This window comes from Lactococcus formosensis (genome assembly GCF_018403745.1).
Lineage (GTDB): Bacteria > Bacillota > Bacilli > Lactobacillales > Streptococcaceae > Lactococcus > Lactococcus formosensis.
Genome location: NZ_BOVP01000004.1, coordinates 173015 through 337726 on the forward strand (window position 1 = coordinate 173015; position 164712 = coordinate 337726).

Annotated in this window: 145 protein-coding genes, 1 pseudogene and 1 riboswitch (1 of these 147 running past the window's edge); of the genes and pseudogenes, 18 read left to right on the top strand and 128 right to left on the bottom strand. The window is 38.0% G+C overall.

Features of this window, described 5'->3' with window-relative positions:
• From KJS37_RS06190 to KJS37_RS06210, 5 genes are all read right to left on the bottom strand, one after another.
• Positions 1-1066 carry the 5' portion of a MucBP domain-containing protein gene (locus KJS37_RS06190; RefSeq protein WP_213496413.1) on the bottom strand. The gene continues 1076 nt to the left of window position 1, outside the view, so 1066 of the gene's 2142 nt are visible here — the first part of the coding sequence; the start codon lies at positions 1064-1066; the stop codon falls past the left edge of the window.
• Entirely contained in the window at positions 1063-2217 is a 1155-nt protein-coding gene (gene lepB / locus KJS37_RS06195) for a signal peptidase I (protein WP_213496414.1), read from the bottom strand. The genes KJS37_RS06190 and lepB overlap by 4 nt, the downstream gene beginning before the upstream one ends.
• A 38-nt stretch (positions 2218-2255) precedes the next feature.
• On the bottom strand, positions 2256-2729 hold the full coding sequence (locus KJS37_RS06200) for a hypothetical protein (protein WP_213496415.1): 474 nt from the start codon (positions 2727-2729) through the stop codon (positions 2256-2258).
• 2 nt (positions 2730-2731) lie between these two features.
• Positions 2732-3865 carry a ParM/StbA family protein gene (locus KJS37_RS06205; RefSeq protein WP_213496416.1) on the bottom strand — a complete coding sequence of 378 codons (1134 nt, stop codon included), beginning with the start codon at positions 3863-3865 and terminating at the stop codon, positions 2732-2734.
• Between the two features lie 667 nt (positions 3866-4532).
• Positions 4533-5501 (bottom strand): helix-turn-helix domain-containing protein, encoded by a 969-nt coding sequence (locus KJS37_RS06210; protein ID WP_213496417.1) that lies wholly within the window; start codon positions 5499-5501, stop codon positions 4533-4535.
• Positions 5502-5642: 141 nt separating this feature from the next.
• Here KJS37_RS06210 and KJS37_RS06215 point away from each other — a divergent pair, with 141 nt between their 5' ends.
• Complete coding sequence (locus tag KJS37_RS06215; protein WP_213496418.1) at positions 5643-6650, top strand: DMT family transporter; 1008 nt, start codon at positions 5643-5645, stop codon at positions 6648-6650.
• 47 nt (positions 6651-6697) lie between these two features.
• Positions 6698-7510, top strand: a complete 813-nt coding sequence (gene proC / locus KJS37_RS06220) for a pyrroline-5-carboxylate reductase (RefSeq protein WP_213496419.1) — start codon at positions 6698-6700, stop codon at positions 7508-7510.
• A 123-nt stretch (positions 7511-7633) separates the two neighbouring features.
• Here the strand turns inward: proC and alsS are convergent, their stop codons facing one another.
• The 20 genes from alsS to KJS37_RS06320 all read right to left on the bottom strand — a co-directional run bounded on the left by alsS (position 7634) and on the right by KJS37_RS06320 (position 33127).
• Positions 7634-9301 (bottom strand): acetolactate synthase AlsS, encoded by a 1668-nt coding sequence (gene alsS / locus KJS37_RS06225; RefSeq protein ID WP_019291695.1) that lies wholly within the window; start codon positions 9299-9301, stop codon positions 7634-7636.
• Between the two features lie 198 nt (positions 9302-9499).
• Positions 9500-10741, bottom strand: a complete 1242-nt coding sequence (locus tag KJS37_RS06230) for a tetratricopeptide repeat protein (protein WP_213496420.1) — start codon at positions 10739-10741, stop codon at positions 9500-9502.
• On the bottom strand, positions 10741-11922 hold the full coding sequence (locus KJS37_RS06235; RefSeq protein WP_019293983.1) for an AI-2E family transporter: 1182 nt from the start codon (positions 11920-11922) through the stop codon (positions 10741-10743). Before KJS37_RS06235 ends, KJS37_RS06230 begins: the two co-directional genes overlap by 1 nt.
• A 115-nt stretch (positions 11923-12037) precedes the next feature.
• A complete protein-coding gene (locus tag KJS37_RS06240; protein WP_213496422.1) occupies positions 12038-12655 on the bottom strand; it encodes a class I SAM-dependent methyltransferase in 618 nt (205 codons plus the stop codon).
• Between the two features lie 47 nt (positions 12656-12702).
• Positions 12703-13374: a ribonuclease P gene (locus KJS37_RS06245; RefSeq protein ID WP_213496424.1), complete on the bottom strand. Its 672-nt coding sequence runs from the start codon at positions 13372-13374 to the stop codon at positions 12703-12705.
• A 75-nt stretch (positions 13375-13449) separates the two neighbouring features.
• Positions 13450-14145, bottom strand: a complete 696-nt coding sequence (locus KJS37_RS06250) for a Crp/Fnr family transcriptional regulator (RefSeq protein WP_213496426.1) — start codon at positions 14143-14145, stop codon at positions 13450-13452.
• 398 nt (positions 14146-14543) lie between these two features.
• Entirely contained in the window at positions 14544-15083 is a 540-nt protein-coding gene (locus tag KJS37_RS06255; protein WP_017369854.1) for a hypothetical protein, read from the bottom strand.
• A 24-nt stretch (positions 15084-15107) separates the two neighbouring features.
• Complete coding sequence (locus tag KJS37_RS06260) at positions 15108-15335, bottom strand: heavy-metal-associated domain-containing protein (RefSeq protein WP_017369855.1); 228 nt, start codon at positions 15333-15335, stop codon at positions 15108-15110.
• A 138-nt stretch (positions 15336-15473) separates the two neighbouring features.
• The gene (locus KJS37_RS06265; RefSeq protein WP_213496428.1) at positions 15474-17357 is read right to left on the bottom strand and encodes a heavy metal translocating P-type ATPase; all 1884 of its coding nucleotides are present in this window, start codon (positions 17355-17357) and stop codon (positions 15474-15476) included.
• A gap of 309 nt (positions 17358-17666) precedes the next feature.
• Entirely contained in the window at positions 17667-19445 is a 1779-nt protein-coding gene (locus tag KJS37_RS06270; RefSeq protein ID WP_213496430.1) for a DUF262 domain-containing protein, read from the bottom strand.
• Positions 19446-19447: 2 nt separating this feature from the next.
• Positions 19448-20770 carry a DUF262 domain-containing protein gene (locus tag KJS37_RS06275; protein ID WP_213496432.1) on the bottom strand — a complete coding sequence of 441 codons (1323 nt, stop codon included), beginning with the start codon at positions 20768-20770 and terminating at the stop codon, positions 19448-19450.
• Between the two features lie 209 nt (positions 20771-20979).
• A complete protein-coding gene (gene rlmD, locus KJS37_RS06280; RefSeq protein ID WP_213496434.1) occupies positions 20980-22338 on the bottom strand; it encodes a 23S rRNA (uracil(1939)-C(5))-methyltransferase RlmD in 1359 nt (452 codons plus the stop codon).
• A 131-nt stretch (positions 22339-22469) separates the two neighbouring features.
• Entirely contained in the window at positions 22470-23330 is an 861-nt protein-coding gene (locus tag KJS37_RS06285; protein WP_213496436.1) for an acyltransferase domain-containing protein, read from the bottom strand.
• Positions 23331-23367: 37 nt separating this feature from the next.
• The gene (locus KJS37_RS06290) at positions 23368-25074 is read right to left on the bottom strand and encodes a DUF4091 domain-containing protein (protein ID WP_206887414.1); all 1707 of its coding nucleotides are present in this window, start codon (positions 25072-25074) and stop codon (positions 23368-23370) included.
• Positions 25075-25086: 12 nt separating this feature from the next.
• On the bottom strand, positions 25087-26055 hold the full coding sequence (locus KJS37_RS06295) for an alpha/beta hydrolase (RefSeq protein WP_213496438.1): 969 nt from the start codon (positions 26053-26055) through the stop codon (positions 25087-25089).
• The gene (locus KJS37_RS06300; protein ID WP_213496440.1) at positions 26045-27394 is read right to left on the bottom strand and encodes a glycoside hydrolase family 1 protein; all 1350 of its coding nucleotides are present in this window, start codon (positions 27392-27394) and stop codon (positions 26045-26047) included. Before KJS37_RS06300 ends, KJS37_RS06295 begins: the two co-directional genes overlap by 11 nt.
• A gap of 28 nt (positions 27395-27422) precedes the next feature.
• Complete coding sequence (locus KJS37_RS06305; protein ID WP_213496442.1) at positions 27423-28307, bottom strand: ROK family protein; 885 nt, start codon at positions 28305-28307, stop codon at positions 27423-27425.
• Positions 28308-28319: 12 nt separating this feature from the next.
• Positions 28320-29666: a PTS sugar transporter subunit IIC gene (locus tag KJS37_RS06310; protein WP_213496444.1), complete on the bottom strand. Its 1347-nt coding sequence runs from the start codon at positions 29664-29666 to the stop codon at positions 28320-28322.
• 29 nt (positions 29667-29695) lie between these two features.
• Positions 29696-31918 (bottom strand): glycoside hydrolase family 3 N-terminal domain-containing protein, encoded by a 2223-nt coding sequence (locus KJS37_RS06315; protein ID WP_213496446.1) that lies wholly within the window; start codon positions 31916-31918, stop codon positions 29696-29698.
• 192 nt (positions 31919-32110) lie between these two features.
• Entirely contained in the window at positions 32111-33127 is a 1017-nt protein-coding gene (locus tag KJS37_RS06320; RefSeq protein ID WP_213496448.1) for an alpha/beta hydrolase, read from the bottom strand.
• A gap of 148 nt (positions 33128-33275) precedes the next feature.
• Here KJS37_RS06320 and KJS37_RS06325 point away from each other — a divergent pair, with 148 nt between their 5' ends.
• Positions 33276-34448, top strand: coding sequence for an AraC family transcriptional regulator (locus tag KJS37_RS06325; protein ID WP_213496570.1), 1173 nt, complete (start codon positions 33276-33278; stop codon positions 34446-34448).
• Positions 34449-34542: 94 nt separating this feature from the next.
• On the opposite strand, the gene KJS37_RS06330 is transcribed toward KJS37_RS06325, so the two are convergent.
• The 10 genes from KJS37_RS06330 to KJS37_RS06375 form a co-directional block, all read right to left on the bottom strand.
• Complete coding sequence (locus tag KJS37_RS06330; RefSeq protein ID WP_206921660.1) at positions 34543-35313, bottom strand: Nif3-like dinuclear metal center hexameric protein; 771 nt, start codon at positions 35311-35313, stop codon at positions 34543-34545.
• Positions 35310-35987 carry a tRNA (adenine(22)-N(1))-methyltransferase gene (locus KJS37_RS06335; protein WP_206921661.1) on the bottom strand — a complete coding sequence of 226 codons (678 nt, stop codon included), beginning with the start codon at positions 35985-35987 and terminating at the stop codon, positions 35310-35312. Before KJS37_RS06335 ends, KJS37_RS06330 begins: the two co-directional genes overlap by 4 nt.
• Positions 35980-36624, bottom strand: a complete 645-nt coding sequence (nth, locus tag KJS37_RS06340) for an endonuclease III (protein ID WP_213496451.1) — start codon at positions 36622-36624, stop codon at positions 35980-35982. The genes KJS37_RS06335 and nth overlap by 8 nt, the downstream gene beginning before the upstream one ends.
• A gap of 1 nt (position 36625) precedes the next feature.
• Positions 36626-37300 (bottom strand): DnaD domain-containing protein, encoded by a 675-nt coding sequence (locus tag KJS37_RS06345; RefSeq protein WP_213496453.1) that lies wholly within the window; start codon positions 37298-37300, stop codon positions 36626-36628.
• Between the two features lie 61 nt (positions 37301-37361).
• Positions 37362-37529, bottom strand: a complete 168-nt coding sequence (locus KJS37_RS06350) for a hypothetical protein (RefSeq protein WP_206887427.1) — start codon at positions 37527-37529, stop codon at positions 37362-37364.
• A gap of 180 nt (positions 37530-37709) precedes the next feature.
• Positions 37710-38549 (bottom strand): aldo/keto reductase, encoded by an 840-nt coding sequence (locus tag KJS37_RS06355; protein WP_213496455.1) that lies wholly within the window; start codon positions 38547-38549, stop codon positions 37710-37712.
• A 138-nt stretch (positions 38550-38687) separates the two neighbouring features.
• Complete coding sequence (gene msrB / locus KJS37_RS06360) at positions 38688-39128, bottom strand: peptide-methionine (R)-S-oxide reductase MsrB (RefSeq protein WP_213496457.1); 441 nt, start codon at positions 39126-39128, stop codon at positions 38688-38690.
• Positions 39129-39268: 140 nt separating this feature from the next.
• On the bottom strand, positions 39269-40123 hold the full coding sequence (locus KJS37_RS06365; RefSeq protein WP_213496459.1) for an Rgg/GadR/MutR family transcriptional regulator: 855 nt from the start codon (positions 40121-40123) through the stop codon (positions 39269-39271).
• 356 nt (positions 40124-40479) lie between these two features.
• Complete coding sequence (locus KJS37_RS06370) at positions 40480-41757, bottom strand: 2-hydroxycarboxylate transporter family protein (protein WP_213496462.1); 1278 nt, start codon at positions 41755-41757, stop codon at positions 40480-40482.
• A gap of 17 nt (positions 41758-41774) precedes the next feature.
• Positions 41775-43397, bottom strand: a complete 1623-nt coding sequence (locus KJS37_RS06375) for a malolactic enzyme (RefSeq protein ID WP_213481797.1) — start codon at positions 43395-43397, stop codon at positions 41775-41777.
• A gap of 163 nt (positions 43398-43560) precedes the next feature.
• Here KJS37_RS06375 and KJS37_RS06380 point away from each other — a divergent pair, with 163 nt between their 5' ends.
• Both KJS37_RS06380 and KJS37_RS06385 read left to right on the top strand, forming a co-directional pair.
• The gene (locus tag KJS37_RS06380; protein ID WP_096368300.1) at positions 43561-44454 is read left to right on the top strand and encodes a LysR family transcriptional regulator; all 894 of its coding nucleotides are present in this window, start codon (positions 43561-43563) and stop codon (positions 44452-44454) included.
• A gap of 152 nt (positions 44455-44606) precedes the next feature.
• On the top strand, positions 44607-45260 hold the full coding sequence (locus KJS37_RS06385) for a redox-sensing transcriptional repressor Rex (RefSeq protein ID WP_096368301.1): 654 nt from the start codon (positions 44607-44609) through the stop codon (positions 45258-45260).
• 89 nt (positions 45261-45349) lie between these two features.
• Here the strand turns inward: KJS37_RS06385 and KJS37_RS06390 are convergent.
• The 11 genes and pseudogenes from KJS37_RS06390 to KJS37_RS06440 form a co-directional block, all read right to left on the bottom strand.
• Positions 45350-45511, bottom strand: a pseudogene (locus KJS37_RS06390) (UPF0758 domain-containing protein); the annotation flags it as partial.
• A gap of 102 nt (positions 45512-45613) precedes the next feature.
• On the bottom strand, positions 45614-47434 hold the full coding sequence (glmS, locus tag KJS37_RS06395) for a glutamine--fructose-6-phosphate transaminase (isomerizing) (protein ID WP_213496464.1): 1821 nt from the start codon (positions 47432-47434) through the stop codon (positions 45614-45616).
• 151 nt (positions 47435-47585) lie between these two features.
• Complete coding sequence (locus tag KJS37_RS06400) at positions 47586-48224, bottom strand: deoxynucleoside kinase (protein WP_017369885.1); 639 nt, start codon at positions 48222-48224, stop codon at positions 47586-47588.
• 45 nt (positions 48225-48269) lie between these two features.
• Positions 48270-49556 carry a bifunctional folylpolyglutamate synthase/dihydrofolate synthase gene (locus KJS37_RS06405; RefSeq protein WP_213496466.1) on the bottom strand — a complete coding sequence of 429 codons (1287 nt, stop codon included), beginning with the start codon at positions 49554-49556 and terminating at the stop codon, positions 48270-48272.
• A 2-nt stretch (positions 49557-49558) separates the two neighbouring features.
• Positions 49559-50047, bottom strand: coding sequence for an NUDIX domain-containing protein (locus tag KJS37_RS06410; protein WP_213496467.1), 489 nt, complete (start codon positions 50045-50047; stop codon positions 49559-49561).
• The gene (gene folP, locus KJS37_RS06415; RefSeq protein ID WP_213496469.1) at positions 50047-51120 is read right to left on the bottom strand and encodes a dihydropteroate synthase; all 1074 of its coding nucleotides are present in this window, start codon (positions 51118-51120) and stop codon (positions 50047-50049) included. The genes KJS37_RS06410 and folP overlap by 1 nt, the downstream gene beginning before the upstream one ends.
• A gap of 1 nt (position 51121) precedes the next feature.
• Positions 51122-52171, bottom strand: coding sequence for a GTP cyclohydrolase I FolE (folE, locus tag KJS37_RS06420; protein ID WP_213496471.1), 1050 nt, complete (start codon positions 52169-52171; stop codon positions 51122-51124).
• A gap of 55 nt (positions 52172-52226) precedes the next feature.
• Positions 52227-52574 (bottom strand): dihydroneopterin aldolase, encoded by a 348-nt coding sequence (gene folB, locus KJS37_RS06425; protein ID WP_213496473.1) that lies wholly within the window; start codon positions 52572-52574, stop codon positions 52227-52229.
• Positions 52567-53154, bottom strand: coding sequence for a ribosome biogenesis GTP-binding protein YihA/YsxC (yihA, locus tag KJS37_RS06430; RefSeq protein ID WP_017369891.1), 588 nt, complete (start codon positions 53152-53154; stop codon positions 52567-52569). Before yihA ends, folB begins: the two co-directional genes overlap by 8 nt.
• A 179-nt stretch (positions 53155-53333) precedes the next feature.
• On the bottom strand, positions 53334-54572 hold the full coding sequence (gene clpX / locus KJS37_RS06435) for an ATP-dependent Clp protease ATP-binding subunit ClpX (RefSeq protein WP_017369892.1): 1239 nt from the start codon (positions 54570-54572) through the stop codon (positions 53334-53336).
• 201 nt (positions 54573-54773) lie between these two features.
• A complete protein-coding gene (locus KJS37_RS06440) occupies positions 54774-55289 on the bottom strand; it encodes a dihydrofolate reductase (protein ID WP_165714485.1) in 516 nt (171 codons plus the stop codon).
• Positions 55290-55780: 491 nt separating this feature from the next.
• On the opposite strand from KJS37_RS06440, the gene KJS37_RS06445 reads away from it, so the two are divergent.
• Entirely contained in the window at positions 55781-56284 is a 504-nt protein-coding gene (locus KJS37_RS06445; RefSeq protein ID WP_017369894.1) for a tRNA (cytidine(34)-2'-O)-methyltransferase, read from the top strand.
• Between the two features lie 45 nt (positions 56285-56329).
• Here the strand turns inward: KJS37_RS06445 and KJS37_RS06450 are convergent, their stop codons facing one another.
• The 11 genes from KJS37_RS06450 to KJS37_RS06500 all read right to left on the bottom strand — a co-directional run bounded on the left by KJS37_RS06450 (position 56330) and on the right by KJS37_RS06500 (position 65132).
• Positions 56330-57640, bottom strand: a complete 1311-nt coding sequence (locus KJS37_RS06450) for a nucleobase:cation symporter-2 family protein (RefSeq protein WP_017369895.1) — start codon at positions 57638-57640, stop codon at positions 56330-56332.
• Positions 57641-57657: 17 nt separating this feature from the next.
• Positions 57658-58251 (bottom strand): xanthine phosphoribosyltransferase, encoded by a 594-nt coding sequence (locus tag KJS37_RS06455; protein ID WP_017369896.1) that lies wholly within the window; start codon positions 58249-58251, stop codon positions 57658-57660.
• A 158-nt stretch (positions 58252-58409) separates the two neighbouring features.
• A riboswitch (purine riboswitch) is annotated at positions 58410-58507 on the bottom strand.
• A gap of 86 nt (positions 58508-58593) precedes the next feature.
• Positions 58594-59310, bottom strand: a complete 717-nt coding sequence (locus KJS37_RS06460) for a pseudouridine synthase (protein WP_017369897.1) — start codon at positions 59308-59310, stop codon at positions 58594-58596.
• Positions 59297-59866: an SMC-Scp complex subunit ScpB gene (gene scpB, locus KJS37_RS06465; RefSeq protein WP_096369361.1), complete on the bottom strand. Its 570-nt coding sequence runs from the start codon at positions 59864-59866 to the stop codon at positions 59297-59299. Before scpB ends, KJS37_RS06460 begins: the two co-directional genes overlap by 14 nt.
• Entirely contained in the window at positions 59859-60599 is a 741-nt protein-coding gene (locus tag KJS37_RS06470; RefSeq protein ID WP_213496475.1) for a segregation/condensation protein A, read from the bottom strand. The genes scpB and KJS37_RS06470 overlap by 8 nt, the downstream gene beginning before the upstream one ends.
• Positions 60596-61306, bottom strand: coding sequence for a site-specific tyrosine recombinase XerD (xerD, locus tag KJS37_RS06475; protein WP_026063842.1), 711 nt, complete (start codon positions 61304-61306; stop codon positions 60596-60598). Before xerD ends, KJS37_RS06470 begins: the two co-directional genes overlap by 4 nt.
• Positions 61281-61745 (bottom strand): cyclic-di-AMP-binding protein CbpB, encoded by a 465-nt coding sequence (cbpB, locus tag KJS37_RS06480; protein ID WP_019294026.1) that lies wholly within the window; start codon positions 61743-61745, stop codon positions 61281-61283. The genes xerD and cbpB overlap by 26 nt, the downstream gene beginning before the upstream one ends.
• Positions 61746-61764: 19 nt before the next feature.
• Positions 61765-62274 carry a metallophosphoesterase gene (locus KJS37_RS06485; protein WP_061413050.1) on the bottom strand — a complete coding sequence of 170 codons (510 nt, stop codon included), beginning with the start codon at positions 62272-62274 and terminating at the stop codon, positions 61765-61767.
• A 35-nt stretch (positions 62275-62309) separates the two neighbouring features.
• A complete protein-coding gene (gene racE / locus KJS37_RS06490) occupies positions 62310-63722 on the bottom strand; it encodes a glutamate racemase (RefSeq protein WP_165714480.1) in 1413 nt (470 codons plus the stop codon).
• Positions 63723-63749: 27 nt separating this feature from the next.
• Positions 63750-63989, bottom strand: a complete 240-nt coding sequence (locus KJS37_RS06495) for a YneF family protein (protein ID WP_004257058.1) — start codon at positions 63987-63989, stop codon at positions 63750-63752.
• Between the two features lie 120 nt (positions 63990-64109).
• Entirely contained in the window at positions 64110-65132 is a 1023-nt protein-coding gene (locus KJS37_RS06500) for a branched-chain amino acid aminotransferase (protein ID WP_213496477.1), read from the bottom strand.
• A gap of 138 nt (positions 65133-65270) precedes the next feature.
• Here KJS37_RS06500 and KJS37_RS06505 point away from each other — a divergent pair, with 138 nt between their 5' ends.
• Positions 65271-66017 (top strand): mechanosensitive ion channel family protein, encoded by a 747-nt coding sequence (locus KJS37_RS06505; RefSeq protein ID WP_213496479.1) that lies wholly within the window; start codon positions 65271-65273, stop codon positions 66015-66017.
• A gap of 19 nt (positions 66018-66036) precedes the next feature.
• Here KJS37_RS06505 and rnhB read toward each other — a convergent pair whose 3' ends face one another.
• The 27 genes from rnhB to KJS37_RS06640 all read right to left on the bottom strand — a co-directional run bounded on the left by rnhB (position 66037) and on the right by KJS37_RS06640 (position 97898).
• Positions 66037-66798: a ribonuclease HII gene (gene rnhB, locus KJS37_RS06510; protein ID WP_213496481.1), complete on the bottom strand. Its 762-nt coding sequence runs from the start codon at positions 66796-66798 to the stop codon at positions 66037-66039.
• The gene (gene ylqF / locus KJS37_RS06515) at positions 66785-67642 is read right to left on the bottom strand and encodes a ribosome biogenesis GTPase YlqF (protein WP_017369907.1); all 858 of its coding nucleotides are present in this window, start codon (positions 67640-67642) and stop codon (positions 66785-66787) included. The genes rnhB and ylqF overlap by 14 nt, the downstream gene beginning before the upstream one ends.
• An 808-nt stretch (positions 67643-68450) precedes the next feature.
• Entirely contained in the window at positions 68451-68657 is a 207-nt protein-coding gene (locus KJS37_RS06520; protein ID WP_017369908.1) for a hypothetical protein, read from the bottom strand.
• Between the two features lie 73 nt (positions 68658-68730).
• Positions 68731-71487, bottom strand: coding sequence for a cation-translocating P-type ATPase (locus KJS37_RS06525; RefSeq protein WP_213496483.1), 2757 nt, complete (start codon positions 71485-71487; stop codon positions 68731-68733).
• 368 nt (positions 71488-71855) lie between these two features.
• Positions 71856-72437 carry a transglycosylase gene (locus tag KJS37_RS06530; protein ID WP_165714475.1) on the bottom strand — a complete coding sequence of 194 codons (582 nt, stop codon included), beginning with the start codon at positions 72435-72437 and terminating at the stop codon, positions 71856-71858.
• A 2553-nt stretch (positions 72438-74990) separates the two neighbouring features.
• Positions 74991-76058, bottom strand: coding sequence for an ABC transporter substrate-binding protein (locus KJS37_RS06535; RefSeq protein WP_213496485.1), 1068 nt, complete (start codon positions 76056-76058; stop codon positions 74991-74993).
• Between the two features lie 15 nt (positions 76059-76073).
• A complete protein-coding gene (locus tag KJS37_RS06540; protein WP_017370221.1) occupies positions 76074-76874 on the bottom strand; it encodes an ABC transporter permease in 801 nt (266 codons plus the stop codon).
• Positions 76874-77668, bottom strand: a complete 795-nt coding sequence (locus KJS37_RS06545; protein ID WP_017370222.1) for an ABC transporter permease — start codon at positions 77666-77668, stop codon at positions 76874-76876. The genes KJS37_RS06540 and KJS37_RS06545 overlap by 1 nt, the downstream gene beginning before the upstream one ends.
• Complete coding sequence (locus KJS37_RS06550; RefSeq protein WP_017370223.1) at positions 77665-78936, bottom strand: ABC transporter ATP-binding protein; 1272 nt, start codon at positions 78934-78936, stop codon at positions 77665-77667. The genes KJS37_RS06545 and KJS37_RS06550 overlap by 4 nt, the downstream gene beginning before the upstream one ends.
• 868 nt (positions 78937-79804) lie before the next feature.
• Positions 79805-80707: an HAD family hydrolase gene (locus KJS37_RS06555; protein WP_017370224.1), complete on the bottom strand. Its 903-nt coding sequence runs from the start codon at positions 80705-80707 to the stop codon at positions 79805-79807.
• A 12-nt stretch (positions 80708-80719) separates the two neighbouring features.
• Positions 80720-81628: a UDP-N-acetylmuramate dehydrogenase gene (murB, locus tag KJS37_RS06560; protein WP_213496487.1), complete on the bottom strand. Its 909-nt coding sequence runs from the start codon at positions 81626-81628 to the stop codon at positions 80720-80722.
• A gap of 149 nt (positions 81629-81777) precedes the next feature.
• Positions 81778-82683, bottom strand: a complete 906-nt coding sequence (locus KJS37_RS06565) for an RluA family pseudouridine synthase (RefSeq protein WP_213496489.1) — start codon at positions 82681-82683, stop codon at positions 81778-81780.
• The gene (lspA, locus tag KJS37_RS06570; RefSeq protein WP_096368334.1) at positions 82684-83136 is read right to left on the bottom strand and encodes a signal peptidase II; all 453 of its coding nucleotides are present in this window, start codon (positions 83134-83136) and stop codon (positions 82684-82686) included. It lies immediately after the preceding gene.
• A 141-nt stretch (positions 83137-83277) separates the two neighbouring features.
• A complete protein-coding gene (locus tag KJS37_RS06575; RefSeq protein WP_213496491.1) occupies positions 83278-84492 on the bottom strand; it encodes an ArgE/DapE family deacylase in 1215 nt (404 codons plus the stop codon).
• Positions 84493-84596: 104 nt separating this feature from the next.
• The gene (locus KJS37_RS06580; protein WP_017370229.1) at positions 84597-86090 is read right to left on the bottom strand and encodes a helix-turn-helix domain-containing protein; all 1494 of its coding nucleotides are present in this window, start codon (positions 86088-86090) and stop codon (positions 84597-84599) included.
• Positions 86091-86162: 72 nt separating this feature from the next.
• A complete protein-coding gene (locus KJS37_RS06585) occupies positions 86163-86567 on the bottom strand; it encodes an ArsC/Spx/MgsR family protein (protein ID WP_017370230.1) in 405 nt (134 codons plus the stop codon).
• 103 nt (positions 86568-86670) lie between these two features.
• Entirely contained in the window at positions 86671-87549 is an 879-nt protein-coding gene (locus KJS37_RS06590) for a metallophosphoesterase (RefSeq protein WP_213496493.1), read from the bottom strand.
• Between the two features lie 83 nt (positions 87550-87632).
• Positions 87633-88661 carry a DUF3048 domain-containing protein gene (locus tag KJS37_RS06595; protein ID WP_213496495.1) on the bottom strand — a complete coding sequence of 343 codons (1029 nt, stop codon included), beginning with the start codon at positions 88659-88661 and terminating at the stop codon, positions 87633-87635.
• Positions 88662-88761: 100 nt separating this feature from the next.
• On the bottom strand, positions 88762-89907 hold the full coding sequence (locus tag KJS37_RS06600) for a mannitol-1-phosphate 5-dehydrogenase (RefSeq protein WP_213496497.1): 1146 nt from the start codon (positions 89905-89907) through the stop codon (positions 88762-88764).
• Between the two features lie 109 nt (positions 89908-90016).
• Positions 90017-90448, bottom strand: coding sequence for a PTS mannitol transporter subunit IIA (locus KJS37_RS06605; protein WP_017370234.1), 432 nt, complete (start codon positions 90446-90448; stop codon positions 90017-90019).
• Position 90449: 1 nt separating this feature from the next.
• Complete coding sequence (locus KJS37_RS06610; RefSeq protein ID WP_213432420.1) at positions 90450-92384, bottom strand: BglG family transcription antiterminator; 1935 nt, start codon at positions 92382-92384, stop codon at positions 90450-90452.
• A gap of 24 nt (positions 92385-92408) precedes the next feature.
• Positions 92409-94238 carry a PTS mannitol transporter subunit IIBC gene (locus tag KJS37_RS06615; RefSeq protein ID WP_213496499.1) on the bottom strand — a complete coding sequence of 610 codons (1830 nt, stop codon included), beginning with the start codon at positions 94236-94238 and terminating at the stop codon, positions 92409-92411.
• A 389-nt stretch (positions 94239-94627) separates the two neighbouring features.
• On the bottom strand, positions 94628-95050 hold the full coding sequence (locus KJS37_RS06620) for a gamma-glutamylcyclotransferase family protein (RefSeq protein ID WP_213496501.1): 423 nt from the start codon (positions 95048-95050) through the stop codon (positions 94628-94630).
• Positions 95044-95685, bottom strand: a complete 642-nt coding sequence (gene pcp / locus KJS37_RS06625) for a pyroglutamyl-peptidase I (protein WP_165716732.1) — start codon at positions 95683-95685, stop codon at positions 95044-95046. The genes KJS37_RS06620 and pcp overlap by 7 nt, the downstream gene beginning before the upstream one ends.
• Before the next feature lie 18 nt (positions 95686-95703).
• On the bottom strand, positions 95704-96636 hold the full coding sequence (locus tag KJS37_RS06630) for a DUF979 domain-containing protein (protein WP_017370239.1): 933 nt from the start codon (positions 96634-96636) through the stop codon (positions 95704-95706).
• A gap of 3 nt (positions 96637-96639) precedes the next feature.
• Positions 96640-97314 (bottom strand): DUF969 domain-containing protein, encoded by a 675-nt coding sequence (locus KJS37_RS06635; RefSeq protein WP_017370240.1) that lies wholly within the window; start codon positions 97312-97314, stop codon positions 96640-96642.
• A gap of 170 nt (positions 97315-97484) precedes the next feature.
• Positions 97485-97898: an Ohr family peroxiredoxin gene (locus tag KJS37_RS06640; protein ID WP_017370241.1), complete on the bottom strand. Its 414-nt coding sequence runs from the start codon at positions 97896-97898 to the stop codon at positions 97485-97487.
• A 109-nt stretch (positions 97899-98007) separates the two neighbouring features.
• Between KJS37_RS06640 and KJS37_RS06645 the strand changes: the two genes are divergently transcribed.
• On the top strand, positions 98008-98448 hold the full coding sequence (locus KJS37_RS06645; protein ID WP_213496503.1) for a MarR family winged helix-turn-helix transcriptional regulator: 441 nt from the start codon (positions 98008-98010) through the stop codon (positions 98446-98448).
• 45 nt (positions 98449-98493) lie between these two features.
• Here KJS37_RS06645 and KJS37_RS06650 read toward each other — a convergent pair whose 3' ends face one another.
• The 3 genes from KJS37_RS06650 to KJS37_RS06660 all read right to left on the bottom strand — a co-directional run bounded on the left by KJS37_RS06650 (position 98494) and on the right by KJS37_RS06660 (position 99943).
• Complete coding sequence (locus KJS37_RS06650) at positions 98494-99186, bottom strand: type 1 glutamine amidotransferase domain-containing protein (RefSeq protein WP_017370243.1); 693 nt, start codon at positions 99184-99186, stop codon at positions 98494-98496.
• Between the two features lie 99 nt (positions 99187-99285).
• A complete protein-coding gene (locus tag KJS37_RS06655; RefSeq protein WP_213496505.1) occupies positions 99286-99648 on the bottom strand; it encodes a DUF1304 domain-containing protein in 363 nt (120 codons plus the stop codon).
• 4 nt (positions 99649-99652) lie between these two features.
• On the bottom strand, positions 99653-99943 hold the full coding sequence (locus tag KJS37_RS06660) for a putative quinol monooxygenase (RefSeq protein ID WP_017370245.1): 291 nt from the start codon (positions 99941-99943) through the stop codon (positions 99653-99655).
• Between the two features lie 251 nt (positions 99944-100194).
• On the opposite strand from KJS37_RS06660, the gene KJS37_RS06665 reads away from it, so the two are divergent.
• Complete coding sequence (locus KJS37_RS06665; RefSeq protein ID WP_213496508.1) at positions 100195-101676, top strand: ABC transporter permease; 1482 nt, start codon at positions 100195-100197, stop codon at positions 101674-101676.
• A gap of 14 nt (positions 101677-101690) precedes the next feature.
• Complete coding sequence (locus tag KJS37_RS06670; RefSeq protein ID WP_213432412.1) at positions 101691-102362, top strand: ABC transporter ATP-binding protein; 672 nt, start codon at positions 101691-101693, stop codon at positions 102360-102362.
• A 55-nt stretch (positions 102363-102417) separates the two neighbouring features.
• On the opposite strand, the gene KJS37_RS06675 is transcribed toward KJS37_RS06670, so the two are convergent.
• The 16 genes from KJS37_RS06675 to KJS37_RS06750 form a co-directional block, all read right to left on the bottom strand.
• Positions 102418-104178 (bottom strand): InlB B-repeat-containing protein, encoded by a 1761-nt coding sequence (locus KJS37_RS06675; protein WP_213496510.1) that lies wholly within the window; start codon positions 104176-104178, stop codon positions 102418-102420.
• A gap of 373 nt (positions 104179-104551) precedes the next feature.
• The gene (locus KJS37_RS06680) at positions 104552-105385 is read right to left on the bottom strand and encodes an Rgg/GadR/MutR family transcriptional regulator (RefSeq protein ID WP_017370249.1); all 834 of its coding nucleotides are present in this window, start codon (positions 105383-105385) and stop codon (positions 104552-104554) included.
• A gap of 295 nt (positions 105386-105680) precedes the next feature.
• A complete protein-coding gene (lepA, locus tag KJS37_RS06685) occupies positions 105681-107504 on the bottom strand; it encodes a translation elongation factor 4 (RefSeq protein WP_017370250.1) in 1824 nt (607 codons plus the stop codon).
• Positions 107505-107634: 130 nt separating this feature from the next.
• Positions 107635-109122 (bottom strand): helix-turn-helix domain-containing protein, encoded by a 1488-nt coding sequence (locus KJS37_RS06690; RefSeq protein ID WP_244851362.1) that lies wholly within the window; start codon positions 109120-109122, stop codon positions 107635-107637.
• 111 nt (positions 109123-109233) lie between these two features.
• Positions 109234-111117, bottom strand: coding sequence for a WxL domain-containing protein (locus tag KJS37_RS06695; protein WP_213496514.1), 1884 nt, complete (start codon positions 111115-111117; stop codon positions 109234-109236).
• Positions 111114-111428 carry an LPXTG cell wall anchor domain-containing protein gene (locus KJS37_RS06700; protein WP_026063821.1) on the bottom strand — a complete coding sequence of 105 codons (315 nt, stop codon included), beginning with the start codon at positions 111426-111428 and terminating at the stop codon, positions 111114-111116. Before KJS37_RS06700 ends, KJS37_RS06695 begins: the two co-directional genes overlap by 4 nt.
• Positions 111421-112458 carry a WxLIP family cell surface protein gene (locus KJS37_RS06705; RefSeq protein WP_213496516.1) on the bottom strand — a complete coding sequence of 346 codons (1038 nt, stop codon included), beginning with the start codon at positions 112456-112458 and terminating at the stop codon, positions 111421-111423. The genes KJS37_RS06700 and KJS37_RS06705 overlap by 8 nt, the downstream gene beginning before the upstream one ends.
• Positions 112459-112555: 97 nt before the next feature.
• Positions 112556-113167, bottom strand: a complete 612-nt coding sequence (locus KJS37_RS06710) for a WxL domain-containing protein (RefSeq protein ID WP_165713633.1) — start codon at positions 113165-113167, stop codon at positions 112556-112558.
• A 204-nt stretch (positions 113168-113371) separates the two neighbouring features.
• Positions 113372-114052: an acetolactate decarboxylase gene (locus KJS37_RS06715; RefSeq protein WP_026063820.1), complete on the bottom strand. Its 681-nt coding sequence runs from the start codon at positions 114050-114052 to the stop codon at positions 113372-113374.
• 131 nt (positions 114053-114183) lie between these two features.
• Complete coding sequence (gene dagF, locus KJS37_RS06720; protein WP_017369608.1) at positions 114184-114927, bottom strand: 2-dehydro-3-deoxy-phosphogluconate aldolase; 744 nt, start codon at positions 114925-114927, stop codon at positions 114184-114186.
• Between the two features lie 16 nt (positions 114928-114943).
• Positions 114944-115942, bottom strand: a complete 999-nt coding sequence (locus tag KJS37_RS06725; RefSeq protein ID WP_017369607.1) for a sugar kinase — start codon at positions 115940-115942, stop codon at positions 114944-114946.
• Positions 115939-117042: a DgaE family pyridoxal phosphate-dependent ammonia lyase gene (locus tag KJS37_RS06730; protein ID WP_213496518.1), complete on the bottom strand. Its 1104-nt coding sequence runs from the start codon at positions 117040-117042 to the stop codon at positions 115939-115941. The genes KJS37_RS06725 and KJS37_RS06730 overlap by 4 nt, the downstream gene beginning before the upstream one ends.
• A gap of 15 nt (positions 117043-117057) precedes the next feature.
• Positions 117058-118155 carry an amidohydrolase/deacetylase family metallohydrolase gene (locus KJS37_RS06735; protein WP_213496520.1) on the bottom strand — a complete coding sequence of 366 codons (1098 nt, stop codon included), beginning with the start codon at positions 118153-118155 and terminating at the stop codon, positions 117058-117060.
• 2 nt (positions 118156-118157) lie between these two features.
• Entirely contained in the window at positions 118158-119243 is a 1086-nt protein-coding gene (locus KJS37_RS06740; protein WP_213496522.1) for a DUF871 domain-containing protein, read from the bottom strand.
• A gap of 15 nt (positions 119244-119258) precedes the next feature.
• Positions 119259-119519 carry a hypothetical protein gene (locus KJS37_RS06745; protein WP_017369603.1) on the bottom strand — a complete coding sequence of 87 codons (261 nt, stop codon included), beginning with the start codon at positions 119517-119519 and terminating at the stop codon, positions 119259-119261.
• Positions 119516-120826, bottom strand: a complete 1311-nt coding sequence (locus tag KJS37_RS06750) for a PTS sugar transporter subunit IIC (protein WP_213496524.1) — start codon at positions 120824-120826, stop codon at positions 119516-119518. The genes KJS37_RS06745 and KJS37_RS06750 overlap by 4 nt, the downstream gene beginning before the upstream one ends.
• 243 nt (positions 120827-121069) lie before the next feature.
• Here KJS37_RS06750 and KJS37_RS06755 point away from each other — a divergent pair, with 243 nt between their 5' ends.
• Positions 121070-121756 (top strand): GntR family transcriptional regulator, encoded by a 687-nt coding sequence (locus KJS37_RS06755; RefSeq protein ID WP_213496526.1) that lies wholly within the window; start codon positions 121070-121072, stop codon positions 121754-121756.
• Positions 121757-121798: 42 nt separating this feature from the next.
• Here the strand turns inward: KJS37_RS06755 and KJS37_RS06760 are convergent, their stop codons facing one another.
• Positions 121799-122530, bottom strand: a complete 732-nt coding sequence (locus KJS37_RS06760) for an epoxyqueuosine reductase QueH (RefSeq protein ID WP_213496528.1) — start codon at positions 122528-122530, stop codon at positions 121799-121801.
• A gap of 265 nt (positions 122531-122795) precedes the next feature.
• Between KJS37_RS06760 and KJS37_RS10465 the strand changes: the two genes are divergently transcribed.
• The 3 genes from KJS37_RS10465 to gatD all read left to right on the top strand — a co-directional run bounded on the left by KJS37_RS10465 (position 122796) and on the right by gatD (position 125321).
• On the top strand, positions 122796-122915 hold the full coding sequence (locus KJS37_RS10465) for a putative holin-like toxin (protein WP_276512723.1): 120 nt from the start codon (positions 122796-122798) through the stop codon (positions 122913-122915).
• Between the two features lie 265 nt (positions 122916-123180).
• The gene (gene murT / locus KJS37_RS06765; protein ID WP_026063819.1) at positions 123181-124530 is read left to right on the top strand and encodes a lipid II isoglutaminyl synthase subunit MurT; all 1350 of its coding nucleotides are present in this window, start codon (positions 123181-123183) and stop codon (positions 124528-124530) included.
• On the top strand, positions 124530-125321 hold the full coding sequence (gatD, locus tag KJS37_RS06770; protein WP_213496530.1) for a lipid II isoglutaminyl synthase subunit GatD: 792 nt from the start codon (positions 124530-124532) through the stop codon (positions 125319-125321). The genes murT and gatD overlap by 1 nt, the downstream gene beginning before the upstream one ends.
• Before the next feature lie 34 nt (positions 125322-125355).
• Here the strand turns inward: gatD and KJS37_RS06775 are convergent, their stop codons facing one another.
• The 5 genes from KJS37_RS06775 to KJS37_RS06795 form a co-directional block, all read right to left on the bottom strand.
• Positions 125356-128013: an FtsX-like permease family protein gene (locus KJS37_RS06775; RefSeq protein WP_213496532.1), complete on the bottom strand. Its 2658-nt coding sequence runs from the start codon at positions 128011-128013 to the stop codon at positions 125356-125358.
• A 4-nt stretch (positions 128014-128017) separates the two neighbouring features.
• Positions 128018-128719: an ABC transporter ATP-binding protein gene (locus tag KJS37_RS06780; RefSeq protein ID WP_017369597.1), complete on the bottom strand. Its 702-nt coding sequence runs from the start codon at positions 128717-128719 to the stop codon at positions 128018-128020.
• A gap of 114 nt (positions 128720-128833) precedes the next feature.
• Positions 128834-129658 carry an NAD(+) synthase gene (gene nadE / locus KJS37_RS06785; protein WP_213496534.1) on the bottom strand — a complete coding sequence of 275 codons (825 nt, stop codon included), beginning with the start codon at positions 129656-129658 and terminating at the stop codon, positions 128834-128836.
• 2 nt (positions 129659-129660) lie between these two features.
• On the bottom strand, positions 129661-130149 hold the full coding sequence (locus tag KJS37_RS06790) for a GNAT family N-acetyltransferase (protein ID WP_017369595.1): 489 nt from the start codon (positions 130147-130149) through the stop codon (positions 129661-129663).
• A 4-nt stretch (positions 130150-130153) separates the two neighbouring features.
• Positions 130154-131617, bottom strand: coding sequence for a nicotinate phosphoribosyltransferase (locus KJS37_RS06795; RefSeq protein WP_017369594.1), 1464 nt, complete (start codon positions 131615-131617; stop codon positions 130154-130156).
• 279 nt (positions 131618-131896) lie between these two features.
• Between KJS37_RS06795 and KJS37_RS06800 the strand changes: the two genes are divergently transcribed.
• Positions 131897-133585, top strand: a complete 1689-nt coding sequence (locus KJS37_RS06800) for a hypothetical protein (protein WP_213496537.1) — start codon at positions 131897-131899, stop codon at positions 133583-133585.
• 478 nt (positions 133586-134063) lie between these two features.
• Positions 134064-134651, top strand: a complete 588-nt coding sequence (locus tag KJS37_RS06805) for a nicotinate-nucleotide adenylyltransferase (RefSeq protein WP_213496539.1) — start codon at positions 134064-134066, stop codon at positions 134649-134651.
• Between the two features lie 9 nt (positions 134652-134660).
• Here the strand turns inward: KJS37_RS06805 and rnr are convergent, their stop codons facing one another.
• The 7 genes from rnr to KJS37_RS06840 all read right to left on the bottom strand — a co-directional run bounded on the left by rnr (position 134661) and on the right by KJS37_RS06840 (position 144631).
• A complete protein-coding gene (gene rnr, locus KJS37_RS06810) occupies positions 134661-136688 on the bottom strand; it encodes a ribonuclease R (protein ID WP_276512725.1) in 2028 nt (675 codons plus the stop codon).
• Positions 136689-136745: 57 nt separating this feature from the next.
• On the bottom strand, positions 136746-137864 hold the full coding sequence (locus tag KJS37_RS06815) for an NAD(P)/FAD-dependent oxidoreductase (RefSeq protein WP_213496541.1): 1119 nt from the start codon (positions 137862-137864) through the stop codon (positions 136746-136748).
• A 49-nt stretch (positions 137865-137913) separates the two neighbouring features.
• Positions 137914-138438, bottom strand: a complete 525-nt coding sequence (locus KJS37_RS06820; protein ID WP_213496542.1) for a dihydrofolate reductase family protein — start codon at positions 138436-138438, stop codon at positions 137914-137916.
• 128 nt (positions 138439-138566) lie between these two features.
• Complete coding sequence (locus KJS37_RS06825) at positions 138567-138734, bottom strand: hypothetical protein (protein ID WP_017369588.1); 168 nt, start codon at positions 138732-138734, stop codon at positions 138567-138569.
• A gap of 18 nt (positions 138735-138752) precedes the next feature.
• Positions 138753-140066: a GTPase ObgE gene (gene obgE / locus KJS37_RS06830; protein WP_014024644.1), complete on the bottom strand. Its 1314-nt coding sequence runs from the start codon at positions 140064-140066 to the stop codon at positions 138753-138755.
• Positions 140067-140318: 252 nt separating this feature from the next.
• The gene (locus tag KJS37_RS06835; protein ID WP_213496544.1) at positions 140319-143456 is read right to left on the bottom strand and encodes an SbcC/MukB-like Walker B domain-containing protein; all 3138 of its coding nucleotides are present in this window, start codon (positions 143454-143456) and stop codon (positions 140319-140321) included.
• 2 nt (positions 143457-143458) lie between these two features.
• Positions 143459-144631: an exonuclease SbcCD subunit D gene (locus KJS37_RS06840; RefSeq protein ID WP_213496547.1), complete on the bottom strand. Its 1173-nt coding sequence runs from the start codon at positions 144629-144631 to the stop codon at positions 143459-143461.
• Positions 144632-144816: 185 nt separating this feature from the next.
• Here KJS37_RS06840 and KJS37_RS06845 point away from each other — a divergent pair, with 185 nt between their 5' ends.
• Positions 144817-145278: a GNAT family N-acetyltransferase gene (locus KJS37_RS06845; RefSeq protein ID WP_213496549.1), complete on the top strand. Its 462-nt coding sequence runs from the start codon at positions 144817-144819 to the stop codon at positions 145276-145278.
• Between the two features lie 104 nt (positions 145279-145382).
• Complete coding sequence (locus KJS37_RS06850; protein ID WP_019293541.1) at positions 145383-146324, top strand: UbiA family prenyltransferase; 942 nt, start codon at positions 145383-145385, stop codon at positions 146322-146324.
• Between the two features lie 51 nt (positions 146325-146375).
• On the opposite strand, the gene KJS37_RS06855 is transcribed toward KJS37_RS06850, so the two are convergent.
• From KJS37_RS06855 to KJS37_RS06910, 12 genes are all read right to left on the bottom strand, one after another.
• The gene (locus KJS37_RS06855) at positions 146376-149051 is read right to left on the bottom strand and encodes a cation-translocating P-type ATPase (RefSeq protein ID WP_017369583.1); all 2676 of its coding nucleotides are present in this window, start codon (positions 149049-149051) and stop codon (positions 146376-146378) included.
• Between the two features lie 382 nt (positions 149052-149433).
• Entirely contained in the window at positions 149434-149775 is a 342-nt protein-coding gene (locus tag KJS37_RS06860; RefSeq protein ID WP_035001249.1) for a DUF2200 domain-containing protein, read from the bottom strand.
• Between the two features lie 61 nt (positions 149776-149836).
• Complete coding sequence (locus KJS37_RS06865; RefSeq protein WP_213496574.1) at positions 149837-150727, bottom strand: ROK family protein; 891 nt, start codon at positions 150725-150727, stop codon at positions 149837-149839.
• On the bottom strand, positions 150711-152090 hold the full coding sequence (locus KJS37_RS06870) for a glycoside hydrolase family 1 protein (RefSeq protein WP_213496551.1): 1380 nt from the start codon (positions 152088-152090) through the stop codon (positions 150711-150713). Before KJS37_RS06870 ends, KJS37_RS06865 begins: the two co-directional genes overlap by 17 nt.
• Before the next feature lie 12 nt (positions 152091-152102).
• On the bottom strand, positions 152103-152900 hold the full coding sequence (locus KJS37_RS06875) for a MurR/RpiR family transcriptional regulator (RefSeq protein WP_213496553.1): 798 nt from the start codon (positions 152898-152900) through the stop codon (positions 152103-152105).
• A 9-nt stretch (positions 152901-152909) separates the two neighbouring features.
• On the bottom strand, positions 152910-155528 hold the full coding sequence (locus tag KJS37_RS06880) for a glycoside hydrolase family 38 N-terminal domain-containing protein (protein WP_213496556.1): 2619 nt from the start codon (positions 155526-155528) through the stop codon (positions 152910-152912).
• A 57-nt stretch (positions 155529-155585) separates the two neighbouring features.
• Positions 155586-156038 carry a PTS sugar transporter subunit IIA gene (locus KJS37_RS06885; protein WP_213496558.1) on the bottom strand — a complete coding sequence of 151 codons (453 nt, stop codon included), beginning with the start codon at positions 156036-156038 and terminating at the stop codon, positions 155586-155588.
• Between the two features lie 14 nt (positions 156039-156052).
• Complete coding sequence (locus KJS37_RS06890; RefSeq protein WP_213496560.1) at positions 156053-157546, bottom strand: PTS fructose transporter subunit IIC; 1494 nt, start codon at positions 157544-157546, stop codon at positions 156053-156055.
• Positions 157547-157741: 195 nt separating this feature from the next.
• On the bottom strand, positions 157742-158479 hold the full coding sequence (locus tag KJS37_RS06895; protein WP_017369576.1) for an MIP/aquaporin family protein: 738 nt from the start codon (positions 158477-158479) through the stop codon (positions 157742-157744).
• 51 nt (positions 158480-158530) lie between these two features.
• Positions 158531-160360 (bottom strand): type 1 glycerol-3-phosphate oxidase, encoded by a 1830-nt coding sequence (gene glpO / locus KJS37_RS06900; protein ID WP_213496562.1) that lies wholly within the window; start codon positions 160358-160360, stop codon positions 158531-158533.
• Between the two features lie 36 nt (positions 160361-160396).
• Positions 160397-161893: a glycerol kinase GlpK gene (gene glpK, locus KJS37_RS06905; protein ID WP_017369574.1), complete on the bottom strand. Its 1497-nt coding sequence runs from the start codon at positions 161891-161893 to the stop codon at positions 160397-160399.
• Positions 161894-162115: 222 nt separating this feature from the next.
• Positions 162116-164455 (bottom strand): BspA family leucine-rich repeat surface protein, encoded by a 2340-nt coding sequence (locus KJS37_RS06910; RefSeq protein WP_213496564.1) that lies wholly within the window; start codon positions 164453-164455, stop codon positions 162116-162118.
• Between the last annotated feature and the right edge of the window lie 257 nt (positions 164456-164712).

Sequence of the window (164712 nt, forward strand, 5' to 3'; positions counted from 1 at the left end):
ACATGGCATCTACTAAATCGTAACTCACCTGCGATGTGTTTGAGGGAGCTAAAACATTAGTTTTCCAAGTTAAATCTCCTGACTCATCCTCAGGAGCTGTGTAAGAAAATTGAAGATTGGTTGACATGTATGGAGTCCAAAAACCTGTATTCGGTATTCTAACTGTAATTGTACGCTCTAATTCATTACTGGTTATAGTATATTCTTCTGGATTTATTTCATATTTTTCATATGCTGAATTTAACCAAGTCGAACCACTATTAGTAAATACTCGATCCTGTTCTGCAATTAAAGAAAATTCTCCGATTGAAGAAAAATCTATACTGTCAGGTACCTGAATAGTATACGTTGAGTTTTTTACCGTCTTTTTATTTACTCCAGGGTATGTATTAAGTAGAAGATAATAAGCCTTCCCTCCAGAATATATCTTTTGTTCTGCGCCAGTACCATTCATTGATCCACTTGCATTCCTAATATCCATTGTTTCATCATAAAAGCGTTGGTATATAGTCCGGGTAGAATTACCTCCCCCCACACTAGAATATGAAGAAATGGGTGGCACTTCTGGTTCACTTATTTCACTTTGTTCTGTAACTTCTTCATCATCTTTCGATTCTTGTATTATTACTGAACAAGGTAACGAAGTCACTGGCTCTCCATCCCGTACAGTACGTGCAGTAAAATCATAGTGTCCTTCCTGTTCTGCTTCAAGTTGAAGTTCTACCTGTTTTTCTTCCCCCTCTACCCAGTCAATAACCACTTGTTTGCTTAATTCATCATATGTCACACCGATATTGGGATTTGAATTTGAAGTATAAGTAATCCCTTCTGGAAGAGGAATTACTATTTTTGTATCCTCTGGATGCTCATCTTTTAGAGTCAACGTAATCAACTGTTCCTTACTTTCTCCTTGAAGTGTGAGGTCGGTGACTTGGGTATCTCCTGCCATAATTTTAGGAATAGCCAGTCCAAGAAAGCTGACACTTACAACGAGAACCGTTAAGAAACCTAATAGTCGAATATGCCCTTTTCTTTCTCTAAACCTGTTTTTTAGTCTTTCTTTCATTTCATTACTACCTTACCTTTGATCTCTCCCTGATCCACAAAACCATAATTTCGACTGTCTGTGGAATGTGAACGGTTATCTCCTAATACAAATAGCTTACCTTCAGGGACTGTTTCTCTTCCACATATTTCTTTCAATGTGAAATCTTCTGTCACTGAGCCCGTATAATCTGTCGAGAGTGGTTTATCATTCACATAAAGCTTACCTTGAGAAGCATATATCGTATCTCCAGGCAAACCAATAATCCTCTTCACGAATTCTTTATCCCCCATTTGAGGGACATTAAACGCAAGAACATCTCCACGCTGTAATTGATCCGGTTGCTTTTCAATAACGATGACCTGTTCGTTTTTCAATGTGGGTTCCATGGAGTTCCCCTCTACGGTTCTTACACCATAAAATTGCCCGAGAACCAGAAGACAAAGTCCGAAAAACATTAAAAGTCCAACGATAATACTTCCCTTTTTTAAACGCGAGCTTTTTTTATTCTTATTCTCATGTTTATTTTGTTTCTGATGTTTATTTTGATTTTTCTTCTTAAAAAAAGAGTTTTTCTGGACATGAGGGGCTTCTTTTTGAGCGCCTTGTTTTTTCACTTCCTCTTGAAGTTTTTTCAAGCGTATGAGAAGGGGATCTTCTGTGTCTTCTTTAAGATGAGAAGCTTCTTCTTTTTTCTCTTCCATTTCAAAAGTTGGAGAAATTTCAACAGGTGAGGCACCTTGCCAATTTTTTAACACCTCTTCGACTTTTTCACGAAAGGTCGGAATAAGATTGGCCGCATGCACCCCCATTTCTTCTAAGGCATCCGCCAAGATGCCATCTTCTTCTTGCCGCTCATTTTGAAAAGCAATCGGAATGAATTCAATCTTATAGCTATTGGAAGGTGTCTTTATTATTTTTGTCCAAATGATTTGGGGGAAGGTTTTTTCAAGTGCTTCTAACAGCGATAGAACAGGACGTTCAGAAGAAAGCATTGCTTCTATCATGAAGTGATATTTCTTCTCTAAGAGGGAGTGATCTAAGTCTGAAAGTTGTTTGTCTTGCTTTTGGATCATTTGCATTAAGAACTGTGAAGGTCCAAAAGAGTCCAACATAAACAAACACGTGTCTTCTTGGTCATCAATAATATTTCCTCTGTAAAGCTTGATCATTTGTTCCTCACCTCCTTAACTCATTGATTATAAACGGCTTATTCTGGACTGTCCATGACTCTTTCTAGACTTTCAATCCATTGATTCAAATCTTGATTGACTTTGATTCTATACTTCTCTATGTCTTCTCGTACCAATTGTCCTTCTTGCTTCAAGGCTGCCAGAGCTTCCTTCTTTTGACGTTCAACAAGAACCACTTCATCTTGAGCCTTTTTAACAATGTCATTGGCGACACGCTTTGCATCAAGCATGACTTCTACGAGATCTTTTTCCGAAAGACCCATTGGTGGTTGTTTTTCTAATTGCTGGAGCTGTGTTTCCTTTTGTTTTAACGTGTTGACATAGCGTCTTTCATTTTCTTCCAAGGTCGTATTTTTTAGACGCAGTTGATCATTCTCGTTTTTAAGAAATTCAAGTTTCTTTTTATTTTCTTCGACTTCTTGGATAATACTTGCCAGTTCTGCCTCGAAGCTATTTAAATCTGTTTGTTTTGCTTTATCATTAATTTCCATTCTTAATCTCCATTTTCTACAATTTCAATTTCTTCTTCTGCGGGTAGGTTTACACTATCCATCTTTTGCATATATGTTCCTAATTTATAATAACCGTTGACATTAGACATTTGTGGCTCGTCAATAAACTCAATGTCAATTTGACTTGAGAGCTCTTTCTGGAGTTCTTTCTGTAAAAGAAAGTCTGCTCCACCTCCGGTTTGAAAAATCACCGAAATATCCTCATTTTTTCTAAAATGTCTGCTATATAGATTTTTCACATGCTCTGTGGCTCTTCGCCTTTGTTCCATGAAAGCTGGAGTGAAATCACTTACTCGCTTAGAATTTCCTGGTTCATAAAGATACTCTTCAGCCTCACTGCCTTCAATATATAAATTCTCTATCGTATAGACGGATAGTGCAGAGTTTATATCAACAGCGCGATGAAAGGCATCTACGCCTAGATCCTCTTGCCAAGCCAAACCACTCGCACCTAGGTCAAGTCGGTGAGCCACATCAATCAAGATACCTCCTCCACCAAAGTCAACTACCCCCACATTTTCTTGAGTTACTCTATTCTCTTGAAGGTTAAGGTCTTCATCAATTGCAAGATGACTTAAGGTTCCATAATATTGAGGAACAACAACAATACTATCAACGGTATATGTTATATCAAACACTTCATTACTTATCTCATCTTGGATTTTTACTTCATGTGTGCCACTGAGAAATTCGACTAAGCACTGTTTTATTTCTTCATTTTTTTCATCTAAAGTTGGAAGGCCTGTAACCAATTGAATATGTACATCTTCTTCTTCAAAGTCACTCACAGCAAGGGCAATTGCATATTCGAACATCACCTGAAACTCTACGCTTGAATATCTGGACAAACCGTCTCCTATGGAAGAAATCCACTCAGTTTCATGACCCATCTCTGAGAGGTCAGGACCAAAATACATTTCCTTATGTTCGTTTAATCTTGTAGAGAATATTTTTGGCTTCTTCCAATTAATATAACTCCCCAACAAAGACTTGCCTGCTTGTTCTCGTGGAAACATTGCATTGACAAAACAATAACTATTTTTAGAGCTTTTTATTTTGATGAATTTATTCCCTAAATCGACAGCAATTGTTGTATCATATTGAACCTCTTCCATTTCTCCCCCTTTTTATTACCAACCACTTATACAAAATATAACTTTTTTAAATAAAATTAGTGTTTTAATGAAAAATATGAAAACTAAAAAGTCATACTTGACGGGATCTTGTATATATAGTTTAACTTCATTTATGTTTTTTTTCAATACTAAATTTAACGAAAACCCTATAACAACGGCGTTTGTAAGGGGTGTCTTTCCGCAAAACACTAATTTTTCTGACTTTTCAGAATATAAAAAAATGGCTTTATTGCGGTGATTATAGCTATTCTGTTGACGATAAACGCCTATTACTTCTTTGAATAGGCAACTAAAATTTCTTTTTCGTGTACTCTAAAAGTACTTTTTTTAAATAAGTATTCGACTCGCTTATTTTTGTGAACGTGACTATGATAGAAATCATCATTGCAATAAAAAAAACAAGCCCCCTTGGTTACTTGTTTCTTTTGACATTGGTTATAATTCCTTATAATTAATTGTTTTTCAATCTCAATCTTCTTACATTTCAAGAATATCCTTACTGTCATGTTCAAATACTTCTACTTTTATCAAACCTTTCTGTATCTAAAATCAGTTGGGCTTGTAGCTAACGATAGTCAGAATTTATTTTTATTTCAGATTACTCATTCATAATTAAAGTGTGGAGAAAGTAAATAAATCTAATCGTTTATTCGTTTCTATCTCTGTTTCTAATATATTTCCTATAAGCTCCTGGTGTCATATTTACACGTTTCTTAAAAATATTAAAAAAGTAGGTCTTGTCAGAATAGCCAACTTCTTCAATAATTTGTTGCACAGTTAAATCTGTTTGTGATAAATACTTTTTAGAATAATCAATGCGGTATTTTATTAGCCACTCTGAATAACTATAGCCCGTCTCTTTTTTTATTAATGCTGATAAATAATTGGGGTGAAAATGAAATTTTTGCGAAACATTTTCTAAGCTAACTGTACGGATATTATTTTCTATAAAATTTAAAATTTCTTTAACTAGGACATTATTAGAGATGTCTGAGTCATGTAAACATAAGCAGCTATCTGTCATTTGACTCATCTCAACAATCAATAGAACAAATGCAGCTTTTGTTAACTTATTATTAAAATAGCACATCTTCACTACTTGTTTTAGCAAAGATAAAATATAAAAATGTACATCGTCCATAGTGCTAAACTGATAAATAAAATAATGGCTAGTATTTTCAGTATCTTGCGAAGTACTTTCTACAAAAAATCTATAAAGCATTGATTCTTCTATAAATTGATTGAGTAAGCCATTATTAAAATATTTTAATTTAAAATAAAATCCAGTAACTACCGTTTCTGAGGACAGTTCTTGATATTCAATTTTTGTATTTTTATTTGCTAAAATAAGCATTCCTTCGTTATATAAAAATTTTTTATTATCTAAATATACAGCGACACTTCCCTTAAGTACATATATAATTCTTACATAAGGAGCTGTATATGTAAGCCTACTTGATGTATTTTGACAAACTAAAGCAGCGATTTCTCTTCTTTCGTCTTGATCAAAACTCTTTAGTTCATCAACCATTCCTACTTCACTTTTAATATAACAATCTAAAGTTTCTAAAAAACCCCAGAAATGTGTAAATTCCTCTCCAGATACCTTATACATAATAAATCCCCTTAAATCTTAAAATAACCTACTGTTAAAAGTATATATGACAGATTTTAATTTTGCAAGCTATTTATTATAATAAACATTGTATTTGTTTTTATTGTGAAAAAGTAAACAAGAGAAATTGGAGGATAGCTCATGAGTGAAACACTCAAAAAACATACCCCGACAGCTGCTACAATAGCAATTGCTGCAATTATTGCAAACATAATTTGGGGCACACCATTTAAACTTATTAAAGTCATGAACATAGAGATGGGAATAGTTCCTGATTTATTGGGAAGCAATTATCTCGGACAAGTGCTTGCAACTATTAGTCTTCGTTTTTTTATAGCAGGAATCATGACGCTCATATTTGCTAAAATCATCAAAAAAAATATACTAGAAGTTAATAAAACTCAGTGGAAAGAAGTTATACTAATGGGGTTAATTTCTACCACAGCAGCCTATTTCTTTTTTAATATCGGTAATGTAAATATAACTTCGACAATAAATTCAACAATTTTAGCACAGTCAACAATTTTTTTTGCAGCAATCCTTGCTCACTTTGCATATCAAAATGATAAATTAAGCACCAGCAAAATCTTAGGACTTGTTATTGGTTTTATCGGGTTAATTATTTCTCAGTTAAATGGCGGAACACATATTAGTGACATGTTTTCTTTTTCTATTACTGGAGAAGGTTTTATGCTTATATATGGTTTGCTTGCTGCATTAGCAACTATGCTTGCTAAAAAAATTGGGTCATCTCTAAATTCTTTCGTAATGACAGGTTGGAATTTAATTATTGGTTCTCTGTTTCTTTATATAATCGGTTTTTTAATGGGGGGACGTTTATCAGCAATAAATTGGACAGCTACTGGTATAATTCTACTAATAATACTTGCTGCTGCATCCGCTATTCCTTTTAGTTTATGGTATTGGGCAGCCCAATACGCAAATCTTGGTGAAATAACTGTTTATAAATTTATTATGCCAATTTCGGGTAGTGTTCTCGCCGTACTCCTTGGGGAGCATTTTACTACTTCTCTTGCCATTGGCTTGATTTTAGTTTGTCTCTCTATTGTTCTAATTAATCGTCCTTCGCAGTTTTCTAAGTTAGAAAGACATAAAGAAACCAGAAAACTTGAAAACAATAATTTGTAAGGAAAAATCTAACTAAAAAAATTAATAAATAACAGAAAGAAGAAACTATGAAAATTGGATTTATCGGAACTGGAAATATGGCTTCTGCCATCGTAAAAGGCATTATCAAAAATAATTATGTCGCAAGCACAGACATTTACCTTTTTGATGTGATGACTGAAAAAGTCAACTTTTTTTCAAAAGAAAACAATACAAATGTGTGTATTTCAACTTCAGAACTTATTGCTTCTGTAGATACCGTTGTTCTATCAGTAAAGCCTAATATTATTGAAAAAATATTGACAGAAAATAGAAAAATGATAATAGAAAAAAAACCTTTGTTGATCTCAATAGCAGCAGGGACACCTACTCAGAAGATTTATAACTTTTTGAATACTAATGATAAAATTCCTATTATCCGTGTGATGCCAAATGTAAATGCTATGATCGGTAAAGGTGCTGCTGCTGTTTGTGGTAACATATTTACCAGTAACGAACATATCAACTCAACTTTAGAAATGTTTAAATCAGTTGGATTAGCTTGGTCACTTCCTGAAAAAGATTTTTCTAACTTTACAGCATTAGCAGGAAGTTCACCAGCATATGCCTATTTATTTATTGACAGTATCTCAAGGGCTGGAGGAAAAAATGGTCTTCCAAAAGATTTATGTAATGAAATTGCTGCCCAAGCTGTTCTGGGAAGTGCTGCTATGCTTATTGAAAGTAAAGAAAATCCCTGGACACTGATTGATAGAGTATGCTCGCCAGGCGGTACAACTATTGCTGGTTTAATGGCACTAGAAGATGAATCATTTATTTCAACTGTTGTTAAAGGAATAGATGCAACTATTATTAAAGATCAAGAAATGAATAACAAATAAAACAATACAAAAAGTGGGGTAAAGACTCCACTTTTTGTATTGTTTTATTTAAAAGTATCCTAACTAGGCTAAATAAAGATATTAATAGCAAGATTATCATTTTTACATGCTACAGTTTCCAAATCAATAAAATTCCTCAGGCAAAAGCGTATCCGCTAATTTAATATTGTCTGAGTAATCGATAGGAACATCAATAACGACTGGTCCTGTGCTATCAGGGATTGATTCCAAGAGTTCTTTGAGTTCTTCTGCGCTGTGGACACGATAGCCTTTGGCACCCATAGCTTCAGCGTATTTCACGTAATCGACACTGCCGAAGTTTACACCTGCTGCACGGCCGTATTTTTTCTCTTCTTGGAATTTAACCATGTCATAGTGACCATCGTTCCAGATAATGTGGATTAATGGTAAGTTAAGGCGAACGGCAACTTCAAGTTCTTGACCGGTGAAGAGGAAACCTCCATCACCAGAGTGAGAATAAACTTTGTGTCCTGGGCGGAGCAAGCCGGCTGTAATTCCCCAAGGCAAAGCTACACCAAGTGTTTGCATACCATTTGAGAAGAGCAAGTGACGTGGTTCATAAGAACGGAAGTAACGTGCCATCCAGATATAGAGTGAGCCAACGTCAACAGTCACAGTTTCATCATCTTTAACGACTTCTTGGAAAGTACTTACCAAGTCGAGTGGGTGCAAACGTCCTTCTTCAGCTGCTTCAACATCAAATTCGTGTTGGTTAATCACATCACGCAGACCTTTAAGGTATTCAACTGAACCTTCTGGCAAATTGTAACCACGGACTGCTGGCAAAAGATTTTCCAATGTTTGAGCGATATCACCAATCAATTCACGTTCTGGTTGGTAATAGGTATCAATCTCAGCAATAGCGTTGTCAATGACAACAATACGACTATCAATTTCAGCATTCCAGTTGCGTGCTTCATACTCGATTGGGTCATAACCAACAGCGATGACTAAGTCTGAACGTTTGAGCAACATGTCTCCCGGTTGGTTACGGAAAAGACCGATACGACCGAAGAATGTATGTTCAAGGTCACGCGAAATCACACCTGCACCTTGGAAAGTTTCAACGACCGGAATAGAGACGTGTGAAAGTAAGTTACGCAAAGCTTTAGCTACTTTTTCATCTGAACCGCCAGCACCAACAAGGATAACAGGCAATACAGCATTTTTAATCGCTTGCGCCAAATAGTTAATGTCATCAATTGAGGCATTACCCATCTTAGGATCTGACAAAGGTTTGATGGCGTTCACTGAAACTTCTGAATCTGTCACGTCTTGTGGGATAGATAAGAAACTTGAACCTGCACGACCGCCTTTAGCAATACGGTAAGCATTGGCTACTGTTTCCGAAATTGTTGATGGGTCCAAGATTTCTTGCGAATATTTTGAAGCTGGCGCCATCATTTGAGCATTATCCATAGATTGATGGGCACGTTTCAAACGGTCCGCGCGTTTTACTTGTCCACCAATAGCAAGGATTGCGTCCCCTTCAGATGTTGCTGTCAAAAGTGGCGTTGCCAAGTTTGATACACCGGGTCCAGAAGTAACCAAAACAACACCAGGTTCACCGGTGATACGTCCCACAGCTTGTGCCATAAAAGCAGCACCTTGCTCATGGTGAGTAATGATTAATTCTGGCGCTTTTGGATCATGTTCCAAGCGGTCGAATACGCGGTCAATTTTGGCACCAGGGATACCAAAAACATATTTTACATTATGGTTAATTAAACTATCTACAACTAAGTCTGAGCCGAATTTTTTATCAGTCATTTCTTCTCCATTTCAATTAAGATTCACAATCTTCACAATCAATTTTAGCAGAAAACATTTTAATTTACAAAAATCGAGCTTGAAGAATGTATATATAGTCTGCTTTCAGAAGATATCTGCACCTAAAACGCTTACATCTCCTCCTATGAAATATTACAGACTTCGTAATCTTACTTCAATAAAAAAACCATTGCTCGATTACTCGAACAACAGTCCTCTCATTTCTTCATCTTCTGGCACGAGTTCCAGATATTGTTTAATATAGGTTTGTGCCTTTTCATTTTGTCCGATTTGCAAAAGGAAATCAACATAATCCTTCAAGAAATCTGGATTATCAGTCAAGGCAGTCGACAAGAGCTCTGTATAGAGCACTTCTGCTTGTGCATCATTTTCCAGCTCTTTATGGGCTTGAGCAAATAACCATTGCGCTAGGAAATGTTCTTCTTCTAACAACTCTTCCAAGCGAATCACAGCTTCAAAGTCTGACTCGTTGAAATAAAGGTTTGCCAGGAGGAATACTGTTTCGTCATGGAGCTCAGCAACATTGAGCGCATCCATCAAGTATCGTTCTGCAGCTGCTTGATCTTTTTGACTATAAGCCAGCTTCGAGAGAAAATGCAACAGTAAAGCCGAATTTGGATTTTTCAGTAAACCTTCTTGAGCCACACGGGCAGCTTCATCAAACTGACGGTCTGCTTCCAGTGTTTGAGCATAAGCTAATTCATAATTCAGTAAATCTGTATTATAATCTTCTAGCTGTTTGAAATAGCTAATTGCCCGGGCTTGATTGTCCAATTCGCTATAAAGTAACGCAATCTTGTAAATTGTATCAGCAGTTTTATCGAACTCTAAAGACTTTTCTAAAAAGGAAATCGCATTTTCAAAATTCCCTAGATGTGCGTAGGATTCACCGATACGCTGATAAGTAGAGATTTTAGTTTGCTGTAAAATCTCTCGTACAGAAAGCTTGGCGTAGTTTTGGATTGCTTCTTGATATGCGCCTTGCTCGTAATAACTTTCCGCAAGCGCAAATGTAATCAGAGGTGAGTCGGAAAGTTCGCGGGCTTCTTCCAGCTTGCTAATGGCCGTATCAAAGTCGCCTTCAAACTGGTACAAATCCGCAATTTGAATCAAAGCAGCAACATAGTTTTCGTCTCCAGCAGGAATTTGATAGAGATAGTTTAAAGCATCATCAATCAGCCCATCATCCTCTGCAATCTCTGCCAGATTAATCAAATAGTCGGTACTTTCAGGATTGTCACCCAGAATCTTGTCATATACTTGATGGCTCTCATCAATAAAACCCATCATTTGTAAATACTCTGCCAAATCCGCAAGCATTTCTTCATTGTCATGCTTGAGCGCATTGCTCAAAGCATTATGCATCCCAATCAAATCACCTTTATGTAGAAAATCAATGGTATCTTCTGAATAAGACATTAGCTCTCCTCTATTTTTTCAAGTTCACTTGTATTACCTAAATCAACAGGTTGATAAAGTTCTGAAATTTCACGGTACCAATCATAGATATGTGTGATAATTACTTTGGCTGCAGCATAGAACGGAATTCCCAACAGAACACCCCATAAGCCAAAGACTTTGCCGGCCGTTAAGAGCACAAAGAGAACCGTAATTGGGTGAATGCTCAACTGTTTACCTAAAACTAAAGGCGAAACGAAACGTCCTTCAAGTGTTTGTTCAATGATATAGACAATCAAGACTTTCAGCAACATGATTGGCCCACCTGTTGCTAAACCGATAATCATAGCCGGAATGATGGCCAAGTAGAATCCAAGGAATGGAATCAAGTTAAAGAGCCCAGATAAGATAGCAAGGGTGATTCCGTAACGCAAACCAATAATTGGTAAACCAATCGCAAGCATCAAAGCAACCGCAATCGCAACAATAACTTGACCACGTACGTAGTTTGCAAGTTGTGAATTCATCTCAGTCAAGATTTTTGAAGTATCTTTGCGCCAGTTGACTGGTAAAAGATGTGTGATATAGCCGTTCAAGTTTTTTCCGTCACGTAAAAGATAGAAAAGCACAAACGGGAAGATAACCAGTGAAATAAAGACACTTGCTGTACGCGTAATCACATCAGTGATTGAGCTAAAGGCAGCAGTTGAAAAGTTTTTCGACCAGTCCACGATATTATTTCCAAGGGAATCCATGAAATCATCCATTTGTGGGCGGAATTGCTCAAAGTGACGATTGGTCAAGAGTTTATTTACTTCTTCTTGTGCTTGTTCGACATAGTTAGGCACGTGCTTAGAGAAACTTGCCACACTATTGGAGATAGAAGGAATGGCGTAAGCCAAGCCCCAAACCAACAATCCAGCAATTAGAATAAAAAGCACAATAATACTGGCAATACGCGGCACACGTTTCTTTTCGAGATAATCAACAATCGGATTAAGCAGGTAATAAAACACAGCTGCTAAAACGACAGGTAATGAAACAATGGTCAGAAAATCTGCAATTGGTGCAAAGATAAAGTTGACTTTGCTGAGTAATAGAATATTAAGTAATAAAAGTAAGACAACCAAGAGTGCCGTCACGACTTTATTATTTACAAACCATTTGAAAAAAACAGAGGCTCTAAAATTTTGTTTTTCCATAGGATTTTTCCCCTTCTAATGTGTAAAATACTGTTTAAATTATAACATAATCCCTGTAATATTGACATCGAAGGTTCTTTTTTTACATAATTTTATTTATATAAAAAAGCTGTGTTCACAGCTTTTGCAGTTCATAATATTGAATTTGCAGAAAAATTTTACGTTTCACAATTTTCCAGCCCTCTTCTTGAAAGAGATTTACCAGCTCTTTAGGTTGATAGACTTTGACATCACCTTCAGTTGAAAAGTGGTTCAAACGCCAATTATAAAGTTTTGCCACTACAGGAATATGGATTTCCGCAATCACCAGTCTACCGTCTTGTTTTAACAAACGACTAGCTTCATCTAAAAAGCGATCGGGATGAGGGAAGTGATGAAAACTGGCTGAACAAATGATAATATCGAAATTATCCTTCGGAAATGGAACAGCTTCCGCGCTGCCTTGCTTAAACTCAAACTGCGGATGACGTTGGCTGGCAATCTTGACCATTTCAGAAGAAATGTCTAAACCTGCCCCAAAAATCTTTGTCTGCTTGCTAAGCATGGATAGCAGTGTCCCATTGGCACAGCCAATATCAAGGATATTGGCATTTCTCGGTACTTCCAAATGTTTAACAATAAACTTTTTGAAAAATGAAGCAAGGAAACCATCAAAGGAATGGTCAAACCGCTGGGCGATATTGTCATAGAAATTTTCTGATTCTTCCTCGTAGTTGTGGTTTTTGTGTGGCATTTTTGGGTCCTTCTTATCTAGAATAAAACTATGATTAATATTTAGAATTAGCTGGGGTATGAGACTTCTAAAATATGCTTCATTTCTGTATTTATTTTTTTAGTTTCTTCATAATAAGGCACGAGTCCATCAAACACTTTCGCTATTCTATCAATTAATTCTTCAACCGTTTGATTTTTAACATATGGAACATCTTGTTTGATCAAGACCTTCCGAAACTCACCTCGTTCTACCTTTTTCATCAGCATCATTCTATTTTCTTCATTTCCTTCAATTTTATAGCTTATGCCACTATTCTGGGCAAGGTAATAAGAAGGTGCGGTTATGGGACAGTTTAGGACCTTCCTTTGCTGAATTAAACTTTTTTCTGATTTCTTTCTTTCAATAAAGCTAACTTCTACAGAGACACCAAAGTCATTGTAATTACCATATAGGCGTATTGCCAGAGTAACTTCATCGATATCATCTGATGGAAAACGATAGTAGCACCAAAAATGTGGCCGACATATTTGTGCCTGATTCATCCATTGACTAACTCGCTCTGCTTCAAATGGTTTTACCTTCTCAGCTAGAAGCTGACTTATTACTATAAATTCTTTTCTCGCAGACTGTGCTAGTTCTCTTAAATCAAGCATAGATTGAGACAAAACACCTGCCTTTTCAGGTTTGATATATTTCTTTTCCTGATACAAAAAATATTGATTTACATTTTCAAGCATTTTTACTCTCACTTTCTTTTATGATTATTATTTTGACCATGTATATGTGGCATTGCTTATTTTAGGATTATGAGATTAAGAATACTCATCTTCCAAACGTTCGTAGTCTAATATTTTAATTTTTTTATTCTCACGCTCGATAAGACCTTTACTTTCCAGTAGTTTCAACTTCCGGCTAAGTGTCTCAGGAGTTGTTCCAATAAATGTTGCTAAATCTTTAGACTTCATAGGAAGTTTAATTAAATTACTTTTATATGACTTCGACAAATCCATTAAGTAGTTTACTAAGCGTCTACTTACATCTTCCATCATCAAAAATCTAGTTTGATATTCTATTTTTCTCTCTTTTTCAGCATTAATCTGCAATAGGCTCAAAGAAAGTTGAGGATGAGTGAGTAAGAGGGTCGTGAACTCTGATTTGTTCAAAAAACAGATTATTGAGTCCCTCAATGCCTCGCCATAAAGACTATCGTTTACCACACCAAAAATCTCTTTTTCTCCTTCATATCCTCCTGGTTCGACTACCCGTAAAAGTTGCTCCTTGCCCGTCGAAGAAAGTTGATACATTTTTATTTCTCCTTTAGCAATAATTACTAATTTAGGATCTCGACTCATCGGGTTAATCACCACTTCTCCCTTTTTAAAAACTTTATGATGTACTATTTTTTCAACCTGAGCAAGGTCACTTGAGCTAAGAGAGGCAAACAAGGGAACTGATTTTACACAGTGGTGATTGCTTAATCGTTCTTCTGAGTATTCTGATTTATTCATTTTATCCTTTTTATTGTGTTGTTAACCTTTTAGGATTGCTTGCCTATTAAAAAATTTTGGCAAAGAGTAAAAAATGCTTGCTTCCCGTGTTTTTCTAAATGATAAAGAAGCATTAAGCAGCACTAATTTTAATTTCATCATTTTTCAGATAATTCCTTTAACTTAAGTCATCACTTCAATTAATTGTAATAGAATTTACAAAACACTTTGCTCTGATTTTATCATATTACAGGGAAATAAACCTAAATTCTATATAAATAATGGATTCTAATTATATTACTCTGTTAGGAGTCGTATATTGTTGAATGGTGAGTTTTATATGCGTAATATTTTATAACAGTGAATCTTTCTTTAATAAAAAAGCATCACCTGTGCATGTTCCAGATAATGCTACTATTTTATTCCTCATCATCTTCAGATATAAAATCTTTTGGAACTTTGCCCACAATACCAGCTAAATCCCTTATAATTTTTAAATTATACCCATAAAGCGTCTTAACACTTTCTTCTAAGGCGTACTTCTCTTCCTTTTGCGCAAGCTTGATGGCTCTTGTGATAAATATATTTTGATTATTAAAATCCATGATGAAACTTTGAACCAGATCGGTATCAATCCAGTATTTTGCCTTGGGATCATCCGTAATAAATTTATGATAATGCAAAAATTCCTTAATAGTTGATGGAACTAGCTCTCCTTCATCTAACAATAAATCTGCTATTTTATAGAACCATCCATCTTCTTGTACAGCAATGCCTCGAAATAAATTACGATTATTAGGATTTTTAGCATAAATCCCTGCTTGCATCAAACGTACCTTCTCTATAAATAAGTTGGCCAAGACATGCCCAAGCATTGCACCTGCTGTGGGCTTTCTGTGATCTATTTCTGCTTTTTCGAGTTCTATATCATATTTTTCCTCAATTGTTAATTTTTCCATTTCTGTGCTCCTCCTGTAATTTTATTATGAAGCAATAATTTTTGAACTTTGAACAGGATAGCCCAATTTTTCAATTTTAGATAGCAACTGATTGGCATTTACAACATTCTCATCGAACTCTGCTTTTACTTTTGAAGCGTTAAAAAGAACCTTAGCTGATTTTACTCCAGCAGTCTTCATCATTGCACCTTCAATTTTTGACATACAAGATGGACAGCTTAAATCATCTAGTTTCATCACTACTTTTTTCATTATCATTTCCTTCTTTCTTTTTCTATAGTTTTATTATAATTCAAGATACTTTCTGAAAAATTGATTTCTATCAATAAATCATAATAAATTATTCTTAGCTGAATATTTTTGTTTAGAACACCTGTTTTACCGCTTTTTTTATACTCTTTTCTTAATCAGCTTGTAGTTAATTAACCGCATTCCATTAGCTATAACGACTAAAATACTTGCTTCATGAACGAACATTCCTGTCCCCATATTGACAAATGCTGGCACAATACCAGTTTCTCCAAAAATTAGACCCGTCAGAAGAAATATTACAACTGTAATTGCGATTATAATGTTTTGCTTCATATTATTAACTGTTCGTTTTGACAATCCATATGCATAACCGAGTTCTTTAAAGTCTGACTTCATTAATACAATATCTGACGTTTCAATTGCAACATCTGTTCCTGAACCCATTGCGATTCCAATATTTGCTAGAGCAATAGAAGGGCTGTCATTTATACCGTCACCAATAAATGCGACCTTGTGTCCAGAATTTTTTAGCTTCTTTATAATAGAAACCTTGTCTTCAGGTAATAATTCATAATGTACTTCATCAATTCCAAGTTGTCGTGCAACAGCCTGAGCCGTTGATTTATTATCCCCTGTTAACATGATTACTTTAGAAATCCCATCTTTTTTAAGTACAGATAAAGTGTTTTTTACATCAGGACGGATCTCATCAGCTATTCCATAAATAATCTTAATTTCTCCTTCCCAAGCAACTAAAACGGTGGATGCACCTTGAAGCTGTATGGCTTCTAGATCATTCTTCTGATCCTGACTGAGAGAAACTTGATTTGAGTTCATCAATTTTTCATTTCCAATAAGTAAATTACCTGCTATGATCCCTTGACCTTTGATTACATTTATTTCTCCAAATTCTGTTGTTTGTGAATTCCCTATGTGTCTTACGATTGCTGTGGCAAGAGGATGATCAGATTGGCTCTCAACCGAGGTAATCATCTTAATCAATTGTTCAGAAACTAAGCCATATTTCTTTGTAATAAGAACTTCTGTATTTCCTTTTGTTAAAGTACCGGTCTTGTCAAACAATAGTGTGTCAACTTGACTAAAGGTGTTCATGATATCTCCACCTTTAATAAGCATCCCGTTTTTTGCACCATTACCAATACCTGCTACGTTAGATACAGGGGCGCCAATAACTAACGCTCCCGGACAGCCAAGAACAAGAATAGTAATTGCTAACTCCATATTACGACTCAAAATCCATGTAATAATTGCTACCACTAAAACGGTTGGTGTATAGTACTTTGAGAAATGATCTATAAATTTCTCAGCAGGAGATTTTATGTCCTGAGCTTCTTCAACTAGTTCAACTATTTTACCAAACGTAGTATCTTCTCCAATTTTTTCAGCTTCTATATAAAGTGTCCCGTTCTCAAGAATAGCACCCGCATAAACTTTATCTAGAACCCTTTTTTTAACTTCACGAGATTCACCAGTAATCGGTGATTCATTGACATATCCAGCCCCTTCATAAACTACTCCGTCAACAGGAACCTGCCCTCCAGTTTTAATTAAAAGCTTCTCTCCAATTTTAACGTCTTCAATATCTATCTCATTGCCTGATGCTAAAAGCGCCATCTGAGGCGCCATCTCTGTGAGATGCTTTATAGAAGCTCTCGTTTTTTCCAATGTCTTTTTTTCAAGATAAGCACCAAAAGAAAACAAGAAAGTAACTATAGCTGACTCTTCATATTCTCCAATTATAAAAGCTCCAACAACTGCTATCGTAACTAATAAATCTATTGAGATTTGTCTTGCTTTGGTGGCCTGGTAGGCATGTATTCCTATAGGAAGGACTCCTATAGTCGAAGCAATAATCATGGTAATATTCCAAATCTCTGTTGCATACTCAGATCCGATACTTACTACAAGAACAAATCTGCTTAGGTAGCCAATTATTATTAGTGCTGCTGAAATCAATATTAGGTGATTTTTGTATTTTTGTATCCATTTTTGAAAGTGCATAATAAATTCTCCTCATGTATTTTTATATACATATTATATTTCAGTAATGGATTTTAAAACTTGATTACCATCAAGTTTATATTGAAAAATTACCTTAGGATCTTTCATATCTGATATCCCCTAAGTTATTTAATACACCATAAGTGAGTTTCAAGTGAGTTTCGAGTTAGGGATAAAAATCTATCTCTATAGTTTTAAAGTTTTAGGTAACTCTATTTGGTTCTCAATTTCGTCTACAAAAAAATTGAAATTTTAGAAAAAAAACACTACCTCTTCTAAAATCTCAATTATTATTAAAAAGCTTTTTAATTATTTATTTGCTTCTTTTTCAAGCACTTTAAACATCTCATTTTGGTGTTTATGAGCTAACTCTTGATTCCAGTTATTATCGTTCTGTCTCATCATCTCAGCCATTATTTTTAGCTTCAAACTTTGTTCAATAATCCCAGGATTAGTGGTTGCCTTGCCAACTGGCATCGCATTATTAAATGTTGAATTTCCCGAAACTGTAATTAATGCTAAATTACCAAAACAGTTTAAATCTTCATCATTCCAGACTTTCAATTCTGTAGGATGCTGAGGATAAAAGTGTTCAATTGAACTTCTAAACTGAAAATGCCAATCATCAGCAAGAGGAGTTACTACTTCTTTTTCATTGTAAGAATAGCCGTCACGATAAAGTAAATAATCCAAATAACTAAATACGATTCTTTCAAAACCAAATCCTGTGGTTAGTGCATATCCAGAAGCATCCACCTTGGACTGACCATATTCTTCTAGCAGTTCTAAAATATCAGCCCCAGCATCATTCAGATAGTTTGACAGAACAAGGGAAATCCAATGCATTGTTTTAGGTGCTGTGTAAGTAATACGAAGTGCAGATTGTAAAGTACGAACTTGCTTGTTTCGTTTATCTCCATCGTTACCAAATGTACTCACATACGTGGCGCCTTCACCCTCTGCTCTTTTTTTAAGTTCTTGGAGCGACCATTTTCCAGTTTCTTTATAATCACTAGCATACTCACGTTTCAATATAAATTTATCAAATACTACACGCGCTTTTAACATCATAAAAATGAAATATTTCGCGGATTCTTCATCATACCAGTTTTTTTTAAGATTTTCTAAAAAATTCTTATCATCAAGACTTGAATCATCATCGATGTTTAATTGAGTGAGTGCCTTATTGACCTGTAACAAAAAATTAGGGAATGAAATAATCGATTCAAATCGCTTATTCTCAGATTCCACAACTGTTTTATTTGACACGCGCGATCTTCCCTTGCCCTGAAGAATATCCCTAAGAGAAAGATTTTCCTCTTCTTCAACTGTATCATGATAATAAGATTTTAATGCATCAAAGTTTACAGTCTTAGCTGACAAATCACTCCAATCACTATTGAATATTTTTTCTCGTTTCTCCTTCGGATAATTCATTTGGATATATATATCCATGTTAGAACAGTATTCCCAAATATCATTTGCAATTAACTTATCTTCCTTTGATTCAATCTTTGATAGAATATTTGCTTTTGCAATTTCATGAAGCTCAAGTTGTTCCCCACGGGTATTCATGATTTCAAAATAATGATTTAAATCTATTTTAGCAGGCACTTGAACTCGAATAAGATTCACTTTATTTAATCGTTTAACAAATGATTCTTGATTGTTTTTCAGCCCCATCTTCTCAAAATAATCATCAATAATTTTAAAACCTGATTTTATTTCAGTAGACTGCAATTCATTCGTTAATTGATGGATATCTGGTAAAACTGATAAGGTTCTATTTGACTTTTCTCGAGCTTCAAACCTTAATGCATCCTTATCAAACGGAATACCTAAATAGCGCTCTAGTAGGTATAAAGTAGTTAAGCGTTGTTGACCATCAATCACCTCATACACACTGTTGTCCTTTTGATTAACAATTAGATTACCAAGAAAGTAGTCATCTCTAGAACTTTTAATGTCCTCAATTAATTGTTCTATCTGGTCTGCTTCCCAAGCGTAATTCCGTTGATAAATTGGAACTTCATAACATACATTAGAGAATATTTTTGATATTGGTATCATCTTTAAGCTATTATCCATGATTACCACCTATTATACTTTTCTATTAATTTATATATTTCTTTGTATCTTCTGTTTTGAATATCGGATTCATTTACTCTATCCAAAATTACTGTTTTTAGTTCCTGGGGATCTACCATCTCGCTTAGCAGAGTAAATAAATCTTTTCCTTCGTTAACTCGCCCGTGTTGTCCCCGAGCATATTTATTTATCGTTTGAGGATAAACTGCCCACATTTTTATTCTCAGTGAATAACACCATGTGTAGAACTGGTGCATAATAGAATCGTCAATAGCATCAAAACCAAATCTATCCGCGAAAAACAATAAAGAAGCTTCATAAAGTTGTTTAATATAAATATCCCCAGTACCTTTACTTGGTATTTCAGCTTCGTTATGATGGTGGTAATTTTCAATTTTATTTTTCACTTGATCTAACAAATCTAAATAGTGCAAAGTCCACGCAAAAAAACGTTTACCAGATATGATTGGTTGTGTTAATTGAAACTCATTTAGCTCTCCAGAACTGAGTAATTCATTCGAACCACTTGAGTTAACTTGTTCAATAAAAATATTACTTGCTTTATGATAAATCGCGTAATTGTAGGTATTGGATTGCTTTATTCCTTTAAAAACTTGAATCTTGGCTGATGAATAGTTCAATCCATCACGATTCCTGAACCATTGTATGACGGGATATAGGTATGTTCTAAACAATTCTTCCAACATAGCTTGATTTGCATCTTCCCATTCTGTTACTAATCTTATTTTTAATTGTTCCGGTTCTTTCGTCATTTCTCTTAGGTGATATGATTTTAATAAATCATGTGGCTTCAACGCCTTTCCTCGAGAATTTTGTGAATCAAAAAATTGAAAGGCTTCTTGTTCACTATCCGTAACAATCTTAACAACCGTACAATTACTTTTTAGGTATCGTTTATAGTTAGTACGTTCATCTTCCCGAAGCTCGTTAACTCGTTGCTGTAACACCATATAGTTATCATGGATTGACTTCTGTGAAGACGGCTTATATTCCTCGTCCAAAATAACCTGAGAATCATCACCTAATGCATACAATAAAATAGCAAGTGTAGTCGTTCGTTGTTGTCCATCAACTAAATTATATTCATATTTCTTGGTTTCTGAATTATGAGATTTATGTAAAATTACTGATCCTAAGCGATACTCGTGAATATTGGTTCTGAAAGCTTCATAGGTATCTGTGAATAAAGTGTTTGTTGAACTTGACGCCCAACGATACGGGCGTTGATATTCGGGAATTTTTAGATTCAGCTGCATGAGATCATCGACATCGATGATTTGTAGCTCGTCTTGAATTAACGTCAAAGCGATTGTCTCCTCATTTTAAATCTTCAACTACATTATAACACGTATACACCTTTGTAATGGCTCATGATTACAATTTTTGACATAACAAAAATGCTCACGTCTACCCGCAAGCATCTAATTTCTGTCATTTTAAATATCTAAATATATGGTCATCCCACTCTTGCAATCAACCACAATGGTCTTCTCAAAAATTCTTACCTTTTCTTTCAGCCTTCTGTCCGAGTAAGCACACCCACACACTCCACGTGCTTCGTCTGTGGGAAAAGATCAACGGGTTGTACTTTTTCCAAAAGATAGCCTTCCTCTTCAAAGCGGACGACATCACGCGCAAATGTTGCCGGATTGCATGAGATATAGACTACAGCTCGTGCTTGGGTTGCTGTGGCGGCTTTGATAAAGCTTTCGTCTAGACCCTTGCGTGGTGGATCAACAAAGATAACATCAGGTTGGATACCGTCTTGTACCCATTGTGGCATTACTTCTTCTGCTGGTCCAACTTCGTACTGCGCATTTTTAATATCATTCAGCGCTGCATTTGTCTTAGCGTTTTCAACCGCTTCTGGTATGATTTCCATACCATACACCTGTGCGACCTTATCTGCCATTCCAAGTCCAATAGTACCGATACCAGAATAAGCATCAATCACGACATCTTTGGCTTTCAAATCTGCAAAATCATAAGCTAATTGATAAAGCTTTTCAGCCTGTGCTGTGTTGACTTGATAGAAAGCACGAGCAGAGATTTGGAAATCTTTACCTAACATGCTGTCCGTAATATAATCTTTACCTGAGAGCAGTTTGAACTTAGAGCCAAAGATTGCATTTCCTGTTGATGTATTAATGCTGATTTGGAAAGAGTCCACTTTATTGCTGTATTCAGCGACAAGTTCTGAAAGACCTGCGAATTTCTCTTTAGTCACAACCAAAATCAGCATCATTTGTCCGCTATGATGACCGCGACGAATCACGATATTGCGTACAATACCTCGTTTCGTTTGCTCATCATAAGGCGGAATATTGAGCTTAATTAAACTCTCACGCACCTGATTAACCAAGTCATCAATTACAGTATTTTGGATATAAAAATCACGGATTGGCACTAAATCGTGTGAGTTTTTTCGGAAGAAGCCCGTTTCTGTCTGTCCTTTCACACTACGGACAGGTACTTGTGCTTTATTACGATATTGGCTTTCTTGCTCTGCACCTAAAGTGTCAAGAACCGGAAAGTCTGGCTTATGTGCGTTTTTACGCAGCACATCAACCACTTGTTGATGTTTAAAGTGAAGCTGGGCTGGATAAGTCATGTGCCCAAAGTCAGCAATTCCTGTGCGGAGATAGGTCATATTGACATCTTGCACACGATCTGGTGATTGGCTGAGCCATTCTTCAACCTTGCCGAAGCCGAAATTCTTTCCGACTTTTAGAACTTTCATTTTGATTTCTTCACCGGGTAAGGCATTTTCAACAAAAAAAGGGAAGTTATCTACTTTGATAACTCCTTGCCCTTCATGTGTTAAGTCAAGGACTGTTCCTTGAATCACTTCATTTTTCTGGAATTTTTTCATGTTTTTATGATAGCATACTCGAGAGAGAAAGTCTAATTACTTTATGTTCCACTCGGAAAATCACACACAACCTTTTTACGTCTCAAAAAATACAGATAATTCACCACTTATCTGTATTTTTTTGTATTTGCTTATGTTAGTTCTATGTCTTTTTTTAAAATTCCCAAGGCCGAGCCAATATGCCCCCCTGCCACCATCCACTTTTTGGCCGCTTTTTGCAGACTTGTTTCTTCAGGGTAATTCAAGATATCAGCAGAAATACTATTAAAAACCCAAGGCACTCCCTCATCACTATTAGGATTTGTATTTACCACATCATAATCATCTGCAAATAATCTCAGATTTGATTTCTCTTTCAACCAATCTTTTAACTTAGGGGAAAGTAGCCATGTGCTGCTCGCAAATGGTGTTTGGTCATAGCTTGGGAAATATTTCTTCAAAAAACACTTCGCTTCAAGATATTTTTTTGAAATAATCTCGTGAGACAAGTTAGCATCAGATGGAATATGAACAGAAATATATTTCTTCCCTACCAATCGTGCCGCTTTATCTTTATGTGGCGGAGCAACCCTTTCAAACTCTAATTCTTTAATCCTGTATATCAAGCCACTCGTATAACGCCAAGTCCAAAATCCTCTATTAAATTTATAAGTTGAGATTATCTTTCTGGTTTCTTCTAAAAATCTCGTGAAGCACTTCATTGTGTTGATATAAATTTCATAAGATATACCTTGTGGTACGTATATTTTGCCCCAGCATAAAAAGGCAGCATATAAGTGATAAGTCAGCTCCATCAGCGTATCATTACTGTACAGCTCTCCTAGTCGCTCTGCCTCTTGGCCAGCAACTCTAACATCGAGTAACTTTTGTGCGCTCATCCTCAAAATTTTGTCACTAATTATGGAGAAATTTTTTAATACAGCGCTCTGTACCAAATCAGGAATCTCAATATCAGCCATAAATTTTTTCATCGGTATTAGTATTGCTTCCATCTCTTCCTCCCAAAATCGACTAAGATAAAAGCTGCTTTTATTTTGAGTTGATAACTTGTATTAAATCTTCTCGCAATTTGTCATAAGCTTTATAATCCTGTTTAAACACAAGAGGGTTACTATTATGACTATCAAGCATCCATTCAGCTGGTTCTTCTATTTTAAGAAAATCCTTTATAATTTTTGAAACGGCTTCTTCATTTACCTTCTCTGCATTTTTAATGAGACTAAAGTCTTCTATGCCCCTTTGTAACTCTTTATAACGTAAAGATAAGAGGATATGTCCCGAATATGAAGGATAGATTAAACAGAGATCACCGATAGGTAAAGCTGCTGTATTATATCGGATATCTTGACGTACGTTATCTGGCCAACAGTTGTAAGCCCAGCGAAGAAGACCATCTGTTTTAAAGTAATGTGCTAAGAGTCCTTGTACACGTGTTTCTAATAAGGGACTGTGAAGAAAAGTGTTTGGCTTGTCTGGATAATTACAGATATAGTACTGAGTTTTTCCTGAATGACTTTGGCTAAGTTCTTTGTAGTTATTACATGTACAATAGTAGGAAGTCACTGGATAGTCGATAACCGGCAGCAAGGCTTCAAGTACTGCTTCTTTATCAAAAACCCCTTTTACTTTCAATGTAGGCTCTATTGACTTAAGAATATCTAAAGAACGTCTGAATGTATCAATTTCATGTACTTTGGGCTCATCAGAGACGATGCGCACTTTCTCCCAAACTCCTAATGCCTTAAAATGTTCAAAAAGCTGTTTGATATAGTGCTCTAGGTCTTTTTTATCTTGGATAAAGTCAATGGTTTCTGTGACTTCGTCATAGTAGCGGATGACCAGCTTTTCTGGATGGTCAACTTCTTTTATCAAGGGGAAAAATGGTGGTTGCCAAACACCTAATAAACCAAAAACATTGATTTCTTGATCTATGCCTGCGGCGAACATACATTCTAAATAACGGTCTAGTACCGAAAAATCACACTGGATTTCCCCTGCTTCATTTTTCTTAACGCTAATCATTGAGTATTCATAAAGATTGGCTGGATAGTCTTTGACGATATAATTAAACCAGCCTTTCCACGGAATTTCCCCCGCAATTACTGTGATAACTTTTTGATTAAGGGTTGCCAAGCTCTCCGCCATTTCACCAATCAAGCGAAAATGTTCATCGCTCCACAAAGGTACTTGGTAAGTTCGTGCAAGGTTCGAAGGTTGTTGCCAGATATCAAGATTAAAGTTGTGTCCTGTATCTTCAGGAAAACTATAGTCTCCTACCTTTACTTTTAGAGTCTTAGAAAGTATTTTCTCATCCTGAGATGTTAAGTTTGAACGATAAAGTGTAATTTCGACTGAATAGGTACCTGCCTGTATCTCGGAAGACGTCGAAAATTCTAGATAGATAGGAACAAAACGATCACCAGAATAAGTTTTGGCTGTCTGTTCTAATAGTTTGTCCGTGTATTCAATATTTTCATTTCCCATGTAATATTCTTCAAATTGTAGCGTCACGGGCAGCTCGGATTTGACCTCTATGCGATAGATTGGAATTTCAATTTGATCAGGAATGGAAAATTCTTTTCCCAACACAAAATGATTTTCACAGCCATCGTGTAATAATAAATGGCATGCCCCAAAACTATTTTTATAAATGGGTAATGACTCAAGCTCATCAGGTGTCCCTGAGAACATGCTCGTCGATGCCTTATAACTTTCATGAACTATATAAGCCTTCATTTTTTCCTCTTTCTAAGTAATATATTGACTTGGTTTGGTTAGTCTTTCTAAAATTTTCTTGCACTGTATCTCACCAAATTTTTCAGGAATTAACTCTGAGAGCTGGGAGAGTGTCAACTTCTTTACTATCTTTAACTTGCTTCTATCTTCTTTCCAGTAGGGGAAAGCTTGCAATAGAACGTCTTTATTATTGCTGTCTTCAAGTAAATCCCCAATAGAATAATCTGCTAAGCTATCTGGCACACGCTTACCCCTTGTGGTTTCCCAGTTTATTTCCATCCATTCGACAACTTCCGAAAACCAACGGGTGAATCGCTTATCTATCATTTTTTCTTGAGCACCAAACATTTTCGTAGCTAACGATAAACCGTGAAGGCCTTTTTGGAAGATATGTGCCTCAAAAGGAATATCATTTTCTTCCAGAGCGCGAAGATATAATAAGGAATTCTCTATAGGTACCACATTGTCCTCAAATGTTGAAAAGAGGAAAGTGGGAGGTGTTTCTCTCGTTACATAAGTTTCTAAGGAAGGTGCTTCAATCTGCATCACTTGGGCAAAAGATTTCAAAATAGCTGGGTAGCCTAAAATACAGAGGTTTGGCTTAACTGGTGACAGATTAGAAAGAGCAGCAGCTAAATGTCCTCCTGCCGAAAAACCGATGACTGCGATTTTATTTTCATCAATCTTCCATATTGTCGCTAAATCTTGAATTTTTAGTAAGGCTTTTTGTGCATCTTCGAGGGACTTCTCAAAACTTCTTTTATCTCCGACGTGATAGCGAAGTACACCTGTATGATAACCCTGAGCAAGAAAATTCAAGGCGATTGGTTCTCCTTCTCGTTCACTACAAAAAGAATAGCTGCCCCCTGGAATTACTAAAACAAAAGGTCGATTTCCTACACGTGAAAACTCTTCTTTATCTTCATGTAGATAAACTGTTAAACTTGCTTCATCATCAAAGTTAAAAGTTTTAGTTATCATCACTTTCCTCTATTTCATTTTTAGAAATAAGCTCTTGATACCAGTAAAAGCTATCTTTTTTGTATCTCGCTAAATCTAGGAGGTCTTCATCCGTCCGGTTAACATAGATAAAGCCATAGCATTTTTTCATTCCTTCATGAGTGCTTACCAAATCAATCGCACTCCATGGGCAATATCCAATCACCTCAACACCATCAGCCATCGCTAGAGCCATTTGCTCAATATGCTCCTTCAAGTAATCAATTCTATATTGATCATGTACAGCGCCATCATCTGTCAAGATATCATTTGCCCCAATACCATTCTCCGTAATTAAAAGTGGCAAATGGTATCTTGAATAAATTTCATTCAGAGTAAATCGGAAACCTTTTGGATCAATGGGCCAGCCGAACTCAGTCATCTGGAGATGTGTATTTTCAACGGATTGGAAAAAACCAGGGATTCCAAATCCAGACTGCTGATCAATGTTATTGTCTTTTTCAAAATAGCTTGCAACTGTCATTGTATTATAGTAGTTAAAGGCAATATAGTCACAAGTTCCTTGAGATAAAATTTCTTGATCTTCTTTCGTCACGATCGGAGCCGCTCCGATGCTCTCTAAGATATGCCAAGCATTGTGATTATATCTACCAAAAACAGCAACATCTAAGAAAAGCCAGTTTCTTAAAGCACTCATATTTAATGCAGCCAACTGATCTTCTGGCCGGTCAGAAGCTGGATAAACACTTGCAATATTTGGCGCAGGCCCTATTTTTCCTTGATAATTTCCTTCATGGAACATTTTTGTGACTTTCGCTTGAGCCACTAACATATGATGATTTTCTTGGAATTTTTCCTTCATACTTTTTTGACTCGTGCCTATCACTGAACCTGCGAGAGCCATCACATTTTGCTCGTTAATAGTTTGCCATAAAGGGACATCATCTGCAAAATAATCAAAGAGAACTTGGCAGTAGCGTGTGAATTCTTCGATGGTCTCACGATTTTCCCAGCCCCCTTTTTCTGCAATATAAAGTGGTAAATCAAAATGGAAAACAGTAACAACCGGTTGTATTTCATTTTCATTGAGCAGATTTATGAGGTTCTTATAAAATTGGATGCCCTCTGGATTAACTTTCCCGTCTGGCATGACACGACTCCAAGAAATAGAAAATCTATAAGCTTTGAGTCCAAGTTCCTTAAAGAGCTCTACATCTGCTTTATAGTGATGATAGTGGTCAGAGGCTACTTTAAAATCTGTCGTACCTTCAGGTATCTTTTTTACGTCTTGAACAGAAGGACCTTTTCCCTCTTCATTCCAAGCTCCCTCCACTTGATAAGCACTTGTTGATGCCCCCATAAAAAATCTTGTTTAAATTTCATCATTCTCAGATTCCCTTTCTTGCTGCTCCAATAAGATTAGCATCAGCTTTAAATTTAGCTGCTTCTACCACGATTGGTTGTAGTGTTTTCTTAATAATTGGAGCTGTTGTAAACAGTTTTTGATAAGCTTCTTCGACCTTCTCGATAAGAAGAGGTTGTTGACTAATGCCTCCGCCAATCACAATCTTTTCAAGGTCTAAAATAAGTTGAAGATTGAAGCACAGTATTGCGACTCCTTCACAGTAACTTGAAAAAAGTTGTGCTGCTTCTTTATCTTTTGAACTTTTTAAAGCGCTAAAAACGAGTGGCCCATCATTCTCTACTTGAAGCTGGTTTGCTAATGAACTTATGAGCTTTACAGCGGAAAGTCCCATACCTACAAAGGAGTCTGCTCCGTGAACCGCTCTTTCTCGGATCCAAAAGCTTACTTCTCCCGCCTGATTATGGCTGCCTTTATAGAGTTGCTCATTGATACAAATTCCTGTTCCGACACCTGTACCTAAAATAATGGCTGCACCATTTTTGATGCCTCTAAGACTTCCAAAGCTCATTTCTCCTAGGGTTGCAGCCTTGGCGTCATTTTCAACAACGACTTCAAAATTTTCCATTCCTTCATTGTCAGCAATTAATGTTTTCAAATTTATACCATTCAGGTATGAAACTGCTCCTCCATAGAAAACAGTACCCGATTCATCAACTGAACCAGGGACTGAAAAAGCTATTTTTGTGAAAGAATTGATTTTTATATAGTCATTAATTATTTTTTTTATTTGTTGACAAAATTCCTCTAAATTTTTTGCAGTAGGCAGTTTATCTTTAGTTGTAACTTTTTCATTCTCAACAAATCCTACTTTGATGTGTGTTCCACCAATATCAATTCCTAAAATCATCAATTCCCCTTTTTATGCTTGCATACTTTCTTGTAAGCTTTGTTCTTTGGTTTCATGACGGCTTAGTTGTTCTGCTGCCATTTCAAGTTCATATTCTTTTTTATCCGCAATTTTAATAAATGGATACCACATAACAATACCAATCAACATACTAATAACCATCAAGATTGTATAATTTAATCCACCTGAGAGAGGCATTTTGACAAAGACTGGAGTAGTCCATGGCAACAGACTCATTGTGGGATTAAGATTGATTGGTAAAATGGTAGTTGTTAACCCCCAAGTCACAAAACCAGCAATTAACTGTGTGAACACTTGCGGAATAAAGAAAATAGGATTCAAAATGATTGGCATACCAAACATAATCGGTTCTGTAATATTAAACAAAGAAGGAATGAAAGAGAGTTTACCCAACTGTTTCATTTTGGCTGATTTGCTACGAATCATGAAGAAAGTGACAAAGCCCATAAATCCAGCTGCGTACATACCCATGTAGATAACTGATGGGATAAGGAGAGGAAGGTCTTCACCTTTTTGAAAGGCGCCAATATTTGTGACAATCATTGTCATTGTAATCATGCCTAAAGGACCTTGTAAAACGGCATTATGGATACCAAAGAACCAAAGGATAGCTAATATTTCCATAATAAGGATAATTGACAAAGGACTTGCTGCCAATGAGTTTAGTGGTGCACTGACGACATCGATGAAGAATTGGAAGATTGAACCTGAAGCTGTAAATCCAAAGGCCACACGTAAAGCAAAGACCAAAGTAAAGATAAGTGTAACTACAAAGACTGGTGCTAAAGATTGTGTAACCATCGGAGGAACACTTTCAGGAAGCTTAAGCATTATTTTCTTCTTAGAAAGAAAGGCGTAGAGACGTGTCACTAAAAGTGCTGTTAACATCCCAATAAAGAGACCTTGACCACCCAAGAAGTCAAGTTTCAAAGCTCCGATAGCTTGAGTTACTTCCTGACCATCTTGTATCACAGTAGTTGAGATTGTTTGAGGCATTAGCATAATGAAACTTGCTAAAGAAATAAGGGCAGAATTTCGTTTATTTGCTCCCAGTTGTTTCGCATAAGAGTAAGCTAAACTATAGACCACATAGAGTGAGAACACTCCAGTAGCACCATTTGTGATTGCCTCTACATGGGGATAAATTCCTATCTTAGTTAAAAATTCAATCCATGCAGGAATCGGGAAATTACCGATGATTGTAATAAAGGCTATACCCAATGTAATTGGACTGGTACGAATAAAGCCTTCCATAAGTGCGGCCAAAACTTTATTTTGCTGTAAGCGTGAAGCTACCGGCATCAATTTGTCATTTAGAAAAACTTCTAATTTGCTCATTTTATACTCCTAATATTTATTTCTAATAGTTATAACGATATAATTAATTCTTCTTCCTGCCCATATGCAACAAGATAGAAACCAAATTTCCCTGACTCAAAGTGCCATTCGCCTTGATTATCAGAAAATGAAAGATCTTCCTTTGTAAGAGTAACAGCCAATTCTTCTTTTGTACTTGGCTCTATTTTTATAAATTGACTCGCAACTAATTTTCGGAAAGGTTGAACGATCGATGCAGCCATATCTCTCATATAAAGGTGAACCACTGCATGGCTTGTCTCATTCGACAGATTTTCGAGTTGATAAGCTAACTTTATCTGGTTACTCTCTGTAAAGGTGAGGTTTTCCATATTTTCCAGCCATTTTACATCAACTTGATTGTAAGTAAGACCTGTTCCAAATGCATACAGGGGTTCATTAGACTCATCACTGTACTTGGAAACAAAACGTGTATTTTTGTTTTCTTCATTCAAAGGTCGTCCTGTAGTATTTTGCGCATAATAAATAGGAATTTGACCTTCACTTCTTGGAAATGTCATCGTAAGTTTAGCGCTTGGACTTGCTTGTCCACTAAGTAAGTTTGCGATACCAGCACCCCCCATTGTCCCTGGATACCATACTAAAAGTAAACTTGAGAAATAAGGTTCTATTTCTGTCAATACCAGTGGGCGTCCTGTATAGAGGAGTCCGATGATTGGTTTATCTAATTGTGCGAGTGCCTTAATGAGACGAATTTGCTTATCTGGCAAGGAAAGCTTTGCCTTAGATGCACCTTCGCCACTCTCTAAAAATTGCTCCCCAATCGTCAGAAGAATAACATCGGAATTTTCAGCAACTTCTACTGCCTCTTCAATCAGCTCTTTCTCGTCTCCAATCAGGCCGTTTAAATGCTCAATCCCCGTCTTGAGCGGGCCAAAACTCTCATAGGAATCAAACAAGTTATAACCTGTAGCAAATGTAAGATTTTTCTTCGCAAAGTTATTTTCGAGGCCCTCTTTTAATGTAACAGTATCTTGCGCTTTCCCACTGACCGAGGCCCAGAAACCGAGAGTAAACTTGCTTTTTCCATATGGCCCAATGACAGCTATTTTTTGCTGAGCACTCAAAGGAAGAGCGTTCTCCTTATTTTTCAACAAGACACAACTTTTTTCAACGAGCTCAACAGCTGTTTCTTTAGCTTCCGCTGTAAGAAACTCACCTGTATTTTCTTGATCGAGTCCTCGAAAAGGATTTTCAAAGAGTCCAAGCTTGTTTTTGAGTTTTAGAATACGCCATACCGCTTCATCTAGAAGGGCTTCATCTACTTTTCCTGATAAAATAAGAGGCTCTAAACCATTTACATAAACCGAAGTCATCATATCAAAATCTACACCCGCCTCAATTGATGCTTTGGCAGATTCTTCTTGATTTGCTGTGAAGCCATGTGCTTGTAATTCCTCGGTAGCTGAATGATCTGAAACCAAAAGTCCTGAGAAGTTAAATTTTTCTCTTAGAATATCTCGATTTAGCCACTTATTCCCTGTAGAAGGTATTCCATTTAACACATTAAATGCAGTCATCACAAGCAACGCATGTGCTTCAATTGCTGCTTGGTAGGTTGGAAGATATTCATTAAAGAGACGTTGATTGGACATATCTACTGTGCTGTACTCACGCCCAGCTTCAGGTGCGCCATATGCCGCAAAGTGCTTTATACAAGCTGCAACATGGTTCTCCGAGACATAATCTTTGACCTGACCTTGATAGCCTGTCACCACGCTTTTCGCAAATTCTTTTCCAGTATAAACATCCTCACCTGGTGATTCCATCACGCGCCCCCATCTCGGATCTCTGACTACATCCAACATAGGAGAAAATACACAATGAATTCCACTCAAATAACTCTCTTTAGCTGTGATTTCAGCTGCTTTTTGAATAAGGTCAAAATCATAAGACCCTGCTTGAGCAAGGGGTAAGGGAAATATCGTGCGAAAGCCATAAATAATATCGGACATGAAGAGCAGAGGAATACCATGGGAACTCTTGTTAATTGCCTGTTCTTGAATCATCCTTAACTTTTCAGGATCGTTCACATTATAAATCGATCCTACTTGGTGAATATCAAAATTGTCAGGAAGACCTAAATCCTTAAGGGGACCGGTAGGCATAACACCACTATCGGTGAACAAATCTCCATTTAACTGAACAGTCTGTGCAATTTTTTCCTTTAAGCTCAAAGTGTTTAATATTTCTTTTAGCTTATTTTTTTCCATTTATGTTTCTCCTTTTTTATTTAAAAAAGCGCTTTCTTTAAATTAATTATAGTTTCTTTTGATTTATTTTTATATAATATTTTTCGTATTTATATCAAAAAACATGTAGAAGGTTACATAAATTATTTTTTTTACAGTTATGCAATACAAAAAGAGAGCGATGAGTTGATTCCCTCTCTTTTATAAGTTATTCTATTTATCTTTATACTCTTTCACAAACTCCAAGGTTTGTCGGTAACATTCTTGGGATTCTTTGAGTGAGTAGTCAAACTGATACTCGTGCGTGATTTCTTTTTCTAAATCTTTATAAAACAAGCCACGTACAGGAACGTTTAATTCCCTCAACTTCTTCTCAAAGGCGATACCTTGATCTTGAAAAGAGTAGGCATTCCCATCCGTAATATAAGTTGCTGGAAAATCTGAGGTTAAGTGATTTACAATACTTATCTCATCCAGTTTTGGGCTGTCCTGCCAGTTTTTAGTTCCAATTTCAGCCCAAGCGACAGTGGTTACAAAAAATTTCATGAATTGACTACTTGAGCGAACATTGGTCATTTGCGTGAGATTCACAGGTCCACAGTAAGATATTGCACCCTTAAGTACATTTTTATCTAAATCTTGTGGAACGCCTACACTTTTTCCATAGCTTGCATTTGTCTGTGTTGCAGCATACTGAAGAGCAATCTGTGAGCCGGCACTGTCGCCACCAAGCATAATTTTAGACAAATCTAAAAATTTGAATTTCTCTTTTTTCAAGCTCTGAATTAGCTCACTGAGCTGCATGACTTGATTGGGATAGGCAGACTCTGGTGCCGTCTCATAATTCATAGATAAAACGGCAATATGTGCATCCGCAGCTAATCGAGTAGCAAATTCCTGAGTTCCTTTTTTATCGCCACCAACAAAACCTCCTCCGTGCACCCAAATCAAAACAGGAAGCGCTTTTTGACTCTGCTTAGGATAATATATATCGTAGGAATTATCTTTAAAGTGTGACGCATAGCGTTCATCTTGCACTGTCGTAATTTTTTCCTGAGCTTTCCGGTAAGGTTCTGATGCAGTAATTTGCACTTCAGAGTTAAACATATGACGAATAATCCAAACACCTGGTTTAGGTGAAATATTGAACGCAAGCACCACTAATAAAAACAATCCTACTACAATACCCAAAAACCATAACAGGCCTTTTAACAGTACATTTTTATACATAATTTTTTAATAAATCCTCTCTTTTTTGTGGATTAAGTATACATGAAAAACATATTAAATACAACTATAAATTAGAAAATTTTTTTGATTAAGATTTATTTTATGTTAAAATATATCATGAAAAAAGTTTTGGAAAGAAGTAACATTGATGGATTATGAGGCTCTACAATTAGTTACAAAACAACTCTATTATAAATACTTGGTTCCTTTCGTGATTATTAATAATACAGATGAAATAATTATTCCTAAAAAAGTTGATTATTTAGAAAGCTACCTCAAAAGTCCTTATCTCAAACAGGCAGAGAAAGGACAGATTTTTTTTTTTGAAGACAAGGACTATTTTTTCAGCAGTTTCTACTGCGACTTAATGGAATATAAAAATTGTAGAGTCTTAATTGGTCCCTGTGGCATACTCGGTACAGCAACAGATTCTTATAAGTTTAATAATCACAATTATTTAGCAGGTGTGCATTATTCCAAAGAGAGTCGAAAGACCTTTATTGATTTTGTAGAGCTCTTTTATGCTTTGCTCAATGGAAAACTAGCTGACAGCACTAATTATAAATGGAGTGTACGTCAACACCTCAGTGAGACACATACCGATGTTATTTTAGAAAAAAACTTGTCCCTCCGACGTTACGACGGTTCCTCATTTGACTCCTATGAGTTTGAAAAAAGATATATCGAGGCCATTAAACGAAATGAACCTGAAAAATTAGAGTGGATTTTCAAGAAAATGAGCAGTACCTATGATGCTGAACTTTCAACAAGTAAACTAGAAACATTAAAGTATAAATGTGCCTCATTAATTGCTATTCTCACTCGAGTGAGTATTAGTAATGGTGTGCCAATACTTCAAGCTTATAGCCTTTCTGACTCGCTGATTCAAAAACTACAACGTATTAACTTTACTCATGAATGCCTGACCCATATAAAAGAAGGTTCTTTCCTCTTTATGGAACTCATACATGCTTTCCCCTACTCCGAGAAAAGCCATCTTGTCAAACAAGTCTTATACTATATCGATGATCATCTCTACGAGCAAATTACCCTGAAACATTTATCTGATTATACTCAAAAAAATGTGACACATTTATCTACGGAATTCAAAAAAGCCGTGGGACATACGATACATAAATACATTATTCAGAAAAAAATTGCTGAGGCAAAACATCTCTTGTTGTTTACATCCCAAAGCTATAAGGAAATTGCTATGCTGCTCAGCTTTTCCAGTCAAAGTCATTTCATTCAAAGCTTTAAGCGTCTCGAAGACATGACACCTTTAGAGTTTAGAAATAAGTATTTTTCATCAATTATATGAATGTGCATCATTCAAAACAGTCACAATTATTATAAAAAACCTTGATTCAGCATCAAGGTTTTTTATTGTGAAAATACAGAAAGAAAACTACCAGCTAAATATCAAAGAAAGGATTAGTATTTTCTTTACTTTCAATAATTTCAATACCTGTACCAAAGCTAGCTAGTTTTTCAGCGACTTTTGGGATAAAGAGATGTTCCAAGTAATGACCAGGATCAAGTCCGATAAGCCCCTGCGAAAGCTGGTCATGACCGACGTGATAATATATATCACCCGTAATATAGAGATCTGCACCTTTGGCGTGAGCTTCTGGCCAAAATTTTCCGCCGCTACCACCACAGATTGCCACACGTTGAATAGTCTGGCTCAAAGAGCGATCATAGGTTACCAAACGCAGATGATCTAAAGCAAAAGTTTGTTTCATTTTTTCCGAAAAATCAGCCAAGCTCATCGGCATAATATTTCCGATACGACCTAAACCTTCTGCTGATAAGATTTCCGTATCTTTAATTTCTAAAAGATCACAGAACCAATCGTTAAGCCCACCATCCACAACATCAATATTGGTATGGCTTGTATAAACTGCGATACCCGCTTTTATCAAATCAAGGATGATTTTTTCCTGACTGTCCGCATCTGTCAGGTTTGCTAAAGGCCGAAAAATAACTGGATGTTTCGCTAAAATCAAATCCACATCTTTTTCAATAGCTTCTGAAACTGTTTGCTCACGAATATCTAAAGTAACCAAGACCTTTTTTACTGGAGCATCAAGCGAGCCTATCTGTAAGCCAACAGGATCGCCTTCTACTGCTAAATCTTTGGGACAAAATTCTTCGTACAAGGCCATGAAATCTCTGATTTTCATAGGAGAACTCCTTCTATTTTTTCTTTTTCTGCTTGAACTGTGGTACGTTTTTCATGGTTTTCAGGAAGTCGCTCAAGTATTTTATTTAAAGTATTGAGCTCTTTATTCCACTTTTGACGGAAGACCTCTGATTTTTCTTGGGACAAATATGGTCCAAATTCAAGTTCTGTTTCATTCAGCTCGGCTGTGCCGTGTTCTGCCACAATAATTTCGTAGATTTTCCCTGCTTCAAGAAGTATCTTTTCGGAAGTAATTACAAAATCATGGTCCATAAGCCAAGAACGAAGGCTTTCTTCATGATTATTGGGTTGTAAGATAAGCTGCTCCACTTGGCTCAATTTATCTTTTCCTGCTTCGAGGATTTCGGAGATTAAAATACCGCCCATACCAGCAATCACGACGCTTGTGATGGCATCATTTTCTTCAAAGGCAGCCAAACCATCGGCTAATCTGACTTCAATCTTCTCTTGCAAGTTCTGCTCAGCCACGTGATTTCGGGCAATTTGATAAGGCCCATTGACCACTTCGCCTGCGATGGCAAAGTCAATCTTTTCTTGCTGAACCAAATAGGTAGGTAAATAAGCATGATCACTGCCCACGTCCAGAAGACGGCTGTTTGGCTTCACGAGATCTGCGACAGCTTGTAGGCGTTTCGAGAGTTTTATTTCATTCATTTAAGTTTTTCTTTCCAAATTTACAGTATTCGAGCACAGGACATTCCTCACACTTTGGTGCACGCGCTGTACAATGATAACGGCCAAAAAAGATGAGATGATGATGACTTTCCACCCAACGTTCTTCAGGAATCAGCCTCATCAACTTCTCTTCAACCTCCAAGACGGAGGCTTTTTGTGGCACAATATCCAAACGTTTTGAAATCCGTTCAACATGCGTATCAACAGCAATTCCGGGAATACCGTAGGTTTCTCCCAGAACAACATTTGCTGTTTTCCGTCCTACACCCGGTAGGGTTTGCAATAACATCTTATCTCTTGGCAGTTCACTATTAAAATTTTCTACCAACATTTGTGAAGTTTTGACAATGTTTTTCGCTTTTGTTTTGTAAAGTCCAATCGTTCGGATACATTGTTCAACATCTGCGATATCTGCCTGTGCCAAGCTTTCCGGATCAGGGTATTTAGCAAAAAGTCCTGGTGTTGCCTTGTTCACACCCTTATCTGTAGCTTGTGCGGATAAAATCGTGGCAATTAAAAGTTGAAAAGGTGTTTCCCATTCTAGTTCACCATGTGCTTCAGGAAACATAGCGACAATGATATCTAAAGCTTCTAAAAATCGTTTCTTACTCAGCATATTATTTTCCGTTCCAGGGTCCGTCCATCGGGATATAGAAATCAGTAGTTTTATGGTTTTGCATTGCTTCGGTACGCTCTTCCTTACGCTGTTCCACAGCTTGCGTGCTCATCAAGCCATCATTGCGCCAATTGCGTAAAATGGCTTTAATGTAGTTGAGTGAAACCTTACGATTCACTACTGCCTCACGTAGGGCAAGTTTAATGAGCTCAAAGTCGTACTTCTCTTCAAATAAGAGAATACGAAGTTCTTCGCTTTGCATCGGAGTAATCATGCCCATTTCCGCTTCGAAAATATTGACCAACTCTTGCAGCCGGTTCTTGTTTTGTTGTGTTGGAGCAGTTGTTTCTATTTGTTCTTCTTTAACTAAGCCATCCAATTGGTCTAATTTTTTTAAAGCTGGTGTGACATCAAAAATAGTTTCCATATCTCCAGCAATTCCGAGTAAAGTTACTTTTAAAGAACCAAAATCTTGAAGCTTATCAATACTACGGTTCACATCTGCAAGTGTTTTTCCTGTTTTAGTTGCAATTTCACTTGGCGCTATATCACGATTTTCATATAAATAGAGCCAAACCAAAAAATCCTCTGCCGAAGGAAACACTTGAGCAAAATGCTCCAGCATAGCATGAGGAAGTACGATGTGTCCAGTCATGTAATTTTCATAGTAGGTCATAGTTCTATTTTATCATAAATGCTTCAATCAACCATAGATACATCTTTATTATGATACACTTTTAATTTTTAAATTTTTTGACATAAACAAGGCGCTCAACAAATGCAAAAACAATAACGATAATTACTGCCAGCGTACTATGAGAATCGACGATTCCTAATACTTTTAGAAGTGCAATAACAACAATTTCAAGTGCGATTAATATGGCGATAGCTACAATGTTTTTCATAAAACCTCTTATAATTCTTTATTTTTAATAATGACACATGTTATTTTAGCACAAAGAATCCTATAGAATACTACATCTCGAGACCTATTTATTGAAGGTTAGCCTATTTACAAAATATGATATGGAATAAAAAAAGAAACCCTCATTACGAAGAGTTTCTTTGTTTATTTGATGCCAATTTCAATCAAATTCTTCATATTCATTCGGATCTTGACCATCAATACGTCCGTCTGGTTTTTCCAGTGTATTAATCTGTGCAACTTCCTCTTCTGTTAATTCAAAATCAAAAATTGCTAGATTTTTTCGTTGATGGATTAAATTTCTCGATTTTGGAATGGGAACAATGCCACGTTCTACATGCCAACGCAATATAACTTGACCTGCTGTCTTCCCATACTTTTCAGCCAGACTTGTGATAATGGGCTCTTCAAGGGCATCATTTCCTCGCCCTAATGGACTCCAGGCTTCCGTGATGATACCACGCTCAGCGTTGGCTTTCACCATACGTTCTTGCACCCAATAGGGGTGGATTTCGATTTGGTTAACGGCTGGAGTAACGCCTGTTTCAGTAATAATTTTGTCTAAATGCTCGGGTTCAAAGTTGGAAACCCCGATAGAGCGTATTAAGCCCATCTTTTGAGCTTGGATTAAAGCTCTCCAAGCTTCTACATACAGCCCACGTTTAGGAAGAGGCCAGTGAATCAGATATAAATCAAAATACTCCAAGCCCATACGATAGAGCGACTCTTGAATCATGGCCAAAGCATCTTCATAATGATGATATTTTCCCGGTAACTTTGTCGTCACGAAAAATTCCGAACGTGGGAGGCCTGAGCGACGGATAGCCTCACCGACTATTCCTTCACTGTCATAGTTGGTTGATGTATCCAAAAGACGGTAACCACTCTGGATAGCTGTCAACACCTGATCTAGGCCTTCTCCACCCCTTATCTGGTAGGTTCCTAGCCCTACAGACGGTATCAAGTGACCATCATTCATCGTTAGTAAAGGTGTTTTCATCAGTAAATCCTCCTTATAGTTGAATTTCCACAGAAAATAAACATATATTCTCTATATTTTCATTCTAACATAGGACAGAGTTGAAGAAAAAATACCTGTTTATTAATTTTGGACGAGGAGGTTTTATTTTCCCAGCTATTATTTTCCAAACAAGGATTTGTATTCGCTGTAGCCCTTTTCTTCTAACTTTTCAACCGGGATAAATCTTAAAGCCGCAGCATTTATACAATAACGCAATCCTCCTTGATCTTGTGGTCCATCATTGAACACATGTCCTAAGTGAGAATCAGCCTCCTTACTTCTTACTTCCACACGATGCATGCCTAATGAAAAGTCAGCTTTTTCTTTGACCCCGCGTTTTTCTATGGGATGAGTAAAGGACGGCCAGCCACAACCAGCATCATATTTATCCGTTGAGCTAAAGAGCGGTTCACCACTGACAACATCAACATAAATCCCATCTTGATAAAAGTCATCGTATTTTCCTGTAAAAGGACGTTCAGTTGCATTTTCTTGTGTCACTGCATACTCTATATCAGACAATTTTTGCTTGAGTTCTTCTTTTGAAGGTTTTTCCATTATAATCACCACCTTATCTGCTTTTCTCCCTTTATTATAGCACTCTCTCAATAAAAAGTATTTGCTTCTGTCTGTAATTTCTACATGAAGCTCCTTATTCTATCACCATAAAAAAACCACTTATCTAAAGTGGTATTTCTTCATCTTTGAACTCTAGTTTTTAGCAATGCAATACGTCGCACGATGACATTTTTTAGTTTTATCGCACCCATATTGTCCATCACTTCGAGGCAACTTGCTATCATTTTTTCACCTTTATTTCGACTTTCGAAAGCGTAAGTATAACATCCTTTTAAAACACGAGCAATTGCTTTACTTGTCAAATCTGATTCCACAGCGAGACTATTTAACCTTGATAATATAATTCCCGCCTTTGCATCACAATCTGCCTCAATAAATACCAATTCAGCCTTAATCAAAATATTGATAAGCAATGCACGGTATTCATGAAGTACTTTTAAATATTTAAAAACATTTTTATTTTTAAAAAATGTTTCGATAATATTCCAGACCAAGTTCAGATTGAGTTGCTCTAAAGTGTGGATAAGAATGTACAATTCATAAAGCCCCCAAAGCGGTCCCTCTGATAAAAGAGATTCAACATCTTGAATTTCTTTTCCCGATAGCTGAGTATAAGTTGCTTTGGCACTCAATGCAATCATATAGGTCGAATCATTCTCATACTCTAGGTTTTTTTCATATAAATGATGGAGTTCTGCCTCGTCTTGATTATAGTATGCATCCTCAATATTTTGAAACTGTGTAATAAAATATTCTGGCAAGCCGTTATTTACAAGCAAGGAATAGTCTAAAATAGTGAGATTCATACACTCTAGAAGAGATTCAAGCTTGTCAAAGGACACTAAAGATTTGCCATTTTCAAACTGTGAAATCGTTGCTTTAGAAACCCCGCTTAGTATATTCAACTCTGATAGACTCATATTTTTTTGTAACCTTAAGTTGCGAAATATTTTTCCATACTTACTATAAATCATTTTACACCAACCCTATTTTCGAGCAATTAAAATACACACAAACCTCTTTTGTTATATACTTTGCCAGCTCTCACTTTCCAAGATAAAATTATATCTTTTTTGTTCTTAGGAGTATATACCAAACAGGATATGTTTAGAATGCTAAACATAGTATGCTTACCTTAGATTTTGACTTGTCACTTGAGGGGGCTTTTTGTTATGATTGAAAGTTATTCGAAAAGTAATTTTGGTTTCTTCTATTATAATGGTAGTGGCAACTATTTCTCTTTAAATACGATAAAAAAAACGAGGTTTTACAGGACCTCGTTTTAGTTCATTATTATTTTGTTATTATATTACTTTGATTGGAGGATCAATTAGTAAAAGAAGCGAATGAGTATACCACCCATGATGAGGACAATGGCACCACACAAACGGTTGGCCATTTGTGCAAAGGCAATCATTTCCATACGATCAGAGGCAGAGAGAACAGCGATATTACCTGTTCCACCCATAGAGTTGTTAATCATACCAGCACCGATAGCTGTTTCGACAGGGTACATACCTAAGGCGAGCCCCAAGAACCAGCTTGTTAAGCCCATAACGATAACACTTGTCAGACAGAGCACAATAAATTGCCATGTCAAAGCAGAACCTAGTGTGGTCAAATCAATCAATGCCAAACCAATACCTGCCAATACCGCATGTGTAAGATTAGTCATGATGATTTGGTTAAACATCACCACTGATTCTTCCAGCTCTTTTGGTACAGCATCAAAGGCTTTGAGAACAAAGACGATGATGATCATAAAGGCGTATTCATGGATATTTGGGAAGAATTTGTTTAAAATCACACCCACCATGAGTAGAGTAAAGGCATAAAGCATACCGACACCAATTTTAGTGGCATCAAATTCAATTTTAGGTTTTGCGAGTTCTTCTTTTGTCGCAGAAACTAAAGTTCCGTGACCATTGTATTTTGATTTCGCAAAGATTTTAGAAATAGAAAGCGCCCCAATGATGGCAATAATATTCCCAAAGGTTACTGCGGGAGCAAGTTGAGAGAAAATTGCGGTTTGGTTCCCATTGGCTAAACCATCAGCATAGATTTGTGATAAAGGAGTAATTCCGGCTCCCATACCACCAGACATCATAGGCATTGAAACATACATGACAGAGTCTGCAAATCCATTGCCAAGCAAGACACCCATACCACCAACAGCAAAGAAACCAACAACCATTGTCACCAAAGCAACAGGGATAAATTTAGCTGAAGCTTTGACAAGCAAACTTCTATTCATTCCCAAGATTGATCCACAAATCAAGGCAGCAATATAGAAATCAAGAAAGCCAAACTGGCCACCCATAAATTTCCCAACTGCACTAATCACATTTGCAGGGATGATATGGAAAAAGGATAAGAGCGTTGCGCCTAATAAGGTGAAAACTGACCCACCACCCAAATATGAATTCATGATAGGCAATTTTTCACCGATAAAGTAAAGCAAGTGCCCTAATAGTACTAATAGGAGAGTAATACCCACCATGTTGAGTGGTAATTTCCCTAAACCTATCGTCACTGCCAATACAATCATAAAAAAGGCATAAAGAGGAAGACTTATTCCTGAAATTTTTATTTCTTTTAATTTTTTCATTTTAATCCATTAACCTCTTAGTATTTTGGATACCATTTCATCTCGCGAACGGCTTTCACCATATCTTTTTCTTGAGCCTGTGCTAAGCCTTGTTCCTGCGCTTTTTTCGCTACTGCTTCTGCAACTTTGATTGAAACATCAGCAACATATTCAAATGGAGGAAGCACAGGAGCACCAGCAGCACCTGGATCCACAAGACCGCTCAATGAATGCGCAGCGGCACCAATCATTTCATCAGTAAGAAGTGATGCTTCTGAAGCCAACATACCAAGACCCAAACCAGGATAGATCAAAGCATTATTTGCTTGACCGATTTGGTAGTCAACGCCTTTATAAGAGACAGTTCCTGAAGGTATACCTGTTGCAACAAAGGCTTTCCCATCAGACCATGTAATCACTTGTTCAGCAGTTGCTTCCAATTTTTTAGTGGGGTTTGAGATTGGGAAAATCACTGGACGTTCAGTGTTGGCGCACATTGCTTCAACAACTTCTTTGGTAAATGCACCGGCATCAGTTGAAGTACCAACCAAGATAGTGGCTTTAACTGTTTTGATAACATTGGCTAAGTCAGTCATATCACCAGCATTTGCAAAATCCGCACGTTTTTTAGCAAACGGTTTTTGCGCTGGAGTCAAGTCTTCCATATCATCAAAGAGCAAACCTTGTTTGTCCATCATGAAGAAATGGTTATAAGCTTCTTCTTCTGAAAGTCCTTCACTTACCATTTCTGCATGAACACGGGCAGCAATCCCTGCACCAGCAGATCCACCGCCGTAGCAGAGATAAACTTGATCCGTCAATTTTTCACCTGTGATATCAAGTGAACCGAAGATACCACCTAAAACAACAATACCAGTTCCTTGGATGTCATCATTGAAAGTTGGGATTTCTTTTTTGTATTTGTTTAAGATATTGGCAGCATTTGAACGGCCGAAATCTTCCCAGTGCAAGTAGAGTTTAGGGAACATTGCTTCAGCAGTTTCCACAAACTGATCAACAAAGTCGTAATATTGGTCACCATAAACACGTGCGTGACGATTTCCCAGATACATTGAATCTTCCAAGAGCTCTTTACGGTTAGTACCTGCATCAATAACGATAGGAAGAACTGATGCTGGATCGATACCAGCTGCTGCAGTATAAACCATTAATTTACCTACAGAGATATCAACGCCTTGTGTGCCCCAATCGCCAATACCAAGAATCCCTTCAGCATCTGTCACAACAATCAGTCGGATATTACGATCGCCCGCTGCATTTTTCAAGGTCTCTTGAATATTTTCTGGATGGTTGATATCAAGGTATGCAGCATATTGTGGATCTACAAAAAGACGACTGTAGTTTTCGATAGTTTCAGCAATAACTGGATCATATACGATAGGGTTAAACTCTACGATATGTTGGTTAAACAAATAGTAGAACAAAGTACGGTTTGTATTGAAGATTTCCATCAGGAAATGACGTTTTTCCAAATCAGATGGTTTTTCCAAGTAATGTTGGTAAGTTTGTTCTGCTTGTTCTTCAAGTGTTTGAACATAAGGTGGCAAAAGACCGATTAAGCCAAGTTCCTTACGTTCTTCCATAGTAAATGCTGTTCCTTTATTTAAAAAAGGATTGTTTAAAATTTCATGTGCACGCATTCGTACGTCCTCCAAATTTATTATTCCTATAAGAAATTCTTACAAGATGTATTTTAATACTTATAAAAAATTATAGTCAAACCTTTGGGTTATGATAAATATTATTTATAACAAATCGGAAAACTTGTGATAGAATATAAGGGTCAAAGGAGCGTCTAAACTAATGAACTTGCATGATTTCGAGTACTTTAATGCCTTAGGAGACTTGTTGTCTTTTACTGCTGTTTCTAATCATTTTGGGGTAAGTCAGCCGACAATTACCTATGCTGTAAAGAGATTGGAACAATATTATAACTGTAACTTAATATACAAAGATCCTTCTCACAGGACAGTTGTCCTGACAGATGAAGGAAAAATATTGAAGATTCATATCGAAAGTATTTTAGAAGAGTTGGCACTGACGCAAAGAGCCATCGAGCATTCTAAAAATCATCAAAATCATATTGGTTTTCCTCCTATCATTCGAGCAAAAATCCTGGCTCAACTCTTAAACGATAAGGATGCGATTAGCTTTTTATCGAAATTTGATTTAGTATCGGGTGGCTCGGAGGAACTTCTGGCCAAACTTATCTCCGGCACAATTGATTTTAGCCTTATAGGCAGCATTGCTCCCCTGATGCACCCCAACCTTTTTGTGAAGCTACTTTATCAACGCGAATTTTATATCTTTGTCTCTAAAGATAACCCACTTGCCTCACGTCAAGAAATTTCATTTAAAGAAGCTTTGGATTATCCATTTATCCTGCTTGATGAAAGCTTTGTGCATATGGAAGCTTTCCAAAATTTAAATGAAAAATACAAGAAAAAAGCAAAAGTACTCTTTAATTTTTCTGATATCCATACTATTGGCCAACTGGTCAACTCAAATGTTGGCATAACCTTGATGACCGATTTTCTTCCTTTTGCCGATATGGATAGTCTTATAAAGATACCACTAATACCTGAAGATAAGCAAATTTTTCATGTTCAATATGCTTATTTAAGAAGTACACTGCTCAATTCAGACTTGAAAGAATTAATTCGCTTACTCGATGAACTAAATGAAAAAATAAATTGAAGTGAAAAGATAATTTTTCTCTTTTTTCTTTGTTAATTTTTCTCCATTTTTTTCACAAACTTTCTTCAACCGCATAATTCCGGAAAGAATTGTTTGACAACCCCCCCTTAAAAAAGGTAAAATATTCACAAAGACTATGTAAAGGAGATAACATGGCTGGCTCCCAAGTTAATAAACAACTACCCAAGGCAACTGCAAAACGTTTGCCTCAATATTATCGCTTGTTCAAACTTTTAGTTGATGAACAAGTAACACGCACAAACTCACAACTTATTTCGGAAAAAATTGGTGTGGATGCAGCGACGATTCGTCGCGATTTTTCACTCTTTGGTGAGCTGGGACGTCGAGGCTATGGTTATGAAACACGCGCTTTGCGTGATTTCTTTGGAGAATTACTCGGACAAGATCAAGAAACACATATCGCACTCGTAGGAGTCGGTAACCTTGGACGTGCCCTTATCAATTATGAATTCCAAAACCGTAATAAAATGCGTGTAACCCAAGCTTATGATGTTCCAGAAAACCCTCTCGTTGGTACAACAACTTCTACAGGCGTTCCTATCTACGACATCGCTGACTTCTCTAAAAATATTAAAGATTCTAAAATCAAAACAGCAATTATTTCTGTAAATAAAGAGAATGCTCAAGAAGTCGCAGACATTCTAGTGAAAGCAGGCATTAAAGGTATCCTCAATTTTTCACCTTTGCGCTTACAAGTTCCTGAAGATGTCGTTGTTCAGTCGATTGACTTAACGAAAGAGCTTCAAACTCTCTTATTCTTTATGTCAAATAAGGACATCAAATAAACATATAAAAAAGCATGGTTGAAAACCATGCTTTTTTATTTTTTAATCATTTCGTCTTTTTTAAATATCATAATTCAGATAAAAATTAAGGTATTCAAAACCCGGTCAGCAAGTTCCATGACATTTTCTTTTTTACTGCCTGTACGGAGCAAAATAGCTAAAAGTTCTTGTTCATTCAGCTTTTCTGGTCCAAAAATGATCAATCTTTCTCGGGGCCTCATAGGATATTGTTCTTCTTTAATCTGATACACGACTTTCTCCTTAGTCATTTATACGAAAAAAGAGTGTAAGTATCACTCTTGTTTTAGAAAATAAAAAAAGTGGTTTTTTATAATCCACTTTTTATTTCTTCTTTATTCAACTGTTACAGCTTTGGCAAGATTACGTGGTTTATCAACATCCAATCCACGTTGGACAGTTGCGTAGTAAGCGATGAGCTGTGTCGGTACCACCATTGAAATAGCTGAAAGATATGGATGAACATTATTGATAACAATGTCATCATCTTCACGTGCTACTGCTTCTTCTACAATCGTAATTGCTGAAGCTCCACGTGCCACTGTTTCCATAACGTTTCCACGTGTGTGTGCTGCGACTTCTTCGTTATTTGAAATCAGGGCAATAACAGGCGTACCATTTTCAATCAAGGAAATGGTACCGTGTTTGAGTTCTCCAGCAGCAAAGCCTTCACATTGGATATATGAAATCTCTTTTAATTTCAAGCTGGCTTCCATAGAGACGAAGTAGTCTTGCTTGCGACCAATATAGAAGGCATTTCGTGCTTCTGGTAAAAGCTTAGCTACAACATCTGAAATCACATCTTTTTCTGATAATGTAGATTCGATAGATTGAGCTACGAGTGAAATTTCTTTAACCAAGTCAAAAGCAAGTGACTTAGGATTTTGGTCTGCATCACCTACAGCTTTTGCTAAGAAGGCGAGCGTTGCGATTTGTCCAGTGTAAGCTTTTGTAGAAGCAACCGAAATTTCAGGTCCAGCACCGATTAACATTGTGTATGTTGCTTCACGTGACAATGTAGAGCCAGGAACATTTGTAACCGTTAAACTTGGATGACCAAGTTCATTTACTTTTACCAATACCTGACGGCTGTCTGCTGTTTCCCCAGATTGTGAAAGGAAGATAAACAAAGGGTTTTTACTCAATAATGGCATACCATAGCCCCACTCAGAAGCCACGCCAAGCTCAACTGGTGTATTTGTCAGCTCTTCAAGGATTTGTTTTGAAGCATAACCTGCATGAAGTGATGTCCCCGCCGCGATGATGTAAATACGATCTGCTGCTTGGACTGCTTTAACAATATCCGCATCAACAGTTAATTGACCATCTTGATCCGTATAAGTTGAAACCAATTTACGCATTACAGTTGGTTGTTCATCAATTTCTTTGAGCATGTAGTAAGGATATGTTCCTTTACCAATGTCAGAAAGATCAAGTTCTGCTGTGTAGCTTTGGCGCTCAATCTTATTTCCTTCATAATCCATGACTTCTGCCTTATCTTTAGTTAAGACAACCAGTTCTTTGTCATGAATTTCCATAAATTCAGATGTTTCACGAATCATCGCCATGGCATCAGAACACACCATATTGTAGCCGTCTCCCAAGCCGATAAGTAAAGGAGATTTGTTTTTCGCAACATAGACTACATCAGCAGCTTCAGCATCCATAAGAGCAAACGCATAAGAACCTTCAATAATAGAGAGTGCTTTTTTAAATGCTTCAAGTACAGAAAGTCCTTCTTCTTCTGCAAACTTAGCGATGAGATGTACAGCAACTTCTGTATCTGTTTGCCCCTTAAATGTATCTTTAGCGAGATATTCTTCTCTGATTTCTGAGAAGTTTTCAATTACACCATTATGTACTAAAACGAAACGTCCTGAAGTAGAAGTATGAGGATGCGCGTTATCTTCAGTTGGTTTACCATGGGTCGCCCAACGTGTATGACCAATCCCTGTTGATCCTGTAACGTTATCACCTGTTTTTGCCTCTAAATCTGCAATGCGACCTACAGATTTTACAAGATTCACTTGTCCGGCACCATCATCAGCAACGAAGATTCCTGCTGAATCATAACCACGGTATTCAAGTTTTTCAAGACCTTGCATTAGAATGTCTGTTGCATTACGATTTCCGACAACTCCTACGATACCACACATATTAATTTCTCCATAAGCTAATTGGTATAGTTAGCTTTTTCTTTATTTTTCGTCAATAAGAATATGATAATACAATGTTTTGTATTTGTCAAGAATAATAAATATTTAATTGGTATAGTTGAATATTCAAAAAAAAAGTAAATCTTACGATTTACTTTTTTTGTAGTTTGAAGAGTGCCTTATCGACCTCAGTAAGTACCTTTTCAAGGTCTTCTGCATTATTAACGAAGTCGAGCGTATCTCCGTTAATACGTATTTTAGGCGACACATCATAATTTTCATACCAAGTTGGGTATTCTTCATGGACTTGATGGTAATATGCTTTTAATTCAGGCTGATCGTCAATCTGTTCGAAACTACGACCACGTTGAGCGATTCGGGAAAGCATTGTTTCAAAACTTACGTCAATATAGACAAGTAAATCAGGCCGTTTTTTAGGCATTCCTTCCATCTCTTCAAGCATATTACTGAGTAAGTTCTGATAGATTTCTAATTCTGTTTTAGTGACATTACCATTTTTATAGTTTAGAGTTAAGAAAAGCTCATCTTCAAAAATAGAGCGGTCGAGGACATTATTTTCTTGAGCATAGGCCATTTTAATCGATTCAAAACGCTTGTTTAAAAAATAGATTTGTAACAAAAAAGCATATTTTTTAGGGTCTTGATAATACAAATCAAGCACAGGATTATTATCTACCGCCTCATAAAATACTTCCGTGCCAAGATGCTCACCTAAAGCCTTGGCTAAGCTTGATTTCCCAGCTCCTATTGTTCCTGCTAAAACGATCACAGTTTTCTTCCTCCTGAAGTCCATCATGGACTTTATTTTTTATTCTTATTGCTCTAATTCTAAGATGTATGCTCTAATTTGAGACATGAAATATAAAGATCCTGTCATTAAAAGCACATCCTCTTCTCTTAAGTTTGCTTTTAATGCTGTATACGTACTCTTCCAGTCCTCTGCCAGCATCACATTTTCTTTCTCTAAGTGCGCAAAATCTTCTAATTTTAAAGCTTTGGGATAATCAAAAGTTGTTAAGATAAGCTTAGAGTTATCAACGGTTTGTAGCATTTTAATCATCTCGGTAATATCTTTTGTAATAAGTGCTGAAAAAAGAATCGTTATTTTACGCCCTGAAAATTCATTTTTTAAGTTTTCCAAGAGCCGTTGTATGGCATGTACATTATGAGCCCCATCAAGTATTGTTAGAGGTTCCTGACTGATTTCTTCCATGCGCGCTGGCCAAAAAGTTTTTCTTAAGCCCTCTCTGATTGCTTCTTCTGAAAGTGATAGTCCTACTTCATGCGCATAAATCATGGTAAGTTTAACAGCAAGCGCTGCGTTGTCTATTTGATGAAGACCAAGCAAGGATTTTTCTAAGTTGAGCAAGTGAATTTCATCATCCCTGTAATTAAATCGCTCATTTTCAAGGATATCTACCTGATAATCGATACTATATTGGTAATGCTGTGCTTGATTTTTTTGAGCTGTTTGTGCAATAACAGCTAAGGCTTCATTTGCTATTTTTCCTGTTACCAAGGGTGTATGTGGCTTAATGATTCCCGCCTTTTGGGCAGCTATTTTCTCTATTGTATCCCCTAGGATATCCATATGATCCATGCCGATGGTTGTAATTGCTGTCGCTACAGGTTGAATGACATTTGTACTATCTAAAAGTCCACCTAAACCAACCTCAATCAAAGCAACATCAACTTTTTCATCTGCAAAGTAGCGAAAAGCAAGCGCGGTAATAATTTCAAATTCCGTAATACCAGCAAGTCTTTCGTTCTTATCCATTGCTTCTACCAACGGTTTCAGTTGCTCGACATACATGATAAGTTTTTCATCTGGAATTGGATGACCATTAATCGACATCCGTTCACCAAAAGATGAAATAAATGGGCTGGTAAAGGTAGCTACATTCAAACCTAACTGTTCCAGAATACCTCTGGCAAAAGCAACTGTTGAACCCTTGCCATTTGTCCCAGCAATGTGAAGCATCGACAACTCTTTTTCAGGGTTTCCGAGCAATTCAAGTAAGGCTTCAATCCGAGTCAATCCTGGCCGGATATTAAATTTAAGGCGAGAATGAATCCACTCTAGTGCTGTTTCAATAGTCATATTTAGGATTGCTTCCCTTCTAAAAAATACTTTTTAAATTCCTCTGGTGCCTCAGATTTTGAAAGCAAAAAAACAGGCAACTCTGCCAGTTCAGCTGGCTCATCCTTAAGCTTAAGAAGATAACGAAAGTCGATATGCTGATGCGCTTTTTCATCTTTAACCACATTATAAGGGATATCAATAAGATTCACGTCTATAAGACGTAGTGCAACAGCTGTCAGGCCTGTCTCTTCATGAAACTCACGCTCGGCTGTTACACTTGGTTTTTCTCCCACTTCAACATGACCAGCAGGAAGCAAAAGTTCTTTTTGATAGGGATGTTCGATAAAATACATCTTCTTCCCTTTAAAAACAACCGCAGATGCGGATAATTGCAGATCAGGATTTTGCTTTCCTTTAAGTCCTTTTCTGCTGCTTAAAAAATCAATTGCCTGTTCTTGTTTTTTAGAACTTTCTAAAACTGAAAGTTCACGTATCAAATCATTATACATTAGTATTTTTGGTATATTTTAAAATTCTCAATTAAACGGTGTGTTGCTGCGACATCATGTACACGGAGGACACGTCCGCCATCCATCATCATTTGATTTTCAAGAATTAATGTTGATAACAGACGTTCGTCTACTTCCATATTTAGAAGATTGGACATGAAAGATTTACGAGAGATTGCAATCATCACAGGCAAACCTAGACTGGTCAATAGTTCAGTCGTTTTTACACGCTGTAAAGAGTCGACACCTGTTGCCCCGCCAGAAAACCCGACACCTGGATCTACACAGATTTGTGCATTAGCAATATCAAATTGGTTTAATTCTTTTTGTTTATCTGCAAAGTATGCTGGAAGCTCTTGATAAACGTTATCTGCGTAATTCATCCCCGCTCGACCATTATTCATGGCAACCAAAGCCGGCTGGTATTCTTGCATCAGATGTAGTTTTTCAGATGTATCGAAACCATCAATGTCATTAATAATATCTGCACCTGCATCCAATACACGCCGCATAACATAAGCTTCATCAGTATCTATAGCGATAACTGCTTCTGGAAACGCCTTACGGATACTCTGCAAGGGCTGAGCGAGACGTTGCCATTCTTCTTCTGGAGAAATATCTGCGTATCCTGGACGAGATGACTTTCCACCAAGCTCAATGACTTGTGCTCCCTCTTGTAAATCCTGTTCTACACGCTGCAAGATAAAATCCAAGTTAAGATTTTGTTTTGCACCATCGTAAAATGAATCTGGTGTAACATTGACAATAGAATAAACAATCGGATCCAAAGTCAAATCAAAAGAAAAATTCTGACCTGACCAAATAATCTGATGACGTTTAAAAATACGCTCCAAATCCAATTTTTCCTGAGAAGTCGGCCAAGCCTTAATCAAATCTTCCAATTCATAAATCGTTAAAAAAGCCAGTACATCATGGTTATCTACGATAATTTTTGATCTTACACGGTACAAAAGATTGTCTAGTTTAGCTTGTTCTTGACTGCTCATTTCAGTAAAACAGATAGAGATTTGTTTCAGAGAAAAAACCTCTGTATTTTTTTCAATGATTTTCATTTTAGTTCAAGCTTTCTAAAAATTCAAGACGTGTTTCTCTACTTTCTTCAAATTCTCCCATGAAGAAAGAGGTTTTTGTTTGAGAATTTCCTTTTTTAACACCGCGCATTTCCACACACATATGACGCGCTTCAACAACTACTGCCACACCTTTCGGTTCTAAAATATCATTTAAAATTTCTGCAATGTCTCGTGTAATATTTTCTTGCACTGAAAGTTTATGCGAAACATAGTTGACTAAGCGTGGAATCTTGCTTAAGCCAATAATATTACCATCTTTAGGGATATAGGCTACATTTGCCTTGCCAAAGAAAGGCAACATATGATGTTCACACATTGAGTAAAATGGGATATCCTTGATTAAGATTGTTTGATCCTGTGCTGTTTTTTCAATCTTAAAGAGTTTATATTCCTCAAATTGCGTTAATTTTTGTGAAGAGAGTATTTCCTCATACATCTTTGCCACACGTGCTGGTGTTTCTAAGAGGCCTTCTCGCTCAGGATTTTCACCCACAGCTGAGAGAATTTCTCGTACAGCATGCTCAATACGCTTTCTCGCAGGTTTTTGCGCAGGAATCTCCACTACTTCTTGCTCTGTGTCTTTAAGCTTTTCAATCGCTTGCTTAACTTGCTGCTCATATGGGAAATCCTGCTCTAAAACTTCCAAAAGCGGCACGAGAACAAAAAGACGATTAAAGACTTCTTTATGTGGAACAATCAAATCATTCTCAAAAATCTGTTCGTTTCCGTAAAATAAAATATCAATGTCTATTGTACGTGGGCCCCAATGAATCTTGCGTACACGGTTTAATTGAGCTTCAATTTCATGAATAAACTCGAGCAAGTTAGTCGGTTCAAGTGTCGTTGAAATCTTCAAAGCCATATTGACAAAATCATCTTGTTCCACTCCACCAACAGGTGAAGTTTGATAAAACTTTGATTTTTTATCTATCAAAATTGCCGGATTTTGCCCCAATAAACTTACAGCGTCTTGCAAGTAAGCTTGCTTGTCTCCAATATTACTCCCTAAACTCAAATAAACCGTATGCATCACTTTCTTGCTCCCCCCTTAGAAAGCCATAAATATTCTTTAAAAGTTAAATATTTTAACCAACCATTTCAATTTCGACATTGTCAAAGATTCCTGCAATAGGAACCGCTAGTTTTCGGATATGTACCTCTACTGATTTTACTTTACTGTTTTCTTTAATGGCTTGAATAATATCAAAAGCCAGCTTTTCAATCAAATCCGCTCGTGAAACTTCAATTATTTCTGAGATTTTTTCATAAAAAGTAACATAGCTCAAGGTTTCATCAAGCTCATCTAAACCAGAATAGGAAAAATTCGTGGTAACAATCAAGTCAATTTCTAAATTTTGCCCTAGAATCTTTTCCTCAGGTAGAACTCCGATATGCGAAAAGAACTTCATATTGTTAATCTTAATCTTATACATATTGTTCAATGGCTTCCCATGCCTCATTAATTCCTGTTTTATCAAAGCTTGAAAAAATAACAAAATCATCTGTACTGTCAAACTGCAATGCTTTTTTGATCACGGAGACGTGTTTGTTCCATTTACCACGTGGGATTTTGTCAGCCTTAGTTGCAACTAAAATTACAGGAATATCATAGAACTTCAAAAAAGTGTACATCAATTTATCGTCTTCAGATGGTTCATGGCGTAAATCAACGAGAGCGACAACCGCTTTAAGATTTGGCGCTGTGGTGAGATATTCTTCAATCATCTTACCGAACTTTTCGCGCTCTTTTTTCGAAACACGTGCATAGCCGTATCCTGGAACGTCAACTAAATGAACCGTATCATCGACATTGTAAAAATTAAGAAGTTGTGTTTTACCTGGCGAACTTGAAGTTCGCGCAAAGTTCTTACGGTTTAATAAGGTATTGATAAAACTTGATTTTCCAACGTTCGAACGGCCAGCAAGAGCAATTTCTGGCATATCTGTATCTGGATACTGCTTGGCAGAGGCAGCTGAAATGGTCAGTTGTAAATTATTAGGGTTTATTTTCATTTTTTCTCTCTTTCCTTGTTTGTCATCTTATCCTTAGATAATTGCGCAAGGTTTATTTAAAGTCTTTTTGAGAGAAGGGTCATAAATCGTTCCCTTCCCTCCGTATAATCACTCTAATCTGCTAAAGCAAATCAATGATAATAACAAGAAAACCATGACCACTCATGATTTTCTGTTTTTTATTCTTGAATATAAATGATTTCTGCCTCTGCTTTATCACGTACAGCTGCTTCCGTAATAATCACTTTTTCAATATTATCATGACTTGGTATTTCAAACATGATATCCATCATCACTTCTTCAATAATTGAACGTAAACCACGTGCACCTGTTTTACGCTCGATAGCTTTTTCAGCAATGGCATGCAAAGCTGCATCTTCAAACTCCAGTTCTACGTTGTCATAGCTTAATAACTGTTTGTATTGCTTGATAAGGGCATTTTTAGGCTCTGTCAAGATACTGATAAGATCGGTTTCTGTCAAACGTTCAAGCGCAGCCACAACAGGTAAACGTCCAATAAACTCAGGAATCAATCCGAAAGTTTGGATATCTTCAGCAATGATTTCCTGCATGTAAGATTCATTGTCAGCTAAGGCTTTATTGTTGGTTCCAAAACCGATGATCTTCTCACCCAAGCGTTGTTTGACAATTTCTTCAATACCGTCAAAGGCACCACCCACAATGAAAAGAATATTTTTTGTATCAATTTGAATCATCTCTTGGTTAGGATGTTTACGTCCACCTTGCGGCGGCACACTCGCAACTGTTCCTTCGATAATTTTTAAGAGGGCTTGTTGTACACCTTCACCAGAAACATCACGGGTAATAGAAACGTTTTCTGATTTTTTAGCAATTTTATCAATCTCGTCAATATAGATGATACCACGTTCAGCACGTTCAATATTGAAATCACTAGCTTGAAGCAATTTTAGTAAGATATTTTCGACATCTTCACCCACATAACCAGCTTCCGTCAAGCTCGTGGCATCAGCAATAGCAAAAGGAACATTAAGCGATTTAGCTAAAGTTTGTGCCAAAAATGTTTTCCCTGAACCTGTTGGACCAATCAATAAAATATTAGATTTTTGGAGTTCAACTTCTTCATCATCATTGCCCGTAAAATTAATACGCTTGTAGTGATTATAAACAGCAACAGCAAGCGCACGTTTTGCTCGCTCTTGTCCAATAACGTAACCATTTAGATGATCTAACATCTCTCTTGGTGTCATAACGGGAGTGGCTTCAAATTCTTGAGCCATTTCCTCACGCATCTCTTCTTCAATCAGATGACTCGACAGTTCAACACATTCGTCACAAATATAAACACCGACACCGGCGATAAGTTTCTTTACTTCTGGTTGGCTCTTGCCACAGAATGAACAATATATATTTTCGTTTTCTTTTGTATCGTTAGACATTTGTTTCTCTTTTTCTAGATTTTAAACATTTTTAGGAAAATAAAGTTCCAAAAAAAGCATGAATGGAATTGACAATATTCGTAAAGGCATTAAGAAGAAAAATAGTTCCTAAGCCCCAGCGCTTCTTGCGAAAGCATTGTAGTGCAAGTATTACACAAATTGCACATAAAACAGCTGTAAATAAGCCAAAAATAGATTTTGTCACGGCTTTTGTTTCTCCTTCCGCTCATATTTTTCTACGGTAAAGTCATAAGGATTTTGTCCATCTTTTTTATGATAATCCGCTGAAACTCTCACATACTTCGAAAAATCAAACGTATCAGGGAAAAATGTATCCCCTGCAAACTCTCCATGAACAACCGTCTTATAAAGTGCTGACAACTCCTTTTCGAAAAGAAGGAACATCTCTGATCCGCCAATGATATATAAATCACGCTCTTGATTATTATACCATTCTACAACTTCGGATACACTATGCATGATTAGAACACGTTCATTATCTTCCTTGGGATAAGTTTCATCCCGTGTAAGAACGATGGTGATACGTCCAGGGAGAACACGTTTATTCATACCTTCAAAGGTTTTACGCCCCATCAAAATTACTTGATGGTAAGTTGTCTTTTTAAAATGTTCCAGTTCAGCAGGTAAGCGCCAAGGTAAATGACCATCAATGCCAATCACCTTCTTTTCGTCTTCTGCCCAAATTGCGTAAATCATTTTATTTCACCTACGTTGCTTTTCTTTGTTTACTTTGAAAAGACAATCATCCTTTTAAAACAAAGATGTTCCTTTCTTTTGGGATTATAAGGTCAACTATTTGATACATAAATAGATTATAAAATGGAAAATAATTCACTTATGACCTTATTTATTAACCGCTTCAACAGTTAATCTCTCGTTGTTCTCTCAAAAGCAGTTTGGGTGCCTTGAGGGATAGAATTACCTTTCCTATTATATCAAAAAACACCTTTTTTTACTTTAATTTTTCTTATTCAGAAAAAAATGTAAAAATTTTGCATTATTTCCTTTACTTTTTCTTAAAGATGTGTTAAGATATTCCTATCAATTAATTTGTTTCAATCAACCCTGTTATGATTAAAGCAAATTAGTCCCCCAACTAGGCTGCTCGCTGAGACCATACTCCGAGCTACCTAGTTTTTATTTTTGTAAAAATGTAAAACCCTTACAAAAACGGAATGGAGAAAATTATGAATCATATTGCACTTTTCGAACCACGTATCCATTTTAACACTGGAAATATTGCGCGGACTTGCGCAGCTACAAATACTACTTTACATTTAATTGAACCTTTCGGCTTTGAAATTACCGATAAAAATCTTAAAAGAGCAGGTTTGGACTATTGGGATCAGGTCAACATTGTTTATCACAAAAATCTGGATGATTTTATCAATCACGTAGATGGCAAACTTTTCTTAGTCAGTAAATTTGCGGATCAGGTTTATTCCGATGTTGATTATACTGAAACTACAGAGGATTATTACTTCCTTTTTGGTCGAGAAGACACTGGTTTACCAGAAGATTTTATGCGAGAAAATGCTGAAAAGTGTATTCGCATCCCCATGAATGACGAACATGTACGCAGTCTTAACCTTTCTAATACTGCCTGTATGATTGTCTACGAAGCACTTCGTCAACAGAACTTTTCTGGCTTAGAATTAACACACACCTATGAAAAAGATAAATTAAAATAAAAGTAAGAACGTAAAAAGTCACACGATAAAGATCGCGTGACTTTTTTAATTCATTTGTGTTTCTGCTTCTTGAGCGTTTACAATTGTTGTAGTTTTGCTTTTCGTATTTAAAAGCAAGTTAAGTAAAATAGCCGAAACAGTACTTACAACAATTCCATTAGAAAGGAAGATTTGCGCCCAGCTTGGTAGACTAACAAAAAGGTTGCTTGAATTAAATCCAACACCCATCCCAACTGAAACAGCTACGATAAGTAAGTTTTGATTGTCTTTATAATCTACTGTTCCCAGCATGTTCACACCTTGCATTGCCACCATCCCAAACATGATGATCATTGCTCCACCAAGTACGGGAACAGGAATAAGCTGAGCAATTGCCGCAAATTTAGGAATCAAACCCAAAACAATCAAGAAGCCTGCTGTGAAATAAATAGGCTTGCGTGATTTAATACCTGACAACTGTACTAAACCAACGTTTTGTGAGAAACCTGTATAAGGGAAAGTATTGAAAATCCCTCCAAGCAATACAGCGAGTCCTTCTGAACGATAGCCATTACGCAAACGTTTTTCAGATAATTCCTCACCAGTCAAATCAGACAAGGCCAAGTAAACTCCTGTCGATTCAACCATTGAAACAATTGCGATAATAATCATCATTAAGCAGTCTACCAGATAAAAACGCGGCATTGCCATACGGAAAGGAATCGGTAAGTGAGCCCATGGTGCTTGGTTAATAGCTGAAAAATCGACCATATGTAAGCTAGCTGCTAGGATTGTTCCAGCAACTAAGCCAATCAAGATAGCAATGGAACGAATGAAGCCTGTGGCAAAAATATTCACTAAAATGATGACTAAAATAGTAAAGCCAGCAAGCAAGAGACTGTTAGCTGTAGGTGTTGCTTCGTTATTTCCCATATTTCCTACGGCAACAGGAATCAATGTTAAACCAATAGTTGTAATGACTGAACCAGTCACTAGCGGAGGGAAGAACTTGCGAATTTTAGAGAAGACACCTGCAAAAGCGATAACGAAGATACCTGAGGCAATCAAAGCACCAAACATCGCACCATCGCCGTGCTTTTGCCCAATAATAATAAGTGGCGCGACAGATTGAAAAGCAACACCTAAAACCACTGGAAGACCAATACCAAAGTTTTTAGTCATCTTTAATTGCAGCAGAGTCGCCAAACCGCACATAAAAATATCGGCTGAAATTAAGTAGGTTAATTGCAAAGCACTGTAATTTAAAGCTGATGCAATCATGATGGGCACTAAGATCGACCCTGAATACATGGCAAGTAAATGCTGCAAACCTAAAACTGCAGCTTGACCGTTGGCTTGTCTTTTTGTATTAAACATTTCTTCCCTTCTCCTTCTTAATCCCAAGCAGCATCGTCTGCTGGTGCAAAGACAACTTGACCTGAATCAAACTTCTCGATACGGGCTAGAGAGGTCACAGTGAGACCCTTATCCATCAGTAATTCACGGCCTGTTTGGAAGCTCTTTTCAATGACGATACCAATACCAGCAACTTGTGCACCAGCTTGTTTAATCAGTTCTTCGAGTCCAAGCGCAGCTTGGCCATTTGCTAAAAAGTCATCGACCAGCAAAACAGTGTCTTCAGAAGAGATAAATTTACGAGAAATTGAGACTGTTGAAGTAATTTGCTTTGTAAAAGAAAAAACTTCTGTTGTCAATAATTCTTCGTTCATTGTGATATTCTTAGATTTTTTAGCAAAAACCATTGGTACATCGAGTGCTTCTGCTGCATAAAGTGCTGGTGCAATACCGCTTGCTTCAATCGTTACAACTTTAGTAATATTTTTATCTTTGTAAACTTCAGCAAAACGTGCACCAATGGCTTTCATCAACTCATAATCGACTTGATGAGTAAGAAAGCTGTCGACTTTTAATACTTGGTCTCCCAAAACTTGTCCATCAGTTGCGATACGATTTTCCAATAACTTCATAACTTCTCCTATAACATTTACTACTCAAGAAAGACTTTGGTACTAATATGCACAAAAACTCTACCCGATAAGGTAGAGTATTTCTAGACGACAAAAAGAAGATATTATTTACGACCTTTAAACTTAAACAATGAAAGTTTCTATTTAAAGATACAACTGTACAAATAGAATCCTCTTATTGTCCTGCCTTTACGGTGCAGGGTAGAAACACTTAGCCATATCCTAAGCATAAATAAGATTTTTAATATTGATACAGTATATCGCATTTTATTATTTTTAGCAAGAAAATATCGAAATAAATAAATTTTTTTCAAATATTCATCAGAATTGTTCGGAAATTACTTATTTTTTGGCTTCATTCACCAATTGTGAAACTTCTTTTTTAGTTAAGCGGCGGTAACGTCCCGGTACCAATCCATCTAAACTCAAAGGTCCATATTGAACACGGCTAAGTTTTTGGACAGGCAAACCAACTGCTGCAAACATTTTCTTAACTTGATGATTTTGTCCTTCGTGGATCGTAAGACTAACAAGTGAGCTGTTTTTCGCTTTATCTTGTTTCATAATTTCATAACGTGCTGGGCTCACTTTTTTCCCGTCAATAGTCATTCCTAAAGTCAGTGGACGCAAATTTTCTTTATTAGCTTGGCCTTCAACTTTAGCGATATAAACTTTTTCAACACCATGTCGTGGGTGTGTCATTAAGTTTGTAAACTCTCCATCATTAGTAAGCAACAAAAGGCCACTTGTATCCCAGTCCAAACGTCCGACAGGATAAATACGCTCTTTTCCTGAGGGAAGTAAGTCCATAACGGTTTGGCGGCCCTTATCATCGCTTGAGCTTGAGATATATCCACGTGGCTTGTTCAGCATATAATAAACAGGCTCTTCGTTATAAACAGCTACACCGTTGACCTCGACAATATCTCCTGACTCTACCTGATAGCCCAGATTTGTCATTGTAACGTTGTTGACAGAAACTTTTCCTGATAGGATAAGCTCTTCTGCCTTACGTCGACTGGCTACACCTGCATGCGCCAAAAATTTATTGATTCTCATTTATTTCCTCATTTTCGTTAAATAATACTTGTTTTTCGCCAATAAATTGGCTTTCATCTATTTCAGGTAACTCTGACAAGTCATTGATCCCAATATAATCTAAAAAGAATTCTGTCGTTCCATAAAGTCCTGGACGGCCAACAACTTCGAGTGTTCCAGTCTTTTCTACCAAATCATAAGCACGTAGCGTTGACAACGTACCACTGGAATTGACACCACGCAATTGATCAATTTCCAAGCGCGTAATCGGCTGTTTGTAAGCAACGATTGAAAGTACTTCTAAGGCAGAACGTGAGAGACTCTGATTTAGCGGCGTCTTCGCATAATTTTTGAGAAGTTCTGCAAAACTTTCTTTTGTTGCTAATTTATATTTTCCAGCAGTTTCAATAATTGTAAGGGCAGATTCTTCATCTGTTTGATATTTTTCGATAAGTCGCTCAATTTGTTGCTCACAAGCAAACTTACTCATGCCAGAGAGTTCCGATAATTGATTTAACTCCAGACCTTCTTCTCCCGCAACAAAGAGTAACAACTCCACACTAGCTGTCTTATTCAGATTGTTCATCTTTCGTCTGTCCTCTTTCTAATAGAATTTCACCAAAAACTTCTTCTTGCTTAAACGTGACTTGCTGCGTTTTTATGAGCTCTAGCAGAGCCATAAAAGTCGTAAGAAGCTCTTCTTTCGATGTTTTCTTCGAAAACAAAGAACTAAACTTACACGTCTTTTTCTTTAAAAAGTAACGGGATAACTCCACTATCTTATCGGAAATAGAGAATTTTTCTGCCTCTATGGTTGTATTTTCATCAGTGAAGGACTGTTTTTTCAAAGCCAAAACATTGCTAAAGGCCAAAAATAAATCCAGACTGTTATGATCTTGCAAAAGCACCGCATCTTCACTAATAATTTCCGTTTTTGCCTTGGAATAATGCTGGCTACGTACCTCGTGCATCTGCGCAATATCCTGGGATAGTGCTTTATATTTTCTATACTCATCGATTTGTGCGAGTAAATCTTGTTCCAACTGTTCAGTATCTTCGATGAATTCTTCTGCAACTGTAGGCAAGAGCCGGCGAGACTTTATCAGCATCAGCTGACTCGCCATAACCATATATTCACTGGCAATTTCTAACTCCAATGTTTTCATGGCCTTCAAAAAATTCAAATACTGCTCAATGATGGGAACCAAAGGTACCTCAAAAATATCAACCTTATATTGCCCAACCAAGTGCAACAGTAAATCTAAAGGGCCCTCAAAATCATTGATTTTTATCTTTATTTCTTCAGTCATTTATAGTATTTCTCTAAAGTAGTTGTTGTAGATAGCCCTAGAGCTTCTGCTAATTCGTAGACAGTTTTACCCAGTCGCACTTGTTGTAAGATGTATTGTTCACGTAATTCTTTTGCTGTTAAATCTGTATATTTTTTTAACTCTAAATATAGAAATTGACGTGATTTGGTAAACAATTCATCGGCATTATTTATTCTTTGTGTATAGAGTGCAAACTTATCACGTATCGGTAAGACACGTTTCAAACCGGCCTTCTCAACAGTAAGTATTCGGAATTTCCAGTTGAAATTTTCCCAACGTAAATGTTGTATTTCTGAAAAAGTTAAACCAAACTCAAGAATCAAAAATGCTAAAAAATGTCCTGGCGATGTCACTGGTTTATAAACAGATGACATATTTTTGATCTCAAACTTTTTCTTTACTGCGTTCTTCGGTGCACTCACCTGCTGAATTTTGTGGTATTCTTTCAGTAAATTTTTCTCATAAAGATAGAGTAGGAACTGATTTGCACTTGATATCTTACGACGTTGTGCTGCCACCGCTAATTTTTTCAAAGATTGCCGGTAAAGCAAGAGCGACTCACGAGAAATTGTTTTTTTCTCAAAAAACTCTGTAAAATTTCGTAAATCATAAAGATAATTTGATTTGGTATTTTCTGAGAAGTTTTTACTCTCTAAAAAATTAGGAATTTCGTTCGATAATATCATATTTTTTACTAAATTCATGGGCAAAGGCGTTAATGGCCTTAAGGATTTCTTGCCGTGCAATAATCCCAACAAACTCGGTTCTTTTTACTACTGGCAAGAAAGGCTCTTTAACCAACTTATGTAAGATTTCTTCCAAGGGTGCTGAAGGGGAGACTGTTTCTATCTCGGTGTCCACAATCTCTGATATAGGTGTATTCATCGATTTTTCATAAAAGAAATCTTCACCCATCTCAAATTCGACAATATCTGCCAGCCCTAAAACGCCGACAAACTCTTTATCTTTAGTGAGAACAGGAACTCTCGAATATTTATACTGACTGAGCAATAATTTTGCATGAGAAATATTATGTTCGTCACATAAAATAGCTACGTCATCAGCATCTTTTATAAAAGTTTCGCTTTGTTCTAAGAAATATTTTTCAATAGCTTTATCAATCATTTTCACTCTACCTCTTTTTCTAAAGATCAAAAGTAAATTGTAGACCTGGAATTTCATGGTGCTCTAAATCGTGATAAGAGACCTTATAGCCCTTCTCTAAAATTGTAACGATGGCATACATTTTTATATTGATATTTCCTCTAGGTTGACTTACTGAACCCGGATTTATATACAAGGTATTTCCTATCATCTGTGCGACAGGCTGATGGATATGACCAAAAAGTGCAATGTCCGCTTCTTTTTCTTCTGCAAAGTAAGAATAACGATCAAGACCTAAGCCAACGTAAAACTGGTGGCCATGTGCGATGAGAACTTTCTTTCCCTCAACATCCACCATTTTTATATCAGAATAGCCATCATCATAATCACAATTTCCTGCGACTACGTTAATCCCTTGCCATATATCATCATTACTAGGCAACTCAGAATCACCACAATGGAACAAAGCTGATGCTGTGCCTTCATATTTGTCTTTGATTCTTTTAATTACGTCACGATCAGTGTGTGAATCACTCATTACAATAAACATCGAAGACTCCTTTTAGCTAACACTTACATCGTATTTTATTTTTTAATGCGCTCCAGCCATCCTGGAAGATCTGTCATTAATTTTTGTAAAGCTTGACCACGATGCGAAGCTGTATTTTTTTCTTCAGCACTAAGCTGAGCAGCAGTTCGGTCTGATGTTCCTACTAAAAAGATAGGATCATAACCGAAACCATTTTCTCCTTGCGGCGTAAGGCCAATACGACCTTGCCAGTCTGCTTCGACCACTAAACTTTCCTGGCCGGGATAAGCAGCAACTAATGTCGTATGGAAATGCGCCGTCCGACGTTCTGGCGTGATCGCTGTCGAGGCTAGCTCATGGAGAAGTTTTGCAATATTTTCCTCATCTGTTGGATCAGGTCCAGCAAAACGATGGCTCCAGACACCAGGCAAACCTCCTAAAACATCCACACATAAGCCAGAATCATCACCGATGACCACTTCACCAGTAATCTCAGCAATTTGTTCTGCTTTGAGACGTGCATTTTCTTCAAAAGTCATGCCAGTTTCAGCAATATCTGGTAACTCAGGATAGTCTTTAAGATTTTTAATTTTATAACCGAACTCTTTAAATAAACGTTTAAATTCCGCAGTTTTCCCATCATTTCGAGTAGCGATGAGCAATGTTTTTTCTGCAGATAGCTCTGTATGTTGCGCAGTGATTTTTCCTGAGCCCAGCCATCTGTCCGCAATGGATTGAAAATCTTCTGCCCTACCTGTTGTATAAAAACGGTGATGGAGACTTTGGCGCTCTTCGCCATTTATATCAAAATAGTTGAGCAAAACGGTAATATCACGTACAGTTTCAGAACCACTGTCAATAAGCTGAACATCTGGTCCCATTTCTTTTTGAATGAGTTTGCGCAAAAGAGGATAATGTGTACATCCTAAAATCAAAGTATCCACTTTGCCAACCATTGTTTTTAGAGCTTCAGCTACTATTTCTTTAGCCTCTTCCGAATCTGCACCGTTCGATTCAACCAATGGTACAAACTCTGGGCAAGCTAAACTCCTCACATCAACGCTTGATGATTTGAGTTGAATAACTTTACGGTATTGATCAGAATTGACTGTTGCTTGTGTCGCAATTACGCCGACTTTCTTGTTGATTGTTTTTTGAATCGCACTTGAAGCTCCTGGTAAAATTACGCCTATAACCGGTATATCAAGAGCAGCTCTTACTTCTTCTATTGCAACTGCTGTTGCTGTGTTGCAGGCAAAAACAATCATCTTTACGTTTTTAGAAAGCAAAAAATTGACCATATCCCAAGTGAAAGCAGTAATCTGCTCATTTGAGCGTGGCCCGTAAGGCGCACGTTGCGTATCACCGATATAGACAATTTCTTCGTTTGGTAACTGACGGAGAATCTCGCGAACAACGGTCAAGCCTCCAACTCCTGAATCTAGTAAGCCAATAGGTCTGTTGTCCATAAATACCTCCAAAATTTACTTTTTATCTTATTTTTTCTTAGTGTCTGCTTGTTTAGCTGCACTACGAATTTGACGAAGTACTTGTTGTACTTGTGCTTCAGATGGTTTGCGTCCCATTGAACCCATCATCATACGTACTGCATCTTCATTCAATGGTGGGTTATCCATCAAGAGCTTTTTAGTTTGTTTTTGTGTAAACCAAGCGCCCCCAGCAAAGCCAGCAATGGCAAAGACAATCATAAGTAAAATTGCAACAAATAAATTCATTAATACTCTCCTACAAGAAAGCTATAAAATCGCTTTCGTAATTTTTACTCCTTATTATATCAAATTTAGACACATTTGTCAGCTGCAGATTTTCTCTTTATTTTTTGAGACTTTTATTTATTATTCAACGGTATAGATCCAACCTTCTGGGGCTTCTTTATCGCCAAATTGGATACCCACAAGTTCATCGTATAAACGTTGAGTTACTGGTCCAACTTCTGTTTCTGAATAGAAAACGTGATGTTTATCCTGATCATCAATGGCACCAATCGGTGAAATTACCGCAGCTGTACCACAAGCACCTGCTTCGACAAAATCATCTAATTGATCAACAAAAACATCCCCTTCAATAGCTTTCATTCCTAAACGTTCTTCCGCCAACTGCAACAAAGAATATTTTGTGATAGAAGGTAAAATTGAAGGGCTTAACGGCGTAATAAATTCGTTATTTTTGGTAATCCCAAAGAAGTTTGCTGCACCGACTTCTTCAATCTTAGTGTGCGTCGCTGGATCAAGATAAATCACATCAGAATAGCCGGCTTCATGTGCTTTTTGACCTGGTTCAATCGAAGCGGCGTAATTCCCCCCAACCTTTGCCGCGCCTGTACCATGTGGTGCAGCACGGTCGTAATCTCGTGATACAAGAAAATTAGTCGGCATAAGCCCACCTTTAAAATAAGAACCTACGGGAACCGCAAAAATCGTAAAGATATATTCATCGGCTGGCTTTACTCCAACAAGGCCACCAACACCAATTAATAACGGACGGAGATAAAGTGTAGCACCAGTACCGTAAGGTGGAACAAAGTCTTCGTTTGCCTTGACGACTTGTTTTACAGCATCAATAAACTTCTCTGTTGGTACTTCTGCCATACGCAAGCGACGTGCTGTAGCTTGCAACCGCTCAGCGTTACGATCAGGACGGAAAAGATTAATCTTGCCAGATTTTGTACGGTAAGCTTTCAGCCCTTCAAAGCCTTGCTGACCATAATGAAGCGCTGGCGAGCCTTCAGAAAGATGCAACGTTGCATCTCCTGTGAGTCCCCCTTCATCCCATTTTCCGTCTTTAAAATGTGAAATGTAGCGATAAGGCAACTCTCTGTATTCAAAACCTAAATTTTCCCAATCTAATTCAACTGTCATGCTTTTTCATCCCCCGTTTTTGTTGACATTCTTCTTCCATAAAGCCAAACTTTATGGTATTTGTTATAATTAATTATTATAAGCTATTTTGAATGTGATTTCAACATAAATTCAGAAAATTATAGAAATGGAAATAAAATGAATATTCTTAGAATAAACTTTCAAGAACTCGGACAACTCTTATTGGATAAATTAATTTACGTCTTTTTAATCAGCCTTTTGTTTTTTATTTTATATCGGATTAGCAACCGTATCGTACAAACTCTTTTCAAAAACTACAGCAAACGGTCTTGGGCAGATGCTTCTCGGATAATGACCTTAGCACGCTTAACAAAAAGTGGTTTGACTTATCTGACCGCCTTTCTCTGGATTTACACTATCCTCTCAATTCTTGGTGTTCCTGTAGGAAGCGTGCTTGCAGGTGCCGGTATTCTCGGTGTCGCTCTTGGCTTTGCGGGGCGTGATCTGGTTGCGGACATCATCAATGGTTTCTTCATCATCGTTGAACATCAAATCAACGTAGGAGACTGGATTCGCTTTGAAAACTTAAACATCGAGGGAGAAGTCACAGCTGTAGGTATTCGCTCTATCACATTAATTTCTGATGATGGTGCCACTGTCTTCATCCCTAACCGTAATATCGAATCCTTGAAAAACTTTTCTTACAAAGACCGGACAATGAATCTAGATATCCCTGTCACATCCGAAAACTTAGAAACAATGAAAGAAAAAATAATCCAAGTCAACACTGAATATCCGCAAGTCGTCTATAATGGTATTATTACTCGGGACGAGAGCATCTTCCTCCGCAGCCGCTTAACAGCAGGTTTGGATGAAATAAATGGCTTACGGATGGAAATCATGAATAAATATTATACAAAATAAGCAGATCATCAGGATCTGCTTATTTTTCTACCATTGATTTGATAGGCTCGTAAGATTTGCGATGAATCGCTGTGATACCGCAGTTTTTCAGCCCTTCCAAATGCTTGGCTGTACCATAACCAGCATTATGCTCAAAGTCGTAATGTGGATACTCCTGCGCATACTGTGCCATTATCCTATCACGTGTTACTTTAGCGACGATACTTGCTGCTGCGATACTCGACGACTTAGCATCCCCTTTAATAATACTCACCTGAGGAATGTTAACATCCAGCTCCATCGCATCTATCAAAAGGCACTCTGGCTGTATTTCTAGCTTTTCTACAGCTTGGAGCATTGCAAGCTTAGTCGCCTGATATATGTTCACTCGGTCAATGGTTTCATTATCAACAAGGCCAATACCTATAGCGAGCGCTTTTTCTTGGATTTCCTCAAAAATAGCTTCATGCTTAGATTTAGGGATTTTCTTACTGTCGTTGAGACCTTTAATTTTACAATTTTTTGGCAAAATCACAGCTGCAGTCACAACTGGACCTGCTAATGGACCACGCCCAACCTCATCTATACCTGCAATAAAATCCAAACCTTGCGCATATGCTTGGCGCTCAAAGTTCAGCATCATTTCTAAACGTTCATCTTCAGCTTGTTCGGCTAAGATTTCTTTTTTACGACGTTTAATAGCTGCTTGGACACCTGTACGAGTATCTTCAAGAAAAACGTCTACTTCTTTTAGTGTATTTAAAGCCTTCAGTTGCTCTTTTATTTCTTTAATCGTTGACATTGTCACTCACTTTATCCAAGCAATATTCACCCATTCTACCATCACGCACATCTTTAACAAACATTTGATAAAAACGGTCGTAATCGTCACGGAAGCCAAAACGTTTGGTCAATTCCATGATGAGGTCTGGTATTTCTAACTCTAAGTCTGCCTCTTTCATACGCAAACGCTTCATGGTTGCTTCTTGATAGTTTTCAAGAAAATATTGCAAACCGAAAATCGTCACATCATCCATCGGTAAAAGTTGATCCTTGATCGCACCTGTTAATGCTAATTTCAATCCAACTTGATCATCTTCAAATTTTGGCCAAAGTATCCCTGGGGTATCAAGAATTTCCAACTCTTTATTAGTCCGCAACCATTGTTGCCCCTTAGTTACACCGGGTTTATTTCCTGTAACGGCTACTTTTTTCCCTGCAAGACGGTTCATCAATGTTGATTTCCCCGCATTAGGAATACCGACAATCATCGTACGTAAAGAACTATTCTGGATACCACGCTCTGCATTACGCGCAAGCTTATCCGCCATCAAAGTTTTTGCAGCCACCGTCAAGCGTTTCGCAGTATGTGCTTCTTTCGAATTGATAGCTAGAGCGATGATACCTTGTTTTTCAAAAAAGTCGACCCAAGATTTCACGGCATTTCTATCCGCCAAGTCTGCCTTATTTAAAGCGATAAGACGTGGCTTGTCCCCGATGATTTTATCCAACATTGGGTTACGTGAACTGATCGGTAAACGTGCATCTACTAACTCGATTACAAAATCAACATATTTTAAATTTTCTTGAACTTGACGACGGGCCTTGGACATGTGTCCCGGGAACCACTGAATTGCTACACCCATTTTTAAACCTTGCTGTAACTGGGGTTACAGCCTTTCATTTTATTTTTTAGTGATGAAAATAAGTACAAACTACATCTAGAGATGTCCTTATCTCTATTTTACTTGAATCTGCTCTCTATGTTTTTTATTAGATAAAAAAGCCTTGTAGAGCATATCATACTAGGCTATTCTATCATTTTTTGAGATTCTGCGCTAATATGTAGCCGTTTGAATTTGTGGTCTATTTTATTGTTTTGGAATTCTTTCTCATAAAAACATGAATTTATGCCTTTTTATGACCCAAACTTTATCTATCCATTGTAATAGTGATAACTAAAAAATTCTTTTTCTTGTCCTTAAACTCTGCTTTTATTTGTTCATATATTTTTTCATGGGTCGATTTTTTCAAAATAAATGTACCATATTTACGAGCACTCAACACGATATAATATTCTAACAGAGTCGCATGATAAACCTTCTATCGTATTCAATAAAAAAATGAGTATCTTCCTCTTTCAATTTATTTAACTCGATAGGAAAATCTGTCATCTATTTTTCCCACGTATAATCACAATTAAGCCAAGAAGAAATCCGAGTAAATGTCTAAAGTATTCTCTGGGAAATTGGCTCTGATTCCCGCTGAAATAAAGGTAGGATTCCCCGAAAACACCAATGCCTAAAAAGATAAAAGCAGCAATCAAAATAGCAAACCAAACTTTACCGACTCGTAATCTTGATACTGCTTGACTTTATATAAGAAACAATTGCTCTTTTTCTATATCAAAAAAGCTGAAACAATATAAACATTGCTTCAACTTTTTAGTCAGATTTATTTTCTCCCACGCATCACATACCCACACACAAAGCCAATCAAGCCTACAGCGATAATGCCATAGAACATAGGAATATCAATGTTAAAGAAAAGCATGTTAACACGAACAGGTGAGAAATTAAGAACCGCAAAAATTACGATGAGCAAAAGAATCAAGAGAACTAAGATTCTTTTTGGTGTAAAAAAACTTTTTACTTTTTCCATGTGTATACTTCCTTCCAGGGATTACTATATTGTTATTTTAGCATATTATAGTTACACATCTCAAAAGTTCTCCTTACCAAATTTTCACTTTAAAGATTTCTTTGATACCTGATAGGATAAATGTTGGTAAGGCCGGTACAAAGAGTACAAGAAGATAAACAGGTAAGCTCAATGGTGCAGTTCCCATGACAACATTAAAGAATGGAATTATCGTCACTAAAAATGAGGAGATACCTGCAAAGACAACAGCAAGGACTAAACGTGGGTTGCCGAATGGATTTCTTCTGAAAAGAGTTTGTGAACTTCTTGCATCAAAAACATGCCACAACTGACCATAAACAAGTGTTAAGAAGGCCACCGTTTGTGCTTCGTTACTTGACATGCCTTGTTTTGCTGCCCAAACAAAGGCTACAAAGACCATCAAGCCCATAATTGTACCTCGGATCAAGACTCTTGACCATGTGTAATTGGCTAGGACAGATTCTTTAGGGTCACGTGGTTTTTCGTTCATAATGTCTGACTCAGCGACATCATATCCCAGAGCGAAAGATGGAACTGCATCACTGACCATATTGACCCAAAGTACCATTAAGGCTGTTAAAGTTGGTGTAGTATAGTCAACATTCCCGATACTTACAGTAAAGAAAAGTAAGCCTAATATCAAGGAAAGTACTTCTGCGACGTTGGTCGTTAATTCATGACGGATAAAGTTCTTAATATTGGCATAGATAGTTCTACCATTTTCGACTGTTTTTTCAATCGTTGTAAACTTATCATCAAGCAATATCAAGTCAGCAGAATCCTTGGTTACTTCAGTTCCTGCGATTCCCATGGCAATTCCAATATCGGCTGCTCTCAGAGCTGGCGCATCATTAACACCATCTCCTGTCATGCCCACAACTTCCCCATGCTTTTGAAGTTGCTTGACAATCCTTTGCTTGTGCTCAGGGGAAACACGCGCATAGACATTCGTTGTTTTAACGACAGCATAGAGCTCTTCATCTGTCATTTCTTCAATTTCGATACCTTTGATGACTTTAGCTTCTTTGGATTTTACAATGCCAAGATTATATGCGATAGCACGAGCTGTATTTTCGTGGTCGCCTGTAATCATAACGACTTCGACGCTGGCATCTTGCAATGTTTTAACAGAGGCTTTGACTTCTTCACGGGCAGGGTCGATAATCCCTGCAACCCCCGTCAAGATAATATCTTTTTCTAAATCTTCTAACTGACCTTGTTCTGCTTCTTCCTTACTGAGGATACGGTAACCTACCGCCAAAGTACGCAAGGCTTCATTGGCATAGTCATTTACAGTCGTGATAAATTTTTGCTTTTCACTTTCTTCAGTATTTAATTCACCATCAATCAAAAGGGCACGGCTTTTCTCAACCAAAACATCTGGCGCTCCTTTGATATAGAGAAGATAGTTATCACCTTTTTTAACAATGACACTCATTGTTTTACGATCACTGGTGAAAGGCAGTGTCCGGATGAGCTCATGTGATTCTAAAAGTTGAGTTTTTGTACGGCCAGCTTTTTGCCCTAAAACAGTCAAGGCAATTTCAGTTGGATTACCAAAGGGCACGAATTTCCCTTCGACTTCTTTGAGAGCAGACTCGTTACACAAAAGGGCACCTGCAATAAAGGCCGAATATGATGGCTCTTGCTCTGCATCAGAAAGGCTACGAATTTCACCTTCTGGAGTATAGCCCAGACCAGAAACTTCATAGTATTGACCGTTTGTATAGAAATGTGTAACAGTCATTTCATTTTTGGTAAGTGTTCCTGTTTTATCTGAACAGATGTAGGAAGTACTTCCCAGTGTTTCTACACTGTTTAGTGACTTGATAAGCCCCTTGTTCTTCGCCATTTTCGCAGCGCCAATCGTTAAGACAATCGAAAGCACAGCAGGTAGAGCATCCGGTATAGAGGCTACAGCTAAGGCGATTGAGGTTGATAAAACAGATGTAATTGATGCTATGCTTAATTCGCCAGCTTGGATGATACCCACTACGAGAGTAAAGGCAACGATACCAGCTGAAACTTGCATCAAGGTTTTGGTTAACTTATGAACCGTATTTTGCAGTGGCGACGTCCTGTTTTCAACTGCTTGAATCAGCTTGGCAATTTTACCAAGTTCAGTATGTTCCCCAACAGCCACAACGATCCCTAAACCTTGCCCACCAGAAACGCTTGAACCGGAGAAGCCCATATTATGACGATCTCCTAGCTCTGTCGTCTCGAGAATAGCATCTGTGTGCTTGCTAATCGCATCTGCTTCGCCAGTCAAATGCGACTCGATAACTTGGAGCTCATTGGTTTCAATCCAACGGACATCAGCTTCAACAAAGTCGCCAATCGAGGCTTTTACGATATCCCCTGTGACAAGCTCTGTTGAGAGTATTTTTTCAAACTGACCATTTCGTAATACAGTAACATAACGATTATTCATCTCTTTTAATGCGTTCAAACTCTTACGTGCACTAATTTCTTGATAAAAGCCTAAAAAGGCATTTATGATAATTAAGATTAAGATAGCAATCGCTTCATATAGAGCCTCCATCCCATGCTTACTATCACTTTGAAATTGAAAAGCGTAGTAAGAACTAGCAAAAGATAGGACTACTGCACCAAGCAAAACGATAACGATAGGTTCTTTGAAACTTTTGAGGAACGTAGCTAAATACGATTCTTCCTCTTCATCTGGAAGTTTATTTTCTCCATGAAGCTCTCTTTGCTTCAATATTTGTTCATGATTTAAGCCAGTCTTAGTATCAACTAAAAACTCCTCAATAACTTCTTCTTTTGCTTTTTTATAAAATTCCAAAAGCTTCCTCCTTATATTTTCGACAGTTAGGCTTCACTTCATTTTTTTCCAAAGGCGTAGCAATCGAAAGAAAAAATGTAAACAAAAAGGGCGCAAGCTATCAAAAAATCTCCTCCTTACCCTCGGAGGAAATCTCTTGAAGCTTGCGCCCAACCTATATTGTCTCTTTAATTGTTATGAATTTAGTATGCTTTACTAAATCTACTCTTTTATTATAACATATAATTTTAAATTTTTTAAGTGACTTTGCGATTTTTTTATTTTTTACATGGTTAAGGGCAAAACAAAAAGGCCTTCACTGTTTGTGATAGCCTTGAATGTTTAATCTTAGTTAAGCACTCCAGGAAGCGAATATAGATCCATTTCCTTTAGTTATAAACAACCCAGCTTCCTGCAGGGAGTTTACTTGCCATTTCGATTTGTTCAGCAAGAGTCATGCCAGCGTATTCACCGTGACCTAACAATTGGAACGCACCGTATGCACCTGAGCTTGCATTTGCAACATCTGCACGTCCATTAGACTCATGTTCAATAATATATGCCCATTCACTTGCAGAATATCCTGCTGCATTGGCAGTATTAGAAACCATGTAGTTGGCAAGGGCTTCGATATTTACTTGACCAGAAGTTTGACCTAAGTCAAGTCCTGATACAGTTTGTGCTACTTTAGATTTAGCAGGTTGTGTTTCAACTTTTTTGGCAGTTGTAGGAGTTGCTGAAGCTTTTCCTAACAAAATGTTGTTAACTTCTGTTTGTACGTCTTCAAAGTCAAAACCTTTGTTTGTCAACATTGTGACACGCTCTTGACCTGTACCGTAGTTACCGTTAATAACTTCAATTGCAACATCATGTGTAGTTTGTTTTGGTGTGTCCGCGTGGGCCATACCAGTACCGATAAACATGAATGAAGCAATAACACCAGTTGAAATAGCAACTTTACTGAATTTCATTTAGACCTTTCAATTTCGCCACTAAGAATATTCCATAGAGTTAAAGCTCAATTACGAACCCCCGTATATACTCTATCATCATGGTTACTTCCCATACACATCATAAAGTCTTGAACGCTTGTGTAGGATTACCGTCAGCAGTTTAACGTCATTGCACGCTATGGACGTTTGTTATAAAGGAACTTTCAAATCTCTGCTGTTTGCGAAATTACAAATCTTTGAAAGCTCACGGTTTAAAATGTATAAGTTCACTCAGAAAAAAATAAATTTTCAAAGTTAAATTCATTTCCTTCATGAGGGACTCATTATATGACCTCTACCTTAAACTTAACTTAAAATATCAAGGCTGAAAAAAGAAAACGAAAACATTTGTAAACAAAATATTCAGAAAATTTATTATACAAAAAGAAAAAAACGTATAATAAAATCCCCTATTTAATGCGATTTTTATTTCATAAGAAAATAATGGAGTACTTTTTGTATTTAAATACATTAATTTTTTTTACCAATTAAATTAAGTAATTTTCTTCATAATTTTAAGTTTAAGTTAAGAAAAGATGATTTTAGGTTTTTTTCTTAATAAAAATTAAGGAGAAATCGCTCCTATTTTCATTCTTTTATTTTCATATTTTTTCTACTATATAGCGGGTATAGAACAGTCTTATGGCTCATTTTCATTGGTATTTGAGCCTATCATTCTGAGTTTTTCTTTTTGTATCGTGAGAAACAGTTAACAGAATGAATATACTTCTTGTTCATTTGTCTGAATAATTTTCTTAAAATACCGTTATTGCTAATTATTCTAACCTTGAACAAATTATTATGCGATTTTTTCTCATAATGTCTCTTGTTCTCTTCTTCATAAAATTTTTACTTGTTTTTATACATTTCATCTTCTTATTTTCTAAATTTTGTTTTTACTGAAAAATATCAACTCTCTGCTCTTTTTATTACCTTATATAACATTATGATGACGTTTTGTGATTTACATAGAAAAACTCCACATCTGCGGGCAAAGAACCAAAGCACAGATATGGAGCGATCAAAGAAAGGTGTATACCGAAATAAAGGATTCAGTATTTACCTTATCTATATTATAACACTAAAGTAAGCGTTAACAAACAGAGTTGCAACCGTCACAAGGGCATGAACAAAGCAAAAATCCCCCTATGGAGAAAGGGGGACATCAAGGTTATATCCATGGGTTGGATATTTATTATGAAAAATCAAAATTATACTAGGGTTCGAATATAATTAGGACATTATCAATTTTAGCATTGTCTCCCTGAAAATAAAAATAATAATCAAGGAAGTTTAGAATACTAAAACTTTCAAAAAATAAGGACACACTTAACTTTCCTTCTATTATATATAAAATATACAAAGCCCAAAAATGGAGAATCAAAAAGCAATGTACGATGAGTGTATGGGAAATAAAAACCACACTGGCAAGGTATGGTTTTGTGATATGTAATAAAATTGCGTTGCATTTTTTTATTTTGCCTTATTTAATATAGCATAGATTAATGTACCAATTGTTGACTTATGATGACAACAAAGTCTACGTAAAATAGAGTATTCGATGAACACTTTATTTATGGACAAAGGTTCTTGATATTATTTTATATCTCAAATTTTGAACTCGTCCATCACTAAGCTCATACACCGAAACAAAATCTTACGTTACACCTGTGAGATACGCTTTAACAAGTCACTCGTTTTAATGTTAATCTACCAAACTATCAATGGTCCCTACTTTTGTACAAAATTTCTATGATAGAATTTAAAAATTTATTTAATCAAGCTATCCCCAGACTTTTTAGTTCCCCTACCGCTATATTAGTCAATTTTAAAGTGGTATAATTGGTATAGGCAGATTACTAATAATATAATTACTGCATACAACCAACCGTCGTCTCCTGCCTAGACGACTTTTTATTTTTAGCTTAACATAATCATTAATATGTCTAATTTTGGTCTATACAAGTTCTTTTAAAATGCTATAATATAGATAAACATCATATCTGAGCTCACTTTTGTGGGCTTTTTAAGAACAATAGACAGTCTTTTTTATTTTCTTCATTTTATTTCTATTTAAATCTATAGTTATTTTCTATGAAGCACTTAGTAAGATATTGACTCATTTACACTTTGGTGGCTTTGTATAATTTTTATTATTTTGAAGCTAAAGCAGATATTTATGGGAGACATTTTATCCATAAGGATACTTGTATCTATCTCCCTGATTCAGAAAGTATAACTGTAATTAGCTATGATGATTCTGAAACCACTGCTTTAGCTAATGTACAAAGAAGATATAAAAAAGAAGTATTTTATCCTTGCACATTTTGTTGCAACTCAATAAAATGTAATTAACTGGAGTACCCCTTGTATTTTTTCTTTAATGGCTATAATCAAAGGTTGCTTTACGATCGGTAACCGCATTTATAAGTTATTTTGTTTGTGATATTGCTTCTTTGTTTAACTGTAAACATTAATATTTTTGGCACAATGAAATTAAAAACAGCTCAACCACAAAGGCTAGAGCTGTTTTTATTTATTCATCTTAAACTGAAGATACAAATCATTATAAACACCCGTCCAATATGGACTGAGGTTAACATAAGCTTCATCTTCTTTTATCAGAGCTTCGTCAGGATAATAAGACTTGTCTTCACGAACTTCTGCTGGCAACAGTGCTTCTGCTTTAACGTTAGGTGTTGAATAGCCAACATATTCGGCATTGGCGGCTGCATTTTCTGGTTCTTGCATGAAGTTAATAAAGGCATAGGCCGCTTTAGTATTTTTACTTGTTTTTGGGATAGCCAAGTTATCATACCAAATGTTTGTTCGAGCAGGGACCACATAGTGCAAATGTTCATTGCTTGAAGTCATTTCGGAAGCTTGTCCACTATAAACGACAGATAACGGTGTTTCGTTATTAATCATGTAACTCATGATTTCGTCACCGAGAATGGCTTTAACATTGGGTGTGAGCTGTAGGAGCTTGTCATAAGCACGATCAATCTCTGACTGGTTCGTCGTATTCACAGAGCTTCCTGTAGCGATTAAGCCCATCCCCATCACATCTCGACTACTGTCTGTGAGGAGGATTGAATTTTTGTAGTCTTTAGACCAAAGGTCTTCCCATTTTGTGGGTGGGTGAGTGATGTATTTATCATTATATACAATCCCCAAAGTCCCCCAGAAATAAGGCACAGAATAAGTATTTTTAGGGTCAAATGCCGCATCCAAGAGCTTCGGATTATCATAATTAAGATTTTTAATCTTGGTATGATCTAAAGGAAGCAAAAGATTTTCTTTGGCCATTTTTTGCACCATGTATTCGCTGGGCACAACAATATCATAAGCAGTACCGCCTTGTTTAACTTTAGAATACATGGCTTCATTGGAATCAAATGTCACATAATTAACCTTATAGCCGGACTCTTTTTCAAACTTTTTGAGAAGCTGCGGATCGATATATTCGCCCCAGTTAAAAATCGTCAAGCTATTGGTAGAGGTTGAAACACCTGTCGCAGCGGACATTCTCCAAGCTGTAACCCCAAGAAGAACAGTAATTGCTAAAATCCCTGACAAGAAATAGACTAATTTTTTCAAGATAACTGTCCTTTCTTAAGTAATATTTGGCGTTTTTCCGGCGGTATCTGATTCTCTCATGATTATATAATACCCTATAACCAGTAAGATTGAGAAAAGAAATACAATTGCGGATAGTGCATTGATCTCAAGGGAGATTCCTGCACGAGCACGTGAATAAATCTCGACAGACATTGTCGTAAAGTCATTTCCTGTGACAAAAAAGGTAACGGCAAAGTCATCTAAGGAATAAGTGAAGGCCATAAAGAACCCAGCGATGACACCAGGTGTCAAATAGGGCAGAATCACTTCTCTTAGTGCTTGAGTCTGCGTTGCCCCCAAATCATAGGCAGCCTCAACTAAAGATTTATCCATCTCTTGGTAAAGTGGCAACACCATCAAGACAACAATCGGAATAGAAAAGGCGATGTGGCTCAACAAAACTGAGGCAAAGCCAAGTTTCATTCCGACTAAGGTAAAGAGAATCAAGAAACTTGCACCAATAACAACGTCAGGCGATACAATCAAGACATTGTTTAAGCCTAAGAAGGTCGTCTTACCCTTGGCTTTAAGATTTTCGATAAACATGGCACCAAAAGTTCCAATGATTGTGGCAATTAAAGCACTCAAGAAAGCCAAGAAAAAGGTTTGTACGACAATCAAAATTAAACGGCTGTCTTGAAAAAGTTCTTTAAAGTTATCTAAGGTAAAGCCTGTAAATTGATTCATATCCCCGCCTTCGTTAAAGGCATAAAAAATCAAGAAAAAGATTGGAGCATAAAGGATAAAGAGCACGAAGCCCAGATAGATTTTTCCGACACGGTTTTTACTACGCATTAGCTACCCACCTTTCTTTCTCTTGTCACTAACATAATAATCATCATCGCAAAAACTAAGATGATGGCAATGGTTGAACCCATGCCCCAGTTTTGGGTGGTGAGGAAATGTTCTTCAACTGCAGTACCTAGTGTTATCACTTTATTTCCGCCAATCAAGCGTGTCAGCATGAAAAGTGACAAGCTCGGAATAAAAACTGCTTGGACACCTGAGCGTACACCATTGAGTGATAAAGGCCAAACCACATGAATAAAGGTTTGCCACCGCGTTGCTCCTAAATCATAACTGGCTAAGACGAGGTTTTCATCCAAATCCTCAAGGGCATTAAAAATAGGCAACACCATGAACGGGATAGAAATATAGGTTGCAACAAAGATAAAGCTAAAGTCTGTAAACAATATCTGTGGACGGCCAAGTCCGATAAATTGTAAGAAACTGTTCACAGAGCCATACTTTCCGAAGATACCAATGAAAGCATAAGCTTTCAGCAGCAAATTCACCCAAGTGGGCAAGATAATTAACATCAAGAGAAGCTGCTTGTGCTTGAGTTTCGTTAACACATAGGACACAGGAAAGCTAATCAAAAGTGTAACGGCTGTAATGATTAGGGCATAGAGGATTGAATTCCAAGTCATCATCAGATAAGTTGAGCTTGTAAAATACTGGCTGTAGTTAGAAAAGGTAAACTGTCCTTGAATGTTGAAGAAAGATTGCCAAAGTAAGAGGATAAGAGGTGCTACTACGAACAGTCCAACCCACAGGAAGTAGGGGACAGAGAAGAGTCTTTTGGTCATTCTTCTTCCTCACTTTCTCCGTTTTCTTGCTTATGCAAAATATCGTTTACAGCTTGTGCGAGCTCAGTCAGGTCCATTGTATTTTCCAAGGCTTCCTGAACAGCATCCATGATGGCTGCCTCTTCTTCCGCAGCTTCTTCTTCGACCGCATTGGCGATACCGATAGTTTGCTCTTCTTCCTCAACATACTCTTCGATACGCGCATCAAATTCTTCTTCGGTCTCATCAAGACGCATAATGTGTATAGCTTCAGGCTCAAAGTTCAAACCAACCGTTTCTCCAACTAAGGCCTTGTGGGTGGAGTGAATCAGCCATTCGTTACCAAAATCATCATAAGCCACAATCTCATAATGCACCCCACGGAAGAGTTGTGTATCGACTTTCACATTGAATTTTCCTTCATCAGGCAGGGTGAACTCAATATCTTCAGGACGAATAACCACCTCAATTGGCTCATTAGGCCGCATCCCACCATCGACAGCTTCAAATTGTTGACCGTTGAACTCGACAAGATAGTCCTCAATCATGCGGCCATTGATAATATTTGATTCACCAATAAACTCAGCTACAAAATGGTTAATCGGTTCGTCATATATATCGGTTGGTGTGCCTGACTGAACGATTTCCCCCTCATTCATAATGAAGATCCAGTCGGACATGGCCAAAGCTTCTTCCTGATCATGAGTTACAAAAATAAAAGTGATACCCAAGCTTTGTTGCAACTCACGCAGTTCATATTGCATATCCTTGCGGAGCTTCATATCCAAAGCAGATAGAGATTCATCCAGCAAGAGAACTTTGGGACGGTCAATAATGGCACGTGCAATAGCAACACGTTGTTTCTGTCCCCCAGAGAGTTTACTGATGGCACGTTTCTCGAAGCCTTCTAGTTGCACAAGCTTAAGCGACTCAGAAACACGTTGTGCGATTTCTGATTTGTTCACTCCCTTGATTTTCAAAGCAAAAGCCACATTATCAAAGACCGTCATATTCGGGAATAATGCGTAAGATTGAAAAATCGTATGCACGTCACGCTTGTTTGTCGGGACATCATTGATACGCTGACCGTCTAGCAAAATATCTCCAGATGTGGCATCTAGAAGTCCAGCAATAATATTTAAAATCGTTGATTTACCTGAACCAGAAGCACCCAGTAAGGTATAGAACTTCCCCTCTTCAATCTCAAAAGTAATGTCCTTGAGCACTGTCGTACCGCTATCTTCATAGGTTTTTGTTACGTTTTTAAATTCAATGATATTTTTGGTCATGTTTTTTATCCTTCGTCTTGGATTTAGAGTTTTATTGTTGATAGCCAACACCGGAATCTCAAAACCGGTTGAAAGAAATATGCTCCCGTTATTTGCAGAAAGTCGCCTTGACTCTCAGTATCTTTAACTGAACAACAGCATCTCATTAGCGCCTTCAGGCGCAATGATGGTAGCATATCAAAAAATCCAAGTGTACACACACTTGGATTCACATTCAATCTTTGATTACATATAAAAAGCAGTCTTACTGCGGAGAGACCGAGTAGTCAACTTTTAGTACTCTTATTGATGCGCGCAAGCGTGTTTCTTGGGTGGAGTATGAAGCTCCATAAGCAAAATAATTTGCTTAATCAATAAGGCAATAAAATTGCCAATCGGCTGTGACTCTGGCTGTCCGTATGGCCTTAGTTTTCGCTTGTTTACAGCAAAAATGAGTCCTATTTTCTGCTGAGCAGAAACTTTTATAATTATAACGCAAATTTTATGTCAATGCAAGAGTGAATTTACTCTTTTCCTGGAGATTAGGCAAGATTTCATAGAGCTTACCGTCTAGCCTTTAGTGGCTTTAGCTACAAATGCTAGTAGCGAATTATGATGGGAAAAATCAAAAACAGTCATTTTTTGATTTTGACTTAATAAGGCGCTTAGGCAAGGCTCCATAGAGCTTGCCGTCTAGCCTTTAGTGGCTTTAGCTACAAATGCTAGTAGCGAATTATGATAGGAAAAATCAAAAACAGTCATTTTTTGATTTTGACTTAATAAGGCGCTTAGGCAAGCCTCCATAGAGCTTACCGTCTAGCCTTTAGTGGCTTTAGCTACAAATGCTAGTAGCGAATTAAAAAATCAGAGAAGTCTCTGATTTCATTTTTTATTTGTATCCTTTTAAAGTCAGGAATTCGACCTGTTTTTTACTTAATTCTAACATGTCAGCTACCGTTTCCAAGTCAAATTTCCCTGTAGACAAAAGGCGCTCTGCTGCGAGGTTTACACCAGACTTAATACCTAACTCAAGGACAGGATTTGTCTTGTCATTGGAATCCATGATGTACTTGTTATCTGGAAGATCAAAAAGAACTTTTACAGCACCAAAGAGTTGCTCAAAAGAATCAATTTCGACGTCGTGTACTTTTTCACCTTGTGAAATACTGCGTCCGCGGTGATTAAACCACATTGTTTTCCAGCCACCGTTGTGACCGCCCATAACATCATTGTCGTAAGAGTCCCCTACATACAAAGTTGTTTCAGGATTCATGCCAAATTGTTGCGCAGCCAAGTTAAAGATTTCTTTTTCTGGTTTTTGAAAACCAGTTGCTTGCGAAACAATCACATGACTTGGTTCAACATAATCATACAAACCAAGTTTACGTACTTTTTTCAGCTGATGTTCTGTTGGGCCATTAGTAATCACACCTACTGGAATATTACGTTTTTTCAGAAAATCAAGTGTCAAACGCATTTCATCAAGCATCGTGATGTTTTCCAATTCGTATTCATAAATTTCTTGGAAATAATCTCCAGTAGCACGTGAAATTTCAGGATAGCCTAAATCTTTAAGTGTTTCATTTGTACGATAAAAACGGAAATACTCAATATCCCACTCGCCCGCAATTACTTTGGGGAAACCAAGGTCTGAATAGTGACGGTAGCGAATGTAAGCTTTGTTCATGTCGGTCATATCAAAGTCTGGGAAGACTTTCGAAATGGCACGTCTGAATGGTGCTTGCTGGTCATAAATTGTATCGTCAACGTCAAAAACTATTGCATTAATCATTTTTCTTTGTTTTTATCTTTCTAATTTCTCACCGATAATACGGACTTCTGCTTCTAGAGTTAATCCAGAGTTTTCCTTCACATGCTCAATGACATAAGCAATCAAATTTTCGTAATCTGTAGCTGTACCCTGATCGACATTAACCATAAAGCCAGCATGCTTTTTAGATACTTCCACCCCACCGATACGGTGTCCTTGCATGCCTGCCTCTTGGATAAGCTGTCCGGCGAAATGTCCGGCAGGGCGTTTGAATACTGAACCACAGCTCGGATATTCGAGCGGTTGCTTACTTTCACGTAGTCCTGTTAAGCGGTCCATTTCCGCTTTGATAACAGACGCATCACCAGCTTCAAGTTTAAACTGAGCGGATACAACAATCAAGTCCTCATCACGAATAACAGAATGGCGATAGCCGAATTTCATTTGGTCTGCCTCTAATACACGGAGATGACCTTCCTGGTCAATGACAGTACAGCTGAGCAAAACATGGGCAATTTCACCGTTATAGGCGCCAGCATTCATAAAGACTGCCCCACCAACAGAACCAGGAATACCACATGCAAACTCGAAGCCCGTCAAGGCATGATCAAGCGCAACATGTGTGGTGTCAATCAATTTTGCCCCTGCTTCAGCTGTGATTACATTTTCGTCTACTTTTACGTGATTCATTTTTTCAAGTAAAATCACTAAGCCACGAATACCACCATCACGAACGATTAAGTTGGATGCATTACCTAATACTGTAATTGGTGTTTCTGCTGCTCGTGCTAAGTCGAGAAGCTCGCTTAACTCTTCACTTGAAGCGGGAAAAGCAAGAAAATCTGCTGGTCCGCCAACTTTGGTGTAGGTGTAATTTGACAATGGCTCGTCATATTTGACAAGCAAATCAGGAAATTTTTCGAAATCAGATTTTTTTAGCATAGAACTATTTTACCACAAATTCGCTCTATGACGGTAAAAATTTATAAAACAGCTGGATCGTTTTTGTTTAACAATACCACGGACTTTACAACAGACCTAGACGTCCTGAAATCATGCAACAACTAGGGCTGGATATTAAAAAACCTGTCTTACGACAAGCCTCTTAAATTATCAAGTTGTTGAGCAAATATTTCAGGAATGTCGACCTGAAACTCAAGCTGTTCACTTGTTGCTGGATGCTCAAAACCTAGGGTCTCGGCATGGAGAAATTGCCCTTTGTTTGGCGTTAAAGTTTTACTTGGGCCATAGAGAGGATCTCCAGCGATTGGGAAGCCAATATAAGCCATGTGTACCCGAATCTGATGTGTACGACCCGTTTCAAGTTCAAGAGCAACAAGGGTATACCCAGGGAAACGTTCCAAAACGGTAAAATGTGTTTTGGCTGGTTTTCCACCTGAAATCACAGCTTGTTTCTTACGCTCTTTAGGATTGCGACCAATCGGGGCTTCAATCGTACCTTTTTCATTTGGTAACTCGCCATGCACAAGTGCAATATAACGGCGTTTATTTGTTTTTGCTTTGAGCTGTGCCGCTAAAGACTCATGTGCAGCATCATTTTTGGCAATCATCAGTAAGCCGGAAGTATCCTTATCAATACGGTGGACAATTCCGGGGCGAATCACACCATTAATAGAAGAAAGATCTTTGGTGTGGTACATAATGGCGTTGACCAATGTACCTGAAGCATGTCCCGCACTCGGATGAACAACCATTCCTTGGGGCTTGTTAATTACTGCCACATCAGAATCTTCATAAACAATATCTAAAGGAATATCTTCAGCTTGGATATCAAGCACTTCAACTTCTGGTAATTCGTAGGCGATAGCTTCCCCTGCTTTTACTTTATATTTTGCTTTTTTTACTTGCCCGTCTACCGTGACTTTCCCATCACGAATCAGCTCTGTCAATACTGAACGTGAAGCATCACTCAGGTTTGCTAAAGCCTTGTCTAAACGAAGCCCTGCATTTGGCTCGTCAATAATTACTACTGTCATTTATTCTACCTCTTTGTCTAAAATAATCGCGATAAAGAGTACTACAAAACCTATTGAAAGCAGTATATCAGCGATATTAAATATTGGAAAATTGATGAAATCCGTCTGGAACATGTCCACCACAAAAGATTGGCGCACCCGGTCAATAAAGTTCCCCAGCGCTCCTGAAATAATCAAGGTCAGTGCGATAAAGTACCAGTTTTGATTTATTTTTTTATTAAGGAAATAAAGGGCGCCTATAATCACGATCGGTGTCAAGATGAGGAAAAACCATTGTTTTCCTTCCAGCATCGACCAAGCTGCGCCTTCGTTTCGAAGATGAGTTAGGCTGAGGATACCAGGAATAAATTCCTTTTCTCCTCCCAATGGAATATTAGCAACAGTCCAACCTTTCAACAGCTGATCTGCAAGAATACCGAGAAGTATTAAGCCAAGGGAGATTATTTTTTTCATACTCTTTATTATACTATATAGAGCCAATAAAAGATAATAGAAGTTCACATAGGAAGAAAATTGAGAAAAAGTCCACAAAAAAATAACACTTTAGCTCAAGAAAGGCTACTTGGCCAAAAGTGTTATTTCCTCCTATACGTTTCAACTTGCAAAATATTTTTGAATCATATTTTCGTATATTTTGATAAAGTCTAAAAAGCTATCTATACGAACATACTCGTCAACAGCATGCGCTGTAGCATTTCCGGGTCCACAAACCACAATATCAAGATTAGGATTAGCTCTTACAAACTGTGAGGCGTCCGTTCCACCAGATACACCAACTTGTGGTGCTTTCTGCTGCAGATGTTCTTCCAAAACTTTGGAAGTCACTTTTACTATTTTTGAGTCTGTACTACTTTTGACAGGGGCAACATTTTCGGTGACCTCTAAAGATAACTCTACTGTTTGCTCATAATTACATTCGTCAATTAGCGCTTGAATATCTGCAATCAATTTTTCATTAGACAATGCGGGAATGGTACGGATTTTTACACCCATACTCGCGTTGGCCGGAACAGTATTGATCTGTTCACCACCATTAATCAAAGTCACGACTGGAATAGTTGAACCTAAAAGATCATCTTCTTCTGTAAGCTTATCAAAATATGCTTTTTGTTTATCATAAAACTTAAGTAAACCTTCGATGGCATTTCGTCCCAGCTCTGGCATTGAGCTATGTGCAGCCTTGCCTTTGGCATGTACCTTATAGTTGACAGAACCTTTATGACCAATAAAGATGAGACGCATCTCTCCGTCGAACTTCGGAATATCGAGCGGAAAAGTATCTTTCATTTGTTGCAATGTGGCGAAGTCTCCACCTGTTGGCTCACAGACAACTAAAGCTTCCATATCATCGGCATAACCAAGTTCTGCAAGCTGACCTGCTCCAAGTTCACCTTTTTCTTCACCCACAGTAGCAAGTAAGCGCACTGTCCCATTCAGAGGAACACCACTTTCTTTGAGATTAATCATAGCTACAACGGCTGCAACAAGGCCAGACTTCATATCTGTAGTGCCCCGTCCGTACATTTTTCCCTCTTCGGTTACAGTCGCACTTAAAGGGGGATATGTCCACTTGCTCTCATCTCCTAAAGACACTGTATCTTCATGTCCATCAAAACCTATCACTGGACCATTTCCGTTTCCAATCTCGGCAACCAGACTGGCGCGTCCTTCGCTGTAAGGAATTATTTTAGATGTAATATCATGCTCTTGAAGTAATTCACGCAAATAGTTCGCCACTTCTTCTTCGTTGCCATTGACTGAGTTGATTTGGACCACATCTTGTAATATTTTTATAGCATCTAAAGCCATTTTAATACCTCTCAAAGTCTTTTTTAGTACTTCTAGCTTATCACTATAGGAAAAGATATTGGGGTAAAAAACGGCAGATGGGAAGCCACAAAAAAAGACGAATATTACTCGTCATTTTTGGTAATTAAGATATGTAGATAGTCCTCAATATCCTCTATTTCCCGTCGTGTGAGGAAAGGATGAACAATAAATAACTGCACTGGCTTTTTCAAGTTGCCGTGCTCTCCCATAGCGCTTGTCGAAATAACGATGTCTATATTTTGTTCTTGATCCGTTAGATTAGTGATTATTTTTAAATTATAGAGATGGCCAAATTGGTTTAAAATTTGTCGGATTAATAATTTTTCAAGCATCTCGGACAAATCAGTATCAATGAAGAGTGTGATTTCTTTTTCCTGAAACTGGACGGGCATAAAGAAAGATAAAGCCAGTATATACTCGCCAATCAAATATTCTTCATTTAAAAAGAGAGTGAGTCCACTTTCTTGATAGAGCTTAGCTAGGAGCTTTTTCAAAGACTGGCGCATGACTGGGAAAAAGTAAGACGAAACGTTAATTGCATGGTGCCCAGACTCTGAGAAAATGATGTTTGAAAAAAGATCCGCATGCAAATGACAGGGATAAATATATCGCAAGAACAATCTTCTTTTCTCTTCAGAGAGCTTACCTGTTTGTACTTCCATTTTTTGCACCAAACGTTCTGTAGCTTCAAAGGCGGGGGTCCCTTCAAGGACACTCCAAAAATCTGGTGCCTTATGCTCAAGACTATTGTAAATTTTACTCTTAGTCATGGCTTCAATCAGTAAAAAATCCACTTCGTGTTTGGGAAAACCATAATTTTTATAAAATAAAGCATAAATATCTGTCTTCTCATCAATCCATTCACAAATCGAACGGTATTTCTCCCAGCCTTCTTCTAAGTTAACTGAAAAACCACGTTGATATCTGCTGAAATTTATGGCGAACATATAGGCAATCTGATAAGCTGTAAACTGATTCATCTGTAAGTCGATCTCCAAACTTATTTGCGAAATCAAGTTAAGGATTTTTTCTTTATTAACCCCTGAGAAGGGCCATTCATCACCTCGGTAAAGGCGCCAAAAGAGAATATTTAACAGTCCTCTTACTTGTTGTTCATCCCCTTGAAAAAGATATTGTTTTTTTCTCGTTACAACCTTCACACCCAGATTGGCCATCATTTGATTGGCACTTGCGATGCGCTTTTTAATCAGAGATTCGCTGACAAAGTTTTCCATAGCCAGACGTGCTAGATTTGCATCTTTATTTAAGGCAATCGAAAAGAGAATTTTATAAATAATGATATTTTCGATAAGTTTCTGGCGAAATTTACGATAATCACGCGCATCCTTAATTTCTAAAAGATTTCCGCGCCCTTTTAATACTTTGAGATTGAGATTGTCAGAGTCGAAAGATCTTATCTCATGAAGTAAGCTGTTGATCAAGCTGGTTGTACGTTTTGTACTGATATTCAAGGTTTTTGCCATTTCTTCGGCATCAATCCAGTCTCCCTTCTCTTTCATAAGTTCCAAAAGTTTGAGCTCCAAACTCACACTATCTTCTATCGCTGTTATTTTCATTATAAATATCCCTTACTTTTTTGAATACCCTATCTCCTTATTATAACTCTAAATTTGTGAACATTACAGTTTTTAATCACGTAGATAACGCGGGATGAACTTTCGCATTTCGACTTCGTTATATCCTACCAACATCTTATTTTTACCAATGATAATGGGGGTAATCAAACATTCTGGATGTTCAGTGACGAAAGAAAGGGCTTCTTTAAATGTTAGTTTATTAAGCCCAATCAAAGCTTTCAAGGTCTTCTTTGAAGATGTTCGTGATTTTTTAGTAATTTCTGCAAAACCACCTTCCGATAGAGATAAAATTTCCAACAACTCTGTTTCCGATATTTTTTCAATACGGACATATTTTGCTTCTATCCCATAGTTCTGAAACCATGAATTTGCTTTTTGACTGGCGGTACAAGGTTTGCGGTAGTATACTCTAATCAAGGCTTCACCTACAATTCTTTCCGTTTCATGTATAGACAACTCTTCTATTTTATAATATTTAAAGCTATGAATTAGTCACTTTACTGGGAATGGTAACCCTCTTTTTGTGACCAACAAAAAAAGGAGAGCACCTGCTCTCCTTTCAAATATAAATAGTAAACTGTGTCACCTCAGGAATAACTCCAAAACGCGCGTGGATCGATGTAGTTCCTATCCCTGTATTGACATACAATTGTGTAATAGCATCAAGGCGGTATAAGCCCCGTGTATACTTCTCAGCCAGAACATTTTTTATCGGATAGAAGGGAAGCCAGACCTGACCGCCGTGACTGTGACCTGCTAAAACCAGCTGTGTATCTGTACCGATAAAAGCATCCGCAACATCCGGTTCATGTGTCATTGTAATGGCGTAATCATAGTTTTGACGGTAAGCAAGCGTATCGGATACCGAAGGATTTCCTAAAAGAGAATCGTCGAGTCCACCTAAGAAAACTTGGCGACCATCGCTCAATGTTAAAGTTTCTCCCTGATTTCTTAGCACGACAAATCCACCCGCCGACATAACATCTTCATAAACGCGGACAGCACCGCCACCATAATCATGATTGCCCCAAACGGCATACTTCCCAATATTTGCCTTAAAAGCTTTTAATTTTTCAATCATTGGCGCCATCTGTTCTGGATACTTGGAGTAATTATCAAACAAATCACCTGTAAACAAGAGGATATCAGGATTTTGGGCATTAACCTTCTCAATCACCTTATCTAAACGATTGGTCTCAAAGTACTCAGAAACCTGCAAATCAGAGATTTGGACAACATTTAGTGGTGTCCGCTCATTTTTCTTTCCCAGCTCGACATGATTGACATGCACAAGGAAGGGCTCAACTTTCCAAGCATAGAAAGGCAGAGCAACGATAAGCAATATAAATACGCTTATGATAGATAAGAGAATACGCTTCGTTTTCTTTTTAGTTTTTTTACTTGTTCTTGGAGGTGTTTTTGTTTTTGGGTTTTGCATAGTGTTTTATTATAGCATAAAAGAGCGTTACGTTTGTAGACACTCTTTTATATTTTTTTATTTAAATATTAATAATTGATATACTACTCCCAAACAACTTCCCGACTATTATCAACTGCCGTTATCCAAGTTTGACCTGCCTTGAGCGGGATTTTGTTTCCTTGACCGTCGGTGAAGCTGATATTTGTTTGTGCATTTGGTTTGGCCCAATTTCCTTCTTGGACTTTGCCGTTTTGGAAAATATACGCCTTGCCTGTGCCAGTCGTTTCGATATCCATGTGATTACCGTCCGCGGATAGTTTTTGATTGACCATGATTGCAATGACTACATCTGGTGAAATTTGACCCTTTTCTCGGTCTTGATGTGCTTCGCCCCCTTGGAAACGTTGGTAGGTCTTGCTGGCTGTATCATAATGATAGCTGACTTCAAAAATACCGGTAGAGACTGGAAGTCTGATAGCTTGAGCATCTGACAGGTCACTTTCTGTTGTATCTGACTTGAGTGCTTGTCTGTCCCAGCTTTGGAAATCAGATTTTTTCTTATCTAGTTTCGCCATATATTTGTCCAAACCGCTCATTTTCGTATACATATTATGTGGTGCTACACGGTCCTCAGAACGCCAGAAAATACCCTCAGGTGCTTTAAATTGATCTAAGTCTGCGACATAATCACCCGACTTAACCATGTCTAAGGCTAACTCTGAGCCACCCACGTGAGCTAAGCCAGCATCAAAACCTGCTGCCCACTCCACAAAGTAAGGACGAATAGAACGCACAGGGCCAATCAAATCAGGCTGTGCTTCCTGATAAAGGGCGACAAAGCGTGTAATTCCTCCCTCAGCGACAGCTTCAAAAACCACTCCTGCATCTTTAAGGCCGGATTGCGGTCGCGCTTCTGGTGAATTTTCCACCATCACGGCAGTTATCGGGCGTTTTGCCTTAGCAGCAGTTGTTTCAAGGCCTGTAAGTTCTGAGCGTACAGGACCTGATTTTTCCTCTTGTTTTACTTCTTCTTTTGCTGTTTTTGGAGCAAAGACCTTCGTCTGCCAAAGGAAGAGCCCAACTGCACCAACTAAAAGGGCGATGATGATAGCGATTACTTTTTTCTTCATAGTTTTATTATATCAGAAAAGTCCTTTCTTTCACCATTTTAGTCTTCTAAGTAAGTTAAAAGCCTCATCAAAACGTAACTTTTTTCAATAGAAATTCACTTCATATATTTTTCGCACTCGCCTCAATCTCCGTAATCAAGCTCTCATCTGTAAGACTAGTGACTTCACGGATGACTGCGTTAAGCCCTTTTTCTTTTAATGCTTCTTGCAAAGCCACAGCTTCTTTATCGTTTTCGTCTTTGTAGGCAAATATTTTCCCCACAACTGCCAAATGGCTTTGATAAGATAAACCGCGGTCAGAAAGTTCACGGATTGGGCGGATAAAGCGTTCATCGTAGCCTAGCTTACGCATCGGAGTACGTGCTACACGACTTATCTCATCCACTATCTCTGTGTTTGAGAAGCGCTCAATAATCGTTTCATGATAAGCTTTCAACTCTTCCTCAGTAAAGTCCCATTTGGCTAAGAGCAACTGGCGTGTTTCAGCTTGGACGTCTTTAAGTGAGGCCAATACTTCATTATTTTGCAAGGCTTCTAAAATAGTTTGGTAACCATAATATGCGCCTGTATAAGCCACTGTCGCATGACCACTGTTAACAGAGAAGAGTTTACGTTCAATATAAGGTTCCAAATCTCTGGCATAATGAACACCTTCAAGTTTTACTTCACTGTTCTTCAGTTGACTTTCATCCACAACCCATTCACGGAAGGGTTCAACGACAACATAGAGCGGATCTTCATTCGATTGATTGGGCACGATACGGTCGACTGCCGCATTGGGAAAGCCAATCTTCAAATCTACAAATTCTAAATCAGCTGGAGTTAAGTATTCTTTGACCTTATCAAAAAGAAATTCAGAACCCCCAATCATGTTCTCACAGGCAAGGATGTCTAATCGTTTTTGATTTCCTTGGGCTTTACGCTTTTGAATGCCTTTGGCAATCAGTTCCGCAATAAAAGGAAGTATGTTGGGTCCAATTGCTGTAGTAACGATATCGGCCTCTGCGATAGCCTCAACAACTGCTTCAGGGTTCTGCGCATTGTTAATGCCCGAAACGCTATGGACTTGAATTTTTTCATGCGATTGCTCTGCCAGCTCAATCGTATATTTTCCTTCCTCATTTAAAGCGTTGATGATTTTTTCATTAACATCGACAAAGGCAATTTCAAAACCGTTCTTATATAAGATTTCTCCGATAAAACCACGTCCGATATTCCCTGCGCCAAAATGTACTGCTTTTTTCATTTGTATTTACCTTCATTTCTTCTTTTTACTCCTTCATTGTAATCGTTTTCTTTCCGCTACTAAATAAAAATCTTGGCACTTTTTACTGTGCCAAGATTTTTGAGATTATCTAGTTTTCAAAGTATGCTGCGATTTCATCAACAGTTTGTGCATCTGCGATTTTAACGACATTATCGACATCAGCGCAGAAAAGCGAGATTTTTTGGATAAGCTCCAAATGCTCGTCTCCCACACCTGCTATTCCAAATAAAACAGTCGCCACTTTGCGTTCTTCAGCATCACCAAAGTTTATGCCCCGAGGGACTTGCACAATACATATGCCGGTTTTTTTAACTTCTTTTTTTGCTTCATCTGTGCCGTGAGGGATGGCGATAAAATTCCCCATATATACAGAAAGTTCCTCGTTGCGTTGAACCATAGCTGGAATATACGCTGCGGTCACACAGCCTGCATCATGAAGCAAGGAACCACAATATTCAATCGCTTCTTCTTTTGTTTCAAAATGTTTATTTAGTTTTATCAGATTTCTTTGAATTCTCATTTTATTCTCCATATTTTTGGATTGATTCAGTCATAATCGTTTTTAAGAGCTCTTCGACAACTTCTTGATTACCGGAATCATAAATTTTCGTATACAGTTTATTTTCGATGATTGAGCTCGATATTCTTCCCAAAAGATATGTCGCATAATGGTCAACTTCTGGAGGTGCTAATAACAAGAGAACACGATTAACGCTTATTTTCTCTTGGTTCATGGCAATTACTTCTATGCGCTCCTCTAGATCATATATTTTGAAAAGCGGATACGGCACTGTTCCATGGAGACCATGAAGCAGTGCAATATTTGTATCCGGAATGGCCAAATGTGTCGCCTCGAAACGTTCTAACAAGAGCCGAGCCAATCCTTCTTTTTCTGAAAAACCCAAGCGCTGTACAATCAGTTCAATAACAGCTTGCAAATGGGGTGGATTTTCTAAAGTTTCCAGAGAAAATTGCTCCAGTAAAGTATTACTGATAGTGAATAATCTACTTAAATCGACCGTATGTCTGGGCTCATCTTCTCTGTTTTCTTTCCTTGCCTCTTGTTGAATCACCCGCAATTGGTGACGAATATCATCTGTATTTTTCTGATCCAATATACGGCTCACATAGATATAATCCAGCTCTTTTTCTGTTGTGAATACTACATCATAGTGCGCCAAATCCGGAATTTCAGACAATTGGATAATATCGATACGCTTCAAAAAAGGGAAATTTTTCTTTAAGTGACTGATCAAAAATTCACAAGAGATTCGCCCCCGACTTGTCACAATAGCCGCTGTTAAGGGAAGAACCAAATCACTTCGTTCAAGAGTCGCTACGAAATGCAAAGTTACAAAAGCTATATCTGTGCTGGAGAATTTCCGTGAAAATACTTTCGGCAGAACATCCTGCACCACTTTAAAAACTTTTTTGTTGTCCGCTTCAATCTTTTTGATAAACTTATTTTCTTTTTCGGAGGAAAGATCCGGTAAAATTTCTGTTTCTTTTAGATGAGCATAAAGAAGGCCATAGAGTTTATCGTCTTTGATAAAAGCAATATCCATTTTTTGTGAAACCTCACTGATCAGTTGGCGTACTTTATACGAAAACTGACTGTCAAATTTTTCCATAAAAAGTACTTCACGTCCAAAACCAAAGTAAAGTACATCATAAATACTGGCTAGATAAACAATCTCTGCGAGACTAAAAGATGTCCCCCCTAGCTCTTGGATAATTTCCCTTACAAAGGCAATTGCTTCTTTACTTGGTTTACGCCAAAGTCCAGATGAAATTGTCTTTCCTTGGTTAATCCTTAGCAGTGTTATGCCAAGAAAAAATTGCATCAAAACCTTACTTTTATCGACCGCTTTTATCTCGACATTTTTTTCAAAGATTGCTTTTGCTGTCTCTAAAAACTGTGTTTCCAAAAATGAAGCTATTTTTCCTTCCGCAAAATCGCCATTCAATGCTTCACTGATACTCATCGAGTCATTTAATATCGAAACCAAGACCGAACGAATTTTTTCTTCTTTTCCAGTAATCCAAATTTCGTCATCTTGATGTAAAAAGAGTTCATTTTCTTCACAAATTTTATCTAAATGTTTCAAATCCGAAATAACAGTGGGCAAACTTACTGCAAAACGTTCTGCTAATTCTTCAAGAGAATGATGCTTCGTGACTAAAAGAACAATCTCAGCTTTTTGTCTTTCTTGAGGCGAAAACTCCTTGAGCTCCTGAAGTTGCTCTAACCGGGCAAGATCTCCTTCTAAATAATAGCCTTCTGTTGAAGTACGTAAATAAATACCCATATTAGGCAAAGTCAGTTGAAATTTATCTAAATCTCGATAGATTGTTCTTCTGCTGGCTCCAGTCGCTTCCATCATATCTGCAACGGTCAGGGTTTCCTTCACTAAAAATTCTTGGATGATTTGTTGTTCACGTTGTGTTACTAACACGAGGTTTCCCCCTTTACTTTTGATTTATAACTTGTTCAAACGTGCGACAAGTTGGTCATATCTTGGTGTTGTAATCAGACTTTCAACCTCGAGATATTGAGCATTAGGCGCAACTCTTTTAGCACGATGTGTAAACTCTTCTGTAGTTACAATCATGATGTTTGCTGCATTGAAAGCTGCTAAACCTAAAAACTCTACATCTGAAATCGGAAGCTGAATGCCATTCATCTTAAAGATAGCCCCTAATGTTTCTTTACCCATCGTTGCGGAACCGATATGCTCACCATCATGAGCAAAGACAACCTCATCAATTTGATTCAAATCTATTTCTTCTTCTACTATTGGACTGTTCGTTAAGGTTACAGGTTCACTTTTAGATGGCTCTGAAGCCTGTGTTTGAGACAATTGGGAAATAATCTCATCGTATTTTGGTGAATTTAAAAAGTTGGAAACAGAATATCGAATTGCATCTGGTGACATTGTCGCCGCACGAGCAGCTAATTCTTCTTGTGTGACAACGATAGTATCTGGCCCTGCTTTAAGATTAGCAATAGCAATATTTGTAACGTCTTGTGGCAGACCAGCTTTATTAACTTTATTTCTAAGAATTGATGCGCCCATCGCAGATGAACCCATACCCGCATCACAAGCAAAAATGACATGTTTAACCGCTGAAAAATCAACTGCTTCGTGAGATGGAGCAACTTGCCCTTTGGCAACAGCCTTTGCTTCCGAAACATTGGCTTGTGCTTCTTCAAGTGCTGAGTCATCAACCATTGACTTGTCACGTTTCAAAATGAAGGACGCAACAAGGAAGGAAACACCGGCAGCAACAAGAATACCGGCCCAAACACTAAGAATATTTCCCAATCCTCCTGCAGCTTTACCAGAAGCCATCCCTGTGATGGCAATAATTGAACCTGGAGATGCTGGTGCTTGAAGACCTGCCCCCAAGAAATTGTTTGTCAAAGTACCTGATACACCACCAGCAATTACTGCGAAAAACAGAGCTGGTTTCATCATCACGTATGGGAAATAAATTTCGTGAATACCACCAATAAATTGAATAATTATCGCACCTGGTGCTGTAGCTTTTGCTGAACCTTTACCAAAGAGCCAAAAGGCAATCAAAATACCAAGACCTGGTCCAGGGTTTGCTTCGAGTAAAAACAACAGTGACTTTCCTTGTTCACTGGCTTGCTGGATACCCAAAGGCGTCAAAATACCTTGGTTAATGGCATTATTTAAAAATAGAATTTTAGCAGGCTCAATAAAGACATTTGCTAAAGGGATAAGGTGGTTGGAAACAAGGAAATCAACCCCTTGACCCATAATATCTGTTAAAGCTGCAACTAATGGACCAACTACTTTTATGGCAAATAATGAAATTCCGAAACCGACAAGACCGGCAGAAAAGTTGTTAATCAACATCTCAAGTCCTGCTTTGATATGAGGTTGCACGACCTGGTCAAATTTTTTAATCAGCCAAGCTCCAAGAGGACCTAAAATCATAGCCCCTAAAATCATCGGAACATTGCCGTTTTCATTAAGCCCACCCATCGTAGTTGTTGCTGTGGCAACAATCGAACCAAATGTGGCAATTGCACCAACAACACCTCCGCGGTGATCATAGATATTTTTACCGCCCGTATAACCTATCATGACTGGAATAAGAAAGACCAGCATTGGGCCAACCATGGCAGCAAAAGTACTGTTTGGTGTGAAACCGTCTGGGATAAAGAACATCGTGAGAACACCCCAAGCAATTAAGATTGGAATGTTAGGCATAACCATATTTGAGAGTGCTGTTCCAAGTTTCTGAACACGCACTTTAAGACTAGTTTTTTCTTTCATTACAACTCCTTATGAGATAATTAATATTGTATACTTAGATTGTAAACGCTTTCGCTTGTGTTTCATAAAAAAACCTTGACACTTTTTATTGTGTCAGGGTTTTTTATTGTGTGTTTTATTTTTTGAGGATAAAGATAAAGCAAACTTCTCTGTCTATTTCTTTTAATAAAGTGAGAGTATATCTTCTCCAAGAGTTATTCCTGAATTTCATTTTGTAGTAAATCAAAAGTAGGCGCTTCCAAAGCAAGTATAGCACATGTATTAGATTATTTCCATTTTCTTTCACTTTTATTAATAAGAGTGTTTGTACTCCAAATTATCGCTCACTCTCTTTTGAGTAACGCTTCGTTTATCAAAAAAAAAACAAGAAGTCCAACGACTTCTTCTTTTTATTCAACCGTCTGCAACATATATTCCAACCAGTCTCCTGAAATAACAGGTACTAACTGATCATTAGTATTAAGACTTGCATTTGGATTATAGTGATAATAGTAAACTTCTTCTGTTTGGTCGTTACTGAGAGAGGCTGTGGTACTTCGACGAATGTATTCGCTGCTTTCTGGACTTTCTGGGTTAAAATTTTCCATACCATCAAGTGTTCGAATACTTTTTGAGAAGTCATAAAAGGTAAAAACTTCTCCTATTATTTCTGAATCACCGTCAAAGATTGCGGGATAACCCTTATTTTCAATATGAAAGAGATTGCCCTTAATTTTTGCTGGCGTACTTTCCAGAACCTCACCTTTTAAATATTTTTCATAGTTAAACATGTCTGTACGTAAGCTACCGTATACAAAAACTTTCCTTAACATATTTCCCCACCAATAACACGTAAATCTTCGGAATAGCGCGTGCATGCTTCTAAGGCAACTTCAATCCCTTTAACAATCTCGTCCAATGACATATAAGGTGTATCTTTTTTATCAATGACTTGTGATGTAGCATAAGGAATATGAATGAAACCAGCTTTAACTTCGGGATATTTTTTCTCTAAGAGGTAACGCACACCATAAAAAACATGGTTGCATACAAAGGTACCGGCTGTGTTAGACAAGGTTCCAGGAATGCCAGCTTTATTTAATTCGCTAACAATCGCTTTAACTGGTAATGTAGAGAAATATGCTGGAGCGCCATCTTCTTTTACGGGCTCATCGACAGGCTGATTGCCTTCATTATCTGGAATTCTGAAATCATCCACATTAATGGCGACACGTTCTGGCGTAATCGCGAAGCGTCCACCAGCTTGGCCAATATTTACAACCACATCTGGATGATGTTTTTCAATAGCTTCTTCAATTTTTTCGAGTGATTTATAACGCACAGTCGGAATAATCAACTTAATAATCTCAGCACCGTTGATTTCTGATGCAACACGTTTCACAGCTTCTTCAGCTGGATTGAGTGCTTCACCACCAAATGGATCAAAACCTGTTAACAAAATTTTCATAATAGAATAATCTCCTTTTTAAAATGCGATAAAGTACATTACGAGAATGTGAAGAACGATGAGCGTAAGTGAAACTGGTGCTTGTACCTTGATCACTTTATTCTCATCTTTCATCTCAAGCAAGGCAGCAGGCACGATATTAAAGTTGGCTGCCATTGGCGTCAGTAAAGTACCACAATATCCTGCAGTCAGTGCTAATGCCCCAGCAATTACGGGATTTGCTCCTTGGGCAAGGACAAACGGAATCCCAATACCCGCTGTGATGACAGAGAAAGCCGCAAAAGCATTCCCCATAATCATCGTGAAAATTACCATGCCAAGAACATAAGCTACTACGCCGAGCAAGCGGTTATCCGCAGGGACAATACCTGTAATCCCTTGGGAGATAACTTCACCAACACCTGCGGTTGTAAAGAGTGCACCTAAGGCAACCAACAATTGTGGTAAAATCGCAACCGGCCCCATCGAATCAAAGAGGCGTGCGCCATCCTCCACAGATTCTGTCACTTTTGCTTTTGTCATTATCAATGCAAACACTAAGGCAACAACCGAAGCTACACCGATAGCAAAGAGCGAAGCATTGGTAAATTTACCTAAAGCCATCGCAATGCCAACAGCTACAAATGCCAGAATAAAGGAAGGAATAAAGATTTTATTCTTCAAGACTTTAGACTGTTTTTCGCCAAAGTTGTCGTCCAAAGCTTTATATTTCCCAAAGGTCACTTGCTTAGTTAGTGTAAGCAAGCTGCTTAAAACAATAAAGAGTCCTACAAGCCAGGCTGGGATAAGTGCACCAAAAATAAATGGTATAGCAATTAAAATCCAAAAAAGAGCCGTTCCGAAACGTTTGCTTCCTTGTATTGTAGTTAAAGCTTTATAGGCCATATAAATCATGAGTAAACCCATAAGGACATAAAAAATATTTAATGAAACGTCAATAAAAGCTTGCATGGTTTATTTTACCTCTTTCTTTCCAAATTTTCGAAGAAGTTTTCTGTCATACAGTACAAACTGGATAGCTGTCACTAGAAAGGCAAGGACAGCCATGATAATACTGGCAACTGCTACGTCTACGGCTGAAACATCATAGTTAAAACTTGACATGGTTGAAGTGATCAAGAGAACGCCAGCGCTCCCTGCAAAGAGATTTTGCCCAAAGAAGTTACCATAGTTTTCTGCTGCGGCAGAAATCGCCTTAATATCATCGTCTTCAGACTCCACATCACCAAATTTACTCACTGCGGCAGCTTTAGCCATCGGCTGAATGAGTGGTCGAACAAACTGTGGATGCCCACTAATACGAATAGACATTGCGCCTGCAATAAAACGAATAAAAACATAAACAAGGGCAATACGACCTGTTGTAAGTGACTGGATACGGCCAATAAGATCTACTGCACGTTGGCGAAGTCCATTACGTTCCAAAACACCGATAACTGGAAGAGTCAAAACAAAAAGCGAAACCATACGGTTATCGACAAAAGATTGACCTAAAATAGTTAGGATCTCCTGAATGCTCAAACCTGCAACCAGACCTGTAGAAATCCCAGCGACAACAACAACAAATAAGGTCTCTATCTTGAAAACAAAACCAATCAAGACAATCAAGACACCTATGAGTTTAATCATAAAATAATTCCTCCTAGAATATATATCAGACAATTATACACTATTTGTCTATTATGCACAATTTATAATTGGATGATATTTTATGTTATTGTCTAAACAAATAGAGATAGCTCCTAGCTATCTCTATTTGTATTATTCCCTGATACTTATTCTACCAGTATTTCTCAGTTTTAAAAAATATCAATCGTAACTTCAATATTACCTTTTGTCGCACGAGAATAAGGACAAGTTTCATGGGCCATTTCTAACAATTCTTTTGCTTCCTCAAAGCTTACTCCGTCTATATGTCCTACGATATCAACACCTAAAACAACGTCAGGTACTGCGCCTTGACTTAAGTTATAGAGAGATACAGTTACTTCTATAGTTGATTCTCCATCAACATTTCTTGATTTTTTGACATAGTCTAAAGCACTGTTAAAACAAGCACTATACCCCGCTGCGAATAACTGCTCTGGATTTGTCGCATCCACAGCTTTACTTCCTGGCGCTGCGATGTTTAATTTAAAGCTATTATCGGGAGAGTGGACTTCACCATTACGCCCACCTGTATTTATCATTTTTGTTGAAAATATTTTTTGCATTACCTTACCTCTTTTTATTTTTGATTGTGCACAATTTAATTTTACTAAATATAATTGAATTTGACAAATATATGAAATCAGTTATAATAAAAATAATTGGGAGGACACCATGAGTAATTCGATTTTAAACAAGGAGCTTTGCTTTCAACTATACATTGCTTCTAAAGAAATTATAAAACAGTACAAGCCATATTTAAAAAAGTATGACTTAACATATACAAGCTTTATTGCTCTGCTAGCATTAGAAGATGACATGACCGTGAATGAGTTGGGGGAAGAATTATACTTAGATTCTGGTACCTTAAGTCCTTTATTAAAGAAACTGGAACAAAAAGGATATCTTGTTCGAAAACGTTCGCATTCGGATGAGCGTATTGTCAAACTATTTTTAAGTGAAGATGGAAAAAAACTCAAAAAAATGCTTCCTGCTATTTCCCTACAAGTTGGACAAGAACTTGCCGAACAATCTGATGAAATTAATTATAATAGTTTGATTATGCAACTCTCTCAACTTAATAACATCATGAAAAATATGAAACGAGAACCATAACACTCTTATTTTTCAAACTAAAAAAGAAGGTAGACCCTTCTTTTTTTAATGGTTTAATTTACGTAACTCAGCTACAAGTAATTCAGCTACTTTTTGGGGAGATTGAGGATTTTGTCCAGTAATTATTCGCCCATCTCTAATAGCATACTCTTTGAAAGCTTCGGCTTTTTTGTATTGCGCTCCACGTTGTTTTAACTCGGTTTCGGTTAAGAACGGAACAGCAGTTGTTGTTCCATTAAGCTCTTCTTCTTCGTTTGTAAATCCGGTAATGACTTTATCTTTTATAAGGTATTGCCCCTCTTCATCTTTCAAGTTCAAAAGACCGGCTGCACCATGACAAACAGACGTTATAAATCCACCTTCATCATAAATTGCTTCAGCGACTTTCATCAACACTTTATCTTCGGGATAATCCCACAGTACACCATGGCCACCTGTAAAATATATAGCACCATAATCCTGAGGATTTAAATCCGTTATTTTTTTCGTGTTGGAAAGAGCAGCTTCCCTAAAACTTCTTTCTGTATACCATTTCCAATCGATTTCGTTCGCATATTTAAAACTTTCAGGATCAAGGGGAACATAGCCACCTTTTGGACTTGCAAAGTCAACTTCATAACCTGCAGAGATTATTTCATCATAAAAATGAGTCGTCTCGCCCAACCAGAGCCCTGTAGCTCTATTTGTCTTATCATATTTGGGCGTATTTGTTTCTATGATTAATATTTTTTTCGTCATTTTTGTCTTTCCTTTCCAGTTTGGGCTCACTTATACCTTCTTATAAAGCTTAGAAATTTTTATAAAGACTATTGTTCAGTATTGAATTACTTTATCTATTTAGAAGAAAATAATACTAAGTAAAGTTAAGATGGCTAAACCACCTTGTTTAAAAATAATGAAGCGGTCGCTCGTGAGGCTCCCATACAGCGCAACTAAAATAATATATACCAAGAAGACACTCAATAATTCAATGCGTGCGGTAGAAACAAACAGTGCATAAAGTATCCCTATACCAATCAAGCCATTGTATACGCCTTGATTTTTAAACAGTACTTGGACGTTTTTGTTTTGTAAATCCTCGCTGGCCATTTTGAACACTCTAGCTGTTGCATCAGAAGTCGTTTTTACCGTTTCTAAATAGGTAATATAAAAGAATTCTATGGCGACCAAGGCTCCTAAAATAGTTGTTATGACTGACATAAGCTTATTTTACCCCCTTCTCTACAATTTGCAATTCCGGCTTTTTAACACTATAGTTACTGATATTTTGCGCGAAAGCTAGCAGCAAAGGATTGGTGTTGTGTTTTTCGATTGTTTCTAAGGAAGCCCAGTTTTCAATCATCACAAACTCATTTGTTGAAAGCACTGCTTCGTATAAATCATAAGCTAAACATCCTTCTTCTTGTTTGGAAGTAGCGATTAATTCCTTTATATCTTTTAAAAATTCTTCTCTTTTTTCATCTTTGATAAAAAATTTAGCATTAACAATAATCAAATGTCCATCCTCTTTCTGTGACTTTTATTCTTTTTCACAATAATTGACTAATCAATCATTGACTGGTCAATAATACTCTATTTTCTAATTTATTTCAAGAATATTGACTTAAACCCTCTACTCAAAGTTACTAACGCATCTCTTTTTTACAATAAAATGTTCCTTAAGTTTCGCTTATGTATCGTTTAACTAATTTTTAAGTAAATAAGCATACAATTTGTTTTATTAATTTAGACAAAGGAGAATCTCATTTGGATTTTATTAGACGTGCCTGGCTTTTTACTAAAGCCAAACTATCACGAACCCTTCTACTTATTGTGGCCTTTTCAACTATACTTATTTTTGTTCTTTCGGGTTTGGTTATTCATACAGCTTCTAACCGTTCCATCGAAAATGCGAAGAAGAGTGCCGGAGCGACTGTTACACTCTCCATTAATCGTTCTGCAATGATGGAAAATTTTTCTAAGAACGATTCAACAGGGAAAACGAACAAGTCTGATATGCCTGACATTACTCAAGCAGATGCTGAAAAAATAGCGAAACTTTCTGGAGTAAAATCTTACTCGTATACAAAACAAGCTACAGCAAATGCCGAAAGCAATATCGAAGCAATCAGTCAATCTGACACCTCAGAAAATAATGATAAACAAGGAGCTGTCTTTATGGCAGGGCCGGAAATGAGTGGAAGTACTCCCGGTGATTTCAAAATCGTTGGTACAAACGACTTGCTCGCCTCTTCAGAGTTTTCGGGTGGGACAAATAAAATAACCTCTGGACGCGCGATTCAGTCCTCTGATGAAGGAACGAATAATGTTGTCATTGAAGAGAGCTTGGCTAAACAGAACAACCTCAAAGTAAACTCAACATTTACCCTCAAAGATAGTAATGATAAAACTTACAAAATGACTGTTGTAGGACTTTACAAATCAGGTTCAACAGAAAATGATTTGGCCGCAGACTTTAGCTTTATGAACCCAGCCAATCAGATATACACTGCTTTGAGTGTGCCAAACCAAATCGATGGTAAAACAGGAACGCTTGGAAGTGCAATCTTTAATCTGGAAAACCCAGAAGATTCAGAGAAGTTTGTCAAAGAAGCTACCAAGCTTATTGATACAGATAAATTTGAAGTACAGTCAAATGATGCTATTTACCAACAAATGCTACAACCTCTGAACAATATCAGCAGTTTTTCTAAAAATATTGTTATCCTTGTGACACTTGCAGGTGCCATCATCCTTGCGCTTATCGTAATGCTCATGGTGCGAGAACGCCGCTTTGAAATTGGTGTCTTGATGAGCTTAGGCGAGTCAAAAGGAAAAATTGTGATGCAATTCTTTACTGAACTATTTATGATAATGGTCGTTTCTATCGGTATAGCCTCAGCTACTGGTAACTTTGTGGGCAATGCCGTCGGCCAACAGTTACTTAACCAAGAAACTCAAACCAGTCAAACCAATCAACCTACGCAAATAAATGGTACTCAAAGACAAGAAGATGGACCTCAGCCAGAAAAAGAAAGTCCTAATGCTCAACCTGGCGGAATGCGTACGTCGATTGGGATGGGACAAAATAATGAACAGCTCAAGGCCATAAATGAGCTCGAAATTAAAACAAATCCTCAACAAATCGCGATTTTAACAGCTCTTGCACTCTTGATTACACTTGTGGCCGTTGGTTTAGCAGCAATTGGAATTTTACGCTTAAACCCTAAACAAGTGCTGACAAATTAAAGAAGGAGGACATTATGACAGTATTAAACATTGAAAATTTGACTTACTACTATAACCATCCTGAAGATTACCTCTTTCAAGATGTCACAGAAACTTTTGAAGCAGGAATTATGTACAGTATTCTCGGCCAATCTGGAAGTGGAAAAACAACACTACTCTCTCTTCTAGCAGGTTTAGATATGCCCAAGTCTGGACAGATTAAACTTAATGGAGACGAGATAAAAGCAAATCAGCTCACCAATTATCGTAAGAACATCGTTTCTACCATTTTTCAATCTTATAATTTATTAACCTATATGTCAGCTTTTGAAAATGTAAAAACAGCGCTCAGGATCTCAAAAGTCTCCTTTGACGATGAGAAGCAGTCAATTATTGATAGCTTGGAAAAAGTTGGTTTGACAGAGGACTTAATATACAAGCCTGTAAGTAAACTTTCAGGAGGACAGCAGCAACGTGTGGCTATCGCACGCGCCCTTGTTTTAAATCATGATATCATCATTGCGGATGAGCCTACAGGAAATCTTGATGAAAATACGACGCGCCAAATTGTCGAGCTTTTCAAAAAAATAGCGCATGAAGATCATAAACTTGTAATTATCGTGACTCATGAAACAGAGGTAGCTCAAAACTCTGATGTTGTCTACCAACTCAAGAATAAAAAATTTACCAAGTTAGATGCTTTTTGAAAGAAGACAGACAAAAAAGACTAGCCCGAGAGCTAGTCTTTTTTCTTATTTCATTTTACCTTTTTATTAAGTATTTTTTTACCCCCAACAAGGAAAGGGCGACGAGAATGCTTACTCCTAAGACATAAAGGTATGGTTTTGCATTTTCACCTGTCAGCGGAAGTTGTTTTCTAGATTGATGCGACCTAGTAGTATCTTGAGTTTTCTTAGTACTCAGTGATGCTGCGCTCTTCTCTATTTTTATGCTAGCATTAGTATCTTCCTGTTTTTTTGCTACTTCTTCATTTTTCGGTTCTTCATTTTCATTTGACACTACTGGAACTTTTTCCCAACTGGTATAGAGGACCTTATCACCTTGTTCTTGCGCTGATATGGCTTCTATTTTTTTACCTTTTTGATCTGTCCAGCCCGTAAAAGTATAGCCTTGCTTCGTTGCTTGTTCAAAATGGCTTACTCCTCGTCCATAAATATAAGAATCTGGATTTTGCCGCGAATTTTCTCCACCATTTAAAACATAGTTTATTTTATAAGTATTTGCTTTCCAATTAGCATGGAGTGTTTTGTCGCCTTGTGCATCGGTAGGAATATTGGTTATACTGTTACCATCTCCATCTGTCCAACCTGTGAAAGTGTAACCTTCGCGTTGTGGTGCTTCAAAACGACTTATTCCTTGACCATAACTATATGTCAAAGGATTCGCAGGATGGTTTGTTCCACCATTGAGGACATAAGCAATATTAAAGCTTAAACTCTCAGATTTGAAAGTTAAAACAGCAGGTTCAGTGTAAATGGGTTCATTATTTATTGAATCTAGCGGTGTAATTTTTAAGCGATATAAACTACCTTCATTTGAAATATCGGAAGTAAAGTCGAGTGTTTTACGAATTGTTTTATCACCCGTTGAGTTCGTCAGGCTTTCAGATATATCATTAAAGGACAATCCTTTATCTTTACTTACTTGCCATATCATATCGACTGTTATTTTCTGCGGTGAAGATAGATTTACCTCAGATTCAAAATGAGCAAGATCTCCTGGGATTAAATCAAGCTGATCATCAGGATTAGTCCCTGTTACCTGTCCATCATATTCGTATTGCACTAAGGCGGGGACATTAAAGTTGAAAGCATGCCATTTATTCGGATCACCATCATAAGCTCTTTCTTGATATAAGGTGAAAGGGATATTTTGCGTAAGATTAGGGGCAAGCGCAGCGACATCTCCCACTAAAAACACCGGTCTTGTTTCAAGCAATGTGAGGTCATTTTTTAGCGTACTTAATGGCATAAAACTCGTGTAAGGTCCTGCCATGTAGATTTTAATCCCCACACTGCCATTCAATGCTTGGCTCGTCTCAACACTAGTTGCCGTATTGTCTATCAGTGGGTTAGGAAGAGTCCAAGCTTGGAGAGCTTCATTCCAGTTATAAGAGCCAGCTGCAGCTGTAGATCCACCAGAATTCGTAATAGTAAAAGTAGGAGAATCCATGTATGGAATCACCTTTACTAGTCGGTAATCACTGTTAGGCAATTTCGTAAATGTAAGTGTTCCTTGATAACGGTCGCCATCAATCGTACTTGTACCTGGTGAGGGGATATTAAATGAAGCTTTAAACAAGCTATTGGCAGCTCCGACCCAAGGAATGTGGGTTTTGTAGTCAAAAGCATAAGTTTTATCTGCAGTGGTGACTGCTCCACTATTTGCTGCGAGTACCCGCACAGGTAGTATATTTAAAAGCGCAAATAATGTTAACATAGCAGATAACACCATAATCCTTCTCAAAGACAACGCTTTGTGTAACATTTGATATTTTTTCATTTTTCTTCTCCTTCTATTTATAGATAACACTACAAGGACTACTTTTCCTTTCTATAATTGTCCTTTATTTTTTACTATCCTTTATATCATTATATTATAATAAGAAATAAATTAAATCAATTTCTTTTTCGATGTAATTGTCTACACAATAAATTTAGACTGCCATAAATGTGCTACTAAGCACCGTCATCCATTGTATGCCAGATTTAATTTGTAAGAAAAAGTTCAAGAAATCGAACTCATATTTGCTATATTTTCTCTTTTAGAGGCTTGAAAAATAAAATTTAAATGAAAAAAGTTACTGGATAGATTGCGCCAGTAACTGTTATTTTTAACTATGAATATGGTGAGACATACATCCTTTACGATAAGTCTATCCTTTTATTTTCTCAAAATTATGTTTAAAAATGCCCCGAAGCTCTAAAGCATTTATTTCTGATAGTATCTTTAAAGACCTACTAACAAGTTTTGTTCCCATATTTTTATCTTCAAATTTATAAATCCAACATCCCTTTACAAAAATAGAAGATATTCTTACATAGGTATCAAAAACAAGTGCTAATTTATCTAATTCCTTTATTAACTTCTCTGAAAATTTCTTTTGCTCTCTTCTAATCATGGAGAGAATGGTACGGATTATTAATCTTATTAATAAATTTCTAAATTCCGTGATTTCTTTTAAATACTGACTGTTTTGTGATAGAATTCTTTCAATCAGATGGTAAACTAAGTCAGGATTAATTTCTTCTAGTGTGTTCACTAAGATATACATTTCATAACTATGCCAAACTTGATAAGACTTAAGCTTGTTTTCTATATACTTTATTTCATCAGTTGAAAGCTTTGTATAACAAGCTTTTGCTGAGAGAGCGATGACTTGGTTTTCTTCCATATCATATTTTACATTTTTCATGTATATAGCCTGAAGCTTTTTTAGGTCATTGCTAAAATAAGCTTTCTCAATTTCCTTAAATTGAGATAACCAATAATCCTCCTCATCATTATTAATCATCAGCATATAAGAACGAAAAGTGGTGTGCATCTCTTGTAAGGCAAGGTCTAATTTATCTAAAGAAATCATTGATTTACCATTTTCAAAATAGGACAATGTTGATTTTGATAAACCAACCCGTTCAAAATCGCTTAAAAGTAAGTGGTGCTGCAAGCGTAATTTTTTAAAAACTTCTCCATATTTTTTATAAATCATGGTCATTCCTCCTAAACAGCATATTTTAAAAAATGTACACTCTCGCGAACATCCAATAATATCTCTTGACTAGCATTAAATATGCTCGACTTCTTCCCCTTCTTTTCACTTTCATTTTATCATAACAAATCTTATATTTACTAAAAAATTCACTTAATTTTATTGAAATAAATTCTTTTAGTATCATTCTTCTTCATGATTTATCTCCAGAACGATTATATTTTTATCCAAAAAATAAAGACAGCCTCACAGACTATCTTTTACTTATTTGTGATATAAAGTAGCTTATTTACCTTTATTCCTCATCCATAGACAAAACAGAAAGGAAAGCTTCTTGTGGTACTTCTACTGAACCGATGGATTTCATTCGTTTCTTACCTGCTTTTTGTTTTTCCAAAAGTTTACGTTTCCGAGACACGTCACCACCGTAACATTTAGCCAAGACATTTTTACGCAAGGCTTTGATGTCGCTACGTGCTACGATTTTTTGACCAATAGTGGCTTGGATTGGCACTTCAAATTGTTGACGAGGAATAAGTTTTTTGAGTTTTTCAACGATAACTTTACCACGTTCATAAGCAAAATCTTTATGCACGATAAAGCTAAGCGCATCGACTTTTTCCGAGTTCAAGAGAATATCCATCTTCACGAGGCGTGATGGGCGGTAATCTGAGATTTCATAGTCAAAACTTGCATAGCCGCGTGTCGAAGATTTGAGCTTATCAAAGAAGTCAAAGACAATTTCACTCAACGGGATATGATAAATAACATTGACACGGTTAGCATCGAGATAATCCATCGTTACAAATTCACCACGTTTGCGTTGAGCGAGCTCCATAACGGCTCCGACAAACTCGTTAGGCACCATGATCTGTGCTTTGACAAATGGTTCTTCAATACTTTCAATACGCGTTGGATCAGGGAATTCACTTGGATTTGCCACTTCCATTGTTTCACCATCAGTCGTGTTGACATGGTAAATTACAGATGGTGCGGTCATGATTAGGTCTAAGTTAAATTCGCGTTCCAAGCGCTCTTGGATAACATCCATGTGCAAAAGACCTAAGAACCCACAACGGAAACCAAACCCAAGCGCTTGTGATGTTTCTGGCTCAAACTGCAAGCTGGCGTCATTCAGTTGTAGGCGTTCTAGGGCTTCACGAAGGTCATTATAACGGTTAGAATCAATCGGGTAAAGTCCACAGAAGACCATTGGATTCATTTTTTTATAACCCGCAAGTGCTTCTTCAGCAGGGCGATTGGCTAAAGTGATTGTATCACCGACGCGTGTATCCGCAACTGTTTTAATTGCAGCTGCCAAGTAACCAACATCACCCGCCATGAGGAAGTCACGTGCTACTGCTTTAGGCGTGAAAATCCCAACCTCTGTCACGACAAATTCTTTACCATTTGACATCAGTTGAATGGTATCACCTACCTTCACAGAACCGTCAACTACACGGATTTGCAAGATAACACCACGATAAGCATCATAAACTGAGTCGAAAATCAGAGCCTTGAGTGGTGCTTCAACATCACCTTGAGGTGCTGGGACCTTCTCCACGACTTGTTCCAAAATTTCTTCAATACCGATACCTGCTTTAGCAGAGGCTAAAACAGCTTCTGACGCGTCTAAACCGATGACATCTTCAACCTCAGTACGCACTCGTTCTGGATCTGCCGCAGGCAAGTCAATTTTATTAATGACGGGTAAAATTTCCAAGTCATTATCTAAAGCCAAATAGACATTGGCCAAAGTTTGGGCTTCAATCCCTTGAGCTGCATCGACGACAAGAATAGCACCTTCACAGGCAGCTAAAGAACGGGAAACTTCATAGGTAAAATCGACGTGTCCAGGCGTATCAATCAAATGGAAAATATAGGTTTCTCCATCTTTAGCCGTGTATTCTAACTCAATAGCATTAAGCTTAATTGTAATCCCACGTTCACGCTCCAAATCCATGCTGTCCAAAAGCTGAGCTTGCATCTCACGTTTTGAAACCGTTTCTGTCAGTTCAAGGATACGGTCAGCCAGCGTTGATTTCCCGTGGTCAATATGCGCAATGATCGAAAAGTTACGGATTTTCTCCTTGCGCGCGTTCATTTCTTGTATATTCATCATTATTTCCTTAATAAAAAGTCTATTAGCTCTATTATAACATAAAGTTACTTCCTCAAAATAAAGAAATATATAAAAAGACTTTTTTATTCTATCTATTATTCTGACATTAACTTAGCAAGTTTTATTTTCAACGAAACCTCTTCTCATAAAGCGATTTAGACAAAAACTCAATCAAATCAGTCCATGTTTCTTTATCAAAAATATTTTTAAAGTAAAAAACATCTTTTGAAGAGAAATTTCCTTCCGGATCACTAGAAATAATGACATCGGCTTCAGGTATCGTTTTGCAGAAAGCAATCAAATCGCTATTAAAAAATTTTTTCAAGGTATTTTGAATATAGAAACTATTCACAACACTTGAGGTGTGATTAATATAGATTTGTACAGGTACACTTGGCACATTAAGCTCATAAATTGCATATAGTAGAGCTGTCAAACTCTTTCGCTCTAGATCATTCAACCGTTGAGTAGACGGAAAATAAGTAATGGTCTGATTTAACTTCTCTTTAATCGCACGATAACGAGGCTTTTTTTCAAACATTTTATAATTTTTTTCAATAGGAACTGCACGGTAAAAATCAACATTAAACTGTATATAACGTGAATACAGGTTGGTAAGCACTAAAAGATAGTATGATTTGACATAATTATCTTCTGAAAACTCAAAAGCGAACATCTCGCGAAATTTTTCTAGGAACAAGCTGACCTCATAACCAATAGAAAGCCCCGACTTCTGAAATTTTTCAACTACATCTTTTTTCTCATATGTATCATCAAACTCGAAAATAAGCCCTCTTACTAAGAAACTGAGGAGTATTGATTCCCTTTCAATAATCTCTGGTGCTGCATTAAAAGAAGCAAGGTTTAAACAGTGTTGCCCCCGATAAAATATTGAAATATCTTCTAAAAATGCATGCTCAACCTTGGCATACTTCTTAAAAAAGACGATACGATAAGATGTCACCCCTGCAAGGATAAGTAACTTTTGTTCTTGAGCTTTTGAGAGTTTTCGCTCGATCTTTAAAGTACGCTTTAAAAAATTGATATCAATAAATTCCGGAGGAAAAGCATCCGAGAAGGGCTTTTTTCCTAAAGTATTGAAAAGGTGCCAGTGTGTGAGGTAAAGAAAATAACGTACACCAAGTTCATCTCCCGAAAAATTTGTCGCGTTTGCCAAGTCAAATTCGGCTCTAAAAGGGAGCATAATCTCTTTTACTTGAGTCAATAACTTGTAGACTGTCGGTTCACTAAAATTCAAATCATAGGCTATTTCAGGAATTGACGTGTAACTTTTACGGATAAGTGCAGAGAGGAGACTGTACAAAGGACTTTTCCGCATATAATATAACTTCAAGCGGGTCACAATATAATCTGGTGTCATTTCATTCTTCATTTTTATGACTATTTTTGAAGACTTTTTTATTATCTTAATATCTTGACCAAAAAGTGCATGGATATCTTCTTCAAGTTCCTTGCTGTACCGCCTAAAAGTTTCATTTTTCAAATTCAATTTCTCCTTTAAATCTTTAGAAAATTCACCTGCCCGAGAAAACAAGATGTATTGAAAGAGTTCAATCTTAACTTGTTCCTTTGGCGTTGTGAAAAGCTCTATCATAACTTTTTCTCCTATTTCCACTGCTCGCTTTATATCATCCAACATTTTTTATTTGCTCAAGCCTTTAAAATATAAAAACAGCGAAACGCTGTTTTTATATTTATTATAACTTTATGCTGATGGCGTACTCTTAGTCGTTGATACAAGATTCCAAGTTATCGTACTGCTAAAAGTCTCTCCTGCATTCAGATCGGCTAACGGATCTGGTTGTAAGAGCAACTGCCCTGTTAAATCAAAAGCTTCGCTGCTAACCGAATCCACAATGTAATTGTCTGTATCATCATCTTTAAGACTTATCTCAAAGGGATAAGTCGACATTGTAAGTTGACTGTTAAATTTCAGTCTATGATTAGTGTTACTTTGAAAACGACTCATCTTTGCAGATAGTCGCCAACCGCCTTTTGCTCTACTATCTACAATTTCAAGATGGTCTTGTGCAGTGGGCTCTCTGTCTTCTGTTCCTTCATAGATATAACTGGCAGGCAATTGACCAAAATCAAAGTTAGGTACTTGCTGCAAAAGAAGCTTACCAGCCGCTTTATTAACCCAGAGTTGAGCCTTATTTGAAGAAATAGTAACTGTTTCTTTTTTACCCTCACCTGTATCAATAGTTGTTGAAAAAGTGACTTGAGCAGCAAAAGGTTTTCCATTTTCTGTCGCTTCTCGCGCAGTCTTCATAAAGGCGCTGTCTTGAGCAAAGGAAAGGACATGATCTGCATCATTGAGACTGGTCAGAGTGTTCACGGTACCTTTATAGTTTTTGACGCCTTGGGCTTCTGAGAAAGATTTAGAAGTATTTCCCTCTATATATTTCCATTCATAACTCCATGATTCAGCGCTTTCCACCGATTTATTCAAATCAGCCAAGCCTTGTCCATCAAGCTCCCAACTCATACCACTATCTTCTGCAACGTTTTTAGCGGCTAAGCCACCGAGGTAAATTGTCTTATTATCTGTCGGTATTGTTCCATCATCATTTCTAATACCAGCAGACATCGTAAAAGGAATACCCGGTGATTGTACATCGGTATTTACTTCGTTCAGTTGATCCCCTGCATCAAATTCAACACTGCGTCCCTCTGTTTTGAGGAAATTAATTCCCTTTAAAGAACTGTTCCAAGTAATTTTACCTGTCGCATCACGTGGTGTTGTCACTGCTTTTGCCGAATAAGTAGCTTTTTCAAACACCACATTTGGAGTCGTAATGGAAATACCACTAGCAGCAACTGGCTTATCTTTCACCGTGACTTTAGCAAGTTCAGAATAATAAGTAGCTGCAAAACCCAAGATTGGCACTTGATTTAGCTTTGTTTCCAACTGAAAATAATAATTTCCGGCCTTTAAGTTAGGTACAGAGATGTCAATACTTTGCTTTGTTGAACCAAGTATCCCACTTCTGTCAGAAAATTCACCTATACTGCCTTTATTAAGCCAAGTACCATCCGCTTGTTCTTGCCAAGCATTCACTTTGACTTTAACCGTTCCCCAGGTATTCACCCATGATGTCGTCTTAATGCTCAAATCAGCCTTGGTTCCTTCAACAATATACTGCTCTTCTTGGGGCTGTGAAAGAATCCCTGTGCGTAGTGGAAAGAGTAAATAAAGGCCATTACGATCTGGTTCATGGGCATTTGGCAAATCCGTATAGCTTGCATCTGATGACAAGCTCGCAGTTGGAGATGCTTTTTCAGATTGAGGTTTATCTTCGATAGATTTTTCTTGCTCCGGTACTTCAGATGTTCTCGGTGCGTCATTTTCTATTGGGGCTGTCTCTTCAGATGTTTGATCCGTTGAGTTTTCAGGCTCAGTAGTTTGATTTGTATCCGTTGTCGATGTTTGAAGTTCTGACTCTTGTGGACTTGAGGTACTTTCCTTATCGTTCGTTATACTAGATGAAGGTTGTGTTTCCACATCACTGTCCAAAGCATAAACTGCAGAGCTTGCAGTATTCAGCAGGAGAAAGAGCAATATAAACCCTATATTTATTTTTTTCATTCAAGTTTTCCTTTCTCTACATACCTGCGAGCCAAGAAAAAGACAGCAACAAATAATATTATCATACAACCAAACAAGATTAAAGAATATTCTTGAGTACTTCCTGTAGAAGGCAAGAGATCGTAATGCACCAACTGTCCATTTTGAGGAATTTCAGGTGGTAAAACTCCGGTATCTCTCACATCCTGATGCACAGTAAAACCAATCTTACTTTGCATCATATTAGCGCTCACTGGCTGGGTAAGGAAAAGATTCGCCAGACAAGATAAGCCTAAGAATGCTAAACTGACCTTTAGTTTTTCATTATTCATCTTCATTATCATCTGTATCACCCTTTCTTTTTCCTAACCCATAGGCCACGAGGAAAATAATAATACTGATACCAACTACTGCAGCTATGATCCACCAAAGATTTGTATTTGATTTTTCTCCCTCTAGCAGCTTACTGTTGACAGTTTCTCTGTTTTTACTGTCAACTCTAAAGTCACGTGCCATATCAAAACTTTTGTCTCCAGACTTCATCAGCATATGATAGGTATATTTTCCGGGTTTTAAAAGATGGTTGTTTGTATCTATTGCGTATTCAAATGAAGAATAGGGAGCCATCTCATATTTTTCTGATTGTGACTGATAAAGCTTGTCTGTTTTTCCTTTTTCAGTCACCCAAGCCTCTACTTTTATTTGTCCAAACATACTTGGAGCTTGGTTACTAACTTCACCTACAACTTTAGGCACCCCTGTATCCGACTTCATTTGTGCGTGAGTCAACTCTAGTTTTGGCGTAATTTTTTTATTGAAATCTTCTGATATTATGACAGGAATTGTCATTGCAAAGGCATTACGAACACCTACACCTTTTGACTTTGCTGTTTCTTGCGGGACTTTGCGCACATAGATGCTACCCAAAACAGTACCTTCTATATTATCTTGAGGTAACTTAAGGTTAAAGGTAATATTCTTTGTCTGCCCAGCAGCAACTGTTACTTTTTGACTTTCCTTTTTGTCCTCAACTAAATCCTTGAGGAAAGGGCCTCCTGCCATCATTTTTTTGGAACTGGGAGTATAATCAATATGCCCATTATTACTTGTCGTTGCTTGGACAATCTGAACATCAAAATCTTGGTTTTCATTTTCCGTCAAATTCTGAACAGCTACAGTTAATGGATAACTTTCATTTTTTTCACCCTTGATTGAGAAATAACCTGCAGTTGGATCCGTTTGACCCTTTCCAAGTACCGGAGTGACAGTAAAACCTGCGCCCTCTTCCGCATGTGCATTCACAGGTAAAAATAAGGTGAATAGCAGTATGGCGAAGCAGCCCAATCCTTTTATAAATTTCATGCTTTTCAACCTCCACTAAAAAATAAAAGCAAGAACCGACAAATCTTAAGTTTTGCCCGTACTTGCTTATACATTTTCATTTATCCGACAACAAAGATTATGCAGTTGGAGCGACGGGTTGTGAAGAACTCAAGTTCCAGTTGATTGTTGTTTCAAAAGCATCATCAGCTGCCAAGTTCGCCTTTGGATTTGCGCCCAAAGTTAATTTAGCATTTTCTGCAGAAATAAGAAATTCATCTTTACCATGTGAACCATTACCTTTTGCAAGTTCTACAGGGCTCTTGTCATCTTTAATAACACCTGTAAAATCTTCTCCTAAAGTACCGACCGCTGAAAGGTCTAATGCTGCACCTTCCAACGAAGTTTTAGAATTTGTAAATTTATCCATGTTAGCTGTCAATGTCCAGTCTGATGTACCCAAACGTGTATCACTAACTAAAACTTTTCCTTCAGCTTGAGCAGCTTTTCCAGTGAAACCTGAGTAAATTGAGCTGGCTTCAAGAACACCATAGTTGAAACTTGGTACTTCTTTCAATGTCAACGTGCCGTTATCTGGATCTGTTGGATCTACTGGATCTTTGGCGGTAATCGTGAAGTTAGCAGTAGAATCTTTTGCTTCTGCTTCATCCGCGAATCCTGTAGTAGCTGAAACCATCGTCATGCTAGCCAAGATTCCAATACCCATCGTTGCTAAGAATGCTTTTTTCATAATAAACATCTCCTCTATAAATTTTTATAAGATTATGTGAATCCACCTTGAATAAACTCACTCTTTTATTTTATAATTTATCTCGCAACATAATTATATTTATTTGTGGGAATTTTCCTCAGCTCAAGATAAACTTTACGATTTATTTCACATGAAGATTTTAACAACAAAAAAACTACCCTTTAAGGTAGTTTTTATCTCTTATTACTCAAAGCGCATAGCTTTGAAATTTTCATTTTCTTGAGGAAATTCCTGTTTCATTTCCCCCACTTGACCAACTTCAATGGTAATTTGTCCAGATAAAAATTCAGTCAAGTGACCGCCAAAAGTCTTGTCGTCACTTAAAAAGTGTAGATGAGCACCATCACCATACAGATCTTCTAAAAATTTAGGCGACCATATACCAACAATCGTTCCCGAAATGTTTTTTTCGGTAAAATGAGGCTGTTCAGCCAGTATTTCCAAATAATTTTTCGTATTCTTTGCAGGTTTAGAACTAATTTCTACTGAATCAAAGTGTCCAGTCATTTTTAAACTGTAAGCCGTGTTCCGTGTCGGAAATTTCTCTGTCAGGTCATGCAAGGCTTGCATCGTCAGACCATTAACTTTATAAGTCGCAAAAGGTTGGTGATCAATCACCGCAACATAAGGTAAAGTCTCATCTGGCTTAACTACGCGTACCTGATTTTCAGAATTTCCGTGATAGGCAGTGCCATCAAGAATAATAACTTCTCCATCAGCACCATCTAAGGTACCAATACCAATTTGTCCATATTTTAAAGCTTCTCCAGCAGTTATGGTTCCTTCGTAAAACCCACCATACAGAGTGTTAAAAGAACCATGCTGAAAAATTGCACTCATTTTATTTATAAAACTTTTAACCATGCAACAATTATAGCATATGACATAAATAAACGCTAAAATTAAGCTCTTAATATTTCGACAAATAACACTCTTTTGAATTTTTATTGTTCCTACTTAAAAAGCCTCTATCCTATGACTGAGGCTTGACTTTCTTATTTATTCAAAATGGCTTTCATCATCACAAAAAGGCTCTTTACATCTTCCACTCTTGTGTTTCCTGTTTTTTTATCAATGATTGAAGAATAGACATGAGGAATGATTTTTTCAACGCCGGCATCAACTGCAATTGTTACAATTTCTTCAAAATTTTCTAAATCAATACCACCTGTTGGTTCCAAATAAAAATCATATTTTGCACAGGCTTCTGCTACTGCTTTATACTCTTCAATATGGTTAAGGCCTTTCATATTAAAGTATTTAATAGAACTTCCACCCATATCCTTCAATAAAGCAATCGCTGTTTCGATAGGCACAATACCTGCGGCACTTTGAGAAGATAGTGGCCCCGTTGCAATATTCACCATACCTACTGTTCCTGTCGGTGATACTAAACCATTGATAACCGTTTCATCTTGCCCTAACAATGCGCGACTCGTGCCAACACCGGTAAATACTTGATTGACGTGCTGCGGTTGTAATACTTTTGACAAACGAGAAACCATTGCCGATTGGTTGGGATCACCAGCGCCCAAGCCAACTGATAGCGCATTATTTGTTGCTGCAGCATAGCGTTTCATATCGTTGATAGCCGCCTCGTCTGTATCATAATTTTTTGACAGTACACCCAAGACAATGTGTCCTTCTGCAGCTTCATAACATTCTATTGCATTGTCCACTGAGTGGGCAAGTACATTTAAGCATAAACGGTTTTCTAGATAATTCATTGTTTTGTTCATTTTCGACCTCCTCTTCTTATCGTATAATATCGATATTTTCATCCATCAATTTTGCCTGAATAAGCTCTCGACTTATGATGGGACTGTCTCCATACGTTGTATATGAAAGTTGTGCGTTAACACTTGCAAATTCAACTGTTTCCTGTAACGTCCAATCTTCAATTAAACCCATAAGTATTCCTGCAGCAAATGCATCGCCTGTACCAATACGATCAAAAGAAATAATTTCACGTTTCTGAGAGTAGACAATATCGGATTGACTTGCAAGAAAGCCTTGGAGTATTTTACGATTTCCCTCGTTCACTTTGGTTGTTCCTCCAAAAAATGAAACGTGGTATTCTCTCATAAATTTACGATAAAGCACTTCAACTTGTTCTTCATCCGAATGTTCTATTTTTAAAAGTAGAAGTAAATCCTTTTCACTTCCGAAAACAACATTGCTATAATGTAACATCTTTTTATAACTATCTATTAAAATGTCATGTTCATCAGCTTTTACAAGACTCATCCGATAATTAAAATCAAAACAAATCATAATTTTTAGTTCTTGAGCAATCCTTGCTAAATTTAATGCATTTTCTCGTGATTGTTTCGATGTTGAGAGGGATATTCCACAAATATGTAAAAGTTCAATATCTTTAAGAGCCGTTTTTATTGCTTCATCTGATAGTTTAACTTGACAAAATGCACTTTGACTGCGGTCCATATAGGTTACTTCACTGGGACGATTACCATAGCCCATCTCTAAAAAATAGCTTCCTATATGTTGCCCCTCAATCAAAATTCTTTCATCAGAAACACCTAATTTTCGAACAAAACTTCGAGCAGTTCGTCCGACAGTATTGGCTGGAAGCACTGTGAGCAAATGAGTTTTCACGCCATTATGGGCCAAACTTGATAATATATTTAAACCTGTACCGCTAAAGGACATCTCTAAGGATTCTGTCTGTTCTAGCATTTTATAGTTTGGTACTGCAAGACGCATCATCACTTCTCCAAATGCTAAAACATTCATACAATGGCCTCCATTACCTCTTTTAATTTACGCTCAATATCCAACATTTCTTCTTGGTTCACGGCACGAATATCAAATTCTATGATTCCATTATTGGCTTGATATTCTCTTGTATAAATAGCTAGTCTACCTTGTTTTAACTTTTGGATGACTTCTACTGCTGTTGTTTGATCACTTGTCACTTTAACACGCGCCCGATAGATTTCTCTGCCTGCCGCATCTGGAACTATACTTGCCTCAAGTCCTTTGATTTCATTAATTTTATCGACAAAAGGATGGAGACGATGGAGCATACTTTCTTTTGATTCGTTGCCATTTGCTAAATATAATTCTAATGCCGCAACTAAACCGACAATGTTTTCTTTCCCTATTTTCATTGCTCGGCCAAGCCCTTTGTTTTGCTTTTGAATCCAAGGAATATAGGGATTTCGTCCAATAACCATCGCGCTTGTTGGTGCTTCAATTGCTTTTGCACCACTGTATATAACCAAATCTGCACCTTGCTGATAATAAGTCTGCAAATCTTCTTCTGCTGCCGCATCAACAATCAAGGGCAAATTGTACTTAAGCGCCACTTCTTGCATTTCCTTAACGCTCAACATACTTTTTTGGACAGTATGGTGACTTTTTATATAAAGAAGTGCTGCAGTATTTTCTGTAATTTCCATTTCAACTTGCGTTTGTGAGCATTCGTTTGCCCAACCTGCTTCTACAAGTTTACCACCCCCAACTTGTATCATCACTTCTACACCAGTTCCATAATTAACATTATGTCCCTTAGGCATAACAATTTCACGTTTTTGGATTTTGGAGCTATAGGGATTGTAAATATTATATTCTTGTCCCTGTCCAATAATTGCTGCTATACTTAAAGCAATTCCAGAGCTTGCACTAGAGACAACAGTTGCATTTTCAACAGATAAAAGCTTGGCAATATACTGGCCACTTTTTTCAACTAATGCTTGCATTTCAAAAAAAGATTGCCCCGCTTCCTTTTGTGCTTGAGCAACAGCATCACTCACTTTTGATACACCAAGAATCGTCATTTTCCCGCTCGCATTAATTACTCTTTTTAAATCAAATTTTTCGTAACTATTCATCTCTCTTTTTTCCTTCTAAATATCGAACTTTTCCCCTTTAATAAAGGCCATTCTCGGTATAATTTTTTGATGTGATTGTTCTTTATTCCCATTAGAATCCATCAAATATTTCTCACTTTTTATAAGCTCAAAAAAAGTTAAATCTGCATCAAAATCTTCTTTGAGTTGCCCTTTATTCTTAATTTTTAAAGCATCAGCTGGAGCTTCTGTCACTCGAAAAAGCACCTCGTCTAATGAATATCCAATTGCCAACAATTTTTCCATCGTTATAGCTAAGCTATACACAGGACCATTTTTACGATTTCGTAAATAGATATCTGTACTTATCGAGTCTGCAATAATATTTTCTTTTTTTGCCCGTCTTGCAACTTCAAAGTTGAAACTATCTGTGCCGTGACCTATATCAAAATGAATACCGTTCTTATATGCTTTTTTTGCAAAAGGCTTGATGTTTCCAGTTTGATCGAGTATTCCATTATCTTTTCCATTAAAACAGTGAGTCACAATATCTCCTGTTTCTAAATAAGAAAACAGTTCTTCCAAATCCACTGGTGCTGTCCCAATATGAACCATTAGTGGCAAATTTACTTTACGTTGTAATTCTTTTGCAAGTAATAAAGGTTTTACACCATTTTCACCAATAACTGTTTTACTCATACGAGCTTTTAAACCAATGATAAATTCAGGGAGTTCCTGGAGGCGCTCCATATTTTTCTCAATATTTACTTTCGATAAATCAGCCAGTTCATTTTGTTTTATGATGCCGTCTTTGGAGATATTCATTAAAGCATAAACATTTGTTTTTGCTTTTTGTGCCAGCTGGTAGAAATCTTTAATGTTATTTTCGCCTGTAGAGCCCGCATCAACAATAGTGGTAACGCCACTATTTATTCCAACCTCATCAGGATAGTCATAATACAAGGTCATTTTTTCAAAACAATGCACATGAGCATCTATCCATCCTGCAGAAACATACAGGCCTTGAACATCAATTTCTTCTCTCGCTTTTTCTGTAATTTTTTCAGAAATTTTGCTGATTTTTCCGTTTGTTATACCTATTCCAATGGTTTCTTCGTGAATTGTTTTTGCATTTTTGATCAATGTATCGTACATTTTCACACCTCTTTAAATAAGAATTTACTCCAAGGTTGAATGTAGTCTAATAAAATTAATTCTTCCTTTGCAACAGATCCTACCTTATTTTTCCGAGGATCAGAATGGGGTTCCAAAGCAATTTGTAATTCATTTTTATACTTACCAAAATCATCATTTCCAATCAAAATATCGCCTTTTTGGAAAACTTCTTTATTGTCATGGGCTGGATTTACGTTTTTATAATCTTTTCGCGTTTGTGTCGAACGAATCATCTGCTGTGTAATGTCTCCACGTCGGAAATGCTGGTTGTTTAAAACAATATTTTTTTCTATATCGCTTGTTCTCTCTTCAAAGCTTATCGAAAATTCTGTCTGATACCGATTAATCTTGCCCAAACTTTCGATTTCGTCCTCACTTGCATAAGCATTCCCAATAATGACGTCATCAATCAATTCTGTCGCAAAAAGGTGTTTTGCTTGAAGGCTAATTGGTAGATGGCGATGCATTTCCAATGTAGGTAATCCGTCATTAATATCCCACGGCCCTAATTGGGCTGTTTGACTGGTAACAAATGCCGCTGTCCGAATCCCCTGCTTTTTAAATCTCTGACTACATTTTTCAAAAAATTCTAAAGGGAGGGCACTTCCTTCTTGCGGATAGAAATTATGACAGCCATAAATATAAGGTTTATTTGCTTTATAGCTCAATATATTATCCAAGTAAGCCACATCATTACTCATATTTAACTCAATAACTAAGCCAAATGGATTGAACGATAAGTTTGCTTCCTTATTCCCATCAAATCCTACATCTAAGCGTAAACCATCCGCCCCAAGTTGATGGAAAAAGGACAAATCATCATATGAGATAGCAAGTTCATCAAAGATATTAGGGGCAATGTCTAAAATTACTTCGTAATTTAGCATCTTTGCTTCTTTGATAATCTTTGAAAACTTTTCTGCTACTTTTTCTTTCCCTTCTGTTACTTCCAACATTGACATAAAAATACGCTCAAAACCATGTTTATTTCCCAACTTCAAATAAGCTAAGTCTTCTTCAAACTTACTATTATCTGGATAAATGGACAAACCTAATCTTCTAAACATCTATTTTTCTCCTCTTTAAACTTTATCCCACTGCTCAACATAGGATTTAAACCTCCACAATAAGAGACAACTGCTCATAATGGTAGCAACCACTGCAAAATACAAGATATGAGTCAAAACAGATAGTGTTAACATCATGATGATAAAAAGTAAAAGCATTGGTATAACTTTAAAAAGTTTGCCTTTCCTTAAAAATTCGGGGACTTTTCCTTTTTCCAAATAAATCATTGCTGTAAGAAATGTTATAAAGGAAACAACTGCAATATCGTAACTCATTTTTCTCCTTCCTTTTCACTTTCCATCAACTGTTTTTCAAATACTTTGAAGAAAGGATAATAAATAACTAAACTCACAAAGAAATTAACCACAACAAGTACTGCTGCCATAATATGCCAGTTTGTAACCATCATCGCACCAATAGGTGATGGAACGGTAAATACGGTTCGTGAAACTGTCATTGGCACAATATTCGTAATCGTCGCTACATAAGCAATAACTGTCATAACAAGTGGAGATAAGATAAAGGGAATGGCCAAGGTTGGATTCATGACAATAGGGGCACCAAAAATAATCGGCTCATTGATATTAAATATTCCTGGCAAGAAACCAATACGTCCCAGCTCTTTTAAATATGAAGATTTGGAAGTTAAGAAAAGACAAATGAGCGCAAAGGTAGCACCTGCTCCTCCAATCCATACAAACCATTGTAAGAACATTTCCGTAAACATATTAGGCATCTGCGATGCCGGCGTACCCGCAGCAAAAGCATCCATATTTTCAGCGATTGAACTTTCCCAGAATGGACGAATAACAGGACCCATAATGGCAGGACCATGAATACCTAATACCCAAAAGAAACAGATTAAGAATACAGTTACAAGTCCCCCGAGCAAACTATTTCCTGCTAAGAAATCTTGCATTGGCATGATAATATTTGAAAGAGTTGCATTAATATCAAAGCCTATCACATGACGAATCCCCCAAAATAAAAGTAAGTTTGCGCCTGCTGGAAATAAAGCAGCAAAAGAATTGCTTACTTCAGGAGGTACGCCCTCAGGCATTTTGATTGTGATATTTTTTTCTTTCATAAATCTGTATATTTCAACAGAAATAATGGCTGTCACGATAGCTCCAAATAGAGATTGAGCGCCTAATTGAGCTATATTAAGGTAACGTCCTGCGGCCACAACCTGTGTCTGTACCTCCGTGACTTGAACATCCTCAAATAAGCGAACAGGTTGAATACTTGTAGCTAGAAAGCTCATAACAGCTACGATTCCCGCCGTTAATGTGTCTAGCTTATAACTTTGTGCGAGTGCACTTGCAATACCAAATGCTGCATATAATGCCAAGACCCCTACTGTAAAGCGATAAGGAATATCGAGTACTGTCAGATATGGTGTCAGCATTTCTGCTACTGCGGGGATAGGGAAATTCAAGAAAATAACAAAGAACGCTCCCACCAAGGTTAAGGGCAAGGTTGCAATAATCCCTTTTCTAATTGCTAGCATATGGCGCTGCCCGCCAATCCTGTTTGCCATTGGAGAAACTTTTTGCTCCAAAAATGTAATTAATCCGTTCATTAATTTTTCCTTTCTTCTTTTTGAATGAAAACGGTTTCTATTTACTACAGAAACATTATAACATTATAATGTTTATAGCGCAACTGATTTTAAAAATATTGAACTTTCTCTATATTTACTAACTCAACTTTTACTCTATTTCCTTGTAAGTTCAATCTTTAAACATTATATTTTTTCTATTTTTTCCAATATAGTTTATAATGAATAGATGGATTATATTCAAAAGAGAAAAGGAGAAAAAGAATGAAAGGTATCTTGTACCAAGAAATTTCAAATCAATTAAAACATGATATTATTACTGGCAAATACCCGCTAAACTCACTTTTTCCCACAGAAAACGAATTAGTGGAAATGTTTTCTGTTAGTAAAATTACCATTCGGAAAGCAATTGAACTTTTGGTTCAGGAAGGTTACCTCCATAAACAAAGTGGTAAAGGGACAACGATTATTAGTAACCGACCTTTTAACATCCTTAATAATGCTATTCCGTTTACACGCCTCCTTGAAAAGGATGGGATAAATGTTAAAAGTAAAATTATTGAGGTAAAAGAGAGTTCAATGACGGAGCATACATTTGCTTGGCCCTACGTCTATGAAATAACTCGAGTCTATTCCTTAAATGATATACCCACCATTTATTCTAAGCATTATTTTGCATTAAAGGAAAAAGAAACCTTGGAAATTTTGAGTGATGAGAACTTCTCTCTCTATCGTCTTTTATATGATAAAAGCCTTCCTATTTCACAGATAAAAGATACTTTCCGTGCGATAAAAATTGACGAATCTTTGAAACAATACGTTAACTTTTCCGAGGATTTCGCTCTACAGCGTAACCGATTTTCCTATGATCAGAATGGAGGACTGATTGAGTTTACTAAATTCATTTATGATTCTGAGCGTCAAGAATACTATATTGATTATCTTGTCTAATTACATAAAAAAAGTTCTTGATAAATGAATCAAGAACTTTTTTTATTTTTTGTCGCCTACTTTATTTATAAATTTTACAGCACTTCTATTAATTTCTTTAAGGTCAATGTCTTGTTGACGTGCTGCAAAGACACAGCCACAATAGCATTGGCGGTAAATATTGTATTCTTTGCACATCTCTACGGAACGTTTCCAGCCGTTGTTTTTCTTAAAGTCACTAGGCAAGTATTGGACAGCGTAGATTTTTTGCATATCTAAGCCTATTTCATTTATCAGTTGGCCGTTCTTTTTGGGGCTGAGCGTGAGTGCCGAGCCAAAATAATCATAACCTAACTCTTGAGCTTTCTCTGCGACAATATCTAAACGCATTTGAAAACAAGCTGTGCAACGCGAACCACCTTCAGGTTCTTCTGCGAGCTGATGCAAATTGACCATTTTCATAAATTTATTCGGTTCATAAGGTGCCGCAGCAAACTGGACTTTATTTCCTGTTTTTGCATTAAAGTCTTGAACAAAGTCAGCCTGCACTTTCTCACGCCTTTCGTACTCGGCACGAGGATGAATATTCGAATTAGAAAAATAAATTGTCACATCAGCATTTTGACAAAGATATTCTAAACTGTAAGTTGAACAGGGTGCACAACAGGAATGAAGCAGAATTTTGGGACGAAGACCTTCAGCCTCCCAGCTTTCGCGCATTTTTTGATAAACCCGATCATAATTGACCTTTTGATTAGGATTCATCTTTTGCAGAATTTCAGTCGCATTTTTCATGCTTTTATTTTAGCATATTTTGAAGCTTTCTTGCTTGTCGTTTAACACCCACAAAACTCCGTTCTTTCAATTTTGTACTTTTTATATTATACTATGAGTAGGAACTCTCAAAACTCCTACACCCCGCTCTTGGCAATGTCCAAGAGCTTTTTTGTATTGTAATTATACTGTAACGCGGTTGGAAAGAACAGTCAATATGATATAATAAGGAGGTAGAAGTTTATGGACGGTAGCCTTTGGAGGTTATGCTTATGGTAATTTTATCGTGAGCTGGCCTCACAAAAACGAAAGGCGACAATTTTTGTCGATATATGAAACACTCCCATTGATGATTGCATTTGCGTTATTAATGATTACAGTGGTTAATAAAAACGATAAAAAATAACGTCCAACTTTAGCAGGGCAGACGTTATTTTAACATAAATCTTGCTACCGTTCTTAATACGGCTACAGAGGACTTGTTAGCGCAAGTCCTTTTCTTTATACCCATTATAACACCCTGTTCTTCTAAGAGCAAGAAAAACGAAAAAACTGCTGAAGTTAGAACACCCCACACAACTTCTTCTTACCTTGTTTATCAGCAAAAAAATATCTTTTCCAACGAGAAGTTTATCCTCCTCCACACTGTAATCTATGGTATAATATCATTTATGACTATGAAAACTTCATTCGCAACTTTAGCAGGAAAGAGTTCACGCTTAGTTTTAGAGAAAATCTTTAAGCGTGGAAGTACGCTGCCTGGTAAGATTGCTTTAAAATTTGATCCTGAAATTTTAGCTACATTAACAAAAGATTATGAAATTATCGTTGTGACAGGGACCAATGGTAAAACCTTGACCACAGCGCTCACTGTCGGTATACTCGAAAAAGCTTTTGGAAAAGTTGTCACAAACACTTCTGGTGCTAACATGATTACTGGGATTACTGCTACTTTCTTGACAGCACCTAAGGTTAAAAAAGGGAAAAAAGGCTTTGCTGTTCTGGAGATTGATGAAGCATCACTGCCAAAAATCACCGAATACATTAAGCCTTCACTTTTTGTTTTCACAAATATTTTCCGCGACCAAATGGACCGTTATGGTGAGATTTATACAACGTATGACTTTATCGTTAAGGGAGCCGCTAATGCACCTGAAGCCACTGTTCTCCTCAATGGCGATAGCCCACTCTTCCATTCACAGACTTTGGTCAATCCCGTCAAGTATTATGGTTTTGACCATGAAAGTCATGCGCCTGAACGTGCGCATTATAATACTGAAGGGGTTGTTTGTCCAGAATGCCATCACATCTTAGATTATAAGCTCAATACTTATGCCAATCTTGGTGACTACATCTGCCAAAACTGTGGTTTCAAACGTCCTGAGCTGGATTATCGCGTTTCTGAGCTCACAGAAATTACCAATACTTCTTCTCAGTTTGTCATTGATAATCATTCTTATAAAATCAATGTGGGTGGACTTTACAATATTTACAACGCTCTTGCTGCTGTTTCTGTCGCTGAATTTTACGGTGTACCTGCTGAAACTATCAAGGCAGGTTTTGAACAATCTAAAGCCGTCTTTGGACGTCAAGAAACCTTTAAGATTGGCGACAAATCTGCTACTATTGTCTTGATTAAAAATCCTGTCGGGGCGAATCAAGCACTAGAAATGATGAAACTTGCTGATTATCCATTTACTTTGGTTAGCCTACTCAACGCCAACTATGCTGACGGTATTGACACAAGCTGGATCTGGGATGCTAATTTTGAATTGGTTCATGACATGGATATTGACCAGATCTTTGTTGGTGGTGTCCGCCATAGTGAAATGGCTCGCCGTTATCGTGTTTCTGGATTTGATGAGAGTAAAATTCATGAGCTTGAATCTCTTCCAAAAATTCTTGATGCCATCAAAAATGAAGCGGATCAGCACATCTATATCCTAGCAACTTACACTGCAATGTTAGAAATGCGTGAGTTGCTTGCACAAAACAAGATGATTGGAAAGGAGATGCATTAATGGTTTATACTTCTTTAACATCAAATTTAGAAAATCCTAAATACAACCTTCATGTTGCCCATCTTTATGGGGACTTGATGAATACTTATGGCGATAACGGTAACATCCTCATGCTTAAGTATGTTGGCGAAAAATTAGGCGCTGAAATGACTTTTGATATTGTTTCCCTTGAAGATAGTTTTGATCAAGATTTTTATGACCTTGTCTTCTGGGGCGGTGGTCAAGATTATGAACAAGAAATCATTGCGGACAGTTTCAAAAATATCACAGCACCACTCAAATCCTATATTGAGGCTGAAAAGCCTATGCTTGCCATCTGTGGCGGCTATCAAATGCTAGGTCAGTACTATATCAATGCTGCTGGCAACAAGATTGAGTGTACTGGTATCTTGCCGCACTATACTAAAAACCTTGGCAATGACCGTTTTATTGGCGATATTCAGATTCATAACGAAGAGTTTGGAGAAACTTATTATGGTTTTGAAAATCACTCGGGAATTACTTATCTTGGTGAAGGCGAAAAAGCTTTAGGTAAAGTGGTTTATGGCGGTGGGAACAATCCCGACGATGACACCGAAGGGCTCCACTATAAAAATACTTTTGGCACTTATTTTCACGGTCCAATCCTTTCCCGTAATGCACGCTTAGCCTATCGCCTCGTCACAACTGCCTTATATCAAAAATACGGGCAAGGCATAGAACTTCCAGCCTTCGAGGAAATTCTCGCCCACGAAGAAAAAGGGCAACAAATCACTGACGTCAAGCGTAAAGTTGAAAATTACGAACATTAAACTAAAAAACTGTAGAATAAATCTACAGTTTTTTTTAATCCACAGACTTTAATGCACCCAGCATATCGACATTTTTGAGTTTCAGGTGGACGACAATACTTAAGCCTAAAGTTGTAGCTAAGGTAATGAGTGTTGAGAGCAACAGGTTACTCCATAGCAGATTGGGATTAAACATAATCATATCAGTTGGCAACATGGTAATAATCACATGGTGGAAGTAAGCCCCTAAGCCAAAGCCAGCTAATATTCCCATAAAACTCAGTAAAATCGTCTCACGATAAATGTAGAGTGTTACTTCACGATCATAGAAGCCCAGTACTTTAATCGTTGACAACTCTCGAATTCGCTCAGAAACGTTGATATTGGTAAGATTATAAATAACAACGATAGCCAATAGAATAGCACAGCCAATAAGTACAAACATGACGCTGTTGATCCCGTGTAAAAAGGCATCGATTGTATTTTGTAAATCACTATTTTGCGATACAGTGAGCGCCCCAGCATTTCGCATAAAGTCAGCCGAAGCGGCTTGACTTTTAGCCTTTGACGTATCTCGAAGCTTCAAGAGATGCGCATTTGTCTTTATTGGTGCATTAAACAGCCCCTTATATTGGTTTTGACTCATAAAAATATAGTGCCCCATATACATCTCGGTAATGCCTGCAACTTTTATTTTTACTATTTTATCCTGATTGGTTTTTAACGAGATAGTCTGACCAACTTTTGCTCCAAGCAATTCTGCCAATTTTTCACTTACTACTGCACCCTCTTTTGGTAAAGACAGCTTCTCTTTACTTACACGATTACGCAGTGTTACAAACTGTTTAAAGTTTTCTTCCTTCTCCGGAACCATTAAACTAATATCCTGACGATTATCGTTAATCGTTTGATGCAGTTGTTCAAAGTGAACTGGAGCGTAAGACTTAATATTGTCTGACTGTAAAAACTGGTCAAGTTCATCTTGCTCCTGTTTATTCAAGTTATCTTGAGAAACCGCAAGCATATTGTAGTGTAAAATTTCGCCAAACTGTCGTTGACTAAGCCCTGAGATAGAATCCCGGATACCAAAGCCCATAACAAGAAGTGCTGTACATCCCGCAACCCCAACAATAGTCATCAACATTCGCTGTTTGTAACGGAAAAGGTTACGTGCTGTTACTTTATAAGTAAAGCTCATACGCTTCCAAATCGGCTTGATTCGCTCCAAGAATATGCGCGAACCTGCTTTAGGTGGTTTGGCTAAGAAGAGTGCCGCTGGTGCGCCACGCAACTCAGATTGAGCCACCAAATAAGCAGGAAAAACGGTACAGGCAAGCGCAATCACAAAGGAAACAAGCGTCCAGAAAGGTGAGAAAGTCAAAATCAATCCTGAAAATGTCGAGGAGGCCGAATAAGCGTTAAATACCACATGTGGCAGCACAACATGACCTAAAATAACACCTACAGTTGCACCGGCACAGGCTGAAACAGTTCCATATACGATAAATTTTTTGCGAATTTGAGCATTAGTGTAACCTAAGGCTTTAAGTAAGCCCATATTGCCACGCTCTTCTTCCACGAAACGTGTCATTGTCGTTAAACTGACAAGTACGGCAATCGCAAAGAGCACGACGGGAAAAATGTTTGAGAGGGCATCGATACGAGTGGAATTATCAACAAAGGTTTGATAGCCCGGGTTTCCTTCTTTGCGATTATTTACGGTATATTCTGGAGCTTCAAGCGCTGCTAGTTTATCTCTCTGTTCTTGCAGTTGAGTTTTACTTTCTACAAGTTTTGCTTTACCTGTATTCAAACTTTCCTGCAGGGCTTGGAGTTGAGGATTTTCACCAGCTAAAGCTTTTTGTTGATTGAGCACATTCTGTGATTCTTGCAGTCTTATTTCTTCTGCTTTCAGTTTATCTTGGGCTTGATTTAACTGAGCTAGTGGCTCTTCTTTTATCTCCGCTAAACGCTTCTCAGGTTGTCGCTCCAATAATTTTTTGAGTGTCTGTTCGTAATAGTCCGAGCGTTCCGTAAATTTTGGATCATATGGACTGAGGCCTTGCATGGTTTTGAAACTCAAGCGTGCAATCATATACACATCTGACTGAAAAGCTTCAGGAGGAACAACGGCATAACCGTTAAGCTGTCCCGTTCCTATATTGGTCGGACCGTATAGACTTTTATCAACAAATTCACTTGATTTGACAAAACCGACCAGCTTAAACTCATGGTTTTTTAGAAGGTATGATCCCCCATTTTTTTCTTCGGTTACGCGGATTGTATCGCCAAGCTTATACTTGTCTTGGTAGAGAAAATCAAGGGCAACTTCATTGCTTTTTTGGGGCATTTCCCCTGCAATGAGCTCATAAGTCGAAAGGTTATCTGCTTGCGAGAAAATACGCAAGGAAGTTTTCTTATCGGGCAACAAAACATCACGAAAGTAGCCAAAATCCACCGTTTTGAGTCCATTTTCCTGACGAATAAGCGCTTGGTCCGATGCATTTAAACCCATCGTTGAGGTAATGCTCAAATCTGCCAAGTGATGCCGCGCATAGAACTCCTCAGCCGTTGCCCTCATATTTGGCCCAGACATTTTTAAACCGACAAAGGCAAAGACCCCCAAAGCCATGAGGGAGAAAATAGATATGAAACGTCCAAAGGATCCAGTAATCGACCGCCTTATATTTTTATTGAGGGTTTTTGTTTTCATCGAATCACCACTCAATCGTTTCGATATCTGCCGGACTGTCGTTGACCGTAATCTCCTTGACTCGACCATCATGGACATGAATGATACGGTCCGCAATTTGACTAATGGCAGCATTATGGGTCACAATAATCACTGTTGCACCCTGAACGCGCGACATGTCCTGCAGTATTTTCAGTACATGCTTACCTGTTTGATAGTCTAATGCTCCGGTTGGTTCATCACAGAGAAGGATTTTAGGATTTTTAGCGATAGCACGCGCAATAGCCACACGTTGTTGTTCTCCCCCTGAAAGTTGTGAGGGAAAATTATCCAAGCGATGACCCAAGCCGACATTTTGAAGAACTTCTACAGGATCAAGCGCATTTTCGACAATCTCTGAAGCTAATTCGACATTTTCCTTGGTCGTCAAATTATTAATCAAGTTATAAAATTGAAAAACAAAACCAACGTCACGTCTACGATAAGTGATCAATTCTTTAGCAGACAACTCAGCAATATTTATACCATCAATTATTACTTGCCCTTCATCACTAGAATCCATGCCGCCTAAAATATTCAAAATCGTTGATTTACCCGCACCTGATGTGCCTAGGATAACCGCAAGCTCCCCTTTCTCGATTGCAAAGTTTACATGATCATTGGCATAGATTTTTTCTCCACCAGATTGATAAATTTTTGATTCATCTTTTATCTCAATATAGGACATAATATCCCTCCTGTAAGCGTTTATATTACTCTATTATACCATACTCTCAACTCGCATTTTATTGATTTAGGTATAAAAAAACGCCAGCCTAAGCGCTCACGTCTTCTTATATTTTTATTTCCAAAAATCATCAAAAACGGTAATGGGTAAGTGACGTTTGTGTTCTGTTTTAAGATACCAATTTTCGATTTTTTCTTGTGCCTCAGGGCTGATTGAGCGGCCTTCTGTATAGTTGTCGATATCCTCATAAGTCACGCCCAAAGCAACTTCGTCTGCCAAACCAGGCTTACCATCTTCCAAGTCTGCTGTCGGAACTTTCTCATAAAGAGAAGCTTCGGCACCCAAAGCAGCGAGCAACATTTTACCCTGACGTTTATTGAGACGGAAGAGCGGCAATAAATCAGCGCCACCATCACCAAACTTCGTATAAAAGCCAGTAATATTCTCAGCTGCATGGTCTGTTCCCAAGACAGCACCTTGCATCCCACCAGCAATCCCATATTGACTAATCATACGTTGACGGGCTTTGATATTTCCCTTGTTAAAGTCAGAAATCTCCACACCAGTTGCTTCTAAAGCAGCAACTTGAGCATCAACAGCTTCTTTGATATTCACAACTAAACTTTTATCTGGTTTAATAAAGTCCAGTGCTTTTTGCGCATCAGCTTCATCTGCTTGTGTACCATAAGGCAGACGAATAGCTACAAATGTATAAGCTTCGTTTCCCGTTTCTGCACGCATTTCTTCCATGGCAATCTGTGCCAAGCGGCCAGCCAATGTTGAATCTTGCCCTCCAGAAATTCCTAAAACATAGGTTTTAATAAAAGGATATTTCTTTAAGTAGTCTTTGAGGAAATCCACTGATTTACGGATTTCTTCTTGTGCATCGATTGTTGGTTTAACACCTAATTCTTTGATAATTTTTTCTTGTAAAGACATATTCACTCCAAAATTTTAGCCATATAAAATTCATCAACCCATTCATCATTGATTTTAAGAGATTGGCTACGTACTCCTTCAATCACAAAACCGTTTGTTTTATAACATGAAATAGCTGCACTGTTGTTCATTGCCACTGTGAGTTCTAAACGTGAAACTCCTTCTTTACGTGCCCATTCTTCTAAAGCTACAAAGAGCCGGCTCGCAATCCCTTGACGACGATAATCTTTAAGCACAGCAATGACAATTTTAGCACAATGCCTATTACGACGGTAAGTGCCACGGTAGGCAGCTAAGAAGGCAACTAATTCACCTTGATCATTGTCGGCACCCATCAAAAAGTCCGTTGAGGCAACTTGATTAGCTAATTCATGAAGTTTGGTCTTATGTTCGTCAGGTTCAACCAGCATAAAATTATTTTCTTGAAAAATTTCCATTTGGAGCTGACCAAATGCTTCAGCATGTCCTAATTCAATATTTTTTATTCTCATAGTATCAATCCAATTTCATTCCAGAAACCTTGGTGCGTACTTGACTAATCAAACGCATCTTATGGTTCCATAATTCTTGTGATAAGTCAACGGGATATGGTTGGGGATTGAGGTTGCGCTTATATTCATCCCAAAGTTCGGTCAAGTTGGCTTCAGCAAAAGTTTTAATTTCTTCTAAGGTAGGCAAAGGATAAACTTGCTGGCCTTTGACAAAAATTTCTTTAAGTAGAGGTTTGGCAGTAAAGTCACGTACATTTTTATTGATGAAGGTGTGCACAGGGTGGAACATATAGATTTCCTCACTCTGGTCTGGTCTTTCCCCGTCAAAAGTAATATAATCCCCTTCAGATTTACCGTCACTTTCTCTTGTGATACGCCAGATTTGCTTTTTCCCAGGCGTGGAAACTTTCTCTGCGTTGCTCGACAGTTTGATGGTGTCTTGCATTTCGCCCTGATCATCCTCCATAGAGACGAGCTTGTAGACAGCGCCAAGCGCAGGCTGATCATAAGCCGTGATGAGTTTAGTACCTACACCCCAAACATCAATTTTCGCTCTTTGCATTTTCAAGTTCAAAATTGTTGACTCGTCCAAGTCATTTGAGGCGTAGATTTTGGCATCAGTAAAGCCAGCTTCATCCAGTTGCTTACGTACTTTTTTCGAGATATAGGCCATATCTCCAGAGTCGATACGGACACCTTGGAAATTGATTTTGTCACCAAATTCACGTGCCACACGAATAGCTGCCGGAACACCAATGTTCAAAGTATCATAAGTGTCCACAAGGAAGACACAATCTTTATGTGTCTGCGCATACGCTTTAAAGGCTTCATAATCGTTGCCATAGCTCTGAACTAAAGCATGCGCATGTGTTCCACTTGGTTTAATGCCGAAAATCTTAGCCGCACGCACATTACTTGTGGCATCTGCACCACCAATATAGGCCGCACGTGTCCCCCAAATAGCAGCGTCCATTTCTTGGGCACGGCGTGTACCAAACTCAAGCAAAGGATCATCACCAATCACAGACTTGATGCGTGACGCCTTGGTTGCAATCAGTGTTTGGAAATTAATAATATTGAGGACAGCCGTTTCGATAAGCTGACATTCAGCCAGCGGTCCTTCTATCTGAACCAAAGGTTCGTTGGCAAAAACGAGTTCCCCTTCTTGGACAGCACGCACCGTACCTGTAAAACGAAGCTGTGTCAGATAGTCCAAAAAATCCTCAGGATAATCTAAATCACGCAGATAAGAAATATCTGTTTCGGTAAATCTTAGATTGTTCAAGTAGTTAACCATGCGTTCCAGACCTGCAAAAATAGCATAGCCGTTTTCAAAAGGCATTGAACGGAAAAAGACTTCAAAAACAGAATTGCGGTTATGACGCCCAAGCTCCCAGTAGGTCTGCATCATATTTATTTGGTAAAGATCTGTATGTAAAGTTAAACTATCGTCTGGATATAGTGACATGGTGACTCCTTTTATGAGTGACAAATTATATTCTAACTCTATTTTAACAAAATTTAACGGTAAATTGTATTGTCATCTCTCCCGACTCATATATTTTCGTTTTCTTCTTGTCAAATTTAAGCTTCTCCTCATCAAAAAAGTAAAAAGCTTAATGTTCTCCTTTTTTACTCCATTTCTATAATATTATTTTGATTTTAATAAGAAAAACATTACAATAATATTATATTAGTATAACGAAGATTACTAAAATACGTAAAATACTTGACGGGGTAAAAATATATGATACCTGAGCAAAAAAAGAAACTTCGGAATATAGCAGCTCTAGCTCTCCTCGCCTTAATCGGAGGCACTTTTGCTTTTCAATCCTTTAACCAACGAGCAACCAATGACCGTGAAGGATGGAACAACGAGGGCGCAGCTGGTCGTATCCACGATTACTACAGCGATGAGACAGGAAATAAGGACGTCTTTGTCGAAAACTATGGCGACGAGCCCTTACTGGTTCGTGTCCAACTCAAAGAGTTCTTGTCCAAGAACGATGAATCTATCGTGAGAGATGCTGAGCGTAGATATGTCGACACATGGACCGTCTGGCAACCTGCGGCTGATGATATACACAACCGTCTCGACAGCTCGCCGAGTCAAGCTTTTGACCGTTATGCCGATTGGTCCTTTGGTTTTTCTCGTCGAGGGGGGATTGCCGATGAGATGGCCAGCCGTAACCAAGCGCAAAGAGACAGAATGGGTGTCCCCTATATGCCCACCTTTAATCATGACCGCGGCGATGAGCGGACTGCCGCTGCTGGTGATGCACGCGACTATGTCGATGGTGGTGCGACACATCCCGGAGACGGGACAGAGGGTTACTGGGTACACCTCCAACTCCTACGACATGGCAACTTTTTCCAAAACTTTGACCCTGCTGAAGCTGAAAAAGATGAAGCAGACCGTACACCTCTTTTCCCTGGCCGCCCCATCGAGCAAGCAGTTAAACATACTGTAACAGAGGAACGTCCGCCAATGACCATGGCACAATGGGAAGACTTACCAGAACATGAAAAAGTCGGGCGTTACTGGGTTGTCGATGAGGAGACGGGTTATGCTTACTGGGCGTCTTATCTCCAACCAGGACAAGCCACCTCTTACCTTATCGACCAAACAGATATGGCAGATGCGATTAAGAAAGAGCCAGGCTCTTGGTACTATGCCATCCTTGTTCAAGGCAATATGGTCTCCCCCACAGAAGATAATATTAATCGTTTCTTTGAAGAAGGTGGAGATACAGCACGTGCACGAGATTTGGTAGAGCGTATGGGCCTGACCGACATTCCAAACTTTAATGGCGATATTAAGCCCGGAGGAAGTTTCCATGTGGAAGGTGCAGAGTACGAATACCTAGGGCCACACGGCGGAGGCGGACATCTGGTTGTCCCGAGAAATCATATTGGCATAAGCCGATTTGGCGCTACATCGGATTATCAAATGTCGGATGTGAAAGCCATAGCCAACAGCTTTTACGGCATGCTCCCACAACGTTTACAAGCACGCGTCCTTCCTGTAAGTTATGGTTCAGATAGAGCAATAGAGGTTGAAGAATTAGAAAACCCTTGGGATAATCCATTGGGCAAGAATGCGCATGATTACATTACTACTGTTGATGAATCCGGAGAAAAAACGGCCTTTGTATTGTCGATTGGAGATATTATGTTCGGGACAAGAACGAGTCCAGAAATGGTGTCAGAAAACCAAGAAGCCCTAGCAGTCAATGCATCGGACCATCCCTTTGACTTTGACGAGTTCTGGACCCGAACAGCTGTCGGAGGCGGGGCCAGCAACAAAGTATTTGGCTGGGATCTAACTTGGGAGACGGACAACAACTGGCGCCCGTGGAATATTTCCGAGATGAAACCTATCCTCCCTGCGCTGCTTCTCTCACAAGTAGGGGAAGATCCGATTCTCCAGCAATAAAAGGAGCTTTAGTACTAACAAATACTAAATTAGTAAAGAATGGTTGGAAAATATAAAAGGAAGTCCAGGCTTCTTGTAGTCTGAAGCCAGACTCTTTTGGTCAGTTATACTTCGGCTTTAAACGACGAGCTATTAATAACCGGTTAAGAGATAATGAAGGTCAAGGTGGACTAGGACAACCGAATGCTTCACTAATCTAGCTGCCCCCTTGCACCAGATATTACTCCTATTGTTCTGTTCCATGCGCCTTTGCCCTCTCAATTACCGGCGTTAACTCTTGCACAAGGAAGTTTAGTTTCCCTAAGTCCCTCAATATGCGAGTGCTAACAACAGTCGCAGTGCCTCCCTACTTTTGCATTGGCGATCAATGCTAAGTATTTCTCGCACGGATAGCCTCCCTTAAAAGCAAGTGAAGCCTATGTTCACTTGTTTTTTGCTATAATATGAAAAGAATTAAAAAGGAGCTGTATATCCACTGATGGAACAAGCAAAAAGAAACAAAATAGGAATTCTGGGTGGCAACTTTAACCCAGTCCACTTTACCCATCTGATGATGGCTGATCAGGTCGCTCAACGTCTTGATTTAGACAAGGTCTGGCTCATGCCAGAGGCTCTTCCTCCACATGTTGACGAGAAAAAAACTATCTCGGCGGAGCATCGCGTGAAAATGCTGGAGCTGGCAATTGCAGACAGTCCACGTTTATCACTTGAGTTGGGGGAAGTTGCACGTGGTGGGAAATCTTACACCTATGACACGATGAAGCACCTCACTCAAGATTATCCAGATACAGATTTTTATTTTATCATTGGTAGCGATATGGTAGAGTATCTTCCGAAATGGTACAAAATTGAAGCTTTACTCGATATGGTTCAGTTTGTGGCTGTTCAACGTTCAACCACGGCCATTGAAAGCCCTTATCCTGTCCAATGGGTGGACTTACCTCTTTCTTTTGCATCCAGTACTTCTTTACGTAAGATGTTTAAAGATGGAATTGAGCCTGCTTATCTCATGCCTCAATCTGTTATTGATTATATAAAAAAAAATAAGCTCTATCTTGAAGGATAGAGCTTTTTATTAATCTTCGATAATTTCTTCAAAATCAACGGTTCCCTTACGTTTATTGGCTGAAATGACACGAATTTTTAGGACATCACCCATACGGTAAGTTTTTTCCGATTTTTTACCTTTGAAAATATCTTCTTCTTCATCGAATTCAATGGCTTCTTCAACACCTGTGTGAAGATTGACTGTACGAATCAAACCTTGAACCGTATTATCAAGTTCCATGAAAAGACCAAACTTTTGAACACCAGTTACGGTTGCTGAGTAAACTTCACCGATATGATCTTGCATATACTCCGCTTTTTTCATGGCATCTACGATTCGCTCTGTCACCACTGCACGATGTTCCATGTCAGAAGACTGTTTAGCGATTTCCGGTAAACGTTCCTTCCATTCTTCTTTCGTACGGTTTGAGTGATCTTTTGGATAAAGATGAAGCAAACGATGCACGATCAAGTCCGGATAACGACGAATCGGACTGGTAAAGTGAGTGTAGTCTGTCGCAGCTAAACCATAGTGCTGTGTATTTTTTTCCGAATAAAGAGCAGTCGACATCGTGTGGCGCAATTGATATGTCAGTGTTTTTTCAAAAGCCGTTCCTTTAATCTCTTCCGCAAAGTAATTCACAGCTTCATGAGAGTTTGAACTCAAGCTAAAGCCAGCATCAGCCGCCTTTTCCATTAATTTAGCAAATGCTTTTTCTTTCGGCTTGTCATGTACGCGATAAAGTGACGGCAATTTTTTCTTTTGGAAATCAAGTGCAACCGTTTCGTTGGCTGCCAACATGAAGGATTCAATCATCCGTTCTGCTGTACCTCGTTCACGTTTCACAACATCAATCGCGTGACCTTTTTCATCTAAGATAACTTTTGCTTCACTTTCGTCAAATTCGATCATGCCACGTTGATGACGCATCTCTTCGAGCAGTGCATGAAGTTCCCCAGCGATAGCGACAGAATCCACAATTTTAGGAAATTGCTCTAAACTTTCGCGATGTCCTTCTTGCCCTTTATTGAGCATCTTGTTTACTGTTGAATAAGTCATACGGTAAGTTGTCTTAATCACAGACGGACCAATCTTATAATTGATAATTTTACCAGAGCTATTGATTTCCATAACACAGGACATCGTCAAACGCTCTTGCGCTTCATTCAATGAACAGAGGTTATTGGACAGCTTAACAGGTAACATTGGCACGACACGATCGGTAACATAGACAGATGTAGCACGCGCAAAAGCTTCATCATCCAAAGGTGAGCCGTCAGTAACATAGTGAGAAACGTCAGCGATGTGAACACCCAGTTCATAATTTCCGTTGTCTAACTTCTTAACATGAATGGCATCATCTAAGTCTTTCGAATCTTCACCATCAATTGTATAAGTGATTTCTGAGCGATAATCGTCACGCCCTGCAAAATCCTCTTCCGTCAATTCCTCTGGGATTGCTTCGGTCTGCGCCATTGTTTCTGCTGTAAATTCTTGCGGAATTTTCATAGCGCAAAGCACTTCTAAAATATCAATCCCCACATCATCCTTGTGTCCGATAATTTCTAACATTTGTCCTTCAAATGCTTTATTTTCATCGGGATGTTGTGTTACTTTAACGCTGACAACATCACCTTCTTGTACTTCAGGCAGCGGCTGCTTGATGTATAAAGGATCTGTGATTTTATCATTGTAAAGTTGAATCGTACCTTTGTAGCCTGTAAGTTTGCTTTGACGGCTGGATAAGCTTTGGTAGCTCCCAACAGTTTCCGTCACTGAACGTTTTGTGATTTTGATTATTTGTCCATCTGCACCACGTTTGGCATTTTTTTGATGAAGCACACGAACAAGGACTGTATCTCCATCCATTGCTGATTTGGTAAATTTTGGTGAGATGAAAATGTCATTACTCTTGTCAATCGCATCGAGCGGGTTCACAAAGCCAAATCCCTTCGGATGCTTATGAAAAACGCCTTCAACTTCGTTTTTTTCTGGTGTATTAATAATTAAATCTGATATTTTTGCCATTATTATCTTTCTGTTTTTTAAATCTATCTTTTCTATTATAACACACCCTACGAGACGTCTTTTGTTTTGAAATGTTTTTTGTGTTCATTCTTCTTTTTTATTCACATAGAGATTCATTTCCTTTTGATAATGACTCATCTCCCATTCTGAATGATTTGCATTTAAATGTCGTGCTAAAAGATAGGCAATGTAAGGTCCTGTAGTTAGTCCTGAGGAACCTAACCCACTCGCAACACTCAAGCCTTCTTCCTGCTCTACAGGGCCAAAGAAAGGTGCAAAATCGTCAGTATAGGCGCGGGTCCCAACACGGTAGCTATAAGTTGTGTCTGCAAAATAATCTTCCTTCAAGAAGGTTTGCACGCCTTTAGTCAGTTGCTCAAAAGCTTCTTGTGTCGGTTCTAAATCCCAGCCTGCTTCATTTTCATGCGTTGCGCCCAAAAGTAGACGGCCATTTTGAAAAGGAATCAGGTCGGCTTCACCTTCTAAGAAAGCAACCGGCCATTTCTCTGTCTCAAAGTTGGTCTCAAAAGACAACAGTTGCCCTTTCTGGGGCGATACTTTGGCTGTATAACCCAGTTGATCCAGTAAAGTTTTCAATGCTGGTCCCGGTGTCAAAACAAGTTCATCTACTTCTACTTCCACTTCCTCTTGCACTGAAGTCACTCGCCATTTTGCATTCTCCTTCTTGACTTGGGCTTCTTCGCTTACTACACGGACACCGCGGGTTTGGGCACGTTTCCGAAGATGTTGCAAGTAAGCTTTTCCATCAAGTCGTGCGCCTCCAGAGATGTATAAGCTTTCGACAGGTTTTAGCAAGGGCAGCATAGCTGTCGTTTCTTCTGTGGTGAGATGGCGCACTTCCCCAATCTCTGGTGCCGTTGCACGTCGCTCTAAAGCAAGCTGTTCGAGGTCTTGAAGCGCTTGTGGACTTCTGACGAAGAGCGTCCCACACTTTTCGTAAATGTTTTCATCTAAGCTGAAGTCTTTGACAAGCTGCTCAAAAAAAGCAGCGCCATCTTTGGCTAAAGCATACCATTGTTTGTTTCTTCGCTTGGACAACCAAGGAGAAATAATCCCTGCACTGGCACCTGTCGCCTGATTATTGCCAGAATCAAAAACTGTAATATCAAATTTTTCTGTATCTAAGTAATTGGCCAAAGTCATCCCAATGATGCCACCACCAATAATCGCTATTTTTTTCATAATTTTATTATTCCATATGGTACTCTTTTAAGTCAACCTAATCTTTTAACTAACTTTTTGTTTTCATTTTACGCTTATAGGAAAGCTCAACAAATTGTCCGTATCGTGTCGTTCCTCGAAACTCTAAGTCTGCCGCATATTTCCCATGTGGGAAGAGCGGGATGCCTTCTCCCAAGATAACTGGAGCAATTGTTACTTGATATTCGTCGATAAGATCAGCTTCCATGAAATCCTTAATCAGCTGGCCACCACCAACTAACCAGATTTCTCCTTGAAGCTCTTTGACAAATGATGTTAGATTACTTGGATGCACAAACTTGATATTGGTTTTGTCTTCCCAAGTTTGTCTTGAAAATACATAAGTCATTTTATCTTCATAGGGCCATGTTTCTAGCCTTTGATCTAAAAGCCATTGGTAAGTTCTGCTGCCCATGATAACAATATCTACAGATGAGAGAAATCGCGATATACCATTGTCTCCCTCTCCTTCAACAGCCATCAGCCAATCCAAATTATCCTGCTTATCAGCGATATACCCGTCTAATGTTTGGGCGATAAAAAGTTTTACTGCCATGTGATCTCCTTTTCGTTTCTTAACTTGCTTCATTCAGCTTAGCAAGACTAAATTATAAATTCAAGCTAATTGCTCTTGTTTTCTACCATGTTATAAAAATAAAAACCATGAAAAACATGGTCTTCTTTTTATTCATCTTCTTTTTCATTTGTTACTTGTGCAGCTTTAGAGAGGCGGAGTTTACCTGAGGGATTATATTTCTTAATCAAAGCATCAATCCGTTCGTCTGTCCAAAAATCTGCTGAGGCAATAAATTCACCGTTTTCATCACGGTCAGAAATAATCTTAAAGCCCATCTCAATCCTCCTACGCTATTAATCTACAAATTCAAACTCAAATTTCTCGATACGTACCAAGTCACCATCACGTGCGCCTGCCGCACGAAGTTGTTCATCAACACCCATTGAACGGAGTTGACGCGCAAATTTCATGACAGATTCATCACGATCAAAGTTAGTCATCTTGAAGAGTTTCTCAAGCTTAGTACCTGACAAGCGCCAAGCGGCATCATCATCACGTGAAATACTGAATGGTTTTTCTTCTTCTTCAAAGCCATAGTATGCTTCTTCATCGATGAAGTCTTCGTCTTCATACAACAAGAATTCTGGTGTTTCAGCTAAGAGTTCACTTGTACGTGCCAACAGACCTTGCAAGCCTGTTTTTGTCAGACCAGAAACTTCAAAGATTTGAGGCATTTCTTGCCCTTCAGGTAGATTTTCAGCTAACTTTTTCTTGAAATCTGCAAGAATCTCTGGCGCATCTGGCATATCCATTTTGTTGGCCACAATCAATTGTGGACGTTCAAGCAAGCGAAGATTGTAACTTTCCAATTCTTTATTGATGGTTACATAATCTTCGTAAGGATCACGTTCCTCGATGCCTGACATATCCAAAACATGCAAGAGAACCCGTGTACGCTCGATATGACGTAAGAACTGAATCCCTAAACCAGCACCCGAATGTGCACCTTCAATCAGTCCAGGCATGTCCGCCATAACGAAACTGTCACCGTAGCCAATTTGGACCATACCAATATTTGGTGTGATTGTGGTAAAGTGATAAGCTCCAATTTTTGGTCGTGCATTAGAGACAACACTCAAAAGGGTTGATTTACCTACAGAAGGGAAACCTACTAAACCAACATCAGCAAGGACGCGCAATTCAAGCATAAGCCATTTTTGCTCCCCTGGTTCACCGTTTTCAGCAACTTCTGGTGCAGGGTTACGTGGTGTTGCAAAGCGAATGTTTCCACGTCCGCCACGACCACCTTTAGCAACCACAAACTCTTGACCTTTGTCAATCAAATCCACAATTACTTGTCCTGTTTCATTGTCTTTGACTGTGGTCCCTTGCGGAACTTTAACAATCAAATCTTCTGCTCCACGTCCGTGCATCCCTTTGTTCATACCTTTTTCACCTGGTTTCGCACGGAAAATACGGTTGTATTTAAAGTCCATCAGAGTAGAAAGCCCTTCATCGACACGGAAGATAATATCACCACCGCGTCCGCCATCGCCACCAGCAGGACCACCGTCTGGTACATATTTTTCACGACGAAAAGCGACTGCTCCGTCTCCACCTTTACCAGCTCTTACTTCAATTCTAGCTGTATCTAAAAACAAGCTCATTTTTATTTTTCCTATTTCTTCCTAAAAGCATGCGCTCTTCTATTTGGTTCGAGTTCGATTTTCCAGCAGGACTAAACTTCATCATTTTTTACTGCTGTTTGCTGGAAAAGCTTTTTCCCATACATCTCACTCCACACTCCTTTGTGAGTAGAGTTTTGAACTCTACTATTTTACCATATTTCATTGTTTTTCTCAAAAGGCTACTTTGGAAAGCAGTCGGAACTTTTTATCTTGGTTTCTGACTAAAAGATTTTATTTCGAAAAGAGTTTTACCTGACTTCGTCCGTCTCCGACTTTTTCGACACGCAGTTGCTGTGCGATTGAGTCTTTCATTTCTTCTACGTGACTGATAAGGCCAACAAGACGGTTTTCTCCTATTTGCTCGAGCGCTGTCATGGCTTTTTGGAGTGTTTCTTGATCAAGTGAGCCAAATCCTTCATCGACGAAAAGTGCTTCTATTTGAACCCCTTGCGCAGAATTTTGCACCACTTCACTCAGTGCCAAGGCTATTGACAGAGCTGCAATAAAGGTTTCTCCACCCGACAAAGTATTGGATGAACGTAAGGCACCTGTCTCATTATCATAGATGCTGATGTCCAAGCCATGATCGCGCCTTTTATTGGCGGATTCTTTGGCCAACTCAAAGCGATAGCGGTTATTGGAAAGTTGATTGATGAAATGCTGGTTAGCATAAATCAAAACTTTTTCCAGATAATGTTGGACAACAAAGGTTTCAAGCTTGAGCTTGTCTCCTGTTTTTCCTGCTATCGCATTGTAGAGCTTAGTCATTTCACGCGCCTTATCCGCTGCCTTTCCTTGTGTTTCAAGTATTTGTTCAATCTTAGCAACCGTTGTTTCGAGTTGTTGGCGTGTATTGGATAGCTCAATAACTGTCTTTTGCGCTTGACTATAGCGCTCGTTTAAGGCTTGCTTTTCTTCTCTCAACTCAGTAAGATCAGGTCTTTGCTTACCGCTTAATTTTTCCTCATACTTTGCTAAAGCACGATTCAAGCGTTTCTCCTCAAGTTCATAAGTATTAATAAACTTGGAAATTTCAGGCAGTTTATCCTCTGTAAGCCAATTTTTCAGCGTGACTAAATCATTGGCCCAAGCATTTGGGGCTGCCAATGCGTTCTGAATAATGCGCTGTCCTTCTTGAAGCTTCACTTTTTGCTCTTCAATACGCATCAGACGTTCTTCATGTTTTGCTTTCTGTTCTGCATAACGCTTTTCAAGGGCTATTATCTTCTCACGCACCTCTTGGCACTCTGTATAATAGTTATCGACTTCTTGGCGCAATATAACCTTCTGCTCTTTTAGAGCTTGACTGGGTTGCAGTTGCCCAAACTCAGCTAAACTTTGAGCGACTGTTTCGAGCTGTGCCTTGACTTTATCGCTCTCCTGAAACAACCCTTGACGTTCAGCTTCTAAGTTTTCTACTAAAACAGACAGCTTCTCTTTCTCCAGGGAACGTTCTTTTTGTGCAGTGCTTTTTTGCCTATAACTGTCTTCTCGAGCTTGAAAAATGATATTGAGCTCTTGATGACTAAACATTTTAGGAAAACTGCCTTCATGTGCTTGACAAAACTGACTGTAGGCTTGGTCAAACTTCTGCTCCATTTCTTGCAATGTTTCAGCTTTTTCTGCAGCTTGTTTTTGAGCCATTTCAAGTTCGCTTTGAGCCTTTTCTTGCCTTTCTTCTGCAGCAGCAAAGGCTTCTTGAGCTTCGTCAACTTGTTGCATAGCTGCTTTTAGGTCATCGTCAGAAACATCAAGCTCAACATGTGATAAAGGATGTTCTGTAGCACCACAAACTTTACATGGTAAACCATCTTCGAGTTCCTTTTGCAGTTGAGCAATCATGAGACTTTGGCGTAATTTTCGCTTTTCCTGATAACTTTCCTGTTTGAGCATAAAATCTTGCTGCAGTGTCGTAATGTTTTCCTCAGCAAAGTTTAATTCCTTTTGTGCAACTTGTTTTTCTTGTTTTAAGCGCTCCAAATATTCTGCTAAAGGAGAAAGTTTCTGGTGAAAGTCCAACTTTAGACGACTTAAAGCATCTTTTTCCTCCTGCAAGATACTCTCATCAAGGATCTCTTTTTGTAATTGATCAAGTTTGACTTGTGCTTCTTTTAGGGGCACATCTGTCTCACTTTGCTTAAGCTGCAAGTGGACAATCTTTTTCTCCAAATCTTTTTTCTGCCGGATAAGTTTTTCTGCCTGCTCGGCTTGCGTAATCGTGCGAGTCAGCTCTTCAATGCCCTTACCTTTTTCTTCAAATTCTGAAGCTTTCTGATCTAAATCTTGCTCACGTTTTTTCACTTCTCCAAGTATTTTCTGTTCTTGCTCGGCTTTTGAGCGATAATCAGCTTCACGTACTTGGTTAGCTTCTAGTTCTTTTTCAACCCTTTCCAAGTCACGTAAAATATCCTTAAATTGTTGCGCCCAGCTGCGAGCTTCGTAGTCTTCTTTCTGTTGCTCATAGAGCGCTGCCTGCTCTGCTATTTTTTCCTGATATTCTTTTTGAGTCTTTTCTGCTTCAAGGAACTCTTGTTCCAGCAGCAAGGCATCTTCATAAGCTTTATCAACAGTTTCTACTTGGTGCTGCACTATTTTTGCTAAGTCACGAGCCTTGCTTTCTTGCATCTGCTTTTGCTCTAGAAATTCTGTCGCTTTTTCAAATTTTTCCTTATCTGGACATTCTTCCAAAGCTTTGGCTTCTTCCTCCGTCCAGACAGAAGAGCTATATTGACTTTGCAAGATTGAATCAAGGGCTGCGTTTTCTTGATTGTTTTTTGTATATTGATTCCGCACTTCATCGGAAAATGCCGTAAAAATTGCCGTACCAAAAATTTTCTTCAGAATTTCTTCTTTTTCATTGGTGGCCGATTTTAAAAAACGTGAGAAGTCATTTTGTGGAAGTAAAATGATTTTCTTGAACTGCTCGGCGCTAAGATTTAAAAGACCATATATTTCACTTGCAACATCAACCGGTTTTGTAGCCAAACTGGCTTGCTCTGTGCCAAATACCCTATCTACAATAGCTAAGCTGGCTTGACTTTTTTCCGTCTTAGTGCCTACTCCTCTTTTCTTAAAGACTTCTTGCTCGGGACAGCGTTGTACCTTATAAAGAAAGTTACCTTGCTCAAAATAGAAAGTAACTTCGGTACGTTGGTCTGGTTGTGCAAACTGGCTGCGCATCTCTCTCGCTTCACGATCTCCTGTCGTCTTGTCAAAAAGAGCATAAGTCATTGCATCAAAAATCGTAGATTTTCCAGCACCCGTATCGCCGCTAATCAAAAATAATGGTGCTTCATCTAAAGCTCTAAAATCAATTTCCGAGTGAGCGTGAGGTCCGAAATAATTCATTTCTAAGTAAATTGGTTTCATGTCTACTTCTCCCCTCTCAAGTCAATAAAAGTTTCTTCGATAAAAGTTCGCTGAAATGGACTAAGTCCCTCTCCTGCCACCTGTTGGTAGAAATTTTGCACGATTTCTTCTTCACTCATCATTTCCATATTTTGATGGGTTTCTTGCTCTATGATGCGTTCTTTATCTTCATAATCCAGTTCGACAATAGTGCCATAGATTTTCTGAAGTTGAGCACGTAAATTTTGCCCAGCATGAGCAAAGCGGTCAAAGTTTTTAATACATATAGCAAACCAAGCAGATTCCAAAGGTTGTTGCTGGTAAAATTCTGGATCAATAAGCGTTTCCCACTCTTCAGTAAGAGCAACCAAATCCGTCTGCGGTTGAATTTCGAAAAACTCAGTCTCAATCTTATCTGCCAAATTTACGATATAATAGCCTTTTTTCGTTTTCGCTTCTTTGATATTAAATTTGACAGGACTTCCTGAGTAACGTACTGTCTCACTGGGTGAAGCATGATGTGTATGAATATGCCCCAAAGCAACATAATCAAAATCCACAAACTGCAGGACTGTGACAGTAGCTAGCCCCCCAGCTTTGGACTTGGTTTCACTTGTCAGCTCAATCTCCTGATCTGCAGAAGGGCTCACAGCAAAGTGAGTCACTAAAATTTGTTTTTTCTCAGGGTGAAAGCCTTCTCGCATTTTTTCAAGTACTAGTTCTAATGCCTGAGACAAGGTTTTAATTTCTTTCACTTCCTCTTCTGGCATACCCGCTTGTAAAAAATAAACACGCGCATCAGCTGGATCAAAGTAAGGAAGCAAGAACATTTGGATCTCCGCTGTTTCAATGGGTACAAAAGCTTCTTCTAATAATGTATTCAAATGCAACTGGTTAAATTCCATCCATTCACGCCCATAATTTAGTCGTCGTGCTCCGTCGTGATTTCCCGAAATTGCATAAATAGGAAAATTCTCCTGAATATTCATTTCTCGCAGCATTTCGTTAAAGGTCGTCACAGCTGCTGCGCTCGGAACTGTCCGGTCATAAAGATCTCCTGCAATGATGATACCGTCAACCTTTTCTTGCTTGGCTGCGGCCAGCATAATTTTAAAGGCGTGCTTTTGCTCTTCTAAAAGACTCCAACCGTTCAAGGTTCTGCCAATGTGCCAATCTGATGTATGTAAAAATTTCACTAATTTCAGCCCTTTTCTACTTTTTCGCTTCCTCTATTATACCTCATAAAAGTTAAAGACAAAATAATGGGGAGATTTCCCCATGTGGCCAATATTTATTCATCACTTCTTTATCCTCGCCTATGGTATACTTTAAGAAAAACTAGGCTCAGCCATACCAGATATTTTTAAAATTAAGGAGAAATATGCTAAAACTTATTGAAATGACACAAGAAAGATTTCAACACTACATGCTCTCCGCCGTAGAAACCTTTGCTAAAGAAAAAGTCCTAAACGGTACTTGGACTGAAGAACAGGCTTTTTCAAAGGCTCAGGCAGAATACAATTTACTCCTGCCTGAAGGCCTCCAAACACCCAATAACTATTTTTATTCTATCCTTGAAAAGGGAGAGGTCATTGGTTATATTTGGATTGCTCAAAGTACAGAGAATGCTCGAACTGCTTTTATTTACGATTTCGAAATTTATGAAGAATTTCAAAATCAAGGTTTCGGCTCCACATCTCTTGAATTAATTAGTTTTCAAGCTAAGCAACTTGGCTTTTCATCCATAGCTTTGCATGTCTTCGGAAGTAACTCTAGAGCTTTACACGTCTATAAAAAAATGGGTTTTGAAATTACTGATATTAATATGCAAAAAGAATTATAATTTAACTTTTTACTGAAGAAGAGATTTGAGTACTTTAGCTTGGAGCACTGTCTATCTTTCTTTCCAACTAAGAAAGCCTCTTTTTTTGTGATATAATTCTCATTATGAACGTCAAAACATTTCTTAACTTTACAAGAATCCAAACCTTACCCGTGGCTTTGCTTTCGCCACTTGCAGGAATTATGTTCTCGCTATGGTATTTTCACTCTTTTCATCTTTTACCAACCCTTCTTTTTCTGATTGGGCTTGCTGCTATCAACCTTTTTGTTTCCGCATGGAATAATTTGATGGACTACCATAAAGCGCTGGATCCAGAATATAAAACCCAGCAAAATATCATTAGCAATCGCAATATCAACCCTAAGTTAGCACTAAAAATTTGCCTGCTCTTTCTTTTCATCGATATCGTAGTTGGGCTTGCAGTTATGCTTATCACCAATCTTGCCATTTTACCCGTTGGCGGGCTCTGCTTTCTTGTAGCAATCTTTTATACTTATGGCCCCTTTGCTTTCAGTCGCTTTCCTTTAGGTGAAATTTTAGCTGGCCTATGCGAGGGGTTTTTCGGTTTCTTCCTTGCTGTTTATATTAATTCTTATGATTTACAGTACTTTTTCATTCAATTTGACGGCTGGAAAATGAACTGGACGTGGGATTTTTCCCAACTTCTTCCGATTGTTCTCATAGGTATTATGTGTTTCTGTCAGAACTTCAATGTCATGCTTTCCGATAACATTTGTGATTTGGAACAAGACATTCGCAATCAACGTTTCACCTTACCTTATTATCTTAAAATTCCTGCCAGCTTAGTGCTTTATAAAGTCATGTATATCATTCCTGCTCTTTGTGTTAGTCTAGCGATAATCTTAGGTATTTTGCCTATATGGTCTGCCTTAATGCTGCTCATCCTCTTCGAGTTGATTCCTAATATGAAAAAATTCCTCCACAAGCAAGTCAAAAGCGAAACCTTTCATTATCAAATTAAAAATCTAATTCTTTACAATGGCAGCTTGGCTTTGACTTTGTTTATTGCTATTATCTTTAACTAAAAAAAACGCTCCAAAAGCTGGGAGCGTTTTTTATATTTTCTTAAAGGATAATTAACCTACTTTATTAACTGTTGCTTTTGCTTTTTTCTGACTCACAAGTACGCGAAGTGCTTTGATGATTTCCATCATCAAGACAGCACCTAAAGCAAGACCAGCAGCAAGTAACCAGTAGTGCATACTGAAGTTTGCCGGAATGCTGAAGAATTCACGTGTGAAAGGTAAGGTTGTCAAGCTGTAAAGTCCGAGACAGAATACTACCGCACCTAGAACATATTTATTAGAGAAGAGGCCCAATGAAAGTATTGTTTGTGAATTTGAACGTGCTGTGAAAGTTTGTAAACTACGTGCCAAGATGAGAGTTGTGAAGGCCATAGCTACACCCAACTCATCGGAAACTTGCATTCCGATATATTGAGAAATTATCGCTGCAATACCTATCAATACACCACGAACCGCAACACTTGCCATCAAACCGCCTTCGAAGATACCTTCGTCAGAAGGACGTGGTTTTTTCTTCATGACATTGGGTTCTGCTTTTTCCATACCCAAGGCAATCGCTGGTACAGAGTCATTTACCAAGTTGATGAAGAGCAATTGCAGGGCTGTAAATGGACTTGCCCAGTTCATAACTAAGGCAAAAACAATGGTAATAATCGCCCCTAAGTTACCTGAGAAGAGGTAACCAATTGATTTTTTAATATTATCGTAGACTGTACGTCCAACCGCTACAGCATTAACAATAGAAACGAAGTTATCATCGGTTAAAATCATTGATGATGCATCTTTAGCAACGTCTGTCCCTGAACCCATAGCAATACCGATATTGGCTTGTTTCAAGGCTGGGGCGTCATTAACTCCGTCACCAGTCATCGCAGTAACATTTGCTTTCTTCTGCCATGCGCGAACAATACGAATCTTGTTTTCTGGTGACACACGCGCATAAACAGAGATTTTTGCCAAGTTATCATCCAACTCTTGCTCTGACATAGCATCTAATTCTTGCCCCGTCACAGCAATGTCGTTTTCCCCAAAGAGACCGATATCTTGCCCAATCGCACGCGCTGTTGTTTTATGGTCACCCGTAATCATCACTGTACGGATACCTGCTTTTTTCGCTTCCGCGATAGAGTCATAAACAGCTTCACGTGGTGGGTCAATCATGGCTGTTAAACCAATCAAGATCAAGTCATTTTCATCTTCCAAATCCAGAACTTCTTTGTCTTGCGCCAAAGGTTTGTAAGCATAAGCCAAAACACGGAGTGCTTTATTGCTGAATGCTTCATTTTGTTTTTGGAATTCTGCTTTTAATTCTTCAGTAAAGTCTTGGACCTGACCGTTGATGAGAACTTTCGAACAACGTGCAAACATCACGTCTGGTCCACCCTTAGTCAACATGAGTTTCTCATCATCAATAAGGTTAATCGTTGACATCAACTTACGGTCGGAATCAAAAGGAAGTTCTGCTAAACGAGGGTAAGCTTCACGAAGTTCTTGATAAGGTTTACCTACCTTGTTGCTAAAAGCAATAAGTGCAACTTCCGTTGGATCGCCGAGCTCTTGCCCTTCTTCATTGATACTTGAGTCATTACACAAGACAGCTGCTTCAATCAGCAGTGCTTCGTCCGCCGTCCAAGTTTCTGGCTGATCTGGGAAAGTTTCTTTTTTGGTTGTAGGCAAAAAGTAATCGACAACCGTCATTTTGTTTTGGGTCAAGGTCCCTGTTTTATCCGTACAGATAACACTTGTTGAACCTAAAGTTTCAACTGCAGGCAACTTACGAATGATGGCATGTTGTTTTGCCATTTTGTTTGTACCTACTGAAAGGACAATCGTTACAATCGAAGAAAGTGCCTCTGGAATAGCGGCAACAGCAACGGCAACGGCAAACATAAAGGCATCTAACATCTTCACTTCAATATTTGCACCGTCTCCAGCAAAGAAGATACGTGCCGCTTGGATCGCAAAGATAGCAACAGAGAGAATCAGGATAGCAATACCCAGTTGTTTACTGAATTTCTCCAGTTTTTGTTGCAAGGGTGTTTGTTTATCTTCAGCCGTTTCAAGGAGCGTGGCGATTTTACCAATCTCTGTTTGACTTCCGGTACCGGTAACGATAAATTCTCCACGCCCATAAACGGTGAGTGCTCCGCTGTAGAGCATGTTTTTACGGTCACCTAAAGGAAGTTCCCCTTCAAGCGCTACATCTGTCTTTTCAACTGCTTCAGACTCACCTGTTAACATGCCTTCTTCTACACGCAAGCTCTTACAGGTCAGTACACGTCCATCGGCAGGAACAAAGTCACCTGCTTCAAGCAAGACAAGGTCACCCACAACAAGTTCACGGGCTGGAATCGTTATTTTTTCACCATTACGTGATACTTTTGCATGAGGCGCTGAGATTTGCTTCAAGGCATCTAATGAACTTTCTGCTTTCTTGGTTTGAATCACAGTAACGATTGAGCTGATCAGTACTACACCAAGGATGATACAGGCTTCAACCACTTCGCCTAATGCCAGCTGAACAATGGTAACAATCAGCAGGACAATAACCATCGGATCTTTAAAAGTGTCCAGTAATATTTTCCAAGTTGGAACTTTGTCTTTACTCTTTAGCTCATTAAAGCCGTCTCGTTCTTGTCTTTCTTTGACTTCTTGCTCCGTTAGACCTTCAACGGTTGTCTGCAATTCCTCAAGGACAAGCTCTGTTTCTTTGTTGTAGAATTCCATTTTAGCTCCTTCTCCAATAGTTAAATATGACGCTTGATATCAAAAGCAATATTTTTTGATTCGAAACGAATAAGACGCTGCGGCAATCGATAGATAGTATGATTTTCCCTCCAGCATGAACATCTTTCAATGCTTGTGTGTAGCGTATTAAAAAGACCCCTGCCAAAAAAATGGCAAAGGTCTTGCTAAACATGTCATATCCATGTCAACAAAGCCGGTGAGAATAATGCTCACGGAATGACGACTTTGTTTCGGCTTGCACCGACGCTACTCCCCTTTGGGAATTCATATTCAATATTGTTCTTTAATAATAACAAATTCCCTCACCAATTGCAAGAATTGGACTCAGTCAGACCTCAGAAACCCTTATTGTGTCCAGGAGTTATGGAGTTGCTCTTTTAATCTTTTCCAGACTTTTCCCTTTAGCGAGTTCATCCACTACTTTATCCATATAACGTAGCTTTTTCATGAAGTTGTCTTCGATGTCTTCTACACGAACGCCGCAAATCACTCCTGTGATAAGAGGTGCATTGTCATTAAAGGCTTGATTTTCGATCAATTGCCCCAAGCTACCCGTGAGCTGGCTAGGATTCGTATATCCTGTTAACCAAGTCAAAATCTCATCTAATTCTTCTTTTGTCCGTCCTTTTTTCTCTACTTTTGCCAAGTAAAGCGGATAAACGGTTTCAAATTTCATCTGTTTTACACGATCAGTGCTTGCCATATTCTGTACCTCTATAAAGCCTTTTCTTTTAAGTATATAGAGCGCTGGTTTTTTTGTCAAATCATCTCTGAGCTTTTGGGAAAATAGTGTAAAAATTTAAAGCTGCCCCAATCAGATTTGCATTATTCATATAATGACAACTTTCAATTCTTGGCAGGATATGAGCTATATCATAGTTTTGCAGCCGTTTTGTTAATTTTTTCTGGAGGATTTCTGGCAAATCTTTCCGCGCTGACATTCCCCCACCAATGATAATAATATCTGGATCAAGTGAAACTTGGATATTATATAAATAATCAGAAATAATCTCCAGCATATTTTCGATAAATAAAGTAGCTTGGGGATTTTTTTGATCCATTAAGTCATACAGTTCCTTACCTGAAATTTTCTGTCCTGTCTCTTTGGAATAAGTTTCCGCAGCTTTAAGCAATGGTCCGGTTTCGCTAAAAGTTTTATGCTTCGTGTTTTTCATCAAACCAAACTCGCCAGCAAAAAGATGCGCACCTTTATAAAGCTTGCGGTTAATAAAGATAGCTCCACCAACTCCTGTACCTATGACTAAAAAAACAGCATTCTGGGCTTCTTTTCCTGCACCATAATCAATTTCACAAATCCCTGCACAATTGGCATCATTTTCGATAGCCACGGGCAAGTCAAAGCATTGTTCAATTTCATCAAATATCGGACGATCGTGCAGATAGGGTACAGCACTGATTCCGTCAATTCTTCTTTTTTTCGTATTGACAGCACCCGGAGACGATATCGCTATGCCCTTAAGCTGTGGATAATCTTTGATAATACTGCCCATTTTCGCAGTAAGCATTTCGAAGCTTTGAGGTGTTTTGAAAGAAGCGTTGTGCAGAAGTCTTGCTCCATCCCATAAACCATATTTTACTGCTGTGCCACCAATATCAAACACGGCAAGATTCTGTCTATTATTCTTCATATCCATTTCGCTCACTTAATGTCTTATACCAAAGTCCGCTCTTTTTCACGGTACGTTTATAATCCTCTTCCAAATCAACCCGATAAAAACCATAGCGGTTGCGATAGCCATTCAGCCAAGACCAACAATCAATAAAGGTCCAAGTATGGTAACCAAAGCAATTACTTCCTTCTTCAATCGCTTGATGAAGGTAACTGAGATGCTCCTTCATAAACTCAATGCGATAATCATCTTGAATCATACCTGAATCATCCATAAACCGCTCCTCATCAGCTACACCCATGCCATTTTCACTGACAAACCAAGGAAGATTATGATATTCCTTTTTCATCATCATTGCTACATCATAAATAGCTTGCGGGTAAATCTCCCACCCACGATAAGGATTAATTTTCTTTTCAGGCCAATCATAAGGTTGGTAAAAATCATCTAAGGTTTTGGCGGGGAAGCTCGCATCCTCAGGTGCTTGAACGCGACTCGGTTGGTAATAATTTAAACCGATAAAGTCTACTGTATTCGCTGCTACATCTTTTTCATCTTCTGGCAATGTTTCAGGTAAGAGTTGGTTATTTTTGAGAAGTTCAACCAGATCGCTGTTGTGCCTTCCAAGCACCGCAGGATCAAGAAAGCTTTTTATATTGACTAAATCAGCGGCTTTTTTAGCTTTTAAGTCTGGGTCTGTCTGACTCCGTGCATAGCTCGGAGACACGTTGAGGATAATACCAATGGAGCCTTGCGGCATAAGTTTTCTAAAGGTTTGAACAGCTTTTACATGTGCCATTAAGGTATGATAAGCCACTTGAACAGCTTTTTTGATATCGACAATTGCAGGATAATGAAAGCCTTGTAAATAACCACACTCCACATGAACCATTGGTTCATTGAAAGTGGTCCAATCCTGAACTAAATCACTAAAGCATTCAAAAGCTGTTTGGGCATAAAAACGAAAAGCTTCCACAGATTCTCGTGTTTCCCAACCGCCCTTATCCATCAGCCACATGGGCATATCAAAATGAAAAAGGTTAATTATCGGTTTAACACCATTTTCTTTCATCTTTGTAAAATAATCTCTATAAAAATCAACCGCCTGAGGGTTGAGCGTTTTACCGTCAGGAAGTAGTCGTGTCCATTGGATAGAGGTACGAATCGAATTAAGCCCGATAGCTTTCATCCGTTGGCAATCCTCTACGTAATTTTCGTAAAGATTAGAAGTTATTTCTGGGCCTTGTTTTTCATTAAATCTTTCAGGGTTTTCTTTAAACCAGTAATCCCATGTAGAAGCAGATTTACCCTCTTTTAGAGAATAACCTTCAGTTTGTGGACCGGATAAAGCTGAACCCCACAAAAATCCTTCAGGAAATTTTTTCATGTTTAAACCTTCTTATTTTTTATTTTTATGTAAAATTTCTTCAGATTTTATCCATTTCTTTACAGAATCAGAAAAGAGATGAAGATAGCGTTCGTAAAGTATGTCTAATTGAATCAAAATCGGAATTTGTGGTGAGATATTACCGATAGATTCTTCATGTGTTAAGCCCGCTGAAATTAGTGTAATATCTGCTTGTTTAATCAAATCAGAATTAGGATTGGAAGTAATCAGTGCTATCGGAATATTTTTTTCCTTTGTTATGGTCATCGCTTCAAGAAGGTTGGTGTCTATTCCTCTCAAGGATGCCGCGAGTATCATTTCACCCTCACGGGCAAATTCTGCTGACATTAAGATTGACTTTTCCTCTGAAATGACACGAACATACTTGCCAAACCGTGAAAATTTGAATGAAAAATCAGCTCCTGTATAACTGTTAAAGCCTTTTCCAAAAAAATGAATGATGTTATGATCTTTTATTAAAGCGCACAGCTTGTCCACTTCCACCTCAGAATAAGCATTATCACTTCGTGTGGCTAAAGCGTGGTAAATAGCTGTCACTGCTGATGAAATCGATGGCTCTTCTTTTTTATCCAAGGAAAGGTTGTATAAAAACATGAGTTCCTTGTAATTATCCAAACCAATCTTTTTACAAAAGCGAGTAATCGATGCCTTTGATACAGCTAGTGTTTGTGCTAATTTATCTATATTCAGCGGTGCCTTTTTACTGATAAAATAGTTGGCTATAATCTCCTCAACATAGGTTAATTCCAAACGGTGCGATTCAATTAATATGAAAATATCTTCCTTCATGATTTTTCCTCAATCTATGAAATGAACAGTTTTAATCTGTCCTGCTCTAAAATCTCCCAGATTAATTTTACTATTTTTTTGTCGTTCGGTCAGCGCGATTCCTTTCAGGTCCACAAACTCATAGCGAAGCTCCTGCTCTGACAGAATAAAATTCTCACCCTGAACAGCTTGGGTACTTGGATTATACACCCGTAAGTCCCAACCTCCGTAAAGCTTATTCTTACGGAGTGAACTAAATACAAGGTCAGGCGCTTTCAAGCTGATATTTTGGGGACTGCAAATTTTTTCTTTCAAGGTATTTGACACAAAATATTTTAAAGTCGTTGTAAAAAGATTTAGACTCTGAATTTGATAGAAAGGCAAGGATAAAGCATAATCAAGGTAACTTTGAGCAAGTCGTGCGGGGTTATAATCCTGTTCTAAACTTATGGCAAATTTGAATGTTAATTTTTCCAATAATTGGCTATCAGGTGTTGGGATGTACTTAAAAGCATTACCTGAAGCTACACCTGGCCTTCTGAGCAAATCAGGCCGTCCTAAAAATCCGACACTTCGAAAGAGGGTTAAAGCTAACTGATGGTGATTTTCCCCGATTAATTGATATTCTTTGATTCCTTTGGCAAAAACCGTCCAACTGTTTTTATCATCGTGAACATTAACCCATTTTAGCATGGGGTAAATAGCTGTTGGTTCTTCACGCCAGCCGATTTCTTGCCAATCTTTCAAATGCGGATCTTCTGCTTCACGCTTCACTGTGCCAAAAGGCGTATCTGTGTAAGAATATTGATTAGCAAAAGGAAGATTGATGACTGCACGCATACGATGGTCCAACACTTGATTATCTATCGTCAAATGGCATTCGAGATGCTTGCTCCCTTTCTTTAAGGTAATTTTTAATTCGTAGTCTTGTTTTTGTTGGCAAATGCCTTCTGCACGTTCTTTCAAATCCTTGGGAAGGTCCCAAGTACCAGTCAAAATCAGCTCTTGATAATTTTCCCCACAAAAAGCTTTTCGCTCACTTCCCGTAAGTGTCAAATCAAAGACACAATCTGCATGAGCTGGTGAGTAATCGTAAGTATCACCTTCATCACCACCATCTTCAAAAGATAAGATGTTGTCATAACTTTGCTGCTTTTTCTTATCAAATAAATGAAGCTGTCCTTTTTCATAGCTCAGCTTGTAGTAATCATTTTCAATATAATCTTGCTTGTCTTCGCTGATGACCATGCTTGACCGTTGACTTTCTTCAACGAAGTAATTCACAAAACTAAGCGCAGGAACCGTAACTTCTACAGCCAGTTCATGAATATAATAATATTTATCCGGATCTTGAGCAGTCTCTTCGCGTCTAATTTCACCAGAATATTCTTTATTTCTTGCCAGAACATCAAAACTGATCGCTTCCCCTGCTGTATTTTTCAGTTGGATATCTTCAAACTCAGTAGAGACATTAATTTTTACCGTTTTAGTTACTTCCCAAGGCAGGGTATTAAAAATGCTGACTTGATGGTCACAAACTTTTTTCTGTGACTCACTGATTTTTCTGGTCAAGTAGTCGACTATTGAATAAGACAGTTGGTCTGCTTCGATAAAGCGTTCGCGAATAATGCGATTGGTTTTATCGCTATTACAGCCGCCCGCACTGTCGTGGGCTTGATTTTTTGCCAGTAGTTTCCAGATTCTGTCAATTAAGCCCTGCTTGTTAGCAATACCAAGTTTTTCAGCCATAAGAACAAGTGGTTCTACTTGATAAATCATCCGTCTTTCCAGCTTATCATTCAAATACTTATGGTCGTAACGTGAAGAATAAATCGAGCGATGGATTTTCGAGACTGAGCTGGAGATAAATTCCCCTTCAATTGTGGTCAGTTCCTCTTTTTCGAGTTCGGAGAATAGCTCCTCATAATTGCTTTCTTTTAACTCATAGCCACTCAGTTTCTGGTTGTAAAAATCAATCCGCTCACGTAGGTTAAAATCTACATAACGCTGGTCTCCTCCTACAGGTAAGACAAGATGTTGCCCCACAGCACCGTCTTCAATCTGTGTCATAAGTTCTTGGGTTTGGTCACTATGAATAAGTCCAACGCCGACAAAATAACCATCCTTAATATTTGCGGCTAAAACTTTTGAACCATCTTCAGCTTGCCAATAAAATTCGCGGTCCCTTGTTTTTTCCTGCGGCAATCCTCGCCAAAAGACTGTACGATCAATTCCTAAACCTTGATATATCTTAGGCATATCTTTGCTCTGGCCGAAAGAGTCTGGCAGGTAACCGATATTCATATAACCGCCCAAATCTTCTGCTAGTTCCATTCCCAGAGTCAAATTTCTCACGATTGACTCGCCACTTATGATGAGTTCATCTGTTTGAGTATACCATGGACCAATCCAGAGTTTTCCAGCTTGAACCAACTTTTTGAGTCGTGTTTTTTGTTCAGGGAAACTTTGGAGGTAGTCATCCAAAATGCTCATTTGCCCATCGAGGAGATAATAAGAAATTTCATTATTCTCCAAAGCGCTCATTACTTCATCCAAATGATAAGCCAACTGGACGAAAGATTCATTATGAGTAAAATACCATTCTAAATCCCAGTGTGTATGATGAATGACGTGTACTTTTTTCTTCATTTTTACTTCCTTATTCATTTTTTCAAAAGGCCAAATCAAGATGATTTGACCTTTGAGTTAAAAATCAATTTTATCTATAACGGCAGTCAGATTATTCGGGTCTTTCTCTGATAAAATATCTTTACGAAATTGATCATCGATTAGTTTTCGAGCGATTAAGCTCAGCAACTTCAAGTGCTCAGTCGCACCTTCCTCAGGAATCGTAAGTGCCAGAGCAACTTTCACGGGTTTGCCATCCAAAGCATTCCAAGGAATTTCATTGGCAAATCTAACAAAAAACATGCCCGGCTTTAAGTTCGTTTTATCTTTACAATGAGGAATGGCGATATGGTCTTTGAACCCTGTTGTTGCTTCTGCTTCTCGCTGTTTTAGGCCTTCAAAATATTTAGCTTCATTGTCCACAAAGCCCAGAGAATGTGCAAACTGTGCAATAACTGCAAAGGCTTCTTCCTGTGTACGTGCGCTTGTATCGAAAAGGATATGTTCTTGATTAAAAACTTCTTTGTTCATCTTTATTCACCTTCTTATTTTGCTTTAACTTTTACTGGTTTTTTGAATTCAATACCTCGTGTAAATCCAATCAATAATGCAGTGGTCAAAATACCTGCACATACGCACAAAATCCATGTTACAAAAGGAATCGGTTGCTCAATATAACCAATAAAGGTCCCCAGTGGTGAGCCAATACCGCCATAAAATTTCGAACCAGTAGCTGAGATAAGTCCGCCTGCAACAGCTGATCCTACAACGTTTGAGAAAATCATTCGTACAGGATGTGCTGCCACAAATGGAATAGCTCCTTCAGTGACACCGACAATCCCCATACCGAAGGCTGCACTGGCAGCAATTTTTTCATCTTTTGAAAATTTATTTTTAAATAATATCGTAGCCAACCATACACCTAAGGGAGCTACCGAAATCGCTGCTTGTGTTGCTGTACCGGGTACAAAGTTTGCACCTTCAATACCGTATTTTGTCATTGTATCGGTAAATATTGCTGTCCCAAACACCAAAGCCGTTTTATTGATTGGTCCACCCAAGTCAAACCCTATCATTGCGCCACAAATGGCTCCGATAATGATGGGTGCACCTGCGAAATTATTATTTAAGTTGGTTAACCCATCATACATAGCATCCATCCCCACTGAGATTGGATTCCCGATGATATAAAGCACAATCAAACTGATAACTGCTGTTGCAATAAAAGGAATAATCATAATTGGCACGATTGGCATAACAATTTTAGGCCATTTTATTTTTTTCAATCCTTTGACCATATAGCCAACAATGAAAGCCACAATAATAGCACCAATAAAACCTCCACCTGCTTCAGTTCCTAAAAATTCTGGGTCATTAACAAGATAAGCACCAATCATGGCAGGAGCTATTGCGGGTTTGTCTGCAATGGAATTTGCCACAAAACCAGCAAATAGTGGAATCATTAGTTTAAAACCCATCTGCCCAACATAAAAGAGTTTTTCCATGAGGAAGCCCATTTGTGTTGTATTGTCAAACCCCCACTTGACAATACGTCCTAGCTCGTCCCTTTGAAAGGCATAGAGATTAGCAATGGTAAGGAGAAGACCTGCAGCGATGACCATTGGCACCATATAAGAAATACCACTCATCACATGGGTTAGAAAAGTAACCTTATCTTTATCATTACCAATCTGAATATTCCCTACCTTACTTCCTTTCTTGCCAAAAACTTCAGCCTCAGTGAATGCTTTTTTTATCAAAGCTTCCGAATCTTCAATTGCCGGAATAGATTTTGTAACATAAAGAGGCTTACCTGTGAAACGAATCGGATCAATCTTAATGTCTGAGGCAACAAGTACAAGATCTGCGTTTTCGATCTCTTCAGGAGTTAAGACATTCTCTGCTCCAATAGCTCCATTTGTCTCTACTTTAACCTCATAGCCCATTTTTTTAGCCGCTTTTTCGATAGACTCGGCGGCCATATAGGTGTGCGCTATTCCAGCAGCACAGGCCGTAACGGCTACTATTTTTTTCGACATTTTGTTTCCTCCAAAATTTTTCTTTTAGTTTTGTTATATTTGTAATATAGCACCTCTTATTTTCAAAAGCAAGATAAAATAAAGCGTTTTCTTTATTTAGTTTTTATTCCCATAAGCTGGAGGATTACTGGTATTTTTTTCATAAAAAAAAGAGCTAGATCTTTGTCTAACTCTGCTTTTGTCTAATATTTCAATTTATTTACTTGCAAATTGAATAACCATGTTAAAGAGAAGGGCGCCTAAGCTACCGCCAATGATTGGACCTACGACAGGAATCCATGCGTAAGACCAGTCAGAATCTCCTTTGCCCTTGATAGGTAAGATAGCGTGCATGATACGAGGACCTAAGTCACGTGCAGGATTCAAAGAGTAACCGGTTGTCGCACCAAGTGATAAACCAATGGCTGTGATGATAGCACCCACTAAAAGAGGTGAAACACCAGAAGTTTGCGTAATTGCGTATTGCCCAAAGGCCAGAATACCTGTCGTTAAGACTGCTGTTCCAACAATTTCACTGATTAAGTTCGACCCCGTCTGACGAATGGCTGGGCCTGTAGAAAATGTACCTAAGATATCTGCTGGATTTTTAGTTTCAGCATAGTGAGGATAAAACATCAGGTAGAGGATAATGCTGGCAACCATTGCCCCGAGCATTTGCGCGATAATATAAGGGAAAACCAAACTCCAGCTAAAGCTACCAATCATTGCCATTGCAATTGTTACTGCTGGATTCAAGTGGGCAGGCGACATAAATCCGGAAATGTAAACCCCCATCATTACTGCAAAACCCCAACCGAGTGTGATAGCAACCCACCCTGCTCCTGTTGCTTTCGTCTTGTTCAGAACAACGCCTGAAACTACACCGTTACCAAGAAGGATTAAGATAAACGTTCCTAAAAATTCACCGAGTAATTGTACCATTTCTGAGTGCATATTGACTCCTTTTTTCTATATTTTATTTGTTTCAATCATCGTTGGACTCTTCTACTTCTTCAAGTCCGACAAGTCAGATTCACGAAGTGCTTCTTCCAAAGCTTTTTCTTGTTCTGCTTTTTCTTCTTCAGACCAGACGAGGTATTCCGCCATGGCATTAACAACATGCACCTTGATGGCATCTACGCCTTCACGCATAAATAAGATATGGTTGGTACGGCGAAGCAAGTAATCCACTGGCGTCAAGATCATTTCATCTTCAAGCGCATAACGCAAACGTGCTGATTCGGCGAGAGATAGACCTTCATATGGTTCCATTTCAGAAGCATAGGCAAACACTTGGAGGGCGTTCATGCCATAAAAGTCCGCGATGTATTTTGCTTCTTCTTCTGTAAGTCCTGCAGCAACTCCAACTTTCATGTTTTCAGCAACAACTTCTTCAACCTTAGTTGGGTCAAATTCACCACCAGAGATTTGGTATTTTTTAGAGTCTATAGGTTCATATTTCAAACCAAAGTCCTCATTAAGCAGTTGGCAGATAAGCTCCATCGCACCCGCAGCCATTTTACGGTAGTCCGTAATTTTACCGCCCGCTAGAGTAATCAAACCATCGCTCTCACGTTCGAGGGAACTTCCACGCGATACGGAAGATGGTGCATCTCCTTTTTCGGAAAGACTTGATTCCATATTGTTCAACAAATGTTCTACTTCGGCTTTTGTTGCTGTTTTATTTTTATAGCGGAGCACTGCCTCAACGACAGCGTTAAAGCTGGTTTCAGAAACCGCACCATTATCCCCACCGTTATAGTCTGAACCAGAATTTCCACCTAATAGGGGGCGCAATCCAGCCCATGAAGCTTCAATGTCATTAATCGTGATATTTGCTTCAGGGTAACGGAAATTAATGACATCCAAGAGGTAATCCACGTCTTCTTGAGTGACTTTTGGATCAGTAAAGTCGCCATGATAATCCGTATCTGTCGTACCAAAATAAGTTTTATTTTCACGGGGAATAGCAAAGACCATACGTTTATCGTGTTTGCCTGTGTCAAAATAAGTTGGTTGTGGTACAGGTAGTTTGGCCGCATCCACTACCAGATGAACACCTTTTGTGGGACGCATTTTTGGCACGATAGGACGTGTGAAGTTCAGGTAACGAATCTTATCTACCCAAGGACCACTTGTATTAATCACAAGTTTAGCTTTGACTTCAATGACTTGGTCTGTCAACAAATCACGCGCACGAACACCTGAGATTTGTCCATCGGTATAGATAAAATCAATCACTTTCATCTTGCTAATAGCTTGCGCACCATCTTCTACGGCTTTTTTGATATTATCAATTACCAAGCGTGCATCGTTATTACGGTAGTCAAGATAAACACCAGCTCCTTGTAACCCTTTTTTCTTGATGAGTGGCTCACGACGCAATACTTCTTCTGGTGAGATAGTATAGTTAGCATATGGTGAGTCTTCATCCACACCGGCCAAATGGTCATACAAATCCATCGCAATTTTCACAGAAAACATATCAAATGTTGTCTTGCCTTCATCATCGTAGATAGGAAGTAACATCGGATCTGGCTTAGGAATATGTGGTGCAATGCCTTGAACAACAGCACGTTCTGAAACTGTATCAGAAACAACTTCCACATCGAAGTTTTTGAGATAGCGGATCCCACCATGCACGAGTTTTGTCGAGCGTGAGGATGTACCTTCTGAAAAGTCCTGCATTTCAAGTACAGCCACTTTCATCCCGGCCGCTGCCGCTTGTAAAGTCAAGCCAGCACCAGTAATCCCCCCTCCGATAACGAGTAAATCCATTTCTTCATTTTGAACTTTTGTGATTGCTTCTTGTCTTGTTTTTTTAGAAAAAGCCATTTCTATTCTCCTTTTAGGTTACTGTCTGATTGATTATTATTTGAAAGCGCGTGTCGCATTCACGGCTTTTTTCCAACCGGCATAAAGTTCTTCTCTGCGTTCTTCTGGCATTTGAGTTTGGAAAATTTTGCCCGGTTCATAGGATTCTTTAAGCTCTTCCAGATCTTTCCAAAAGCCGACCGCCAGACCTGCAAGGAAGGCTGCACCAAGTGCTGTTGTTTCCAAATCACCCGCACGTTGGATTGGGATATTCAGGATATCCGCTTGGAACTGCATCAAGTATTCATTGTTTGCAGCGCCCCCGTCTACCTTGAGCACAGACATATCGATTCCTGTATCTTCTTTCATAGTGCTGACTACATCACGAACTTGATAAGCAATCCCTTGCAAGGTTGCTTTCACAATATCTTCTTTTGTTGTTCCACGTGTCAAGCCAAACATTGCGCCTCGCGCTTCTTGGTCCCAATATGGAGCTCCAAGGCCGACAAATGCTGGAACAACATAGACTTCATCTTTACTCATTGATTGGAGTGCAACTTCTTCCGAATCACTGGCACGCTCCAACATCTTTAAACCATCACGTAACCATTGAATGGATGATCCTGCAACAAAGATACTTCCTTCTAAGGCATAATAAACTTTTCCATTAATACCATAGCCTATCGTTGTCAGCATGTTATTTTTCGAAATGTGTGGTTTCTCACCTGTATTCATAACGATAAATGAACCTGTACCATAGGTGTTTTTAATCATTCCAGGTTCAAAGGCCATTTGACCAAATAATGCAGCCTGCTGGTCTCCCGCCATACCAGAGATTGGTACTTCAGAGCCGAAGAAATGGAAGCCTTTAGTCACACCGTATACTTCAGAGTTTGATTTGACCTCAGGAAGCATTGAAGCTGGGATATTAAGAATCTTCAAGATTTCTTCGTCCCATTTCAGTTCGTGAATGTTGTAGAGCATCGTACGGCTAGCATTGGAATAATCAGTATAATGTGCATCACCATCTGTCAACTTCCACAAGAGCCAAGTATCGATAGTTCCAAAGAGGAGCTCGCCTCGTTCTGCACGCTCTTGAGCTCCTTCTACGTGATCAAGGATCCAACGAATCTTTGTGGCTGAAAAGTATGAATCAACAATAAGTCCTGTCTTTTTGTGGAAGAGCTCCTCATGCCCTGCTTCTTTAAGACCATTGGCAATATCGGCAGATTGACGTGATTGCCAAACAATGGCATGATAGATGGGTTTTCCTGTTTTCTTGTCCCAGATAATAGTTGTTTCACGTTGGTTAGTTATCCCAATACCGGCAACTTGTACAGGTTTGATACCAGATTCGATAAAAGCTCCTGCGATAACAGATTGAACAGAGTTCCAAATCTCGTTGGCATCATGTTCTACCCAACCTTCTTGAGGAAAGTACTGTGTGAATTCCTTTTGGGAACTGCCGATATGTTTGCCCTGTTTATCAAATATAATAGCTCTTGAGCTTGTTGTACCTTGGTCAATTGCCATAATGTAAGAAGTTTCTGTCATGTTTTTCTCCTTTGTAAACGCTTTCTATGTTTCTTATTATAGCATTTACGAGTAATTAAATACTTTCATTTTTTAAGAAATTTCAAAAAAAATTGAAAGTGTCCTTTTTAAAATATAAAAAACTTCTCAATTACTGAGAAGCTTTGTGTATTGATAGTTAATGAAGATGAAACTTTTCTCTCTTATTATTATCGATATATTGTAAATTTGAGACCAGCTCTACTACACTTTTCTTTGTTTAAGCCACAATGTTATGGCAAGAATTAAATTGGCTAAGCCAAGCACGCCAAACAGCCCCCCAAGTTCTCCTGTACTTGGCAAATTATCAGTGCTTGTTTGCTTGTGTTCATCCTCATTATTGTCAGAATAATGAGGCCTTTCTCTCTTATCATCATCTTCACCAGAAGTTCCAGTTCCATTTGTTCCGTCTCCATTGTTTGATTCAGTGCCTTCATTATTACTCTCTCCGCCATCGGGAGCTCCATTGCCGTTGCTTCCTCTATCTTTAACTGTAACTCTAGCCATCTCTTCCACACCATCATAAGCATAAGTCACTTTGTAAGTGCCAGCTGTCTCTGTCTCTACTGTACCTGTTACATTGATACGATCAAAGGGGACTAATTCACCATAGCGGTCCGTGGCGCTGATAAAGTTGTCCTGAGCTTCCCAAGTTTCTCCAACAAATATTGAACTATCCTTGACTTGCACAGAAGTTTGAATGGCTTTGACTACAATTTCAGCTGTCGCCTCCACACCATCATAAGCATAAGTCACTTTATAGGTACCTGCCTTATCAGTATCGACATCACCCTCCACAGTAACTTGATCAAACTCTACATCTTCTCCAAAACGATTGGTAGCGCTGATAAAATTATCTTTCGCTTCCCAACTCTCACCTACAAAAAGACTGCTATTCTTGACTTCAACCATAGTTTGATAGGGTACACGTCTCCAGATTCCAGCCGCTTGATCACTATTTTCAGATAAAACCATTAAATCTTGAGAACTTATCCAACCCACCTGCTTTCTCTGTAATTCTCGCTTCCAAGAGTTGAGGAAACCTGGTGTTGTCGTCTCATTAGGCAAAGCAGAGTTGATGATATTGGTATTTGCGCCTAAATGAATCTCTACTAAAGAAGTTAGACCTTGAAAAAGACTCCTTCTATTGTTTACTGCAACATTCATTGTATCAAAAGAAGATATATCCAATTTTTTTAAAGCACTTGCATCAGTAAACATGCTTGTCATTCGAGTAAGTGCTGGTGTTTCAAAGGAAGAGAGGTCAAGTTCGGTTAATGAAGTTGCCATCCAAAACATCTCTTCCATATTTGTGACAGCCCTTGTGTCAAAACCACTTAAATCAAGCCTCTCAAGATTGCGTGTATGGGCGAACATAAGAGACATATCTGTGACAGAACTGGTATCAAAGTTTTCTTTATCTATATCAAGCTTGGCAATTTGGGAGCCCGTAAACATATGGTTCATATCAGTCACTGCACTAGTATCAAAATGAGACAAGTCCAAATAGTCTAACCCCCACGTCCCTCCAAACATCGAACTCATATCTTGAACTTCATCTGTTTTAAAGTTTGCCAGATTTAAATAGGTGAGATTATGCGCACTTGCAAACATGTAGCTCATATTCCTAACATTTTCTGTCTTAAAATGTGACAAATCCAAGCTCTTTAATCTATTTGCAAACCAAAACATTCCGTACATACTTGTTACAGATTGCGTATCAAATACATTTAACCCCTCAATATCAATCAAATTGTGTGTATAACCGAACATATCTCTCATAGTCGTAACTCTAGACGTGTTAAAAGAAGAGACATCTATATGCTTTAAATTTGACCCTTGGAACATACTGCTCATGTTTATAACCTTATCTGTAACAAATGAAGATAAGTCTATCTTTTCAAAACCTGCTCCCTGAAACATGCCAAGCATCGTAGTAACAGCGCGAGTATCAAGTGATGATAATTCTGCTGAAGCTAGCTGTGGTGTACTCCTAAACATCTGGGACATGTTTGTCACCCCACTTGTATCAAGATACGTCAAATTGTCAATCGTTTCAAGAACTGTCATGTTCATAAAAATATTGGCCAAGCTACCACTGGCGCCAACATTCACCTTTCCTTCAAAAACAATGCGTCTCACTTGGTTTCGTGAAAGATTGCCCAAAGCAGTTGGTTCAGTTATTGTACCGCTTAGAAGTGTTAATGTAGCCGAATTACTATCCCACACCGCATTCACTTCTCCCCAAACTGTCATTGCTTGCGTAGGAACTGCCTCAGAATTATTCGTCTCTAAATCAGCCTCCAAAGTTTGCGAAGGTATTTCTTCTGTCGCAACTTCACTGTGGGTTGAGAAAGTACTTTCCAGAACATTAGAATCATCTATCTCTTCTCCCTTAATTACCCCACTTTTTTCTATATCTTTCTCTTCTGACTTACCTAGAAGTTCTTGGTTTTTAATATCCAGAAGTGGGGACTCTACCTCTGTTCTGGTTTCAACATCAGGCGAGAGAGTTGTTGCTAGAGCAGCAATGCCACTAAGCACAGAATTACCAATAAGCCCCACTAAAGCAGCAAAGGTTAAAATTTGTCTCGTTTTACTTATAAATATTAATTTATTATTCTTCTTTGTTTTCATATCACCCTCCTTTTTTATCGCACACAAATGCCACAATTTAGTGATTTATGTGGAATTAAGAGGCACACAAACTCATAGGACACGAGATGTGCTGTGCTGTGCTGTGCTGTGCTGTGCTGTGCTGTGCTGTGCTGTGCTGTGCTGTGCTGTGCTGTGCTGTGCTG

What these genes read in the sequence shown, in the direction of transcription:
- KJS37_RS06705 (WP_213496516.1), bottom strand. Translation starts at nt 112,458, where the DNA reads ATGAAATTTATAAAAGGATTGGGCTGCTTCGCCATACTGCTATTCACC.
- KJS37_RS06815 (WP_213496541.1), bottom strand. Translation starts at nt 137,864, where the DNA reads ATGAAAAAAATAGCGATTATTGGTGGTGGCATCATTGGGATGACTTTG.
- KJS37_RS06310 (WP_213496444.1), bottom strand. Translation starts at nt 29,666, where the DNA reads ATGAGCAAATTAGAAGTTTTTCTAAATGACAAATTGATGCCGGTAGCT.
- KJS37_RS06605 (WP_017370234.1), bottom strand. Translation starts at nt 90,448, where the DNA reads ATGAGAATTCAAAGAAATCTGATAAAACTAAATAAACATTTTGAAACA.
- KJS37_RS06495 (WP_004257058.1), bottom strand. Translation starts at nt 63,989, where the DNA reads ATGAATTTATTTGTTGCAATTTTACTTATGATTGTCTTTGCCATTGCT.
- KJS37_RS06640 (WP_017370241.1), bottom strand. Translation starts at nt 97,898, where the DNA reads ATGCAAAAAATATTTTCAACAAAAATGATAAATACAGGTGGGCGTAAT.
- KJS37_RS06325 (WP_213496570.1), top strand. Translation starts at nt 33,276, where the DNA reads ATGGATTATGAGGCTCTACAATTAGTTACAAAACAACTCTATTATAAA.
- KJS37_RS06300 (WP_213496440.1), bottom strand. Translation starts at nt 27,394, where the DNA reads ATGGGGGCATCAACAAGTGCTTATCAAGTGGAGGGAGCTTGGAATGAA.
- murT (WP_026063819.1), top strand. Translation starts at nt 123,181, where the DNA reads ATGACTATGAAAACTTCATTCGCAACTTTAGCAGGAAAGAGTTCACGC.
- lepA (WP_017370250.1), bottom strand. Translation starts at nt 107,504, where the DNA reads ATGAATATACAAGAAATGAACGCGCGCAAGGAGAAAATCCGTAACTTT.
- KJS37_RS06370 (WP_213496462.1), bottom strand. Translation starts at nt 41,757, where the DNA reads ATGAAAAAATTAAAAGAAATAAAAATTTCAGGAATAAGTCTTCCTCTT.
- clpX (WP_017369892.1), bottom strand. Translation starts at nt 54,572, where the DNA reads ATGTCTAACGATACAAAAGAAAACGAAAATATATATTGTTCATTCTGT.
- KJS37_RS06730 (WP_213496518.1), bottom strand. Translation starts at nt 117,042, where the DNA reads ATGAATAGTTACGAAAAATTTGATTTAAAAAGAGTAATTAATGCGAGC.
- KJS37_RS06790 (WP_017369595.1), bottom strand. Translation starts at nt 130,149, where the DNA reads ATGAGAATAAAAAATATTGAATTAGGACATGCTGAAGCATTTGGTCAG.
- KJS37_RS06895 (WP_017369576.1), bottom strand. Translation starts at nt 158,479, where the DNA reads ATGCACTCAGAAATGGTACAATTACTCGGTGAATTTTTAGGAACGTTT.
- KJS37_RS06635 (WP_017370240.1), bottom strand. Translation starts at nt 97,314, where the DNA reads ATGATTAAACTCATAGGTGTCTTGATTGTCTTGATTGGTTTTGTTTTC.
- KJS37_RS06670 (WP_213432412.1), top strand. Translation starts at nt 101,691, where the DNA reads ATGACAGTATTAAACATTGAAAATTTGACTTACTACTATAACCATCCT.
- KJS37_RS06710 (WP_165713633.1), bottom strand. Translation starts at nt 113,167, where the DNA reads ATGAAAAAAGCATTCTTAGCAACGATGGGTATTGGAATCTTGGCTAGC.
- KJS37_RS06760 (WP_213496528.1), bottom strand. Translation starts at nt 122,530, where the DNA reads ATGAAAAATGCGACTGAAATTCTGCAAAAGATGAATCCTAATCAAAAG.
- KJS37_RS06250 (WP_213496426.1), bottom strand. Translation starts at nt 14,145, where the DNA reads ATGAATAAATCAGAATACTCAGAAGAACGATTAAGCAATCACCACTGT.
- KJS37_RS06745 (WP_017369603.1), bottom strand. Translation starts at nt 119,519, where the DNA reads ATGAGTTACGATATTGCAGTTGTTTCCTTTATAACATTTCTTACAGCA.
- KJS37_RS06290 (WP_206887414.1), bottom strand. Translation starts at nt 25,074, where the DNA reads ATGAAGGCTTATATAGTTCATGAAAGTTATAAGGCATCGACGAGCATG.
- KJS37_RS06620 (WP_213496501.1), bottom strand. Translation starts at nt 95,050, where the DNA reads ATGTTAAGGAAAGTTTTTGTATACGGTAGCTTACGTACAGACATGTTT.
- KJS37_RS06545 (WP_017370222.1), bottom strand. Translation starts at nt 77,668, where the DNA reads ATGACCAAAAGACTCTTCTCTGTCCCCTACTTCCTGTGGGTTGGACTG.
- KJS37_RS06675 (WP_213496510.1), bottom strand. Translation starts at nt 104,178, where the DNA reads ATGAAAAAATATCAAATGTTACACAAAGCGTTGTCTTTGAGAAGGATT.
- racE (WP_165714480.1), bottom strand. Translation starts at nt 63,722, where the DNA reads ATGGACAACAGACCTATTGGCTTACTAGATTCAGGAGTTGGAGGCTTG.
- KJS37_RS06445 (WP_017369894.1), top strand. Translation starts at nt 55,781, where the DNA reads ATGAATCATATTGCACTTTTCGAACCACGTATCCATTTTAACACTGGA.
- KJS37_RS06320 (WP_213496448.1), bottom strand. Translation starts at nt 33,127, where the DNA reads ATGTATAAAAATGTACTGTTAAAAGGCCTGTTATGGTTTTTGGGTATT.
- KJS37_RS06270 (WP_213496430.1), bottom strand. Translation starts at nt 19,445, where the DNA reads ATGGATAATAGCTTAAAGATGATACCAATATCAAAAATATTCTCTAAT.
- KJS37_RS06245 (WP_213496424.1), bottom strand. Translation starts at nt 13,374, where the DNA reads ATGCTTGAAAATGTAAATCAATATTTTTTGTATCAGGAAAAGAAATAT.
- KJS37_RS06375 (WP_213481797.1), bottom strand. Translation starts at nt 43,397, where the DNA reads ATGCGTGCACATGAAATTTTAAACAATCCTTTTTTAAATAAAGGAACA.
- KJS37_RS06615 (WP_213496499.1), bottom strand. Translation starts at nt 94,238, where the DNA reads ATGAAAGAAAAAACTAGTCTTAAAGTGCGTGTTCAGAAACTTGGAACA.
- KJS37_RS06755 (WP_213496526.1), top strand. Translation starts at nt 121,070, where the DNA reads ATGAAAGGTATCTTGTACCAAGAAATTTCAAATCAATTAAAACATGAT.
- KJS37_RS06555 (WP_017370224.1), bottom strand. Translation starts at nt 80,707, where the DNA reads ATGATTAATGCAATAGTTTTTGACGTTGACGATACAATTTATGACCAG.
- KJS37_RS06885 (WP_213496558.1), bottom strand. Translation starts at nt 156,038, where the DNA reads ATGAACAAAGAAGTTTTTAATCAAGAACATATCCTTTTCGATACAAGC.
- KJS37_RS06460 (WP_017369897.1), bottom strand. Translation starts at nt 59,310, where the DNA reads ATGAGAATCAATAAATTTTTGGCGCATGCAGGTGTAGCCAGTCGACGT.
- KJS37_RS06505 (WP_213496479.1), top strand. Translation starts at nt 65,271, where the DNA reads ATGAATATTCTTAGAATAAACTTTCAAGAACTCGGACAACTCTTATTG.
- KJS37_RS06835 (WP_213496544.1), bottom strand. Translation starts at nt 143,456, where the DNA reads ATGAAACCAATTTACTTAGAAATGAATTATTTCGGACCTCACGCTCAC.
- KJS37_RS06800 (WP_213496537.1), top strand. Translation starts at nt 131,897, where the DNA reads ATGATACCTGAGCAAAAAAAGAAACTTCGGAATATAGCAGCTCTAGCT.
- KJS37_RS06380 (WP_096368300.1), top strand. Translation starts at nt 43,561, where the DNA reads ATGAACTTGCATGATTTCGAGTACTTTAATGCCTTAGGAGACTTGTTG.
- KJS37_RS06520 (WP_017369908.1), bottom strand. Translation starts at nt 68,657, where the DNA reads ATGGAAAAAGTAAAAAGTTTTTTTACACCAAAAAGAATCTTAGTTCTC.
- nadE (WP_213496534.1), bottom strand. Translation starts at nt 129,658, where the DNA reads ATGTCTTTACAAGAAAAAATTATCAAAGAATTAGGTGTTAAACCAACA.
- KJS37_RS06645 (WP_213496503.1), top strand. Translation starts at nt 98,008, where the DNA reads ATGAGTAATTCGATTTTAAACAAGGAGCTTTGCTTTCAACTATACATT.
- KJS37_RS06715 (WP_026063820.1), bottom strand. Translation starts at nt 114,052, where the DNA reads ATGGTTAAAAGTTTTATAAATAAAATGAGTGCAATTTTTCAGCATGGT.
- KJS37_RS06295 (WP_213496438.1), bottom strand. Translation starts at nt 26,055, where the DNA reads ATGATAACTAAAACTTTTAACTTTGATGATGAAGCAAGTTTAACAGTT.
- KJS37_RS06580 (WP_017370229.1), bottom strand. Translation starts at nt 86,090, where the DNA reads ATGAAAATAACAGCGATAGAAGATAGTGTGAGTTTGGAGCTCAAACTT.
- KJS37_RS06845 (WP_213496549.1), top strand. Translation starts at nt 144,817, where the DNA reads ATGCTAAAACTTATTGAAATGACACAAGAAAGATTTCAACACTACATG.
- KJS37_RS06650 (WP_017370243.1), bottom strand. Translation starts at nt 99,186, where the DNA reads ATGACGAAAAAAATATTAATCATAGAAACAAATACGCCCAAATATGAT.
- KJS37_RS06575 (WP_213496491.1), bottom strand. Translation starts at nt 84,492, where the DNA reads ATGGCTTTAGATGCTATAAAAATATTACAAGATGTGGTCCAAATCAAC.
- KJS37_RS06630 (WP_017370239.1), bottom strand. Translation starts at nt 96,636, where the DNA reads ATGCAAGCTTTTATTGACGTTTCATTAAATATTTTTTATGTCCTTATG.
- yihA (WP_017369891.1), bottom strand. Translation starts at nt 53,154, where the DNA reads ATGAAAATAAACCCTAATAATTTACAACTGACCATTTCAGCTGCCTCT.
- KJS37_RS06775 (WP_213496532.1), bottom strand. Translation starts at nt 128,013, where the DNA reads ATGAAAACAAAAACCCTCAATAAAAATATAAGGCGGTCGATTACTGGA.
- KJS37_RS06230 (WP_213496420.1), bottom strand. Translation starts at nt 10,741, where the DNA reads ATGTCTTATTCAGAAGATACCATTGATTTTCTACATAAAGGTGATTTG.
- KJS37_RS06410 (WP_213496467.1), bottom strand. Translation starts at nt 50,047, where the DNA reads ATGTATAATGATTTGATACGTGAACTTTCAGTTTTAGAAAGTTCTAAA.
- KJS37_RS06655 (WP_213496505.1), bottom strand. Translation starts at nt 99,648, where the DNA reads ATGTCAGTCATAACAACTATTTTAGGAGCCTTGGTCGCCATAGAATTC.
- KJS37_RS06680 (WP_017370249.1), bottom strand. Translation starts at nt 105,385, where the DNA reads ATGATTTATAAAAAATATGGAGAAGTTTTTAAAAAATTACGCTTGCAG.
- KJS37_RS06855 (WP_017369583.1), bottom strand. Translation starts at nt 149,051, where the DNA reads ATGGAATTCTACAACAAAGAAACAGAGCTTGTCCTTGAGGAATTGCAG.
- KJS37_RS06285 (WP_213496436.1), bottom strand. Translation starts at nt 23,330, where the DNA reads ATGGAAGCAATACTAATACCGATGAAAAAATTTATGGCTGATATTGAG.
- KJS37_RS06700 (WP_026063821.1), bottom strand. Translation starts at nt 111,428, where the DNA reads ATGAATAATGAAAAACTAAAGGTCAGTTTAGCATTCTTAGGCTTATCT.
- KJS37_RS06265 (WP_213496428.1), bottom strand. Translation starts at nt 17,357, where the DNA reads ATGCACTTTCAAAAATGGATACAAAAATACAAAAATCACCTAATATTG.
- folP (WP_213496469.1), bottom strand. Translation starts at nt 51,120, where the DNA reads ATGAAAATCATTGAAAAAAATACAGAGGTTTTTTCTCTGAAACAAATC.
- nth (WP_213496451.1), bottom strand. Translation starts at nt 36,624, where the DNA reads ATGCTGAGTAAGAAACGATTTTTAGAAGCTTTAGATATCATTGTCGCT.
- KJS37_RS06255 (WP_017369854.1), bottom strand. Translation starts at nt 15,083, where the DNA reads ATGGAAAAATTAACAATTGAGGAAAAATATGATATAGAACTCGAAAAA.
- KJS37_RS06345 (WP_213496453.1), bottom strand. Translation starts at nt 37,300, where the DNA reads ATGACCTACTATGAAAATTACATGACTGGACACATCGTACTTCCTCAT.
- KJS37_RS06595 (WP_213496495.1), bottom strand. Translation starts at nt 88,661, where the DNA reads ATGAAGAAAAAAGTAATCGCTATCATCATCGCCCTTTTAGTTGGTGCA.
- folE (WP_213496471.1), bottom strand. Translation starts at nt 52,171, where the DNA reads ATGCATACGGTTTATTTGAGTTTAGGGAGTAATATTGGAGACAAGCAA.
- KJS37_RS06540 (WP_017370221.1), bottom strand. Translation starts at nt 76,874, where the DNA reads ATGCGTAGTAAAAACCGTGTCGGAAAAATCTATCTGGGCTTCGTGCTC.
- KJS37_RS06820 (WP_213496542.1), bottom strand. Translation starts at nt 138,438, where the DNA reads ATGGCAGTAAAACTTTTTATCGCCCAAACATTAGACGGGTATATCGCT.
- lepB (WP_213496414.1), bottom strand. Translation starts at nt 2,217, where the DNA reads ATGATCAAGCTTTACAGAGGAAATATTATTGATGACCAAGAAGACACG.
- KJS37_RS06455 (WP_017369896.1), bottom strand. Translation starts at nt 58,251, where the DNA reads ATGAAGTTATTGGAAAATCGTATCGCAACTGATGGACAAGTTTTGGGA.
- KJS37_RS06600 (WP_213496497.1), bottom strand. Translation starts at nt 89,907, where the DNA reads ATGAAAAAAGCAGTACATTTTGGCGCAGGGAATATCGGACGTGGTTTT.
- glmS (WP_213496464.1), bottom strand. Translation starts at nt 47,434, where the DNA reads ATGTGTGGTATCGTAGGAGTTGTCGGAAATCGTAATGCAACAGACATT.
- KJS37_RS06860 (WP_035001249.1), bottom strand. Translation starts at nt 149,775, where the DNA reads ATGGCAAGCACTGATCGTGTAAAACAGATGAAATTTGAAACCGTTTAT.
- cbpB (WP_019294026.1), bottom strand. Translation starts at nt 61,745, where the DNA reads ATGATTGATAAAGCTATTGAAAAATATTTCTTAGAACAAAGCGAAACT.
- dagF (WP_017369608.1), bottom strand. Translation starts at nt 114,927, where the DNA reads ATGAACAAAACAATGAATTATCTAGAAAACCGTTTATGCTTAAATGTA.
- KJS37_RS06240 (WP_213496422.1), bottom strand. Translation starts at nt 12,655, where the DNA reads ATGCCACACAAAAACCACAACTACGAGGAAGAATCAGAAAATTTCTAT.
- KJS37_RS06740 (WP_213496522.1), bottom strand. Translation starts at nt 119,243, where the DNA reads ATGTTTAGAAGATTAGGTTTGTCCATTTATCCAGATAATAGTAAGTTT.
- KJS37_RS06335 (WP_206921661.1), bottom strand. Translation starts at nt 35,987, where the DNA reads ATGAATGAAATAAAACTCTCGAAACGCCTACAAGCTGTCGCAGATCTC.
- proC (WP_213496419.1), top strand. Translation starts at nt 6,698, where the DNA reads ATGAAAATTGGATTTATCGGAACTGGAAATATGGCTTCTGCCATCGTA.
- KJS37_RS06825 (WP_017369588.1), bottom strand. Translation starts at nt 138,734, where the DNA reads ATGGGCTTTAAGATTATTTCTGACCGTGATGAAAACGGTGAATTTATT.
- ylqF (WP_017369907.1), bottom strand. Translation starts at nt 67,642, where the DNA reads ATGGGTGTAGCAATTCAGTGGTTCCCGGGACACATGTCCAAGGCCCGT.
- KJS37_RS06750 (WP_213496524.1), bottom strand. Translation starts at nt 120,826, where the DNA reads ATGAACGGATTAATTACATTTTTGGAGCAAAAAGTTTCTCCAATGGCA.
- murB (WP_213496487.1), bottom strand. Translation starts at nt 81,628, where the DNA reads ATGCTAAAAAAATCTGATTTCGAAAAATTTCCTGATTTGCTTGTCAAA.
- rnhB (WP_213496481.1), bottom strand. Translation starts at nt 66,798, where the DNA reads ATGTCAACGATTAAAGAAATAAAAGAGCAACTGAAGGCTTTAAATACA.
- obgE (WP_014024644.1), bottom strand. Translation starts at nt 140,066, where the DNA reads ATGAGCTTGTTTTTAGATACAGCTAGAATTGAAGTAAGAGCTGGTAAA.
- KJS37_RS06690 (WP_244851362.1), bottom strand. Translation starts at nt 109,122, where the DNA reads ATGATAGAGCTTTTCACAACGCCAAAGGAACAAGTTAAGATTGAACTC.
- KJS37_RS06485 (WP_061413050.1), bottom strand. Translation starts at nt 62,274, where the DNA reads ATGTTTATTGTAATGAGTGATTCACACACTGATCGTGACGTAATTAAA.
- KJS37_RS06500 (WP_213496477.1), bottom strand. Translation starts at nt 65,132, where the DNA reads ATGACAGTTGAATTAGATTGGGAAAATTTAGGTTTTGAATACAGAGAG.
- KJS37_RS06795 (WP_017369594.1), bottom strand. Translation starts at nt 131,617, where the DNA reads ATGTCACTATATCCAGACGATAGTTTAACTTTACATACAGATCTTTAC.
- KJS37_RS06365 (WP_213496459.1), bottom strand. Translation starts at nt 40,123, where the DNA reads ATGATTTATAGTAAGTATGGAAAAATATTTCGCAACTTAAGGTTACAA.
- KJS37_RS06350 (WP_206887427.1), bottom strand. Translation starts at nt 37,529, where the DNA reads ATGAAAAACATTGTAGCTATCGCCATATTAATCGCACTTGAAATTGTT.
- KJS37_RS06205 (WP_213496416.1), bottom strand. Translation starts at nt 3,865, where the DNA reads ATGGAAGAGGTTCAATATGATACAACAATTGCTGTCGATTTAGGGAAT.
- KJS37_RS06305 (WP_213496442.1), bottom strand. Translation starts at nt 28,307, where the DNA reads ATGATTTTAGGAATTGATATTGGTGGAACACACATCAAAGTAGGATTT.
- KJS37_RS06470 (WP_213496475.1), bottom strand. Translation starts at nt 60,599, where the DNA reads ATGACTGAAGAAATAAAGATAAAAATCAATGATTTTGAGGGCCCTTTA.
- KJS37_RS06805 (WP_213496539.1), top strand. Translation starts at nt 134,064, where the DNA reads ATGGAACAAGCAAAAAGAAACAAAATAGGAATTCTGGGTGGCAACTTT.
- KJS37_RS06870 (WP_213496551.1), bottom strand. Translation starts at nt 152,090, where the DNA reads ATGAAAAAATTTCCTGAAGGATTTTTGTGGGGTTCAGCTTTATCCGGT.
- KJS37_RS06355 (WP_213496455.1), bottom strand. Translation starts at nt 38,549, where the DNA reads ATGAAAACACCTTTACTAACGATGAATGATGGTCACTTGATACCGTCT.
- KJS37_RS06780 (WP_017369597.1), bottom strand. Translation starts at nt 128,719, where the DNA reads ATGTCCTATATTGAGATAAAAGATGAATCAAAAATTTATCAATCTGGT.
- KJS37_RS06215 (WP_213496418.1), top strand. Translation starts at nt 5,643, where the DNA reads ATGAGTGAAACACTCAAAAAACATACCCCGACAGCTGCTACAATAGCA.
- xerD (WP_026063842.1), bottom strand. Translation starts at nt 61,306, where the DNA reads ATGATATTATCGAACGAAATTCCTAATTTTTTAGAGAGTAAAAACTTC.
- KJS37_RS06865 (WP_213496574.1), bottom strand. Translation starts at nt 150,727, where the DNA reads ATGGATATGAAGAATAATAGACAGAATCTTGCCGTGTTTGATATTGGT.
- KJS37_RS06735 (WP_213496520.1), bottom strand. Translation starts at nt 118,155, where the DNA reads ATGTACGATACATTGATCAAAAATGCAAAAACAATTCACGAAGAAACC.
- alsS (WP_019291695.1), bottom strand. Translation starts at nt 9,301, where the DNA reads ATGACTGATAAAAAATTCGGCTCAGACTTAGTTGTAGATAGTTTAATT.
- KJS37_RS06890 (WP_213496560.1), bottom strand. Translation starts at nt 157,546, where the DNA reads ATGTCGAAAAAAATAGTAGCCGTTACGGCCTGTGCTGCTGGAATAGCG.
- KJS37_RS06235 (WP_019293983.1), bottom strand. Translation starts at nt 11,922, where the DNA reads ATGGAAAAACAAAATTTTAGAGCCTCTGTTTTTTTCAAATGGTTTGTA.
- folB (WP_213496473.1), bottom strand. Translation starts at nt 52,574, where the DNA reads ATGTATAAGATTAAGATTAACAATATGAAGTTCTTTTCGCATATCGGA.
- msrB (WP_213496457.1), bottom strand. Translation starts at nt 39,128, where the DNA reads ATGGAAAAACCTTCAAAAGAAGAACTCAAGCAAAAATTGTCTGATATA.
- KJS37_RS06875 (WP_213496553.1), bottom strand. Translation starts at nt 152,900, where the DNA reads ATGAAGGAAGATATTTTCATATTAATTGAATCGCACCGTTTGGAATTA.
- KJS37_RS06725 (WP_017369607.1), bottom strand. Translation starts at nt 115,942, where the DNA reads ATGAATGTTTTAGCATTTGGAGAAGTGATGATGCGTCTTGCAGTACCA.
- KJS37_RS06405 (WP_213496466.1), bottom strand. Translation starts at nt 49,556, where the DNA reads ATGACTATTGAAACAGCACTAGAGTGGATTCATTCTCGCCTTAAATTT.
- glpO (WP_213496562.1), bottom strand. Translation starts at nt 160,360, where the DNA reads ATGGCTTTTTCTAAAAAAACAAGACAAGAAGCAATCACAAAAGTTCAA.
- rlmD (WP_213496434.1), bottom strand. Translation starts at nt 22,338, where the DNA reads ATGAAAAAATTCCAGAAAAATGAAGTGATTCAAGGAACAGTCCTTGAC.
- KJS37_RS06200 (WP_213496415.1), bottom strand. Translation starts at nt 2,729, where the DNA reads ATGGAAATTAATGATAAAGCAAAACAAACAGATTTAAATAGCTTCGAG.
- KJS37_RS06440 (WP_165714485.1), bottom strand. Translation starts at nt 55,289, where the DNA reads ATGATTTACGCAATTTGGGCAGAAGACGAAAAGAAGGTGATTGGCATT.
- pcp (WP_165716732.1), bottom strand. Translation starts at nt 95,685, where the DNA reads ATGAAAATTTTGTTAACAGGTTTTGATCCATTTGGTGGTGAAGCACTC.
- KJS37_RS06385 (WP_096368301.1), top strand. Translation starts at nt 44,607, where the DNA reads ATGGCTGGCTCCCAAGTTAATAAACAACTACCCAAGGCAACTGCAAAA.
- KJS37_RS06330 (WP_206921660.1), bottom strand. Translation starts at nt 35,313, where the DNA reads ATGAAAATCAGAGATTTCATGGCCTTGTACGAAGAATTTTGTCCCAAA.
- lspA (WP_096368334.1), bottom strand. Translation starts at nt 83,136, where the DNA reads ATGAAAAAAATAATCTCCCTTGGCTTAATACTTCTCGGTATTCTTGCA.
- KJS37_RS06260 (WP_017369855.1), bottom strand. Translation starts at nt 15,335, where the DNA reads ATGAAAAAAGTAGTGATGAAACTAGATGATTTAAGCTGTCCATCTTGT.
- KJS37_RS06565 (WP_213496489.1), bottom strand. Translation starts at nt 82,683, where the DNA reads ATGACAGTAGTAATTATTGACGAGCCAAATGCAGGGCTTCGTTTAGAC.
- KJS37_RS06850 (WP_019293541.1), top strand. Translation starts at nt 145,383, where the DNA reads ATGAACGTCAAAACATTTCTTAACTTTACAAGAATCCAAACCTTACCC.
- gatD (WP_213496530.1), top strand. Translation starts at nt 124,530, where the DNA reads ATGGTTTATACTTCTTTAACATCAAATTTAGAAAATCCTAAATACAAC.
- KJS37_RS06450 (WP_017369895.1), bottom strand. Translation starts at nt 57,640, where the DNA reads ATGTTTAATACAAAAAGACAAGCCAACGGTCAAGCTGCAGTTTTAGGT.
- KJS37_RS06590 (WP_213496493.1), bottom strand. Translation starts at nt 87,549, where the DNA reads ATGCAAAACCCAAAAACAAAAACACCTCCAAGAACAAGTAAAAAAACT.
- glpK (WP_017369574.1), bottom strand. Translation starts at nt 161,893, where the DNA reads ATGACAGAAACTTCTTACATTATGGCAATTGACCAAGGTACAACAAGC.
- KJS37_RS06210 (WP_213496417.1), bottom strand. Translation starts at nt 5,501, where the DNA reads ATGTATAAGGTATCTGGAGAGGAATTTACACATTTCTGGGGTTTTTTA.
- KJS37_RS06315 (WP_213496446.1), bottom strand. Translation starts at nt 31,918, where the DNA reads ATGGAAAAAAATAAGCTAAAAGAAATATTAAACACTTTGAGCTTAAAG.
- KJS37_RS06695 (WP_213496514.1), bottom strand. Translation starts at nt 111,117, where the DNA reads ATGAAAAAAATAAATATAGGGTTTATATTGCTCTTTCTCCTGCTGAAT.
- KJS37_RS06880 (WP_213496556.1), bottom strand. Translation starts at nt 155,528, where the DNA reads ATGAAGAAAAAAGTACACGTCATTCATCATACACACTGGGATTTAGAA.
- KJS37_RS06530 (WP_165714475.1), bottom strand. Translation starts at nt 72,437, where the DNA reads ATGAAATTCAGTAAAGTTGCTATTTCAACTGGTGTTATTGCTTCATTC.
- KJS37_RS06550 (WP_017370223.1), bottom strand. Translation starts at nt 78,936, where the DNA reads ATGACCAAAAATATCATTGAATTTAAAAACGTAACAAAAACCTATGAA.